The sequence below is a fragment of the Pleomorphomonas carboxyditropha genome (assembly GCF_002770725.1).
Taxonomy (GTDB): Bacteria; Pseudomonadota; Alphaproteobacteria; order Rhizobiales; family Pleomorphomonadaceae; genus Pleomorphomonas; species Pleomorphomonas carboxyditropha.
The window spans coordinates 1-192,889 of the sequence record NZ_NQVN01000008.1 but is presented as its reverse complement, the minus strand read 5'-3'; the positions used below and the strand labels follow the sequence as shown (position 1 = coordinate 192,889).

189 protein-coding genes, 4 tRNA genes, 3 pseudogenes and 1 riboswitch are annotated in these 192,889 nt (G+C 67.2%); of the genes and pseudogenes, 101 read left to right on the top strand and 95 right to left on the bottom strand.

Translation table 11 applies throughout. The features are described from left to right. Together CJ014_RS14110 and CJ014_RS14105 are read left to right on the top strand one after the other, a co-directional pair. On the top strand, positions 1 to 296 hold a 296-nt coding region (locus CJ014_RS14110), incomplete at its 5' end, for a PfkB family carbohydrate kinase (protein WP_245427340.1). A gap of 99 nt (positions 297 to 395) precedes the next feature. Next, entirely contained in the window at positions 396 to 704 is a 309-nt protein-coding gene (locus CJ014_RS14105) for a PilZ domain-containing protein (protein WP_100081113.1), read from the top strand. Between the two features lie 16 nt (positions 705 to 720). Here CJ014_RS14105 and CJ014_RS14100 read toward each other — a convergent pair whose 3' ends face one another. Further along, positions 721 to 1,110: a winged helix-turn-helix transcriptional regulator gene (locus tag CJ014_RS14100; RefSeq protein ID WP_100081112.1), complete on the bottom strand. Its 390-nt coding sequence runs from the start codon at positions 1,108 to 1,110 to the stop codon at positions 721 to 723. A gap of 119 nt (positions 1,111 to 1,229) precedes the next feature. Continuing rightward, positions 1,230 to 2,903, bottom strand: coding sequence for a formate--tetrahydrofolate ligase (locus CJ014_RS14095; protein ID WP_100081111.1), 1,674 nt, complete (start codon positions 2,901 to 2,903; stop codon positions 1,230 to 1,232). 145 nt (positions 2,904 to 3,048) lie between these two features. On the opposite strand from CJ014_RS14095, the gene guaD reads away from it, so the two are divergent. Both guaD and CJ014_RS14085 read left to right on the top strand, forming a co-directional pair. Beyond that, positions 3,049 to 4,389 carry a guanine deaminase gene (gene guaD, locus CJ014_RS14090; RefSeq protein ID WP_245427338.1) on the top strand — a complete coding sequence of 447 codons (1,341 nt, stop codon included), beginning with the start codon at positions 3,049 to 3,051 and terminating at the stop codon, positions 4,387 to 4,389. A 232-nt stretch (positions 4,390 to 4,621) separates the two neighbouring features. After that, positions 4,622 to 5,458 (top strand): sugar phosphate isomerase/epimerase family protein, encoded by an 837-nt coding sequence (locus CJ014_RS14085; protein ID WP_245427336.1) that lies wholly within the window; start codon positions 4,622 to 4,624, stop codon positions 5,456 to 5,458. An 81-nt stretch (positions 5,459 to 5,539) separates the two neighbouring features. Here CJ014_RS14085 and CJ014_RS14080 read toward each other — a convergent pair. Then, positions 5,540 to 5,616 (bottom strand) — tRNA-Pro (locus CJ014_RS14080). A 233-nt stretch (positions 5,617 to 5,849) separates the two neighbouring features. Here CJ014_RS14080 and CJ014_RS14075 point away from each other — a divergent pair. From CJ014_RS14075 to CJ014_RS14055, 5 genes and pseudogenes are all read left to right on the top strand, one after another. Next, positions 5,850 to 5,924, top strand: a tRNA-Gln gene (locus CJ014_RS14075). Positions 5,925 to 6,146: 222 nt separating this feature from the next. After that, positions 6,147 to 6,602 (top strand): hypothetical protein, encoded by a 456-nt coding sequence (locus CJ014_RS14070; protein WP_100081110.1) that lies wholly within the window; start codon positions 6,147 to 6,149, stop codon positions 6,600 to 6,602. A gap of 500 nt (positions 6,603 to 7,102) precedes the next feature. Further along, a pseudogene (locus CJ014_RS28390) lies at positions 7,103 to 7,234 on the top strand (BrnT family toxin); the annotation flags it as partial. Beyond that, complete coding sequence (locus CJ014_RS14060; RefSeq protein ID WP_245427334.1) at positions 7,227 to 7,670, top strand: BrnA antitoxin family protein; 444 nt, start codon at positions 7,227 to 7,229, stop codon at positions 7,668 to 7,670. The pseudogene CJ014_RS28390 and the gene CJ014_RS14060, both read left to right, overlap by 8 nt. A gap of 82 nt (positions 7,671 to 7,752) precedes the next feature. After that, the gene (locus CJ014_RS14055) at positions 7,753 to 8,349 is read left to right on the top strand and encodes a deaminase (RefSeq protein WP_100081108.1); all 597 of its coding nucleotides are present in this window, start codon (positions 7,753 to 7,755) and stop codon (positions 8,347 to 8,349) included. Between the two features lie 41 nt (positions 8,350 to 8,390). On the opposite strand, the gene CJ014_RS14050 is transcribed toward CJ014_RS14055, so the two are convergent. After that, the gene (locus CJ014_RS14050; protein WP_100081107.1) at positions 8,391 to 9,557 is read right to left on the bottom strand and encodes an AI-2E family transporter; all 1,167 of its coding nucleotides are present in this window, start codon (positions 9,555 to 9,557) and stop codon (positions 8,391 to 8,393) included. A gap of 98 nt (positions 9,558 to 9,655) precedes the next feature. Beyond that, positions 9,656 to 10,495, bottom strand: coding sequence for an aldo/keto reductase (locus tag CJ014_RS14045; protein WP_207765751.1), 840 nt, complete (start codon positions 10,493 to 10,495; stop codon positions 9,656 to 9,658). A 172-nt stretch (positions 10,496 to 10,667) separates the two neighbouring features. On the opposite strand from CJ014_RS14045, the gene panE reads away from it, so the two are divergent. The 4 genes from panE to CJ014_RS14025 all read left to right on the top strand — a co-directional run bounded on the left by panE (position 10,668) and on the right by CJ014_RS14025 (position 16,756). After that, the gene (gene panE / locus CJ014_RS14040) at positions 10,668 to 11,591 is read left to right on the top strand and encodes a 2-dehydropantoate 2-reductase (protein WP_100081105.1); all 924 of its coding nucleotides are present in this window, start codon (positions 10,668 to 10,670) and stop codon (positions 11,589 to 11,591) included. A 314-nt stretch (positions 11,592 to 11,905) separates the two neighbouring features. Next, positions 11,906 to 14,350 carry a glycoside hydrolase family 94 protein gene (locus CJ014_RS14035; protein WP_100081104.1) on the top strand — a complete coding sequence of 815 codons (2,445 nt, stop codon included), beginning with the start codon at positions 11,906 to 11,908 and terminating at the stop codon, positions 14,348 to 14,350. 287 nt (positions 14,351 to 14,637) lie between these two features. Next, entirely contained in the window at positions 14,638 to 15,162 is a 525-nt protein-coding gene (locus tag CJ014_RS14030; RefSeq protein ID WP_100081103.1) for a PAS domain-containing protein, read from the top strand. Further along, positions 15,137 to 16,756 carry a methyl-accepting chemotaxis protein gene (locus CJ014_RS14025; RefSeq protein ID WP_100081102.1) on the top strand — a complete coding sequence of 540 codons (1,620 nt, stop codon included), beginning with the start codon at positions 15,137 to 15,139 and terminating at the stop codon, positions 16,754 to 16,756. Before CJ014_RS14030 ends, CJ014_RS14025 begins: the two co-directional genes overlap by 26 nt. Positions 16,757 to 16,802: 46 nt before the next feature. Here the strand turns inward: CJ014_RS14025 and CJ014_RS14020 are convergent, their stop codons facing one another. The 5 genes from CJ014_RS14020 to CJ014_RS14000 form a co-directional block, all read right to left on the bottom strand. Beyond that, a complete protein-coding gene (locus CJ014_RS14020; RefSeq protein WP_100081101.1) occupies positions 16,803 to 17,315 on the bottom strand; it encodes a dihydrofolate reductase family protein in 513 nt (170 codons plus the stop codon). 73 nt (positions 17,316 to 17,388) lie between these two features. Then, entirely contained in the window at positions 17,389 to 18,213 is an 825-nt protein-coding gene (locus CJ014_RS14015) for an amino acid ABC transporter permease (RefSeq protein ID WP_100081100.1), read from the bottom strand. 7 nt (positions 18,214 to 18,220) lie between these two features. Next, positions 18,221 to 19,021: a transporter substrate-binding domain-containing protein gene (locus tag CJ014_RS14010; RefSeq protein ID WP_100081099.1), complete on the bottom strand. Its 801-nt coding sequence runs from the start codon at positions 19,019 to 19,021 to the stop codon at positions 18,221 to 18,223. 140 nt (positions 19,022 to 19,161) lie between these two features. Then, complete coding sequence (locus tag CJ014_RS14005; RefSeq protein ID WP_100081098.1) at positions 19,162 to 19,497, bottom strand: rhodanese-like domain-containing protein; 336 nt, start codon at positions 19,495 to 19,497, stop codon at positions 19,162 to 19,164. A gap of 75 nt (positions 19,498 to 19,572) precedes the next feature. Beyond that, positions 19,573 to 19,929: an ArsR/SmtB family transcription factor gene (locus CJ014_RS14000; RefSeq protein ID WP_207765750.1), complete on the bottom strand. Its 357-nt coding sequence runs from the start codon at positions 19,927 to 19,929 to the stop codon at positions 19,573 to 19,575. Positions 19,930 to 20,130: 201 nt separating this feature from the next. Here CJ014_RS14000 and CJ014_RS13995 point away from each other — a divergent pair, with 201 nt between their 5' ends. The 3 genes from CJ014_RS13995 to CJ014_RS13985 all read left to right on the top strand — a co-directional run bounded on the left by CJ014_RS13995 (position 20,131) and on the right by CJ014_RS13985 (position 23,824). Further along, positions 20,131 to 22,602, top strand: a complete 2,472-nt coding sequence (locus CJ014_RS13995) for an EAL domain-containing protein (RefSeq protein ID WP_100081097.1) — start codon at positions 20,131 to 20,133, stop codon at positions 22,600 to 22,602. 104 nt (positions 22,603 to 22,706) lie between these two features. Continuing rightward, complete coding sequence (locus CJ014_RS13990) at positions 22,707 to 23,093, top strand: CidA/LrgA family protein (protein ID WP_100081096.1); 387 nt, start codon at positions 22,707 to 22,709, stop codon at positions 23,091 to 23,093. After that, positions 23,090 to 23,824 (top strand): LrgB family protein, encoded by a 735-nt coding sequence (locus CJ014_RS13985; protein ID WP_245427332.1) that lies wholly within the window; start codon positions 23,090 to 23,092, stop codon positions 23,822 to 23,824. The genes CJ014_RS13990 and CJ014_RS13985 overlap by 4 nt, the downstream gene beginning before the upstream one ends. Before the next feature lie 110 nt (positions 23,825 to 23,934). On the opposite strand, the gene CJ014_RS13980 is transcribed toward CJ014_RS13985, so the two are convergent. The 7 genes from CJ014_RS13980 to CJ014_RS13950 form a co-directional block, all read right to left on the bottom strand. Beyond that, positions 23,935 to 24,339 carry a DUF2023 family protein gene (locus CJ014_RS13980; protein ID WP_100081095.1) on the bottom strand — a complete coding sequence of 135 codons (405 nt, stop codon included), beginning with the start codon at positions 24,337 to 24,339 and terminating at the stop codon, positions 23,935 to 23,937. Further along, complete coding sequence (fldA, locus tag CJ014_RS13975) at positions 24,318 to 24,800, bottom strand: flavodoxin FldA (protein WP_100081094.1); 483 nt, start codon at positions 24,798 to 24,800, stop codon at positions 24,318 to 24,320. The genes CJ014_RS13980 and fldA overlap by 22 nt, the downstream gene beginning before the upstream one ends. 138 nt (positions 24,801 to 24,938) lie before the next feature. Further along, positions 24,939 to 25,448: an HXXEE domain-containing protein gene (locus CJ014_RS13970; protein WP_100081093.1), complete on the bottom strand. Its 510-nt coding sequence runs from the start codon at positions 25,446 to 25,448 to the stop codon at positions 24,939 to 24,941. 138 nt (positions 25,449 to 25,586) lie between these two features. Continuing rightward, entirely contained in the window at positions 25,587 to 26,222 is a 636-nt protein-coding gene (locus CJ014_RS13965) for a LysE family translocator (RefSeq protein WP_100081092.1), read from the bottom strand. A gap of 66 nt (positions 26,223 to 26,288) precedes the next feature. After that, a complete protein-coding gene (locus CJ014_RS13960) occupies positions 26,289 to 29,645 on the bottom strand; it encodes an error-prone DNA polymerase (RefSeq protein ID WP_100081091.1) in 3,357 nt (1,118 codons plus the stop codon). 205 nt (positions 29,646 to 29,850) lie between these two features. Beyond that, positions 29,851 to 31,326, bottom strand: a complete 1,476-nt coding sequence (locus CJ014_RS13955) for a Y-family DNA polymerase (RefSeq protein ID WP_100081090.1) — start codon at positions 31,324 to 31,326, stop codon at positions 29,851 to 29,853. Positions 31,327 to 31,339: 13 nt separating this feature from the next. Then, positions 31,340 to 32,152, bottom strand: coding sequence for an ImuA family protein (locus CJ014_RS13950; protein WP_100081089.1), 813 nt, complete (start codon positions 32,150 to 32,152; stop codon positions 31,340 to 31,342). Positions 32,153 to 32,641: 489 nt separating this feature from the next. Between CJ014_RS13950 and CJ014_RS13945 the strand changes: the two genes are divergently transcribed. From CJ014_RS13945 to CJ014_RS13930, 4 genes are all read left to right on the top strand, one after another. After that, a complete protein-coding gene (locus tag CJ014_RS13945; protein WP_100081088.1) occupies positions 32,642 to 33,196 on the top strand; it encodes a GrpB family protein in 555 nt (184 codons plus the stop codon). Positions 33,197 to 33,348: 152 nt separating this feature from the next. Continuing rightward, on the top strand, positions 33,349 to 34,338 hold the full coding sequence (locus tag CJ014_RS13940; RefSeq protein WP_245427330.1) for an L-threonylcarbamoyladenylate synthase: 990 nt from the start codon (positions 33,349 to 33,351) through the stop codon (positions 34,336 to 34,338). 122 nt (positions 34,339 to 34,460) lie between these two features. Then, complete coding sequence (locus tag CJ014_RS13935) at positions 34,461 to 35,393, top strand: histone deacetylase family protein (protein WP_100081087.1); 933 nt, start codon at positions 34,461 to 34,463, stop codon at positions 35,391 to 35,393. A gap of 608 nt (positions 35,394 to 36,001) precedes the next feature. Beyond that, entirely contained in the window at positions 36,002 to 36,193 is a 192-nt protein-coding gene (locus tag CJ014_RS13930) for a hypothetical protein (protein WP_100081086.1), read from the top strand. 210 nt (positions 36,194 to 36,403) lie between these two features. Here the strand turns inward: CJ014_RS13930 and CJ014_RS13925 are convergent, their stop codons facing one another. Continuing rightward, on the bottom strand, positions 36,404 to 36,973 hold the full coding sequence (locus CJ014_RS13925; protein ID WP_245427328.1) for a copper chaperone PCu(A)C: 570 nt from the start codon (positions 36,971 to 36,973) through the stop codon (positions 36,404 to 36,406). A 117-nt stretch (positions 36,974 to 37,090) separates the two neighbouring features. Then, positions 37,091 to 37,480, bottom strand: coding sequence for a DUF2946 family protein (locus CJ014_RS13920; RefSeq protein ID WP_133121856.1), 390 nt, complete (start codon positions 37,478 to 37,480; stop codon positions 37,091 to 37,093). A 213-nt stretch (positions 37,481 to 37,693) separates the two neighbouring features. Between CJ014_RS13920 and CJ014_RS13915 the strand changes: the two genes are divergently transcribed. Further along, positions 37,694 to 38,671: a magnesium transporter CorA family protein gene (locus tag CJ014_RS13915; RefSeq protein ID WP_100081084.1), complete on the top strand. Its 978-nt coding sequence runs from the start codon at positions 37,694 to 37,696 to the stop codon at positions 38,669 to 38,671. Positions 38,672 to 38,789: 118 nt separating this feature from the next. Beyond that, positions 38,790 to 39,173, top strand: coding sequence for a hypothetical protein (locus CJ014_RS13910; protein ID WP_245427326.1), 384 nt, complete (start codon positions 38,790 to 38,792; stop codon positions 39,171 to 39,173). Between the two features lie 114 nt (positions 39,174 to 39,287). On the opposite strand, the gene CJ014_RS13905 is transcribed toward CJ014_RS13910, so the two are convergent. The 5 genes from CJ014_RS13905 to pdxH all read right to left on the bottom strand — a co-directional run bounded on the left by CJ014_RS13905 (position 39,288) and on the right by pdxH (position 45,108). After that, positions 39,288 to 41,240, bottom strand: a complete 1,953-nt coding sequence (locus CJ014_RS13905; RefSeq protein WP_100081083.1) for a bifunctional 2',3'-cyclic-nucleotide 2'-phosphodiesterase/3'-nucleotidase — start codon at positions 41,238 to 41,240, stop codon at positions 39,288 to 39,290. Between the two features lie 69 nt (positions 41,241 to 41,309). Continuing rightward, on the bottom strand, positions 41,310 to 42,014 hold the full coding sequence (locus CJ014_RS13900) for a GNAT family N-acetyltransferase (protein ID WP_100081082.1): 705 nt from the start codon (positions 42,012 to 42,014) through the stop codon (positions 41,310 to 41,312). A 128-nt stretch (positions 42,015 to 42,142) separates the two neighbouring features. Continuing rightward, positions 42,143 to 44,065, bottom strand: a complete 1,923-nt coding sequence (gene dxs, locus CJ014_RS13895) for a 1-deoxy-D-xylulose-5-phosphate synthase (RefSeq protein ID WP_100081081.1) — start codon at positions 44,063 to 44,065, stop codon at positions 42,143 to 42,145. Between the two features lie 168 nt (positions 44,066 to 44,233). Beyond that, positions 44,234 to 44,479 carry an exodeoxyribonuclease VII small subunit gene (locus tag CJ014_RS13890; RefSeq protein ID WP_100081080.1) on the bottom strand — a complete coding sequence of 82 codons (246 nt, stop codon included), beginning with the start codon at positions 44,477 to 44,479 and terminating at the stop codon, positions 44,234 to 44,236. Between the two features lie 20 nt (positions 44,480 to 44,499). Beyond that, on the bottom strand, positions 44,500 to 45,108 hold the full coding sequence (gene pdxH / locus CJ014_RS13885) for a pyridoxamine 5'-phosphate oxidase (protein ID WP_100081079.1): 609 nt from the start codon (positions 45,106 to 45,108) through the stop codon (positions 44,500 to 44,502). Between the two features lie 241 nt (positions 45,109 to 45,349). Here pdxH and CJ014_RS13880 point away from each other — a divergent pair, with 241 nt between their 5' ends. Both CJ014_RS13880 and CJ014_RS13875 read left to right on the top strand, forming a co-directional pair. Continuing rightward, positions 45,350 to 46,348, top strand: coding sequence for a DnaJ C-terminal domain-containing protein (locus CJ014_RS13880; RefSeq protein WP_100081078.1), 999 nt, complete (start codon positions 45,350 to 45,352; stop codon positions 46,346 to 46,348). Beyond that, positions 46,345 to 47,127, top strand: coding sequence for a DUF1499 domain-containing protein (locus CJ014_RS13875; RefSeq protein WP_100081077.1), 783 nt, complete (start codon positions 46,345 to 46,347; stop codon positions 47,125 to 47,127). Before CJ014_RS13880 ends, CJ014_RS13875 begins: the two co-directional genes overlap by 4 nt. 102 nt (positions 47,128 to 47,229) lie before the next feature. On the opposite strand, the gene CJ014_RS13870 is transcribed toward CJ014_RS13875, so the two are convergent. Together CJ014_RS13870 and CJ014_RS13865 are read right to left on the bottom strand one after the other, a co-directional pair. Beyond that, positions 47,230 to 48,066, bottom strand: a complete 837-nt coding sequence (locus CJ014_RS13870; protein ID WP_245427324.1) for an MBL fold metallo-hydrolase — start codon at positions 48,064 to 48,066, stop codon at positions 47,230 to 47,232. A gap of 88 nt (positions 48,067 to 48,154) precedes the next feature. Continuing rightward, positions 48,155 to 48,640, bottom strand: coding sequence for a hypothetical protein (locus tag CJ014_RS13865; RefSeq protein WP_133121855.1), 486 nt, complete (start codon positions 48,638 to 48,640; stop codon positions 48,155 to 48,157). Positions 48,641 to 48,789: 149 nt separating this feature from the next. Between CJ014_RS13865 and CJ014_RS13860 the strand changes: the two genes are divergently transcribed. From CJ014_RS13860 to CJ014_RS13840, 5 genes are all read left to right on the top strand, one after another. Continuing rightward, a complete protein-coding gene (locus CJ014_RS13860) occupies positions 48,790 to 50,085 on the top strand; it encodes an MFS transporter (RefSeq protein WP_100081074.1) in 1,296 nt (431 codons plus the stop codon). A 141-nt stretch (positions 50,086 to 50,226) separates the two neighbouring features. Beyond that, positions 50,227 to 50,961 (top strand): TlyA family RNA methyltransferase, encoded by a 735-nt coding sequence (locus CJ014_RS13855; protein ID WP_100081073.1) that lies wholly within the window; start codon positions 50,227 to 50,229, stop codon positions 50,959 to 50,961. Beyond that, a complete protein-coding gene (locus CJ014_RS13850) occupies positions 50,954 to 52,195 on the top strand; it encodes a class I SAM-dependent RNA methyltransferase (RefSeq protein ID WP_100081072.1) in 1,242 nt (413 codons plus the stop codon). The genes CJ014_RS13855 and CJ014_RS13850 overlap by 8 nt, the downstream gene beginning before the upstream one ends. Before the next feature lie 51 nt (positions 52,196 to 52,246). After that, on the top strand, positions 52,247 to 52,504 hold the full coding sequence (locus CJ014_RS13845; protein ID WP_100081071.1) for a type II toxin-antitoxin system Phd/YefM family antitoxin: 258 nt from the start codon (positions 52,247 to 52,249) through the stop codon (positions 52,502 to 52,504). A 3-nt stretch (positions 52,505 to 52,507) separates the two neighbouring features. Further along, positions 52,508 to 52,900: a type II toxin-antitoxin system VapC family toxin gene (locus CJ014_RS13840; protein ID WP_100081070.1), complete on the top strand. Its 393-nt coding sequence runs from the start codon at positions 52,508 to 52,510 to the stop codon at positions 52,898 to 52,900. A 64-nt stretch (positions 52,901 to 52,964) separates the two neighbouring features. On the opposite strand, the gene ald is transcribed toward CJ014_RS13840, so the two are convergent. Then, on the bottom strand, positions 52,965 to 54,080 hold the full coding sequence (gene ald, locus CJ014_RS13835) for an alanine dehydrogenase (protein WP_100081069.1): 1,116 nt from the start codon (positions 54,078 to 54,080) through the stop codon (positions 52,965 to 52,967). Between the two features lie 166 nt (positions 54,081 to 54,246). On the opposite strand from ald, the gene CJ014_RS13830 reads away from it, so the two are divergent. Beyond that, positions 54,247 to 54,705 (top strand): Lrp/AsnC family transcriptional regulator, encoded by a 459-nt coding sequence (locus CJ014_RS13830; RefSeq protein ID WP_100081068.1) that lies wholly within the window; start codon positions 54,247 to 54,249, stop codon positions 54,703 to 54,705. Between the two features lie 87 nt (positions 54,706 to 54,792). Here CJ014_RS13830 and CJ014_RS13825 read toward each other — a convergent pair whose 3' ends face one another. From CJ014_RS13825 to aroC, 3 genes are all read right to left on the bottom strand, one after another. Continuing rightward, complete coding sequence (locus tag CJ014_RS13825) at positions 54,793 to 56,922, bottom strand: methyl-accepting chemotaxis protein (RefSeq protein ID WP_133121854.1); 2,130 nt, start codon at positions 56,920 to 56,922, stop codon at positions 54,793 to 54,795. Positions 56,923 to 57,143: 221 nt separating this feature from the next. Next, the gene (locus CJ014_RS13820) at positions 57,144 to 57,671 is read right to left on the bottom strand and encodes a GNAT family N-acetyltransferase (RefSeq protein ID WP_100081066.1); all 528 of its coding nucleotides are present in this window, start codon (positions 57,669 to 57,671) and stop codon (positions 57,144 to 57,146) included. A 10-nt stretch (positions 57,672 to 57,681) separates the two neighbouring features. After that, a complete protein-coding gene (aroC, locus tag CJ014_RS13815; RefSeq protein ID WP_100081065.1) occupies positions 57,682 to 58,800 on the bottom strand; it encodes a chorismate synthase in 1,119 nt (372 codons plus the stop codon). Positions 58,801 to 58,948: 148 nt separating this feature from the next. On the opposite strand from aroC, the gene CJ014_RS13810 reads away from it, so the two are divergent. Beyond that, a complete protein-coding gene (locus CJ014_RS13810) occupies positions 58,949 to 59,644 on the top strand; it encodes a ribonuclease HII (RefSeq protein WP_100081064.1) in 696 nt (231 codons plus the stop codon). A gap of 50 nt (positions 59,645 to 59,694) precedes the next feature. On the opposite strand, the gene CJ014_RS13805 is transcribed toward CJ014_RS13810, so the two are convergent. The 8 genes from CJ014_RS13805 to CJ014_RS13770 all read right to left on the bottom strand — a co-directional run bounded on the left by CJ014_RS13805 (position 59,695) and on the right by CJ014_RS13770 (position 67,630). Continuing rightward, complete coding sequence (locus CJ014_RS13805) at positions 59,695 to 60,177, bottom strand: F0F1 ATP synthase subunit B family protein (RefSeq protein WP_100081063.1); 483 nt, start codon at positions 60,175 to 60,177, stop codon at positions 59,695 to 59,697. A gap of 10 nt (positions 60,178 to 60,187) precedes the next feature. Further along, on the bottom strand, positions 60,188 to 60,802 hold the full coding sequence (locus tag CJ014_RS13800) for a F0F1 ATP synthase subunit B family protein (RefSeq protein WP_100081124.1): 615 nt from the start codon (positions 60,800 to 60,802) through the stop codon (positions 60,188 to 60,190). Between the two features lie 147 nt (positions 60,803 to 60,949). Next, positions 60,950 to 61,177, bottom strand: a complete 228-nt coding sequence (locus tag CJ014_RS13795) for a F0F1 ATP synthase subunit C (RefSeq protein WP_100081062.1) — start codon at positions 61,175 to 61,177, stop codon at positions 60,950 to 60,952. A 64-nt stretch (positions 61,178 to 61,241) separates the two neighbouring features. Next, positions 61,242 to 62,000, bottom strand: a complete 759-nt coding sequence (locus CJ014_RS13790; protein ID WP_100081061.1) for a F0F1 ATP synthase subunit A — start codon at positions 61,998 to 62,000, stop codon at positions 61,242 to 61,244. Between the two features lie 69 nt (positions 62,001 to 62,069). Further along, positions 62,070 to 62,444, bottom strand: coding sequence for an AtpZ/AtpI family protein (locus CJ014_RS13785; protein ID WP_245427322.1), 375 nt, complete (start codon positions 62,442 to 62,444; stop codon positions 62,070 to 62,072). Positions 62,445 to 62,690: 246 nt separating this feature from the next. Next, positions 62,691 to 66,149, bottom strand: a complete 3,459-nt coding sequence (locus CJ014_RS13780) for a chromosome segregation SMC family protein (protein ID WP_100081059.1) — start codon at positions 66,147 to 66,149, stop codon at positions 62,691 to 62,693. 148 nt (positions 66,150 to 66,297) lie between these two features. Then, complete coding sequence (locus CJ014_RS13775) at positions 66,298 to 66,948, bottom strand: thioredoxin domain-containing protein (RefSeq protein ID WP_100081058.1); 651 nt, start codon at positions 66,946 to 66,948, stop codon at positions 66,298 to 66,300. A gap of 154 nt (positions 66,949 to 67,102) precedes the next feature. Then, the gene (locus CJ014_RS13770; protein WP_100081057.1) at positions 67,103 to 67,630 is read right to left on the bottom strand and encodes a DUF721 domain-containing protein; all 528 of its coding nucleotides are present in this window, start codon (positions 67,628 to 67,630) and stop codon (positions 67,103 to 67,105) included. Positions 67,631 to 67,678: 48 nt separating this feature from the next. On the opposite strand from CJ014_RS13770, the gene mutY reads away from it, so the two are divergent. Beyond that, positions 67,679 to 68,791, top strand: a complete 1,113-nt coding sequence (gene mutY, locus CJ014_RS13765; RefSeq protein ID WP_100081056.1) for an A/G-specific adenine glycosylase — start codon at positions 67,679 to 67,681, stop codon at positions 68,789 to 68,791. Between the two features lie 273 nt (positions 68,792 to 69,064). Here mutY and CJ014_RS13760 read toward each other — a convergent pair whose 3' ends face one another. The 3 genes from CJ014_RS13760 to CJ014_RS13750 all read right to left on the bottom strand — a co-directional run bounded on the left by CJ014_RS13760 (position 69,065) and on the right by CJ014_RS13750 (position 71,705). Further along, positions 69,065 to 70,225 (bottom strand): site-specific DNA-methyltransferase, encoded by a 1,161-nt coding sequence (locus CJ014_RS13760; protein ID WP_100081055.1) that lies wholly within the window; start codon positions 70,223 to 70,225, stop codon positions 69,065 to 69,067. Positions 70,226 to 70,401: 176 nt separating this feature from the next. Then, positions 70,402 to 70,908, bottom strand: coding sequence for a DUF1993 domain-containing protein (locus tag CJ014_RS13755; protein WP_100081054.1), 507 nt, complete (start codon positions 70,906 to 70,908; stop codon positions 70,402 to 70,404). 104 nt (positions 70,909 to 71,012) lie between these two features. Then, positions 71,013 to 71,705, bottom strand: coding sequence for a glycosyltransferase (locus CJ014_RS13750; RefSeq protein WP_100081053.1), 693 nt, complete (start codon positions 71,703 to 71,705; stop codon positions 71,013 to 71,015). A 216-nt stretch (positions 71,706 to 71,921) separates the two neighbouring features. Between CJ014_RS13750 and CJ014_RS13745 the strand changes: the two genes are divergently transcribed. The 4 genes from CJ014_RS13745 (at position 71,922) to CJ014_RS13730 (ending at position 75,887) form a co-directional block, all read left to right on the top strand. Next, positions 71,922 to 73,049, top strand: a complete 1,128-nt coding sequence (locus tag CJ014_RS13745; RefSeq protein ID WP_100081052.1) for a PA0069 family radical SAM protein — start codon at positions 71,922 to 71,924, stop codon at positions 73,047 to 73,049. A 371-nt stretch (positions 73,050 to 73,420) separates the two neighbouring features. Beyond that, positions 73,421 to 73,852 carry a metallopeptidase family protein gene (locus CJ014_RS13740; RefSeq protein WP_100081051.1) on the top strand — a complete coding sequence of 144 codons (432 nt, stop codon included), beginning with the start codon at positions 73,421 to 73,423 and terminating at the stop codon, positions 73,850 to 73,852. Continuing rightward, on the top strand, positions 73,849 to 74,721 hold the full coding sequence (locus CJ014_RS13735) for an MBL fold metallo-hydrolase (RefSeq protein ID WP_100081050.1): 873 nt from the start codon (positions 73,849 to 73,851) through the stop codon (positions 74,719 to 74,721). The genes CJ014_RS13740 and CJ014_RS13735 overlap by 4 nt, the downstream gene beginning before the upstream one ends. A gap of 122 nt (positions 74,722 to 74,843) precedes the next feature. Further along, positions 74,844 to 75,887, top strand: a complete 1,044-nt coding sequence (locus tag CJ014_RS13730; RefSeq protein ID WP_100081049.1) for a zinc-dependent alcohol dehydrogenase family protein — start codon at positions 74,844 to 74,846, stop codon at positions 75,885 to 75,887. A 451-nt stretch (positions 75,888 to 76,338) separates the two neighbouring features. Here the strand turns inward: CJ014_RS13730 and CJ014_RS13725 are convergent, their stop codons facing one another. Continuing rightward, positions 76,339 to 76,848 (bottom strand): GNAT family N-acetyltransferase, encoded by a 510-nt coding sequence (locus CJ014_RS13725; RefSeq protein WP_100081048.1) that lies wholly within the window; start codon positions 76,846 to 76,848, stop codon positions 76,339 to 76,341. A gap of 162 nt (positions 76,849 to 77,010) precedes the next feature. Further along, positions 77,011 to 77,532, bottom strand: a complete 522-nt coding sequence (locus tag CJ014_RS13720) for a single-stranded DNA-binding protein (RefSeq protein ID WP_100081047.1) — start codon at positions 77,530 to 77,532, stop codon at positions 77,011 to 77,013. Positions 77,533 to 77,962: 430 nt separating this feature from the next. Between CJ014_RS13720 and uvrA the strand changes: the two genes are divergently transcribed. From uvrA to CJ014_RS13695, 5 genes are all read left to right on the top strand, one after another. After that, positions 77,963 to 80,875 (top strand): excinuclease ABC subunit UvrA, encoded by a 2,913-nt coding sequence (gene uvrA / locus CJ014_RS13715; RefSeq protein WP_100081046.1) that lies wholly within the window; start codon positions 77,963 to 77,965, stop codon positions 80,873 to 80,875. Positions 80,876 to 81,188: 313 nt separating this feature from the next. After that, positions 81,189 to 82,007, top strand: coding sequence for a dihydropteroate synthase (folP, locus tag CJ014_RS13710; protein ID WP_245427320.1), 819 nt, complete (start codon positions 81,189 to 81,191; stop codon positions 82,005 to 82,007). Next, the gene (gene folB, locus CJ014_RS13705; RefSeq protein ID WP_100081044.1) at positions 82,004 to 82,375 is read left to right on the top strand and encodes a dihydroneopterin aldolase; all 372 of its coding nucleotides are present in this window, start codon (positions 82,004 to 82,006) and stop codon (positions 82,373 to 82,375) included. The genes folP and folB overlap by 4 nt, the downstream gene beginning before the upstream one ends. Further along, on the top strand, positions 82,368 to 82,838 hold the full coding sequence (folK, locus tag CJ014_RS13700) for a 2-amino-4-hydroxy-6-hydroxymethyldihydropteridine diphosphokinase (RefSeq protein ID WP_100081043.1): 471 nt from the start codon (positions 82,368 to 82,370) through the stop codon (positions 82,836 to 82,838). Before folB ends, folK begins: the two co-directional genes overlap by 8 nt. Positions 82,839 to 82,855: 17 nt before the next feature. Continuing rightward, positions 82,856 to 83,539: a (5-formylfuran-3-yl)methyl phosphate synthase gene (locus CJ014_RS13695; RefSeq protein ID WP_100081042.1), complete on the top strand. Its 684-nt coding sequence runs from the start codon at positions 82,856 to 82,858 to the stop codon at positions 83,537 to 83,539. A gap of 52 nt (positions 83,540 to 83,591) precedes the next feature. Here the strand turns inward: CJ014_RS13695 and CJ014_RS13690 are convergent, their stop codons facing one another. The 3 genes from CJ014_RS13690 to CJ014_RS13680 all read right to left on the bottom strand — a co-directional run bounded on the left by CJ014_RS13690 (position 83,592) and on the right by CJ014_RS13680 (position 87,687). Then, on the bottom strand, positions 83,592 to 84,338 hold the full coding sequence (locus tag CJ014_RS13690) for a metallophosphoesterase family protein (protein ID WP_100081041.1): 747 nt from the start codon (positions 84,336 to 84,338) through the stop codon (positions 83,592 to 83,594). A gap of 279 nt (positions 84,339 to 84,617) precedes the next feature. Beyond that, positions 84,618 to 87,389 (bottom strand): valine--tRNA ligase, encoded by a 2,772-nt coding sequence (locus tag CJ014_RS13685; RefSeq protein ID WP_100081040.1) that lies wholly within the window; start codon positions 87,387 to 87,389, stop codon positions 84,618 to 84,620. Between the two features lie 88 nt (positions 87,390 to 87,477). Further along, the gene (locus CJ014_RS13680; RefSeq protein ID WP_133121853.1) at positions 87,478 to 87,687 is read right to left on the bottom strand and encodes a hypothetical protein; all 210 of its coding nucleotides are present in this window, start codon (positions 87,685 to 87,687) and stop codon (positions 87,478 to 87,480) included. Positions 87,688 to 87,810: 123 nt separating this feature from the next. Here CJ014_RS13680 and CJ014_RS13675 point away from each other — a divergent pair, with 123 nt between their 5' ends. Then, positions 87,811 to 88,707: a LysR substrate-binding domain-containing protein gene (locus tag CJ014_RS13675; RefSeq protein WP_100081038.1), complete on the top strand. Its 897-nt coding sequence runs from the start codon at positions 87,811 to 87,813 to the stop codon at positions 88,705 to 88,707. A 121-nt stretch (positions 88,708 to 88,828) separates the two neighbouring features. Next, positions 88,829 to 89,500 carry a hypothetical protein gene (locus tag CJ014_RS13670; RefSeq protein ID WP_100081037.1) on the top strand — a complete coding sequence of 224 codons (672 nt, stop codon included), beginning with the start codon at positions 88,829 to 88,831 and terminating at the stop codon, positions 89,498 to 89,500. 105 nt (positions 89,501 to 89,605) lie between these two features. On the opposite strand, the gene CJ014_RS13665 is transcribed toward CJ014_RS13670, so the two are convergent. The 5 genes from CJ014_RS13665 to CJ014_RS13645 all read right to left on the bottom strand — a co-directional run bounded on the left by CJ014_RS13665 (position 89,606) and on the right by CJ014_RS13645 (position 93,628). Beyond that, complete coding sequence (locus tag CJ014_RS13665; protein ID WP_100081036.1) at positions 89,606 to 89,938, bottom strand: YnfA family protein; 333 nt, start codon at positions 89,936 to 89,938, stop codon at positions 89,606 to 89,608. A gap of 5 nt (positions 89,939 to 89,943) precedes the next feature. Beyond that, a complete protein-coding gene (locus CJ014_RS13660; RefSeq protein ID WP_100081035.1) occupies positions 89,944 to 90,621 on the bottom strand; it encodes a PopZ family protein in 678 nt (225 codons plus the stop codon). Positions 90,622 to 90,878: 257 nt separating this feature from the next. Next, the gene (locus CJ014_RS13655; RefSeq protein WP_207765749.1) at positions 90,879 to 92,291 is read right to left on the bottom strand and encodes a TolC family outer membrane protein; all 1,413 of its coding nucleotides are present in this window, start codon (positions 92,289 to 92,291) and stop codon (positions 90,879 to 90,881) included. Between the two features lie 393 nt (positions 92,292 to 92,684). Further along, a complete protein-coding gene (locus tag CJ014_RS13650) occupies positions 92,685 to 93,341 on the bottom strand; it encodes a protein-L-isoaspartate O-methyltransferase family protein (protein WP_100081034.1) in 657 nt (218 codons plus the stop codon). A gap of 213 nt (positions 93,342 to 93,554) precedes the next feature. Next, positions 93,555 to 93,628: transfer RNA gene (locus tag CJ014_RS13645), tRNA-Cys, on the bottom strand. A 224-nt stretch (positions 93,629 to 93,852) separates the two neighbouring features. On the opposite strand from CJ014_RS13645, the gene CJ014_RS13640 reads away from it, so the two are divergent. Continuing rightward, a complete protein-coding gene (locus CJ014_RS13640) occupies positions 93,853 to 95,343 on the top strand; it encodes a glycoside hydrolase family 1 protein (RefSeq protein WP_100081033.1) in 1,491 nt (496 codons plus the stop codon). Positions 95,344 to 95,386: 43 nt separating this feature from the next. On the opposite strand, the gene CJ014_RS13635 is transcribed toward CJ014_RS13640, so the two are convergent. Further along, positions 95,387 to 95,623 carry a hypothetical protein gene (locus CJ014_RS13635; RefSeq protein WP_118847923.1) on the bottom strand — a complete coding sequence of 79 codons (237 nt, stop codon included), beginning with the start codon at positions 95,621 to 95,623 and terminating at the stop codon, positions 95,387 to 95,389. Positions 95,624 to 96,068: 445 nt separating this feature from the next. Then, positions 96,069 to 96,323, bottom strand: a complete 255-nt coding sequence (locus CJ014_RS13630; protein WP_100081032.1) for a PGPGW domain-containing protein — start codon at positions 96,321 to 96,323, stop codon at positions 96,069 to 96,071. A 260-nt stretch (positions 96,324 to 96,583) separates the two neighbouring features. On the opposite strand from CJ014_RS13630, the gene CJ014_RS13625 reads away from it, so the two are divergent. Next, positions 96,584 to 96,659 (top strand) — tRNA-Asn (locus CJ014_RS13625). A gap of 104 nt (positions 96,660 to 96,763) precedes the next feature. Here CJ014_RS13625 and CJ014_RS13620 read toward each other — a convergent pair. The 3 genes from CJ014_RS13620 to CJ014_RS13610 all read right to left on the bottom strand — a co-directional run bounded on the left by CJ014_RS13620 (position 96,764) and on the right by CJ014_RS13610 (position 98,645). Further along, positions 96,764 to 97,147: a type II toxin-antitoxin system VapC family toxin gene (locus CJ014_RS13620; protein ID WP_100081031.1), complete on the bottom strand. Its 384-nt coding sequence runs from the start codon at positions 97,145 to 97,147 to the stop codon at positions 96,764 to 96,766. Beyond that, on the bottom strand, positions 97,134 to 97,400 hold the full coding sequence (locus CJ014_RS13615; protein WP_100081030.1) for a type II toxin-antitoxin system Phd/YefM family antitoxin: 267 nt from the start codon (positions 97,398 to 97,400) through the stop codon (positions 97,134 to 97,136). The genes CJ014_RS13620 and CJ014_RS13615 overlap by 14 nt, the downstream gene beginning before the upstream one ends. Positions 97,401 to 97,484: 84 nt before the next feature. Beyond that, positions 97,485 to 98,645 carry an ROK family protein gene (locus CJ014_RS13610; RefSeq protein ID WP_100081029.1) on the bottom strand — a complete coding sequence of 387 codons (1,161 nt, stop codon included), beginning with the start codon at positions 98,643 to 98,645 and terminating at the stop codon, positions 97,485 to 97,487. Between the two features lie 301 nt (positions 98,646 to 98,946). Here CJ014_RS13610 and CJ014_RS13605 point away from each other — a divergent pair, with 301 nt between their 5' ends. The 5 genes from CJ014_RS13605 (at position 98,947) to CJ014_RS13585 (ending at position 104,569) form a co-directional block, all read left to right on the top strand. Then, on the top strand, positions 98,947 to 100,284 hold the full coding sequence (locus tag CJ014_RS13605; protein ID WP_100081028.1) for a GH1 family beta-glucosidase: 1,338 nt from the start codon (positions 98,947 to 98,949) through the stop codon (positions 100,282 to 100,284). A gap of 96 nt (positions 100,285 to 100,380) precedes the next feature. Continuing rightward, positions 100,381 to 101,607, top strand: a complete 1,227-nt coding sequence (locus CJ014_RS13600) for an ABC transporter substrate-binding protein (protein WP_100081027.1) — start codon at positions 100,381 to 100,383, stop codon at positions 101,605 to 101,607. A gap of 75 nt (positions 101,608 to 101,682) precedes the next feature. After that, positions 101,683 to 102,555 (top strand): carbohydrate ABC transporter permease, encoded by an 873-nt coding sequence (locus tag CJ014_RS13595; protein WP_100081026.1) that lies wholly within the window; start codon positions 101,683 to 101,685, stop codon positions 102,553 to 102,555. A 71-nt stretch (positions 102,556 to 102,626) separates the two neighbouring features. Further along, positions 102,627 to 103,469, top strand: coding sequence for a carbohydrate ABC transporter permease (locus CJ014_RS13590; protein WP_207765748.1), 843 nt, complete (start codon positions 102,627 to 102,629; stop codon positions 103,467 to 103,469). A gap of 5 nt (positions 103,470 to 103,474) precedes the next feature. Continuing rightward, the gene (locus CJ014_RS13585; RefSeq protein ID WP_207765747.1) at positions 103,475 to 104,569 is read left to right on the top strand and encodes an ABC transporter ATP-binding protein; all 1,095 of its coding nucleotides are present in this window, start codon (positions 103,475 to 103,477) and stop codon (positions 104,567 to 104,569) included. 5 nt (positions 104,570 to 104,574) lie between these two features. Here CJ014_RS13585 and CJ014_RS13580 read toward each other — a convergent pair whose 3' ends face one another. Beyond that, a complete protein-coding gene (locus CJ014_RS13580; RefSeq protein ID WP_100081023.1) occupies positions 104,575 to 105,165 on the bottom strand; it encodes a TetR/AcrR family transcriptional regulator in 591 nt (196 codons plus the stop codon). Between the two features lie 136 nt (positions 105,166 to 105,301). On the opposite strand from CJ014_RS13580, the gene CJ014_RS13575 reads away from it, so the two are divergent. The 5 genes from CJ014_RS13575 (at position 105,302) to CJ014_RS13555 (ending at position 110,689) form a co-directional block, all read left to right on the top strand. After that, on the top strand, positions 105,302 to 106,273 hold the full coding sequence (locus CJ014_RS13575; RefSeq protein WP_100081022.1) for an SDR family NAD(P)-dependent oxidoreductase: 972 nt from the start codon (positions 105,302 to 105,304) through the stop codon (positions 106,271 to 106,273). 183 nt (positions 106,274 to 106,456) lie between these two features. Then, positions 106,457 to 108,202 (top strand): alkaline phosphatase, encoded by a 1,746-nt coding sequence (locus CJ014_RS13570; RefSeq protein ID WP_100081021.1) that lies wholly within the window; start codon positions 106,457 to 106,459, stop codon positions 108,200 to 108,202. An 80-nt stretch (positions 108,203 to 108,282) separates the two neighbouring features. Further along, positions 108,283 to 108,738: a hypothetical protein gene (locus CJ014_RS13565; protein ID WP_100081020.1), complete on the top strand. Its 456-nt coding sequence runs from the start codon at positions 108,283 to 108,285 to the stop codon at positions 108,736 to 108,738. A gap of 2 nt (positions 108,739 to 108,740) precedes the next feature. Then, positions 108,741 to 109,427, top strand: coding sequence for an ABC transporter ATP-binding protein (locus CJ014_RS13560; RefSeq protein ID WP_100081019.1), 687 nt, complete (start codon positions 108,741 to 108,743; stop codon positions 109,425 to 109,427). Next, positions 109,424 to 110,689, top strand: coding sequence for an ABC transporter permease (locus tag CJ014_RS13555; protein WP_100081018.1), 1,266 nt, complete (start codon positions 109,424 to 109,426; stop codon positions 110,687 to 110,689). The genes CJ014_RS13560 and CJ014_RS13555 overlap by 4 nt, the downstream gene beginning before the upstream one ends. Here the strand turns inward: CJ014_RS13555 and CJ014_RS13550 are convergent. Next, positions 110,679 to 111,623 carry a quinone oxidoreductase family protein gene (locus tag CJ014_RS13550; RefSeq protein WP_100081017.1) on the bottom strand — a complete coding sequence of 315 codons (945 nt, stop codon included), beginning with the start codon at positions 111,621 to 111,623 and terminating at the stop codon, positions 110,679 to 110,681. The two genes, CJ014_RS13555 and CJ014_RS13550, sit on opposite strands and share 11 nt — an antisense overlap. Before the next feature lie 25 nt (positions 111,624 to 111,648). Then, positions 111,649 to 112,152 carry a DUF4405 domain-containing protein gene (locus CJ014_RS13545; protein ID WP_100081016.1) on the bottom strand — a complete coding sequence of 168 codons (504 nt, stop codon included), beginning with the start codon at positions 112,150 to 112,152 and terminating at the stop codon, positions 111,649 to 111,651. 72 nt (positions 112,153 to 112,224) lie between these two features. Here CJ014_RS13545 and CJ014_RS13540 point away from each other — a divergent pair, with 72 nt between their 5' ends. After that, entirely contained in the window at positions 112,225 to 112,698 is a 474-nt protein-coding gene (locus CJ014_RS13540) for a MarR family winged helix-turn-helix transcriptional regulator (RefSeq protein WP_245427318.1), read from the top strand. A 107-nt stretch (positions 112,699 to 112,805) separates the two neighbouring features. Here the strand turns inward: CJ014_RS13540 and CJ014_RS13535 are convergent, their stop codons facing one another. Beyond that, a complete protein-coding gene (locus tag CJ014_RS13535; protein WP_245427350.1) occupies positions 112,806 to 114,191 on the bottom strand; it encodes an L-serine ammonia-lyase in 1,386 nt (461 codons plus the stop codon). 123 nt (positions 114,192 to 114,314) lie between these two features. On the opposite strand from CJ014_RS13535, the gene CJ014_RS13530 reads away from it, so the two are divergent. Both CJ014_RS13530 and rnd read left to right on the top strand, forming a co-directional pair. Further along, on the top strand, positions 114,315 to 115,754 hold the full coding sequence (locus tag CJ014_RS13530) for a cryptochrome/photolyase family protein (RefSeq protein ID WP_245427316.1): 1,440 nt from the start codon (positions 114,315 to 114,317) through the stop codon (positions 115,752 to 115,754). A 75-nt stretch (positions 115,755 to 115,829) separates the two neighbouring features. Beyond that, entirely contained in the window at positions 115,830 to 116,978 is a 1,149-nt protein-coding gene (gene rnd, locus CJ014_RS13525) for a ribonuclease D (protein WP_100081013.1), read from the top strand. Positions 116,979 to 117,064: 86 nt separating this feature from the next. Here the strand turns inward: rnd and CJ014_RS13520 are convergent, their stop codons facing one another. The 8 genes from CJ014_RS13520 to CJ014_RS27860 form a co-directional block, all read right to left on the bottom strand. Then, positions 117,065 to 117,358: a type II toxin-antitoxin system RelE/ParE family toxin gene (locus CJ014_RS13520; RefSeq protein ID WP_100081012.1), complete on the bottom strand. Its 294-nt coding sequence runs from the start codon at positions 117,356 to 117,358 to the stop codon at positions 117,065 to 117,067. Beyond that, on the bottom strand, positions 117,346 to 117,618 hold the full coding sequence (locus tag CJ014_RS13515) for a CopG family ribbon-helix-helix protein (RefSeq protein WP_100081011.1): 273 nt from the start codon (positions 117,616 to 117,618) through the stop codon (positions 117,346 to 117,348). The genes CJ014_RS13520 and CJ014_RS13515 overlap by 13 nt, the downstream gene beginning before the upstream one ends. A gap of 118 nt (positions 117,619 to 117,736) precedes the next feature. Further along, a complete protein-coding gene (locus CJ014_RS13510; protein ID WP_280952338.1) occupies positions 117,737 to 119,299 on the bottom strand; it encodes a Ppx/GppA family phosphatase in 1,563 nt (520 codons plus the stop codon). Continuing rightward, positions 119,241 to 121,448: an RNA degradosome polyphosphate kinase gene (locus tag CJ014_RS13505; protein WP_100081009.1), complete on the bottom strand. Its 2,208-nt coding sequence runs from the start codon at positions 121,446 to 121,448 to the stop codon at positions 119,241 to 119,243. The genes CJ014_RS13510 and CJ014_RS13505 overlap by 59 nt, the downstream gene beginning before the upstream one ends. Before the next feature lie 165 nt (positions 121,449 to 121,613). Further along, positions 121,614 to 122,297, bottom strand: a complete 684-nt coding sequence (locus CJ014_RS13500; RefSeq protein ID WP_100081008.1) for an HdaA/DnaA family protein — start codon at positions 122,295 to 122,297, stop codon at positions 121,614 to 121,616. After that, positions 122,294 to 123,415 carry an AI-2E family transporter gene (locus CJ014_RS13495; protein ID WP_245427313.1) on the bottom strand — a complete coding sequence of 374 codons (1,122 nt, stop codon included), beginning with the start codon at positions 123,413 to 123,415 and terminating at the stop codon, positions 122,294 to 122,296. The genes CJ014_RS13500 and CJ014_RS13495 overlap by 4 nt, the downstream gene beginning before the upstream one ends. A 9-nt stretch (positions 123,416 to 123,424) precedes the next feature. Further along, entirely contained in the window at positions 123,425 to 123,991 is a 567-nt protein-coding gene (locus CJ014_RS13490) for a CDP-alcohol phosphatidyltransferase family protein (RefSeq protein ID WP_342588545.1), read from the bottom strand. Next, entirely contained in the window at positions 123,988 to 124,155 is a 168-nt protein-coding gene (locus CJ014_RS27860; protein WP_165790840.1) for a hypothetical protein, read from the bottom strand. Before CJ014_RS27860 ends, CJ014_RS13490 begins: the two co-directional genes overlap by 4 nt. Here CJ014_RS27860 and purM point away from each other — a divergent pair. Beyond that, the gene (gene purM, locus CJ014_RS13485; protein ID WP_100081006.1) at positions 124,145 to 125,209 is read left to right on the top strand and encodes a phosphoribosylformylglycinamidine cyclo-ligase; all 1,065 of its coding nucleotides are present in this window, start codon (positions 124,145 to 124,147) and stop codon (positions 125,207 to 125,209) included. The genes CJ014_RS27860 and purM overlap by 11 nt on opposite strands. Positions 125,210 to 125,271: 62 nt before the next feature. After that, on the top strand, positions 125,272 to 125,922 hold the full coding sequence (purN, locus tag CJ014_RS13480; protein ID WP_100081005.1) for a phosphoribosylglycinamide formyltransferase: 651 nt from the start codon (positions 125,272 to 125,274) through the stop codon (positions 125,920 to 125,922). A 4-nt stretch (positions 125,923 to 125,926) separates the two neighbouring features. On the opposite strand, the gene mazF is transcribed toward purN, so the two are convergent. The 3 genes from mazF to CJ014_RS13465 form a co-directional block, all read right to left on the bottom strand. Next, positions 125,927 to 126,256, bottom strand: a complete 330-nt coding sequence (gene mazF / locus CJ014_RS13475) for an endoribonuclease MazF (protein ID WP_100081004.1) — start codon at positions 126,254 to 126,256, stop codon at positions 125,927 to 125,929. Next, positions 126,256 to 126,495 carry an AbrB/MazE/SpoVT family DNA-binding domain-containing protein gene (locus CJ014_RS13470; RefSeq protein WP_100081003.1) on the bottom strand — a complete coding sequence of 80 codons (240 nt, stop codon included), beginning with the start codon at positions 126,493 to 126,495 and terminating at the stop codon, positions 126,256 to 126,258. The genes mazF and CJ014_RS13470 overlap by 1 nt, the downstream gene beginning before the upstream one ends. Before the next feature lie 66 nt (positions 126,496 to 126,561). After that, positions 126,562 to 127,341 (bottom strand): SOS response-associated peptidase, encoded by a 780-nt coding sequence (locus tag CJ014_RS13465; protein ID WP_100081002.1) that lies wholly within the window; start codon positions 127,339 to 127,341, stop codon positions 126,562 to 126,564. Between the two features lie 169 nt (positions 127,342 to 127,510). On the opposite strand from CJ014_RS13465, the gene CJ014_RS13460 reads away from it, so the two are divergent. The 5 genes from CJ014_RS13460 to CJ014_RS13440 all read left to right on the top strand — a co-directional run bounded on the left by CJ014_RS13460 (position 127,511) and on the right by CJ014_RS13440 (position 130,077). Beyond that, positions 127,511 to 128,005, top strand: a complete 495-nt coding sequence (locus tag CJ014_RS13460; protein ID WP_100081001.1) for a hypothetical protein — start codon at positions 127,511 to 127,513, stop codon at positions 128,003 to 128,005. A gap of 4 nt (positions 128,006 to 128,009) precedes the next feature. Beyond that, positions 128,010 to 128,447 carry an NUDIX hydrolase gene (locus CJ014_RS13455; protein ID WP_100081000.1) on the top strand — a complete coding sequence of 146 codons (438 nt, stop codon included), beginning with the start codon at positions 128,010 to 128,012 and terminating at the stop codon, positions 128,445 to 128,447. 69 nt (positions 128,448 to 128,516) lie between these two features. Then, a complete protein-coding gene (locus tag CJ014_RS13450) occupies positions 128,517 to 128,921 on the top strand; it encodes a TIGR02301 family protein (RefSeq protein WP_100080999.1) in 405 nt (134 codons plus the stop codon). Between the two features lie 162 nt (positions 128,922 to 129,083). Further along, a complete protein-coding gene (locus tag CJ014_RS13445; RefSeq protein WP_245427309.1) occupies positions 129,084 to 129,353 on the top strand; it encodes a hypothetical protein in 270 nt (89 codons plus the stop codon). A 37-nt stretch (positions 129,354 to 129,390) separates the two neighbouring features. After that, positions 129,391 to 130,077, top strand: coding sequence for a hypothetical protein (locus CJ014_RS13440; RefSeq protein ID WP_100080998.1), 687 nt, complete (start codon positions 129,391 to 129,393; stop codon positions 130,075 to 130,077). On the opposite strand, the gene CJ014_RS13435 is transcribed toward CJ014_RS13440, so the two are convergent. After that, positions 130,061 to 131,488 (bottom strand): FAD-binding oxidoreductase, encoded by a 1,428-nt coding sequence (locus CJ014_RS13435; RefSeq protein WP_100080997.1) that lies wholly within the window; start codon positions 131,486 to 131,488, stop codon positions 130,061 to 130,063. The two genes, CJ014_RS13440 and CJ014_RS13435, sit on opposite strands and share 17 nt — an antisense overlap. 151 nt (positions 131,489 to 131,639) lie before the next feature. On the opposite strand from CJ014_RS13435, the gene fabI reads away from it, so the two are divergent. Further along, positions 131,640 to 132,458, top strand: a complete 819-nt coding sequence (gene fabI / locus CJ014_RS13430) for an enoyl-ACP reductase FabI (protein WP_100080996.1) — start codon at positions 131,640 to 131,642, stop codon at positions 132,456 to 132,458. 249 nt (positions 132,459 to 132,707) lie between these two features. Then, on the top strand, positions 132,708 to 133,145 hold the full coding sequence (locus CJ014_RS13425; RefSeq protein WP_100080995.1) for a glyoxalase superfamily protein: 438 nt from the start codon (positions 132,708 to 132,710) through the stop codon (positions 133,143 to 133,145). Positions 133,146 to 133,195: 50 nt separating this feature from the next. On the opposite strand, the gene trpC is transcribed toward CJ014_RS13425, so the two are convergent. The 4 genes from trpC to CJ014_RS13405 form a co-directional block, all read right to left on the bottom strand. Then, complete coding sequence (gene trpC / locus CJ014_RS13420; protein ID WP_100080994.1) at positions 133,196 to 133,984, bottom strand: indole-3-glycerol phosphate synthase TrpC; 789 nt, start codon at positions 133,982 to 133,984, stop codon at positions 133,196 to 133,198. Between the two features lie 9 nt (positions 133,985 to 133,993). Continuing rightward, entirely contained in the window at positions 133,994 to 135,007 is a 1,014-nt protein-coding gene (gene trpD, locus CJ014_RS13415; protein ID WP_100080993.1) for an anthranilate phosphoribosyltransferase, read from the bottom strand. Positions 135,008 to 135,146: 139 nt separating this feature from the next. Next, on the bottom strand, positions 135,147 to 137,030 hold the full coding sequence (locus CJ014_RS13410) for a peptidylprolyl isomerase (RefSeq protein ID WP_245427346.1): 1,884 nt from the start codon (positions 137,028 to 137,030) through the stop codon (positions 135,147 to 135,149). A 165-nt stretch (positions 137,031 to 137,195) separates the two neighbouring features. After that, on the bottom strand, positions 137,196 to 137,690 hold the full coding sequence (locus tag CJ014_RS13405; protein WP_100080991.1) for a TIGR00645 family protein: 495 nt from the start codon (positions 137,688 to 137,690) through the stop codon (positions 137,196 to 137,198). 158 nt (positions 137,691 to 137,848) lie between these two features. On the opposite strand from CJ014_RS13405, the gene tpiA reads away from it, so the two are divergent. The 5 genes from tpiA (at position 137,849) to thiM (ending at position 142,944) form a co-directional block, all read left to right on the top strand. Further along, positions 137,849 to 138,592 (top strand): triose-phosphate isomerase, encoded by a 744-nt coding sequence (gene tpiA, locus CJ014_RS13400; protein WP_100080990.1) that lies wholly within the window; start codon positions 137,849 to 137,851, stop codon positions 138,590 to 138,592. A gap of 256 nt (positions 138,593 to 138,848) precedes the next feature. Then, positions 138,849 to 140,210: a dihydroorotase gene (locus CJ014_RS13395; protein ID WP_280952339.1), complete on the top strand. Its 1,362-nt coding sequence runs from the start codon at positions 138,849 to 138,851 to the stop codon at positions 140,208 to 140,210. A gap of 1 nt (position 140,211) precedes the next feature. After that, positions 140,212 to 140,694 (top strand): cyclic pyranopterin monophosphate synthase MoaC, encoded by a 483-nt coding sequence (gene moaC / locus CJ014_RS13390; RefSeq protein ID WP_100080988.1) that lies wholly within the window; start codon positions 140,212 to 140,214, stop codon positions 140,692 to 140,694. A gap of 15 nt (positions 140,695 to 140,709) precedes the next feature. Continuing rightward, positions 140,710 to 141,906 (top strand): molybdopterin molybdotransferase MoeA, encoded by a 1,197-nt coding sequence (locus CJ014_RS13385; protein ID WP_100080987.1) that lies wholly within the window; start codon positions 140,710 to 140,712, stop codon positions 141,904 to 141,906. Between the two features lie 67 nt (positions 141,907 to 141,973). After that, positions 141,974 to 142,077: riboswitch (TPP riboswitch) on the top strand. A 60-nt stretch (positions 142,078 to 142,137) separates the two neighbouring features. Then, a complete protein-coding gene (thiM, locus tag CJ014_RS13380) occupies positions 142,138 to 142,944 on the top strand; it encodes a hydroxyethylthiazole kinase (RefSeq protein ID WP_100080986.1) in 807 nt (268 codons plus the stop codon). 9 nt (positions 142,945 to 142,953) lie between these two features. On the opposite strand, the gene CJ014_RS13375 is transcribed toward thiM, so the two are convergent. The 4 genes from CJ014_RS13375 to CJ014_RS13360 all read right to left on the bottom strand — a co-directional run bounded on the left by CJ014_RS13375 (position 142,954) and on the right by CJ014_RS13360 (position 148,118). Next, positions 142,954 to 144,744 (bottom strand): monovalent cation:proton antiporter-2 (CPA2) family protein, encoded by a 1,791-nt coding sequence (locus CJ014_RS13375; protein ID WP_100080985.1) that lies wholly within the window; start codon positions 144,742 to 144,744, stop codon positions 142,954 to 142,956. Between the two features lie 63 nt (positions 144,745 to 144,807). After that, positions 144,808 to 145,926, bottom strand: coding sequence for an ABC transporter permease (locus CJ014_RS13370; protein ID WP_100080984.1), 1,119 nt, complete (start codon positions 145,924 to 145,926; stop codon positions 144,808 to 144,810). Then, on the bottom strand, positions 145,923 to 147,122 hold the full coding sequence (locus CJ014_RS13365) for an ABC transporter permease (RefSeq protein ID WP_100080983.1): 1,200 nt from the start codon (positions 147,120 to 147,122) through the stop codon (positions 145,923 to 145,925). Before CJ014_RS13365 ends, CJ014_RS13370 begins: the two co-directional genes overlap by 4 nt. Before the next feature lie 3 nt (positions 147,123 to 147,125). Then, positions 147,126 to 148,118, bottom strand: a complete 993-nt coding sequence (locus CJ014_RS13360) for an HlyD family secretion protein (protein WP_245427307.1) — start codon at positions 148,116 to 148,118, stop codon at positions 147,126 to 147,128. A 118-nt stretch (positions 148,119 to 148,236) separates the two neighbouring features. Here CJ014_RS13360 and CJ014_RS13355 point away from each other — a divergent pair, with 118 nt between their 5' ends. After that, on the top strand, positions 148,237 to 148,881 hold the full coding sequence (locus CJ014_RS13355) for a TetR/AcrR family transcriptional regulator (RefSeq protein WP_100080981.1): 645 nt from the start codon (positions 148,237 to 148,239) through the stop codon (positions 148,879 to 148,881). Positions 148,882 to 148,890: 9 nt separating this feature from the next. On the opposite strand, the gene CJ014_RS13350 is transcribed toward CJ014_RS13355, so the two are convergent. Beyond that, complete coding sequence (locus CJ014_RS13350) at positions 148,891 to 149,970, bottom strand: ABC transporter ATP-binding protein (RefSeq protein WP_100080980.1); 1,080 nt, start codon at positions 149,968 to 149,970, stop codon at positions 148,891 to 148,893. Between the two features lie 358 nt (positions 149,971 to 150,328). Here CJ014_RS13350 and CJ014_RS13345 point away from each other — a divergent pair, with 358 nt between their 5' ends. From CJ014_RS13345 to CJ014_RS13325, 5 genes are all read left to right on the top strand, one after another. Next, positions 150,329 to 152,659 carry an alpha-L-rhamnosidase gene (locus tag CJ014_RS13345; RefSeq protein WP_100081119.1) on the top strand — a complete coding sequence of 777 codons (2,331 nt, stop codon included), beginning with the start codon at positions 150,329 to 150,331 and terminating at the stop codon, positions 152,657 to 152,659. A gap of 72 nt (positions 152,660 to 152,731) precedes the next feature. Then, entirely contained in the window at positions 152,732 to 154,030 is a 1,299-nt protein-coding gene (locus tag CJ014_RS13340; protein WP_100080979.1) for an ABC transporter substrate-binding protein, read from the top strand. A gap of 96 nt (positions 154,031 to 154,126) precedes the next feature. After that, a complete protein-coding gene (locus tag CJ014_RS13335; RefSeq protein WP_100080978.1) occupies positions 154,127 to 155,017 on the top strand; it encodes a carbohydrate ABC transporter permease in 891 nt (296 codons plus the stop codon). After that, positions 155,014 to 155,847, top strand: a complete 834-nt coding sequence (locus CJ014_RS13330; protein WP_100080977.1) for a carbohydrate ABC transporter permease — start codon at positions 155,014 to 155,016, stop codon at positions 155,845 to 155,847. Before CJ014_RS13335 ends, CJ014_RS13330 begins: the two co-directional genes overlap by 4 nt. A 73-nt stretch (positions 155,848 to 155,920) precedes the next feature. Continuing rightward, entirely contained in the window at positions 155,921 to 156,943 is a 1,023-nt protein-coding gene (locus CJ014_RS13325) for a LacI family DNA-binding transcriptional regulator (RefSeq protein WP_100080976.1), read from the top strand. Positions 156,944 to 156,946: 3 nt separating this feature from the next. Here the strand turns inward: CJ014_RS13325 and rhaM are convergent, their stop codons facing one another. Both rhaM and CJ014_RS27560 read right to left on the bottom strand, forming a co-directional pair. Then, positions 156,947 to 157,261 (bottom strand): L-rhamnose mutarotase, encoded by a 315-nt coding sequence (gene rhaM / locus CJ014_RS13320; RefSeq protein ID WP_100080975.1) that lies wholly within the window; start codon positions 157,259 to 157,261, stop codon positions 156,947 to 156,949. A 142-nt stretch (positions 157,262 to 157,403) separates the two neighbouring features. Next, positions 157,404 to 157,658, bottom strand: coding sequence for a hypothetical protein (locus tag CJ014_RS27560; protein ID WP_133121852.1), 255 nt, complete (start codon positions 157,656 to 157,658; stop codon positions 157,404 to 157,406). On the opposite strand from CJ014_RS27560, the gene CJ014_RS13315 reads away from it, so the two are divergent. The 8 genes from CJ014_RS13315 (at position 157,657) to CJ014_RS13280 (ending at position 167,153) form a co-directional block, all read left to right on the top strand. After that, entirely contained in the window at positions 157,657 to 158,925 is a 1,269-nt protein-coding gene (locus CJ014_RS13315; protein ID WP_100080974.1) for an L-rhamnose isomerase, read from the top strand. The two genes, CJ014_RS27560 and CJ014_RS13315, sit on opposite strands and share 2 nt — an antisense overlap. 6 nt (positions 158,926 to 158,931) lie before the next feature. Beyond that, on the top strand, positions 158,932 to 159,789 hold the full coding sequence (gene rhaD, locus CJ014_RS13310; protein ID WP_100080973.1) for a rhamnulose-1-phosphate aldolase: 858 nt from the start codon (positions 158,932 to 158,934) through the stop codon (positions 159,787 to 159,789). Between the two features lie 78 nt (positions 159,790 to 159,867). Continuing rightward, on the top strand, positions 159,868 to 160,680 hold the full coding sequence (locus CJ014_RS13305) for a DeoR/GlpR family DNA-binding transcription regulator (RefSeq protein ID WP_100080972.1): 813 nt from the start codon (positions 159,868 to 159,870) through the stop codon (positions 160,678 to 160,680). A gap of 52 nt (positions 160,681 to 160,732) precedes the next feature. Then, positions 160,733 to 161,728 carry a rhamnose ABC transporter substrate-binding protein gene (gene rhaS, locus CJ014_RS13300; RefSeq protein ID WP_100080971.1) on the top strand — a complete coding sequence of 332 codons (996 nt, stop codon included), beginning with the start codon at positions 160,733 to 160,735 and terminating at the stop codon, positions 161,726 to 161,728. A 454-nt stretch (positions 161,729 to 162,182) separates the two neighbouring features. Further along, positions 162,183 to 163,715 (top strand): sugar ABC transporter ATP-binding protein, encoded by a 1,533-nt coding sequence (locus CJ014_RS13295; protein ID WP_100080970.1) that lies wholly within the window; start codon positions 162,183 to 162,185, stop codon positions 163,713 to 163,715. A 55-nt stretch (positions 163,716 to 163,770) separates the two neighbouring features. After that, a complete protein-coding gene (locus CJ014_RS13290; RefSeq protein ID WP_100081118.1) occupies positions 163,771 to 164,751 on the top strand; it encodes an ABC transporter permease in 981 nt (326 codons plus the stop codon). After that, the gene (locus tag CJ014_RS13285; RefSeq protein WP_100080969.1) at positions 164,748 to 165,755 is read left to right on the top strand and encodes an ABC transporter permease; all 1,008 of its coding nucleotides are present in this window, start codon (positions 164,748 to 164,750) and stop codon (positions 165,753 to 165,755) included. The genes CJ014_RS13290 and CJ014_RS13285 overlap by 4 nt, the downstream gene beginning before the upstream one ends. 27 nt (positions 165,756 to 165,782) lie before the next feature. Then, positions 165,783 to 167,153, top strand: a complete 1,371-nt coding sequence (locus CJ014_RS13280) for an FGGY-family carbohydrate kinase (RefSeq protein ID WP_100080968.1) — start codon at positions 165,783 to 165,785, stop codon at positions 167,151 to 167,153. Here the strand turns inward: CJ014_RS13280 and CJ014_RS13275 are convergent. Both CJ014_RS13275 and CJ014_RS13270 read right to left on the bottom strand, forming a co-directional pair. Beyond that, positions 167,129 to 168,520, bottom strand: coding sequence for a sensor histidine kinase (locus tag CJ014_RS13275; protein WP_133121851.1), 1,392 nt, complete (start codon positions 168,518 to 168,520; stop codon positions 167,129 to 167,131). The genes CJ014_RS13280 and CJ014_RS13275 overlap by 25 nt on opposite strands. 57 nt (positions 168,521 to 168,577) lie before the next feature. Further along, positions 168,578 to 169,378 carry a response regulator gene (locus CJ014_RS13270; RefSeq protein WP_100080966.1) on the bottom strand — a complete coding sequence of 267 codons (801 nt, stop codon included), beginning with the start codon at positions 169,376 to 169,378 and terminating at the stop codon, positions 168,578 to 168,580. A gap of 225 nt (positions 169,379 to 169,603) precedes the next feature. Between CJ014_RS13270 and CJ014_RS13265 the strand changes: the two genes are divergently transcribed. Continuing rightward, a complete protein-coding gene (locus CJ014_RS13265; RefSeq protein ID WP_100080965.1) occupies positions 169,604 to 169,813 on the top strand; it encodes a NepR family anti-sigma factor in 210 nt (69 codons plus the stop codon). Beyond that, positions 169,810 to 170,313, top strand: coding sequence for a sigma-70 family RNA polymerase sigma factor (locus CJ014_RS13260; protein ID WP_100080964.1), 504 nt, complete (start codon positions 169,810 to 169,812; stop codon positions 170,311 to 170,313). Before CJ014_RS13265 ends, CJ014_RS13260 begins: the two co-directional genes overlap by 4 nt. 59 nt (positions 170,314 to 170,372) lie before the next feature. Here CJ014_RS13260 and CJ014_RS13255 read toward each other — a convergent pair whose 3' ends face one another. Next, positions 170,373 to 171,494 carry an AI-2E family transporter gene (locus CJ014_RS13255; protein ID WP_165790839.1) on the bottom strand — a complete coding sequence of 374 codons (1,122 nt, stop codon included), beginning with the start codon at positions 171,492 to 171,494 and terminating at the stop codon, positions 170,373 to 170,375. Positions 171,495 to 171,860: 366 nt separating this feature from the next. On the opposite strand from CJ014_RS13255, the gene CJ014_RS13250 reads away from it, so the two are divergent. Beyond that, positions 171,861 to 172,250, top strand: a complete 390-nt coding sequence (locus CJ014_RS13250; protein ID WP_133121850.1) for a hypothetical protein — start codon at positions 171,861 to 171,863, stop codon at positions 172,248 to 172,250. Continuing rightward, entirely contained in the window at positions 172,247 to 172,645 is a 399-nt protein-coding gene (locus CJ014_RS13245) for a phage holin family protein (protein ID WP_100080961.1), read from the top strand. Before CJ014_RS13250 ends, CJ014_RS13245 begins: the two co-directional genes overlap by 4 nt. A gap of 14 nt (positions 172,646 to 172,659) precedes the next feature. Here CJ014_RS13245 and CJ014_RS13240 read toward each other — a convergent pair whose 3' ends face one another. The 4 genes from CJ014_RS13240 to CJ014_RS13225 all read right to left on the bottom strand — a co-directional run bounded on the left by CJ014_RS13240 (position 172,660) and on the right by CJ014_RS13225 (position 175,948). Then, positions 172,660 to 173,715 (bottom strand): sensor histidine kinase, encoded by a 1,056-nt coding sequence (locus CJ014_RS13240; RefSeq protein ID WP_207765746.1) that lies wholly within the window; start codon positions 173,713 to 173,715, stop codon positions 172,660 to 172,662. Between the two features lies 1 nt (position 173,716). Continuing rightward, entirely contained in the window at positions 173,717 to 174,130 is a 414-nt protein-coding gene (locus tag CJ014_RS13235; RefSeq protein WP_100081116.1) for a response regulator, read from the bottom strand. Between the two features lie 29 nt (positions 174,131 to 174,159). After that, positions 174,160 to 175,668, bottom strand: a complete 1,509-nt coding sequence (locus tag CJ014_RS13230; RefSeq protein WP_100080960.1) for a sensor histidine kinase — start codon at positions 175,666 to 175,668, stop codon at positions 174,160 to 174,162. A gap of 118 nt (positions 175,669 to 175,786) precedes the next feature. Next, on the bottom strand, positions 175,787 to 175,948 hold the full coding sequence (locus tag CJ014_RS13225; protein WP_100081115.1) for a DUF1328 domain-containing protein: 162 nt from the start codon (positions 175,946 to 175,948) through the stop codon (positions 175,787 to 175,789). 429 nt (positions 175,949 to 176,377) lie between these two features. On the opposite strand from CJ014_RS13225, the gene CJ014_RS13220 reads away from it, so the two are divergent. Continuing rightward, entirely contained in the window at positions 176,378 to 177,454 is a 1,077-nt protein-coding gene (locus CJ014_RS13220) for a zinc-binding metallopeptidase family protein (RefSeq protein WP_100080959.1), read from the top strand. A 69-nt stretch (positions 177,455 to 177,523) separates the two neighbouring features. On the opposite strand, the gene CJ014_RS13215 is transcribed toward CJ014_RS13220, so the two are convergent. From CJ014_RS13215 to CJ014_RS13200, 5 genes are all read right to left on the bottom strand, one after another. Beyond that, positions 177,524 to 177,742: a hypothetical protein gene (locus tag CJ014_RS13215; RefSeq protein WP_100080958.1), complete on the bottom strand. Its 219-nt coding sequence runs from the start codon at positions 177,740 to 177,742 to the stop codon at positions 177,524 to 177,526. 94 nt (positions 177,743 to 177,836) lie between these two features. Further along, the gene (locus tag CJ014_RS27855) at positions 177,837 to 177,983 is read right to left on the bottom strand and encodes a hypothetical protein (protein WP_165790838.1); all 147 of its coding nucleotides are present in this window, start codon (positions 177,981 to 177,983) and stop codon (positions 177,837 to 177,839) included. A gap of 349 nt (positions 177,984 to 178,332) precedes the next feature. Next, the gene (locus CJ014_RS13210; RefSeq protein ID WP_100080957.1) at positions 178,333 to 179,169 is read right to left on the bottom strand and encodes an FTR1 family iron permease; all 837 of its coding nucleotides are present in this window, start codon (positions 179,167 to 179,169) and stop codon (positions 178,333 to 178,335) included. 38 nt (positions 179,170 to 179,207) lie between these two features. Further along, entirely contained in the window at positions 179,208 to 179,516 is a 309-nt protein-coding gene (locus CJ014_RS13205) for a cupredoxin domain-containing protein (RefSeq protein ID WP_245427342.1), read from the bottom strand. A 52-nt stretch (positions 179,517 to 179,568) separates the two neighbouring features. Next, the gene (locus CJ014_RS13200; RefSeq protein WP_100080955.1) at positions 179,569 to 180,108 is read right to left on the bottom strand and encodes an iron transporter; all 540 of its coding nucleotides are present in this window, start codon (positions 180,106 to 180,108) and stop codon (positions 179,569 to 179,571) included. Between the two features lie 269 nt (positions 180,109 to 180,377). On the opposite strand from CJ014_RS13200, the gene CJ014_RS13195 reads away from it, so the two are divergent. The 10 genes and pseudogenes from CJ014_RS13195 to CJ014_RS28190 all read left to right on the top strand — a co-directional run. Then, entirely contained in the window at positions 180,378 to 181,829 is a 1,452-nt protein-coding gene (locus CJ014_RS13195; protein ID WP_207765745.1) for a 4Fe-4S binding protein, read from the top strand. A gap of 271 nt (positions 181,830 to 182,100) precedes the next feature. Beyond that, the gene (locus tag CJ014_RS13190; RefSeq protein ID WP_100080954.1) at positions 182,101 to 183,282 is read left to right on the top strand and encodes an efflux RND transporter periplasmic adaptor subunit; all 1,182 of its coding nucleotides are present in this window, start codon (positions 182,101 to 182,103) and stop codon (positions 183,280 to 183,282) included. Then, positions 183,279 to 186,431 carry an efflux RND transporter permease subunit gene (locus CJ014_RS13185; RefSeq protein ID WP_100080953.1) on the top strand — a complete coding sequence of 1,051 codons (3,153 nt, stop codon included), beginning with the start codon at positions 183,279 to 183,281 and terminating at the stop codon, positions 186,429 to 186,431. Before CJ014_RS13190 ends, CJ014_RS13185 begins: the two co-directional genes overlap by 4 nt. 381 nt (positions 186,432 to 186,812) lie before the next feature. Then, positions 186,813 to 187,652 (top strand): MetQ/NlpA family ABC transporter substrate-binding protein, encoded by an 840-nt coding sequence (locus CJ014_RS13180; RefSeq protein WP_100080952.1) that lies wholly within the window; start codon positions 186,813 to 186,815, stop codon positions 187,650 to 187,652. A gap of 111 nt (positions 187,653 to 187,763) precedes the next feature. Continuing rightward, the gene (locus tag CJ014_RS13175; RefSeq protein ID WP_425351919.1) at positions 187,764 to 188,855 is read left to right on the top strand and encodes a methionine ABC transporter ATP-binding protein; all 1,092 of its coding nucleotides are present in this window, start codon (positions 187,764 to 187,766) and stop codon (positions 188,853 to 188,855) included. Continuing rightward, a complete protein-coding gene (locus tag CJ014_RS13170) occupies positions 188,836 to 189,492 on the top strand; it encodes a methionine ABC transporter permease (protein ID WP_100080950.1) in 657 nt (218 codons plus the stop codon). The genes CJ014_RS13175 and CJ014_RS13170 overlap by 20 nt, the downstream gene beginning before the upstream one ends. Positions 189,493 to 189,591: 99 nt before the next feature. Beyond that, positions 189,592 to 190,275, top strand: coding sequence for a hypothetical protein (locus CJ014_RS13165; RefSeq protein ID WP_100080949.1), 684 nt, complete (start codon positions 189,592 to 189,594; stop codon positions 190,273 to 190,275). A gap of 420 nt (positions 190,276 to 190,695) precedes the next feature. After that, positions 190,696 to 191,640: a sugar ABC transporter substrate-binding protein gene (locus tag CJ014_RS13160; RefSeq protein WP_100080948.1), complete on the top strand. Its 945-nt coding sequence runs from the start codon at positions 190,696 to 190,698 to the stop codon at positions 191,638 to 191,640. A 170-nt stretch (positions 191,641 to 191,810) separates the two neighbouring features. After that, positions 191,811 to 192,770, top strand: a pseudogene (gene iolG, locus CJ014_RS13155) (inositol 2-dehydrogenase); the annotation flags it as partial. Positions 192,771 to 192,799: 29 nt separating this feature from the next. Further along, a pseudogene (locus tag CJ014_RS28190) lies at positions 192,800 to 192,889 on the top strand (hydroxypyruvate isomerase); the annotation flags it as partial.

Here is a 192,889-nt window from a genome sequence, read left to right as displayed (position 1 = left end):
CGCTGGTGATCGTCACGCGCGGCGCCGACGGCGTCATCGCCTGGCACCGGACGGCCGGCCGGGTGGAGGTGGCCGCCCCGGCCGTCAAGGTGGTCGACACCATCGGCGCCGGCGACACCTTCCAGGGCTCGTTGCTGGTGGCGCTGAAGGACGCCGGCCGGATCGCCCGGCCGGCGCTGGAAGCGATCAGCCGCGACGAGCTGATCGCCGCCCTCGCCTTCGGCACCCGCTGCGCCGCCATCACCTGCTCGCGAGCCGGAGCCAATCCGCCCTGGCGGGCCGAACTTCAGGGATAGGCGGCCTCGGATGGCGGTCAGTTGCACGTCTGGGATACGGCTTCGGCAAATCTTAACCTGTAACTGTCAACATTCTCCCGACAGGCGGGACCATGTGCGATGTCGGTTGAGCAGAGAAGCGGAGTAAGGCGGCGGACGCTCAGGGCGGCCAAGATCGTCTATGGCGACTATCGCTATATCGTCGACTGCGTCGTGCGCGACACCAGTTCCGGCGGCATGCGCATCCGTTGCGACCATGCGCGCGAAATTCCGCAGGATTTCTTCGTCTTCGATCCGACGGAGCAGTCGTTGCGGCGGGCCGAGGTGATGTGGCGGCGCGAAAACGAGCTCGGCCTGCAATTCACCGCCGAGCCCATCTACATCCACGATAGCCACGATCCCAGGCACGCCCGCTTCCGCTTCATGTAGGCGCGCCGGCGTCCGGTCAGTGCCTGTCGATCTCCGAAGCCGGCGCGTAGGTCTTCGCCCAGTCGTGCAGCGCATCGCCGACCGTGCGCAGCGCCTTGCCGGCTTCCGACAGTTCGTATTCGACACGCGGCGGCGCCTGCTCGTAGTCGTGGCGGACGATCAGGCCGGATTTCTCGAGATCGCGCAACTGGGCGGCCAGCATGTGCTGGGTAACGCCCGGAATACCACGCCTCAACTCGTTGAAACGCTTGGGGCCTTCCGACAGGAGGCACAGGATCTCGCCTTTCCACTTGCCGGTAATGGCCTTGAGACCGCGCTGAACGACCGAAAGGTATTCCTGCAGCTCGACCGAACAGTTGAGCCGGCCCGATGCCGCAGCCGGCTCAGGCCCTAGGTCGAAAGACATCGCACTCTCCAAATTATGCCCAAAAAGCATACCGCTGTGTCCATGAGATAGGGGCATTGCCCGCGGTTCGAAAGCGCAAACCGCGGGTCCCGTCATCACAAGAGCGTGCTTGGGAGGGCTCAGCTCAGGCCGACGATCCGCCCTTCGGCGTCGAGGCCGATGCGATTGGCCGCCGGCACCCTCGGCAGGCCCGGCATGGTCATGATCGCCCCGCAGAGGACGACGACGAACTCGGCGCCGGCGGCGAGCCGAACGTCGCGCACCGGCAGGACGTGGCCCTTTGGCGCGCCTTTCAACTGCGGGTCGGCGCTGAAGGACGACTGCGTCTTGGCGACGCAGACCGGCAGGCCGCCGAAGCCGCGCTCCTCGTATTCGACGAGCTTGCGGGCGGCGCGCCCGTCGTATTCGACGGAAGCGGCGCCGTAGATTTCGCGGGCCACCGTGTCGATCTTGGCCGCCAGCGGCATGTCGTCGGGATAGAGAAGGCCGAACGGCCGGCGGCGCGGCGCATCGAGAACTTCGAGCACGGCCCGCGCCAGATCCTCGGCGCCCCGGCCGCCATCGGCGAAATGGGTGGCGACGGCCACCGGCGCCCCCGCTTCGGCACAGAGCGCGCCGAGACGGGTGGTCTCGGCATCGGTATCGCTGCCGAAGCGATTGATGGCGACGACCACGTCGAGGCCGAACTTGCGCAGATTTTCGAGATGGCGGGACAGATTGGCAAATCCCGCCTCCATCGCCGCGACGTTCTCGATGCCGAGATCCTCTTTTGCGACGCCGCCGTGCATCTTCAGGGCGCGGATGGTGGCGACCAGCACCACGGCGTCGGGCCGAAGGCCGGTCTTGCGGCACTTGATGTCGAGGAACTTCTCCGCGCCGAGGTCGGCGCCGAAGCCGGCCTCGGTCACCACCACGTCGGAGAGGCCGAGCGCCGTTTCGGTGGCGATCACCGAGTTGCAGCCGTGGGCGATGTTGGCGAAGGGGCCGCCATGGACGAAGGCCGGCGTGCCCTCCAGCGTCTGCACGAGGTTGGGCTGCAGCGCGTCCTTCAACAGCACCGCCATGGCGCCGGCGGCGCCGACCATGTCGGCCGTCGCGTAGGAACGGGCGTCCAGTTCGCCGATGACGATGCGCTGGAGGCGGCGCTCCAGGTCGGCGAGGCCGGTGGCCAAGCAGAAGATCGCCATCACCTCCGAGGCGACGGTGATGTCGAAGCCGTCCTCGCGCGGGAAACCGTTGGCGCTGCCGCCGAGACCGTTGACCTGGTGGCGCAGCATGCGGTCGTTCATGTCGAGGACGCGCCGCCAGCTCATGCGGCGGCCATCGAGCCGCGGCTCGTTGCCCCAGTAGATGTGGTTGTCGATCAGCGCCGACAGGAGATTGTGCGCCGAGGTGATGGCGTGAAAATCGCCGGTGAAATGCAGGTTGATCGCCTCCATCGGCACCACCTGCGAATGGCCGCCGCCGGCTGCTCCGCCCTTGACGCCGAAGCAGGGGCCGAGCGAAGGCTCGCGCAGGCAGATGCTCGCCCGGCGGCCGAGCCGGGAAAGCGCGTCGCCGAGGCCGACGGTGGTGGTCGTCTTGCCCTCGCCGGCCGCCGTCGGCGTGATGGCGGTGACCAGCACCAGCTTGCCGCGCCGCCGCCGGCGCGCCTCGGACACGAAGCCATGCTCGATCTTGGCGATGTGGCGGCCATAGGGGATGAGCGCGTCGCCCGGGATGCCCAGGCGATCCGCCACCTCCTCGATCGGCTCGAGGCGGGCGGCGCGGGCGATCTCGATGTCGTCAAACATGGGGTGCACTCATGGTTTCCAGCGGCCGGCGGTACGTGAAAAGATGTAGCCGGAGCGGACTTTTCTATTGTCTCGGCTGAACATCTCGTCTTTTCTGGGCGGCGAAACGGCCCCCTGGCCTTGCCCCTCCCTGACGGAGCCCCCGTTGACCTTTTCCGACCGACTTCCTTCCGATCGCATTCTGGTACGCGGTCGCGTGCTGAGCTTCAAGCGGCGCCCGCAGGGAGCCGGCGATGCGGCGGCCTACACCTATCTCGAGGATGGCGTCGTCGTCATCGACGCCGGCAGGGTGACCGAGGTGGTCGACGCCGGCGAGATCGGACGGGTGGGAGGCAAGGGCGTCGTTCTGCATGATTTTTCCGGCAAGCTGATCCTGCCGGGCTTCATCGACACCCATATCCATTTTCCCCAGACGCAGGTGATCGCCTCCTATGGCGAGCAACTGCTCGAATGGCTGACGAGGTACACCTTTCCCGCCGAGTCGCGCTACGGCGATCCGGCCTTCGCGGCGGCCCAGGCCCGCTTCTTCATCGACGAACTGCTCAGGAACGGCACCACGACGGCGGTTTGCTACGGTTCGGTCCACAAGGGCTCGGCCGAGGCCCTGCTCGCCGAGAGCGAGCGACGCGGCACCGCGATGTTCGTCGGCAAGACGGCGATGGACCGCAACGCGCCGCCGGAGGTGCTCGACAGCGCCCGCTCGGCCCATGACGACACGGCGGCGCTGATCGCCGCCTGGCACGGGCGCGGCCGCCAGAAGGTGGTGATCACCCCCCGGTTCGCCATCACCTCGACGCCGGAGCAACTGGAAGCGCTGGGCAGCCTCGCAGAGGCCCATCCGGACTGTCTCGTCCAGACGCATCTTTCGGAAAACCTCGAGGAGATCGCCACGGTGCGGCGCCTGTTCCCCGAACGCGCCGACTATCTCGACGTCTACGATCACTATGGCCTCGTCGGCCCCAACAGCCTGATGGGCCACGCGATCCACCTGACGCCGCGCGAGGTGCGGCGCATGTCGGAAAGCGGCGCCGTCGCCGTGTTCTGCCCGACCTCCAACCTGTTCATCGGCTCGGGCCTGTTCGACTACAAGGGCCTCGAAGGCGGTCCGCATCCCGTGCGCCTGGCGCTCGCCACCGACGTCGGCGGCGGCACCAGCTACTCGATGCTGGCGACGGCGGCCGAGGCCTACAAGGTGATGCAGCTTCGGGGGCAGAAGCTGTCGGCCATCGAGGCGTTCCACCTGATGACGCGCGGCAATGCCGAAGCGCTCGGCGAGCCGGATCTCGGGCGCATCGCGCCCGGCGCGCATGCCGATCTGGTGGTGCTGGACAGCACCGCCACGCCGGCCATGGCGCATCGCCTCGCGGCGGGCAACGGCGACATCGAGGAGGAACTGTTCGTCCTGATGACGCTCGGCAGCGAGCGGAACGTCTGCGAGGTGTTCATTGGCGGCCGGCCCCAGGGGCTGCAACAGACTGCCGGATAGCCGGCCGATTCGGGGATTTGCTACCTTCTAATAGCTATCGCCCTTTTTTCGACCCCTATAAAGAATAGCTTGCCACGACGGGACGACCCAAGCTAGCATCGATGAAATCGATTGCTGAAAAAGGGCCGAGACTTCGCGGAAGAGCCCGTATGCGGTTGTCTGTTGGCTTAGCTGGTTTTTCGCAACGTTTCGATTCTGGCGAGCATATGGAAGGGGAGGCTTCCGCTCCGCCGTGAACGGAGATACCGGCTATCCGCTCGAGGGCCGGTCCTGGGAGGACGATGTGGCGCGTGACCTGCCGTTTTCGATCCAGTTGCATTCGGCGCGGCTGTTTCCACCCGTGACGGACCATCTGCCGCGTCTCGCCGCGCTCGGCTACACCAATGTCGAGCCGACGGATAGTCTCTACGGCGATCCGGCGGCGCTGCGCGAGTCCCTCGACGAAAGCGACCTCACCGCCCTGAGCGGCCATTTTCCGCTGCACCTGCTCGAGGACGATCCGGACGCCGCCTGCCGCATCGCCGAGACGCTGGGCATGCGCCTCGTCGTCTGCCCCTTCGTGCCGGCCGAGGCGCGTCCTGCCGCCACCGACGACTGGCGGCGGTTCGGCGACCGCCTGGCGGCGATCGCCCACCTGCTGCGGTCGCGCGGTTTCGATTTCGCCTGGCATAACCACGACTACGAGTTCCGGCCGCTTCGCGACGGATCGATGCCGATCCAGCACATCGCCGCCGACCCGGCGGTGCATCTCGAAGTCGATATCGCCTGGATAGCGCTGGCCGGCATGGATCCCCAGCCGTGGCTGGAGGGCTACGCCGGCCGCATCGCCGCCGTCCACGTCAAGGACGTCGCGCCGCGCGGCAGCCGCGCCGACGAGGACGGCTGGGCGGATGTCGGAACGGGCATCGTGCCCTGGCCGAAGCTGTGGAAGGCGGCGATTGCCGCCGGTGCGTCGCTGCTCATCGCCGAGCACGACAATCCCTCGGACTTCGACCGCTTCGCCCGCCGCAGCATCGATGCGATGCGCGCCTTCGCCGCGATGACCAACGGCGAGCCGGCGGCAAGATAGCGCGATGCCGCCGCGACGGCGCGCAAACGCCGGCGCATATCCCATCGCATCATCGGCAGTTCATTGAATTTGCGGGAAGAATGGTCGGAGTGGCGTGATTTGAACACGCGACCCCCTGCTCCCGAAGCAGGTGCGCTACCAGGCTGCGCTACACTCCGTAACCGTCGGTGGGGCGGTGTATAGCGTCCCCTCCCCGCCTCTGCAAGCCCCAAATTCATACTTGTGAATCAGGGATTTTGCGCGCCCCGGACCGCAGTGCAAAACCGCCGCCGGCGAGGTCGACGGGACCGGGATGCGGCGGCCGTCATCGTCGTGGTTCGCCGTCACCGGCGTTGTTGCAGTCCGATCATGTTGCGGCTATATCGAGCGGACCGCGGCCGAGGCCGCCGGATGGGGTGTCGCCAAGTGGTAAGGCAGCGGATTTTGATTCCGCCATTCGTAGGTTCGAATCCTGCCACCCCAGCCATCGTCTTTTATATTATTTTTCAATGGCTTATAGAATATTAGAAAATGCTAAGTGTTACAGTTTTGTGGGTGCTACACCGGGGCTAGGGCCTGTGGATAATCGGACCTAAGGTTCGGAATCGCTTCTTCGTAGGCGTGTGGATTGCTGGTCCTTCTCCGCAATGGTGCGGTTTAAGCGAACGGTTGTTCGTGCCATGATTAAACAACCGACTCGGAGTCTGCTATGAGCCCCGAGGAATACCGTCTTAAGGCCGCGTGGAACCAAACGAGGATACCCATTGTCCTAAGGCGAGGGGGTAAAGGTGAGCGATTGCGTGTTCGCTTGCCATTTGCCGACGATAATTATCAATGGTTGCGCGATGCTCGTAGAATAAAGCCGGAGTGGATTGCATCCGAGAAGTATTGGGAGCTACCCAAGGCTTGGTTCAACGATTTTGTCGACAGGTCTTTGGAAAAATATGGCTGTGTTTATGTTGTTCAGCCGTTTCGAGAGCAAGAAATTTGTGCGCGCGCATGCATGGAGGCAGAGGGGCACGAATGTCAATGCTCCTGCATGGGGGTGAATCATGGGACTGGAGTTAGTGGAAGCTGGTTTGAGGTATCCGACTACTTTGCGATCCGCAGTCATAGCCCAAAATTAGCCTGTCGATTAATGGTAACTAAGAGCTATCCAAAATGAAACTAGATATAGACACAATCTCTGCAATGAAATCGGCTGGTATTAAGTTCGCTGTTAATATTATCGTCCCCGGTGGAGGGCATAATATTCTACTAGATGCGTCAGATGTTCCTTTCTTTATTCAGGATCGAGTCAGTTTCTCTGCAAAAACAGTAGGTGCTAGCCGGGAGCAGTATATTGCTTGGGTCGAATCAGACGGTGCTCCGAGATGCGGAGCGATCACGAAGAAAGGGACTCGTTGCCAGAACATCATAAAGGGTGGCATCCAGAGACCAATAGCTGAATGGATTGAGCTTGAAGGAAGCTATTGTTCTGTGCACGGCGGAGAGGGATAAGCCCGCCGAGGCTCCCCAGCGGGCTCTAGGTTCGTTCTCGATGCTTGGGGCGGCTATGCCTTCGGCAACTCGCTCGCCAACTGGCGGGCAATGTCCTCGATCTCCATGCCGCCAACCTGCGTCGTGCGCTGCTCACGTCGGCCGTTGACATCGCGATAGACGCTAATCGTCGCGATCGGAGAGTTTCGGGGTGAGACGATCATCGCCGTAGTCTTCCGGCCGCTGGGTTCCGAGGCCCTGTCCGTGATTTCAATGCGCCCGGCAAGCCGCAGGGAAAGGAGCATGGTCTATGGCTGAAATGCAGAAGAAATGGCCCAACTTCTCAACCCGGGACCTAGGCGACAGTCCGGAGGATGACGCGGAGATGCGGCGCCGGTGGGAAGCCTACGACCGCGAGATGAAAGCTCTTATCGCCACGGGTGGTGTCCATCAGGACGACGATGGTTGGTGGGTGGACAATGCGACCGGCGAGCTTATTGGGCCTGATCCGGAAATCGAACGTCCGCTGACCGATGCCGAACTGGCGAAGATGGTTCCCTTGTCGGAGGCTCTCCCCGAACTGGCGGCGAGCATCAAGCGGGCGCGGGGACGGCCAAAGGTCGCCAGTCCGAAAGAGGCGGTCACCCTTCGCCTGTCGCCGGAGACAATCGCCCGCTTCAAGGCACTCGGCGGGGCCGACTGGCGCGCTCGCATGAGCGAGACATTGGAGAAGGCGGGACAGCGGCGCCAATGACGGTTCGGCCGATGCCGCCTTGTGCCGGCTGGAGAGACCCGCGATGATGGCGTTGGAAAACATACCGGATGGGAACCGAGGCATGGCCGAGGGACGACAGGAACGGCTCGTCGACGCGCTGCTCATGGCGATCGAGCGGCACATATTGCCTTTGACGCGGGCCGGCGTCGCCGCCGGCAACAAGGTGTTCGGCGCCGCCCTCCTCGACAAGAGGGACTATTCGGTCGTGCTGGCCGGGACCAACAACGAGATTGAAAATCCGCTCTGGCACGGCGAAGTGCACACCATCAAGAAATTCTACGAGATCGGGGAACGGCCGAATACCGGCGATTTGCTCTTCCTGTCGACGCATGAGCCCTGCCCGATGTGCCTGTCGGCCATCACCTGGGCCGGCTTCGACAACTTCTTCTATTTCTTCAGCCACGAGGATTCGCGCGATGCCTTTTCCATCCCGCACGACCTGAAGATACTGAGGGAGGTTTTCACGCTGGAGCCCGGCGGCTACCGGCGCAGCAACGCCTTCTGGCGCAGCGAGCACATCGCCGACCTGATAGCCGCCTGCGACGACGCCGGCCGCGCGGCGTTTCGGGCGCGGGCCGACAGCATCCGGGCGGACTACGCGGAGCTGTCGGACGCCTACCAGCAGGGCAAGTTCCGGACGGCCATTCCCCTCAAGTAGAGTTGCCGAGCCAGCCGCCTGCCGGCAGGTTGGCCGCCCCCTCAGGTCTTGGGCGGCTCACGCAACGGCGGCGGCGCGACTGGCGTTTCCTCGCTCCGCAGCTCCATGAGCCATTCGCGCCAGATGGCGACGAGCAGCGCCATCAGCACCGGCCCGATGAACAGGCCGAGAAAGCCCATGGTCTTGACGCCGCCGATGAGGCCGAAGAAGGTCGGCAGGAAGGGCAATTTGATCGGCCCGCCGACGAGGCGCGGCCGCAAGGTCTTGTCGACGATGAACAGCTCGACCGTTCCCCAGGTGAACAGCGCGGCGCCTTCGACAATATGCCCGCTGGCGATGAGGTAGATCGAAATCAGCGTGAAGCTGAGCGGCGCGCCGCCCGGAATGAGCGCCATGATGCCGGTGATCACCCCGAAGATGGCCGGCGAAGGGACGCCGGCGATCCAGTAGGCGACGCCGAGCACGATGCCCTCGCCGATGGCGATCAGCGTCATGCCGGTGACGGTGGAGCTGATGGTGGCCGGCACGATGCGCGATATGCGGGCCCAGCGCGCCGGCAGGATGCGCTCGCCGACCAGATCGATCTGCGCCACCAGGGCGCTGCCGTCCTTGTAGACGAAGAACAGGGCGATCATCATGAACAGCAGCGTCAGCAAGAGCCGGAAGGCCTCGCCGCCGGCCGTCATGATGGCCCTGTAGATGTTGCCGATGTTGGCGCCGGAGGTCATCTGGATCAGTTCGCCGATGGCGCCCGGCGGGCCGACATGCAGGCTCCACTGCTCGGCCAGCCACTCCCCCACCATCGGCAGCGCGGCGATCCACGGCGGCACCGCCACGCCGCTGCGATTGGCCTCCAGCAGCCAGTTGAACCAGACCTTGAACTCGTCGAAGGCGAAGCTGGCGGCCACCAGCATCGGCACGATCAGGAACAGCAGGATGCAGACGAGCGCGATCGAGGCGCTGAGCTTGGTATTGCCGTCGCAGAGCCGCGTCAGGTCGCGGAACAGCGGCCAAGTGGCAAAGCCGATCACCAGCGCGGCCAGCACCGGGATGACGAAACCGCTGAAGAAATAGATGCCGGCGATGACGATCAGCAGCAGCAGCCACCGCGCGGCGGCGATCAGCGGCACGATCGGCACACGGCCGGAGGAAACGCTGCCAAGCCAGCGCGGCTGGTCTTTCGTCACGGGATTTCGCGGATCGGTCACGGGGCGGGCTTCTCGTCAGAACATCTCGGGGCAGCCGATTTATGGGCCATCGCCGGGAGGGCCGCAACAAGCGCTTTCCGCCGCCGTGACCGATCGCCTCAAATCATTTCGAGCGACGTCGCCCGCCGAGGCGGCGGAAACAGTGCGTCGAGCGCCGCACGCAACGCGTCGGTGACGACGACGTCGAGCGCGCCGGCGTTGTCCTCGACATGGGCGACCCGCCCGGCCTTGGGAATGGCGATGACGCCGTCATGGTCGAGCACGAAAGCCAGCGCCAGTTGCGCGACGCCGACGCCATGCTCGGCCGCCAGCGCAGCGAGGCGCTTGTCCTTCAGAAGCCTGGCCTGCTCCACCGGCGAATAGGCCATCACCGGCACGCCACGCGCCTGCATCGCGGGCAGCAGGTCCCATTCGATGCCGCGGCGCGAGAGATTGTAGAGCACCTGGTTGGCGGCGACGCCATTGCCGCCCGGCACGCCCGCCAGCTCGTTCATGTCGTCGGCGTCGAGGTTGGACACCCCCCAGTGGCGGATCTTGCCGGCCGCCTGTAGCGCCTCGAAAGCGGCGACCGTCTCGGCGAGCGGATACTGGCCGCGCCAATGCAGGAGATAGAGGTCGAGGCGGTCGGTGCCGAGACGCTGCAGCGAGCGCTCGCAGGCCGCCACCGTTCCCTGCCGCGATGCGTTGTGCGGATAGACCTTGGACACCAGGAACACCTCGTCGCGCCGGCCGGCGATCGCCTCGCCCACCAGCCGCTCGGACGCGCCCTCGCCATACATCTCGGCGGTGTCGATCAAGGTCATGCCGAGCTCCATGCCCCGGCGCAGCGCGGCGATCTCATCGGCGCGTGTCCGCGGATCGTCGCCGATCATCCAGGTGCCGAGGCCCAGCGCCGGCACGTCTTCGCCGGTTGGCAAACGAACGGTCTTCATCGGCATCTCCCTTGATTCAAGGTTCGAGTATAGCAGCCGATCCGCATCGGCGGGCGATTGCTGTTCGTTTCCGGGCCGGGCCGCGCCGAATGGATGACGAACGCGGCGGGAATCCTCTATCCTGCGGTGACTTCCGCGCCGTCCGGCGCTCGATGGATCATTCGGAAAGGACTTTCCCATGCGGCTTCTCGTCGTCGGCGCCGGTGCCACCGGCGGTTATTTCGGTGGGCGGCTGGCGGCCGCCGGGCGCGACGTCACCTTCCTCATCCGTCCCAAGCGGGCGGCGGAGATCGCCAGGAACGGCTTCGTCATCGTCGATCCGAAGGGCGAGACGCGGATCGAGCCGAAGATCGTCACCGCCGATGCGCTCAAGGGACCCTACGATCTGGTGCTGATCAGCGTGAAGGCCTATTCGCTGCCGGTGGCCATCGAGGACATCGCTCCGGCGATCGGTCCGAATACGCTGATCCTGCCGGTGCTGAACGGCCTCAAGCATTTCGACCTGCTGTCCCAGCGCTTCGGACCCGAGCGGGTGATCGGCAGCTTCTGCAAGATCAACGCCCGGCTCGACGATCACGGCCGCATCGTTCAGATGTCGCCGCTGCACGACGTGATCTACGGCGAATACGACGGCAGCCGCACGCCGCGCATGGAGGCGATCGACGCCTTCTTCAAGGGCGCCGGCTTCGATGCCCGGCTGTCGGACGACGTCGGCCGCGAGCTGTGGGAGAAATGGGTGCTGCTCGCCAGCCTCGGCGCGGCCAACTGCCTGATGCGCGGCACCATCGGCGACATCGTCGCCCGCCCCGGCGGCCGCGCTTTCATCGAGGCGCTGCTCGACGAGGTGACGGCGGTCGCCACCGCCCACGGCAAGGCGCCAGACCCCGCCTATCTCGACGCGACACGCAAGCTGCTCACCACGCCGGATTCGCCCATGACCGCGTCCATGTATCGCGACCTCACCAAGGGGCTGCCGGTGGAGAACGACGAGATCCTCGACGACCTGCTCGCCCGCGCCGCGGCGGTGGGCGTCAAGACGCCCTATCTGCATCTCGCGGCCATCAATCTCGGCATATACGCGGCGCGGCGTCTCGTCGAATGAACCCCATGAACAGGCAATCCTGAACGTTACCGCATCTTAGCTGAGGGGCTGAAAGGGGCGAGATTGGCGAAGGGGAAGATGGCCGGCATTTTCCGGCCTATTCCGCCAAAATCGCCCGATACGGCGGCCGAAGCAGGCCACGCATCACCGGGATAACCCTACCTTCTGCCAAATTCGAAACGTTACGCTTCTGCCCTTCGTGCAACTATGCTAAGAGGTGCCGAACGCCGGCCGGCCAGCCGGAGAGGACACGTTCGCCTCGCATTCTCCGCCCGTCCGGGCGGCAACATCGCATCGACAAGCAGGATGCCGCCATGAAGTATGGTTATTTCGACGACAAAGCCCGCGAGTATGTGATCACACGGCCGGACACGCCGCTGCCGTGGATCAACTACATCGGCTGCCAGGGCTATTTCGGCATCCTGTCGGCCACCGGCGGCGGCTACTCCTACTATCGCGACGCCCGCCTGCGCCGGCTGACGCGCGGCCGCTACAACAACGTGCCGGCCGATTTCGGCGGCCGCTACGTCTACGTCCGCGACAATGCGAGCGGCGACTACTGGTCGCCGTCTTGGATGCCGACCCAGTCGGAGCTCGAGGACTACAGTTGCCGGCACGGCATGGGCTATTCGGTCATCTCGGCCAAGCGCGGCGGCATCCGGGCCGCCACGCGCTACTTCGTGCCGCTCGACGAGACGCTGGAGATCTGGCAGACGACGATCACCAACGAGCGCCTGACGCCGGCCGACGTATCGATCTTCTCGTCGGTGGAATTCTGCCTGTGGGAAGCCAACGACGACGCCACCAACTACCAGCGCAACCTCTCCACCGGCCAGGTCGAGGTCGAGGACGAGGTGATCTACCACAAGACCGAGTACCGCGAGCGCCGCAACCACTTCGCCTGGTTCGCCTGCTCCGAACCGCTCGCCGGCTTCGACACCCAGCGCGAAAGCTTCCTCGGACCGTGGCGCGGCTGGAACAAGCCGGCCGCCGTCGAGGAAGGCAAGTCGCGCAATTCGATCGCCCATGGCTGGTCGCCGATGGGCTCGCATCACGTGAAGCTGACGCTCGCCCCGGGCGAGAGCCGGGAAATCGTCTATGTACTCGGCTATCACGAGAACCCCGACGAGCAGAAGTTCGACCCGCCGGGCTCGCAGACCATCGACAAGGCGACCGTCAAGCCGATCATCGCCAGGTATCGCGACGTCAGGAACGTCAAGGCGGCCTTCGCGGCGCTCGGCAAGCACTGGGACGAACTGCTCGGCGTCTATCAGGTTGCCTCGCCGGATGAGCATGCCGACCGCATGGTCAACATCTGGAACGCCTACCAGTGCATGGCCACCTTCAACATGTCGCGGTCGGCCTCGTCCTTCGAGACGGGCATCGGCCGCGGCCTCGGCTTCCGCGACTCCAACCAGGATCTCCTGGGCTTCGTGCACATGGTGCCGTCGCGGGCGCGCGAGCGCATTCTCGACCTCGCGGCGACGCAGTTGTCGAGCGGCGGCGCCTATCACCAGTTCCAGCCGCTGACCAAGAAGGGCAACAACGACATCGGCGGCGACTTCAACGACGATCCGCACTGGCTGATCATCGGCGTCGCCGCCTACCTCAAGGAGACCGGCGACTTCTCGATCCTCGACGAGCCCGTCGTGTTCGACAACCAGCCGGGCAGCGAGGCGCCGCTCTACGAGCATCTCCGCCGCTCGATCCAGTATGCGCTCGACCGGCTCGGCCCGCACGGCCTGCCGCTGATCGGCCGCGCCGACTGGAACGACTGCCTCAACCTCAACTGCTTCTCCGACACGCCCGGCCAGTCGTTCCAGACGACCACCAGCAAGGACGGCAAGGTGGCGGAGTCGGTGTTCATCGGCGCGCTGATGGTGCTGTCGGCCCGCGAGCTCTCCGCTCTGGCAAACGAGGTCGGCAAGGCCGACGATGCGGCCTTCTATACCGACGTCGCGAAGAAGATGGACGAGACCGTCCGCACCTCCGGCTGGGACGGCGAGTGGTTCGTCCGCGCCTACGACGACTTCGGCCGCAAGATCGGCTCCAGGGAGAACGAGGAAGGCAAGATCTTCATCGAGTCGCAGGGCTTCGCGGCGCTGGCCGGCATCGGCGTCGACGACGGCAAGGCGCGCTCGGCGCTCGACGCGGTCAGGAAGCATCTCGCCACGCCGCACGGCATCGTGCTGCAGCAGCCGGCCTACAGCCGCTACTATATCGAGTATGGCGAGATCTCGACCTATCCGCCCGGCTACAAGGAGAACGCCGGCATCTTCTGCCACAACAATCCCTGGGTGATCATCGGCGAGGTGGTGCTGGGCAACGGCGACGCCGCCTTCGACTATTACAGCCGCATCTGCCCGTCGGCGCGCGAGGGCATCTCCGACGTCCATCGCCTCGAGCCCTACGTCTACGCCCAGATGATCGCCGGCCGCGACGCGCCCACCCACGGCGAGGCGAAGAACTCCTGGCTGACCGGCACCGCCGCCTGGAACTACTACGCCATCACCCAATGGATCTTCGGCATCCGGCCCGAATACGCCGGCCTGCGCGTCGCGCCGGTGGTGCCCGAGCGCTGGACCGGCTTCACGGCGAGCCGCGTCTTCCGCGGCGTCACCTACGACATCTCGGTGAAGCGCAACGGCGCCGGCAACACGGTGTCGCTGGTCGTCGACGGCAAGCCGATCGACGGCGACATCGTGCCGCCGCCGGCCAAGGGGGTGAAAACCGTGAAGGTCGAGGCGGTGCTGGGCTGACGTCGGCGGCCATAGGATGAGTGGAACAAGGGCGTCCCGCGAGGCGCCCTTCTTCTTGTGTACCAGCGCAAGCCCTATGGTCTTTACTACGTCTTCTAGTTGTGGAAATCTTGTCGTTTCCGCCAATGGAACCCCGGGATCTCTCATCTGGAGAAATACATAAATCTCTATAAGTAAAAATACCGGCGCACCCTGGTTATCCGTCATATTTCAGAGGCGTTATTCTTTATTTACGACTGACGCGCCATGGTTGCGCCATTCTAGACCGGTGCATAGAGGTGCAGCTCATGAAGCCGCGCGTTCAGCCGACCTCCGAGGAAGTCACATTTCTCCCGGACGAAATCATTGTTTCCAAGACCGATCTCAAGGGACGAATTACCTACGCCAACGCTACGTTTTCGCGGATCTGCGGCTATAGCCGCGCCGAACTGATGAATGCGCCGCACTCGATCATTCGCCACCCCGACATGCCGCGCTGCGTCTTCAAGCTGCTGTGGGATCAGCTCGGCGAGGAACGCGAAATCTTCGCCTACGTGAAGAACATGGCGCGCAACGGCGCCTTCTACTGGGTGTTCGCCCATATCACGCCGTCATTCGACAACGACGGCAAGGTGACCGGCTATCATTCCAGCCGGCGCGTGCCGGACCGGCGCGTCGTCCGGGAGGTGATCGAGCCGCTCTACAAGGAATTGCTCCGGACCGAAGCCGCGCATGCCAGTTCCAAGGACGGGCTCGTCGCCTCCTTCGCCCAGCTCATGAATATCGTGAAATCGAAAGCCGCCAGCTATGACGAACTCATCTTCTCGCTTTGAAGCGTTCGCCCCCGGCGCGGCGGTCATCCTCCTGCTCGCCGGCGCGGCCGGCGCCGTGGCGGCCGGCATGCCGGTTGTCGCGCTCGCGCTGATCGCCGCCGCCGCCGTCGGCGCGGCGGTGGGGCTTGCCCTTGCCCTGCGCCTCTCCGCCGCCGTCGGGCGGGCGATCGAGGTGGCGCGGGCCCTCGGCAAAGGCGATTTCGAAGTCCGTGGCCTGGTGTTCGATCAGCGCGGCCGGGCCGGCGAGCTGGCCGAAGCCATCAACGACATGGCCGACCGCATCGACGCCTTCGTGCGCGAAGCCAGCGCCGCCATGGAGGCGGTTCGCCTGAACCGCTACTACCGCCGCATCCTGCCCAACGGCATGGAGGGCGCCCTGCTTCGCGCCTCGACCACCATCAATCAGGCCACCGACGTCATTCAGGGCCGCGTCGAGGCCTTCGAGGCGTCGACCGCCGAATTCGGCGCCACCATCAACTCCATCGTGGCGAGCCTCGTCGACGCTTCACGCGACATGGGAGACGCGGCGACGCGCCTCGGCCAGGGCGCCAGCTCCACCGACCAGCGCGCCAGCGACGCGGCCTCCAGCTCGAGCATGGCCTCCACCGACGTCCAGCGGGTCGCCCACGCGGCAACGCAGCTCACCGGCTCGGCCCGCGACGTCGGCCGGGAAATCGAACGTTCCGCGACCATCGCCAGGGACGCCGTCGCCCGCGCCGAGGAGACCAAGCGCATCGTCGCCGGCCTGTCGGAAGCCGCCGAGAAGATCGGCGCCGTCATCGGCCTGATCGAGCAGGTGGCCGGCCAGACCAACCTTCTGGCGCTGAACGCCACCATCGAGGCGGCACGGGCCGGCGAGGCGGGCCGGGGATTTGCCGTCGTCGCGCAGGAGGTGAAGGCACTCGCCTCGCAGACCGCGGCGGCCACCGGCGAGATCACCCAGCACATTTCGGAAGTGCAGACGGCGACGCGCGCGGCGGTCGGCAGCATTGTCGGCATCGGCGGCACCATCGCCGAGATCAATGCCATCACCGCCGACATGCGCGGCTCCATCGAGGCGCAGATCTCCGCCACGACGGAGATCGCCCAGGGCGTCAGCAACGCCTCCGAGGGGACCAGGCAGGTGTCCGACCGGATTTCCGGCATCACCGGCATCGCCCGCGAGACCTCGGCGCTGGCGCAGAGCCTGTTCTCCACCTCCGGCGCGCTGTCGACCGAGGGCGACCGGCTGTCGGTCACCGTCCAGGAATTCCTGGTCGGGCTGCGGCGCGGACCGCTCGACCGCCGCCAGTCGTCCGAGCGCGTGCCGGGCGGCCACGCCGTCGCCATCGCCTCGGCCAAGGGGTCGGCGAAGGCGACCTGCGTCGACATTTCGCTGACCGGCGGTCGGTTCGCCGGTCAGTTGCCGCCGCTGAAGATCGGCGACGACATACGCATCGCCGTCGAAAAGGGCGTCGACGTGCCGGCCACGGTGCGCTGGATTCGCGACGACAATGTCGGCGTCGAATTCAAGCTCGCCGAAATGACGTCGGCCGCGTCGGATCGCCTGCGCAAGCTGGTGAGCAAGGGCAAGGCGCTGGCGACCGCCGCCTGAGGCGGCAGCCTATGCGCTTCGGGTTTGCAGCGGGCGCCGTCTTCGTTCATGGCCGTTCGAGGCGGAGATGGGCGATTTGGCCGAAGCGTCCGACTTCGGCGAGCTTCAGCGTTCGCGGCCGCGCCACATCGGGATAGAGCGGGATGCCGCCGCCGAGCACCACCGGCACGATGAACTGATCGAGCCGGTCGAGGGCGTCGCGGTCGATGAAGGCCTGTTGCAGCCGGCCGCCGCCAACGATCCAGACGTCCTGCCTGGCATCGGCCCGCAGATGATCGATCAGGGCATCGATGCCGGCGCTCCAGATTTCGGCGTCGGCGGGCAGATCGGCTAGCGTTCCCGAGGTGACGACCAGCAGACGCTTGCCGGCATAGGGCCATGGCGACAGGGAGCGGCGACAGACCTCGTAGGTGATGCGGCCCATCACCAGCGTGCCGATGCCAGCGTAGAACGCCTCGTAGCCGGCCTCCTCCGCCGGATAGGGATCGAGGAAGGAAAAACTGTGGTCGGACGCGGCGATGTAGCCGTCGAGCGTCGAGGCGATATATCCGCAGATCATGGCGTGGTCTCCGGTTTCGGAAGCGGATGGTACCAGCGGCGGCGCTGGATCGCGTCAGCAGTCCCCTGCCCGGTTACCGCCGGTCGCCGATGAAATCGCGATGGCGTTGCAGACGGCGCTCCAGGCCGCGCACGGCGAGCGACAGCGACACGGTCATCAACAGATAGACGTAGGCGACGACGTTGTAGGTCTCGAAGAACAGGAAGGTGCCCGACGAATAGACCTTGCCGAGCTGCGTCACGTCCTGCACGCCGAGCACCGAGACCAGCGAGGAATCCTTGATCATCGCCACGAAGTCGTTTCCGAGCGGCGGCAGCACCGTGCGGAAGGCCTGCGGCAGGACGATCAGGCGAAACACCTTGAAGCGGCTGAGGCCGAGCGCCTTGGCCGCCTCGATCTGGCCGCGGTCGACCGATTGCAGGCCGGCGCGGAAGATTTCCGACAGGAACGCCGAATAGGAGATGACCAGCGCCACCACGGCCCGCCACAGGAGATCGAAGTCGCGGATGCTCGCCGGTTCGATGAGCCCCACCGCCTGCAGCGGCGCGGTGACGAGGTTCCAGGCGGCCACCATGACCGGCGCGGCGACGAAGGCCATGTAGAACAGCAGCACCAGCACCGGCACGCCGCGGATGATCTCGACGTAGAAGGTGGCAACTTCCCGCAGCAGGCGATGCCTCGACAGGCCGGCCGAGGCGATGCCGAGGCCGATCAGGCAGGCGAAGGCATAGGCGATCACCGTCACGAAGACGGTCACCCAGATGCCGCTCGCCACGGCGCGGAAGATGATGCGGTAGCTGGCGTCCGCGCCGATGACCAGACCGAAGGCGATCGCCAGGAGGATCGCCGCGATCAACCAGAACGGCAGCTCGCGGCGACGGGTCTCTGTCGGGGTCAAGGCCGGCTCAGTTCTGGCTCTTGTAGTCGTAGAGCCACTTCTTGTTGAGCGCGTCGATGGTGCCGTCGGCCTTCATGGAGGCGATGGCGGCGTTGATCGGGGCGGTGAGGTCGGAGCCCTTCTTCAGGATGAAGCCGAACTCCTCGCGGCCGAGCGGTCCGCCGACGATCTTGAAGGCGCCGGGCTGGGCGCCGATGTAGCCGTCGGCCGAGGTGCGGTCCATCAGCACCGTGTCGACGTCGCCGGCCTTGAGCGCCTGCACCGAGGCGCCGAAGGTGTCGAACAGCTTGACGCGCGGGTTCTTCTCGTCGCCGTCGAGCACGCTGTAGACGGCGACGTAGAAGTTGGTGGTGCCGGCCTGGGCGCCGACCAGACCGTCGTTGAAGGCGGCGAAGCTCGGACCGTCGGTGAAGCGGCTCTCGTCGGCGCGCACCAGCATGAACTGCTCGGAGACCATGTAGGGATCGGAGAAGTCGACCTGCTGCTTGCGCTCGTCGTTGATGGTGATGCCGTCCATGCCGACGTCGAACTGGCCGTCGCGCACCGCCTGGATCATGGCGTCCCAGGAGGTCAGCTTCCACTCGACCTTGGCGTTGAGGCGCTTGCCGATCTCGTTGAAGGCGTCGTACTCCCAGCCGATGCCTTCGCCGGTCTTCGGGTCGGCGAAGTTGAGCGGCACGTAGGCGTTCTCGGTGACCGCGATGATGGTGCGTCCCTTGAGGTCGGGAAGGTCGGCGGCGCCGGCCTGGGACGCGAAGGCGGACAACAGAATTGCGGCGGCGGCAGCCGCGTTCGCAAGAACCTGCATGAAAGGAATCCTCCGTCGCTGAGGTAGCCGGTACGGGATCCCTCCGCCGCCGGCGCGTGACGGCCACTATTGGCTGTTTCGCGCAAGGCTGGCAAGGGGTTACTTGCCTTCCGGCCGGCGGGAAAGCACCATCGGACCGGTCAGTCCCGCGTCACCGGCAGGCCCTGCATCCGCCAGGCGGAAATGCCGCCGCCCATGTGGCCCTCCACCGGATGTCCGGCCGACTTGCACCAGGAGAGCGCCTGCCCCGACCGACCACCGGACAGGCAATAGAAGATCACCGGCCTGTCGTCCGGAAGCTCGCCGGCCCAGGTCGCCAGCTCCGACAGCGGCCGGTGAAGGGCGCCGGGGACGTGCCCCTCGTTCCACTCGTGCGCCTCGCGCACGTCGACGAGATGAATGGCCTGGCGATCCAGGAGGTCCCCGACCTCCTGCGGCGTCAGCGTCCTGAGGGCATTGCGGGTGAAAAAGGACATGGGGGCGATCTCCGGCCAGACGTCCGATCGGTTATCAGGGTACGCTCCGCGGCCCGCGGATCGCTTCGTCGGCCCTCAGCCGGTCTTCGGCGCCGCGGGGGCACAGTAGAGCTCGTAAAGCAGGCCGATCAGCCGGCGCGCGTTGTCGGAGGCGAGGCGGTAATAGATGGTCTGCGCCTCCCGGCGGGTGGCGACGATGCCGAGGTCGCGCAGGCGCGCCAGGTGCTGCGACAGCGCCGACTGGCCGAGACCGACGGCTTCGGCAAGTGCGCCCACCGACATTTCGGTGTCGACCAGACGGCAGAGCACCATCAGCCGCTTGGTCTGGCCCAGGGCCGACAGCAGACGGGCCGCCTCCTCGGCGCGGGATTCCATGATGTCGACAGGATTGCCGAACGAGTCGCAAACAGTGGATTCGACCGACGCCGACATGATCCGAGCCCCTGGTACGTTATGAGACTCATAATATTCAAATATACGCAATCTGGCAATTCCGTCCCTGCCGGCGCCAGCCGCCGATGACCGGCCAAGGCCGTTCGAATCAAGCCGCAAGCCGAACTTAGCGAAATATTATCAAAGAGGGCGATACCCTCGGCGGCTGGTACGTCGGGTGAAGTGGCGAGCGCCGTTATCATGAAACGCCTGAAAACGTTCTCGAAAAAGCAGCCTCTCCCCGAAGAGCCGTCGTGGAAGCCGCGGGTCCTGTCGCTCCAGGCGATCGTGGTGGCCATCGTCGGCCTGATGCTCGCCGCCCTGCAGTTGGCCGTCGGCGTCACGGAAACGGTGCGACAGCTCGACGGCATCCGGTCGGAAGCCATCTACCGGGCGACGACCGGGCTCGATCTTCTCTCCGCCATTCCGGCCCGCAACGCGGTGAACGGCGGCGATAACGCCGACGCCAAGGCGGTGCTGGACTCCCTGCATTCCATCGCCGACATCTACACGCGCAACCATCCGGGCGAGACGATCCGCGTCGAAGTCGGCGACGGAGCCGCTGGTCAACCGGCCGCGACGGACGGCGACAGCGCGATTTGGGGCGACAGCGATCTCAGCGTTCGCCGCGCCTTCGTTCTCGACGACGGCGCGACGCCCGTCTCCGGCTATTTCTCAGCGCGCGTCGACCTCGGCGGCGACTACGCCGTCTGGCGCAAGACCATCCGCGACCGGGCCCAGCTCGCCGCCTTCATCGTGCTGTCGGTGTTGATGCTGGCCGTCATCCTGATGCGGGTGACCGTGGTCAGCCCGCTCGAACGGCTGAGCCGCCTCACCCGCCGCCTCGCCGCCGGCGAACTGGTCGAAGTTCCCGAGCCCGCCGACCGCGCCCGCGAAATCTGCGAGCTTTCCGAAGCGCTGGTGGTGTTCCGCAACAATCTCGCCCAGAAGAACGCCCTGGAAGCCGCCAATGTCGTCGCCCTGCGCAAGCTCGAATGGACGACCGGCAACCTCGACATGGCGCTGCGATCGATGACGCAGGGGCTCGCCCTTTTCGACGCGCAGCACCGCCTGCTGCTGGTCAACGAACGCTTCCTGGAGATTTTCGACCTTTCCGAACAGGCGTTCGGCGCCAAGCTGACGGCCCAGGACGTCGAGGACCTCATCGCCGGCCGGATCGCCGCGACGCACGACGCCACGGGCCATTCCGTCGGCGGAGAACTGTTCGGCCGCCATCTCAGCCGCCTGTTCACGCAGGCGGAACCGGTGTCCGGCGAGGAGACGTTCGGCGACTGGATCATCTCCTTCACCCACGTGGTGACCGGCGAAGGCGGCTGGGTCACCACCGTCGAGGACGTGACCGAACGGCGGGCGCAGGAGGCGCGTCTCGCCTATCTCTCGCGCTTCGACGCGCTGACCGGCCTGCCCAACCGCACCCAGTTCAACGACCGCCTCGCCCTCGATCTCGCCTGGGCCGCCGACAACGGCATCAAGCTGGCCGCCATCGGGCTCGACCTCAACAAGTTCAAGGAAATCAACGACCAGCGCGGCCACAGCGCCGGCGACGCCGTGCTGGTGGCGATCGGCAGGCGGCTCGACAGCGCGGCGCAGGACGGCGAGTTCGTCGGACGCATCGGCGGCGACGAATATTGCGCGCTCAAGAAGTTCCGCAGCCAGACGGAGGTCGCCGAATTCATCGGCCGCCTGGAACGCTGCTTCAACGATCCCATCCGCGTCGAGGAGAACGATATTTCCGTCGGCGTGTCGATCGGCGTCGCCATCTACCCGGACGACGCGGTCGATGCCGAGCAGCTCGTCAACAACGCCGATCTGGCGAAATATCGCGCCAAGCGGTCGGTGACGCAGAACGTCTGCTTCTACGAGGCGGAGATGGACGAGGCGTCGCGCGAGCGCCGGGCCATGGCGCGCGACCTGTGGGATGCGCTCGACCGGGACGAGTTCCACCTGACCTACCAGGTGCAGAAGAACATTCGCTCGCGCGAGACCATCGGCTACGAGGCCCTGATCCGCTGGACGCATCCGACCCGCGGCGCCGTGCCGCCGGATGCCTTCATCCCCATCGCCGAGGAATGCGGCGCCATCCTGCCGATCGGCCGCTGGGTGCTGAAGCGCGCCTGCGCCGACGCCGTCGCCTGGAGCGACGACCTGCGTGTCGCCGTCAACCTGTCGCCGGTGCAGATCGCCAACGACGACATCGTCAAGCTGGTCCACGAGACGCTGCTCGAAACCGGCCTGGCGCCGCAGCGGCTCGAACTCGAGATCACCGAATCCACCATCATCGGCGACAAGGCGCATGCCCTGCATGTGTTGCGGCAGTTGAAGGCGCTGGGCATCACCGTGGCGCTCGACGATTTCGGCACCGGCTATTCCTCGCTCGACACGCTGAACTCCTTCCCCTTCGACAAGATCAAGATCGACCGGTCCTTCCTGGCCGAAGCCGAGGTGAAGGACGACTCGCGGGCCATCGTCAAGGCGGTGGTGGCGCTCGGCCGCAGCCTCGACGTGCCGGTGCTTGCCGAGGGCGTGGAGACGGCCGGCCAGCTCAGCATCCTCGAGGAAGAAGGCTGCGAGGAGGCGCAGGGCTTCCTGTTCGGCCGCCCCGCCCGGCTGACCGGCGACGAAGTCTCGGCGACGGCCGAGCGCAGTGCCTGACCTGTGGTCCGAGGCGCGCGGCTGCGTCGCGCACTACGCATTGGACGAGACCGGCAAGGTCGACTATTCGGAAGCCACGTTCAAACCTGTCCTAAGGGTCTCCCATGATCGTCGGACTTGCGGTGGTGCTGCTCTGCCAGCTCATCGGTGAAATTTTCGCCTATCTGACGCATTTGCCGGTGCCGGCTCCCGTGGTGGGGCTGGTGCTGCTGTTCGGTTTCTTCCTGATGCGCGACCGCTGGCAATGGCTGCCCTTCTCGTTGCGCAGCGAGGAAATCGACAAGACCTGCGAGACGCTGGTGCAGCAGATGGCGCTGTTGTTCGTGCCGGCCGGCGTCGGCATCGTCCAGCGCCTCGGCATCCTCGAGGCCAACGTGCTCGGCGTTCTCACCATCATCCTGGTGACCACCGCCTTCTCGATCACCGTCACGGCCTTCACCTTCCGCTTCGTCTCGCGCTGGTTTCCGGCGCCCCCGGAGCATCAGGAATGACCGGCCCGGGCCTCAATGCGATGGATGGCCTGTGGGCGCATCTTTCCGGCGGCGCGCTGCTCTGGCTGACGCTGACCCTCGGCGTCTATGCGATCGCCGACCGGCTGTCCCTGCTGGTGCAGCGCAACCCGCTCGCCAATCCCGTGCTGCACTCGGTGTGGGTGATCGGCGTGATCCTGGTGGCCAGCGGCACGCCCTACCAGACCTATTTCGATGGCGCCTATTTCATCCATTTCCTGCTCGGACCATCCACGGTGGCCCTCGCCCTGCCCCTCTACGAGAACCGGCGGGTCGTCATGCGCTCGCTGGTGCCGATCGTCGCCGCCCTCCTCGTGGGGTCGATCGCCACCATCGGTTCGGTGATCGTCTGCGCCGCCGTCTTCGACCTGCCGGCGATGATCACCATCTCGTCCCTGCCGAAATCGGCCACCTCGGGCGTCGCCATGGGCATCTCACAGTCGGTGGGGGGCGATGCGTCGCTGACGGCGATCCTCGTCGTCGCCACCGGCATCGTCGGCGCGGTGATGGCGACGCCGCTCCTGAACCTCCTGCGCATCGAAGATCGCCGAGCGCGCGGCTTCGCGGTTGGTCTCGCCGCCCACGGCGTCGGCACCGCCCGCGCCTTTCAGGTGCATCCGCTCACCGGCACCTTCGCCGGCGTCGCCATGAGCCTCAACGGCCTGATGACGGCCGTGCTGGTGCCGCTGGCCGCGTCGTTCCTCGGCGGCTAAGTCATCGGACCGAAAAGTGGAATCCGGTTTTCGGAAGATCCGATGCGACAATAGGGAATGAGATCGTCATCTTGCGTCCGTCAGGACGCAGGACGATCTAAAATGTTATGTCAGCACAGGGAAACGGGGGAGGCCGCCGCTCCGGCGGCATGGTCCCGATGCTCGGCGGTCGCCGTGCGTTCGAGATAGCGCCGGCATTGCTGCTCGCGATCATAGCCGAGCAGAGCGCCGAGCATGAAATCCTCCTCCGCCGTCAGCTCGCAAAGCGGCTTGTCGACGAAGCGGCGGACCGTCTCCACCAGCGCCGGCCGTCCGAAGAACAGGTTGACGCGGCTGTCGTTGAGCCGGTGGACGTAATGGTCCACCCGCTCGGCACCCAGCCGGGCGACGACGCCCGGCAGGTCCGCCCAGGAGACGGTCAGCATGAACAGTTGCCGCACGCCCTTGTCCAACTCGTAGAGCGAGTGGTTGACGATGCGGCCGCTGACCGAGATCACAGGATCTGGCTGGTCCATGCCGCGATCCGCTTCTCGGATTTGCCCGCCTGGTTGTCCTGGTCGAGGACGAGGCCGACGAACTGGCCGTCGCGGGCCGCCGTCGAACTTTCGAACTCGTAGCCCTTGGTGTCGGTAAAGCCGACCACCTCGGCGCCCCGCTCCACCACCGCATCGTAAAGCGTGCCAAGGGCATCGACGAAGTTATCCGGGTAGGTGGCCTGATCGCCAAGGCCGAACAGGGCCACCTTCTTGCCGGTGAGATCGGCTTCGGCGAGCACATCGACGCCGTCCGCCCAATCAGCCTGCAAATTCCCCTCGTCATAGGTGGGCGAACCCAGGACCAGGAAATCGCAGCCTTCGAAGTCGGCCACCGTCGCGTCCTTAATGTTGATGACCTTGCCGTCAAGCTTGGCGGCGATCTTGCCGGCGGCCGCTTTGGTGCGGCCGGAGTCCGACCCATAGATCACGTGAACGGTCATTTCATTTTCCTCTCTGCTGCGGTGGAGCCGTCCGGCTTCGACCTTGGATGAAGCCTAAATGCGGTTGCAATGCATTCGCAATTAGGGCAATCCCGCAGGGCGGTTTGTCAAGCCTGCGGAAAGCAGTTAGGCGAAGAGCTAAGTTGCTCCATTGGCCGACAGCCAGGGCAACCGGCGTTCGGCGACATGCCCGGCCCAGAACAGCAGGGGAATGGCGACAAGCAGCGTCACGGCAACCGCTATCGCCGTGACAAGCAGGCTTCGTCCGGTGAGCACGCCGGCTGCCAAGCCATTGACGATGACCAGCAGAGACAGCGGCACCACGAGGCAAATCGCGGTGCCGGTGCCCGGCGCGTAGCGGCGGAAGGCCACGGTGAGCGTCAGGTGCGGAACCATCGCATTGACCACCATGACGGCGGCGAAACCGGCCAGAAGCTCGATGGCGTAATGGTTGCCCGCCGCCGCAAAGGCGGCAATGCCGCATAGGACGGCGGTCAGTATCACCAGGGTAAAGCGCAGAGCGAACGGCGTCACCCGACCGGCAAGACGCGATTCGTCGGCCGCATAGGCCGGCAGGAACAGACCTTCCTCGATATTGTGAACCGTGAAGGCGAGCGCGAACAACCAATAGAGCGCGGCAGGCGTCATGGCACACCCTCCTTGCCGAATCCCGCCGGCGGCTGGGAGAAGGCGCGGCGGTCTCTTCCGTGTCGTCCCATGATAGCATGCCCTGGGCGACGGCGCGAATGCACCGACCGAAGCGACGCGGGCGGCGAGCTGAACCTCTCAGCGCTGCAAGGCGGCGAGCTTTGCCGCGAGGCCGAGGAACAGCGCGCCCAGCGAGCGATCGAGCCACAGGGCCAGCCGGGCGCTGGAGCGCAGCCGCGCCGTCAGCCAGGCGCCGCCGAGCACCACCAGCGGTTCGACGATGGCGGCGACGGCAATGATCAGCACGCCGTGCAGCAGGAGCTGCCAAGGCAGCGGCCCGGCGCCGTCGACCACGAATTGCGGCAGGAAGGCGAGGAAGAAGATCGCCACCTTGGGATTCAGGATGTCGACCAGCATGCCTTGCAGGAAGACGGCCGGCAGGCGGCTTTCGTCCCGCGCCTTGCCAACGTCGAAAGCGCTCGCCTTCGACCGCAAGGCCTTGACGCCGAGGAAGGCGAGATAGGCGACGCCGGCCCATTTCACCGCCGCAAAGGCGGCGGCCGAGGTGGCGACGATGGCCGACAGGCCGATGGCGGCGAACAGCACATGGCAGAAGGCGCCGGCCCACAGGCCGAGCATGGCGGCCAGCCCCTGCCGGCGGCCGCCGCGCGCCGTGTGCCCGAGAATGAAGGCGATGTCCGGCCCCGGCGACACGTTCAGCAGGAAGGCCGCCGCGAAGAAGGTCGCCCAGTGCGCCAAGTCGTAGCCCAGCATGTCCGTCCTCACACCATGAGCTTCGCTTTACCCGTTCCGTTGCCAGGATGCATGCAGAAATCGTCGTCACGCTCGCCGCCGCGCCGGCACGTGCCGCGTCGCCCGGGCGGGAACGTCGAGGTCGGCGGCCACCTCCGGTTCAAGCGGCAGCGGCGCGTTGGCCGACAGCGGCGGCCGGCCGACGGGATCGGGCAGGTTGCCGCCCTTGTCGGTGGCGCGCACCGCCTCGCCGGGCGGCGTCAGCGCCGTCGCCACATCGTCGGCGGCGAGATGGCCGAGCAGATGCGTCAGGTTGACGATGCGGTCGGCGACCACGTGGATGACGCCGCTCTCCGCCTGCATGCGGCCGGTCACCGACACCATGCGCGAACCCAGCACGATGGCCCGATGCGCCTCGAACACCTTGGCCCAGACGACGATGTTGGCGATGCCGCTTTCGTCCTCGAGCGTCAGGAAAATGGTGCCCTTGGCGGTGCCCGGCCGCTGGCGCACCACGATGAGGCCGGCCACGGTGACGCGGCGGCCGTCGGCGGTGCGCGTCAGGTCGTCGCAAGGCATGGCCCGCAGGCGGTCGAGATGAGAGCGCAGGAAGCTCACCGGATGGTCGCGCAGCGACAGGCGAAGGTGACGATAGTCCATCACCACTTCCTCGCCGGGCGGCATCGGCGGCAGGTGCATGTCCGGCTCGATCTCACGCCCGGCCTCTCCGGCTGCCAGGAACAGCGGCAGGTCGTCCTTGTCGCCGGACCGGCCGAGGCCGCGCACCGCCCAGAGCGCGTCGCGGCGACTGAGCCCGAGCGAGGCGAAGGCATCGGCGTCGGCCAGCCGCTCCAGCGTCTGGCTCGGCAGGCCGGTGCGGAGCCAGACGTCGCGGATGGAATCATACCCCCTGCCCCGCCGTTCGGCGATCATCAGCCCATCCGCCTCCTTGAGGCCGTTCACCTCGCGGAAGCCGAGGCGGACGGCATGCGTCGTCTGGATCCACTTCGCCATCGACGCATGACGCGGGTGCGGCTTCACGTCCGGCGCACCGGGCTCCAGCGTCGCGTCCCACTGCGAAAGGTTGATATCCGGCGGCCGCACGGTGACGCCATGGTCGCGCGCATCGCGGACGATCTGCGCCGGGGCGTAGAAGCCGAGCGGCTGGGCATTGAGCAGAGAGGCGGCGAACACATCCGGGTAATAGCACTTGATGAAGGCCGAGGCGTAGACCAGCAGCGCGAAGCTCGCCGCATGGCTCTCGGGAAAGCCGTAGTCGCCGAAGCCCTCGATCTGCCGGAAGCAGTTCTCGGCGAAGGTGCGGTCGTAGCCGCGCCCGGCCATGCCCTCCACCATCTTGGCGCGGAAGTTGCCGATGGTGCCCATGCGGCGGAAGGTGGCCATGGCCCGCCGGAGCTGGTCGGCCTCGCCCGGCGTGAAGCCGGCGGCGACGATGGCGATGCGCATCGCCTGCTCCTGGAACAGCGGCACGCCCAAGGTCTTGCCCAGCACCTGTTCCAGTTCGTCCTTCCGGCCATGCAGCGGCGATGGCTCGGGATATTTCGGCTTTTCGAGGCCCTGCCGGCGCCTGAGATAGGGATGCACCATGTTGCCCTGGATGGGGCCGGGCCGGACGATCGCCACCTCGATGACGAGATCGTAGAAATTGGCCGGCCTGAGGCGCGGCAGCATGCTCATCTGCGCCCGGCTCTCGATCTGGAAGACGCCGAGCGTGTCGGCGCGCTGGATCATGGCGTAGACCGCCTTCCGCTCGGGCGGCAGGCTGGCGATCGTCCACTGCCGATCATAGTGCTGGTCGAGCAGCTTCAGCGCCTTGGCGAGCGCCGTCAGCATGCCCAGGGCGAGCACGTCGACCTTCAGCATGCCGAGCGCATCGAGATCGTCCTTGTCCCATTCGACGAAGGTGCGGTCCGCCATGGCGGCGTTGCCGATCGGCACGGCCTCGTCGAGCCGGCCCGCCGTCAGCACGAAGCCGCCGACGTGCTGGCTGAGATGGCGCGGAAAGCCGGAGAGTTCGCGGGCGTATTTCAGTACCATGGCGAGCCGCGTCTCGGTGGGGTCGAAGCCAGTGCGGATGGCATCGTCGTCCTTCAGCCCGCGGGGCGAGCCCCAGACCGAACCGGACAGCGCCGTCACCGCGTCGTCGGTGAGGCCGAACACCTTGCCCACCTCGCGCACGGCGCTGCGGCCGCGATAGGTGATCACGGTGGCGGCGATGCCGGCCCGCTCGCGGCCGTAGCGCTTATAGATATACTGCATCACCTCCTCGCGCCGGCCATGCTCGAAATCGACGTCGATGTCCGGCGGCTCGTCGCGCTCGGTCGAGATGAAGCGTTCGAACAGCAGGTCGCCGCGCACGGGATCGACCTCGGTAATCCCCAGGCAATAGCAGACGACGGAATTGGCGGCCGAGCCGCGCCCCTGGCAGAGAATGTCCTGCGACCGGGCGAAGCGGACGATGTCGTAGACGGTGAGGAAATAAGGCTCGTATTGCTTGCCGGCGATGATGGCGAGCTCGTGGGCGATGACCTCCCTGGTCTTCTCGTCGACGCCCTCCGGAAAGCGCCGTTTCACCCCCTCCTCGACCAGCGCCACCAGCGCTTCGGCCGCCGAGGCATAGTCCTCGAAAGCCTCGTGGGGATACTCGTACTTGAGTTCATCGAGCGAGAAATCGAGCCCGTCGAGAAAGCGCACCGTCTCGCTCACCGCCTGCGGCAGATCGGCGAACAGCCGCTCCATTTCCTCCGGCCGCTTGAGGTGGCGTTCGGCATTCTGCTCGAGGCGGAAGCCGGCGGTATCGATGGTGACGTGCTCGCGGATGCAGGTGACGATATCCTGCAGCGGCCGCCGGTCCGGAACGTGATAGAGCGGATCGCCGAGGGCGATCGGCTTGAGGCCGGCCGCCCTCGCCAGCGCCGCGAGGCCGGCCAGCCGCCGCCGGTCGTTGCCGAGCCGCGGCATGGTGATGCCGAGCCAGAGCCGGCCGGCCAGATCGGCGGCGAGCCGCTTCACCTGCTCGCCGAAGGCCGGCAGGAGGCGGCGCGGCGGCACGGCGATCAGCCGGAGGCCCTCCGAGAATTCCAGGAGATCGGCGATCGTCAGGATGCAATCGCCTTTCTTCGCCCGATGATTACCGGTGGTGAGCAGGCGGCAGAGCCGGCCATAGGCGGCGCGATCCTCGGGATAGGCGAGAAGGTCGGGCGTATCGTCGGTGAAGACGAGGCGGGTGCCGACGGCGAACCGCACGCCGTATTCCCTGGCCGCCACATGGGCGCGCACCACACCGGCCAGCGTGTTGCGGTCGGCGATGCCGATGCCGGCATATTTGAGGTGCCCCGCGGTTCCCACCATCTCCAGGGGATGGGAGGCGCCGCGCAGGAAGGAATAGTTGGTGGCGGCGGCAAGCTCGGCATAGGCGGTCATGATCGCCCCCGAAGGCTCTTATGGTGCCGATTTTCGCCCCCGCTACCCCTCTCCCTGGTCCCTCCCCCACAAGGGGGGAGGGGACGCAGCTTGGGTCTACCCACGACTGGAAGGCTCGACTTGCTCGGAAAATGGGTCGGCAACTCCCATCGTCCCCTCCCCCCTTGTGGGGGAGGGACCAGGGAGAGGGGTGAGCCGAGCTTCCTCATGCGAACAGCCCGTGCACGAACCAGCGGGGATGAAGGGTCTCGACCTCGAAGAGACCTTCGCGGAACATCCAGAAGCGCCGGCCCTCGGCGTCCTCGACGCGGAAATAGTCGCGCGTCGGCGCCTCCTGCCGCCACCATTCGCCGGCGATCCGCTCCGGCCCCTCGGCGCGCTTCACCTCGTGCGTGACGCGCCGCCAGCGGAAGCGGAGCGGCGGACCGTCCGGCACCGAGGCCAGCGCCTCCACCGGCTCCGGCCGGGCGAACAGGCGGATCGGCCGCTCCGGCGGATCGCCGGGCAGCGTCCCGGCCGCCGGGAAGGCGCCCTCCCCCGCCATATGGGCCGGCACGGCGCGGCTCGCCCGTTCGGGGATGTAGCTCTCGTGCGGCGCGAGGCGGCGCACCCGGCCGCGGCCGATGCGGGCGCCGACCCGGTCGACGAAGCGCGTCAGCTCCAGCGCCGCATCGGGACCGGCGAGCGACAGCGCCTCGGCGTCGCGGCGGCTCGCCTCGGTGACGGCGACGGTGATGCAGTCGAAGCCGTAGCCGGCGTCGAACTCCTCGGCGAGACCGTCGAGCCGGCGGCAGAGAATGTCCCCCATCACCGCCGCGTCGCGGCTCGGCCGGCTGAGGCCCGCCTCGATGTGGGTGAGAGCGCCGTCGACGCGCCACAGGCTGAGGCGGAGACGCAGCGCCCCCTCGCCCGCCGCCTCCAGCCGCCCGGCCAGCGCGCCGATCAGCGACAGGGCGACGGCGCGCACGTCCTCCTCGCGGACGATCGGCTCGAAGAAGCGCCGCTCGGCGCAATAGGGGGCGACCGGCAGCCGCGGCGAGAAAGCCTCCTCGGCGAACCCCAGCGCCCGGTCGAGCTGGACGAGCGGCGCGCGGCCGAAGCGGGCGGTGAGCGGCGCGCGCGGGCCGTCCACGAGGTCGCCGACGCGCTTCAGGCCGACGCGGGTGAGCCCGTCGACGGTGGCCGCGTCGAGCCGCAACGCCGCCACCGGCAGGTCGGCCAGCGCCCACCGCTCGTCGCCGATCCGAAGCAATCCGCCGCGTCCGAAGGCGGCCAGGGCATGGGCGGCGCCGATGGTCGAGGCGATGCCGATGGTGACCGTCAGGCCCTGCCGTTCGAGCCGCCGCGCCATGTCGGCGGCCAGCGCCTCCTCGCCGCCGAACAGATGGGCGCAGCCGGCGATGTCGAGCACCAGCGTGAAATCCTCGGGATAGGGAAACTCCGGGTCGATGGACGACGTGCCGACGCGGCGGCCGGCGAGCGGCGTATAGCGCTGCGCCCAGTCGCACAGCCGGTCGAGGCAGGCGGCATCGGCCTCGGGGTCGGCGGCGCGCACGTCGAGGCCAGGCACGCGGGCGCGCGCGTCGGCAAGACCGAGCCCCGGCTGCAGGCCGAGCCGCGCCGCCGGTGCGTCGACATGGGCAAGGCGCGCGGCACCGCGATGCTTCGCCGTCAGCACCATGGGCGGCCGTGCCTCAGCGGGCGCGGAAGGGGACGACCGCTGCCGGTCCAGCCGGACGAGACGATCGGTCGCCAGATGCGGCAGCCAGGCGACCAGATAGCGGGACCGCCAGGGAGCCGGATGCTTCGGCTCGATGCCGGAGGCGCGGGGCTCGGAAGGATTGCTCATCGATACGCCACTCCATCATCCACGCGCCGACCGGGCCGAGGCGATTGCGTGCGAGCTCGGCCGCGAACACCGGGTTGCCGGGGTGCGGACCGCCGCTGCTCGGCGCGGCCGCGACGCACCAGCGCGTGACGGCGCTGGTCGGCCCCGGAGCGCCGCCGGTCCTGAGCAGAATTCCGGTAGAGCGGCCGCCGTCGGCGATCAGCGACAGGCGGCGGCAGGCCGTCAGGTCGAGGTGGCGGTCGTCGCCGAACGGCTCGATCAGCACCGCCGCGAAGGCGCGGGCGGCCAGCCCCTCCTCGGCGGCGCGCAGCACGTCGGCAGTATTGGCGGCCGTCACCGCGACGAGGCGCGACGGGTCGAGGCCGAAGGCGGCAAGGCCGGGACCATAGGGCTCGCCCGCCTCGCGGCCGGCCATCTCGGCGCGCACCCAGAGCCAGAGGCTGCCCCGCCCGGCCGCCGACAGGAGCCGGCCGGCACATGCCAGCGCGAAACCGGTCGCCGCCGCCATATCCGGCGCGCCGGCCGGGCTGACGTCATGCAGCGCGCCGCGCCGGAGGCCGGCCGTCGCCGCGTCGACCTCCGGATGGCCGAAGGGGATCGCCGCCGTCTCGGCCCCCGCCCAGGCCTTTGCCGCCCGTCCGGCGCGAAAGGCGGACATCGGCGCGGCGCGGTTAGAGCGTTTCCGCGTTTCATGGAAACGCGGAAACGCTCTATCTTCTTGAATTGACGCATTTTCTTCACGCGAACCGGTGTCCACTTCGCTCGAAAATGCTCTAGCGGCGGACGCGATGTCGCGCACCGGCACGCCGGCCAATTCTTCCGCTGCCGCAGGATCGGCACGCCCCTCGCCCCGGCCGCGCGCCCGTTCCAGCCGGGCGATCTGCCGTCGAAGCATGGCAATCCTGTCCGTCGACTCGCTCGCGAGCACGGTCCAAACCCTCGTTTCCGTGGCCTTTGTTCTCTTTATGTTCCAGTATAGGAGAGGCGTTCGAAGAGTCAAGAACGGGCGTGCGGCGGGAATGGAGGGGGGAATACAGCCCGAATTGGGGGATAACGGACGACGATCGAACCTTCGGGCATCCGCCCGCATGACAGGGGCATACACTGCAGCCAGCGCGGAAATCATTGTGCGGGGGCTAAGTTTTCAATGGCTACGCTGGTGGAAATAGTGCCCTACGATCAGAATTGGCCCCGGCTTTTTTCGGCTGCCGAATCCAAACTGCGCCAGCTTTTGGGGAGCATGGCAGTCGGCATAGACCATATAGGAAGCACCTCCATACCCGCGATGCCGGCAAAACCCATTCTGGACATCGACATTACCTTGCGCGGCCTATCCGACGTTCCTATCGCGAGTGCAATATTGACTTCGGCAGGATATCAACCTCGCGGCAATCGTTACCATGACGATGTCTGGGCCTTTATGAAGCATGACAGCGTGCCCAAACAGCGCGTGTACCTTTGTCCTCCCGAGAATGAAACCCATATGCGCCGCGTCATTTTTCGCGACTACCTACGCGCCCATGCCGATATTGCCGAGGCCTATTCCTCATTAAAAATGCAGCTCGCCAGGCGGTTTCCATACGATGGGGATCGCTACACAGCCGAGAAGAGCGGTTTCATTACCGAAATCGTCAGGCTGGCTCAGCCCGCCGTCAGCGGCTCCGGGGCAGCCACATCCACCGGGTGGAGCACGAACAGCTAAGTTCGTTCCACGACCAGCGTCCCCGCCCGTTTGGCGTCCTCCTGCAACCCCGATGCGGATCGCGGCTATCCCTGCCTTGACGTCGCCACGGATTGGTCCCACACCAGCCCGGTCGGGCGAACCGCCAGGACAGGTCATCACCGGAATCCTCCGTGCCCCATCGCTCTTCAGAACTTGCCCGCATCGAAGCGGCGACCGATGAAGCCATCCGTCTCGCCGCCGACCATATCCGGCAGGGCGAGCTCGTCGCCTTTCCGACCGAGACCGTCTACGGCCTCGGCGCCGACGCGACGCGTGGCCAGGCCGTCGCCGCCATCTACGAGGCCAAGGGGCGCCCTTCCTTCAACCCGCTGATCGCCCATGTCGACAGCATCGCCATGGCCGAGAGGCTGGTGGTCTTCGACCCGCTGTCGCGACGGCTCGCCGAGACCTTCTGGCCCGGGCCGCTGACGCTGGTGCTGCCGGCGCGGCCGGATTGCCCGGTCTCCTCGCTGGCCACCGCCGGCCTCGACACGCTCGCCGTGCGCATGCCGTCGCACCGGGTGGCGCTCGATCTGATCCGCGCCGCCGGCGTGCCGATCGTCGCGCCCAGCGCCAATACTTCCGGCCACGTCAGCCCCACCTCCGCCGCTCACGTCTATGGCGATCTTTCCCGCCGCGTCCCGCTGATCCTCGACGGCGGTCGCACCGAGGTCGGCCTCGAATCGACCATCCTGCAGGTCCGCGACGGCACTCCCTATCTCCTGCGGCCGGGCGGCCTCGCCCGCGAGGAGATCGAAGCGGCGACCGGCATCGCCGTCGTCCGTTCCGAGGGCGACCCGTCCGCCGCGCCGGTGGCGCCGGGCATGCTCGCCTCCCACTACGCGCCGCGCGCCCGCGTCCGGCTCGACGCCCGCCGCGTCGAGCCCCGCGAGGCGCTGCTCGCCTTCGGCGGCGCGCCGATCCGCGGCATCGCGGAAGCCGCCCGCGTCTTCAACCTCAGCCCGTCGGGCAACCTGCGGGAAGCGGCGGCCAACCTGTTCGACATGCTGCGCCGGGCCGACGGCGACGACGTCGCCGGCATCGCCGTGGCGCCCATCCCAACCCATGGGCTCGGCGAGGCGATCCGCGACCGGCTGAGGCGGGCGGCGGCACCGCGTTAGGGCCACGCGCACGTTTCGCGCGATGCGCTAAGCCTTCCTGCCACTTGACGGCGCGGCCGTGGCGGCATCCTCTGTCTCAGGATTTTCACGGACGCCACACGGCGCCTTCCGGAGAGGCTCGCATGCGGACACTTTTCCTGAGCCACCCGCGCTATCGCGACCACCTCGCCCCGGAAAACCATCCCGAGCAGCCGGAGCGCATCGTCGCCATCGAGCGGCAACTCGAGGGCGAGGCGTTCCAGCACCTGATCCGCGACACGGCGCGGCCGGTCACCGACACGGAAATCCAGCGCATCCATCCCGCCGCCTATGTCGACCATATCCGCATCCAGGCGCCGCATGACGGGCTGATGATGTCGATCAGCAGCGATACCATCCTGTCGAACGGCACCTACGAAGCGGCGCGGCTCGCTTCCGGCGCCGCCTGCCTTGCCGTCGACGAGGTGATGACCGGCCTCGTCGACAACGCCTTTTCCGCCGCCCGTCCGCCCGGTCACCACGCCAGCGCGCGGCAGGCCATGGGTTTCTGCTTCTTCAACCACGCCGCCATCGCCGCCCGTCACGCCCAGGCGGCGCATGGAGCCGAACGCGTCGCCATCGTCGATTTCGACGTCCATCACGGCAACGGCACGCAGAACATCTTCTATTCCGACAGAACGGTGTTCTATGCCTCGATCCACCAAGCGCAACTGTTTCCCGGCACCGGAGAGACATCGGAGACCGGCATCGACGGCAACATTCTCAACCTGCCGCTCGGCGCCGGCGCCAATGGAGCGGCCGTGCTGGAGGCGATGACCGGCGCCGTCCTGCCGGCCGTCGAGGCCTTCCGGCCCGATCTCCTGGTGCTGTCGGCCGGCTTCGATGCCCACTTTCGCGACCCCCTGGGCGACCTCAACCTCGTCGAGGCCGATTACGGCACCCTGACCCGCGCCCTGATGGAGGTTGCCGATCGGGTTTGCGGCGGCCGTGTCGTCTCCCTGCTCGAAGGCGGCTACGACATCGACGCCCTCGGCCTGTCGGCCGCCGCCCATGTCTCGGCCCTGATGGGCCACTGAGAGACCGTTTTGAACTTCTACTCTGGCGGCCGTCTGACGCGACTTTCTGCGCTTCCGGTGCTCACGGACCATGTCTCGACCCTGATGGGCCATTGAGTCGCCCGAGCAATGCCGTTCGGGGCCGCGTAATCGGAAAGGCGTTTATTTCCAATCGCCGGCCCGGCATGGCCAGCCGCGAGTGTTCGGAGCCATGCGCCGCGACTCCATCCGGACTTGGCTGCCGTCAACTCTCGACATCCGCTCGATAAAGGCGCCGCCTCGTCGCGCGCTGCTATGCCATACGGCAGGCAATCCGAAGGTCGGAAGAACTTTTGCTTAAAGCCCGGTTAAGATTTTCTTGGCATGGTCATTTGTTTTGCAGCAAGCCAAATACTTGATCAGCTTTTGATCTCAGCTACCATGGAAGCAAATGTCGCATTTTGGTCACGCATCCAAAAATCTAATTCAGCCTAGGAAGAAATCCGAACCGCATGAATGCTGCGTGCCCTTGTTCGGCCGCATTCGCAGGCATAATATATGAACGTGGAAAGCGTGATTTAAACACGATATTCCCGAACGAATACATAAGACAAACCACGTACCCGGCGACGGGGTAGGACGGTACCCAGATGGTCAAGCAGGCTGACGCTGTGAACAAAGGTCAAATTCAGCAAGGCAGCGAGCTGGAACTCGATGCCCAGTATCATGAAATCGGCATTCCGGCGGTGAATGCCGCGGCGCGCGCGATGCGTCGTCAGGTACAGCAGAAGGACTACACGACGGTCCAGCAGACCGCTCCGATGTTCTCCTACGAGGACTGAGCGGGCGACTTTCCGAGGGCTGGCGCATGTTGCAGCCGGCCCGGCGGCGATCCCTTTTCAGAATTGCTTCAAAGGCTCGACGCGACGGTCCTTCGTGGCCTCGTGTGAGGTAGGGCTTGTGTCTCTGAAGTAACGGCTGAATTCGTCGAAGGCCGGAGCGTTCCGCTCCGGCCTTCGACGTTTGTAGCGAGGAATTTCGCCGCCGACACATCATCCCCCGTGCGCGTCGGGCATCTTGGCGCCGCCGTCCATCGGCATGGCGTCGTGGCCGCCGGCCTTGTGGTCCTGCGCCCTGGCGTCGATCGCCTCGACCGAGAACTCCACCGGCACCTCGCCGGCCTTCTCGAAGATCAGCGATCCTTTCACCTTGGTGCCGGCTTCGAGGGGCGCCGTCAGCTTCATGAACATCAGGTGGTAGGAGCCGGGCTTCAGCTCGACGGTGGCGCCAGCGGGAATGTCGAGACCGCCCTCGAGCTGCCGCATCTTCATGACGTCGCCTTCCATCTTCATCTCGTGCACTTCGGCGCGGCCGGCGGCGGCGAAGGTCGCCCCGGTCAGCCTGTCGGCATCGCTGCCGGCGTTGACGATGGTGACGAAGCCGCCGCCCATCTCGGCGCCCTTCGCCGTGGCGCGCGTCCAGGGATGCTTCAGGGTGAGCGCGCCGGCCTTGAATTCATGGGCGGCGGCCGGGTCGACGGTCAGTCCGGACGCGGCGGGCAAAGCCGCCAGCAAGCCGGCGACCAGCGCCGCGCGGAGAAAGATCGGGGAAATGTGCATCATGGGAACCTCGGGAACTGATTGATGGCCGGTCGCCGTGGCGCCGGCGGGCTCGTGTCGCGAGCCGATCCATTGCGTGAGAAAAAGGCCGCCGCTCTTCGGCGGGGGCCGGCAATCGGTTCAGGCGAAGCCGGGTGGCGCCCGTTGCGGCGGCGGACTGCCGGCCCGCGCCGGCAGGGCGGGAGCCTTCGACACGAAAGACGCGACCAGCAACGGGAAACGCGCCGGCTCCGGCAATTCGGCCGGCGCCGGCAACACACCGGCAACGCTTCCGAGGCAACAGGAGAGGCAGTCGTGGACGATCCGCGCCGGCGCTTTGGCCGGCTGTTGCGCGTCGGTTCCCGCCATCGCCGAACAGAGAACCGAGTGCCCCCCGAGGCCATCGCGAGCGTCCGCCTGCGCGACGGCGAGCGGCGCCAGCGTTTGCAGCACAAGCGCATAGGCGAAAAGGACGCGCACCACGTCGCGCGCCAGATCCCCCAGCCCCTGCCGCCGACCGGCGCCTGTCATGGCCTCCCCCAGGTCCACATCCGACGAAACACTTAGCAGATTGCCGTGGCGGTGCAATGCTCAACGAGAAAGACTCGACCGCCGCCGCGGCCGCGTATAGACAGACGGCGGACGGTGACGCCTCCTTCTTTCGGGGGGAGTCGCCGCATTCGGAGAATTCGCCCATCGCCAAGCGAACCGGCCTTGCGAAGGCCAGAGTTCTGGACGTCGCCCATGCTCAACGCGTTTCATCCCGTCGGCGACAAACTCGAATACGCCCCCAATTGCAGCACCCTCGTGCCGGACCAGCAGACGCTGTGGATCGACCTGATGACGCCGACGCGCGCCGAGGAGCTGGCGGTCGAGAAGTTCATCGGCGCCGAGCTGCCGACCCGCGCCGAGATGGAAGAGATCGAACCGTCGAGCCGGCTATCGGTCGCCAACGACGTCCTCTATCTGACCGCCGCCCTGCCCTGCCGGGCCGGCAGCAACGATCCGGGCATCACCGTCGTCACCTTCGTGCTCACCGACAAGCACCTCGTCACCGTCCGCTACGACGAGCCGGGCACCATTCCGCTCGCCATCAAGAACGTGACGACGGCGGGCGCCAACGTGACGACATCGCACGGCGCGCTCCTGACCATTCTGGAGGCGGCCATCGACCGGCTGGCCGACGTCATCGAACAGTCGGGCGCCCGCATCGAGACCATCGCCCGCCGCGTGTTCGAGGACGATTCGCGCGCCTCGCCGTCGGGCGACCGCTACAAGAGCTCGCTCCGGCGCATCGGCCGCGAGGGCCTGCGCCTCGGTCATTTCCAGGAGAGCCTGATCTCGCTCTCCCGCCTCCTCTTGTTCCTCACCGCCAAGATGGAAGGGCCGCGCTATTCCAAGGAGGATGTCGCCCGCCTGAAGCCGATGAAGAGCGACGTGACGGCGCTGGCCGACCACTGCCGCGGCCAGGAGGAGCGCATCACCTTCCTGCTCGACGCGACGCTGGGCCTGATCTCGATCCAGCAGAACGACACCATCAAGATCTTCTCGGTTCTGGCGGTGATCTTCATGCCGCCGACGCTGGTGGCCAGCTTCTACGGCATGAACTTCCGCTACATGCCCGAGCTCGACTGGTCCTTCGGCTATATCTGGGGCATCGCGGCGATGGTCCTGTCGGCGGCAGGCACTTATGGTCTCTTCCGCTGGAAGAGGTGGCTATAGGGCGGAAGCCTGCACAGCGCACAACATGCGGGACATGCGTTATCGGCGAACGCAGGCTTTGGTTGCATTTCCGATCGTGCTAGAAAGTACGAGGTCGACATCGACCTCGGGGGTAATTGTGTTTAATTCATTGAAGAAACTTGCCATCGGCGCCTTCGTCGCCGTGATCGCCACAACGGGCGTTGCGCAGGCCGAATCTTTCACCAAGCTGACGCAGCAGGGCTACAAGCTCGGCAAGCTCACCACGGGAAAATCGGGCCTGCCGGGCTGGATCGCCTCGAATGGCACCAAGCAGTATTTTTGCAAGATGTTGGCAAACAAGGCCTACGTCGGCAAGGATGGAATGGTGGGCTTCACTTCGAGTGGACGGCAGGTCGGGGTGGATCGCGCGACCTACGAGAGAATAATCGGCGGCTTCGACCCTTCTATCCCGCAACTGAGCGACCTGAAGGCTGGGCGCGCCAGGCCGGCCGACGTGGGTTATTGCCTGCCACTATCCTGACCGCCTCTCTGGCGTCGGCACTGCCAGCGTCGCCGATCCCGATGGACCGGCGGCGCAGACTACAAGCACTCTTATGCCGGCAATACCGGAAATGAACATCCCACCGTTGGACGCTCACGCCACCGTCAGGCGATATTTGGCAAAGCCGTCGCCGGCGTCGCCGACCTTCTCCACCTTGACGCCGGCCGGCACGGTATCCAGCGTGGCGTTGGGCGAGTTCGGGAAGGTCAGGTTGACGTTGTCGGGCAGCCTGGCGATCGACCAGTTGCCGTCGGCCGACGGGTTGATGGTCTTGGTCTCGACGATGTAGCGGACGATGACGTCGCGATTGCTGTCCGGCCCCTGGAACACCACCGTGCTGCCGTCGGCGCCCGGGAAGTGGCCGCCGCCGCCGGCGCGGTAGTTGTTGGTCACCACCAGGAATTCCTGGGTCGGCTCGACCGGCTTGCCCCGATAGGCAAGGTCGACGATGCGGTGCGCGTCCTCGGCGATCACCTTGCCGTCGTTGTCGTAGCGCTTGTCCTGCGTCACGTCGATGCGGTAGGTGACGCCGTCGACGACATCATAATTATACGAGGGGAAGGACGTGTCGATCAGCGGCTGCTCGTCGATCTTCGTCGGATCGATCCGGTTGAAGATGCCGGCCGAGCGTTCCAGCCACTCCCTCAACTGCTCGCCGGTGATCTTCACGATGCGAATGGTGTTCGGGTAGAGATAGATGTCGGCGACGTTCTTGATGGCGATCGGTCCCTTGGGAACGAAGGTGTAGTAGTCCGGGCCGGAGCGGCCGCCGCACTTGAAGGGCGCCGCCGCCGACAGGATCGGCAGGTCGGGCAGGCCGGCCGCCTTCGCCTGGGCGGCGCCGTACCAGAGCTGCGCCTGGCTGACGATCTGCACCGACGGATCGTCGGCCACCAGCGCCCAGTAGCTCGATATGGCGGCCGAGGTCTCGCCGACCGGCCGGCGGACGTAATCGAGCGTCGCCTCATGATCGGCCTTCACCGAGGCGAGCACGGCCGGCACCGCGTCCACCCGGGAGACGATCTTCTTGTCGGGCGTCCGCTCGTAGATCGGCCGCGCCTCGACCTTGAAGCCGCTCACCTTCCAGCCCTCGCCCTGCTTGACGAGATCGAGGTCGATGACGCCGAGATGGCTGCCCCAGAAGCCGGGCATCACGGTGGGAACGCCGTTGAGCGTGCCCTTGTCGATATCGGCGCCGTCGATGCCGGCGAAGTCCTTGCCGGGGAACACGAGGTGCTGGTGGCCGGTGAAGATGGCGTCGATGCCCGGCACCCTCGACAGGAACAGCGCCGCGTTCTCCTCGCCGCCCGCCCGCTCGCCGCCGGCGATGCCGGAATGGCAGAGGGCGACGACCACGTCCGACTGCTGGCGCAGCGCCGGCAGATACTTTCCGGCGGCATCGACGATGTCGATGGTGGTCGCCTTGCCTTCGAGATTGTCCTTGTCCCACTGGACGATCTGCGGCGGCACGAAGCCGATGACGCCGATGCGCAGCACGTGCTCGTTGCCGTCGGCGTCGATCACCTTGGCGTCGAAGACGCGGGTCGGCTCGATCAGCGGCGTGCCGTCCGGCTTCAGCACGTTGGCGCAAACGGCCGGGAATTCGGCGCCGGACAGCGCCTTGCCGAGGAAGTCGAGGCCGTAGTTGAACTCGTGGTTGCCGAGCGTGCCGCAGAGATAGCCGAGGCCGTTCATCGCCGCGACGATGGGATGCTTGTTGCCGCCGTCGAGGCCCTTCTCATAGGCGATGTAGTCGCCGAGCGGGCTGCCCTGGATGAGGTCGCCGTTGTCGAACAGGATGGCGTTGCGCGCCTCGTCGCGCGCGGCGGCGATCAGCGCGGCCGTCTTGGCGAGGCCGACCGTGTCGTCCGCCTTGTCGCGATAGTAGTCGTAGGGATAGACGTTGACGTGGAGATCGGTGGTCGCCATCAGGCGCAGGCGGACGGTCGGCTCGGCAGCCGCTGCGACGGCGGGAACGAAAGCGACGAGCGCGCCGGCAGCGGTGGCCAGCAGCAGCTCGCGACGGCTGAGACGGTGGATCGGCATGACGACTGGTCTCCTGAATGAATGTCCATCGCCGGGCGACAGGCGCCGACGGCGACGCTGCGGCAAACGCTATCTGAAATCCTCGAGCCGCCGTCTCTGCCGCCCGCCGGCATCGAAGTTGTCCGGCTTCAGCCAGGCCTCCAGGGACGCCTTCACCGCCGGCCATTCCCCGTCGATCACCGAGAACCAGGCGGTATCACGGTTGCGTCCCTTGACGATGACGGCCTGGCGGAAGGTGCCTTCGTAGGTGAACCCGAGCCGTTCGGCCGCCTTCATCGACGGCGCGTTGAGGGCGTTGCACTTCCATTCGTAGCGGCGATAGCCGAGGTCCTCGAAGGCGTGCTTCATCAGCAGGTATTGCGCTTCGGTGGAAATGGCCGACCGCTGCATCAGCGGCGACCAGGTCACCCAGCCGACCTCGATGGAGCCGTTGGCCGGATCGATGCGGAGATAGGAGACGATGCCGACCGCCCGGCCGCTCGCCTTGTCCAGCGCGGCGAAGAACAGCGGATCCTCCGACGCGACAATCGAGCCGATCCAGACGGCGAAATCGGTCTCGCTCGCGAAGGGACCGACGGACAGGTAGGTCCACATGCGGCCGCCGGCATCGGTGGAATAGGCGGCGAACAGGTCGGAAACGTGAGCGACCGACAGCGGCTCCAGCCGCACCGTCCGGCCTTCCAGCACGGTCCGCGACGGGCGCAGCCGCGGCGTCCAGCCCTCGACCACCGGCCCGACCGGATCCTTGTGGCCGTCCAATTCCCGAGCATTCATGCCCCGTCCCCCCGAGAGCCACGCGCGTTGCGGCGAACGCCAAGCGTCGCTCTACTTCCTTGTTGTCGCATCATTTTCGCGGAAAACCCAGTCGCGTTTTCCCGCGGAGTGCCCTCGCCGTCCCGGCCCTACTTGCCGACCACGCCGGCGAGCTCGATCCGGTTCCGCCCGAGCGCGGCGAGCGCCGCCTGGACGATGCCGTGCGCGTCGAGGCCGGCGGCGGCATACATGCGCTCCGGCTTGTCGTGATCGACGAAGGCGTCCGGCAGCGTCAGCGCCCGGAACCGGAAGCCACGGTCGAAACGGCCGTCGTCGATCAGCGCCTGGGCCACCTGGCTGCCGAAGCCGCCGGTCGAGCCTTCCTCGACGGCGATCAGCAGCTCGTGGTGGGCGGCGAGCTGGCGGATCAGGTCGCGGTCGAGCGGCTTGGCGAAGCGCGCATCGGCCACCGTGGCCGGCAGGCCGAAAGCGGCAAGCTCCTCGGCCGCCTTCAGCGCCTCGGCGAGACGGGTGCCGAAGGACAGGATCGCCACCTTGCCGCCCTCGGCGACGATGCGGCCGCGGCCGATCTCGAGCGGCTGGCCGCGGGCCGGCAGATCGACGCCGACGCCCTCGCCGCGTGGATAGCGGAAGGCAATGGGGCCGTCGTCGTAGGCGACCGCCGTCGCCACCATGTTTCTGAGCTCCGCCTCGTCGCCGGGCGCCATCACCACCATGTTGGGCAGGCAGGCGAGAAAGGCGGTATCGAAGGCGCCGGCATGCGTCGCACCGTCGGCGCCGACGAAGCCGGCCCGGTCGATCGGCAGGCGGACGGGAAGGTTCTGCAGGGCGACGTCGTGCACCACCTGGTCGTAGGCGCGCTGCAGGAAGGTGGAATAGATGGCGCAGAAGGGCTTCATGCCCTCGGTCGCCATGCCCGCCGCGAAGGTGACGGCATGCTGCTCGGCAATGCCGACATCGAACATGCGGTCGGGGAAGGCCTTCGCGAACAGGTCGAGCCCAGTGCCGGCCGGCATGGCGGCGGTGATGCCGACGATGCGATCGTCGCGCCGTCCCTCGTCGACCAGCGTCTCGCCGAACACCTGCGTGTAGGTCGGCGCATTGGCCTTGGGCTTCACCTGGGCGCCGGTCACCACGTCGAACCGGTTGACGCCGTGATACTTGTCGGCGGCCGCCTCGGCCGGCGGATAGCCCTTGCCCTTCTTGGTGACGACGTGCAGCAGCACCGGCCCGTCCTTGGCGTTGCGGACGTTGCGCAGCACCGGCAGGAGGTGGGCGAGATTGTGGCCGTCGATGGGGCCGACGTAGTAGAAGCCGAGCTCCTCGAACAGCGTGCCGCCGGTCAGGAAGCCGCGCGCATATTCCTCCGCCCGCTGCGCCTTCTGCCGGAGGCCGCGCGGCAGGTTGAAGGCGAGCTGCTTCATCGCCTCGCGCAGCGTCAGATAGGTCGGGCCGGAGACGAGGCGCGCCAGATAGGCGCTCATGGCGCCGGTCGGCGGGGCGATCGACATGTCGTTGTCGTTGAGGATGACGACCAGGCGGCTGTCCATGGCGCCGGCGTTGTTCATCGCCTCGTAGGCCATGCCGGCCGACATGGCGCCATCGCCGATGACGGCGATCACCTGGTTGTCGCCGCCCTTCAAGTCGCGCGCCACGGCCATGCCGAGACCGGCCGACACCGAGGTCGACGAATGTCCGGCGCCGAACGGATCGTAGGCGCTCTCGGCGCGGCGGGTAAAGCCGGAAAGGCCGCCGCCCTGGCGCAGCGTGCGGATATCGGCGCGCCGGCCGGTCAGGATCTTGTGCGGATAGGCCTGGTGGCCGACGTCCCAGATCAGGCGGTCGCGCGGGGTATCGAACACGGCGTGCAGCGCCACCGTCAGTTCGACGACGCCCAGTCCGGCCCCCAGATGGCCGCCGGTCGCCGACACCGCGTCGATCATCTCGGCACGCACCTCGGCGGCGAGCTGTTCGAGCTCGGCAACCGACAGCACCTTGAGGTCGTCAGGCGACGATACCTTGTCGAGGAGCGGAGTGGCGGGACGCGGCAATCCAAAAAATCCGTGAAACTACGAGGGAAAATCCCTCATACCCAGATACCAGTCAATCGCAGTCTCTTCAATTCGCAAGCCGCCCTTTATCGCCCCCAATTGAGGCAAATGCACGAAATGCATTTTGGAATCAGCCGTGGTTTCCAAACAGGCCGCAATCGGAGGTGGTCATTCGCGGTCGAGCGGCTCGACGCCGGCGGCCGAGCCGTCGCCGGCGACGCGGATCTTCTCCACCTTGGCCTCGGCCGCCTTCAGCAGGCCGTCGCAGTGCTTGCGCAGCGCGTCGCCGCGCTCGTAGATGGAGATGCTCTCCTCGAGGGGCACCGAGCCCTGCTCGAGCCGGGCAACGATGCCCTCGAGTTCTTTCAAGGCCTGCTCGAAGCTGAGGGCGCTGACGTCGGAAGCGTTGGTCATTGTCGGCAACCTTTTGTCGGTCAGGGGTAAAGGCGGGTGCGCGTCCAGCCGCCGTTGCCGTCGGGCAGGAAGCGGACGCGGTCGTGCAGGCGGAACAGTCCGTCGCGCCAGAATTCGATGGCCGTCGGCGACACGCGCAGGCCCGACCAGTAATCGGGCCGCGGCACCGCGCCGATGCCGAACTTGAGCCCCCATTCGGCCACCGCCTTCTCAAGCGCGAAGCGGCTTTCGAGCGGGCGCGACTGCTTGGAAGCCCAGGCGCCGATGCGGCTGCCGCGGTCGCGGCTCTGGAAATAGGCGTCCGCCTCCTCCTTCGCCACCTCGGAGACGGTGCCGCGCACCCGCACCTGCCGCTTGAGGCTCTTCCAGTGGAACAGCAGCGCCGCCTTGCCGCTCTTCAGGATCTGCTCGCCCTTGGCGGAGCCGAAGTTGGTGTAGAAGACGAAGCCGCGCTCGTCGAAGCCCTTCAGCAGCACCATGCGCGCGTCCGGCAGTCCGTCCTCGTCGACGGTGGCGACCGCCATGGCGTTGGGGTCGTTCGGCTCGCTCTTCTCGGCCTCCTTCATCCAGCTGACGAAAAGCTGGTAGGGCTCGGAGGCTTGGGTGAAATCGGGCTCGGAACTGGACATCTCTCGTCGGCGCCTCGTCATGCCGGTTGGCCATCGGCCAGATTCGGGCAAGTGTCAGCCCGGCATATAGCCACATGCCGGCCGGCGACAACCTCCTACGCGATCCCCTGAAAAGATTTTGTCAAAGCCGCCCGACCCGTATAATGGCACACTCTGGAACGGAACGTGATCGGGCATTACATGCTTGGCAGAACCTTGGCGCCACGGAGCGCCACCAGCCATTTGAAGAGGGCCAACCAGCATGCGTGATCCGTATGAGGTCCTGGGCGTGCCCAGGAGCGCGGACGAAACGACGATCAAGAAGGCGTACCGCAAGCTCGCCAAGCAGCATCACCCCGATGCCAACAAGAACGACCCGCGTTCCAAGGAACGCTTCGCCGAGGTCAATTCGGCCTACGAGATCGTCGGCGACAAGGATAAGCGCCGCCAGTTCGACGCCGGCGAGATCGACGCCGAAGGCAAGCAGCGCTTTACCGGTTTCGAGGGCTTCGGCGGCGCCGGCGGCATGAACGGCGGCGGCTTCCGCCAAGCCGGCGGCCGCGCCACCGACGATATCCTGCACGACATCTTCGGCGACGCCTTCGCCAACTTCGCCAGCGGCGCTGCCCGTGGCGGCGCGCGCGGCGGGCGGCGCGGCGGCGGCGGCGGCTTCTCCGGCTTCGAGGGATTTTCGGGCGCCGCCGGTCCCGGCGCGGCCGGCGCCGCGCCAAACAAGGGCGCCGACGTCATGGTGACGGCGCGCGTCCGCCTCGAGGACATCGTCGGCTCGGGCAAGGTGCGCATCACCCTGCCGAACGGCAAGTCGCTCGACGCGAAGATTCCCGCCGGCTTCGAGCCGGGCCAGCAGCTCCGCCTCAAGGGCCAGGGCGGCAACGGCACGCCGCCGGGCGACGCCATCGCCATTCTGGTCTACGAGCCGCACGCCCTGTTCCGCCCCGACGGCTACAATCTGCGCCTCGACCTGCCGGTCACGCTCGACGAGGCGGTGCTGGGCGGCAAGGTGCGGGTGCCGACGCTGGAGGGCGCCGTCGACATGACCATCCCGGCCGGCGTGACCGGCTCGAAGGCCTTCCGGCTGCGCGGCAAGGGGCTGCCCGACAAGAAGGGCGCCCGCGGCGACATCTTCGTCACCCCGCGCATCGTGCTGCCGGACGGCGCCGACGCCGGCCTCGAAAAGCTGATGGAGCGCTGGCGCGAGGTGCGTCCCTACGACGTGCGCGGACCGGAATTCTCTTCATGAGCCGCCTGCCGCCGCTGCCGCTGCCACCGGCCCGCGGCGCCCGTCCTGCCCGCTTTCTGGCCAGCCTCGCCTTCATGGTGATGGTGGTGGGGATCGCTTCCCGCCACCTCGACTTCATATCGAGCGCCACCATGTACACCGCCGTCGCGGCCAGCCTGCTGCTCGGCCTCGCCGCGCTGGCCGTGATTTCGGTGACGGTGCGCGACGTGTGGCGCGAGGGACGGCACGGGGCCAACAGCGCCTTTGGCACGCTGCTGCTGGTCATCGCCGCCTTCTCGCCGCTGATCGGCGCCGCCACCGCCTATATCGCCTACCCGGCGCTCGACAGCGTCTCGACCGATCCCGACGACCCGCCGGCCGCGCCAAGCGGCTTCACGCAGGTGGCGCTGCCGATCGACCTGCGCGCCGCGCCGGCCGAGGCGGCCGCCCTGCAGGAGGACGCCTATCCCGAACTGACGACGCAGGCGGCCGACCTTTCCACCGTCGAGGCCTATGCCCTCGCCCGCCAGACCGTCGACGACCTCGGCTGGGTGATCCGGCTGGCCGAAGAGCCGGACACCGAGGCGGCGAACGGCCGCATCGAGGCGGAGGCCCGCTCGCTGGTGCTCGGCACGCAGGAGGATGTCGTCGTGCGCATCCGTCCCGGCGACGGCGGCAGCCGCATCGACGTCCGCTCGCTGAGCCGGGTGGCCATGCCCGATCTCGGCGAAAACGCCCGCCATGTCGGCGACTTCATCGCCCGCTTCGCCGAGGTGTCGCGGCGGCAGGCGGCAAACTAGATCGTCGTGCGTCCTTACGGACGCAAGATGACGATCTAGTTATTTATTGTCGCATCGGATTTTCCGAAAACCGGATTCCACTTTTCGGTCCGATGCTTTAGCCTACCAACGACTTAACCGCTCACCGACCTTTCTCACGAGGCCCCGCTCTTCCAGCCAATCGGTATGCGCCGTGACCGACAGCGCCGCCGCGCCGGCCAGCGCCGGGTCGAGACCGATGTAAACCGCCGAGACGATCTCCCCGATGGTCCGCTCGCCATTGTCGAGCGCCCGCAGGATGGCCGCCTCGCGCGCCTGGCGATGCCGTTTCAGCTCGTCAATGCGGGCCAGGCCGTCGATCACCGGACCGCCGTGCCCCGGCAGATAGCTGCGGGCGCCGAGGACGGCGAGACGGTCGAGAGAGGCCATGTAGTCGGCCATGCGGCCATCGGGCGGCACCACGACGCTGGTCGACCAGGCCATGACGTGATCGCCCGAGAACAGCAGCCCCGAACCGGCAAGGTCGTAAGAGAGATGGCCGGCGGCGTGGCCGGGCGTGGCAACGGTCCGGAGGTCGCCGGCTTCGGTCGCCACCGTCTCACCATCGGCAAGCAGCCTGTCCGGCTGGTAAAGCGAGCGGGTGTTTGACGCCGAACCGACGATCTCGGCGCCGGTCATTTCCGACAGTCGCCGCGCGGCGCCGGCATGGTCGGCGTGATCGTGGGTGACGACGATCCGGCGGATCGGGGCGCCGGCCACCGCCACGAGGTCGGCCAGGTGGGCATCATCGTCGGGGCCGGGGTCGATCACGGTGATGTCGCGGTCGCCCAAAAGATAACAGTTGGTGCCGCGAAAGGTCAGCGGCCCGCCGTTACGGGCGGTGAGGCGGCGGATACCCGCGGCCAGCCGTTCGGCGACGCCATAGGCGGGCGTGAAATCACGGATCGGATCGACGTTCACGCCACCCTCCAAAGTCGCCATGGCATGTCCCGATCATCGGGACACCGCATGACTCGCCATGATTCCCCATGAGCCCGCATGGACTCGCTCACCCGGCCGTGCCCAGACCCGAGCCGGCCTCGAACAGCCATCCGATCAGCCAGAAGAATCCCCAGGCCAGAGCAAACAGCGCGGCGAGCGCCATCATAACGATCGTCACCATCGTTCCTGCCAGCGTGCGCGGCATCATCGGCGCGCCGGCGTCGGGAATGACGGCCAGCGCCCGGATCAGATCACCGCCGGTATCGGGATCGAAAACGAATATTCCGGCCTGCCGGCGGGCGCCGATGCGGAAGCCGTCCGGCCCCATCGTGCGTATGAGCTCGGCGGACTTCCATAGCGCGATCCGCTCGCCGTCGGCGGCAACGATGGCGAGCCCCTGACGGGACAATTCGGCCCTTGCCGGCCGGCCATGCCCGTCACCGTCGTCGAAGGTTCCGTCGGTCGTTGCCCATGCTGTCGTCGTCATGTCGCAGTCTCCCGACAACCCGCCGAATATGACCGAGCGGCGCTTGCATTTCCAGACGAACTGCATCAAACCGATTCAAAATACAAAGTTCATCGAAACGCCGCAGAGGTTCGCGACCTTCCGCATCGAGAGGCCGGGCGGACCGATATCTGTGCGGCTATTATGTCCGGTATCGACCGGCGCACTGTCTTTCCGCCTGCCCACGAGTTCATCCCTTGTCCAAGACTTTCGCTCCGCTCGTCTCGCTGCTGACCGGCATCGGTTTCCTTTTGTGCGGCAATGCCTTACTGGGCACGGTGATCCCGCTACGCGGCCTCCACGAGCACTTCACGCCGGTGATCATCGGCCTGATGGGCTCGTCCTACAATCTCGGCTTCGTGGTCGGCTGCCTCGCCTGCCCCTTCCTGATCCTGAGGGCCGGCCATATCCGCGCCTATTCGACGCTGGTGTCGCTGGCCGCCGCTACCACGCTCCTCCATCCGATGGTCGTCGATCCGCTGGTGTGGATCGGCGCGCGCTCCATCACCGGCTTCTGCCTCGCCGGCCTCTACCTGATCATCGAAAGCTGGCTCAACGACCGCGCCACCAACGACAACCGCGGCCTGATCATGAGCGTCTACATCGTCGTCAACTTCCTTACCACCACCGTCGGCCAGTTGATGGTGCTGCTGGCGCCCATCCAGCATTTCGAATTGTTCGCCACGGCCTCGCTGCTGGTGTCGCTCGCCGTGGTGCCGGTGGCGCTGACCACCTCGGCGCAGCCGGCGCCGATCGCCATCGTGCAGTTCCGGCCGTTGCGCCTCCTGAAGATGGCGCCGGTCGGCCTCACCGGCACCTTCATGATCGGCGTCGCCAACGGCGCCTTCTGGTCGCTGGTCACCGTCTTCGCCATCGGGCGCGGCCTGTCGACGAACGGCGCGGCCATCTTCCTGTCCATCGCCGTGGTCGGCGGCGCCCTGATGCAATGGCCGGTCGGCCGATTGTCCGACGCCCATGACCGCCGCCTGGTGCTGGCCGGCGTGATGGTGCTGTCGGCGCTCGCCAGCCTGCTCACCGTTCTGCTGCCGCTCGGCGGCAACGGCCTGTTCGTCATGGCCTTCGTGCTGGGAACCGTGGTGCTCACCAGCTATTCGGTGGCGGCCGCCCACGCCTACGACCGCGCCGAAAAATCCGCCTACGTCGAGATGGCGACCGGCGTGCTGCTCGCCAACGGCGTCGGCGCCGTGTTCGGGCCGCTGATCGCCTCCTTCGCCATGGAGAGCTGGGGCGACGGCTCGCTGTTCGTGGTCATGGCCATCGTCGAACTGCTGCTCGCCGCCTTCATCGCGCTGCGCTGGCGCATCCGTCCGTCGCGCCCGGATGACCCGAAGGAGGCCTACGAGATGTATGCCACCGCCCCGGTCGGCGGCGCCATTCCGCCGGAAGCCCCGTCGCCGGACGATCCCATCCTGCAGACGCCGGTGGTGCCGGCCCCCGAGCCCAAGGAACCGGCGGAAGCCGATTCTCCCTAGATCGCCGCGCGTCCCGGCGGACGCCGGGGGGCGATCTCTCTTTTGCAACCGCATCGGATTCTCCGAAAACCGGATTCCACTTTTCGGTCCGATGCTCTGACGGCTCTTGCCAAAGGCCGGCGCCTGCCGCAAAGCAACGCCATGGCAAGGATCCGTCTCGATCAGCTTCTCGTCGCCCGCGGCCTCGCGGACAGTCGCGCCCGCGCCCGCGACGCCATCCTGCGCGGCCACGTGACGGTGGCGGGACGGCCGGTCGACAAGCCCGGGCTTGCCGTCGACGAGGGCGCGGCGCTTTCGATCTCCGATCCGGCCGCCGCCTATGTTTCGCGAGCGGCGCTCAAGCTGATCGCCGGCCTCGACCATTTCGGCTTCGATGTCGGCAACCGGGACTGCCTCGATGTCGGTGCTTCCACCGGCGGCTTCACCGAGGTGCTGCTCCAGCGGGGAGCGGCCCGCGTCGTGGCGCTCGACGTCGGTCACGGACAGTTGCATCCGCGCATCGCGAGCGATGCGCGCGTCAGCAACATCGAGGGGCTGAACGCCCGCGACGTCACGTCGGCCGACCTGCCGTTTCGGCCGGAGGTGATCGTCTCCGACGTTTCCTTCATTTCGCTGACCCTGGCGCTGCCGCCGGTGCTGGCGCTGGCGCGCCGGCCGGCCGTCGGCGTCTTCCTGGTCAAGCCGCAGTTCGAGGCGGGCCGGCAGGCGATCGGCAAGGGCGGCCTCGTCGACGCGGCGGTCGGCCGGGCCGCCGCCGAACGCGTTGGCGGCTGGCTCGACGGCCGCGACGGCTGGCGCGTCCACGATCTCGTCCCCTCGCCCCTCCTCGGCGGCGACGGCAACCACGAATATCTTCTCGGAGCGAGCCTTGACTGAACTGGTAATCGACCGCCTCGGCCATCGCGGTGACGGCGTCGTCCTCCAACCGGACGGGCGGTCGTTGTTCGTGCCGTATACGCTGGCCGGCGAAACCGTCGATGTCGATCTCCAGGGCGGCGCGACGCGGCTCAACCGCATCCTCACGCCCTCCCCCGACCGCATCGAGCCGGCCTGCCGGCATTTCGGCGCCTGCGGCGGCTGTCTATTACAGCATGTGGCGCCGGCGCCCTATGCCGACTTCAAGCGGCGGCTCGTCGTCGACGCGCTGGCCGATCGCGGCCTGACGGCCGATATCGGCGAAACGCGCGTCGTGCCGCCGCACTCCCGCCGCCGCGCCACCTTCGCCGGCATCATGGCCGGCCGGCATCCGCTGGTCGGCTTCAACGAGCGGGCCAGCCACCGGCTCGTCGGCCTTGAGGAGTGTCCGGTCGTCAAGCCGCAGCTTCTCGCCGCGCTGCCGGCGCTGACCGCGCTGACCGGTCTGGTCGCACCCAGGAAAGGCGGGCTCGACCTCACGGTGACGCTGACCGCCGGCGGCCTCGACGTGTCGGTCGCCGGCATCGCGGCGCGCGACGTCGACCGCCTGCGCCTGCCGCTGATCGAACTTGCCGAACGCTTCGACCTTGCCCGCCTGTCGGCCGGCGGCGAGGCGATCGTCGAACGCCGCTCCGCCGCCATCGATATCGACGGCGTTGCCGTCACGTTGCCGCCCGGCGGCTTCCTGCAGGCCTCGGCGGAGGCCGAAGCGATCATGGGCGAATTGGTGACGGCCGCCATTCCCGCCAAGGCGAAGCGCGTCGCCGACCTTTTCTCGGGCATCGGCACCTTCGCGCTGCGCCTTGCCCGGCAGGCCGAGGTGCTGGCGATCGAGGGCGAGGCCGGCGCCGTGGCGGCGCTCGACCGGGCGGCGCGCGGCATGACGGGGCGCCACCGGATCACCGCCGAGAGGCGCGACCTGGCTCGCCGCCCGCTCATTGAAAAGGAACTCGAGAAGATCGACGCCGTGGTGTTCGATCCGCCGCGCGCCGGCGCCGCCGAACAGAGCCTGTGGCTCGCCCGCTCGAAGGTGCCGACCGTCGTCGCCGTCTCCTGCAATCCAGCCACGCTCTCCCGCGATCTCAGGACCTTGGTGGACGGCGGCTATCGCATCGAGACCGTCACGCCGGTCGACCAGTTCCTGTGGTCGAGCCACGTCGAGGTGGTGGCGGTGCTGAGACGCCGAGCGGATTGAAATCGGGCGGGGGCGGCGTTATCTTAGTCAGGTTAGCCAAGGTACCCTGCCATGAAGACCGTCAACATGCTCGACGCCAAGACGCACCTTTCCCGCCTCGTCAAGGAGGTGGAGGAAGGCGAGGTGCCGGAAGTGGCGATCGCCCGCAACGGCAAGGTGGTGGCCCGGCTGGTGCCGGCCGAGCCGAAGCCGACGGGCCGCCGACAGCTCGGGTTGCTGCGGGGAAAGGTCTATGTTCCGACGCTAGAGGAATTCAACGAGCACGACGCCGAAATCGCCGCTCTATTCCTCGGCCAGCCTCTTGAGTAAGCGATGCGTCTTTTGCTCGATACGCACGTAGTCATTTGGACACTCGCCGAACCCGAACTGATTCCGCCGGAAATTCTGGTCTCCATTTCCGACCCGCAGAATGATGTGTTCGTGTCGGTCGCCAGCGTCTGGGAAATTGCAATTAAGCAGAAACTGCCCAAAAGAGCAGGAGCGCCGCCGATCACATCGCAGCAGATTGTCGAATACCTGCAAAAGACCAGAATCCGGCTTCTGCCCATTACAGCTCAGCATGCCATTGCGGTGGCTGATCTCCCCTTACTGCATGCCGACCCCTTCGATCGCCTGCTCGTCGCCCAGGCTCTCACCGAACCGCTGCGCCTCGTCACGTACGACCGGCAGGTGGCCGCCTACAGCGACACTATCATTACCTGGTGACCGAATAAAAAGCCGGGACGGTTGTTCGCCCCGGCCAAGTTGCATTCAGGATAAGAAGGACGGATCAGGCGAGCGCCGCGGCCGGATCGAGGTAGGCGAGGCCGAGGGCGTCGCTCACCGCCTTGTAGGTGATCTTGCCGGCATGGACGTTGAGGCCATGGGCAAGGTGGATGTCGTCTTTGCAGGCCTGCTTCCAGCCCTTGTTGGCAAGCGCCAGCGCGAAGGGCAGCGTCGCGTTGTTGAGGGCGAAGGTCGAGGTACGGGCAACGCCGCCCGGCATGTTGGCGACGCAGTAGTGGACGACGCCGCTCTCGATATAGGTCGGATCGGAATGGGTGGTGGCGCGCGACGTTTCCGAGGCGCCGCCCTGATCGATGGCGACGTCGACGAAGGCCGAGCCCTTCTTCATGGCGGCGATCAGCTCGCGGCTGATCAGCTTGGGCGTGCCGGCGCCCGGCACCAGCACCGTCGAGATCACGAGGTCGGCGCCGGTGACGAGCTCGACCATCGTATCCTTGTTGGAATGGGCCGTCTTGATGCGCACGCCGAAGGTGGCGATGGCGCGGCGCAGGGCGTCGATCGAATTGTCGACCAGCGTCACGTCGGCGCCCATGCCGAGGGCGACGTGGGTGGCGTTGGTGCCGGCGACGCCGGCGCCGAGAATCACCACCTTGGCCGGCGCCACGCCGGCGACGCCGCCGAGCAGGATGCCCATGCCGCCGGCCGCGTTCTCCAGCGCGGCGGCGCCGACCTGCGGCGCCATGCGGCCGGCCACTTCCGACATCGGGGCGAGCAGCGGCAGCGAGCCGTTCGGCGCCGTCACCGTCTCATAGGCGACGCAGGTGGCGCCGGACTTCATGAGATCCACAGCCTGCTCCGGATCGGGGGCGAGGTGGAGATAGGTGAACAGCGTCTGCCCTTCGCGCAGCTTCTTGCGCTCGACGGCCAGCGGTTCCTTCACCTTGACGACCAGGTCGGCCGTGGCGAAGATTTCGTCGGGGCCGTCGACGATGGCGGCGCCCGCCCTGACGTAGGCGGCGTCGTCGATGCCGATGCCGGCACCGGCGTTCTTTTCGATGATGACCCTGTGTCCGGCGGCGACGAGTTCGCGCACCGACGAGGGAACGAGGCCGACGCGGTCCTCGTGGTCCTTGATTTCCTTCGGCGTACCGACAAGCATTTTGGTAGTCCCCTGCTGGTTCTGCCGCCGGGTTGCTCCCGGCTTGGCACGATGGCGCATATTTGGCCAATCTTGGCGCAATTTCTTGCACAGATTCAGCAGACTATAGTCGAAAATCGGCATAAAATTTCGACCCTTGCCCCTTGAAACGCAGGAAATTCAGCCTATGCGCCTCGACGTGACGGATCGTGCGATCCTGACCGCCTTGCAAGACAATGCCCGACCGACCAACGCCGAGCTCGCGGATCGGGTCCATCTCTCAGCCTCGGCCTGCCTGAGGCGCACGCGCCTTCTCGAGGAAAGCGGTCTCATCGCCCGCTTCGTCGCCATTCTCGACCCGCGAATAGCCGGCGTGCCCGGCACCGCCTATGTTTCCGTGACGCTCGACAGCCAGGGACGAACCGCGCTCGACAGGTTCGAGGCGGCGGTACGCGCCATTCCCGAAATCACCGAGTGCTATCTTCTGGCCGGCCAGCACGATTATCTGCTGCGCGTCGTCTATCGCGACGCCGCCGACCTCGAGCGCATCCACAGCGAGATCCTGACGCCCCTGCCCGGCGTGGTGCGCGTCCAGTCGCAACTGACGCTGCGCACGGTGAAGCGTTCCACCAAGCTGCCGATCTGAACGGCCAGCCTCAAAAAGAAGCCCGGAGCAGGAAGCCGATCAACCGGATCGACGTCCTGCTCCGGGCCTTGCCGACAAGGGAAAGCTTCAGGCCGCCGTGACCTTCTCCAGGAAGCCGGCCAGCAGCTCTTCCAGCGCCTTGGTCTCGCGCTCGACATCGGCGGCGCTGTCCTTGACCGACTGCGCCGAGCGGGTGGTGGCGTCGGCCGCGCTGGCCACGCGTTCGACGATGCCGAGCACCGAGCCGGTGGCCGCGGCGGCGGCGTGGACGTTGCCGCTGATCGAGGTGGTCGCCTCGCTCTGCTGACCCATGGCATCGGCCATGGCGACGGTGTAGCGGTTGACGGTCGCCATGGTGTCGGTGATCGCCTGAATGGCTCCGGCCGCCTCCTCGGAGGAGGTCTGGATGGCGGCGATCTGGTGGGAGATCTCCTCGGTGGCCTTGGCGGTCTGGCCGGCCAGGTTCTTCACCTCGGAGGCGACGACGGCGAAGCCCTTGCCGGCCTCGCCGGCGCGCGCCGCCTCGATGGTGGCGTTGAGCGCCAGAAGGTTGGTCTGACCGGCGATCGACTGGATCAGCGTGACGATCTTGCCGATCTCCTCGGAGGCGACGCGCAGGCCACCGACCTTGGCATTGGCGGCGTTGGCGCCCTGGGTGGCGCTCTCGACCACGTCGCGGGCGGCATTCACCTGGGTACCGAGATTGCGGATGGAAGCGTCCAGCTCCTCCGCGGCGGCGGCGACCGAGCCCACCGAGCCGGACGCCGTCGACGAGGCATGGGCGGCCTCGCCGGTGCGGCTGGTGGTCTCCTCGGCGACCTGCGTCAGGTCGGCGGCGGTGGCGGTCATGTCGGCCATGCGGCGGGCGACCGCCTCGATGGTGTTGTGCACCTCGGCGCGGAACTCGGCGACCAGACGATCGATCTCCTGCTGCCGGCTCTCGCGCCGACGCCCTTCCTGCATCTGCTGTTCCTCGAGCCGCAGCCGTTCGATGGCGGCGGCGCGGAACAGGTCGACGGCGCGGGCAAGATCGCCGATCTCGTCCTTGCGGTCGCGCCCCGACAGCTCGGTCTCGAGCTCGCCGGCACCGAGCCGGCGGACGTCGGCGGCGAGCGTCGCCAACGGCCGCGTCAGACGGCGGGTCAGTTGCACGGCGACGCCGCCGACCAACAGCAGCACCGCCGCGGCGACGGCGACGAGGATCAGCGTCAGCCGGTTGACCGGCGCCAGCGCCGCCTTGCGATCGTGCAGCGACAACACCTGCCAGCCGGGGCGCACCTGCGCCAGTGCGGCGAGTTCGACGACGCCGGGGGTCAGTTCCGCCTCGAAGGCGCTGCCGTCCGCCGCCTTGCGCAAGGGATTTGCCGAGAGGTCGACCAGCATGTCGCCGTTCGCCGTCTGGCCGAAGGCAAAGCCGGCGCCGGTCGCCGACGACAGCAGAACGGAGCGGCCGGTGGTGCCGAGGCCGGTCTTGTCGTTCAGGATCTTCGACGCCTGGGCCATGTTGACGCGCAGCGCCACCACGGCGACGAAGCGGCCATCCAGGATCACCGGCGCCACGAAATAGCCGCTGAGGCCGACGGCGGCGGACGGATTCGGCATGAAGCCGGTGAAGGCCGGCCGGAGGTTCGCCGGCTTGGCGCCCGGCGCCGGAATCATCGCCCTGACCACGTCGACCAGCGCCGGCTTGTCGGTGGCGTCGGTGATGCGGCGGCCGAACAGCTCGTCCTTGGCATAGGAATAGTAGGCCCGGCCGCCATCGTCGAACAGCACCAGGTCGTCGAAGCCGGTATCGCGCAGGGCGGTGGCCACCGCCTTGTGGCCTGTCGCGTGGTAGATGAAGTAGCGCTCCGACGTATCGTCGACGGCGGTCATCTGTTCGCGATGCTGCGGATTGGGGTTGCCGTCGACGAACACCTGGCGCAGGCGAGCCCCGGGATCGTCATCGAGAAGCTGGTTCCAGGTGCTGCTGAACTCGCGCGCCGAATCCTGGAGCGTCGAGGCCGAGGCGACGGCCGCCGCCTGGCTCGACAGGCTGTCGATCCAGGCTTGCAGCGCGGCGGCGCGGGCGCCGGCAGCCGTGACGATGGCCTCGTTCGAAAGGTCGGTCACCGTCTGCTCGGCCATCCGCTGCGTCGCGAAGGTCAGGGCGGCGGCCAGCGCCAGCGCGGACGCCAGCACGACGAAAACTATTCTCCCCGTGAACGACTTCAGCATGCGTGCCCCCGCTCAATTGGCGCGGGACCGCCCGTATTCGCGTGCCGAAACGACGCGGCGGCGCGATGCCCCCACCCGGATTCGACAGACCGGCCCGGCTTTCGCCGACGACTGGTCCCCGCCTTCGACTGATACTTTCGTAGGAGTTGTGCGTGGCTGCGCGTAAACAGGCGGTAAAGCCAATGTGAAGAATTCACGATAACCCAAAGATTGCCGGCGCCCTACGCACAAGTCCCGAGAGCACCGGCGAGCGACAGTTCCAGGCGATGAACGACATGCCGCCGGTGGCCGAAGTCATGCGGCCCGCTGGTCCGGGTCAGCCTGAAGCCCTGCCGTTCCCAGAAGATCCGCGCCCGTTGGTTGGCGTCGAGGACGCCGACCAGCAAGCGCGACGCACCGCGCGCGCCGGCGAGCTTCTGCACCTCGCCGACAATCGCCTGCCCCAGGCCCCTGCCGCGCGCCTCCGGGACCAGCAGCAGCAGGCCGAGATAGGCGTCGCCGGGCTCGGGATAACCGAACGCCAGATCGCCGATGGCGGCCAATGGGCCGGCCTCACCGCCGACGCCGAACTTCAGCGGTTCCCCGGCGCTCGCCGGTGGCCGGTCGTCGAAAAAGGCGCGAGCGGCCGCATCCGGCGTCAGGCCGCTCTCGAGGGCGAGGTAGTCGGCAGCGCGGCGATAGACGGCCATCACGGCATCGAGGTCGACGACCGGATGAAGCGGCGCAAGAACGACCGTCGTGTCGGCCATGGCGAGGCGCTTAGCGCAGCGGGAAGGCGACCGCGCCGTCGCGGCCGGTCTGGGCCCGGTGGCGCAGCTTGTGGTCGGCGAGCACCAGCGCCATCATCGCCTCGCCCACCGGCACGGCGCGGATGCCGACGCAAGGATCGTGGCGGCCGCGCGTCATGACGTCGACGTCCTCGCCGCCAGCCGACACCGAGCGGCGGTCGATGAGGATCGACGAGGTCGGCTTGACGGCGAAGCGCGCCACCACCGGCTGGCCGGTGGAAATGCCGCCGAGGACGCCGCCGGCGTGGTTCGACGCATGCAGGATGGCGCCGTCGTTGCCCATGCGCATCTCGTCGGCGTTGGCCTCGCCGGTGAGTTCGGCGGCGGCGAACCCCTCGCCGATCTCGACGCCCTTCACCGCGTTGATCGACATCAGCGCCGAAACGAGATCCTGGTCGAGCTTGCCGTAGATCGGCGCGCCCCAGCCGGCCGGCACGCCCTCGGCCACCAGTTCCACCACCGCGCCGACCGACGATCCGGCCTTGCGCACGCGGTCGAGATAGGCTTCGAAGCGCGGCACCGCCTGGCGGTCGGGGCAGAAGAACGGATTGTCGTCGACGGCGCTCCAGTCCCAGTTGGCGCGGTCGATCTTCTCCTTGCCGATCTGCACGAGGGCGCCGCGGATGGTGACGCCTTCGATCACCTTGCGGGCGACGGCACCGGCGGCGACGCGCGCCGCCGTCTCGCGGGCCGACGAGCGGCCGCCGCCACGATAATCGCGGACACCGTACTTGAGGTCATAGGCGACGTCGGCATGGCCGGGGCGGTATTTGTCGCGGATGTCGCCGTAGTCCCTGGAGCGCTGGTCGGTGTTGCGGATCAGGAGCGAGATCGGCGTTCCCGTGGTGACGGGACCGCCGGTGCGATCGTCCTCGAACACGCCGGAGAGGATCTCGACGAGGTCGTCCTCGCGCCGCTGCGTCACGAAGCGCGACTGGCCGGGCTTGCGCCGGTCGAGGAAGGCCTGGATGAACTCGGTCGTCAGGGGCAGCCCCGGCGGGCAGCCGTCGACGACGACGCCCAGCGCCGGGCCGTGGCTCTCGCCCCAGGTAGTGATGCGGAAGAGATGTCCGAAGCTGTTGTGTGACATCGGGTTGCCCAGGCATTGGTAAGCGGCGGCGCCGCGACGATCTGGGATTTCTCTTATGGGGCGCGGACGCGGACGTCAAATGGCCGACACTTCGCCAATTTGCCGTATCATGGTGGGAACACTGATTCGCCCAGACTGACTTTGCCTCATGTCCCGCCTCGCTCCCTCTTCCGCTCCCGATCTTCTGGCCGGCCTTGTCGACGAGGCCTGCGATCGCCGCATCGAGGAGGATTTCGCGCAGCGCTGGGGTGGCCCCGTCGCCGGCGTCGACGAGGTCGGGCGCGGTCCGCTGGCCGGTCCGGTGGTGACCGCGGCGGTCATTCTCACCGACGCGCCGCTGCCCGACGGGCTCACCGATTCCAAGCAGCTCCGGCCGAGCGCCCGCGTAGAGATGTTCGAAGCGATCTGCCGCGATCATATCGTCGCCGTCGCCTCGGCGTCGGCGGCGCGCATCGACGCCATGAACATTCTCGCCGCCAATCTCTGGGCGATGGGGCGGGCGGTGCGATCGTTGGCCGAGCAGCCGGTGGGCGTGCTGGTCGACGGGCGGGACGTGCCCGCCGGGCTGATGGCCGCCGGCTATCGGGGAATGGCCATCGTCAGGGGCGACGCGCGCGTCGCCGCCATTGCCGCCGCCTCGGTCGTCGCCAAGGTGATGCGCGACCGCATGATGGAACTCCACGCCGCCGAATTTCCCGGCTACGGCTTCGAGACCAATGTCGGCTACGGCTCGGCAAAGCACCTGAGGGCGCTGACCGAACTCGGGCCGACGCCGATCCACCGCCGCAGCTTCCGGCCGGTCCGGGACTGCATCGAGGCGCGGGCGGGTTGCAGGCAGCCATGAAAAAGGGGCCTTTAAGGCCCCTCGTTCCATATCGGTCCCGTAAAGGCAGCTTAGCTGAACCGCGCCTTCACCTCGTCGACGCCCTTGGAGATGAGCTCGGCGGCAACCTCGCCCTGAACCTTTTCGGCCAGCAGACGCTTCGAGGCGGCGATCGCCATGTCGATGGCGACGGCGCGCACTTCGGCGACGGCTCCCGCCTCGGCGTGGGCGATCTTGGCTTCGACGGTGCGGGTGCGGTGCTCGATCAGTTCCTTGAGCGCCACTTCAGCGTCGGCGGTCATGCGCTTGGCCTCGGCTTCGGCATGGGCGATGATCTCGGCGGCGTCCTGTTCGGCGGCGACGCGCTTCTGCTGGTATTCGGCCAGCAGCGCTTCCGCTTCCCGGCGCAGGCGCTGCGCCGCGTCGAGTTCGGCGGTGACCTCCTCGGCCCGCTTGTCGAGCATGCGGCCGACCATGCCGAACACCCCGTAGTAGGCCAGCACGGCAAAGAACAGGATGAGACCGACGAAGGCCCAGGTCGTGTTGTCGAGCATCGGGACCTCCTCAGTGCTTGCCGGCCGAAACGGCGGCGACGGCCGCGGCCGCTTCGTCGCGGCCGACCTTGCCGATCAGCGCCTCGACGACCGCCTCGGTCGTCTCGGTGGCGATGGTCGACACATGGTCGAGCGCGATCCGCTTGACGTCGGCGATATGCTTCTCGGTGTCGGCAAGCTTGCCGGCGAGCTGCGCCTCGGCGGCGTGGCGCCGGCCGTCGATCTCGCGGGCGACCCGGCTGCGCGTCTCGTGGGCGATGGCGTTGGCCTTGTTGCGGGCGGCGGCGAGCGACGCCTCGTAGGAGGCGATGGCGGCATCGGTCTCCGCCTTGGCCTTCTCGGCCTCGACGAGCTCGCCGGCGATCTTGGCGGCGCGCGCCTCGAGGATGCCGGCAATCTGCGGGATGACCTTCTTGGCCATCAGGACGTAGAGCGCGATGAAGACGATGGCCAGCCAGAACAGCTGCGAAGGAAAGGTGGAGGGATCGAACGGCGGGAAGGTGCCGCCGTGCTCGCCGCCCTCGTGCGCCACCGTCGTGCCGGTGGCCTCCGTCGGCGCGTGATCACCGTCCGCCGGAACGATGGCCGGCTCTTGTGCGTTGGCTTGGCTGATCAACCAGCTCATCGACGCTCGGGCTCCATGGATGATGACGACCAAGCGGCGCCTCGAGGCGAACATCACCTCGCGAGGCGCCGGCTCGTCACGGCCGGCCGGAAGCCGGCCGGCAACATGCAGCGAACCCTTCCGGGGCTCGCTTCGGCTGTCTCGCGATCAGACGGCGAACAGCAGCAGCAGGGCGATCAGCAGCGAGAAGATGCCCAGCGCCTCGGTGACGGCGAAGCCGAGGATGAGGCGGCCGAACTGGCCGTCGGCGGCCGAAGGATTGCGGACGGCACTCGACAGGTAATTGCCGAAGATGCTGCCGAGGCCGATGGCGGAACCGGCGATGCCGATGGTCGAAAGGCCAGCGCCGATGTACTTGGCGGCTTCAGCTTCCATTGTAACGCTCCTTGAGAAACAAAGACCTGGATGGTTTTGATGGGTGAGCTTCGTCGATCCGGCCTCAGTGCCCCGGATGCAGGGCGTCGTTGAGGTACATGCAGGTGAGGATCGTGAAGACGTAGGCCTGGAGGAAAGCCACCAGGAATTCGAGAGCGGTCAGCGCCACCACCATGATCAGCGGCAGCAGCGCGCCGAGGAAGCCGAAAGCGCCGAGGCCGGTCAGCGTCACCACGAAGCCGGCAAACACCTTGAGGGTGATGTGACCGGCCAGCATGTTGGCGAACAGACGAACGGCGAGGCTGAGCGGCCGCGACAGGAAGGAGATGATCTCGATGACGGTGACCAGCGGCACGATCGGCGCCGGCACGCCCGAGGGCACGAACAGCCTCAGGAAACGGGTGCCGTTCTTGTAGAAGCCGTAGATGGTCACCGTGAAGATGACGAGCAGCGCCAGCGCGGCGGTGACGATGATATGCGAGGTGACCGTGAAGAAATAGGGCACCATGCCGAAGATGTTGGCCGTCAGCACGAACATGAACAGCGAGAACACCAGCGGCATGAAGCGCATGCCGCCCTCGCCGGCCGAGGTCCTCAGCGTGTTGGCGACGAATTCGTAGGAAAGCTCCGCCACCGTCTGCGCCCGGCCCGGCACCACGGAACGCGACGAGGAGCCCCACAAGAGCACCAGCGCGATGACGACCAGCGTCAATATCATGAACAACGAGGAATTGGTGAAGGAGACGTCGTAGCCTTCGATGTTGATGTCCACCAGTTTCTGGATGCCGAACTGATGGATGGGGTCGGTTCTTACGTCAGCCACCTTGAGGAGCTCCCTCGCTCGGTCTCGCCCACACCACGGCCTCGGGCCAGCCCGCCCGGCCGTTCAAACTCAGTCTTCGCCGTCCCTCGTCCGCTCCGGCGCGCTACGCGGCCCGGCGGCGAACGGATCCTTCGCCACGCCGGCCGCGCGCATCACGTTCAGCGTGCCGGCAGCGAAGCCCAGCAACAGAAACACGATCATACCCCACGGGGTGGTCCCGAAAAGCCGATCGATCGTGTAGCCGATCACGAAGCCGACGATCACCCCGGCCACGAACTCCGACCCGACCTTCATCGCCTGGCCGAAACCCGACAGCCCCGACGATTGCGGCCCGCCGCCCTCCGGCTCGGACGGAGCGCGCCGCGCTTCGGCCAGCTTCTCCCCCAGCGCTTTGAGGCGGGGATCGCTTCCGGCGTCGTCCAGCCGTTCGTCGTCCTGAGCCATAGGCGGCATCCTCGAGAATGCAGTCACCAAGGCCCTGCAAGATCGGGGTAATCCCTGATTTGGCGGGCACCATAGTGTTCACACGGATGCCTGTCAAGATTGACGCGGGCCTCTACATTTCATTGATTTATATGCCATTTCCTACCCCGCAACCATAGCCCAATGTGGACTACGACCTTAGTCGAGGCGGGCATAATCGATTAAGCTGCGATCGGCTCGCAACATGCTCCCGGCAAAGGGCGCTCCTCAGCTCGCCTCCCGGAAGGATTCGGCGGTTTCGAGGTCGACCGACACCAGTTGCGACACGCCCCGTTCGGCCATGGTGACGCCGAACAGCCGGTTCATTCGCGCCATTGTGATCGGATTGTGCGTGATGACCACGAAGCGCGTCTCGGTGGACCGCGCCATCTCCTCCAGGAGGTCGCAGTAGCGCTCGACATTGGCGTCGTCGAGCGGCGCATCCACCTCGTCGAGCACGCAGATCGGCGCGGGATTGGTGAGGAACACGGCAAAGATCAGCGCCATGGCGGTCAGGGCCTGCTCGCCGCCGGACAGCAGCGTCATGGTCTGCGGCTTCTTGCCCGGCGGGCGGGCGAGGATCTCGAGGCCGGCCTCCAGCGGATCGTCGGCATCGACGAGCTGCAATTCCGCCGTGCCGCCGCCGAACAGGTGGACGAACAGCCGCTGGAAGTGGGCGTTGACGATGCCGAAGGCGTTGAGCAACCGCTCGCGCGCCTCGCGGTTCAGGTTCTGGATGCCCTGGCGCAGCCGGCGGATCGCCTCGATCAGGTCCTCGCGCTCGTTGACCAGCGTATCGAGCCGCTCCTCCAGCTCGGCCTGCTCGGTCTCGGCCTGCAGGTTGACGCCGCCGAGCTTGTCGCGCTCCACCTTCAGCCGTTCGAGCCGGGTCTCCACGCCGACGATGTCCGGCAACGGCGCATCCTCGTCGATTTCGGCGAGCTGGCGCAGGGCATAGAGCGGCGCGTCGAAGCGGTCGCGAATCTCGCCGGCATATTCCTCGAGCCGCTGCTTTACCGCGGCGAGCCGCTCCTCGGCGCGCACCCTGCCCTCGCGGATGGTGGAAAGCCGGGCCAGGGCGTCGGCGGCGGCGCGGTCGGCCTCGCCGGCCTGCAGCTCGCCGTCGCGCAGGCGATCGGCGGCCTCGGTGCCGGCCGCCTCGGCGTCGGCGATCGCCCGCATCAGGCCGCGGCGGGCCTCGACGATCTCATCCGGCCGGTCGATCAGCTCGGCCCGCTCGTCCTCCACCTGGGCGAGCCGGTCGTCCAGTTCGTCGAGATGGGCGGCGGCGTGGCGCACGCGGTCGCCCCAGCCGGCCCGCTCGCGCTCGATCGCCTCCACGCGGCGCTGGCGCAATTCGCCCTCGCGGCGGATCAGGTCGACGGCGGCGCGCGCCTCCGAGAAGCGGGCGCGCGTGTCGGCCGCCTCGCTCCGCAGATCCTGGACACGGGCCGAGAGGTACGAAGCGTCGGTCAGCTCGGCATGCCGCTCCTCGGCCTCGGCCTTGCGGGCGGCGAGCTCCTCGGCATCGACGGCAAGGCGCTCGCGCTGGCCGGCGGCGGCGGCGCGGCGGGCGACGGTTTCGGCCAGCGCCCGCTCGGCCAGCAGCAGGCGGTCGCGGGCGGCGGACGCGGCGCGCTCGGCCGCCTTGACCGCTTCGCGGGCGGCGCGCTCCTCGGCCTCGGCCTCGCGCAGGCGCGCCTCGGCGCCGTCGAGCACCTGGCGCCGGGCGGCACACAGCTCGCCCGCCGCCTGGCGCAGGGCATCGATCTCGGCGAGGCGGTTGCGGGCGGCCAGCCGGCGGGCGGCGACGGTCGGCGCATCGGCGGCCGCGGCGTAGCCGTCCCAGCGCCAGAGCGCGCCGTCGAGCGTCACCAGCATCTGGCCGGCGGCGAGCAGCGGCTGTAACCGCGCGGCATCCTCGGCCTTGACGACGCCGATCTGGCGCAGGCGGCGGCCGATGAGATCGGGGCCATCGACGAACTTGGCGAGCGGCGGCACGCCGTCCGGCAGCGGCGGATCGGCGGCACCGTCGCCCGGCATGGTCCAGTAGGCCGGGGCGCGATCGTCCATCGGCGCCTCGATGTCCTCGCCGAGGGCGGCGGCCAGCGCCGTCTCGAAGCCCTTCTGCGGCGTCAGGCGGTCGACCAGCGGCGGGAACAACTGGCCGTGCTCGATATCCAGCATCTTGGCCAGGGTGCGCGCCTCGGTGTCGAGCTTCTGGAGCTCGCGCTCGGCCTCGGCGAGCGGCCCCGTGGCGGCGAGACGCTCTTCCTCGGCGGCGCGGCGGCCGGCCTCGGCGTCGTCGGCGGCGGTCTCGGCCTCGAACACCATGGCGGCGGCCAGCTCGATCTCCTCGCGGGCGGCGGCGATGGCGTCGTCGGCATCGAGCCGTTCGTCGAGCTCGGCCAGCTCGGCGTCGAGACCCTGGAGATCGCGGAGAAGACGATCGAGGCGAAGGCCGGCCTCGCGGATCTCGCGTTCGAGCGCCCCCTTCAGCGCGGCCGCCTCGGCCTCGGCGGCGGTGGCGGCGGCGAGCTCGGCGTCGATGTCGGCGAGACGGGCGGCGATGTCGGAGGCAAGCGCCTCCGCCTCCGCCTGCCGCTCCTCCTCGCCGAGCTCCTCGGCGGCCAGCGCCTCCGCCTCGTCGGAAAGGGCGGCGAGACGCTCGTCGTTCTCGGCCACCAGCGCCGCCTCGCGGGCGCGATCGCGGGCGATCTCCTCGGCGCGGCGGGAGAGCTCGGCCAGCCGCTCGCGGGCACGCCGCTCCTCGGCCTCGGATTCGGCGAGCGCGATGCGAAGCCGCTGCAGCGCCGCCGCCGTCTCCACCGCCCGGTCGCGCAGGCCCGGCAACTCGTGGGCAATGATCGCCTGGCGGCGGACGGCCTCGGTCTGGGCGGCCTGGGCGTCGGCGACGGCGCCGAAGCTGTCGGTCATCTGCGCTTCGGCTTCCTCGACCTGGGTCATCAGGTCGCCGACCCGCAGGAAGGCGACGATGGCCTCGGCCTTGCGGATGTCGGCGGAAAGATTGCGATAGCGGGCCGCCTGCCGCGCCTGCCTGCGCAGGCCTTCGAGGCGCGTCTCGATCTCGCGCAGCACGTCTTCCATGCGCGTGAGGTTGGTCTCGGCGCCCTTAAGCCGCAGTTCGGCGTCGTGGCGGCGGGAATGCAGGCCGGAGATGCCGGCCGCTTCCTCCAGGATGGTGCGGCGCTGCGTCGGCTTGGCGGCGATCAGCTCGCCGATCTGACCCTGCCGCACCATGGCCGGCGAGCGGGCGCCGGTGGAGGCGTCGGCGAACAGGAGTTGCACGTCGCGGGCGCGCACGTCCTTGCCGTTGATGCGGTAGGAGGAACCGGCCTGCCGCTCGATGCGGCGGGTCACCTCCAGGAGATCGGCTTCATTGAAGGCGGGCGGCGCGGTGCGCAGGTCGTTTCTCAGCACCAGCGTCACTTCGGCGGCATTGCGGGCCGGCCGCTTGCCGGAGCCGGAGAAGATGACGTCGTCCATGCCGGAGGCGCGCATCGCCTTGTAGGAGCTTTCGCCCATCACCCAGCGCATGGCCTCGACGAGGTTCGACTTGCCGCAGCCGTTGGGCCCGACCACGCCGGTCAGGCCGGGTTCGATGACGAACTCGGAGAAATCCACGAAGGACTTGAAGCCCTGTATCTTCAGCCGCTCGAACTGCATTGGCGATCCGCTTCGGCGCGCACCCTATTCATAGAGTGTGACCGGACAATGGACCACCATATCATGAAGGCCGCGACGCCGCCCCGGCAAGAGGCGGGCGTCGCGGCCCTGTTGATATCCGGCGGTTATCACCAGTTGAGAAAGAGCCTCAGAGCAGCGGATCGATCTGGGCCGACATTTCATCGACCGACATGAAGCCGACTTCCCGCTTGCCGTTGATGAAGAAGGTCGGCGTTCCGGTGATGCCGAACGCGTCGGCGCCGTGCTGCCGCGTCGCGTTGATGTCGTCGAGCAGCTTCTGGTCGGTCAGCGTCGCCTCGAAGGTCGACGGCGAGTAGCCGAACTGCTTGGAAACGTTGCGCAGGCCGGAGAGCGGGTCGTCGACGAAGGCCCACTGGCTCTGCGTCTTGAAGAGGTAGGACACCACATCGAAATACTTGTCGCCCGGCGCGTTGCGCGCCAGCATGAAGCCGGCGGCGGCCAGCGGGTCCAGCGGGAATTCGCGGACGATGAAGTAGATCTTGCCGGTGTCGATATACTTGGCCTTGATCTCGTCGAAGGTCTTGTTGTGGAAGTCGGCGCAGTGGCTGCAGGTCATCGACATATATTCGACGATCTTCACCTTGGCGTCGGGATTGCCGAGCGCCATGTCGGGCAGCACGCCCGGCTTCAACAGCTCGGCCTCGTCGACGGTGGCCGCCGGCTCCTGGGCGAAAGCCAGTCCGGGGAAGGACGCCAGGACGGCGAACCCGGCCGCGGCAATTGCAGTGGTCACGAGAAAGCGGCGGCGAGTCAACATGTCGTTCCCTTTCGGATAACCGGCCCTACCGGGCAAGTCATTGACGGCAAATTATGGCAAGCCCACGTCATTGGGAAGAGGATGCGTTTGCCAATCCGCGGCAGGATACTTCGGCTCCCGGAAGCATCGCACTGAAGACCGATCGCCCGCAGCTTCAACGCCGGCCGCGACTGTCGCCGCCGACCGCCCGCCCCAGCCGCTCCACCGCCGCCTTGAGGCCGTCGTCGTCGATGCCGGCGGCCAGCGCCCGCACCCTGGCCTCCGCCTCCGGCGAAAGCTGCACCGGCCGAGGGCGCGGCCGCGGGCCGATCCTGACCGGCGGCAGTTGCAGCGGCCTCAGGCGGCCGACGACCCGATAGCCGAAAAAGGTGTTGATGCGCTCGATCACCTGCGGTGCCTCGAGCGTCAGGCGCATGGCCGCCGCGCCCGAGCAGCGCACGGTGAGCACCGCCGGCTCGTGCTCCTCCTCGGCGATCAGCCCCTTCGGCCGGCGCGGCCAGGACAACTGGTCGGGCGCCGTCGTCTCGGCATAGGCGGGACCGACGATGTCCGGCCAGTGGGCGACGAGGTCGAGCGTGGCGAAGCCGCGCTTGCGGCAGGCGGCACTGAGCGGCGCGGCGATGATGTCGGCGAGCGGCCGCACCCCCTTGTAGACGAAAGCCGGTTTTCTCAGACGCGCCATCTGCTATGGAACCTCCAGCGTTCCGTTCTCCAGCCGAGGTTATCCCACATGCCGGCGCCGTCCGCCACCGCCCTTCTCGACTGGTACGACGTCCATGCCCGCCGCCTGCCCTGGCGGGTGCCGCCGGAGGATCGGGCGCTGGGCGTGCTGCCCGATCCCTACCGCGTCTGGCTTTCCGAGGTGATGCTGCAACAGACGACGGTGGCGGCCGTCAAAAGCTATTTCCTCGATTTCCTCGCCCGCTGGCCGACATTGCCGGCGCTCGCCGCCGCGCCGCGCGACGACGTGATGGCCGCCTGGGCCGGCCTCGGCTACTATTCGCGCGCCCGCAACCTCAAGGCCTGCGCCGAAGCCGTGGCGCGCGACCACGGCGGCCGCTTTCCCGACACGGTCGAGGGCCTTGCCGCCCTGCCCGGCATCGGCCCCTACACGGCGGCGGCCATTGCCGCCATCGCCTTCGACGTGCCGGCCGCCGTCGTCGACGGCAACGTCGAGCGGGTGGTGGCCCGGCTGTTCGCGCTGGAAACGCCGCTGCCCGACGTCAAGCCGGAGATCCGCCGCCTGACCGCGACGCTGACGCCGCAACAGCGCCCCGGCGATTTCGCCCAGGCGATGATGGACCTCGGCGCCACCATCTGCACGCCGAAGCGGCCGGCCTGCGCCCTCTGCCCGTGGTCGGCACCCTGCCTCGCCCGCCGCCGCGGCGACGCCGAGACCTTACCGCGCCGGCGGGCCAAGGCGGAGCGGCCGACGCGCTACGGCGTCGCCTTCGTCGCCCGCCGGCACGACGATGCGCTGCTGGTGCGCCGTCGCCCCGACAAGGGGCTGCTCGGCGGCATGCTGGAGGTGCCCGGCGGCGACTGGCGGGAAGGCGCACCGCCCGAAGCCGCCCCGCCATTCCCCGCCGACTGGAAGACCGCCGGCGAGGTCGAGCACACCTTCACGCATTTTCATCTCGTGCTGTCGGTCAAGATGGCCGAGGTCGGCGACCGGCCGCCACCTGCCGGCTGTTTCTGGCTCGACGCCGCCGCCGTCGCCGGCGAGGCGCTGCCCTCCGTCATGCGCAAGGTGGTGGAGGCGGCGACTGACCGGCCGGCGCGACGGCAAAGCCGGCACGCCCGGAACGTGCTCGCGCCGAAAAGGACAATCTTTGATCGGTAAGACCCCGTCGTTTTGCGACCATGGTCGCATCGGGGGTTACTTGGTGATGAACGGCGCGGGTGCGATAATGGTTGCCATTGGGGCATGGCCCGATAGTCATTTGATCGACCAGCGCCGGGTTGGGCTAATCTGGCGCGATACGGTTGGGCGACATAGATTTTGAGGGCAGGCCAGCCCGCATGCCGAACGGCACGGGTTTGAAAACTGAGCGCCGATAAAGAAATGGCTCTCCGATCGTTCGGAGAGCCTTCTTTTGTATGGAACAGGGCTCGTTCAGGCGCCGGCGGCGGCGAGTTCGCTGCGGATGCGGCCGCGCAGTTCGTCGATCAGCACGAGCGCGCCCTGTTTTTCGACATGCCAGTAGGCCCAGCCGTTGCAGGCCTCGAGGCCCTGCACCGAGGCGCCGACCTTGTGGATCGATCCGGCAACGGCGCCGGCGGCGATCGAGCCATCGGCCCGGACGGTCGCGACGTGGCGGCGGCGGGCGTCGCACAGCCGATCGCCCGGCTGGATCAGGCCGGCCTCGATCAGCGAACCGAAGGGAACGCGGGGCTCGGCCCGCCTCGGCGTCACCACCGCGAGACCATCATCGGGCGCGCGCTCGACCGAGGCGATCCGCTCCCTGGCGAAATCGGCGTAGGTGCCGTCCCGCTCGACGCCGACGTAATGCCGGCCGAGCCGCTTGGCGACGGCGGCCGAGGTGCCGGTGCCGAGGAAGGGATCGAGGACGACGTCGCCGGGCTTGGACGACGACATCAGCACGCGCCACAGCAGCGCTTCCGGCTTCTGCGTCGGATGCACCTTGTCGCCGCCGGCGGTCTTCAGCCGCTCGCCGCCGGTGCAGATCGGCAGCAGCCAGTCGGACCGCATCTGGAGATCGTCGTTGAAGGCCTTCATGGCCTCGTAATTGAAGGTGATGCCCTTGGCCTCCCGGTCGCGCGACGCCCAGATCAGCGTCTCGTGCGCGTTGGTGAAGCGCTTGCCCTTGAAGTTGGGCATCGGGTTGGCCTTGCGCCAGATGATGTCGTTGAGCACCCAGAACCCAAGGTCCTGCATGATCGAGCCGACGCGGAAGATGTTGTGGTAGGAGCCGATCACCCAGATGGTGCCGGTCGGCTTCAGCACCCGCCGGCAGGCGAGCAGCCAGGCGCGCGTGAAGGCATCGTAAGCCTCGAAGCTGTCGAAACGGTCCCAGTCGTCGTTGACGGCGTCGACCTTCGACTGGTCGGGACGGGTGAGATCGCCGCCGAGCTGCAGGTTGTAGGGAGGATCGGCAAAAATCAGGTCGACCGAGGCCTTGGGCAGGCGTTCCAGCGCGGCGACACAATCGCCGACGATGACGCTGTCGAGCCAGTCAGGCGCGGAGAAAGCGGCAGGGGAGTGGAAAGAAACCTCGGACGACGACACGGCCGCCCGCTGACGCAGTACACTCATGGCTCTCCCACTCCGACGCAAAACAAACAGGAGGGGGTCTTCACGCCCCTGCCGGAAACCAATCTCCTCCGGCAGGGTAAATTCGAGGTTAAGCGATGGGAGTCGCCATTGATTAATTATTTCAATGGTTTGTTAACCATGCAAGCGATCGGGGCGAAAACCCTGCCGCCCTGCCCTCACTGCCGCCACAGGAAATCGCGCTTGCCCAAGGGCATGCCGAGATGGCGCAGGATGTCGTAGGCGGTGGTCAGGTGGAAATAGAAATTGGGGATGGCGAAGCCCTGAAGATAGTCGATTGCCGTGAGCTCCATGGTTTCCTGGCGGAGCTTCAGCGTGACGATCGTCTCCTCGCGGCCATTGACCGCAGCGGCCGGCACCGATGCAACGAAGGCGAGCGTCCTGTCGATGCGGGCGTAGAGCTCGGCGAAGGTCTGCTCGTTGTCGGGGAAGGAGGGCGCCTCGAGGCCGGCGAGGCGCGCCATCGCCCCCTTGACGTGATCGGTGGCGATCTGGACCTGGCGCTTCAGCTCGAACATGTCCGGGGCGAGTCGGGCGCCGAGCACCGCTTCCTCGGAAAGGCCGCGCGCCCGGCCTTCGCTCTCGCCGATCTTCAGGAGATGGACGAGGGCTTTGAGACGGGCCGTGAAGACCGGCGCCGCGATGGCATGAAGCTCGATGGTCATGGGATTCCTTCCGGCTGGCGGGGCGCTTCCAATGGCGTCCCTGCTCTGCCGCGCCTCTTTAGCCGCAGGCTGCCGACCGGACCAGTCAACTCTCGGAGAGTTTGTCAGGCTCTGCGGCCGGTAAGCCCGGCGACGATGCCGACGGGCAGACGGAAGACGAGCAACAGGGCGGCCAGCGCGCCGCCGCCGGCCACGGCATCGTCTTGGCCGTCGGCGATCACCCGCACCGCCGGAGACCTCAGGCGGACGAGACGACGATGGCCGACGCGGCGGACGAGATCGACGCCGGCCAAGCCGTCGCGCCGGCTGAAACCGCCGAGTTCACGGAAATAGCCGCGGGAGATGATCAGCCCCTGGTCGGGGTGCGTCACGCCGGCGCAACGGCCGAACAGGCGCTGCAGATAATGCCTGAGGCTGCCGGCCAGCGTGTCGTCGTCGGAGGCGAGGCGGAAGACGGCGGCGAAACGGCTGTCGCCCTGCCGGAGACGCCGCTCGGCCGCTGCCTGAAAATCGCTCTCCCAGCCGGGATCGAGCAGCACGCCGGGGCGTAGGAACATCAGGAACTCGCCGCGCTGGGCCGCCGCCGCCCCGATGGCGCAGCGCGCCCAGGCGCCGCCGGCGCCGGAAACGAGATCGCAGCCCGTCCCCTCGGCGACGAGGCGCGTCTGGTCCTCCGAGCCGCCGTCGACCACCAACACTTCGCGCACCGTGCCGTCGGCGGCGCCGGTGACCAGCGTCGAAAGCGTGCGGACGAGGGCTTCCTCGCTGTTCTTGGTAGGTATGACGACCGAGATCATACTTTCGTTCTAGCGGGTTTTCCGGGCAAGCGCGAGCCCGTCCGAACGCGGACTTCCGATCGCTTCCAGTTTCCTCCCCCGAGGCACCGGCGGGCCTCCGCACCCGGCTTTCCCGCGCGTGGCGCGGTCGGCGCTCGACGCTCCGAACTCGGGCCCGGCGGTGGATGACCCGAAGAATGTTCTTGACCTGTTCCCGTTCCCGCATAAGATCAAATCATGAACATCGCCTGTCATCCTCTCATCGAGCCCACCCCGGCGCCGGAGATCGCCGACACGGCGGTCACCGCCGGGCGTCGGCGCGGCCGAGGCGCCGGCATCAATCCCTCGGGCCGGTTCGAGGCCTATGGCCGTACCGTCTTCGACGACGGCTGGAGCGACGGCGACGAACTGCCGCCGTTCAAGACGACGGTGCAGGTCGAGCCGGCGCGTTCGGTCATCACCCGCAACGACAGCCCGGACATCGCCTTCGACCGTTCGCTCAACCCCTACCGTGGTTGCGAGCATGGCTGCGTCTACTGCTACGCCCGGCCGAACCACGCCTACCTCGGCCTGTCGCCGGGGCTCGACTTCGAGACCCAGCTCTACGCCAAGACCAACGCCGCCGAGGTGCTGGAGCGCCAGCTCGGCGCGCCGTCCTACCAGCCGAAGGTGATCGCCATCGGCACGGCGACCGACGCCTACCAGCCGATCGAGAAGGAGCAGAAGATCACCCGGCGGGTGCTGGAGGTGCTGGCCAAGACCCGGCATCCGGCGCTGATCATCACCAAGTCGGCGCTGGTGCTGCGCGATATCGACATTCTCCAGCCGATGGCCGCCGAGGGCCTCGTCAAGGTGGCGGTTTCCATCACCACGCTCGACCGGCGTCTCGCCCGTGCCATGGAGCCGCGCGCCTCCAGCCCGCAGCGGCGCCTCGAGACCGTCCAGAAGCTGACGGCGGCCGGCATCCCGGTTGGCGTCATGCTGGCGCCGATCATTCCGGCGGTCACCGACAGCGAGATCGAGCGCATCCTCGAGGCGGCCCATACCTTCGGCGCCCGCGAGGCCGGCTACGTGCTGTTGCGCCTGCCGCTGGAAGTATCGGAAATCTTCCGCGAATTCCTGCTGCGCGAGCTGCCCGACCGCTACCGGCACGTCATGAACGTTTTGAAGTCGATGCGCGGCGGCAAGGATTACGACGCCGAGTGGGGCAAGCGCATGCGCGGCACCGGTCCCTACGCCTGGCAGATCGGCCGGAGATTCGAGCTGACCGCCAAGCGCCTCGGCCTCAACAAGCACCGGGTGAAGCTCGACACGGAGAAATTCCTGAAGCCGGGCAACGGCGGCGTCCAGCTCAGTTTGTTCTGACGGGAGAAGAATGGCGGGGCGATCTCATGAGGCCATCCCCGGCAGGGGAGTCCCATATTCGCCTTCGCGCCTCTTTCGGCCCGAGGTCCTACGCCTTCGCGCAGGATGACAGAATTATATATAAGAAACATATACATAGATTGTCTTCCTGCGCGAAGGCGTAGGACCTCGGGCAGGAAAAAGCGGGCGGCGGATATAGGGCTTTCACCGCTATCCCTGCCCCCTTGTATAGACCGGAGACCTAGTGAACACCTGTTCGGGGACATGCTGAACACTACTGGCATGGGGCGGCGGAAGGCCCATGCCCCTTGACGCCCTCCCCCGTCGCCGACACTTCTGAAGCTTGATGGAAGGATCGGCGGGAGACGAGGATGAAACTCTTCGGCGGTGGCGCGAAATTCGACTGGAAGGGCCTGAAGGCGCCGGAGCTCGACGACTTCGAGGCGATGGCCGCCGAAGCCTATGCCGCCCTGCCGGCCGATTTCCGGGCGATGACCGGCGAGATCGAGATCCGCGTTTCCGATTTTCCCGACGAGGACGTCGTCAAGGAGATGGAACTCGAAAGCGATTTCGACATCCTCGGCCTGTTCTCCGGCGTCGGCGTCGCCCACGATGCCGCCGTGCCGGAGACCGGCCGGCTGCCCAACCGCGTCTGGCTCTATCGCCGTCCCATCCTCGACTATTGGGCCGAGCATGACGAGACGCTGGGCGACATCGTCAGCCATGTGCTCGTCCACGAGATCGGCCACCATTTCGGCCTGAGCGACGACGACATGTACGGCATCGAGGACAATACGCCGTGACCGACACGCGCACCCTGCGCATTCTGGAGCCGGCGCCGGGCGTGTTCGCCTATTACGACGGACGCGTCCCCGGCGTGCGGCTGCATTCGCCGGCCGCGAACTGGCTCGACGACGGCGCCTACCGCCTCGGCATCGCCTCCTACGCCATCGTCGGCGATGACGAGGCGATCGTCTTCGACAGCCACATCTCGCTCGACCACGCCCGTGCCGTTCGTCGCCATCTCGAAGGGCTCGGCGTCAGCCGCTTCACGCTGGTGCTCAGCCACTGGCACGACGACCACGTCGCCGGCAACGCCATCTTTGCCGACGGGCCGATCGTCGCCCAGCGCCTGACGCGTGAAGCGCTCGTCGCCAATCGCGACAGGCTGGAGAACGGCGATCCGCCGATCCGGCCGCTGGTGCTGCCGACGGAGACCTTCGACGACAAACTGGCGCTCACCGTCGGCGGCCGCAGCGTCGAGGCCATGCATTTCGCCATCCACAGCGCCGACGGCGTCGTGCTGCGATTGCCCGACGCCGGGCTTCTGCTCGCCGGTGACGTGGTCGAGGATACCGTCACCTATATCTCCGAGGCCGAGCATACGGCGGTGCACATCGCCGAACTCGACCGGCTCGCCGGACTGGTCTTCCACCGCATCCTGCCGGCCCATGGCGCGCCCGACCGGATCGCCGCCGGCGGCTATGATGCGGGCCTCGTTGGCGCCAATCGCGATTACCTGATGCGGCTTCTCGCCGGCGAGGGGCGTGACGGCACGCCGCTTTCCGCCTTCGTCGCCGACGACGTGGCGGCCGGCCGGATCGGCTATTTCGAGCCCTACGAGGCGGTGCACCGCGCCAACGTCGCAGCGCTCGCGGCGGCCGGGCTCTGAGGCCACGCTCGGATGCCCCTCGTGCTTAAAGGTCTTGCATCGGCAATCTCATGCTTTTTCGCTCGCAACGTCCGTGCTATCGCCGGGCGGACCAGCGGGTCGCCGTTCCGGGGGATTGAAGCATGCGCGCCATTTTCTACGAGCTGTTCGGCCAGCGGCCGGAGATTCGCACCCTGGCCGATCCGACGCCCGAGCCGCACGGCCTGGTGCTGAAGGTCGAGGCGTCCGGCATCTGCCGCTCGGATTGGCACGGCTGGATGGGCCACGATCCGGACATCGCCCTGCCGCACGTGCCCGGACACGAGTTCGCCGGCCGCGTCGTCGCCGTCGGCCGCGACGTCCGCCGCTTCCGGATAGGCGATCGCGTCACCATGCCCTTCGTCGCCGGTTGCGGCCGCTGCCCGGAATGCGGCTCGGGCAACCAGCAGGTCTGCCGCAACCAGACGCAGCCCGGCTTCACCCACTGGGGCTCGTTCGCCGAATATGTCGGCGTGCACAACGCCGACGACAACGTGGTGGCACTGCCCGACGACATCGATTTCGCGACGGCCGCCAGCCTCGGCTGCCGGTTCGCCACCTCCTTCCGCGCCGTGGTCGACCAGGGCCGGGTGCGCGGCGGCGAATGGGTGGCGGTGCACGGTTGCGGCGGCGTCGGCCTGTCGGCCATCATGATCGCCGCGGCGATGGGCGCCAACGTGATTGCCGTCGACATCGCCGACGACAAGCTGGCGTTCGCCAGAACCATCGGCGCCACGGCGGTGGTCAACGGCCGGACCACGCCGGACGTCGCCGGCGCCATCCGCGACCTGACGGGCGGCGGCGCCCATCTCTCCATCGACGCGCTCGGCCACCGCGTGACGGCGCGCAACTCCATCCTCGGCCTCAAGCGGCGCGGCCGCCACGTGCAGGTCGGCCTGATGCTCGGCGACGACGCCGAGGCGCCGATCCCCATGGCGCGCGTCATCGGCTGGGAGCTGGAGGTCTACGGCAGCCACGGCATGCAGGCCTGGCGCTACGACGACATGCTCTCGATGATCGCCGCCGGCAAGCTGGCGCCGCAGAAGCTGATCAACCGCCACGTCGGCCTCGACGAGGCGATCGACCTGCTCATCGGCATGGACCGGTCGCAGGAGACCGGCATCAACGTCATCACCCGTTTCGGCTAGAGCGGCGGACACCCGAACATATCCGGGCCGCCGCACCTGGGGACAAATTCCCGGGCACGCTGGCGCAATATTTCTGGTCTCGCATATGCGAGATTAAGCCAGAGTTTCTCGGCTTGGCCCGGAAATCTGCCCGGATACGCGAACGTTCCCATCACGCCGTCGTCGCCGAGCGCATCGCCTCCCATGGATTGTCATCCTCGCGAAGGCGAGGACCTCGGGACGAAAAGGTGACGAGGGGCATATCAGGCGCCTTGCGTTGCTGGAGCGCTATATCTGCGTTGAGCTTTGTTCTGCCTGAGGTCCTCGCCTGCGCGAGGATGACAGAATTATATATATGGGGAACACAGGGATAGGTCGGCAAACTGGTATCCGGGCCGCCACTCTCGGTCTTTGTGGGCATACCGGATTTTCCGAAAACCGGATTCCACTTTTCGGTCCGACGCTCTGGTGGCTATTTCGCCGTGAAGAAAGCCGGATGGAAGGCAATGGGTCGCCAAGCCGGCGGCGGTGCTCCCAAGGCGAGCGCCTGCACGTAACGGTCCGGTACGCCTTCGCAGGCAAGGCCCGGCCGGGCGGCGAAGCCGAAGCGGCCGTAATAGGCCGGCTCGCCGACCAATACGACGCCGGCCGCTCCCATCTCCGCGAGTTGCGCAAGGCCGGCCCGGACCAGCGCCGAGCCGACACCGGCGCGCTGTCGCTCCGGCTTCACCGACAGCGGCCCCAGGCCGAACCAGCGGCCGGGCATGTCCGTCTCGACGGGCGAGAAACCGGCGTGACCGATGACCTCCCCGGCGGCATCGACGGCGACCAGCGACAGGACCAGCGCACCGGCGGCCCTGAGGTCGCGGACGATCGCCGCCTCGCGGCCGCTGGCGTGGGCGGCCGTCAGGAAGGCGGCCGTGGTCAGCTCGCCGATGGCGGCGTGATCGGCCGCCGCTTCAGTGCGGATGACAAAGCTCATCTTCTTCTTTTCCGATTGCAGGACACCACCGCACGACCGCCGTCACGGCAGCCATGCGCCGACGATATGCCGGAACGAGCCAAACCCGGAACCAACGGCCCGGACGCGGCTCAACCCGCAGTGTCAAATCGGAAAAGGGAAACGAGCTTCATCCGTCAATGCTCAGAACGGGATGTCGTCGTCGAGATCCGACGAGAAGTTGGAGGCCGGGGCGCCGCCCTGGGCGCGGCCGCCACCCGAGCGGGCGGGAGCGCGCTCCATCGGACCGGACGAGCCGTAGTCCGAACCGCCCTCGCCGCCGAAGTCGCCCTCGCCGCGGCCGCCGCCCTCGCCACGGCTGTCGAGAAGGGTCAGCTCGCCACGGAAGCGCTGCAGCACCACTTCCGTGGTATAGCGCTCCTGGCCGGACTGGTCGGTCCACTTGCGGGTCTGCAACTGGCCCTCGATGTAGACCTTGGAGCCCTTCTTCAGATACTGCTCGGCGACCTTGGCCAGGTTTTCGTTGAAGATCACCACCGAATGCCATTCGGTGCGTTCCTTGCGCTCGCCGCTCTGGCGATCGCGCCAGTTTTCGGAGGTGGCGATACGCAGGTTGACCACGGCATCGCCCGACCCCATCCGTCTCACCTCGGGATCACGACCGAGATTGCCGATCAGGATGACCTTGTTGACGCTGCCTGCCATGGCTTTCTTCCCTCAAACTCGCTACCTTCGGCCGCGCACCGGCGCGTTCGGCCGGCCGGGGCTTGCGCCCGGCAACACGGTGACACGTTAACGCCGACGCCGACCCCGGGATACCCCGCCCCGATCGCCCTTGCTCCTTTTCCACAGTGAGAAAAGGGCTGGCGCCGGGATTGTGTTCCTGATACGTTCTAGACGTTTCATGAGGATGTCGCAACCGAATTCCGAGATTTTCCGCGCTTTCTTCTCCAGGATCGCCGACATGGCAGATGCGCATGCCGGCGCCTTGCAGGTCGCCGGCCGATCCTGACAGGATGCGTCAGCAGGCCCGGACTAGCGTGGCGCGCCCGATGACCACCGGCTCACGCCTCCTGGGCAACATATTTTCCGCCTCCCGCCCTCCCCGGGAGATGCGACAAGGACGACGACAGACATGCCGAACAAGCCGACCAGCATTTTCGATCAGGCCCGGCGCTCCCTCTCGGTGCGCGGCGCGCGCGAGCACAATCTCAAGAACATCGACGTCGACCTGCCGCGCGACAGCCTGATCGTCATGACCGGCCTTTCCGGCTCGGGCAAGTCGTCGCTCGCCTTCGACACCATCTATGCCGAGGGCCAGCGCCGCTACGTCGAGAGCCTGTCGGCCTACGCCCGCCAGTTCCTCGACATGATGCAGAAGCCGGACGTCGACCAGATCGACGGCCTGTCGCCGGCCATCTCCATCGAGCAGAAAACCACCTCGCGCAACCCGCGCTCGACGGTCGGCACCGTCACCGAAATCTACGACTACATGCGCCTGCTGTTCGCGCGCGTCGGCGTTCCCTATTCGCCGGCCACCGGCCTGCCGATCGAGAGCCAGACCATCAGCCAGATGGTCGACCGCACCCTGGAACTGCCCGAGGGCACCCGCCTCTACCTGCTGGCGCCGATGATCCGCGGCCGCAAGGGCGAGTACCGCAAGGAATTCGCCGACCTGCAGAAGAAGGGCTTCCAGCGCGTCAAGGTCGACGGCAGCTTCTATCCGATCGAGGAAGTGCCGGCCCTCGACAAGAAGATTAAGCACGACATCGACATCGTCGTCGACCGTATCGTCGTCAAGCCGGACCTCGCCGCCCGCCTCGCCGACAGCTTCCAGACGGCGCTGGCGCTCGCCGACGGCATCGCCGTGCTGGAGCTGGCCAGCGTCGCCGAGGGCGAGAGCGAGCCGCGCCGCATCACCTTCTCGGAAAAGTTCGCCTGTCCGGTCAGCGGCTTCACCATTCCGGAGATCGAGCCGCGCCTGTTCTCGTTCAACAACCCGTTCGGCGCCTGTCCCAAGTGCGACGGCCTCGGCACCGAACTGAAGTTCGAGGCGGAACTGGTGGTGCCCGACGACAGCCTGTCCCTGCGCGGCGGCTGCATCCTGCCTTGGGCGAAGACCGGCGCCTCCTCGCCCTATTATGCGCAGACGCTCGAGGCGATCTGCCGTCATTTCAAGGCGTCAATGACGACGCCGTGGAAGGACCTGCCGCAGAAGGTGCGCGACGTCATCCTCACCGGCTCGGGCGGCGAGGAGATCGCCTTCACCTATGACGACGGCCTCAGGACCTACACCACCAGGAAGCCGTTCGAGGGCGTGGTCGGCAACATCGAGCGGCGCTGGAAGGAAACCGATTCCGAGATGGTGCGCGAGGAGTTGGGCCGCTTCCAGTCGGACCACCCTTGCGAGGCCTGCAACGGCTACCGCCTGAAGCCGGAGGCGCTCGCCGTCAAGATCGCCGGCCTGCACATCGGCCAGGTGACCGAAATGTCGATCCGCGAGGCGGCGGTCTGGTTCTCGGCGCTGCCGGACAAGCTCACCGCCAAGCAGAACGAGATCGCCGTCCGCATCCTGAAGGAGATCCGCGAGCGCCTGCGCTTCCTCAACAACGTCGGCCTCGAATACCTGACGCTGTCGCGCGCCTCGGGCACGCTGTCGGGCGGCGAGAGCCAGCGCATCCGCCTGGCCAGCCAGATCGGCTCCGGTCTCACCGGCGTGCTCTACGTGCTGGACGAGCCGTCCATCGGCCTGCACCAGCGCGACAACGACAAGCTGATCGAGACGCTGAAGCACCTGCGCGACCTCGGCAACACGGTGATCGTCGTCGAGCACGACGAGGACGCCATCCTCGCCGCCGACTACGTGCTCGACATCGGGCCGGGTGCCGGCGTCCACGGCGGCAAGATCGTCTCGGAAGGCACGCCGGCCGAGATCATGGCCGATCCGGCCAGCCTCACCGGCCAGTATCTTTCCGGCGCGCTGGCCATCCCGCTGCCCGACAGGCGCCGCAAGCCGCAGAAGAACAAATACATCCGCGTCGTCGGCGCGCGGGCCAACAACCTCAAGAACGTCACCGCCGACATCCCGATCGGCCTGTTCACCTGCGTCACCGGCGTGTCGGGCGGCGGCAAGTCGACGCTTCTGATCGACACGCTGTTCAAGGCGGCGGCGCGGCGCCTCAACGGCGCCCGCGAGCAGGCGGCACCGCACGACCGCATCGAGGGGCTGGAGATGCTCGACAAGGTGATCGACATCGACCAGTCGCCGATCGGCCGCACGCCGCGCTCCAATCCGGCCACCTACACCGGCGCCTTCACGCCGATCCGCGACTGGTTCGCCGGCCTGCCGGAAGCCAAGGCGCGCGGCTACGGGCCGGGCCGCTTCTCGTTCAACGTCAAGGGCGGCCGCTGCGAGGCCTGCCAGGGCGATGGCGTCCTGAAGATCGAGATGCACTTCCTGCCGGATGTCTACGTCACGTGCGACGTCTGCAAGGGCCATCGCTACAATCGCGAGACGCTGGAGGTGCATTTCAAGGGCAAGTCGATCGCCGACGTGCTGGACATGACGGTCGAGGAGGCCTGCGACTTCTTCCAGGCGGTGCCGGCCATCCGCGACAAGATGACGGCGCTGCGCGACGTCGGCCTCGGCTACGTCAAGGTCGGCCAGCAGGCGACGACGCTTTCCGGCGGCGAGGCGCAGCGCGTCAAGCTCGCCAAGGAGCTGTCGCGCCGGGCGACCGGCCGCACGCTCTACATTCTCGACGAGCCGACGACCGGCCTCCACTTCCACGACGTCGCCAAGCTTCTCGAAATGCTGCACGAGCTGGTCGAGCAGGGCAACACGGTGGTGATCATCGAGCACAATCTCGAGGTCATCAAAACCGCCGACTGGCTGGTCGACCTCGGTCCCGAGGGCGGCGACGGCGGCGGCCGCATCGTCGCCGCCGGCACGCCGGAAGAGGTGATGAAGGTGGATGCGAGCTACACCGGACGCTATCTCCGGGAGCTGCTCGACCGCCGTCCGCAACGGCGCAACGCGGCGGAGTGACCACCCCGGACGAATCCTTCCCGCCGGCCGGCCATCGCTTGCCGGCGGGATCGAAGGGGTTGACGTTCGCCGCCGCGGAGCCGGCGAGGTTCTGCAAGAGAGTCCGGAAAATCCGATAACTCATTGATTTTATATCATTTTTAAGACCTTCATGTATTGATTCAAGCGAGCCTGTCTTCACAAATTGAATCAGGTCGATCCTCATAATCTGAATCAGGATGAAGTCCTTCGGACACCGTGGTCGAACGGCCGCTTGCCAGCGACCGGCGCGCGGTCTACCTCAGAAGCCCGGCCCCCAGACGCGAGCATGCCCATGGTCCTTTCCCTCCTGCCCGACCTCGGCAAGCGCACGCTGGTGATGGGCATCCTCAACGTCACGCCCGACAGCTTTTCCGACGGCGGCCGCTTCGCGACGGTCGATACGGCGCTGGCCCATGCCCGCCGCATGACCGACGATGGCGCCGACATTCTCGACATCGGCGGCGAGTCGACGCGGCCGGGCGCCAGCGAGGTGTCGGCCGAGGAGGAGATCGGCCGCGTGGTGCCGGTGATCGAGCGCCTCGCCGCGGGCACATTTCCACCGCTGTCGATCGACACCTACAAGGCGGCGACGGCGGAGGCGGCCCTCGAGGCCGGCGCGGCCATCGTCAACGACGTCTGGGGCCTGCAGCGCGAGCCGGACATCGCGCTTGCCGCCGCCGCCCACGGCGCGCCGGTGATCGTCATGCACAACCGAGCCGACATCGACCCGGCGATCGACATCATCGAGGACATGAAGGCCTTCTTCGGGCGCTCGCTGGACATCGCCGGCAAGGCCGGCATTGCCGACGACCATGTCATCCTCGATCCCGGCGTCGGCTTCGGCAAGACGTTCGAGCAGAACCTCCAGGCGGTGGCGCGCGTCGGCGAGCTCAAGGCGCTCGGCTATCCCGTGCTGATGGGCACGTCGCGCAAGCGGATGATCGGCGCGCTGATCGGCCCCGACCGGCCGGTCGCCGAGCGGCTCCACGGCACCGTCGCCTCCAACGTCGCCGCCATCCTGGCCGGTGCCGACATCGTCCGCGTCCACGACGTCGCCGCCCACCGCGATGCCGCCGCCGTTGCCGACGCCATCAGGAAGGAGATGCGATGAGCGACCATATCCGCGTCCACCGGCTCGCCGTCTTCGCCCGCCACGGCGTGCTGCCGGAAGAGGCGGCGATCGGCCAGCGCTTCTTCATCTCGCTCGACGCGGCCGTCGATACCCGCGCCGCCGGCGCCAGCGACGACCTGACGAAGTCGGTATCCTACGCCGACATGGCCGACGTCGCCGTCGGCATCGCCACGGCGCGCCGCTTCAACCTCCTGGAAGCGCTGGCCGAGGCGATCGCCACCGACATTCTCGCCGGCTTTCCGCTGGTCGAGGCGATCACCGTCCGTATCGACAAGCCGTCGGCGCCGGTGCCGCACGTGCTCGACAGCGTGTCGGTGGAGATCACCCGGAGCCGCGCCGATGGCTAGGGCGGCGCTCAGCCTCGGCGGCAACATCGGCGACGTGCGCGCCACCATTGCCGGCGCGCTGCACCTGCTGGAGGCGGCCGGCGTGCATGTGGTCGCCCGCTCGTCGGACTATCGCACCCGCCCCTGGGGCAAGACCGACCAGCCGGATTTCACCAACGTCTCGGCCGTCGTGGAGACCGCCCTTTCCCCGACCGAGCTGCTCGCCACCTGCCTCGAGGTGGAGCGCCGGCTCGGCCGCGTCCGCCACGAGCGCTGGGGGCCGCGCGTCATCGACATCGACCTCATCACCTATGACGGCGTGCGCATGGACACGCCCGAGCTGACGCTGCCGCATCGCCACGCCCATGAGCGCGGCTTCGTCCTAATACCGCTTGCCGAGATCGCGCCGGACCTCTTGATTGGCGACAGGACCGTCGCCGAACTGGCGGCCCGATTCGCCAACGATCCGATCGAAAAGCTCTGACACGCCGGAGACCCGCCATGACCGCTCTTCAGGTGACCGTCGCCACGGCCGACGAGGCGCGGGCCGCCCTTGCCGCCGGCGTGACGGCGCTGTTCGCCGCCGGCCGTGCCGACGGACTGCCGTCCCCCCTGTCGGCCGATGCGTTGCGCGCCATCCTGGCGGTGGCCGGCGAGCGGGCGGAGGTGGCGGCCGCCGCCGGCGGTCTCACGCCCGACGGCCTCGCCGACCTGGCGGCGACCGGTGTCGCGGCGCTGGTGCTGCCGGTGCCGGAGGGGGACGCCGGCGCGGCGCTGCTGTCGCGGATCGGCCGATCGCTGGCAACCAGCGTCAGGCTGATCGCCGCCTTTCCGCCCGAGGCGGGGCCGGACTTCGATCTCATGCCGGTGGCGGCCATTGCCGGCTTTTCCGGCGTCTGGCTCGTGGCCCCCGAGGCGTCCGATGGCCTGACCAAGGCGGTCAAGATCGCCGACATCGCCCGCTTCATCGCCGCCGCCCGCCGATCGAAACTGACCGTGTCCCTCTCCGGCGGTCTGCGTGTCGTCGATGTCGGCACGCTGCTGCCGCTCCGGCCCGACCATCTCGGCTTCCGCGCCGCCGTATCGGAGAACGAAAATCCGGCGAAGCCGATCGATCCGGCGCGCATCCGCGCCGTCGCCGCCGCCTTCGCCATCCACGCCGCCCACACAGCGCCCGAGGCCTGAGACGTGCGGAGCCTTGCCCGAAACTCGCTGAGACGAGCGAGATGGCCGGGGCTCAGGCGATCCAGCCGCTTTCGAGAGCCGACGCCCACTCCGGCCGGCCGGCCTCGCGGGCGAGGCGAATGACATTGGCGGTGTCGTAGGGCACGGTGTGGTGCACCACGGCCCAGCCGGCGCATCGTTTCTCGGCGACGGCATAGCGGGCTTCCGGCGCGCCGACCTGCATGATGTGCACCGGCGCGTCGTCGGTGTAGCCTTGCAGGCCGACGCTGCCGGGGTTGACCACTATGGCGCCGGATTTCAGGCGGACGACGCGCGGCATATGGGTGTGGCCGCAGAGCAGCAGGTTCGATGGGCCGATGGCTGCGGCCGGCGTGCAGGCCCGCGCCTCGACAAGATCGCGATCGGCGAGCCGCATGCGGCCGCCCTCCACCGTCTCCAGCCAGTATTCGACGTCGGATGCCGGCGTGCCGTGCCAGGCGATCACCGGCCCGACCGACAGCGAGGCCGGCAGTCCCTTCAGCCAGGCGACATGCGCGCCGGAGAGCTGGTCGTAGGCGTGGCCGTCCGACGGCCCCATCTCGGAGCGCGGCGTGGTGACCAGCGCCCGGTCGTGATTGCCGGCGATGCAGGCGATCGGCGAGGCCATCAGCATGTCGGCGGTTCGCCGCGCCTCCAGCGGTCCCGAAAGATGGTCGCCGAGGCAGATGGTGGCGTCCACCGAACGGCCCGCGAGATCGTCGAGCACGGCGGCCAGCGCGTCGGCGTTGCCGTGGATGTCGGAGAGGATGGCGATGCGCATGAAAGCGTCCTGAGAATTGTTCGCAATCCTTAGCGGATTCGACCCCTCTCTCCAACTCTCCCCCTTGTGGGGGAGAGGGTTCGTCGAGCCGAATGACGTGAACTTTCAAACTGATAAGCTCTGAACGGAACCACACCGCGCCCTCTCCTCCTTGTGGGGAGAGAGTTGGAGAGAGGGGTAACCCAACAAAAACAAAGCCTTGTGGTCGGTCCAGAAACCGAAATGGGCCCCACGCATCGCGATGGGGCCCACAATCGATCGTCTCATACGCGCTAATGCTCAGGCGAGCCGCGCCAATGCCTCGCGTACCTTGGCGAGCCGCTCGGCATAGCCTTCGCGCTTGGCCTTCTCTTCCTCGACCACCTCTTCCGGCGCCTTGGCGACGAAGGCGGCGTTGCCGAGCTTCTTGTCGATGCGCTCGATCTCGCCCACCAGCTTGCCCTCCTCCTTGCCGAGGCGGGCGCGCTCGCCGTCGAGGTCGACCACGCCGGAGAGCGGCAGGGCGATGACGCCGTCGGCGGTAACGATCTGGGCCGACTGGCCGGGCGCCACGTCGGCGGTGGAGGCCTCCGACACACGGGCGAGGCGCAGGATGGCCGGCGTGTGGGTGGCGAGCCAGCTCTTCACCTTTTCGGACGCGCCGACCAGCACCAGCGGCAAGAGCGTTGCCGGTGCGACGTTCATCTCGGCGCGCACCGAGCGGATCTCGGTGATGACGCCGATCAGCCAGTTGATCTCGTCGGCGGCATCGGTCGTCTCGCGGCTGCCCTCAGGCCAGGCGGTCAGCACCAGCAGGTTGTCGCGGGCCGGGCCGGTCTCGCCGGTCTGCGCCCACAGCTCCTCGGTGATGAACGGCATGAAGGGATGCAGCACCTTCAGGATCTCGTCCATCACCCAGGCGCAGGCGGCGCGCGTCTCGTCCTTGGCCGGGCCGTCGTCGCCGGTCAGCACCGGCTTGGTGAACTCGAGATACCAGTCGCAGAACGAGTTCCAGACGAAGCGGTAGATGGCGCCGGCCGCGTCGTTGAAGCGGTAGGCGTCGAGCGCTTCCGACACCTCTGCTTGCGTTTTGCGCACCTCGGTGACGATCCAGCGGTTGAGCGTCTCGATCGCCTTGTCGGGATCGAAGCCGGCGACGCGGACGCAGCCGTTCATCTCGGCGAAGCGGACGGCGTTCCACAGCTTGGTGGCGAAGTTGCGATAGCCGCCGACGCGGCTGGTGGCGAGCTTGATGTCGCGCCCCTGGGCGGCCATGGCGGCCAGCGTGAAGCGCAGGGCGTCGGCGCCGAATTCGTCGATCAGGTTGAGCGGATCGATGACGTTGCCCTTGGACTTCGACATCTTGGCGCCCTTCTCGTCGCGGACGAGAGCGTGGATGTAGACGTCCCTGAAGGGCTCGGTGCCCATGAAGTGCTTGCCCATCATCATCATCCGGGCGACCCAGAAGAAGATGATGTCGAAGCCGGTGATCAGCACGTTGGTCGGATAGTAGCGCTTCAGTTCCGGCGTCTCGTCCGGCCAGCCGAGCGTCGAGAACGGCCACAGCGCCGACGAGAACCAGGTGTCGAGCACATCCTCGTCGCGCTTCAGGTCAACCGCCTCGCCGTAATGGGCCCTGGCCTCCTCGGCGGCGGCGGCCTCGCTCTCGGCGACGAACACCTTGCCGTCCGGTCCGTACCAGGCCGGGATCTGGTGACCCCACCAGAGTTGGCGCGAGATGCACCAGGGCTGGATGTTCTCCATCCAATCGTAATAGGTCTTTTCCCAGTTCTTCGGCACAAAGGTGGTGCGGCCTTCCTTGACGGAAGCCAGCGCCGGCTCGGCCAGCACCTTGGCGTTGACGTACCACTGGTCGGTCAGGAAGGGTTCGATGGGCACGCCGCCCCGGTCGCCGTGCGGCACTTGATGGACGTGCGGCTCGATCCTGTCGAGAAGTCCAGCCATCTCGAAGGCTTCGACAATCTTTTTCCGAGCGTCGAAACGGTCCAGCCCATGATAAAGAATCATGGCCGACGCGGCTTCAGCGCGAGCCTCTGGATCATCGGGAACACCAATCAAGAAATCGGCGTTGCCCTTCAGCGTCACGGACGCTTCGACATCCAGAATGCTGATCGGCTTCAGGCCATGCCGCCTGCCCACCTCGAAGTCGTTGAAGTCGTGCGCCGGGGTGATCTTCACCGCGCCGGTGCCCTTGGTCGGGTCCGAATACTCGTCGGCGACGATCGGGATCAGGCGGCCGACCAGCGGCAGCTTCACCGACTTGCCGACGATCGCCCTGTAGCGCTCGTCGGTCGGATGCACGGCAACGGCCGTATCGCCCAGCATGGTCTCGGGCCGGGTGGTGGCGACGACGATATAGTCGCGCGTCTCGAACTCGGTCGGCTTGCCGGCTTCGTCGAAGGCGATCGGGTGCTGATAGGTGACGCCATCCGCCAGCGGATAGCGGAAGTGCCAGAGATTGCCCTTCAGCTCGGTCTGCACGACCTCGAGGTCGGAGATGGCGGTGAGCAGCTTGGGGTCCCAGTTGACGAGACGCTTGTCCTTGTAGATCAGCCCTTCGCGATAGAGCTGGACGAACACCTTCAACACGGCCTTGGAAAGCCCGGCGTCCATGGTGAAGCGCTCGCGCGACCAGTCGCAGGAGGCGCCGAGGCGCTTCAACTGGCCGACGATGGTGCCGCCCGACTCGGCCTTCCACTCCCAGACCCGCTTGACGAATTCCTCCCGGCCGATCTGCCGGCGATGGATCTGCCTTTCGGCCAGCTGCCGCTCCACCACCATCTGCGTGGCGATGCCGGCGTGGTCGAGGCCGGGCTGCCAGAGCACGTCGAGGCCGCGCATGCGCTGCAGGCGCACGAGGATATCCTGCAGCGTGTTGTTGAGCGCGTGGCCCATGTGCAGCGAGCCGGTGACGTTCGGCGGCGGAATGACGATGGTGAAGGTGTCCTTGCCCGGCTTTTTGCCGGCGCCGGCGGCGAACGCCTTCGCATCTTCCCAGGCCTTGGCGATGCGCGGCTCGACGTCCGCCGCTTCGAATGTCTTTTCCAGCATGATCCGACGTCTTTTTCCTGTCGTCTTGGGGTGAGCGACGGTTAGCCGCTGCGCCCCCGAAAATCAACAAGAAGCGCCCTTTCCGCCGTCAAAACCGGTCCATTCCACCCCGATGCCCGGCCGCCCGCCGCATCGCCGCCTCGGTCGCCCGGCCATCGGCAAGCCCGATGTCCCGCAGCATGTGGTCGTTGAGGTCCTCGACCTTTCCGTTTCGCCACCGCTGGAAAGAGCCGAAGCTGTCGGCCAGCGCCGCCAAAAGCGGAAGAAAGATGGCGCGCCCGCGGTGGCGCCGGACCATGGGCTGATCCACGCAAGTCATTGTCATATCCCTTGATCCGTTGATGCGGTGGGAGCAATCTCTGCCGGAAAGCCGAATGTTTCCAATCGAACCTTCGTCTCTACCCATAAAGAGAGCTTATCCATGAAGCAGGGCCGACAGATGCCGCTCAACGCGCTCCGGGTGTTCGAGGCGGTATCGCGCCTGATGAGCTTCACCCGCGCCGGCGAGGAGCTCGGCATGACGCAGACGGCGGTGAGCTATCAGGTGAAGCAACTGGAGGGCCTGCTGGGCGAGTTGCTGTTCCGCCGGCGGCCGCGGCGCATCGAGCTGACCGAAGCCGGCGAACGCCTGATGCCGAAGGTCGGCGAGGCCTTCGCGCTGCTCGAGGAAGCCATGGCGGCGGCCCGGACGGCGGTCGACGAGCAACTGGTCATCAGCACCACGCCGACCTTTGCCGCCCACTGGCTGGCCCGCCGCATCGGCAACTTCCAGCTCGGGGCGCCGCATATCGCCGTGCGGCTGATCACCGACAACGCCCCGATGGATTTCAGCCGCGACCCCGGCGACGTCGCCATCCGCTTCGGCAAGGGCGACTGGCCGGGCCTCGTCGCGCACCACCTGATGGAGGTCGAATGCGCGCCGATGCTCAGCCCGACGCTGCTCGACTGGGTGAAGCCGCTCGACAGCCCGCGCGACCTCCTCAAATGCAAGATCATCGACCCCGGCGACCCCTGGTGGCGGCTCTGGTTCGACGCCGCCGGCGTGCCCGACGCCGATCTCGAGGGACGACAGCGCAACCTGTTCGGCTCGCAGACGCTGGAGGCAAGCTCGGCGATCGCCGGCCACGGCGTCGCCATCCTGACGCCGGCCTTCTACCGCGAGGAGCTGGCGAGCGGCCGGCTGGTCATGCCGTTCGACCTCGTGTGCAGCGACCAATCCGCCTATTGGCTGGTTTATCCGGAGAGCCGCCGCAGCCAGCCGAAGATCCGCGCCTTCCGCGACTGGCTATTGCAGGACATCGAAAGGCACCCGCTGTAACGGATCGCTTCGTTAACAAAACGCCCCGGCTCGTTAACCTCATTTTCCTGAGATTTCCGCGCCTGGTTTTGCAAAATGCCACGTCTAAAGCTGCAGAGGGAGTTTTTCCCGGAGGCAGCAGATGTCGTCCCTTTCGGCCCTGACCAGCAATACCAGCAGCCTTGCCGCCCTTTTCGGGTCGTCGAGCAGCAAGGGAACATCGGCCGCCACCGCCTTTGCGTCCCAACCTTCCGACCAGCAGGATGGCGGGTCGACATCCGGCACGCTGTCGTCCGGCAGCGCCTTCTCGTCGCTCGGCGGCGACATGCAGTCGGCCCTTCTGTCGTTGCAGGAGGACATGGGCGGCACCGACGGCGCCATGCCGCCGCCACCGCCTCCCCCGCCGGAAACGGCGGCGGATTCGGACAGCACCGACACCGCCTCCGGCACGACATCGACCACCGATTCGACCGCGTCGACCGCCGACGGCTCCTCGTCCGCGAGCGGCGGCGCGTCCGGCGCCTCCGGCACCGGCGAGAGCAAGGAGGTGGTCAGCACCACCTACCTCGACAATCCCGACGGCAGCACGACCATCACCGTCAGCTATTCCGACGGCTCGACCAGCGTGACGACCACCGGCGGCCAGGGCCAGTCGGCCTCCGGTTCCGACTCGTCGAAGACAAGCCTGCCCTACAGCCTGGGCGCCGGAAACGGCGCGGCGAGCAGCGCCAGCCTGTCGCAGACGGTGAGCAATCTCTATGCGAGCGTCGCCAACGGCGCCGCCGTCATGAACTCGGCCGGCGTCGCCGCCTGACAGCAACTTAGATCGCTCTGCGTCCGTCAGGACGCAGAGCGATCTCGTCTTTTGTTATCGCATCGGATGTTCCGAAAACCGGATTCCACTTTTCGGTCCGATGCTCTAGCCGGCTGTCGCCCGCGGCCCGAGGAGAATGATCGCCGCGCCGACAAGGCAGATCGCCGCGCCCGTGAGATCCCAGCGATCCGGCACCTGCCGCTCCACCGCCCACAGCCAGACCAGCGAGGCGGCGATGTAGACGCCGCCATAAGCGGCGAAGACGCGGCCGGCGGCGGCGCTGTCGATGCGCGTCAGCACCAGCGCGAACAGGACGAGCGACAGCAGGCCCGGCAATGTCCACAACATGGACTTACCAAGGCGCAGCCAGGCCCAGAAAGCGAAGCAGCCGGCGATTTCGAAAAAAGCCGCCAATAGCTGAAGAAGGAGGGACTTCACGGCGCTCAGCGCCCGCGCGACACGCGCTCGATCTCGGCGCGCACCAGCCGTTCGACGATCACCGGCAGGTTCTCGTCGAGCCAGGCGCGCAGCATCGGCCGCAGCATCTCCTTGACGAGATCGTCGAGCGTCCGCGCGTTGGCGGCGAGCACGGTATGGCTCAACTGGCCGAAGGCGGACTGGACGGTGGCGCTGGCCGCGGCGGAGACCAACGGCTCCTCGACTTCGGGCTCGGGAGCCGGACGGGCGCGCGGCGCTGCCGCCTTCGGCGGCTCGGACGGGAGCGGCTCCGAATCCGGCTCGGCAAAGGCAACCTCGGCCTCGTCGTCCTTCAATCCTTCCACCAACTCGAGCGCCGCGGCTTCGTCGACCGTGGCGACATCCGCGAGGTCGAGCACTTCCGGCTCGTCGCCGTCGTCGGCGTCGTCGACGTCCATCTCCGGCTCGTCCTCGTCGTCGCCGGACTGGGCGAACAGCTTGTCGAGATCTTCCTCGGAAATATGCTCGTCCTCGAGCGCCGGCTTGGCCATGGTCTCGACCTCCCGCTTGGGAGCAGCCGCCTTGGCCGGCGCGGGCTTGGGCGCCGCCGCCTCCTTGCCCTCGGGTTCGTCGGCAATGATCCGCCGGATGGAAGCCAGGATCTCTTCCATTGAAGGTTCGGCGGACGCAGCTGCCTTGGCCATGGGTCTCTACTCCGAGTGGGTCGCCCCACCACCTGCTACACCGTCGGTCACAGCCTGCTCCGGCGCGATGCCCGGGTGGATCGGCTCCCGACCGCCCTTTTGCGGCGACACCCGAACGCCGGCAAACGTGCCGGTCAGCCGGCCGGGTGCCGGCAACAGCCTGATTCGACCCCTGAAGTATAGATTAGTTAACGCCGCTGAAAACGGTTTGCGCCGGAAATGCGGCGGTTATCCCCGATGCCCCCGCCTTTGGAAGATCAGCGGCCATCCGGCGTGCGCAGCCCGATCCACTTGTCGCGGACCTGCTCGTAATGATGCTCGGGGCGGTAGGCGGCTATCTTGAGGCCGAGCCGTTCGCGATCGAGGCGCCCCATGGCGGCGACGACGCTGTAGCTCGCCACGACAAGCTGCGCCCTGGCACTGACCTCCGACAACCGCGCATCGATCAGCGTGCTCTGGGCATTGAGGACGTCGAGCGTCGTGCGTTGACCGACCTTCTGCTCCTCGACGACCCCTTCCAGCGCCAATCGGCTTGCCTCGACCGATGCCTGGGCCGCCACGATCTGGGCCTTGGCCGATTCGAGCGTGCTCCAGGCCTGGGTGAGCGCCGCGTCGACCGACATGCGGGCCACGTCGACCTGCAATTTGGCCTGACCGAGCTCTTCCTTGGCCTGGCGGACGGAGGAATATTCGCCGCCGCCCTGGTAGATCGGAATGGACAGCACGGCGCCGATCGACGCATCGAGCGTACGCGACTTGTCCGGGGTATCGGAGGAATTGGTCGAACTCGAAGTCAGCGTATGGCCGAGCGATCCCTGCAGGGACAGCGTGGGCAGCAGCGCGCCTTCCTCGATCTCGACATTGTAGGCGGCGGTATCGGCGTTGTGGATCGCCGCCCGGATGGCCGGATGCTCCCTACGCGAGGCATCGACAGCCGCCGACAGCTTGGCCGGCATCAGCTTGGTGACGGGGCCGGGATCGCGAAGGCTCTTCGGCGCGTGGCCGACGACCTTGACGTAATTGGCCTGGGCGGTGAGCAGGTCGGCCTGCGCCACGCTGACGGCCGACGTCGCGGCGGCCATCGCCGCCTCCGCCTGCGACACGTCGGTGCGCGTACCCTCGCCCACCGAGAAGCGGTCGTTGGCGGCGCGCACCTGTTCCTTGAGGAAGGCGACGTTGGACTTGCGAAGCTCCAGCACCTGTCCGTACATGATGACCTGCATGTAGGCCGACGCGGTGTCGAGCAGCGTCGACTGCTCCTTGGAGCGAAGCTGCTCGCGCGACGCCTTTACCGCCGCTTCCGCCCGGTTGACGCCGTTCTCGATGCGACCACCGGCGTAAAGCGGCTGGATGATGGTGATCTGGCTCTGGACGGCGCCGGTATCGGTATAGGTGCTCGCCCAGTCGGTATAAGGGCGAAACCGGTAGCGGGTATCGCTGGCATTGTACGAGGCGGATATCTGGCCGGTGATGGTCGGCCGCCCCTGGGCGAGCGCCTGGGGCACGTATTCGTCGGCGGCGCGCGTTCCGGCCCGCTGGGCGTTGAGATCGGGGTTGTTGGCGTAGGCGGCCGACATCGCCTCCTGCAACGATTCCGCCGAGGCGACGCCGGACATGGCGACAAGGAGGCCAAAGGCGGCCGACAGATACAGGGAGGGACGGAACGCCACGACACACCTCATTTTCATCGCCGACCCTTGCGATATAGCCGGCCATCGAAGCCTGGTCTTCTCACGCCTGCGCGAGGACGCCGGCCGATCGCCACATTCGCTAACAAAAAGTTAACCGCTGGCGACGGACTATAGCCGATGAGCGGACGAACGGAAGCGCGGCCGGCGGCGCGGCGGCGAATTCAGTCAAATCGATGCACAGAAATCACAGCCGCCAGCCAAGACCAACCGCGCGGCTTTACGCTGGCGGAGGAAGGCTACGGTCGTATGAATCGTACCGTTACAGCGCGGACTAGACCGTCGTGCGTCCTAACGGACGCAAAGTGACGATCTAGTTTCTTGTTGTCGCATCGGATTTTCCGAAAACCGGAGTCCACTTTTCGATCCGATGCTCTAGAAAGCAAAAGTCTCGGCCGCCTGAAATCCCGGCAGCACGGGAACCGATGCATTGAACAGCGCGCGGCCGGAAACGCCGGCGTCGCCACGCGTATAGAGCTTGGCCTTGGGAGCGCTGCCGCCTTCCTCGACGAAAAGCAGCCGGCCGCCCTTGGCGAGCTGGCCGGCGACGGTTTCCGGGAACGTGGCAACGGCACCGTTGAACAGGATGACATCGAACGGCGCGGCGTCCGCCACGCCCTTGACGAGCGGCGCCTCGACGACCGCGACGTTGGCGAGGCCGGCCAGCCGGCGACGGGCGATGGCCGCCAGATCCGGATCCTGCTCCAGCGCCACCACCGATCCGGCAAGGCGGGCCAGCACGGCGGCGCCATAGCCGGAGGCGCTGCCGACTTCCAGCACCTTGTCGGTCGGCTTGATGCCCGCATATTGCAGCAGGCGAGCCAGCACCATCGGCTGGATCAGGACGCGCGCCGCGCGGCCTTCGCCGAGCGGCAGGTCGCGATCGAGATAGGCAAGCGGCTTCTGATCCTCCGGCGCGAAGTCCTCGCGCGCCACCTCGCCCATCGCGTCGATGATGCGGAGATCGGTGACGTCGTTCGGCCTCACCTGGCCATCGACCATCTTGGTGCGCAACGCCGGAAAATCGATCATGGATCGCAAGTCCCCTGCCGGAATTCTCTGCCGGTTCCTCCAATAGCCGCCCCCCTCATCCGAAACAAGGGCTTCTACGCAGCTTTGCGGAGTGACCGGACAGGGATCGCCCGCGAAAAGGCGGAGCGGCTCGCCCATACAGCCGGCCGGCGCGACGCTCAAGGCAAGACCGCATCCCGCGAAGGCGGGAAATCCAATGTATTTTCCGGAAACTGGAGGCCACGGAGGGAATCGAACCCCCGTACACGGATTTGCAATCCGCTGCGTAACCACTCCGCCACGTGGCCCCATGGGGAAGGCTTCATAAGCGAGCGCGGCGGCGTAGACAAGGGGCAACGGGCGAAAATCACCAGGCCGGAGAGCTTTGCCATCTCCCGTCCGTCTTGCCCTCGACCGGCGCCGGCCGGCGGCCGTCGTCTGCCCGCCGACAGGTGACAAGCCGGCGCAACCGGGGATAAGTTCTGTTCCCGACCGCCGGGCCAGTCGCTCGCCCCGGCAGATTGGGTGGACCATGGACCATCACGCCTCCCGGACGCTTTCGACCGCAACGACAGCCAGCGTCCCCGGCGCCGTGCCGGACGCCGATATTCGCAAGGCACGCTTTCCCGACGGCTTCCTCTGGGGCGCGGCGACCGCCGCCTATCAGGTGGAAGGCGCCTGGAACGAGGACGGCAAGGGCGAATCCATCTGGGACAGGTTCACCCACACGCCCGGCAAGGTGCGCGGCGGGACAAACGGCGACGTGGCCTGCGACCAGTATCATCGCTACGAGGAAGACGTGGCGCTGATGAGCAAGCTCAACCTCAGGAGCTATCGCTTTTCCATCTCCTGGCCCCGCATCCAGCCCACCGGCACCGGCGCCCCCAACATGAAGGGGCTCGACTATTACAGCCGGCTGGTCGACGCCCTGCTCGCCGCCGGCATCCGTCCCTGGTGCACGATGTATCATTGGGATCTGCCGCAGGCGCTCGAGGATCGCGGCGGCTGGCCCAACCGCGATCTCGCCGGCTACTTCGCCGATTACGCCGGCATCCTGGCAAAGCACCTCGGCGACCGCATCACCACGTGGGCGCCGTTCAACATGCCCTGGGCCATCGCCTACATGGGCTATGCGGCCGGCGCCTTTCCGCCCTGCCGCACCAGCCTCGTCGATTTCCTCAAGGCGGCGCATACGCTGGGTCTGGCGCAGGGACAAGCGCATCGCGCCGTCAAGGCGGCCTCCGCCAGGGCGAGTTTCGGCAGCGCCTACGAGATGGCGCCCGCCTATCCGAAAACCGCCGGCGAGGCGGACCGGGCCGCGGCGGAGCGCTATCACGCCATGAACAACGTGTTCTTTCTGGAAGCGGCGATGACGGGGCGCTACCCGAACGCCTTCGTCGGCGAAGCACCGCTGGACCTGATGGGCTTCCGGCCCGGCGACGAGACCATCCTCAAGGCGCCGCTCGACTGGATCGGCCTTCACTACTACACGCGCCGCGTCGTTTCGGACGCCAGCGACCAGCAGCATTTCGGCGGCGGCAGCTTCAGCGGCACGGAAATCGAATCCGGCGGGCCGGGCGGGCGCGATCCCTATACCCGGTTCAACGCCGAAATGCCCAGGGAAGGGCCGCTCACCGAAGCCGGGCTGGAGCTATGGCCGCGCGGCATCTACGATCTGGTGACCCGGATTTCGCGGGAATACGCGGGGCTGCCCATCGAGATCACCGAGAGCGGATGCAGCTATCTCGATGCGCCCTACGAGGAAGAAAACAGCCGGGTGCCGGATGTCAGGCGGATCGAATGGTATCGGCAGGTGCTCGCCGAACTCGCCCGGGCAATCGCCGACGGCGCCAAGGTTCGGGCGTTCCATGCCTGGACGCTGCTGGACAATTTCCAGTGGGCCGAGGGCCACACCGAGCGCTACGGCCTGATCCATACCGATTTCCGGAACCAGAAGCGCACGATCAAGGATTCGGGGCTGTGGTTCAGCCGCGTGGCCGCCACCAATCGGCTCGACTGGTAGCGGCCGTTTTGTGCGAGGGTTTCATGCGAGCGGCGACCATCATTCAGATGGCGACCGCCAGTTCGGCGGGGAAGGCGACCCGGCCAAACGGCTGATCCACCGTGCTGCGGCTGGCGAGATGACGCTCGGCCGCCCGCTCGGCCTCGGCAACCGAGCCGTAGAGCTCGCCGTCGAGATCCCAGACGTCATACTTGACGGCAACGAAACGCACCTGATCCCCGGCGGGGGCGGCAACGGCGACGGCCTTTCCGGCCGCTTCGATGACAATTGGCTTGGACATAATATTGCTCTCCTGGTCTTGCGCCGGTGGCGAGACCATCATCCTGTCGATTACGTTTTTCGTGAAAAGTGTCAGATGCTTAGCAAAGACACATTCGCCATTGGCGTTTCGAGCCAAGATGATTGGGGCGGATCGTCGAACGGCATACATTCGTGCGCGCGATCCGCGTGAGCGAAATATTTGTCATTCTGACCTCCTTTCCCAAGAACGAGAGAGCATTTCTCTCTGGGACAAACCGATACTGATCAACAACGACCGAAATGTGACATCGTCCGATTTGACTGATTGTCGCGTCCTGACGACATCGCGGTGCCATCGCGCCTGTCCTGTATTCAACCTGCCACAAGTGGAGACGGCACTCCAGAAACGAAATATCAAAGTCGGGCACAATCGCGTGAAGTGATTCCCGAGAAACGCTCAACCGGCGTGAAGCTCGGTCGTTAGCCTAGGCGGAACCAACGCCGCGCCCTTTCCAGCGATTGTAGCGGCGGAGCACCCAGACCTCGGCCCGCCGCCGGAACCGGCGAGCCAGAGGCGAATCCACCGAGAGAATGGCGAGGCCGACCGGAATCATCCAGAAGCCGACGACGGGCAGGAAGCCGACCAGCCCCATGCCGACGAAGGCGAAGCCCATGACGACGCGGAGAAGCCGGCTCCTTGGCAATCGCACCGTCCGTCCCCAGAGCTTCATCTTCGACATGGATCGCCTTTCATCGCCGTCGGCTTTCCGGCAAAAACCGGTCCCGGACAGATAGGAAAGCGCTTGTCCCTTTTCAAAGGCCGCCGCCCGGACGTGCGGGAAAACACTGGCGCGGCGAACGGAAAAGCCTTGCCGGCTCATACCGTTAGCCGCCGGATATCCACCCTCTCCGGCCTTTTCGCACCGCGCTCGCATTTTCCTTGCCGAGGGGGCTTTGCAAACCGGAACAGCTTTGTTATACGCACCGCCACCGAAGCTGTTCCGCGATAGCTCAGTTGGTAGAGCAGGTGACTGTTAATCACCGGGTCGTAGGTTCGAGTCCTACTCGCGGAGCCATCGGTTTCCCAATGAAATCAGTATGATAGATCTATTTGCGCCGTGCCGCGAGGCTGTCGCATATGCGTCGTTCGGCGCCTCGTGAAGAGCCTTGCGGCGCGGCGCTACAGGACAGGCTTTATATCGGTCCGCGCGAAATCATCGCCGACATAAAGCAGCGGACATCCGTATTCGTTCGCCACCTCGTAGGAGAAGCAATCGCCGAAATTCAGGGCGGCCGGGTGAACGCCCTTGCCCCATTTCCGGTAGAATTCGGCAATGCGGCGGGCCGAAGCCGGCGTCACGCTGACGATCTCGAAGCCGAGCCCATCGATCAGCCGCTCCATTTCCTCGCCGGTATTGCGCCGCTCGCCGACGATCAGCGCTTCGGCCACCGTACCGGCGGAAATCAGCAGACGATCCTCCACTTCGAGCGCCGCGGCGCATGCATCGGCCTCCGGCTCGCCCAAAAGGATTGCCATCAGCGCCGACGTATCAACGGCGATCATCGGGAAGGCCATTCTCGTCGTAGAGAAAATCCTGGCTGCGCGCGGCGCTCGGGCCGCCCGCCACCTTTTCGGCGGCGGAAGCCCGAACCGCATCGAGCAGCAGCTTGCGGGATTTCGCGTCGGCCACCGGTTTGACCGGAACGAGCCGTACGGCAGCATGGCCATGGCGGGTCAGGATGATTTCATCTCCCCGTTCCGCACGCCGCATCAACTCGGTCAGCTGACCTTTGGCTTCCGTGACCGATATTTGCATGACCACGCTCCTGCCGAGCCCATTCGAAGCCTCCGAAATTTAGACCATCATCTAGTCCATTTCAATCCGGCCCGCCGGATCCGCTCACGACGGCAGCGAAAAGAAGCTGTCGATGGCGAGCGCCGCCGCGCCGCGCGCCCAGGCGTCGTCGTTCCAGAACTCGACGAACACCTCGGTGTTGCGCTGGAAGTTCTTTTCCTTGAGCGTCGCCACCAGCGGATCGAGCAGCGCCGGGCCGAACAGCACGCCCTCGCCGCCGATCACCATGGTCTCCGGATCGAACAGGCTGGCGAAGGTCGCCGCCGCCGCGCCGAGCCGGCGGCCGGCGGTATCGAGGATCTCGCGCGCCACCGGGTCGCCCTCCCCCGCCAGCGTCGCCAGGGCGGCGGGATCGATGCTACGATCGGATGGCCGGACGATGCCGTAGGCGTTGAGGATGGCCGGCAGCGAGGTGACCGCCTCGAGGCAGCCGAGCCGGCCGCATTCACAGCGCGGGCCATCCTCCACCACGGTGAGATGACCGATCTCGCCCGCCCCGCCGTAGCGGCCGCGCAGAAGCTGGCCGTCGACGATCATCGCCGCGCCGATGCCGCGGCCGAAGGAGAATACCGCCAGCGACGACGCCTGCCGGCCGGCGCCGAACAGGTGTTCGGCAAGCGCGAAGGCGTTGACGTCGTTGTCGACCCAGACGGGAACGCCGGCCAGGTCGGCGATCAGCGCGGCGATCGGCACGTCCTTCCAGCCGAACCGGTCGCAGCGCAAGCAGACGCCGCGCTCGGCGTCGTGCTGGCCGGGCATGGCAAGGCCGATGCCGATCAGCCGCTGTCTGTGTTCTCCGGACCGTTCGAGAAGGTCGGCGAGCGCATCGGCGGTCGCCCGCGCCACCGCTGCCGGCGAACGTGCGTCGACGTCGGCCGTCAGGGTGTCGATGACGTTGGTGCCGAGATCGACGAGCGTCGCCCGGAGGCTGCGCTCCATCAGCTTGACGCCCAGCGCCACGTGACCGGCGTAATTGAGATCGAGTCGCGTCATCCGGCGCCGGCCGCCATCAGCCACGGCGTCGAGCTCGGCGATCACCTGCTGCTCCAGGAGCTCGGACGACACGTAGGAAATCGCCGCCGGGCTGAGCCCGGTGGCCGCGGCGATGTCCGAGCGCGCCGTCGGGCCGTGGCGGCGCAAATGATTGAGCAGCAGCAACCGATTGAGAGTGCGCGAAGTGCTCTGGTTTCCCTTCAGCGAGGGCATGAAGACGCTTCCGTTACATGGAGCATTGGAACTCCGCTCGTTTCACTTATAGAAATGAAAGACGGCTGATTTCAACAGCCCGGTTGTTTCCTTGCGGCATCCACCTCGCCTTTTGGTGCCTTGCTCGGCAAGACAGCTACCAACAAAAATTAGGGGAATCGCGCCGTTTCCCGATGATCTTTTCCGTATAGGATCCCGATTGTCCAATAAATTTCGGAAGCCGAAATTATGTCACTTGACTCGCCTTATGTTTCATTTAATTAATTGAAGCAACATCCGGTCAGCAACGGCGGTCATCGGCATGCCTCGTTCCACGCGCGCCCAGTTTCCCGAGGATTTCCGGTGGGGCGTCTCCACCTCCGCTCTGCAGATCGAAGGTGGAACGGATGCCGATGGCCGTCGTCCATCGGTGTGGGACACGTTTGCCACCGAACCCGGCCATATCCGCAATGGCGATACGCCTGCCGTGGCTTGTGATCACTATCATCACTGGGAAGAAGACCTTGATCTCGTAAAGGCGCTCGGCGTCGGCGCCTACCGCTTTTCCGTGTCCTGGCCGCGCATCCTGCCGACGGGGACCGGCGCGGTGAACAAGGCCGGCCTCGCCTTCTACGATCGCCTGGTCGACGGGCTGCTGGAGCGCGGCATCGAGCCCTGGCTGACGCTCTATCACTGGGACCTGCCGCAACCGCTCGAGGATGCCGGCGGCTGGCCGCGCCGGGACACCGCCCTCGCCTTCGCCGGTTTCGCCGACGTGGTGTCCCGCCGGCTCGGCGATCGCGTCAAGCGCTGGATCACCCACAACGAACCGTGGTGCAGCACCGTCAAGGGCTATTATGAGGGCGAGTTCGCGCCCGGCAAGCGCGACCTCGCGGCGGCGATGCAGGCCACCCACCACGTTCTGCTGTCGCATGGGCTGGCCTTGCCGGTGCTCAGGGCCAATGTCGCCGACGCCCGCTGCGGCATCGCGCTCAGCCTGCATCCGATCCACACGGCGTCCGGCTCCGAGGCCGACCGGCTCGCCGCCATCCGCCACGACGGCCTGAGGAACCGCTGGTTCCTCGATCCGCTGCACGGCCGCGGCTATCCGGAGGATGTCCTACGCGCGCTCGGCGCCGCCGCGCCGACGGTCAGCGACGGCGACCTCGCGACCATCGCCGGCCGGACAGACTTCCTCGGCATCAACTATTATTTCCGCGAGATCGTCGCCGACGATCCCGAGGGCGGGCCGATGCGGTCGCGCGTCGTCGAGGCCGAGACCTCCGACGTCACCGGCTTCGGCTGGGAGGTCTATCCCGAAGGCCTGACCGAGCTGCTTTTGCGCGTCCAGCGCGACTACCGGCCGGGACCGATCGCCATCACCGAGAACGGCGCCACCTACCCCGACGAGATCGGCGCGGATGGCGCCATTCACGACGGGCGGCGCGCCGTCTACATCCACCGCCATATCGACGCGCTGCGCGTGGCGATGGACGGCGGCGTCGATCTCGCCGGCTATTTCGTCTGGAGCCTGCTCGACAACTTCGAATGGGCCGAAGGCTATTCCAAGCGGTTCGGCCTGGTTCACGTCGATTTCGCAACGCAGAAGCGGACCCTGAAGCAGAGCGGCCGCTGGTTCGCCGACTTTTTGAAGGGATGACCGGAAACGGAGGCGTTTCCCATCCCCGACGGATGGGCTGATGATATTGGAGGGACCCGAAGGGAGAGCATCGGGTCGGCATGAAGGAGGAGAGACATGTTCACGAAGCTTGGAGTGCTGGGCTCGGCGATGGCCCTTGCCCTGACGACGACCACGCCGGTGTTCGCCGGCACCGCCGAGGTCATTCACTGGTGGACCACCGGCGGCGAGGCGGCAGCGCTGAAGATCCTCGTCGACGCCTATGAGAAGACCGGCAACACTTGGAAGGACAATCCGGTGGCCGGCGGCGAGTCGGCGCGCATGGTGGCGCGCACGCGCATCCTCGGCGGCGACCCGCCGACCTCCATGCAGTGGCAGGTCGGCGCGCCGCTGATGGCGCTGGCCGAGGAAGGCCAGCTCAACGACATCGACGCGGTGGCCCAGGACTGGGACAAGCTGTTGCCCAAGGTGATCGCCGACAATGCCAAGTTCCAGGGCAAGTACGTCACCGCGCCGATCGACATTCACGGCCACAACTGGTTGTGGGGCAACCAGGCGGTGCTCGACGACGTCGGCATTGCCATGCCGAAGACCTGGGAAGAGCTGATCGCCTCCGCCGACAAGATCCGCGCCAAGGGCTATATCCCGCTGGCCCTCGGCGGCCAGTCCTGGCAGGAAATCTTCGTGTTCGAAAGCATCCTGATCGACGTCGGCGGCCGCGATTTCCTGACCAAGGTCACCTATGACCTCGACGACGCCGCGCTGCGCAGCCCGGAGATGCTGAAGGCCTTCGAGATCTTCGCCAAGGTGCGCGACCTCGTCGACCCCGGCAGCCCGAGCCGCGACTGGAACATCACCGGCGGCCTGTTGATCAACGGCAAGGCGGCCTACATGATCATGGGCGACTGGCTGAAGGGCGAGTTCGTGGCCGCCAACAAGGTGCCGGGCAAGGACATCGCCTGCGAGGTGTTCCCGGCCGGCGGCAAGACGCTGGTGTTCGGCACCGACGCCTTCGCCATGACCGCCGTCAAGGACGAGGCGACCCGCGACGCCCAGCTCGCCCTGGCCAAGACCATCATGGACCCGGTGGTGCAGAAGGAATTCAGCCTGCGCAAGGGCTCGATCCCGCCACGCCTCGACGTCGACAAGACCGGCTTCGACGCCTGCGCCCAGATCGCCATGGGCGAAGCGGCCGAGGGTCACCTGTTCCTCGTTCCGGACAACGTCGCCGACGCCACCGGCATCGGCGCCCTGGTCGACCAGATGACCACCTTCCTGCACAGCAAGATGACGCCGCAGGAAGGCGTGACGGCGATGGCCGACGCCGTGGCGGCGACCCGCTGACGGGATATCGACAAGATGCGCCGGCGGTTCCCCGCCGCCGGCGCACCTCCGATCCGTGAAGCGAAGGCTCCGAACATGCGCAGATTCCTCCAGCGGCACGTGTCGCAGGTCGCCCTATCGCCGTCGCTGGCGCTGATCGCGATCTTCCTCTACGGCTTCATCGCCTACACGGCGGCCGTCTCCACCACCAACAGCAAGGCCTTCCCCCGCTTCGACAATTTCGTCGGCCTCGAGCAATACTGGCGACTGTTCCATACCCCGCGCTGGCACGTCGCCTTCACCAACATGTTCCTGTTCGGCGGGCTGTTCCTGCTGATCACCATCTTGCTCGGGCTTTTGATCGCCATCCTGATCGACCAGCGCATCCGCGCCGAGAGCTTCTTCCGGTCGATCGTCATGTATCCGATGGCCATGTCCTTCGTGGTGACCGGCATCATCTGGCAGTGGCTGCTCAATCCCACCCTCGGTATCGAGGTGATGGTGCATCAGCTCGGTTTCACGAGCTTCCGCCTCGACTGGCTGACCAACCCGGATACCGTCATCTGGGCGCTGGTGGTCGCCGCCTTCTGGCAGGGCTGCGGCCTCGTCATGGCGCTGTTCCTCGCCGGCCTGCGCGGCATCGACGAGGACATCTGGAAGGCGGCGGCGGTCGACGGCATTCCCGCCTGGCGGGTCTACGTGTTCATCGTCATCCCGATGCTGGCGCCGGTGTTCCTCACCGTCGTGGTGCTCTTGTCGCTGTCGATCGTCCGCGCCTTCGACCTGGTGGTGGCGCTGACCAACGGCGGCCCCGGCGTATCGTCCGACCTGCCCTCGGTATTCATGTTCGACATGGCCTTCCGCCGCACCAACCTCGGCCTGTCGGCCGCCTCGGCGGTGGTGATGCTCGGCACCGTGCTGGCGATCCTGATCCCCTATCTCTACGTCGAAACGAGGGAGCGCGCCTGATGCCGGCCCCGACAGACGCAACGCCCCGGCCCGCGCGGTCCGGCTGGCTGACGCCCCGGCGGAGCAAGGCCATGCTGAAGCGGGCCGTGCTCTACCTGCTGCTCGCCGTGGTCGCCTTTTTCTTCGCCGGCCCGCTCTACATCCTGCTCAGCACGTCGTTCAAGACGATGCCGGAGATACAGGCGGGCGGGCTGATGGCGCTGCCGCACGAGCCGACGGTCCAGCCGTGGGTCACCGCCTGGGGCGAAGCCTGCATCGGCATCACCTGCGGCGGCCTCAAGGGCTATTTCGGCAACTCGATGGTGATGGCCATCCCCGCCGTGCTGATCTCGGTGATGATCGGCGCCATCAACGGCTATGCGCTGGCCAAATGGCCGTTCCCCGGCGCCCGCTTCGTGTTCGCCGCGCTGGTTGCCGGCAACTTCGTGCCGTTCCAGGTGGTGCTGGCGCCGGTGTCGGTGACGCTGCGCACGCTCGGCCTGTTCGGCTCGGTGGAAGGGCTGATCCTGATCCACGTGATCTACGGCATACCCATCACCACCATGCTGTTCCGCAATTTCTTCCTGTCGGTGCCCAACGACCTGATCAAGGCGGCGCGCATCGACGGCGCCGGCTTCTTCTGGATCTTCTTCCGCATCGTGCTGCCGCTGTCGCCGTCGGTGATCGTGGTGGCGCTGATCCTGCAGTTCACCGGCATCTGGAACGACTTCCTGTTCGCCGTTTCCTTCTCCAATCCGTCGAGCGCGCCGATGACCGTCGCCCTCAACAACCTGGTCAACTCCAACTTCGGGGTGAAGGAATACAACGTCCACATGGCGGCGACGGTGATCGCCGCCGCCCCCACCCTCATCCTCTACATCCTGCTGGGCCGCTACTTCCTGCGCGGCATGACCGCCGGGGCCGTCAAGGGTTGACCGTCATGATCGACATCCGGATTTCCAACTGCAACAAGAACTACGGCTCGCTGCGGGTGCTGAAGGACATCAACCTCGAGATCGAGCGCGGCGAGTTCATCGTGCTGTTGGGGCCGTCGGGCTGCGGCAAGTCGACGCTGTTGCATATCGTCGCCGGCCTCGACCGGCTGACCTCGGGAGCGATCGAGATCGGCGGCCGCGACGTCACCGACGTCGAGCCCAAGGACCGCGACATCGCCATGGTGTTCCAGTCCTACGCGCTCTATCCGACCATGAGCGTGCGCAGTAACATGGAGTTCGGCCTCCGGATGCGCGGCAAGCCGATGGCGGAGATCCGGCCCTTGGTCGAGGAAAAGGCGCGCATGCTGCACATCGACCACCTGCTCGACCGGCGGCCGTCGCAACTGTCCGGCGGCCAGCGGCAGCGCGTCGCCATCGGCCGGGCGCTGGTGCGCGATCCACGCGTGTTCCTGTTCGACGAGCCGCTTTCCAACCTTGACGCCAAGCTGCGCGCCAGCATGCGCACCGAGATCAAGAAGCTGCACCAGTCGCTGGGTACGACGGCGATCTACGTCACCCACGACCAATTAGAGGCGATGACGCTCGCCAGCCGCATGGTGGTGATGAAGGCCGGCGAGATCCAGCAGGTCGGCAAGCCGGAGGAGGTCTACCACCGGCCGGTCAACCTGTTCGTCGCCGACTTCCTCGGCAACCCCGGCATGAACTTCATGCGCGGGCATATCCGCCTCGATGGCGGCCACATCTCGGCCGACATCGGCGCCGCGATCCTGCCGCTCGACGGCTACGCCTTCGAGGCGGCGCCGGCCGACGGACAGGCCGTGGTGGTCGGTCTGCGCCCCGAATCCATCCAGCCGATCTCCGGCCTGACGTCGGGCGGCGGCGCCTTTACGCTGACGCTCAGGCCGACGCTGATCGAGCACACCGGCTCGGACAATCTCGTGGTGCTGGCCATGGGCGATGAGGAGATCGTCGGCAAGTTTCCCACCGACATGCTGCCGAAGCTCGGGGAGCCGGTCACGGTCGGCTTCGATCTCGGCCGCCTGTCGCTGTTCGATGCCGAAAGCGAGCGGCGAATTTAGCTCGATCAGCGCGGCCGCTTCGCCTGCAACCCGGCAATCATAATGTCGATGAGGGCGTGGGCGGCGGCTTCCTCGTCGTCGCGGCCGCCGCCGTACTGGACCATGCCGCCCAGGGCCCGCAGCAAATCGAGCGGTTCGATATCGACGGCGATTTCGCCTGCCGAGACGGCATTCTTCACCAGGAAGTCGATCGTCCGCTTGGTCTCGGCGCCGGACGCGGCGTAGAGCGACGACTTGCCGTCGGCGAGCGAATCCAAAAGCTCCATCATGCCGTGCTTGACGGACATGTAATTGAAGAACAGGCGCATCCATTCCCTGAGCGCCTCGACCGGCGGCCGGCTGGCGGCAAGCTCGGAAGCGGCCCGCACCAACTGGTCGCTCTCGTTGCGATAGACCGCCTCGATCAGCGCGTCGCGCGTCGGAAAATGGCGGTAGAGCGTGCCGATGCCGACTCCCGCCGTCCGCGCGACTTCCTCGAGGCTGGCGGCGCCTCCCCTCTCCGCGAAGACCGCCTTGGCGGCGTCGAGCAGCCGGGCGCGATTGCGCGCGGCATCGGCGCGCGGCTTGCGGGTCGGCTTTCCGGCATTGTCGATCACGTCCGCGTGAACCTCTTGATAAACGGAGGGCACCTCCGTATTTCAAAGCGGAGACATCCTCCTTTTATTCCGAAACCGGCCGGCCGGCAATGGCTCGCCCGGCGCGGCGGGATGATCTCGGCACAGGGAGACAGACATGACCACATCCTTCGGCGCGACCTCGACCACCGACGACGTGCTCGCCGGCATCGATCTTTCCGGCAAGCGCATCCTCGTCACCGGCGTATCGGCCGGCCTCGGCGTGGAGACGGCGCGGGCCCTCGTGGCCCATGGCGCCTCGGTCGTCGGCGCGGCGCGCGATCTCGGGAAGGCCGAGGCGGCGACGGCGCCGGTGCGCGCCGCCGCGGCCGGCGGCAACGGCGCCTTCGATCTCATCGAGCTCGACCTCGCCTCGTTCGCCAGCATTCGCGCGGCCGCCGACCGGCTCGTCGCCGATAACAGGCCGTTCGACGTCGTCATCGCCAACGCCGGCGTCATGGCGGCGCCGTTCGGTCGCACGGCCGACGGCTTCGAGACGCAGTTCGGCACCAACCACCTCGGCCATTTCCTGTTCGTCAACCGGATCGCCGGGCTGATCGCGCCGGGCGGTCGCCTCGTCGTCCTCTCCTCGTCCGGTCATCGCTTCGCCGATGTCGATCTCGACGATCCGAACTTCGAGCGCACGCCCTACGATCCCTGGATCGCCTATGGCCATTCGAAGACCGCCAACGCCCTGTTCGCCGTGGAGTTCGACCGCCGGCACCGGGCGCGCGGCATCCGGGCGGCCGCGGTGCATCCGGGCGGCATCAATACCGAACTCGGCCGGCATGTCGGCGCCGACGCGCTCAAGGCGATGATCGAACGCATCAACGCCGAACTCGCCGCCGCCGGCAAGCCGCCCTATAGCTGGAAGACTGTTCCGCAGGGCGCGGCGACGTCGGTCTGGGCCGGCGTGGTCGCCGACGCCGACGAGGTGGGCGGCCGCTATTGCGAGAACTGCCATGTTTCGGAGGTCACCGACGGGGTGATCAACCCGGTCGCCGAAGGCGTTCGCTCCTACGCGCTCGATCCCGATCGCGCCCGGGCGCTGTGGGCGAAAAGCGAGGAACTGGTCGGCGAGCAGTTCTGACCAAGGCGCCGCCGGTCGGACGGATCTTCGATCGGCGGCTAACCTTCTCGATGAATTACAAATATTTTCAGCCGCTTACATGTCACATGGCCTTCATGCGACTGTCACGCCCGCGTCATACCCCCTGCCTACCAAGGAACGCGCGCTCTTTTCGACGCGATCCATTCTTCAAGGGGCAGGATTATGCGCACTCTTCTTCTGGCACTCGCCGCCAGCACAGCCTTGATCGGCACGGCCGGCGCCGCCACCGTCTATCCGCTCGACCGGGCGACCATCCTCGCCGGCTCTCCCTTCGACTTCAAGGTGGAGTTCGACGGCCAGGTAAAGGCCGAGGACGTCAAGATCGTCGTCAACGGCGGCGACTACAAGGCCGCGCTCGGCAGCGAAGTGGAGTTCGTCGCTTCCGAAAAAGGCAAGGACGACGCGGCCCTCGGCTCGGCCGTGCTGCTGCGCGGCGTCAAGATCGACAAGGCCGGCGCCTACACGGTGGAAGTTTCGGCCGGCGACGAGAAGAAGTCGGTCACCTGGGACGTCTATGCCACCGGCGAGGCTCCCAAGGCCAAGAACATCATCTTCCTGCTCGGCGACGGCCTCTCCGTCTCCCACCGCACGGCCGCCCGGCTGATGTCCAAGGGCATGACCGAAGGCAAGGCCAACGGCCGTCTCGCCATGGACGACCTTGACCACATGGCCTTCATCGGCACCTCGTCGACCGGCTCCATCGCCACCGACAGCGCCAACACCATGTCGGCCTACATGACCGGCCACAAGTCGGCCGTGAACGCCCTCGGCGTCTATGCCGACCGCACGCCGGATTCCTTCGACGACCCGAAGGTCGAGACCTTCGCCGAGGCGCTGCGCCGCACCACCAAGAAGTCGGTCGGCGTCATCTCCACCGCCGAGCTCGAGGACGCCACGCCGGCCGCCGTCGTCTCCCATACCCGCAAGCGCGCCGACAAGCCCGAGATCGTCGACATGTTCTGGAACGTCAAGCCGGAAGTCGTACTCGGCGGCGGCTCGGCCTATTTCCTGTCGAAGGACGTGCCCGGCTCCAAGCGCAAGGACGACAAGGACTACATCAAGCTGTTCCAGGAGGCCGGCTACAAGCTGGCCACCGACAAGACCGAGCTCGAAGCCGCCGCCAGCGCCGACAAGATCCTCGGCCTGTTCCACACCGGCAACATGGATTATGCGCTCGATCGCCTGCAGCTCAAGAAGGGCACCGTCGACAAGTTCCCGAACCAGCCGGGCCTCGTCGAAATGACCAAGGTCGCCCTCGACAGCTTGTCGAAGAACCCCGAGGGCTTCTTCCTGATGGTCGAAGGCGCCTCGATCGACAAGGCCAGCCATCCGCTCGACTGGGATCGCGCCGTGTACGACACCATCGAGTTCGACCAGGCGATCGCCGTTGCCCGCGAGTTCCAGGCCAACAATCCCGACACGCTGGTCGTCGTCACCGGCGACCACACCCATGGCGTCTCCATCATCGGCACCATCGATGACGACAAGCCGGGCACCGACATGCGCGAGAAGGTCGGCACCTACGATGCGGCCGGCTTCCCGAACTACCAGGATGCCGACGGCGACGGCTATCCGGACCGGGTGGACGTTTCCCGCCGCCTCGCCATCTTCGCCAACAACGGTCCCGACCACTACGAGACCTTCCGGCCGAAGCTGGACGGCCCGTTCGAGCCGGCCGTCAAGACCCAGGACGGCATCTACGTCGCCAACGAGGCCTACAAGGACGTGCCGGGCGCCGTCTTCGTCGAAGGCAACATCCCCCGCGACGGCGATACCGGCGTGCACGCCGTCGATGACGTGGTGCTGCAGGCCGCCGGCCCCGGCGCCGAGGAGTTCAAGGGCTACATGGAGCAGAGCGACGTCTACCGCGTGCTCGCCGACACCTTCGCCATCGGCGTGAAGCAGTAAGCATCCCGCGACGACCATCGCGGGCCGGACGGTCGACGGCCGTCCGGCCCGCACCCCTTTTCCCGCATGCGGAGACTTCCATGGCTCGGACGACAGCCCTTGCGGTCAGCCGCCGGACGTTTCTCGCCGGGCTCGCCGCCCTCTCCTGCACCGGCGTCGTGCGGGCCGGCGATACCCTGACCTTCGACGAGCTCTACGGCAAGGTATCCGTCCTCGGCCTCGCCTTCTCCGACAAGGTGAAGGCGCTCGACGGCAAGACGGTGTCGATGCGCGGCTTCATGGCGCCGCCGCTCAAGGCGGAGGCGAAGTTCTTCGTGCTCACCGAGATCCCGATGGCGCTCTGCCCGTTCTGCTCGTCGGACGCCGACTGGCCCAGCAACATCGTCGTCGTCTACATCGACGAGAAAACCACCTTCGTGCCGCCGTCGAAGCTGATCGAGGTGACCGGCACGCTGGAGGTCGGCTCCTGGACCGATCCGGAAACCGGATTCGTCAGCCTGCTGCGCCTCGTCCATTCCTCCTTCGAGACGGTGTGACCATGCTGCCGCTTGCCCTTTCCGGCCTCGCCATTTCCTTTGCCGGCCTTGCCGAACCGGTGCTCACCATCGATCGCCTGACGCTGCCGGCCGGCGGCCGGCTCGCCGTCACCGGCGCTTCCGGCTCGGGCAAGAGCACCTTCGTCAACCTCGTCTCCGGCCTCGAACGGCCCGACAGCGGCGTCATCCGCTGGCAGGACACCGACATCACGACGCTGTCGGAAAGCCGCCGCGACCGCTGGCGGGCGGCGAACGTCGGCCTGGTCATGCAGGATTTTCACCTGTTCGCCGGCCTTGCCGCCGTCGACAACGTGCTGCTGCCGGCCCGCCTCGCCCACGCCGCCACCGCCGAGGTGAAGGCGCGCGCCCTCGCGCTTCTGTCCCGCGTCGGTCTCCCGCGGCCGGGCCAGTCGGTCGAGACCATGTCGCGCGGCGAGATGCAGCGCGTCGCCGTGGCGCGCGCCCTGCTGCGCCGCCCCGGCGTCATCATCGCCGACGAGCCGACCGCCAGCCTCGACGCCGAGGCCGGCGCCGAGGTCGGCCGGCTGCTCATCGAGCTCGCCGAGCAGGAGGGCGCCACGCTGATCGTCATCAGCCATGACGAGCGGCTGACCGAACGGCTCGACCGGCGCATCCGGCTCGCCGCCGGCCGCATCGTCGCCGACACCGCCCCGGAGGCCTCGTCATGATCCGCTTCGTTCTCGCCGACCTCCGCCGCCTGTGGGCCGTCTCGCTGGTCATCGTGCTGCTGGTGGCGCTCGCCACCGCCCTCGGCGTGGCCGTCACGCTGCAGGAACGGGCGTTGCGCCTCGGCTCGGCGCGGGCCGCCGACAAGTTCGACCTGATCGTCGGCGCGCCGGGCTCGGAAACGCAGCTCGTGCTGTCCTCGGTGTTCCTGCAGCCGGCGGCCCTGCCGCTGATGCCCGGCGAGGTGCTGACCAAGCTCGCCGCCGACCCGCGCGTCGCCTGGGCGGCGCCGATCGGCTTCGGCGACAATTTCCAGGGATTTCCCATTGTCGGCACCACCACGGCGCTGGTGTCGGGCACCACCGCCGGCTTCACGGAAGGCCGCATGTTCGCCCTCGAGGGCGAGGCGGTGGTCGGCTCCGGCGTCGACCTGCCGCTCGGCGCCGAGGTGAAGCCGATGCACGGCGCCGCCGGCGAAGGCGGCGAGACGCACGCCGACAGCACCTACACCGTGGTCGGCAAGGTCCAGCCGACCGGCACCGCCTGGGACCGGGCGATCCTCGTTCCGATCCAGGCGGTCTGGCACATCCACGGCCTCGGCGAGGAGCACGAAGACGAGGCGCATGAGGCCGAGGAGCATCACGACGAAGCCGGCGAGGAGGAGCATCACCACCACGGCCGCATCGACGCCGACGCGCCGCTCGTCGAGGACTTCGACCATGACGTGCCGGGCCTGCCGGCCGTGCTGGTCAAGCCGAAGACCATCGCCGACGCCTACAAGCTCAGGCAGGAATATCGCGCCGACGGCGCGACGCGCGCCATCTTCCCAGCCGAGGTGCTGACCTCGCTTTACGCGACGCTCGGCGACGCCCGCACCGTGCTGATGTATGTCGCCTATGGCGCGCAGGCGCTGGTGGCGGCGGCGCTGATGCTGATCGCCGTCATCCACGTCGCCCAGCGGCGCAGGCAGATCGGCGCCCTCAGGGCCTTCGGCGCGCCGCGCCTTGCGGTGTTCGGCATCGTCTGGCTGGAATTGCTGCTGCTGGTGGCGATCGGCGTCGGCGCCGGCTTCGGCGTCGGCTACGGCGCTGCCGAGTTCATGGCCGGCCTGTTCACCGCGCAAAGCGGCGTCCGCCTGCCGGTGGAATTCACGGCCGCCGACGGCGTGCTGGCCGTCACCTTCCTGATCGTCGCGGCGCTGATGGCGGCGCTGCCGGCCGCTCTCGCCTACCGCCAGTCGCCGGTCGAGGCACTCAGGGGGTGAATACGACGCGACGGCCGTCGTCGGGCGTCTCCCACGTCCGCTCGACGGCCGACAGCGGCACCGGCCGCACGGCAACGGTCAAGCCGACCGGCACGGCCGTGCGCAGCAAGGTGCCGGCCGCCGCTATCAACCGGTCGAAGGGCACCGAACCGACGCCGCTTCCCATCAGCTCGATCGCCGAGGCGCGCAGCACGGCGCTCGGCAGGGCGATCGTCTCCCCGCTCACCGAACCGACCTCGACGAAGCGGAGCGGCACGGCGTCGCGGCCGGCCTTGGCGGCGGCGATCAGCAGCCGCTCGGCGCTGATGCCCCAGAGATAGTCGATCACCACGTCGACGCCCTCGGCAAACACCTGCATGAACCGCCGTTCCAGCGCGTCGGCGTCGCTGCCGATAACGATGGCATCGTCAGCGCCGACCTCGGCCAAGGTGGCGGCGTTGCGGCCGGTGGCGATCACCCGGCCGGCGCCGAGATGCCTTGCGATCTTCGCCGCCAGACGGCCGGCGGCGCCGGTGGCGCCGTTGACCAGCACCGTCTCGCCCGGCTTCAGCCCGGCCCGTTCGGTCAGCGCGACCCAGGACGACATGCCGGGATTGGCGATCGCCGCGGCCACGACGCCGTCAAGGCCGTCCGGCAGGTCGATGCAGTGGTCCGCCCGCACCAGCGTCTGCTCGGCCAACGCGCCGTGCGGCGCCTCCGGCAGGACAAAGTAGACGCGCCGGCCGTCGTCGGTAAGGCCGACGCCGTCAATGCCGGGCACCAGGGGAAAGGCACCCGACGAGCTGTAGTGGCGGCCGGCGGCGCGGGCGCGAGTGACCGGACTGAGCGCGGCGGCGATAACGGTGACGCGGATCAGCCTGTCGGCCGGCTGCGGCTCGGCGAAATCGCCGTAGACGGGCGTCGCTCCGGGGGCGCGGACGATGGCGGCTTTCATGGCGGCTTCTCCTGCCGGTCGGGATTCAGTCGAGAAAGAAGACGGTCGCCAGCAAGCGGTTCTCGTCGACGCCGCTTCTGAGAGCGATATCGCGGATGCTGTCGCCGCCATCGGCGGCGATGCCCTGGCCGGCGAGGCGATCGATCAGCGTGTCCGGCGCGTTGCGCGTCACCGCCGCCAACGCGGCGATCGGGGCCTCCACCAGCGCCGCCTCGATCGGCCGCTTGATCTGCGGGCCGGTGATTTGCCCCCAGGAAAACAGCGCGGCGATCGTCAGCGCCGCGCCGGCGGCGATGCCCATCCGGCCCCAGAGGGATTTGAGGTGGTTGCGAAACGATCGAACGTTCAGGACGACGTGGCCGCCGGCGCCGATCAGAAAGATCCAGGAGAACCATTGATGGGCCACGGCGACGAGGCCGACGTCGATCTCGAAGAACATCAGGATGCCGGTCACCGCCATCAGCAGGAAGGCGCCGATGACGAGCGGCGTCGCCCAGCGGCGCAGGGGAAAGGCAGCGGCGCCGATCATGGCATTCCTTTCGTCGCCAGTTATGTGTATAATGCGCATATATCCGGCTTCGGAGAGGCAGTCAAGAAAAGAGTGCAAAATACACCCAATTCCGAGCAGCTACGGCGGCTGCATGTCGCCCTGCTCGACATCATCAGCACCATGAACCGGCCGCAGCGCGACGAGGCGCTGATCCGCGAAGCGGCCATTCCGCTCGACCGAGCGCTGTTCCCGCTTCTGGTCGGCATCGAGCGCTTCGGGCCGATCGGCGTCGTCGATCTCGCCGACCGGGCCGGCCGCGACTACACCACCGTCAGCCGGCAGGTGGCCAAGCTCGAAAGCCTCGGGCTGGTGACGCGCCGCGCCAGCGCCGCCGACCGGCGGGTCCGCGAGGCGGTGGTGACGGAAAAAGGCAAGGCGACCACCGATCTCCTCGACGCGGCGCGCGAGCGCATCGGCAGGACGATCTTCGAGAGCTGGGAGGCGGAGGAATTCGACGAGCTTGTACGGCTGATGCGCAAGTTCGCTGACACCATTGCCGGTGGACCATCCATCGCCGAGTCTTGACCGCCCCGACGTCGCGCCCGCCGTCTTTCGCGTTCCCGGAGCGCGACACCGCGCGCGGCGTTGCCGCCCTCCTTCGGCGAGGCGGCCGGTCAAAGTCCCCGGCAGGATCAGCAGGCCGTGACGTTGACGGCGAGGCCGCCGAGCGAGGTTTCCTTGTATTTCGACTGCATGTCGAGGCCGGTCTGGCGCATGGTCTCGAGCGCCGCGTCGAGGCTGACGACGTGGCGACCGTCGCCGTTGAGCGCCAGCGAAGCGGCATTGATCGCCTTGATGGCGCCGAAGGCGTTGCGCTCGATGCAGGGGATCTGCACGAGGCCGCCGACCGGATCGCAGGTCATGCCGAGGTGATGCTCGATGGCGATCTCGGCGGCGTTCTCCACCTGGGCCGGGCTGCCGCCGAGGGCGGCGCACAGGCCGGCCGCCGCCATGGCCGCCGCCGATCCCACCTCGCCCTGGCAGCCGACCTCGGCGCCGGAGATCGACGCGTTGCGCTTGATGAGGCCGCCGATCGCCGCCGCCGTCAGCAGGAAGCAGCGGATGCCGTCGCGCTCGCCGCCACAGAAATCGCGATAATAGCGCAGAACGGCCGGCACCACGCCGGCGGCGCCATTGGTCGGCGCGGTGACGATGCGGCCGCCGGCGGCGTTCTCCTCGTTGACGGCGATGGCAAAGCAGGAGACGTAGTCCATCACCACCATCGGCGAGCGGTCGTTGCCGGCCTCGCGGGCCCGGATACGCTCATGAAGCTGGCGCGCCCGCCGGCGCACGCCGAGACCGCCGGCAAGCTCGCCGTCGCGTTCGAGGCCCCGGTCGATGCAGGCGAACATGGCCTCGGCGATATGGTCGACGGCGGCAAGGCAGTCCTCGCCCGGCTTGCGGGCCCGCTCGTTGCCGAGGGCGATGTCGGCGAACGAGCAGCCGGTGGCGGCCGAAAGAGCCAGCAATTCGGCGGCGGTGCCATAGCGCCAGGGCAACACGGCCTTTCCCGCATCTGTCTCCATCTCGCCCTCGCGCAGCACGAAGCCGCCGCCGATCGAGTACCAGACTTCGGCGTGAAGCTCCGCGCCGGTCGCGTCGTGGGCGGCAAACCGCATGGCGTTGGGATGGCGCTCGAAGCTGGCGACGCAATCGAAGACGATGTCGCGGTCGGGATCGAAGGCGATGGATCGGCCGCCCGGAAGCGGCAGGCATCGCGCCGCGACGATGCCGGCCAGCCGGTCGTCGGCGAGATCGGGGTCGATGTCGTCGGGACGGCAGCCGGCGAGGCCGAGGATCAGCGCCTTGTCGGTGGCGTGCCCCTTGCCCGTCCAGGCGAGCGAGCCGAAGGCGGTCGCCGTCAGGCGGGCGACCTCGGAAAGCCTCGGCTGCAGATGCTGCCGAAAAGCGAAGGCGGCGCGCATCGGCCCGACGGTGTGCGAGGACGACGGACCTATGCCGATCTTGAACAGCTCGCCGAAGGCGGCCGGCTGACGATCGTCGGCGGCAGCCGGCAGGATGTCGGATGGCGAGAGCAAGGCCGGCGGTCTCCTCCGTTCAGCACCTTGCGGTGCCCGGAAATTCCACGCCATATGGAATGGTTTGCCGCCGGCTGGCAAGAGCGACCAAAAGGAAGCGACGTGAGGCAGGACGAAACCACCGCCGGCCCGGCAATCGTCTGGTTCCGCGACGATTTGCGATTGGCCGACCATCCGGCGCTCGAGGCGGCCAACGCGTCGGGCCGGCCGGTGCTCTGCCTGTTCGTGCTGGAACAAGGCACCGAGCGGCGGCCGTCCGGCGCCGCCGCCCGCTGGTGGCTCGACAAGAGCTTGGCCGCCCTCGATGGCAATCTGCGGCAATTGGGCGGCCGGTTGACAGTCAGGCGGGGCGACCCTCGCCATATCCTGCCGGAGCTTGCGGCGAGCACCCGTGCCGCCGAACTGCATTTCAACCGCCGTTACGATCGCGACGGCCGGGAGATCGACGAAACGGTCGCGGCCGAGCTGCGCCGGCTTGGAACGACAGTCGCCGATCATCCCGGCTGGCTGCTGTTCGAGCCGGGCACGCTCCGGACGAAGACCGGCACGCCGTTCCGCGTCTTCACACCATTCTGGAAGGCCCACCGGCCGCATCTCGCCCCGCGAGCCCGGCTTTATCGCCGGCCCGAGGCCATGTCCTTCTTCGGGGACAGGATCGCTTCCGAACCGCTCGCTTCCTTGGGCCTGCACCCGACGCATCCCGATTGGTCGGGCGGCCTCGCGGAAAGCTGGGCGCCGGGCGAAGCCGGCGCCAAGGCGCGGCTCCTCGCCTTCCTCGACACCGGTCTGCCTCGTTATGCCGGCGAGCGCGACTTTCCCGCCGCCGACGCCTCGTCCTCGCTGTCGCCGCATCTGCGGTTCGGCGAGATCGCCGTGGCGCGCGTCGTCCACGAGGTGATGAAGGCGGAAGCCGCCGGCTCGGTGCCGGTCGAGGCGGCGGAAAAGTTCCTCGCCGAAATCGGCTGGCGGGAATTCGCCTGGCATCTGCTGTCGAGCTTTCCCGACCTTGCGACGCGCAACTTTCAAACTGGCTTCGAGCATTTTGCCTGGCGGACGGACGCCACGGACTTCCGGGCCTGGTCGACCGGCCGCACCGGCTACCCGATCGTCGATGCCGGCATGCGCCAACTCTGGCAAACCGGCTTCATGCACAACCGCCTGCGGATGATCGCCGCTTCCTTCCTCGTCAAGCATCTCTTGATCGACTGGCGGCAGGGCGAGCAATGGTTCTGGGACACGCTGGTCGACGCCGATGCCGCCTCCAACCCGTTCGGCTGGCAGTGGGTGGCGGGAACCGGCGCCGATGCCGCGCCATATTTCCGGGTTTTCAATCCCGTGGCGCAGGGCGAAAAATTCGATCCCGATGGCGCCTACGTCCGCCGCTTCGTACCGGAGGTCGCCGGCCTGCCCAACCGCTTCCTTCATCGGCCGTGGGAGGCGCCGCCGCTGCTGCGTCCGCCGTCCGCCATCTACCCGTCGCCGATCGTCGATCATGAAGAGGGACGAAAGCGCGCCCTCGCCGCCTTTGCGGAGCGTCGATAAACCGTCGTGGATCGGTTGCATTTCGTAAGGCGGGGCGGGCGACAAAGCGTTTTGCCTGCGCTATAGACGGTGCTCATGTCGATGATCACCACCACTTCCGCGCTGGCCGACGCCTGCGCTCACCTCGCCCGTTTCGACTTCGTCACCGTCGATACCGAATTTCTCCGGGAAAGCACGTTCTGGCCGAAGCTGTGCGTCGTGCAGCTCGCCAGTCCCGACGAGGTGTTCGTGGTCGACGCGCTGGCGCCCGGCCTCGACCTTGCGCCCTTCTTCGAGCTGATGGGCAATCCGGCGGTGCTGAAGGTGTTCCACGCCGCCCGACAGGACATCGAGATCGTCTGGCATCTCGGCGGCTTCGTGCCGGCGCCGTTGTTCGACACCCAGGTGGCGGCGATGGTCTGCGGCTTCGGCGATTCCATCTCCTACGACCAGTTGGTGGCGCGGGTGACCGGCGTCGTGCTCGACAAGTCGAACCGCTTCACCGACTGGTCGCGCCGGCCGCTCAGCCAGAGCCAGGTCGACTACGCCGAGGCCGACGTCACCCATCTCCGCGACGTCTATCGCCATCTCAGGGACAGCCTCGCCAAGGCCGGCCGCGCCGACTGGGTGGCCGAGGAAATGCGCGTGCTGACCTCCGAGGATACCTATCGCACCGATCCCGACGAGGCGTGGCAGCGGCTCAAGATGCGCGTCAAGAAGCCGCGCGAGCTGATCATCCTGAAGGAAGTCGCCGCCTGGCGCGAGCGCGAGGCGCAGGGCCGCGACGTGCCGCGTTCGCGCGTCATCAAGGACGACTGCATCTACGAGGTCGCCACGCAGGCGCCGACGACGCCCGAGGCGCTCGGCCAGCTCCGCACCATTCCGAAGGGCTGGGAACGCTCCCGCTCCGGCGAGGAAATCCTCGCCGCCGTGCGCCGCGCCCTCGAAACGCCCAAGGAGGATTGGCCGAAGCTGCCGCGCCATCGCCAGCTTCCCGAGGGGACGGGTGCCGCCGTCGACCTGATGAAGGTGCTGCTCAAGCTGGTGTCCGAGGCCGAGGGCGTCGCCGCCAAGGTGATCGCCACCACCGACGACCTCGAGGATATCGCCGTCTCCGACGAGGCCGACGTTCCGGCGATGCGCGGCTGGCGGCGGGAGATGTTCGGCGAGCAGGCGCTCAAGCTGAAGCGCGGCCGGCTGGCCATCACCTTCGACGGCAAGAAGATCATCGCCATCGAGCGGTGAAGAAATACAAGGCTTCAAACGGCCCGGCGGAGCTTCAACTCAACAAGATAGGGATATTTCCGTGTTTCCATGAAACGCGGAAATATCTAGTAGCCAGCTTCTCTTTGATGGCGGAAGGCCAGGATATACACCGCGTCGTCGGCCGGTTCATGGCGATAGAGCGCGACGTAGCCGGACTCTCCAAACGCGATCACCAGTTCGCGCAGATCCGGCAGATCGGGAAGCGGCCGGCCCATGTCCGGCATCCGTTCCAGGAGCAGGAATTGCCGCTCGATGGCCTGTCCTGCCCGCCTGGCCACTTCAGGCGCTTTGGCAGCCAACAACCGGCGGCAGCGCTCCAAACCCGCGGCCCCGCCTTCCGTGACGATTACCCGTGGCATTCCGGCACCGTCTTCTCGTCATCGGTGCCCCAAGTGTTCAGCCAAGCGCGGACTTCCTCGCCGGTCAGATGCCGGCCCGTCTCCCGATAAGCCTCCCAGGACGCCAAGGCTTCCTGCCTGAAGCTTTCACGGGCCTCCTCGCGCTGCACATACTGCTCGATCGCTTCGAGCATGATCCAGTGCGCGGAGCGCCGACGCCGGTCGGCAAGCTGCTGGACGCGGCTTTTCAGACCGTCGCCGATCTTGAGGGATGTTGCCATGGCGCGCCTCTTATCACCGGGTAATACCTGGTGATAGTGTAGCCCGTCCCGGCCGTTCCGTCCATTGCCGCCGCGCTTTGGCAGAACCGGCCCGGTGTGCCGCGGAAATCGCCTCCCCCTACCCCGCGACGCGGATCACGCCGTCCTTGAGGCCGCCGACCTTGGCGAGCTGAACGAGACGCTTCAGGAGACGGTCGCCGGCGAGATCGCCGAGATCGCCCGGAAGGTTGAGGACCAGCCGGTCGCCGTCGATCGACAGTCCGGTGCGCGGCAGTACGTCCGGCATGGACGCCGTGACGAGATAGGCGACGCGCAGCACGGCGCCCAATGTCCGGGCGCGTTCCTTGAGGCGGGTCGAGGCCAGCTCGCGGATGCGCGGGGATACCGCGTCGTCGACAAGGCCGACGTGCCGGTAGAAGACGGCGAGCGCCAGGTAGGCGCGTCCCGGATGATCGATGCCGACGAAGGAGGCGTTGGAGAGGATGCCGAGGCTCTGCTCGCCGCGATAGTCGGGATGGGCGCGCCAGCCGATGTCGGAGACGAGGCAGGCCGCCGCGCGCAGGCGCTTCTCGTCCTCGGTCTCCTCGATGCCGAGCAGCGAGAAGGCCGCTTCCGACCAGGCGACCAGTTCCTTGGCATGGCGCGGCGAGCGCGAGCGCACCCAGTTGAGTTCCGACGCCGCCTCGAGCAGCGGGTCCTTGGTGCGCTCGTCGCCGGAGAGGCGCTCGTAGAGATAGCCCTCGCGGACACCCAGGGCGGAAATCACCACATGCGACGGGCGGATCGCCCGGATCACCTGCTCCAGCACCAGGGCGCCGTAAGGAAGCAAACCGCGGCGGGAGCGCGAGACCACCTCGATCTGGTCGATGCTGTCGGGATCGCGGCGGGCGACGACCCGGGCGAATTCCAGCGCCTCCTCGGCCCGGATCGAGTAGTTGTGCATCACGTGCAGCGGGTAGCCGGTCTCGTACATGTGGAGAAGGGCCAGCGAGCGCCAGGTGCCGCCCACCGCGAAGAACGGCAGTCCGGCGCAAGGCATCTGCACGATGGCCGGTTCCAGCGCGTCGGCCACGATCTTCTCGGCCTTGCGGATGGAGCCCTCCGAGGCTTCCAGCAGGCGGATGCCGCCGAGCGGATAGGTGCGGCCGGTGCCGACCATGTCGTTCTCGATGCGGATGAGCTCCAGGCTGCCGCCGCCGAGATCGCCGACGATGCCCGCCGGCCTGTTCATGCCGGACATGACGCCGAGCGCCGAAAGCCGCGCTTCGTCGGTACCCGACAGGAGATTGACCTCGACGCCGCAGATCTCCTTGACGGCCGCCAGGAATTCCGGGCCGTTGGCCGCGTCGCGGGCGGCGGCGGTGGCCAGGATGTAGAGCTCCACCGAGCCGCTCTGCTCGGCCAGGAGCTTGAAGCGGCGGATGGCGCCGAGCGCCTGGTTCACCGAGTCCCGGTTCATCCGGCCGGTTGCGGCCAGTCCCTTGCCGAGGCCGGCGAGCATCTTTTCGTTGAACAGCATGGTCGGCGCCCGCGACAGGCGCTCGTAGACGACGAGGCGGACGGAGTTGGAGCCGATGTCGATGACCGATACCGGGCCGTAGCCCGGCAGCCGGCCGGGGGCTTCACACCGGCAGGTGCTTTTCGTGCCGTCCGGCAATAGACTTGGGTGCGTCTTTTTCAAGCGAGTGTCCACGTCCCGATAGAGATGGATGGGTCATGAAGTAGCGGTGCGCGTTGAAAGGCTCCTCGCCCGGCTCCGGCACGATGCGTTCGTGGCCTCCGTCGGGCAGCAGGCGCCAGCTCTGCTGGTTGTCGCGGAGGTTAGCCACCATGATCTGGTCGACGGTCTGGGCGTGCACGGTCTCCGTGGTCAGGGGCACCAGCACCTCGACGCGGCGGTCGAGGTTGCGCGGCATCATGTCGGCGGAGCCGATGTAGACCGTGGCGCGCGGGTTGGGCAACGACTGGCCGTTGCCGAAACAGAAGATGCGGCTGTGCTCGAGGAAGCGGCCGACGATCGACTTCACCCGGATGTTGTCGGAGAAGCCGGGGATCTGCGGCCGCAGGCAGCAGATGCCGCGCACCACCAGATCGATCGACACGCCCGCCTGGCTCGCCTCGTAGAGCGCGTCGATGATGTCGGCATCGACCAGCGAATTCATCTTCATCCAGATCTGGCCGGGGCGGCCGGCCCTGACGTGCTCGATCTCCCGGCCGATGCAGTCGATGATGGTCTTCCTCAGCGTCAGCGGGCTCATGGCCAGCGCATTGAGCGACTGCGGCTCGGCATAGCCGGTGATGAAGTTGAAGATGCGCGCCACGTCCTGGGCGATGGTCTTGTTGGCCGTGAAATAGCTGAGGTCGGTGTAGATCCGGGCGGTGATCGGGTGATAGTTGCCGGTGCCGAGATGGCAGTAGGAGGTAAGCTGCTGCCCCTCGCGGCGCACCACCAGCGACATCTTGGCGTGGGTCTTCAGCTCGAAGAAGCCGAACACCACCTGCACGCCGGCCCGCTCGAGGTCGCGCGCCCAGCGGATGTTGGCTTCTTCGTCGAAGCGGGCCTTGAGCTCGACCAGCGCCGTCACCGACTTGCCGGCGTCGGCCGCCTCGATCAGCGCGCGGACGATCGGGCTGTCGTTGGACGTGCGGTAGAGCGTCTGCTTGATGGCGACCACCTCCGGGTCGGCCGCCGCCTGCCGCAGGAACTGCACCACCACGTCGAACGACTCGTAGGGATGGTGAACGATCAGGTCCTTCTGGCGAATGGCCGCGAAGGCGTCGCCGGCATGCTCGCGGATGCGCTCGGGGTAGCGCGGTGCGTAAGGCTCGAACTTCAGATCGGGCCGGTCGAGGCCGACGAGCTGGCCGAGGTCGTTGAGGGCGAGCAGTTCGTCGAGAAGCTGCACCTCGTCGGGCATGCAGCCGACCGACTCGGTGACCAGTTGACGCAGCGCCACCGGCGTCGAGCGCTCGAACTCGGCGCGGATGACCAGGCCCTTGCGGCGACGCTTCAGCGCGCTTTCGAACAGGCGAACCAGATCCTCGGCTTCTTCCTCCACTTCGAGATCACTGTCGCGCAGGATGCGGAAGCTGCCCTGGCCGCGCACCGTGTAGCCGGGGAACAGGCGGCCGATGAACATGGTCACCACCTGCTCCAGCAGGATGAAGCGCGTCGTCCCGGAATGGGCGCCGTCGTCGGGCAGGCGGACGAAACGATCGATCTTGGCGGCCATGCGGATGAGCGCCACCATGCTCTCGTTGCCGCGCACCCTGACGAGGTCGAGGACGATCGAGAAGCCGAGATTGGGAATGAAGGGGAACGGATGGGCCGGATCGACGGCCAGCGGCGTCAGCACCGGGAAGATCGACGACAGGAAATAATCCTCGAGCCAGACCTCGTCGCCCGCCTTGAGCTTGCCCGGCTCGACGAGAATGATGCCGGCCTTCTCGATCTCGGTGCGCAGGTTGCGCCAGCGCGCCTGCTGGGAATCGGCCAGCCGGGCGGCGGCTTCGGAGATCACCGCCATCTGTTCGGCGGGCGTCAGGCCGTCGTCGGAGCGGGTGGTCACGCGCTCGCGCACCTGCCCCTTGATGCCGGCGAAGCGCACCATGAAGAATTCGTCGAGATTGCTCGCCGAGATCGACAGGAAGCGCAGCCGCTCCAGCAGGGGATGGTTGGCGTTCTCCGATTCCTCGAGGACGCGGCGATTGAAGCCCAGCCAGGAGATCTCGCGATTCACGAACCGTTCGGGCGATTCCATGGTCATCGCCGGCGCGGGCCCGGTCTCTGCCTCCATCGTCTCGCTCACGGCTGCATCCGTCTCGCTCATCTCCACGACCTCGGGTTCGCGGGGCTGGTGGGCCCAGGCTCCAGGCAGGACCGGCCGCTTGCGGTCAGTCTAGCTTACGGACCAAATCCATGCACCAGCTATGTGACAGTTTGTCTACGGCTTCGGGATGAGGCCACAATCTCTTCGTCGGCTTGGTACCCGGGCTCAGCTTTCGCTGCCGGGCGACAGCACGTCGGCGGCGATCGCCCTGGTGATGCGGCGGCCGCGGGCCAGCGATTCGCGATCGAGCGCCTCGACCAGCGCGCAGGCGGCCGCGCACGACCGCTCCATGCGGAGCAGGATATAGTCGAGCACGCCGGCGTCGATGGCGAGCTGGCGGTCGGCGAGCAGCTTTATCATGACCTTTTCGAGCAGCGCGTCGTCGGGCGGGCCGAGGAAGGCCGGCTGGGCGGCGCGAAGGCGCGACAGGAGGTCGGGAAGCGTCACTCCCCAGACCGACGGCACGGAATGGGCGGTGATCAGCACCGAGGCGCCGCGCCCGCGCGCCGCGTTGAGCAAGTGGAACAACGCGTTCTCGTCGAGGGCGGGATCGTCGGCGTCCTCGACGGCGACGGCGCCGGTGCCGATCAGCGCCGTGGGGTCGGCGGACGACAGGTCGGCCGCGGCGACGACGGCGGCCCGGCTCTTGGCCGCCCAGATGTTGACGAGGTGCGTCTTGCCCGAGCCGTTGGGGCCGATCAGCAGCACCACCGACGCCGGCCAGTCGGGCCAGGCGTCGATGAAGGCCGCCGCCTCGCGGTTGCCCTCGCCGACCAGGAAATCCTCGCGGCTCATCGCAGCCTGATGCGGCATGGCGAGCGGCAACTGGCGCGGTTTCATGCGGCTCATGGGGCAGCGTCCTCGGGTGGAACAACAATTTCGTCTGTGGCCGGATCGGCGGCCTCGCCTTGGTCGAGACTATAGAACGGACTCTCCCGATACTTGGCGAAGGCGAAGCGGACCAGCACGGCCACCGACGCGGCGGCCGGCACGGCGACCAGAAGGCCGACGAAGCCGAACAGCGTGCCGAAGGCGAACAGGGCGAACATCAGCCAGACCGGATGCAGGCCGATCGACGAGCCGATCAGCTTGGGCTGCAGGATGTTGCCCTCGATGAACTGGCCGATGACGAAGATGCCGACGATGACGGCTATCCACGTCCAGTCCGGCCAGAACTGGTACAGCGCCACGCCGATGGCAAGGCCGCCGCCGACGATCGACCCGAGATAGGGAATGAAGCTGATCAGGCCGGCGACGAGGCCGATCAGCAGGCCGAAGGACAGGCCGGCGAGCGACAACGACACGGCGTAGAACAGGCCGAGCAGCGCCGATACCGACACCTGCCCGCGCACGAAGTTGGCAACGCCGACGTTCATCTCCCGCGCCAGCGCCCGGATGGTCTCGCGATGATGACGCGGCAGGTTGTCGTCGATGGTCGCGACCATGCGGTCCCAGTCGAGCAGCATGTAGAAGGCGACCACCGGCGTCACCACCAGCAGCGAAATGACCGAGATCAGCGTCTGGCCGCCGTTCCACACCGACGAGAGCAGCGCCGCCATGATGGAGGAGCCGTTGCTGAACAGCGCGCCGAGCGATCCGCGGATATCGGTCGCCGAGATGCGCAACGCCCGGAACAGGCGCGAGCCCGCCTCCTGGCTCAGCCAGCGCTGGGCGGCGTCGAGATAGGCCGGCATGTTGGCGATCAGGCCCTGGAGCTGGCTGCCCAGCACCGGCACGATGATCATCACCGCCAGGAGAGCCAGCAGAACGAACAGGACCAGGATCAGCGCGGTGGCGAGCGCCCGCGACAGGCCGAGCCGCTCGAGGCGGTCGGCCACCGGATCGAGCAGATAGGCGAGCGCCATTCCGGCGACGAAGGGCAGCAGGATCGAGGAAAAGACGTAAAGCAGCAGGCCGAAAGCCAGCGCCGCGCCAGTCCAGAAGAGAACCGTATTCCTGAGCTTCACGCGCAGTCCTCACCCTTGCATGAACGCAAGCCAGCCCCTGACGTAGGCGGCGGCGGAGACCAGGGTCAAGGCCGCCACGACCCAGCCCATGATATCCACAAGCGGCTCCAACCGCCATGCCAGGCCGAGATCGGCGAGCAACAGGGCGGCATAAAGAATCTGCGCCGCCGTGTTGGCCTTGGAAATCATCAGCGGCACGATCGGCACCGGCTTCGACGCCAGCCAGGAAACGATGACGCCACCGACGATCAGCACGTCGCGGCTGACCACCAGCACGGTGAGCCACATCGGCGCGTGCCCGGTGGCCGCTAGCACCACGAAGATCGAGACCAGCAGCGCCTTGTCGGCCACCGGATCGAGCAGGCGGCCGAGTTCGCTCGCCTGCCCCGGCACGTGGCGGGCGATGGCGCCATCGACGCCGTCGGAAATGCCGGCGATCACGAACACGGCGAAGGCCCAGCCGAAATCACCGTCGAGCAGCAGCAGGATGACCGCGGGAACGGCGATCAGGCGGGCCAGCGTGATGAGGTTGGGTATGGTCAAAAGGCGTCCCCGAGGGAAGGTCGTGTCGGTCATTTGAGCATCGCCGCCGCGCTTTCCAAGACCGACCTGTGGCCATGCATGCCGTTTTCCCGCCAAGGGAAGCGGGAAAGGCGCAGTTTTGACTTGTCATTTTCCGCGGTTTCGGCTTCTTGCCGGATATCCATTGCAGGGAAGGCGCGAGGCTCCATGAACGGCAAGAACGGGCTCACCTATCGCGACGCCGGCGTCGACATCGACGCCGGAAACGCCCTCGTCGATCGCATCAAACCCCTGGTCAAGGCAACGCGCCGGATCGGCGCCGACGCCGACATCGGCGGCTTCGGCGGCCTGTTCGACCTCGCCGCCTGCAAGTTCCGCGACCCGGTGCTGGTAGCGGCCAACGACGGCGTCGGCACCAAGCTCGCCGTGGCCATCGAGGCGGGCATCCACGGCTTCGTCGGCATCGACCTCGTAGCGATGAGCGTCAACGACCTGGTGGTCCAGGGCGCCGAGCCGCTGTTCTTCCTCGACTATTTCGCAACCGGGCGCCTCTCCGTCGATACCGCCGCCGAGGTGGTGGCCGGCATCGCCGAAGGCTGCAAGATGGCCGGCTGCGCCCTGATCGGCGGCGAAACGGCCGAGATGCCCGGCATGTACAAGGATGGCGACTACGATCTCGCCGGCTTTGCCGTCGGCGCTGTCGAGCGCGACGGCATATTGCCGCGCGACAGCGTGCGGGACGGCGACGTCATCCTCGGCATCGCCTCGTCGGGCGTGCACTCCAACGGCTTCTCGCTGGTCAGGAAGATCGTCGAGCACTCGGGGCTTTCCTATGCCGCCCCCTCGCCCTTCTCGGACGGCGAGACGCTGGGCGCGGCCTTGACGGTGCCGACCCGCATCTACGTGAAGCCGGTGCTCGTCGCCCAGAAGGAGACCGGCGCCATCAAGGCGCTCGCCCACATCACCGGCGGCGGCTTCGTCGACAACATTCCGCGCGTGCTGCCGGCCGGCCTGTCGGCGCGCGTCGACCTTTCGGCCGTCAAGGTGCCGAAGGTGTTCGGCTGGCTGGCCAAGGTCGGCGGGCTCGATCAGGCGGAACTGGTGCGGACGTTCAATTGCGGCATCGGCATGATCGCCGTGGTGGCGCCCGAGGATACCGACCGGGTTGCCGCCGCGCTCGTGGCGGCCGGCGAGAACGTCGTCCGCTTCGGCGAAATGATCGCCGACCCCGAGGGGCCGCGCACGCTGTTCGACGGGGAACTGACGCTGTGAAAATCGGCCGAATTCCTGGAGAGAGGGGTGAGGCCGAAGGCCTTCATGCGGGACAGGGGAAGATGGGCAAGCTCAAGGTCGGCATTCTGATTTCCGGGCGCGGATCCAACATGGCGGCGCTGGTCGAGGCGGCGCAGGATCCGGCCTTTCCGGCCGAAATATGCTGCGTCCTCTCCAACCGCCCCGATGCCAAGGGGCTCGACTTCGCCCGCGCGCGCGGCATTCCGGCCGTTGTCGTCGACCACAAGGCCCACGCCTCCAAGGCCGAGTTCGAAGCGGCGGTGATCGACGCGCTTGTCGCCCACGGCGTCGACTTCGTCTGCCTTGCCGGCTTCATGCGCATCGTCTCCCCCGCCTTCATCGAGCGCTGGCACAACCGGCTGATCAACATTCACCCGTCGCTGCTGCCGTCCTACAAGGGGCTTCATACCCACGAGCGGGCGATCGCCGACGGCGTCAAGCTCGCCGGCTGCACGGTGCATTTCGTGCGGGCCGAGATGGACGCCGGACCGATCGTCGCCCAGGCAGCCGTGCCGGTGGTGGCCGGCGACACGCCGGACAGCCTCGCCGCCCGCATACTGACGGCCGAGCATCGCCTTTATCCCCTCGCCGTCCGCCTGATCGCCGAAGGCAAGGCGAAGATCACGGGCGAGAGGGTGGAAATCGCGCCCGGCGCCGTCGACGAAACGGCACGGCTGTTCTCGGCGGCGTGAGGGATCATCCTCGGATCAGCGCCGTCGCCTTTCCCCTGATCTCGACGAGTTCCGCCCCCGACACCCTGCCCTTGCGCTCGGCATTGCGCGCCTGCCAGTCGAGGCTCTTCACCTGGTCGGCAAGGGCGACGCTGCCGCGCGTGTCGGCGATCGGCACCTCGAAGGGGTAGCCCTTTACCCGCGTCGTCAGCGGACAGCACAGCATCAGCCCGGTGAGACGATTATAGGCGGATGGGCTGAGCACCACGGCGGGCCGGCGGCCGGCCTGCTCATGTCCGGCCTGCGGCGAGAATTCCAGCCAGACCACGTCGCCGGCCTCGGGCGCCCAGGCCATCAGAGACGTTCCTTACCGGTCGGCTCACCGCTATCCACTTCCGCATGGACGTTGTCGGGCGTGATGGCGGAGAGCAGCGTGCCGAGATCGAAAGCCGCGCGGACCGGCTCGATGACGATGCGACCGTTCTCCTCCGTGATGTCGACCTCGACATCAAGCGACAGGTTCGCCGCTTCGAGCAACGGCGAAGGAATGCGGATGGCGGCGCTGTTGCCCCATTTGCGGACGGTGGCGCGCATGGCTTCCCCCTGTATCTATAATGTAGATACATGATAGCAGACCGCCGCCACAGCCTCAACAGCCCTTCAGAACAGGCTGCCTTGCGCCGGCGGCTCGTCGTCGGGCGTCGGGTCGGCCGGCTTCTCCGCCTCCGGCTCGGCGTCGACGGTGAGCGGTTCGGCGAGCGGGGCGATCAGCGCCTCGTCGTCGTTGGCCACGCTGTTCGCCCGCTCGCTGACCGGGATGGCTTCGAGCAGATCGTCGGCGGCCGGCCGCAGCAGGCGGGCGACGTCGCGCGGCCGGCGGTTGCCGCAGTCGAGCCACTCGTCCCAATCCCCGGGATCCAGGATGACCGGCATCCGGTCGTGCAGCATCGCCATCAGCCTGTTGGCCGACGTGGTGAGGATGGCGCCGGTGTCGATCTCGCTGCCATCCGGTCCGAGCCAGGTCTCGGTAAGACCGGCGAAGGCCATGGTCGAGCCGTCGCGCGGGCGGATATAATAGGGCATCTTGGCCGTCCCCATGCGCCGCCATTCATAGAAGCCGGAGGCGGGAACGAGGCAGCGGCGGTGGCGCATGGCCGTCCGGAACGACGGCTTGTCGGCCGCCGTTTCGGAGCGGGCGTTGAAGAGAAGCGATTGGGTCCTGGCATCCTTCGTCCAGGCGGGGATGAGGCCCCACCGCACGAGGCGGACATGCCGGACGCCGTCGAGGCCGGCATCGACGGCCACGATCGGTTGGGTCGGCGCGATGTTGTAGCGACGGCCGGCATCGAGGAGCCGCTCGGGAAAGCGCTCGTCGATGCGATAGCCGAACAGGTTCTGCATTGCCCTTAGCGACTCGATGAGCACAAATCGACCGCACATGCACCGACCCCGATAACCGACTGCCTGACGAAGACGATGATATCCGCTTCGCCCGTCGCCAAACAAATGCCGGCGTAAGGTATTTGGCAACCTTGACCACGGTATGTTTCCGAAAGTGAATTTTTCGGCGGGGGATGAATTGGCGGGCACGGCAGGCACGGAAGAGCTCGTGAGGCCGGAGACCGTTTTCTCTCCGGACCGTCTTGCCGCCGCCAACATCCACCCCGACACCTGGCTCGCCACCGACTACCTCAACCATTTCAATGAAGTGGTGATGCTGATCGACATGCTGCCGATGATGCCGGACTGCGCGCCGGACGTCGTCGCCTGGCAGCCCTGCTCCTATGTCGAGCATTTCCGCCAGTCGCATTTCAAGGAGCGCGACCTCGCCATTGCCGCCTACGAGGCTTGCGATCCGGAGCGCCGGCGGGCGTTCGACGATACCGTCGCCCGGATCGACGCCGCCATGGCCGGCCTGCAGCGCATGATCATCGACGCCCCGATGGACGCGCTGCCGATCGAGGCGCTGACCGACCTGTCGGAAATGCGCATCAAGCCGCTGCTGGCTCACGCCATGGGCCTGATCAACGGCGCGCCGGTGGCCGCCATGGTCACCGAGGACACCGGCGACGCCCAGTCGGCCGTCGACGCGCTGTTCGGCTGAGACCATGCCCTCCCCCGCCTCCCTCCGCCAGCCTCGTGTCGGTGTCAGCGTCGGCGTCTGGCGCGGCGGCGAGGTGCTGTTGGTGGAGCGCTCCGGCGACCCGTCGGGCGGCCTCTGGAGCTTTCCCGGCGGCCATCTCGAATGGGGCGAAACCCTCGAGGACGCCGCCCGCCGCGAGGTGTTCGAGGAGACCGGGCTGCGGATCACGCTCGCCGGGGTTCCGCTCGTCCACGAAGTGATTCTGTCGGGCGGCGACGGCAGCACCTTCCGCCATTACGTGCTGATCGTCTTTGCGGCGAAAGCCGCCGCCAACGCCGAGCCGGTGGCCGCCTCGGACGCGCTGGCCGCCCGTTTTGTTCCGCCCGAACAACTTGCCGAATTCAGCTTGACGCCGAAGCTTGCCGAATTCATCGACCGCACGAGGGCGCTCGTCGAAGGCTGACGCCATCCTTGCCCCGTCTCGGCGGACGGTCCAGAATGGCCGAAGGTTCGGCGCGACAGGGGGCGTCTCTTGCTGAAGGTTCTGGCCGTGTTCGTGACGCTTGCCTCGGCGACGCCGCTCCTGGCCGCCGACGCCACGCCGCCTCCCCCCTATCAGGCTGACATCCTGCGCCTGTCCGAAGTGCTCGGCGCGGCGGCCTATCTCGATGGCCTCTGTGGCGGGCCATCGGCGGCCGACTGGCGCGCCAAGATGGTGGCGCTCCTCGATGCGCAGGGCCTCGACGGGCCGGCGCGCCGCCCCTATGTCGAGGCCTTCAACCGCGGCCAGCGCACCTTCGCGGTGGCCCACCGGACCTGCACGGCGTCGACGCGCGGCGTACTCCAGCGCTATTTCGCGGAGGGGGCGCAGCTCTCCGAACGCCTCGACCAGCGCTTCGGCCGCACCGGCGATTCGCCCGTCGCGCCCGCCCGCTGATGGTTACCGGTTCGTTAACCGCATTTCTTCAAACTCGTTAACGCTCTTTAACGGTTGGCGTTGCGTCTTGGCGGAACGATGATAGTGTGGCGCCCGTCGATGATGCGGATCGGCGGCGGCCTTGGTGCTGCGAACCGATTCCAGAAGGTGCGGATGGGGCCGATGTCGGATATGCGGGACGAACTGCTTGAGCCGGTCGAGGCCACGGTGGGCGATAATTTCAAGCATCGGGCCATGACGCACATGGAGCGCGCCTTCGACGATGCCGACGACGACGGCATTCCCGTCGACGCGGTTGCCCACGCGGCCCTGTTCGCCGCCCTGACGACGCTTGTCGAGTGCTTCGGCGAGGAAAGCGTGGCCCGGCTGGTTGCCGAGCTGCCGGAGAAGATCTCCTCGGGCGGATACACGCTGCTGCGCACCCTGCAGTAAGGCGCGGCAGGCCGCCGCGCGAGGCCCGGGGGACGACATGCGGATTTCCATCGGAGCGCCCTTGTTCGCCGCGGCGATCGCGGTGAGCCTGTCGCTATGCGCCGCGTCGACAGCCCTCGCCTTCGGCCTCCAGTCGTCGCCGGAAACCGGCCGCTCGCCGGGCAGCGGCTATGGCTTCAGCGTTCCCGGGGACGACGGATCCGGCGTCGGGACCGGTACGGGCCTGGCGACCCCTCCAGACGAGGCGGCGTCCGCTTCCCTCCCCGAGGTGCGCTACGATCTCTCGACGCTGCCGCCGGCCGTCGCGGCCATGCGCGAGAAGATCGTCGCCGCCGCCCGATCCGGCGACGAGACGCAGATGCGGGCGGTGATCGGCCTGTCCAGCCCGCCGCCGCTGTTCTCCTCGACCGGCGAGGGCGATCCGATCGACATCCTGAAGGCGGCCTCCGGCGATACCGCCGGCCTCGAGGTGCTGGCCATCCTGCTCGACGTGCTCGATGCCGGCTGGGTGGTGAAGGGCGACGGCACGCCACAGGCCCGCTATGTCTGGCCCTATTTCGCCGAGCTGCCGCCGGACACCCTCGATCGCCGCCAGCTCGTCGAGGTCTATCGCGTGCTGACGGCCGGCGATTTCGAGGAAATGCGCGCGGTCGGCTCCTACGAGTTCTACCGCCTGGAGATCGCCGCCGACGGCCGCTGGCTGCTGTTCATGACCGGCGAATGACCCGGCCGGGATTGAGGATGCCCTCGGGATCGAGCGCATCCTTGAGGCGGCCCATCAGCTCCAGATCAAGCGACGGCTTCACTTCGGCCAGCAGGTCGACCTTGAGCCGGCCGACGCCATGCTCGGCCGCCACCGAGCCATCGTATTTTCGCACCACATCGTGCACGACGGCGTTCATCTCGTCCCAGCGGGAGAGGAACGCCTGGCGGTCGCCGCCCTCGGGCTGGCTGACGTTGAAATGGATGTTGCCGTCGCCCATGTGGCCGAACGGCACCGGCCGGCAGCCGGGAAAGGCCGCCGTCACCGCGGCCATCGCCTCGTCGAGGAAGGCCGGCAGGTCGCCGATCGGCACGGAAACGTCGTGCTTGATGGAGCCGCCCTCGTGCTTCTGCACCTCGCTCATGCCGTGGCGAAGCCGCCAGAAATCGTCGACCTGGGAAAGCGACTGCGCCACCGCCGCGTCGAGCGCCTCGCCCGCCGCCATGGCGCTTTCGAGAATGTCGAGAATGACCGCGCCGGCCTCGGCATCGGAACGGCCGGAACCGACCTCGACCAGCACGTACCAGGGCGCGGCGGCGGCCGGCAGGCGGGCGCCCGGAAGATGGCGCAGGGCGAATTCCATGGCGAGGCCGGACATCAATTCGAAGCCGGTGAGGCCGAAGCTCGCCGCGGCCTGGGCGCGTGCGAACAGGTCGAGCGCCGCCGCCGGCGAGGCGACCGAGACGAAGGCCGCCGCCAGCCCGCGCGGGCGGTGACGAAGCTTCAACGCCGCTGCCGTGACGATGCCCAGAGTGCCCTCCGAACCGATAAACAATTGTTTCAGATCATAACCGGCATTGTCCTTACCGAGCCGCCGGAGGCCGTTCCAGACGCGCCCGTCGGCCAGCACCACCTCGAGGCCGAGCACCAGGTTGCGGGCGTTGCCGTAGGCGAGCACGGCGGTGCCGCCGGCGTTGGTGGCGATGTTGCCGCCGATCTGGCACGAGCCGAGCGAGGCGAGCGTCAGCGGAAACACCCGATCCGCCGCCTCGGCCGCCGCATGGACGGCGGCGAGCGGCATGCCGGCCTCGACGACCATGCTGTTGCCGAGCGGATCGATCGACCGGACCCTGTCAAGCCGTTCCAGGGAAACGACGATTTCCTGCCGCCCCGGCACGGGGATCTGGCCGCCGACGAGGCCGGTATTGCCGCCCTGCGGCACGATCGCCGTCTTCGTCTCGTGGGCAAGACGCAGGATGGCGGCCACTTCCGCCGTGCTGGCCGGCCTCAGGACGAGCGGCGTTTCACCCCGGTAGAGGTCGCGCCATTCCATGAGATAGCGGGCCTTGTCCGCCGCTTCCGTGAGGGCGTGGCCGGGTCCGACGAGGGCGGCGAAGCGGGAGAGGAGATCGGGCGTCGACGGGGCTTTCATGCGGCGGAACCTACAGCCGCGAACCGCCGCCGTCGAGGGTCGGCGGCGGTCACGACAGGCGTCCCGGCGAGGCCGCTCCGCGACTTGCTATTGTCATAATCCTTGTGTCATACGAGCACGACATCCGGATTTGATTAGGCGGGGTTACAAAATGGCAGGTGCTGTGGGTCTGATGGCGGGCAAGCGTGGCCTGATCATGGGATTGGCCAACAACCGTTCCATGGCCTGGGGAATTGCCAAGTCGCTTCACGCCGCCGGCGCCGAGATCGCGCTGACCTATCAGGGCGACGCGCTGAGGAAGCGCGTCGAGCCGCTGGCCGCCGAGATCGGCGCGCTGGTGGTGGGCCACTGCGACGTGGCCGAGGCCGACACCATCGACGCGGTCTTCGCGACGCTCGCCGAAAAATGGGGCAAGATCGACTTCCTGGTGCACGCCATCGGCTTTTCCGACAAGGACGAACTGACCGGCCGCTACGTCGACACCAGCGAGGCCAATTTCCAGAAGACCATGCTGATCTCGGTCTACTCCTTCACGGCGGTCGCCCGGCGCGCCGAGAAGCTGATGACCGAAGGCGGCTCGATGCTGACGCTGACCTATTACGGCGCCGAGAAGGTGATGCCCAACTACAACGTGATGGGCGTGGCCAAGGCGGCGCTGGAAGCCTCGGTCAAGTATCTCGCCGTCGACCTCGGCCCGCAGAACATCCGCGTCAACGCCGTCTCGGCCGGCCCGGTCAAGACGCTGGCCGCCTCCGGCATCGGCGACTTCCGCTATATCCTCAAGTGGAACGAATATAACGCGCCGCTGCGCCGCACCGTCACCATCGAGGAAGTGGGCGACAGCTCGCTTTACCTCCTGTCCGATCTCGGCCGCGCCGTCACCGGCGAGGTGCTGCACGTCGACAGCGGCTATCATACCGTCGGCATGAAGGCCGTGGATGCGCCGGACATTTCGGTCATCAAGGACTGAACGACACAGATTTCCGGATCGGGAAGAGGCCGGGCCGAAAGCCCGGCTTTTTTTGCCTCCGATCCCCTCGCCTTGACAATCCGGCCCGCCCCTCCTAGATGACCGGCCATGGGTGAGGGACCCCAGCCGCCCGCCGGCGCAAGCCATGGTGAAGCTCCCGTCGATCGCTGCGTTTTCCAGGCATCGAGACCTCTCGGCAATGCGGGCACCCTGCTTACGGTCATGTCCGATGCCATTTGGAGAACGGTCATGTCGTCCCGACTGCCAACGCTCGACGAGCTGAAAGCCCAGGCCCGTCGTCTCAGAAGCTCGCTCGCCGAAGCCGGCAGCGATATCAGCCATTCGAAATCGCTGGAGCTGATGGCCCGGCAATACGGTTTTGCCGACTGGAACACGCTCTACGCCAAGGTCGGCAACGAGCCGCCCCGGCGCGCCTGGAACCCCGGCGACCGGGTGAAAGGCACCTATCTCGGCAAGGCCTTCGAAGGCACCGTGCGGGCGCTGCAAGCGGTCACCTCGGTACCCGGCTACTACACCATCACCGTCGATTTCGACGAGCCGGTGGACGTGGTGGAGTTCGAGAGCTTCTCGGCCTTCCGCAAGCGCGTCACCGCCACCATCGACGAAGAGGGCGTCAGCCCGTCGAAAACGTCGAACGGCCGGCCGCACATGGTGCTGACGGCCTGACGGTACCCAGTTTCCAGCGCCCGTTCGACAAGATCGAACGGGCGCTGGATTCAGGCGAGCAGTGCCTTGGTCGCCGCGGCGACGTCGGTCTGCCGCATCAGGCTTTCGCCGATCAGGAAAGTCCGGGCACCGACGCGCGCCAGGCGCGCCAGGTCGGCCGGCGTGAACAGGCCGGACTCGGCGACGAGGATACGGTCGCCCGGCACGCTTTCCGACAGCTCCTCCGTGGTTTCGAGCCGCGTCTCGAAGGTGCGGAGGTTGCGGTTGTTGATGCCGAGAAGCGGCGACCGCAGCTTCAGCGCCCGCTCGAGCTCGGCGGCGTCGTGCACTTCGAGGAGCACGTCCATGCCGAGGTCGAGGGCGGTGTCCTCGAGGCGCCTCGCGGTATCGTCGTCGACGGCGGCGAGGATGATCAGGATGCAGTCGGCGCCCCACGCCCGCGCCTCGTAGACCTGATAGGGCGAAAACAGGAAATCCTTGCGGAGCGCCGGCAGCGCCGTCGCCGCCCGGGCAGCCTTCAGATAGTCGGGATGCCCCTGGAACGACGGCGCGTCGGTCAGCACCGAAAGGCAGGCCGCCCCGCCCGCCTCGTAGGCGCGGGCCAGCGCCGGCGGATCGAAGTCCGGCCGGATCAGCCCCTTCGACGGGCTGGCCTTCTTGACCTCGGCGATCAGCGCGTAGCGGCCCTCGGCGTGCTTTTTCTCGATGGCGGCGCGGAAGCCGCGCGGCGGCGGCTGGTCGGCGGCCAGCGCCTTGATTTCGGCAAGCGGGATCGCGGCCTCGGCGGCGGCGATCTCCTGCCGCTTGTAGGCCTCGATACGGGCGAGGATATCGGCCACGGCGTTTCCTCAGGCGTTGGAGCGGGCGACCAGCCGGTCGAGGGCGGCAAGGGCGCGGCCGCTGTCGATGGCATCGGCGGCAAGCGTCACGCCGTCCTTTAGCGTCGGCACCCGGTCGGCGATGACCAGCGCGGCGGCGACATTGAGCAGCACCGTGTCGCGATAGGCGCCGCCGGCGCCGTTGAGCAGCGCCCTCAGCGCCTGGGCATTGTCCTCGGCCGAGCCGCCCCGCACCGCTTCGGGAGAATGATGCGGCAGGCCGGCGTCGTCCGGCATCACCTCGAAGGCGCGAACGGCGCCGTTTTTCAGTTCCGCGACATAGGTGGGGCCGGACAGCGTCATCTCGTCGAGACCGTCGGAGCCGTGCACCACCCAGACCGCTTCGGAGCCGAGGGCGGCCAGCGTCTCGGCCACCGGCAGCAGCCATTCGCGCGCGAAGACGCCGACCAGTTGGCGCCGCACGCCGGCCGGGTTGGAGAGCGGCCCGAGGATGTTGAAGACGGTGCGGGTGCCGAGCTCGACGCGGCTCGGACCGACGTGCTTCATCGCCGAATGGTGCACCGGCGCGAACATGAAGCCGACGCCCGCCTCGCGGATGCAGGCCGAGATGGTGTCCGGCCCGATGTCGATCTTTACGCCGAGCGCCATCAGCACGTCGGCGGCGCCGGATTTCGACGACAGCGCCCTGTTGCCGTGCTTGGCGATGGGCAGGCCGGCGCCGGCGGCAACGAGGGCCGAGGCGGTGGAGATATTGAGGCTGCCGGAGGCGTCGCCGCCGGTGCCGACGATATCGACCGCATCCGCCGGCGCCTCCACCGTCAGCATGCGCGAGCGCATGGACGACACGGCGCCGGCGATCTCCTCGACGGTTTCGCCGCGCACCCTCAGCGCCATCAGGAAGCCACCGATCTGCGACGGCGTCGCCTCGCCGGTCATCATGATGTCGAAGGCCGACGTCGCCTCCTCCCGGCTCAGGCTGGCCCCGGAAGCCACCTTGGCGATCAGGGTCTTGAAATCGGCCATCGCTCGTTCCCACCCGTCATGCAGTCTCCGGCAAATTGCTCTCGCAATGCCGGAGAGGGTTTCGCAAAATCCCTGCCCACGCCGGATTTCCGGACCGCGGAACGCAGAGGAACTCCGGCCCTTAGGACCGGTGTCCGCATCAGTTGCTGGCGTTGCCGGCGCCGATCGCCGCGTTGAGCAGCGACTGGTTGACGGTGGTGCCGAACTCTTCCTGCGCCGCCGCCAGATACTGCCCGTAGAGGCCCTGCCCCACCGCCGTGGCAATCCTGTCGGCAATGTCGACCGCCTCGCCGGCTCCTTCCGGCATCGTCGGATTGACCACCTCGGCGACCTCGAGCACGATGCGCGTGCCGTCCGGGCCGGCGACGGCGGCGACATGCCCCTTCGGACCGCCGAAGGCGGCGTTGACGCCGTCGGCTCCGAGGCCGGCATCGCCCGCCTGGCGCGTCACGCCCGACGCGGTCTCGACTTCCACCGAAGCCGTTCCGGCAAGGGCATCGATCGGCGTACCGGCCTTCAGATCCTTCACCATCTCGTCGGCCTTGGCCGTCAGGCGGACCTGCGCCTCGGCATCGGTCCATGCGACGATCGCCTTGTCCTTCACCTCGTCGAGCGCGCGTTCGCGGCCCGGCGTCACCTTGGCGACGTTGTACCAGATGAAGCTGTGATTGATGGACAGCGGCTCGTTCTCGCCGCCCTCGTCGGCGGCGAAGGCCGCCTTCAGAAGCTCGGCCTGATCGGGCAGGCCGGCAACCGGCTGATCGTCGGTGCCGTTGCCCTCGGGATCCACTTCGGCGGTGACGAGCTTCAGCTTGAAGCGGCTCGCCACTTCCTGCAGCGTCGCGCCACCGGCCAGCGCATCCTCCACTTCGTCGTGCACTTCGAGCACGGAGCGCTCGGCCGCCTTAGCGGCGATCGCCTTGCGGATGTCGGGCGCCACCTCGGAGAGCGTCTTGGTATGGGCCGGCTGAATCTCGGTGACGCGCAGCAGCACCGTGCCGAAGGACGACTTTACCGGTTCGCTCGGCGTATCGAGCGCCAGGCCGAAAGCCGCCTCGGCCACCGCCGGATCAAGCACCTTGTCGCGGGCGAGGAGGCCGAGATCGACATCCTCGGGCTTGGAGCCGGCGTCGGCGATGAGCTGGTCGAAGCTCGCGCCCGCCTTGAGCTTTGCCGCCGCGGCGGCCGCCTCTTCCGGCGTCGCATAGAACAATTGCTGGATGCGGCGCTGCTCGGGCGCCCCATACTGGTCCTTGGTGCGCTCGTATTCGCGCGACACCTCCTCGTCGGTCACCGCCGAGGGATCGGCAACGGCGTCCGGCGTCAGGGCCAATACCTCAATGGCGCGAAATTCCGGCGCCCGGAACTCGCCCTTGTGCTCCTCGTACCACTTGGCCAGCACGTCGTCGGCCGGCTTGCCGATCGGCTCCACTTGGGCGCGGGCCAGCGTCAGATAGCGGATGTCGCGGGCTTCGTTCTGATAGCGGTAGATGGCGCCGACCATGGTCTTCGGCACGGTCAGGCCGCCGACGAGGCCGAAGGCCAACTGCTGGCTCAGCTCCTCCTTGCGCCGCTCGGCGATGAACATCGCCTCGTTCATGCCGTTCTGGTTGAGAAGCTGGGCGAAATAGTCGCGGTTGAAGCTCTGGGCGCCCGGCGCCCTCAACTGCGGGTCGTCGGCGATCCCCTGCGCGAGACGCTCGTCGGAGACGCCGAGCCCGGTGGCGGCGGCCATGTTGGCCACGGTGGCGTCGGCCATCAGCGCGCCGAGCGTCTGTTGCGGCAGGCCGATGGAGCGGGCCATGTCGGGCGTCAGCGCCTGGCCGATCTGGCGCGACAGCGCCTGCGACTGCCGCTGATAGGCGCGCTGGAATTCGCCGAGCGTAATCTTGGTGTCACCCACGGTCGCCAGCGTATCGGAATGCGAGGCTCCGAGGCGGGACCCTACCCCCCAGCCGATGAAGGATAGCGTCAGCAGGCCCAGAAAGATTTTCGCAGGAAGCGTGTTCGCCCCGCGGCGCATTGAATCAAGCATTGTGTCGTCCGTCTCGGGGGCGCGACGCGCCCGTCCATCCCAGTCACGCCACCGGTCTCGCAGGGACCGCTTCGGCGCGCGGGATCATAGGGGCGGCGGCCTCATGCCGCAAGCGCCGGTTTTGCCCGATAAAGCGCCGAAATCCGGCGTCGATCAATGCCTGGCCATGATCTTGTCGAGCACGCCCAGCATCAGCGCCGATACCACGAAGGTGATGTGCATGATCACCTGCCACATGATCTGGGTTTCGGTGTACTGGCTGGCGTTCAGGAAGACCTGCAGCAGATGGATCGAGGAGATGGCGACGATCGACGAGGCGACCTTGATCTTCAGGCTGCCGCTGTCGAGCTTGCCGAGCCAGTGAATCTCGGCGTCGTGATCGTCGAAGCGGCCGACGAAATTCTCGTAGGAGGCGATCATCACCATCACCAGCAGGCTGGCGACCAGCGCCGCGTCGATCAAACCGAGCATGGCGAGAATCATCTCCGCCTCGTCATAGACGAAGACGCTACCGATGACCTTCCAGAGCTTGACGCCGAAGGAAAGACCGTAGACGGCGAGCGCAACCGCAAGACCGAGGAGGAAGACGACGAGAATCCAGCGGCTTCCCAGAATGATACGCTCAACGACCGTCTCGAGTGCCTTCATAGTCAATAGCCCTTGCTAGCGTTTTGCATCTGCCGGATATAAATGCGCTTGCGGGTTTTCGCCTACAAGATCATCTTCCAGGCCGCTTTCGAGGATTCACGCCGGGCCTGGTTCGGGATGGTCCACGCCCACGCAACGCATATCGAAGGAACGAGAGCATGTCGGTCAAGCCGCTGGTTGCCGGAAACTGGAAAATGAACGGCCTCAAGGCCTCCGTCGCCGAATTCGAGGCCATCGCCGCCGGCTATGACGCCGCCCTCAAGGCCAAGGCCGAGCTGGCCATCTGCCCCCCCTTCACCCTCGTCGCCGCCTTCGCCCAGAAGGGTCTGCTGCCGGTCGGCGGCCAGGACTGCCACGCCAAGGTGTCGGGCGCCCATACGGGCGACACCTCGGCCGAGATGCTGAAGGACGCCGGCGCCACCTACGTCATCGTCGGCCACTCCGAGCGCCGCACCGACCACGCCGAGACCGACGCCATCGTCAAGGCCAAGACCGAAGCCGCCTGGCGCGCCGGCCTCATCGCCATCGTCTGCGTCGGCGAGACGCATGCCGAGCGCACCGGCGGCAAGACGCTCGACGTCGTCGGCACCCAGGTGGCCGGCTCGCTGCCCGACGGCACGACGGCCGCCAACACCGTCATCGCCTACGAGCCGGTGTGGGCGATCGGCACCGGCCTGACGCCGACCGCCGCCGACGTCAAGGAAGTGCACAACTTCATCCGCAAGGAACTGGTCAAGCGCTTCGGCGCCGACGCCAACGGCATCCGCATCCTCTACGGCGGTTCGGTGAAGCCTTCGAACGCCGCCGAGCTGATGGCCGTCGAGGACGTCAACGGCGCGCTGGTCGGCGGCGCCTCGCTGAAGGCTGCCGATTTCCTCGGCATCGCCGCCGCCTACAAGTGACAAGATCGGCTTCGGCGCTTCTCCCGCGCCGGAGCCGCCTCTTCCCGGACACCGCCAGGAGGGCGGGTCATTGCCCCCTCTCTCCAACTCTCCCCCGCAAGGGAGAGGGCTCGTCGGGCCAAACGGCGACGGCCTTCCGGCAAAACAGGTTCTAGCGTGAACCAATTCGTGCCCTCTTCCCCTTAACGGGGGAGAGTTGGAGAGAGGGGTAACCTAGCGGATACGTGGAAAGGCGGATAAGACGTTCCTGCCGACCATCCGCCGCACCCCGGAGCACGAACGCGCCATGACCTTCGACACCGTCCTCAGAAACGGCACCGTCGTCAACCACGACGGCATTGGCGAGCGCGACATCGGCCTTCGCGACGGCCGGATCGCCGAGATCGGCGACCTCTCCCGCGCGTCGGCCGGCGAGACGATCGACTGCGCCGGCCTGACCATATTGCCCGGCGTCATCGACAGCCAGGTGCACTTCCGCGAACCCGGCGCCACCCATAAGGAAGACCTCGAAACGGGCTCCCGCGCCGCCGTCATGGGCGGGGTGACGGCCGTCTTCGAGATGCCCAACACCAATCCGCTGACCACCACGGCCGAGCGCCTCGCCGACAAGGTGGCGGCCGGCACCCATCGCATGCACTGCGACTTCGCCTTCTGGGTCGGTGGCACGCACGGCAACGTGCGCGACATCCCCGAGCTGGAGCGGCTGCCCGGCGCCGCCGGCATCAAGGTGTTCATGGGCTCGTCGACCGGCGACCTGCTGGTGGCCGACGACGACGGCGTCGCCGCCATCCTCGGTGCCACGCGCCGCCGCGCCGCCTTCCATTCCGAGGACGAGGCGCGCCTCGTCGAGCGCAAGCCGCTGCGCGTCGTCGGCGATCCGTCGAGCCATCCGGTCTGGCGCGACGTGGAGGCGGCGCTCCGGTCGACCGAACGGCTGGTCCGCATCGCCCGCGACAAGGGCGCCCGCATCCACGTCCTGCACATCTCCACCGGCGAGGAGATGGACTTTCTGAAAGATCACAAGGACGTCGCCACGGTCGAGGTGACGCCGCATCACCTGACGCTCACCGAGACCGACCATCAGCGGCTCGGCACGCTCGTGCAGATGAACCCGCCCGTCCGCTCGGCCGCCCATCGCGACCGCATCTGGCGGGGCGTGACGCAGGGCATCGCCGACGTGCTCGGCTCCGATCACGCGCCGCACACCCTTGAGGAAAAGGCGAAGCCCTACCCCGACAGCCCCTCCGGCATGACCGGCGTCCAGACGCTGGTGCCGATCATGCTCGACCACGTCAACGCCGGCCGGCTGACGCTGCAGCGCTTCGTGGACCTCAGCTCGGCCGGTCCGGCACGCATCTTCGGCATGGCGCGCAAGGGCCGCATCGCCGTCGGCTACGACGCCGACCTCACCGTCGTCGACCTGAAGCGCCGCGAGACCATCCGCAACGGCTGGATCGCTTCGCGTTGCGGCTGGACGCCCTACGACGGCGTCGAGGTCACCGGCTGGCCGGTCGGCACCGTCGTGCGCGGACGCCGCGTCATGTGGGAGGGCGATGTCGTGACGCCGTCCATCGGCGAGCCGGTCCGCTTCGTCGAAGCCCTGCCGCGAGGAGCCTGACATGACGTCTCCTCTCAGCCACCTCGACGAGAAGGGCGCCGCCCACATGGTCGACGTCAGCGACAAGGCGACCACCGCCCGCACGGCCATCGCCGCCGGCAAGGTGGTGATGAAGGCCGAAACGCTGGCGCTCATCATCGACGGCCGGGTGCCGAAGGGCGACGTCATCGCCACCGCCCGCCTCGCCGGCATCATGGCCGCCAAGAAAACGTCCGACCTGATCCCGCTCTGCCATCCGCTGCCGATCAGCAAGGCGGCGATCGACATTTCGCCCGACCCGACGTTGCCCGGCCTCGAAATCACCGCCATCGTCCGCTGCACCGGCAACACCGGCGTCGAGATGGAGGCGCTGACCGCCGTCTCCGTCGCCTGCCTCACCGTCTACGACATGGTGAAGGCGGCCGAGAAGGACGTGCGCATCGAGGCCATCCGCCTTCTCGAAAAGGATGGCGGCAAATCGGGCCGCTGGCTCGCCGACAAATAAGGCCAGGAGAGCCAAATGGCGCTGATGTCCGTCGATGACGCCCAGGCCGCGCTGCTTGCCGGCGTCGCGCCGACCGAAACCGAATGGCTGGATCTCGCCGCCGCCGGTGGCCGGACGCTGGCCGCCGATATCGTCGCGTTGCGCACCCAGCCGCCGGCAGACCTATCGGCCATGGACGGCTACGCGCTCGGCGCGCCCGTTGCGTCGGACGTCTGGTATGCCGTCGTCGGCGAGTCCGCCGCCGGCCACGGTTTCGGCCGGCCGCTCGGCCCCGGCGAGGCGGCGCGCATCTTCACCGGCGCCCCGGTGCCGGACGGCGCCGACCGGGTGGCCATCCAGGAGGATGCCGAGCGGCAGGGCGATCGCGTCCGCTTCGCAGACCCGCCGCCGGCCGGCAGCAACATACGCCGGCGCGGTATCGACTTCACCGAGGGCAAGACGGGGCTTGCCGCCGGAACGAGGCTCGGCTTCGGTGCGCTTGGGCTGGCCGCCGCCATGAACCACGCTCGCCTGCCGGTGCGGCGGCGGCCGCGCGTGGCGCTGATTGCCTCGGGCGACGAACTGGTGGCGCCGGGAGCGGCCAGCCTGCCGCATCAGATCGTCGCCTCATCGACGGTGGCGCTCGCCCAATTGATCCACGACGCCGGCGGCGAGGCGGTCGACCTGGGCATCGCCCCCGACGATCTTTCCGCGCTCAGGAGCCATATCCGCGGGGCGGTGACCGGCGGCGCCGACATCGTCGTGGTGATCGGCGGCGTGTCGGTGGGCGATCATGACCACACCCGTCCGGCCTTCGCGGCGGAGGGGATGGAGCCCGGCTTCTGGAAGATCGCCATGCGCCCGGGCAAGCCGCTGATGCACGGCCGCCTCGGCCGCGTCCATGCCCTCGGCCTGCCCGGCAATCCGGTGTCGACGCTGATCACCGGCCTCTTGTTTCTGGCGCCGCTCGTCAGGGCCATGCTCGGCCGGGCCGACGTGCTGCCCGATCACGAGACCGCCGTGCTCACGGCGCCGCTTCGCGCCAACGACATGCGCCGCGACTTCCTGCGCGCCCGTCTCGCCGTCGAGGCCGGCCGCCTGACCGTCACGCCGGTCGCCAGACAGGATTCCTCGCTGCTTTCCATGCTGGCGCAGGCGAACGCGCTGATCGTACGGCGCGAATTCGCGCCAGCGGCGGATGCAGGGGAAGAGGTGGCGGTGGTGCGGGTGTAGAAAAACCATCTACCCCCTCGGCCATCTCCCCTCCCTTGCGCTTCCCCCCTCTCCCGCCTATTCTCCATGCGTCTCAAGGGGGTGTCCGGCTTGACCGGACTGAGAGGAGCGATCCAACCCCACGAACCTGATCCGGATCATGCCGGCGGAGGGATTGAGGCGGGCGGCCCGGCCTGTCCGGCAGCCACACGTCTTCTTGTCCGCGGGCGATCTTCGCCGAAGGAGCCCGCGATGACCACCCTGACGCTTGCCGACGTTCACGCCCTTCACGAGAAGGTGCGCACCGAACGGCCGCTGGTGCACAACATCACCAATTTCGTGGCGATGACCATCGCCGCCAACGTGCTGCTCGCCGCCGGCGCTTCGCCGGCCATGGTGCATTCAGTGGACGAGGTCGAGGACTTCGGCCGCATCGCCCGCGCGCTGACGCTCAACATCGGCACGCTGTCGTCCGACTGGATCGCCGGCATGAAGCTGGCGGCCAGCGTCTACAAGGCAGCCGGCAAACCGGTCGTGTTCGACCCGGTCGCCGTCGGCGCGACGCGCCTCCGCAACACGGCCGCCGCCGACCTCGTCGCCCTCGGGCCGACGGTGATCCGCGGCAATGCCTCCGAGATCATGGCGCTGTCCGGCGTCGCCGGTCTCGCCTCGAAGGGTGTCGACAGCTCGGCGAGCTCCAATGCCGCTCTCGACAGCGCCCTCGCCCTCGCCCGCTCGAGCGGCGCGGTGGTCGCCGTCACCGGCGAGATCGACTACGTCACCGATGGCAGCCGCACCGTCGCTGTGGAGGGCGGCCACGAACTGATGCCGCTGTCGACGGCGCTCGGCTGCGCGCTGACCGGCCTTGTCGGCGCCTTCGTCGCCGTCGCGCCGGCCTTCGAAGGCACGGTGGCGGCGCTCGCCACCTACGCGGCGGCCGGCGCCATCGCCGGCAAGCGGGTCAAGGGGCCGGGCTTCCTGCCGCAGGAGCTCTGCGACGCGCTCCATGCCCTCGACCTCGCGGGTCTCCAGGCCAACGCGGCGATCCGGGACGTCTGACGCCGGCTGTCAGCCTTCCTCGACAGCCGCCCGCGGCGGCGGCGCAAGGGGTGGCGTCAACGGCTCGGGCACCGGCCGCGTCGGCATTTGCTCGCGGCCGGCCATGACGTCGCCCTGCACCTGCGCCGTCAGCCGCTCGGCATCGAGCCGGCGGATGGTGGCGAGCGCCTCCGCCGTCCGCTCCTCGCTGCAGCCGAGCGCCCTCAGTCCCTCGGCGCCGAGGCGCAGCGCCGCATCGAAGGTCTCGCGCACCTCGATATCGACGCCGGCCCGGATCAGCTCGATCGAATGGATGCGGTCGTAGGAGCGGACCAGCAGCCGCGCCAGCGGGAAATGGGCCTTGACGAGCTCGACGATGCGGTTCGCCGCCTTGCGGTCGTCGACGCAAACCATGATCACCTCCGCCTCGGCGGCGCCGGAATGGTGGAGCGTGTCGAGCCGGGTGCCGTCGCCGTAGAAGATGCGGAAGCCGAAGCGGCCGGCCTCGCGGATGCGGTCGGGATCGTTCTCGATCATCGAGACGTCGACGCCGCGCGTGAGCAGCAGTTGCGCGGCGATCTGGCCGAAGCGGCCGAAGCCGATCAAAAGCACCCGCCCCCTGAGGTCGCGCGCCTCCTCGATGCCGTCGAGCGATTTCTTTTCCTCGCGGCGGAAACGGCCGGCGATCGCCAGCACCAGCGGCGTCAGCGCCATGGAGAGGATGATCACCGTCGAGAACAGAGCGGCGTCGCCGGGCGGGATGACGCCGCCGCCGGCCGCCGCCGTGTAGAGCACGAAGGCGAACTCGCCGCCCTGGGCGAACATCAGGGCGCGGCGGAACGCCGGCCCGTGGGGAGAGCCGAACAGGCGCGCCACCGCGTAGATGCCGAGCGCCTTCACCACGGCGAAGGCGAGCAGCAGGCCGATCAGCAGCGGCCAGCGCGCCACGACGACGCCCACGTCGAGCGACATGCCGACGGCGAGGAAGAACAGGCCCATCAACAGGCCCTTGAACGGCTCGACGTCCGCCTCGACCTGATGCCGATAGCTCGACCCGGACAGCATGACGCCGGCAAGGAAGGTGCCCATGGCCATGGACAGGCCGGCCGCCTCCATCAGCAGCGCCGCGCCGAGCACCACCAGCAGCGCGCCGGCGGTCAGCACTTCGCGGGCGCGCGCCCGGGCGAGCAGGCCGAAGAAGGGATCGATGAGGTACCGGCCGGCGATCAGCAGCGCCGCCACGGCCGCCGCGCCGAGCCCAACGCTGGTCCAGCTGGCGCCGCCATGGTCGTCCGGCGCCAGCCACGCCACGAGAGCCAGGAGCGGCACGATGGAGAGATCCTCGAACAGCAGGATCGACACCGCCTTCTGCCCGCCGGGACCGGCCAGTTCGCCGCGCTCCTGAAGCATCGACATGATGACCGCCGTCGACGACAGGACGAATCCGGCGCCGGCAATGAAGGCGGGGATCGGCTTAAGGCCGAACATCAGGATGCCGACGGCGGTCAGCAGACCGATGCAGGCAACCACCTGGGCAAGGCCGAGGCCGAAGATCTGGCCGCGCATCGCCCAAAGCTTCTGCGGCCTCAGCTCCAGTCCGATCAGGAACAGGAACATCACCACGCCGAGTTCCGAGACGTGCAGAATGGCCGCCGGGTCCGGAAACAGGCCGAAGGCCGACGGGCCGACCAGAGCGCCGGCCGCGAAATAGCCCAGCACCGAGCCGAGACCGAGCCGGCGGAACAGCGGCACCGCCAGCACGCCCGCCGAGAGAAGCACCACCACCGGACCGATCGTCGACCCGAGCCCCGCCGCTGCCATACCGAACCCCGCCTGCGTGTTTTGCCGAATGTGGGCCCAAACCACCCGCACGCGCAAGCGGCATCAGGCGGCCGGCCTCCCCTTCGCCCGTTCCACGAGCACGGCGAGCAGAGAATAGGCCAGGCAAAGTCCGAGTTGCACGAAGATCGTCGTCTCGACACTGCGTATGTCGGCGCCCATCTGGTTGACGCGCACCAACGCCGGCACCGCCGTCGTCGAGGGAATGACGAAGGCGATGGCGTGCAGAAGGCCCGGCATCGCCTCGGCCGGCCAGGAGACGCCGGACAGGAAGAACAGCGGCATGCCGAGCACCACCAGGAAGAAGATGACGCCTTCCTTCGTCGGGATCAGCCGGGCAACGGCGATACCCATCGCCGTGACGGCGGCAAGAAACGGCACCACCACCGCGTACATGACGGCGACATCGCCGATGCGGGGCAGCCGGTAGACCCACGGCAGCCACACCAGCACGACGCCGGCCCACAGGCTGTAGAGGCCGACATAGACGATGGCGTCGGCCAGGGTGGAAAGGGCTGCGCCGGGACGGCGGCCGGCCTTGAGGTTGCCGATGCCCATCAGCAGGGTCTGTTGCAGGATCAGCACGAAAACGGCCGGCAGCACGAAGCTGGCATAGCCGCCGGCCGGGTTGAACAGCGGTATGGTGGTGACGCGCAGCGGCTCGACGATGGCCATGGCCTCGGCCATGTCGACGCCGGAAGCGGCGAGCCTGCCAATCTGCACTTCGGCGCCGAGGCTGCGCGCGGCGTTGGAAAGCGCCGACGACATCGACGAATTCAGCAGGAAATAGCCGCCATCGGAGAAGGAGGCGATCGGCGCGGCACGGCCGGCCAGGAGATCGCGCTCGAACCTCGGCGGTATGACGACGATGCCGTGGACCTCGCGCTTCAGGAAGAGGGAACGGGCCGAGGGCATGTCGGGCGCATAGCGGGCGACGGCCACCGCGTCGGCGGCATCGATGCGGCGGACCAGTTCGCGGCTCAGCGTCGAGCCGTCCTGGTCGATCACCGCCACCGGCAGGTCGCGCACCACCTCGTTGAGGTAGGGCTGCGGGAAGAAGGCCGAGAAGAACAGCGTCGCGCCCAGCATGGTCGAGCGGGCGCCCTTATCGGTCCAGATGGCGCCGAGCGCCGCGACGATCTCGCGGCAGAAAGCGGCGATCATCGGCCGGCCTCCACGGCGCTGACCGGCCGCGGGCGGCCATGGCGCCAGAGGAGAAGCAGCGCCACGCCGCCGTAGATCAGCGCCAGCCCCAGGAGACAGCCGAAGGCCGGCAGGGACGTTTCGAGCGGCGCGCCGCGCAGGATGTTGTCGGTGCGGAGTTCGAGATAGTGGGTCACCGGCAGGAGGTCGGCCCAGAAGCGCGAGAAACCGTTCATGGAAAGGCGCGGAAAGGTTATGCCGGTAAACCCGAAGGCCGGGCTGGCGATGACGCCGACGGCGGCGAGCGCCGACACCGTGTCGCGGGCGACAAGCGCCGCCGCCGCGCCGAGCATCTGCGAGGCGAGCACGAAGACGAGGCCGTAGGCGGCGTGAAAGGCGAGGCTGCCGCCAAACCGCGCGCCCATCGGGCCGAACAGCAGCGCATCGGCTCCCCACAGCACGAGAAGATAGGCGAGCGTGTAGGGCGCGAGCTTGCCGGCCGTCGTCCTGAAGAGTGTGCCGCCGAGCCGCAGCGACCGGCCGAGACCGGCCACGCCCTGCCGGTCGCGGGCAAAGGACAGCGCGGCGCTGGCGCCGATGAAGATCTGCAACACCGTCGGCATCACCGCCGCCAGCAGGAACTGGACGTATTCGAGGCTGGGATTGAACAGCGCGCTCTGCCGCACCGGTACGGGCGTTACCGCCTGGGTGGCGCTTTCGACATCGGCGCCGCGGGCGACGCGCGCCTCGACCGAGATACCGGCCGCCACCGTGCCGAGAACGCCGCCGACGGACCGGGCGACGAGGCTGCCCGGCGTCATGTACTGGTTGTTGTAGAACAGCACAACTTCCGGCCGGCGGCCGGCCAGCACGTCGCGCTCGGTGCGAACCGGAATCAGCACCACCGCATAGGCTTTGCCCGACAGAAGCAGTTGCCGGCCTTCGGCCAGCGTGCCGGCCTCACGGGCGACCGCCACGTCCGGCGCGGCGTCCACCATGCGCACCATCTGGCGCGACAGGGTCGAGCGGTCCAGGTCGACGACGGCGATCGGCAGGTCGCGCGGCAGGCCGAGATGGAACACCACGGCGAGCAGCGCGAACAGCAGCAGCGGAAACGGCGCCAGCATGAACATCAGCCCCGGCCGCGCGCCGATCTGCCGCAACTCGGCGAGAAGAACCCGCCGGAAGCCGGCCGCGAGATGGGCTCGCCGCGCCATGGTTCAGCGATCCACGAACCGAGGTCCGGACCAGTCGATCAGCCCGCTCATGCCGGGGCGCAGGCCCTCGACCGGGCCGTCGGGCCGTGCCCGCACCTCGAAGGTCCGCAGATCGAAATCGCCGGTCGCCTTGGTGGCGCGCCAGTTGGCGTAAGAGCCCTGCGCGTTGATGACGGTGACGCGCGCGTCGATCTCGCGGCCGCCCAGCGCCGGCACGCGCACCTTCAGCCGATCGCCGACGGCGAGGCCGTTCAGCAGGTCCTCCCGAACGTTGAAGGTGAACCAGGCATTGTCGACGTCGACGATCGAGACGAGCGGCGTACCGGCGCCGAACAGCTCGCCAATTTCGGCGGTGCGGGCCGTCACCTCGCCGGCCATCGGCGCCTTGACCGTGAGTTCGGCAAGATCGGTCTCGATCTGGGCGACGGCGGCCGCCGCCTGCTCGACCTGGGCCACCGCCACCGCCTTCTGCTCGGCGCTGTTGCCCTTGACGGCGAGCTGCAGGTTGGCCTCGGCGGCGGCGCGGGCCTTCAGGGCGGCGTCGAGCTTGTTGGACGCCTCGTCGAGCACCTGCTCGGAGGCGAAGGAACGCTCCTGCAACCGGCTGACGCGATCGTAGGTCTTCCGCGCCAAGAGCACGTCGGCCTCGGCTTTCTCCCGCTCGGCCCGGCGGGCATCGATCATCTCCTGCCGCGTCGAGAAGGCGAGATCGCGGTTGGAGCGGGCGACGGCGAGCGCCGCCTTCGAGGTCTCGAGCCCGGCCCGGAGCGCGGGGCTGTCGAGTTCGACCACCACGCCGTCGGCGGCGACCCGGTCGCCGACGTCGACCGGCGTCCGGACGACACGGCCGGCGACGCGGGCCGCGAGATCGACGCGCGTCGCCTCCACCTCGCCCTGCAACAGCAGCGGCTCGGGGTGATCGACCGCCCAGACGACGGCAAGCCCGAGGCCGGCGGCGGCCAGTCCGGCGATAACGAGGGGACGCCAAGCGGACACGGATCTCATCCTTGCGCATCGCAGCCGGCTCGAAATCCGATTCGGCTTGCGATAATTTGGAAAATCATTGTTTTCTTTATTTCCGGCAGCCACCTTGTGTCAAGGAAGAGGAAAGCAGATGGTCGACAGCAATCAGATCCCACCGCGCGGCCCCGGGCGGCCGCCCATCAGAAGCGAGGACGAGACGCGCGCCCTGATCATCGCGGCGGCGGCGCGGGCCTTTCTGGAAACGGGATATGTCCGCACCGGGATCGACACCATCGCCCGCGATGCCGGCGTGTCGACGCGGACGCTCTATCGGCTGTTCTCCGCCAAGGAAGACCTGTTGAAGGAAGCCATGGAGGCGCGGATCGGCGCAGCCTTCGGCAGCCTCGACGCGGCGCGGGCCGCCGAAGCCGATCCCCGCGCAAGTCTCGAAGCGCTGCTTTCGAGCTATGCCGGCCTTGCCCTATCCGACGAGGCCGTGCGGCTCACGCGCCTCATCGCCGCCGAGCGCCAGGAGGTGCCGGCGCTCGCCGACAGCTATCGGCAGGCGACGGCTCGCATAACCGGCGCCTTCGAGGCCTGGGTTCGGGAACACCAGCAAAGCGGCTTCCTCCGCGCCGGCAATGTCGAAACGACGGCGCATCTGCTGCGCGGCACGATCAACGAGGCGCAACGCCAGATTCTGCTCGGCCTGCGGGGGCCGCTCACCGAGGCCGAACAGCGCGACTGGGTGAAGGCGTCCGCCGACATGATCCTAAACGGCCTTGCCGCAGGCTAACTGCGGGGCTCAGCGGATGCGCAGGCCGCTTGCCGGATCGAACAGAAGCACGCTGTCGGCATCGAAGCCGATATCCAGCGTCGCGCCACGCCAGCCGGGCGGCAGGAAACGCGCCTCGGCAATCACCTGATCGCCATCCGGCGTCCGGCCATAGGCATAGGTCTGGCCCCCGAGGTTCTCCAGCACCTCGATGGGCAGGGCAATCATGTGGTTCGCCACCTCGCGGAAATGCTCGGGCCTCGCGCCGGCCAGCACGGCCATGCCCGGCGCGAGGCCGGCGGCGACCGGCAGGGTCAGCGACAGGTCGAAGGCGGGAATGCGAACCCCGGTGCCGGCATCGGTCCGGTCGCCCGCGATGCCCTTCAGGAAGTTCATCTTCGGCGAGCCGATGAAGCCGGCGACGAACAGGTTGTCGGGATCGGCGTAGAGATCGATCGGCCGGCCGACCTGCTCGACGCGGCCCGACCTCAGCACGACGATCTTGTCGGCCAGCGTCATCGCCTCCACCTGGTCGTGCGTCACGTAGATCATCGTCGCCTTCACCTCCCGGTGCAGGCGGGCGATCTCGAGGCGCATCTGGACGCGCAGCTCGGCGTCGAGGTTGGAGAGCGGCTCGTCGAACAGGAACACCTTGGGGTTGCGGACGATGGCCCGGCCGATGGCGACGCGCTGCCGCTGACCGCCGGAAAGCTGCTTCGGCTTGCGGCCGAGCAGTTCCTCGAGATGCAGCACGCGGGCCGCCTCCCCCACCTTGCGGACGATCTCGTCCTTCGGCACGCGATTGATCTTCAGGCCGAATCCCATGTTCTCGGCCACCGTCATGTGCGGGTAGAGCGCATAGGACTGGAACACCATGGCGACGCCGCGCTCCGAGGGCGGCGTCTCGGTGACGTCGGCGCCGTCGATGGCGATGCGGCCGGAGGTGGTGTCCTCCAGGCCGGCGATCAGCCGCAGCAAGGTCGACTTGCCGCAGCCGGACGGGCCGACGAAGACGACGAACTCGCCGCTGTCGACCTCGAGGTCGACCGAGTGGATGACCGCGAGCTCGCCGAAGCTCTTGCCCACGCTGTCAAGTTTCAGTCCCGCCACGCTGTCCTCCCGCCGGCCGATTTACGTCACCGGGCGCGCGGAGAGCGGCCGGAAACCTGGATGTTCGGTCGGGCCTCCGGTGCGGCGGCTCCCATCCGCCCACCCCCCGACTTTGGTACCGGCGCTTTCCGTCGCCGTCCCTCTTTACAATTTTGTAAACTGGTCTACACTTTTTTGCAAGTCAGGTCGGCAAGGTCGGGCGGGTTCGATTGCCCTTGATGTAAACCGGTCTCCACAACGACCGAAAGCCCGCTGGAGGACAGCGCGGACCAACAAGCGGGGACGCACCGACTGCGTAACGGCAGGCTCGCCCCTCGGGAGGACAGGACAGATGAATATGATGGGATCGGGCTCCCGGATGACCGCCGGGACGTCGCGCGCCGCCGAACGGCACGTCTGGACGGCGCGGATGATCCGTCCGCTTGCCGACGCCGGCGTCGGGACGCGGCAACCGTTCCTGCGCAAGACCTTCCGGGCGAAGGGCGGCGGTCGCGCGATCCTGCGCATCAGCGCGCTCGGCCTCTACCGCGCCTTCATCAACGGCCGGCGGGTCGGCGACGACCTGCTCACGCCCGGCTGGACCTCCTACAACGATCGTCTCAGCTACCAGACCTACGAGGTCGGCGGCCTGCTCGCCGACGGCGACAACGTCATCGACATCTGGCTGGGCGACGGCTGGTACCGCTCGCAGATGATGTGGGCGCACCAGCACGCCCTCTTCAACACCTGGGGCGACCGCATCGCGGCCATCGCCGAGATCGAGGCGGACGGCCAGACGATCCTCGCCTCCGACGTCGATTGGTCGAGCGGCCTCACCCCGATCCTGAAATCCGGCATCTACTTCGGCGAGACCTATGACGCGCGGCTGGAGAACGCCCCGGCCGACCAGGGCGCCGCGCTCCATGAGGATTTCGACCCTTCCGTGCTGGTTGCCCATGAGGTGAACGGCGTCAAGGAACTCGCCGCGCTGCCGCCCGTCTCGTCCTTCACCGACGCCGAGGGCCGCACCATCTACGATTTCGGCCAGAACGCCGCCGCCTATGTCGCCTTCACCGTGACCGGCGAGGCCGGCGCGACGGTGACGGTCGAGCATTCGGAAATCCTCGACAAGGGCGCGTTCTGCAACAGCAACCTGCGCTCGGCGCCCTGCCGCATCACCTATGTGCTGAAGGGTGAAGGCCGCGAGAGCTACCGGCCGGCCTTCACCTTCCAGGGCTTCCGCTTCGCCCGCGTCACGCTGACCGGCAAGGTGGAGATCGCCGACATCGCCTCGATGCCGATCTCCTCGGCGGTGACGCGCACCGGCTGGCTCACCACCGGCCATCCGCTGGTCAACCGCCTCGTCGAGAATGCGCTCTGGTCGCAGCGCTCCAACTTCGTCGACGTGCCGACCGACTGCCCGCAGCGCGACGAGCGTCTCGGCTGGACCGGCGACGCCCAGGTGTTCGCGGCGACGGCCTGCTATCTACACGACAGCCACGACTTCTTCGTCAAATGGCTGCGCGACGTGATGGCCGACCAGCGGCAGGCCGGCGAGATCGCCCATGTGGTGCCCGACCCGACGCGCGGCCACGAGGATGTCTATCCCCGCTTCTACGGCTCGACCGGCTGGGGCGACGCCATCGCCATCGTGCCCCATACGCTCTACCGCCACTACGGCGATCTCGACATCCTCAGGGAAACGCTGCCGGCCATGGTCCGCTGGAACGACTTCGTGTGGTCGATCAGCGATGGCCCGATCGTCCGACCGCCGCGCCCCTGGGCAGCGCGCGGCTTCTCGTTCGGCGACTGGCTGCAACCGAAGGGACCGAGCGAGAAGCCGCTGCCGACCATCGGCGACGACGCGGCGGCGACCATCTATCTCTACATCGCCGCCAAGCTGACGGCGAAGATCGCCGGGCTGGTCGGCGACAAGGCGACGGAAAAGCGACTATCGGACCGGGCGGCGGCGGTGAAGGCGGCCTTCGCGCACGAGTTCGTCACGCCGTCGGGCCGCCTCGCCTACGACGACCAGACCTCCTATGCCCTCGCCTTCCTGCACGACCTCGTTCCCGAGGACAAGCGCGCGGCGGCCGGGGACTATTTCAAGGCGACCATCGCCCGGGCCGGCGGCCGCATCGGCACCGGCTTCATCGGCACCCCCGCCCTGCTGCCGGCGCTTCTCAGGATCGGCGAGCCGGAGCTTGCCGGCGCCGTCTTCCTGCAGGAGGAGGTGCCGGGCTGGCTCTATCAGGTGAAGAACGGCGCCACCACCATCTGGGAGCGCTGGGACGCCATCCAGGCCGACGGATCGGTGTTCGATCCGGCGATGAACTCCTACAACCACTATGCCTACGGCGCGGTCTGCCAGTGGCTGTTCGAGGAGGTGGCCGGCCTCAGGCCCGACGAGGACGAGCCGGGCTTCCGGCATGTCCTGTTCGAGCCGGCGATCATTCCGGCGCTGTCGCCGGTCGCCGCCGCCCATGACTCGGCCGCCGGCCGTATCGAGGCGGGCTGGCGCATCGAGAACGACACCGTCACGTGGGAAACCGTCGTCCCCGAGGGCGCGCACGGCACGCTGATCGTGCCGGCCGGCGCCCGGAACGTCATCCTCGACGGCCGGCCGGTCCCGCCGGCCGCCGGAGAGGGCAAGCAGCGTCTCGCTGTCGAAAGCGGGCGCCACGTCGTCACTTTCGCCGTCGCCCGCTGAGGAGGGCCGGCGAACCTATCTTCCGCCTCGGCCGGGAGGACGGCCGGGCGGATGGCAACTGGGAGGAAAACCATGGCTTACACGATCTCACGCCATTATCTGGCGGCCGCGGCCGCCGGCTGCGCTCTGGCGCTGTCCTTTGCCGCTTCGGCCCAGGCCGAGGTGAAGCTCGCCTTCCTCGTCGACAACGCGCCGGCGACCGTCAAGGCCGCGGAAGCGCTGGCCGCCGCCTTCCACGCCAGGAATCCCGACATCACCATCGAGGTCGAGGCGCGCGCCGCCGGCGGCGAGGGCGACAACATCGTCAAGACCCGGCTCGCCACCGGCGAGATGACCGACGTCTTCATGTACAACGCCGGCTCGCTGTTCCATGCGCTCAACCCGCAGCAGAACATGCTCGACCTCACCGACGAGCCCTATCAGTCCGACATCATGGACACCTTCAAGGCGGTGGTGAGCGAGAACGACCGCATCTACGGCGCTCCCTTCCAGACGGCGATGGGCGGCGGCGTGCTCTACAACAGGAAGATCTATGCCGAGTTGGGCCTCGAGGTTCCGAAGACCTGGGCCGAGTTCATGAAGAACAACGAGGCGATCAAGGCCAAGGGCGGCGTGGCGCCGGTCATCCAGACCTTCCGGGACACCTGGACGTCGCAGTTGTTCGTGCTCGGCGACTTCTACAACGTACTGCAGGCGGTGCCCGACTTTCCCGAGAAATACACCGCCAACCAGATCAAATACGCGACGACGCCCGCCGCCCTCCGGGGTTTCGAGCATCAGGCGGAGGTGTTCAACGCCGGCTACCTCAACGAGGACTTCGGGTCGGCCAGCTATGACGACGGCCTGCGCATGGTGTCGAAGGGTGAAGGCGCCCACTATCCGATGCTGACGTTCGCCATCGGCAATCTCTTCGAGAACTACAGGGACGACATCGACAATGTCGGCTTCTTCGCCCTGCCGGGCGACGACGCCGCCACCAACGGCCTTACCGCCTGGATGGCCAACGGCATCTACGGCTACGCCCAGACCGAATATCCGGACGAGGTGAAGAAGTTCATCGCCTTCGTCGCCGGCAAGGAGGGCTGCGATACCCAGACCGAGGCGGTCGGCGCCATCGGCCCCTACATGACCAAGTCCTGCACGCTGCCCGACGACGTGCCGCCGGCCACCAAGGATCTGGTCGCCTACTTCGCCGAAGGCGGCAGGAACGCGCCGGCCCTGGAATTCCTGTCGCCGGTCAAGGGACCGGCCCTCGAGCAGATCACCGTCGAGATCGGCTCGGGCATCCGCTCGCCGCTCGACGGCGCCAAGCTCTACGACGAGGACGTGCGCAAGCAGGCGCTGCAGCTCGGCCTGCCCGGCTGGGAATGAGCCGTCCCGACCGGCCAGATCTATTCCTCCCCGAAGAAGCGGCCCCGCGTTGACGCGAGGCCGCGCCCGAGCGGACGATGGTGCTGGAGTGCCCTCATGACGACCCATGGAAAGAAAGGCCTCCGCCGCAGGTTCGCGGCGGCCTATCCGAGCTGGTTCTACCTGCCGGCCGCCGTCATCTTCGGCGTGCTGTTTCTGTTCCCCACCTTCGCCTCGCTGTTCTTCAGCCTGACCCGCTGGACGCTGTTCCAGTATTCGTTCATCGGGCTCGCCAATTTCCGGCAATTCTTCAGCGAGCCGTTCCTGGTCTGGGGCCTCGTCAACACGCTGATCTACGCCGTCGTCACGTCGGGCTCGAAGGTGGTGCTCGGCATGCTCCTGGGCATCCTGCTCACCTCCAACGTCATGGCGCGCGGCCTGCTGCGCGCCGTCGTGTTCTTCCCGGTGCTGGTGTCGACGATCGGCGTCGGCATCACCTTCACCATGCTGATGCACCCGACCAACGGCCTGATCAACGACGTCATCGCCGCCTTCGGCCTGAAGGGGCCGGCCTGGCTGACCGATCCGCGCTTCGCCCTGCTGTCGGTCGCCTTCGTCGACGTCTGGAAAGGCGTCGGCCTTGCCACCGTCATCTATATCGCCGGCATCGTCTCCATTCCGGCCGAATATTACGAGGCGGCCAAGATGGACGGCGCCAACGCGCTGCAACGCTTCTGGAACGTCACGCTGCCGCTCGCCCGGCCGGCCACCGTCACGGTGATCATCTTGAGCCTGATCGGCGGCCTCCGGTCCTTCGACCTGATCTGGGCGATGACCAAGGGCGGACCGGGGTTCACCACCGACGTCGTGGCCTCGGTGATCTACAAGCAGTACCAGGCCGGCTTCTACGGCCTGTCCACCACCGGCAACGTCGTGCTGTTCGTGCTGGTGGCGGCGATCGTCGTGCCGCTGTCCTTCGTGCTCAACCGCAAGGAGGTCGAGGCATGACCGCCAGAAAGCTCAGGTATTACGCGACGGGCATCCTGTCGCTCGCCATCGCCTTCGTCGTCTTCGTGGTGCCCTTCCTGTTCATCGTCGTCAACGCGCTGAAGGACAAGCCGGAGGCGTCGCGGCTGCATTTCACCTGGCCGACCGAGACCCACTTCTGGGACAACCTCGCCGCCGTGGTTCAGGCGCGCGACTACATGCTGATCACCGCCTTCGTCAATTCGATCGTCCTGACGGTGGTGGCGGTGGCCGGCCTCGTGGTGTTCGGCGCCATGGTCGGCTTCGTGCTGCAGCGGCGGCCGTCGCGCTGGAACGGCCTCATCAACTTCATGGTTCTGGCCGGCCTGATCATGCCGCCGGCCGTGGTGCCGACCATCTGGCTGCTCCAGTGGCTCGGCCTGTTCAAGACGCTCTCCGGGCTGATCCTGATCGAGATCGCCTACAGCCTGTCCTTCTCGGTGCTGTTGTTCCGCGCCTTCATCGCCACCATTCCCCGCGAGCTCGACGAGGCGGCGATCCTGGAAGGCGCCGGGCCGTTCACGCTGTTCTTCCGCATCGTGCTGCCGCTCCTGAAGCCGGTGGCGGTGACGGTGATCGTCGTGCAGTCGGTGGCGATCTTCAACGACTTCACCAACCCGCTCTACTATCTGCCGGGGGCCAAGAACGCCACGGTGCAACTGACGCTGTTCAACTTCCAGAGCATGTTCAACACCTCCTACAATCTCCTTTTCATGAACATCCTGATCATCACCATCCCGCCGCTGATCATGTTCCTGTTCTTCAACCGGCAGATCGTCGAGGGCATGACGGCCGGCGCCGTGAAAGGCTGAGTTGGACGTTGCCGGCAAACCGCCGAGTGTATAGAGGAAACCTTGGAAACGGGCGGGAAACGGGCGAGGCATCATGAAGCGCGCGACGATCAAGGACGTGGCGGAAGCGGCCGGCGTGTCGCGCGCCGCCGTCTCCAAGGTGCTGCGCAACGCCTATGGCCTGTCCGACGACATGCGCGCCCGCGTCGAGGCGGCGATGACCGCCCTCAACTACCGGCCGCAGACGGCGGCGCGCGGGCTCAGGGGACGGACCTATACGCTCGGCGTCGTGCTGCCGGACATGCGCAATCCCTTCTTCCCCGACATCATCGACGGCGTCATCTCGACGCTCCGGAGCAGCAGCTACGAGCCGCTGATCGGCTTCCGCCCGACGGCCGAAGCCACCGAGAAGCACGCCATCGACACCATGCTCGATCACAAGATCGACGGCTTCCTGATGGTCGCGCCGCGTCTCGAGGAATCCTACCTCACCACCGTCGCCACGTCGGTGCCGACGGTGATGATCGGCCGTCACGATCGCGACTGCGGCTATGACACCGTCAACAACGACGATCGGGCCGGCGCGCGCCTCGCCGTCGAGCACCTGATATCGCTCGGTCATCGCGACATCGCCTATTTCGGCCTCGAACCGGGATCCGCCGCGCCGAACAATTCCACCACCCTGCGCCTGGTGGGCTATCGGGAGGCCATGACGGCCCATGGCCTCGCCGACTGCATTTCGGTTTTCGAGGGCACCCATTTCCGCGGCGAGCACTACGACGAGGAGGTGGCCCGGCGTATCCTGGCGCGCGAGCGGCGCCCGACGGCCGTATTCTGCTGGACCGACCTGGTGGCGTTCACCCTGATGGCCGAGGCGCTAAGGCTCGGCCTCCGGATACCGGAAGACCTGTCGGTGATCGGTTACGACAATAGCCGTCTCGCCGCGCTGCCCCAGTTGTCCCTCACCTCGGTCGACCAGTCCGGCCATCGGCTCGGAAGCGAGGCCATGAAACTCTTGATCGAGCGCATCGAGGGACGGAGAGAGGAACGGCATTTCGTCCTGCCGCCGCGCCTCGACGTGAAGGGGTCGACCGGTCCCGTTCCAACGCCGGGCTGACGGTCAGGCGAGGAAGAACACCTCGCGGAGATCCGCCGACTTCGGGCTGTTGTCCGGGTTCGACGGCATGACGTCGGCCATGTATTTCCACCATTTCTGGCAGACGTCGGTCGAGGCCACCGCATCCCAGCGCTCTTCCGACTCGATCTCGACGGTGGCGAACAGCGTCGACGTGCTCGGCTCGAGATAGATGGCGTAGTTGTGGGCGCCGTGCGCCTTGAGAACGGCCGACAGCTCCGGCCAGATCTCGTCGTGGCGGCGCTTGTATTCCGCGTGGGCGTCCGGATTGACCCACATGACGAAGGCTTTCCTGATCATGCTGCTTCCTCCCCTGCCGGCCCGATGCCGCGGCCGGCGCCGTTGCGGCAAATCATATTCGGTCCCGTCCGATCACGCCCAGTGGGATGATTACGCAAACCCAATCATTTTCAATCGCACCTCGAACGTTTGATCGCTTGTGCTAATTTCCCCAGGGCCGAATAGAACTTTTGGCGATAAGCATTTTTACGCCGATCCGTAAAGAAAAATCAATTTCTTCCAGCCTTTTCAAGCATAAGACCGTCTTTCCAATGACAGACAGGATAGGCCGATCGGAGGTGTGGCGCAGGCTACGGATATGATCGTACTTGATCGTTAGTGATGGAATATGATTGATAGTGGCAGCGCCATAAAGCGGCGCTGGCAGCGGAGCCAATGGGAGGAAACCGCCGGTCATGTCCGAACAATCGCAGATCACCAAAGCCTACGAACTTGCCCGCGAGCATTTCTCCCGCGACGGCATCGACACCGAGGCCGTCCTCGGCAAGCTCGACACCATTCCCGTATCCATGCACTGCTGGCAGGGCGACGACGTCAAGGGGTTCGAGAATCCCGATGGCGAGCTCACCGGCGGCATCCAGGTCTCCGGCAACTATCCCGGCCGGGCCCGCACCCCCGACCAGTTGCGCGCCGACCTCGACAAGGCGATGTCGCTGATCCCCGGCGCCAAGCGGCTCAACCTGCACGCCCTCTACCTCGAGGCCGACCGCAAGGTGGAGCGCGACGCCATCGAGCCGAAGCATTTCCAGCGCTGGGTGGACTGGGCGAAGGAGCGCGGCCTCGGCCTCGACTTCAATCCGTCCTGCTTCTCGCACCCGAAGAGCGCCGACAACCGCACGCTCAGCCATCCCGACGCCGGCATCCGCCAGTTCTGGATCGACCACTGCAAGGCCAGCCGCAAGGTGTCCGAGCATTTCGGCCGCTCGCTCGGCACCGCCTCGGTGATGAACATCTGGATCCCCGACGGCTCCAAGGACTATCCCTTCGACCGCTACGGGCCGCGCGAGATCCTGAAGGCCGCCCTCGACGAGGTGATCGCCGAGAAGATCTCCAAGGAGTTCCACTACGACGCCGTCGAGAGCAAGCTGTTCGGCATCGGCGCCGAGGCCTACACCGTCGGCTCCAACGAGTTCTACCTCGGCTACGCGGCGACGCGCGGCACCATGCTCTGCCTCGACGCCGGCCACTTCCACCCGACCGAGGTGGTGTCCGACAAGCTCTCGGCCGTCTTCCAGTATGTCGACCGCGTGCTGCTGCACGTGTCGCGGCCGATGCGCTGGGACAGCGACCACGTCGTGCTGTTCGACGACGAGTTGCAGGCGATCGCCAACGAGCTGGTGCGCGGCGGCACGCTCGACCGTACCGCCATCGGCCTCGACTATTTCGATGCCTCGATCAACCGCATCGCCGCCTGGGTGATTGGCATGCGCAACATGCGCAAGGCGCTGTTGAAAGCCATGCTGGAGCCGGCGGCCAAGCTCAAGGCGGCCGAGACGTCCGGCGACTACGCGCTGCGGATGGCGCTGTTCGAGGAACACAAGACGAGCCCCTGGGCGGCCGTCTGGGATCACTATTGCCAAAGCCGGAACGTGCCGGTCGGCGCCGCCTGGTTCGACGTCGTCAAGGCCTATGAACGCGACGTGCTCGCCAAGCGGGAGTCCTGAGCCACTATGACTGCGAATATGATCGATGCCTGGTTCGTCAAGGCGATGGTGAAGGCCACGACGGACTGCTGGGACAAGGGCTGGGACGAGCGCAACGGCGGCAACATCAGCCTGCGTCTCACCGACGACGACATCGCGCCCTATCTTGCGGGCATCCGCGAGCCGCGCCGCGTGCCGATGACCGAGCCGCTGCCGGCCATCGCCGGCCAGAGCTATATCGTCACCGGTACCGGCAAGTTCTTCCGCAACGTCCAGCTGGACCCCGAGAACAATCTCGGCGTCGTGCGGGTCGGCGCCGACGGCAGCTTCATCGAAGTGCTGTGGGGCTATCGTGACGGCGGTGGCCCGACCTCGGAATTCTCCAGCCACTTCAAGGGCCACATCGCCCGGCAGACCGCCACCAACGGCGCCGACCGCGTCGTGCTGCACTGCCACGCCACCAACCTGATCGCGCTCACCTACGTGCTCGACTGGAGCGACGCCAACGTGACGCGCGCCCTCTGGGAAGGCTCCACCGAATGCCTGGTGGTGTTCCCCGACGGCGTCGGCACCATGCCCTGGCTGGTGCCGGGCACCGACCAGATGGGCGACGCCACCGCCAGGCTGCTGGCGAAAAGGCCGCTGGTGCTGTGGCCGTTCCACGGCGTGTTCGGCGTCGGCCCGACGCTCGACGACGCCTTCGGCCTGATCGACACCGCCGAGAAGGCGGCCGAGATCCTGGTGAAGGTGCTGTCGATGGGCGGCCCGCGCCAGACCATGACGACGCAGGACCTGATCGACCTCGCCGCCCGCTTCAAGGTGGTGCCGCAGCCCGAGGCCGTCGCGCTCGACGGCTGGAAGCTGGCCGGCCCCAAGACCGTCTGATTTCCCGCGCCGGCGCTTGCCCCCGCGGCGCCGGCGCGCCATCGTCCCTGCCCCACATCCCGGAGCCGAGACCGAGCCATGCACGAACGCGAACGCCACCGCATCATCCTGTCCGCCGTCCAGGAGCGTCCGATCCTGACGGTGCAGGACATCGTCGAGCTGACCGACGCCTCCGAGGCGACGATCCGCCGCGACATCAGCGCGCTGGCGCTCCAGAACCGGCTGAAGAAGGTGCGCGGCGGCGCCGAGGCCTTGCATCCGCCGCAGATCGGCGTGCTGGCCGCCCGGTCGTTCCGCGCCGACGAGACGGTCAACTCAGCGCAGAAGCGCGCCATCGCCCGCGAGGCGGTGAAGCTCTGCCACGACGGCGAAGCCATCACCATCAACGGCGGCACCACCACCTTTCCGATGGTGCATTACCTCGCGCAGATGCGCCTGCAGGTGATGACCAACTCGTTTCCGATCGCCGAGCACCTGATCAAGCATTCGAAATGCACGGTGATGCTGCCGGCCGGCGCCGTCTATCGCGAGCAGAACATCATCCTGTCGCCCTTCGACAGCGACGGCACCGGCCATTTCTATGCCCGCCGCTTCTTCATGGGCGCCCGCGGCGTGTCGCCGCTCGGCATCATGGAATCGGACTCGCTGATCATCCAGTCCGAGCAGCGGCTGATGCGCCAGGCCGACGAACTCGTCGTCCTGGTCGACAGCTCCAAATTCAAGACACGGTCCAGCCTGATCCTCTGCCCGCTCGAACGGGTGAGCACGATCATCACGGACGACGGCATCGACGAGCGCGACCGCCGGATGGTGGAAGCCTCCGGCATCGAGCTGATCGTCGCGTCCACGGACCGGCAAGAGGACATCCAGCAATCCCCGACCGTCGCCTAGAAGAGGAATGAGGCGGAGGTCGACGGAAGGTCGCAACGGGAGGAGACCCCAAATGACCCTGTTCAAGAAACTGATCGTTACCACGGCCGCCGCCATCGCCCTGATGGCCGGCCCGGCCAGCGCCGACAACCTCAAGATCGCCATCGTGGCCAAGACGCTCGGCAACGGCTTCTTCGACGCCGCCCACAAGGGCGCCCAGGAAGCGGCCAAGGAGCTCGGCGACGTCGACATCATCTACACCGGCCCGACCACCTCGACCGCCGAGGCGCAGATCGACGTCGTCAACTCGCTGATCGCCCAGAAGGTCGACGCCATCGCCATCTCCGCCAACGACAAGGACGCCCTGGTGCCGGCCCTCAAGAAGGCCATGCAGCGCGGCATCACCGTCATCTCCTGGGATTCGGGCGTGGCGCCGGAAGGCCGCCAGGTGCACCTCAACCCGTCGTCCAACCCGCTGATCGGCAACATGTGCGTCAAGCTGGCCTCCGACGGCCTCGGCTCGGAGAAGGGCGACGTCGCCATCCTCTCGGCCGCCTCGACGGCGACCAACCAGAACATCTGGATCGAGGAGATGAAGAAGGTCCTGCCCGACTATCCGAACGTCAACCTCGTCGACACGGTCTACGGCGACGACCTCGCCGACAAGTCCTATCGCGAGACGCAGGGCCTGATCGCCAAGTATCCCAACCTCAAGGCGATCATCGCACCGACGTCGGTCGGCATCGTCGCCGCCGCCCAGGCCGTGGAAGACGCCGGCAAGGTCGGCCAGATCAACGTCACCGGCCTCGGCCTGCCGTCGGAGATGGCCGGCCACGTCAAGGCCGGCTCGACCAAGTCCTTCGCCATCTGGAATCCGATCGACCTCGGCTATTCGGCGACCTACATCGCCTACGAGCTGAAGACCGGCAAGGCCGAAGCCAAGCCGGACGCCGAGATTTCCATCGGCCGCATGGGCAAGATCAAGCTCGACGCCAACAACGAGGCGGCGATGGCCGACCCGTTCGTCTACGACGCCGGCAACGTCGAGGAATTCGCCAAGATCTTCTGATCCGGCGTGAAATCTCCGGGCCCGGCTCCGGCCGGGTCCGGCACTCGACGAGAGCATCGTGCGGAAAAGCGGGAACCGGTTTTCCGCCAAAACGGTGCGACGACAAGGAACTGGAGCGGAAGCTCGCGTTCGCCAGATCGCATGCCGCTCCAGCTCGAGACCAGGCCCCTTCTCCCTGTCCCTCCCCCAGCAAGGGCGAGGGGACGCGGTTGCCACCGACCGGAGCTCCCTCCTCCCGGCTTCCGACGTCCAGTCCGACGCGCACCCTCCAGCGCGCTTTCAGGATCATGGCAGGGTTCCCTCCCCTGTTGTCGGGAGGGACAGGGAGAGGGGGTCGTTCCGCCGATCCGATCCAAGCCGGCCATCGTTCCGGCGAGATCGCCGCCGCGACGGCAACCATCCGATCGCCGCCCCGACCCTTCGGGCCACAAGCCTCCAGCAGCGAAAAGCGCCGATGAACGTCATGCTTGCAACGGACACACCCACGACAGAGCCCATCCTGAAGATGACGGGCATCTCCAAGACCTTCCCCGGCGTCAAGGCGCTGTCCGACGTGGCGCTCGAGCTCCGCCCCGGCCACGTCACCGCGCTGATCGGCGAGAACGGCGCCGGCAAGTCGACGCTGGTCAAGATCCTCACCGGCATCTACCAGCCGGACGGCGGCTCCATCCTGATCGACGGCAAGGAGGTCACCCTTCCGACCGCCGACGCGGCGCAGGAACTCGGCATCACCGCCATCCACCAGGAGACGGTGCTGTTCGACGAACTGACGGTGGCCGAGAACATCTACATCGGCCATCAGCCGCGCAACCGCTACGGCCTGATCGACTGGACGGCCATGCATGCGCGCGCCGCCGCCATCCTGCACGGCATCGACGCGCCGATTTCGACGCGCACCCGCCTCAAGGATCTTTCCATCGCCCAGCGGCATCTGGTGGCGATCGCCCGCGCGCTGTCCATCGACGCCCGCATCGTCATCATGGACGAGCCGACCGCCGCCCTCTCCTACAAGGAGGTGGAGGAGCTGTTCGCCATCATCGACCGGCTGAAGAAGGCCGGCAAGGCGATCCTGTTCATCAGCCACAAGTTCGAGGAAGTTTGGCAGATCTGCGAGTATTTCGCCGTGTTCCGCGACGGCCGCCAGGTCGGCGCCGGCCGGCTCGACGAGGTGTCGCACAACGACCTCGTCAAGCTGATGGTCGGCCGCGACGTGACGCAGGCCTTCCCCAAGCTCAAGGCCGACATCGGCGAGGTGGTGCTGAAGGTCGACGGCTACTGCCATCCCACCGAGTTCGACCAGGTGTCGCTGGAGCTCAGGCGCGGCGAGATCCTCGGCCTCTACGGCCTGGTCGGCGCCGGCCGCTCGGAATTCTGCCAGGCGCTGTTCGGCGTCACCCGGCCGTCGGCCGGCACGGTGACGCTGTCCGGCAAGCCGCTGGCCGTGCGCTCGCCGTCCGACGCCATCGACGCCGGCATCGTCTACGTGCCGGAGGAGCGCGGCCGCCACGGCGCCATCACCGCCATGTCGATCGTCTCCAACATCTCGCTGCCGTCGCTGAAGGTGACCAGCCGCAAGAACTTCCTGCGCATGGCCGAGGAATTCGATCTCGCCCGCAAATACGCCGAACGCCTCGACCTCCGCGCCGCCTCGCTCAGCCAGCCGGTCGGCACGCTGTCGGGCGGCAACCAGCAGAAGGTGGTGATCGGCAAGTGGCTGGCGACCCTGCCCAAGGTGATCATCCTCGACGAGCCGACCAAGGGCATCGACATCGGCTCCAAGGCCGCCGTGCACGCCTTCATGAGCCAGCTCGCCGTCGAGGGCCTCGCAGTGATTATGGTGTCGAGCGAGATCCCGGAGATCCTCGGCATGAGCGACCGCGTCATCGTCATGCGCGAAGGCCGGATGGCCGGCACCTTCGAGCGCGAGGGTCTGACGCCGGAAGCGCTGGTGCGCGCCGCAACCGGCAACAAGGAGGCCGCCGCGTGACCTGCCGCCCCGTCCGCCCCGCAATCCCCGCCCCGGAGCTTTTCCGATGAATACCATCCGCAGCCTTCTCGCGCGGCGCGAAGCGCTCCTGGTGCTGGCCTGCCTCCTGCTGCTCGTCGCCATCACCGCCCGCTTCCCCGCCTTCTCGACGCCGCGCAATCTCGCCGGCGTCTTCAACGACACCTCGATCCTGATCATGATGGCGCTCGGCCAGTCGGCGGTGATCCTGACCAAGTCGATCGACCTCTCCGTCGCCGCCAACGTGGCGCTGACCGGCATGACGGTGGCCATGCTGAACCACCTCGTGCCCGGCCTGCCGCTCGTCGTGCTGATCCTGATCGCCTTGGGCATGGGCATGCTGCTCGGCGCCATCAACGGCTTCCTGGTCTGGTGGCTCGACATTCCGGCGATCGTGGTGACGCTCGGCACCATGACCATCTTCCGCGGCCTCGCCTTCGTCGAATCCGGCGGCGCCTGGGTCAACGCCCACGAGATGTCGCCGGCCTTCCTGGAACTGCCGCGCACGCTGATCCTCGGCCTGCCCGTGCTCTCTTGGGTCGGCATCCTTGCCATCGTGCTCGCCGTGCTGCTGTTCACCCGCACCGGCGTCGGCCGCGCCTTCTACGCCACCGGCGGCAACGCCGTCGCCGCCGTCTACACCGGCATCGACGTCGGCAAGACGCGCTTCCTCGCCTTCGTGCTGTCGGGCACCATCTCGGGTCTCTGCGGCTATCTCTGGGTGTCGCGCTACGCCGTCGCCTATGTCGACGTCGCCTCGGGCTTCGAACTCGACACCATCGCCGCCTGCGTCATCGGCGGCGTCTCGACCATCGGCGGCGTCGGCACGGTCGGCGGCGTCGTGCTGGGGGCGCTGTTCCTCGGCATCATCAAGAACGCGCTGCCGGTGATCGGCATCTCGCCCTTCTGGCAGATGGCCATTTCGGGCGCCATCATCATCGCCGCCGTCGTCATCAATGCCCGCGGCGAACGCGTCAAGGGCCGGATCATCCTCCGCCGCAAGGAACTTCCGCTATGAGCGATCAATCCGCCATCCTTTCGCCGCGCCACATTCCCGACCGCCTCGACGGACCGTTCAAGCGGGCGCTGAAGAGCTGGGAGACGCTGCTGCTCGCCGTGGCGATCGCCATCGCCATCGCCAACTCGCTGGCCTCGCCCTATTTCCTCGATCCCTGGAACCTGTCGGACGCCACGTTCAACTTCACGGAAAAGGCCATCATCGCGCTGGCCATGACCTTCGTGATCGTCACCGGCGAGATCGACCTCTCGGTGGCCTCGATCATCGCGCTGGCCTCGACGGCGATGGGCGCCGCCGCCGAAGCGGGAGCCGGCACGCCGCTGCTGCTGCTGATCGGCCTCGGCACCGGCCTTTGCTGCGGCCTGTTCAACGGCTTCCTGGTGGCAAGGCTCGGCCTGCCGGCCATCGTCGCCACCATCGGCACCATGAGCCTTTACCGCGGCATCGCCTACGTCGTGCTCGGCGACCAGGTCTACAAGAACTATCCGGCCGACTTCGCCGTGTTCGGCCAGGGCTACGCCTTCTGGATCTTCTCGATCGAGTTCGTCACCTTCCTCGTTCTGGCGCTGATCGCCGGCGTGGTGCTGCACAAGACGATCTTCGGCCGGCAGGTCTACGCCGTCGGCAACAACGCGCTGGCCGCCAGCTTCTCCGGCGTCAAGGTGCGGCGCATCAAGTTCATCGTCTTCCTGATGACCGGCGTCGCCGCCGGCCTCGCCTCGGTGATGCTGACCTCGCGCCTCGGCTCGACCCGGCCGTCGATCGCCGTCGGCTGGGAGCTCGACGCGGTGACCATGGCGGTGCTCGGCGGCGTCGGCATCAACGGCGGCACCGGTAACATCCTCGGCGTCGTCATCGCCGCCTTCGTGATGGGCCTCGTCACCTTCGGCCTCGGCCTGCTGAACGTGCCCGGCATCGTCATGAGCATCTTCATGGGCCTGATGCTGATCCTGGTGATCGCCCTGCCGCTCGTCGTGCAGCGGATCAACAACCGCCGCCGCTGAGCCACTTCGAGGATAAGGGAAAAGGCAATGTCGACGACGCCGAGGTTCATCGCGGTTCTCGATGTGGGCAAGACCAACGTCAAGCTGGTGGTCCACGACCTCGAGACCGGCGGCGACGTGTTCGTCCGCACGCGGCCCAACGCCGTCGTCGACGCGCCGCCCTACCCCCACTACGACGTCGAGGGCATGTGGGCGTTCTTTCTCGACACGCTGAAGGAGGCGGCGGCGGTCCAGCGGATCGATGCCCTCTCCTTCACCACCCATGGCGCCACCTTCGTCCTGCTGGCCGGCGACCGACTGGCGTTGCCGATCCTCGACTACGAGTTCCTCGGTCCCGACGCCCTCGACGACGCCTACGCCGTCGCGCGGCCGCCGTTCGCCGAGAGCTTCACGCCGCGCCTGCCCGGTGGCCTCAACGCCGGCGCCCAGCTTTACTGGCAGGCCCGCGCCTTCCCGGACGCCTTCGCCAGGGCGACGGCCATCGTCCCCTACCCGCAATACTGGGCCTTCCGCTTCACCGGCGTGCTGGCGAGCGAGCCGACGTCTCTCGGCGTGCACACCGATCTCTGGGCACCGGAAAGGCGCGCCTTCTCGTCCTTCGCCAACGCCGAGGGCTGGAACCGGCTGTTCGCGCCGCTCAGGTCGGCCTTCGACCGGCTCGGCACGGTGACGGCCGACATCGCCGCCCGCACCGGCCTGTCCCCCGACACGCCTGTCTATTGCGGCATCCACGATTCCAACGCCTCGCTGCTGCCGCATCTTCTCAGCAGGAAGCCGCCGTTCACGGTGCTTTCCACCGGCACATGGGTGATTATTTTCGCCGTCGGCGGCAGCGCCTCGGCGCTCGATGCCGGCCGCGACGGGCTCTGCAACGTCGATGCCTTCGGCAACCCGGTGCCGTCGTCGCGCTTCATGGGCGGCCGGGAATTCGACCTGTTGACGGAAGGCCACGCCCAAAAGCCGACCGCCGCGGACGTCCGCGCCGTCGTCGACGGCGGCGTCATGCTGCGGCCGACCTTCGTGCCCGGCTGCGGCCCGTTCCCGGACGAAACGGGAAGCTGGAGCGTCGAGCCGGCCTCGCTTCCCGCCGGCGTGCGCACCGCCGCCGTCAGTCTCTACCTGGCGCTGGTGGCGCGCGCCGCCATGGCGGTGGCCGGCACCGCCGGACCGATCGTCGTCGAAGGGCCATTCGGCCGCGACACGCTGTTCGCCGAAGCGCTGCAGCGCCTGACGGGCCGGCCGGTGCTGATCGCCGCGGGGACCACCGGCACGTCGACCGGCGCCGCCATGCTGGCGCTCGGTCCCGAGGGGCGTCCCAATCTTCCGCCCGACCGACCGGTCGGCGGCGCCTACGACCTCTCCGGCCTCGAAGACTACGCGGGCCGCTGGATGAGATGAAGCTGCGGGCCGATCCGCCCCCTTACCCCGTAGGCAAAGCCGGCATCCGAGATGCCGAGCGTCGTCACCTCGCCGCCGAGGACGACGGGCAAGACGGTGCGCAGAAGACGCTGGCCGAAGCCGCTGACCTTGATCGAAGACGTCCCGAACATTCGCCAATCGAGGCGAAAGCCGCCATCCGGCAGCAAGGCCCAGGACACCAGCACCCGTTCGGGCGGCTGTTCGGCGGCGGCGGCCGCGGCGACCAGTTCGTGGGCACCGAGCATCACGTTCTGCGCCACGTCGGGGCCGAGCAGGACGCGCGGCCCGTCGATTTCCACCCGGATCGCCATGGTGCCCTCGACATCGGCCCAGGCACGCGTCACCACCTCGTCCAGCGGGATGCCGCGCCATCCGTTCTGCACCAACAACTCGTGGGCGGCCGACAATGCCAGCAGGCGGCTGCCGAACGGCGCCAGGAAGGCGGCGGCCTCCGGGCTGCCCTCGACGCTCTGGCGGGCGATGCCCTGCACCACGGCCAGAAGGTTCTTGGACCGGTGCGTGAGCTCGCGCAGGATGTCGCGCATCTCGCGCTCGTGCTCCTTGTAGCGCGAAATGTCGATGGCCGCCGCCAGGATGCCGCCAACCGAGCCGTCCGTCCTCAGCGGCTCGATGAAGCCCTCGAACCAGCGCTGGCGGCCGCCGAGCGTCAGCGAAATCTCGAAGCGCTCCGCCTTGCTGCCGGCGAGCACGCGCCGGCCGATATTCATGAACTCGGCGGCCTCGGCGGGCAGCAGCAGCTCTGCCGGCTGACGGCCCAGGATATCGTCCTCGGTGAGCGGCTCGGGCGGATTGTGCACCCAGGTGAAGACGAGGTCGGCATCGAGTTCCAGGACGGAGATGTCGGAGCCCTCCAGCGCCACCTCGAACCGGTGCCGCACCGTTTCCAATTCGGCGGTTCGCCAGGCGACCCGGCTTTCGAGGTCGCGGTTGAGATCGCTGAGTTGAGCGATCAGCTTCCTGTTCGCCTCCTGCCCCTCCATAAGCAACGCATTGGCCTCGTTGGCCTCCTGACGCGTCGGCTGGCCGATCAGCCGCGGAATCATCGGCCAGACGGCGATGCCGACGACGAAGGCGATGACCGCCGTCACCATTTCGACCAGGATGAAGATTCCTCCGCCGGTCGACTCGGACAGCATCTGGCCGATGGTGCCGATCGCCAGCGCCAGCACGAAGACGCAGAGCAGCGCCGAGGTGCCCACAAGCCCGCCGTTGCGGTGACGCATGCGAACAAGATACGTCACGAGGCCGGCCGACACCGAGGCGCAGGCAGCCACGGTTATGACTCTCGCCAGCGTCTCAACGGTCTCAAGGTCATCGGGCTGCACCTTGCCCTCCGCGTCAGCCGGACGACGTTCGGGACGTTCGTCTGGATCGTCCAGCCGTCAAACGTTGTCCTTCAGTCGCAGCGACGCGACCTTGTCGAAGAACAGCGCCTGAGAGATCACCGCCTTCACCATCTCCTCGCGGAACGGCTTGGCGATCAGGAACGTCGGCTCGGGTCGCTCGCCCGTCAGCAGCGATTCAGGGTAAGCCGTGATGAAGATGACCGGTACCTCGAAACTGGTCAGGATGTCGTTGACGGCGTCGAGCCCCGAGGAACCGTCGGCGAGACGGATGTCCGCGAGGATGAGGCCGGGGCGCTCGCTGTTGGCCATGGCGACCGCTTCGTCGCGGGTGCGCGCATTGCCGACCACTGTGTGGCCTAGGCCCTCGACCAGCCCTTCGAGATCCATGGCGATCAGCGGCTCGTCCTCGATGATGAGGACGCGCGAGGCGACCTGTTCGCCGATCTGGCGCGCCGCCTCCGACAACAGGGCCGAGAAGGCTTCCGGCCCGACGTCGAGGATGCGCGACGCATCGAAGGGAGAGAAGCCTTCCATGGCCGTCAGCAGGAAGGCTTGCCGCGGCAGCGGCGTGATGGCGTCGAGGCGGCGATCGGCAGCCGGGCGATCGTCCTCTTCCATCCGCATGTAGTTCATCGGGTTGGCGTTCCACACCGAAGAGAACAATTTGTAGACGCCAAGACGTGGATCGAGCGACCTGTCGAAGCCATCGGGATCGGCCACCAGATGCTCCAACATGGCCACGACATGGCTGTCACCACTCGCCTGGCTGCCACTCAGGGCTCGCGCATAGCGGCGAAGAAGGGGAAGCTGCGGCGCGATCAGGGACGTGAGAGACATGAGAAGCCTTTCCAACGCTTAAACGAGCAATAAACTACAGAGTGCTATCCTGCGTGAAAACGCCGGAAAAGATGGCCGGTTCCCTTTCTATCCGATTCTTTTTAAGAAGCGATCGGAACCGGAATTCACGACCGGCGTTCACGCAACAAGATGTTATCTGCCGCCCCTGCCCGCGAGATCGTCGATAGAACGGTCGTCTTGTAGTCTCGTCCTGAAAGAGCCGCCATGTCAGATAAAAAAGAAACGTCAGAGCATCCCGCCCTGGAGCCACCGATCCAGGCCCATCTCGGCGATCAGTTGAAGAAACTCTACGGCTCCATCTTGTCCGAGCCCATTCCCGAGAAGCTTACCATGCTGCTCGACCAACTCGAAAAGGCCGAACGAAAGGAGCGGGAAGGCCTGTCGGGGACCGTCGATGGGAGTGGCGATCGATGACAGCCGTTGCGGCCTTCAAATCCGCCCTTCTGGCAGAGCTTCCGTCGTTGCGCGCTTTCGCCATCTCTCTGTCCGGCAGCCATGACCACGCCGACGATCTCGTGCAGGAAACGGTGATGAAGGCTTGGGGCGCCCACGCCAGTTTCATCCCGGGGACAAGCCTCAGGGCCTGGCTGTTCACCATCATGCGCAACACCTATTTCAGCCAGTACCGCAAGGCCCGCCGCGAAGTTCAGGACAGCGACGGCGAAGCGGCGGCCCGCCTGGTCTCGGCGCCGGCCCAGGATGGCCATCTCGACCTGGCCGATTTCCGCACGGCGCTTGACAAGCTGCCGGACGACCAGCGCGAAGCGCTCATTCTGGTGGGAGCGTCCGGCTTTTCCTGCGAAGAGGCCGCCGAGATCTGCGGCTGCGCCGTCGGCACCATCAAGAGCCGCGTCAACCGGGCGCGCCAGAAGCTGCTGCAACTGATGGCGATCCAGAGCGCCGCCGATCTCTGATCCTCCCTTTTCCGTAGGCATCCGGCCGGCGCGCGACTGCGCCGGCCTTTTTATGCGACTTACGATGGCAGCGACGCCCGGTTCTCGACCTTGAATTCGCTGCGGATGGTGCGGGCGATCAACAGCATGGGCACCGCCAGAACGGCGCCGATAGCGCCCCACATCCACGTCCAGAAAATGATCGACACGAAGACGAGGAAGGGGTTGATCTCGAAGCGGCGCCCCAGGACCGCGGGAACGACCGCATTCTCGCAGATGAGATGCACCGTCATGAAGGCGCCGACCGGCCACAGAACGGCCAGCATGCCGTAATCGAGCAGCAGACCGCCCGAGGCGATGGCCAGCGACACGACGGCCGGCCCGAGGAACGGCACGAAGCTCATAGCAAAGGCGAACAGACCCCAAAGCACCGGCGCCGGCAGACCGGCCGCCATGGCGATCAGGCCGGTGGCGAGGCCGACGCCGGCATAGATGACCGACGTCGTTCCGAAATAATGGGTCAGCGAGGCTTCCGTCGCGTTGAAGATGCGGATGGCGGCCAGCCGTTCCTCGCGACCGACAAAGGCGAGAATCGACTGCCGCCTGAGCTGCGCCCGGCCGGCGACGTAAAACACCAGGGTGGCGAGAAAGATCAGGAACTCGCCGAAGGCCGGCGTCAGCCCGCCGAGAAAGCTGGCCACCACGCCGAGGTCCAGCGATCCCAGCATCTTCTCCAGGCTGGCAACGCCGCCGTCGGGCAGCGAGTTGCCGCCGGTCAGGCGCGCCTGCAGCGTGGTGAAGGGCGCCAGCAGGTCGCCGAAGGCCGCGGCGAGACGCGGCAACACCTGCGGCAACCGCTCGACCAGCGCCGAGATCGGCTCGGCGATCGCCTCGATCAGCAGGAACATGCCGACGCCCAGCACGGCGGTCAGCGCCAGGCCGGCCACCATCGGCGGGATGCCGATGCGTTGGCCGCGGTCGCCCGCGTGAGCGACGACGCTGCCGACGATGATCGCCGCCACCATGGGCACCACCATGGAGGCGGCGGCATGCAGGGCCACAAGCAGCGCCAGCACGAACAACCCGATGGTCGACAGCTCGGTGAGCGTTCGGCGGGTCTCGGACCACCTGTTGCCCTCCTGCACGGCCCGCTCCTCCGGTAGCTGCCGGTCGAAGGGCGTCCGACGAACGATGTATCTCAAGGAAGCCCCTCCGTCGCATGAGTGCCGCATCGTGAGGAACGCGGCGAAATACTTCCCCCACCAATGCGCCAGCGGCGCTCCGGTTCCTTGCAACCGTTCCGAATGCGGCGGAACCCGACGCGAAGTCGGACGTTGTTGAAGCAGACGCCCGTCGGGAATGGACGGGCTTTCGTCAATGCCCCGGCCCGCCCGGATTCCGGACGCATGCGAGAAGAAAGGACGAAGCCGATGCCGCCTCTCGAGCCCCCCGCCAGCAAGATTGGTTCCGATACTTCCGAAAAGATCAGGAAAGACACGGCTTCCGCAGCTTCCGCCGCCAAGGCGGCCATCGCCGATACGGCGGATACGATCGAAAAGGACCTCGGTATGTCTGAAACGTCAGGCGCTCGCACCGTTGCCGACAACGCGGCCAAGATAAAGAAGGATCTCGGCGCTGCCGGCAGCGACCTCGCCGGCAAGGCCGGCGACGTGGCCGTGGCCGCCCAGGAAGCGCTGGGCGAGATGCGGCGGATCATCGATCAATTCGCCGCCAAGACCGGCGTCACGGCGTCCGAGGCGCTCGACACGGTCAAGGCGACCGGCGCCGAGACGGCCGATCATCTCGGCGCGGCGCTGAGCGGCGCCAGCACCCTTGGCAAGGAAGGCCTCGACGGCGTGGCCGAGGCGGTCGCCAAGCGGCCGATGACGGCGCTGGGCATTGCCCTCGGCGTCGGTCTCCTGGTCGGCCTCGCCTCGCGCAGCGGGCCGCGCGCATGAACGTCGCGCGGCTTTTCGGCGTCGATGTACCTCATCTCAAGCGGCGCGGCGGCCTTGCGGCCGTCGCCGCGGCGATCGCCATCGTCACGGCGGTACTGGCTGTGGGCTTCGCCGCTTTTGCCGGCCATATCGCGCTTTCCCGCCGCTTCGACCCGGAGATCGCAGCGCTGATCGTGGCAGGATCGCTGCTGCTGATCGCGCTGATCGCCCTGGTGATCGCCCGGCTGGTGCTGAACAAGGCGCAACGCGAGATGAAGGCGGCCATATCGTCGAGCGCCGCCGTGGCCTTCGCGCCGACCGCGCTGTCGCTGGCGTCCCGCCATACCCGCCTCGCGGCTGTGGTTGCCGCCGTCGGCGTCGGGTTCTGGCTGGCCCGCAACGCCACCCGACGCTGAGGCCGGCCAGGGAATCAGCCGGCCGGAAACTCGATGCAGACGAAGGTGCCGGGATTGAGCTGGGAATAGGAAATCTCGGCGTCGAGATTGCGCGCCATCGCCCGCAATACCTTCGAGCCGATGCCGGTTCCCTGGGCCGGGCCGGTTCCGTCCCAGCCTATGCCGTCGTCCTCGACGCAGATTTGCAGCCGCCCGTTGTCCAGCCTGCTGGAACGGACGCGGATCTCGCCGCTGGTATCCTCGGGGTAGGCGTATTTGAACGCGTTGGTCACCAGTTCGCCGACCATGACGCCAAGCGTGACCGCCTTGTCGGTCGGCAGCGATATCGGGATGAGTTCGGTCTTGACCATGCGCAGGGCACCGTTGCCGGCCAGGGAGGCCGCCAGCTCGCCGACGAGATGGTTGAGATAGGCGCCGATATCCACCTCGCCGATGTTGTCGGAGGTGTAGAGGTGGCGGTGCACGCCGGCAACCGCCGAAATTCGGCTCTGGGTCTCCTCGAGAGCATGGCGGGCATGCGGATCGCTGACCGCGGCGGCCTGCATGCGGACCATGGCGGCGACGAGGCCCAGCGAATTGGCGACGCGATGATTGACTTCCTTCAGCAGCATCTCGGCGCGGTCCCGCGCCTCCCGGATCAACTGCTGGTCGCGCACCCGCGCGCTCTTGAGCCGCCAGCGCTCGAAGGCCTGCTCGAGGGCGGCGACCAGAAGGTCGAAGAATTCCTCCGACGTATCCTTGATCACATAATCGTCGGCCCCCTGCTTGAGGGCCTCTATGGCCAGCCGGGCATCCATCGAGCCGGTGACATAGACGACCGGCGGGCGGGCGCCGCGCGGCCCCATGCGGGCGAGGATGTCGAGCCCGGTCTCGGCGGCCAGCGTGTGGTCGAGGGCGACGATGTCGACGCCGCCCTCGGCGATGAGCTTCAGCGCCTCGTCGCCGGTCGTGACGTGCACCGTCTCGTGGCCACGCCGGGCCAGAGCCTTGCGGACCAACACGGCAAGGGCGACATCGTCCTCGACGTGCAGAACCTTGATGGACTCCTTGAGATCGGTTCCATATGGCAATTCAATCTAGCTCCGGAATCTGCATCACGGACAGGAACAGGCCGAGCTGACGGATGGCGTTGGCAAAACTCTCGTAATTCAGAGGCTTGGTGATGTAAACATTGGCGCCGAGATCGTAGCAGCGCTGGATCTCGCGCACGTCGTCGGTGGTAGTGAGGACGATCACCGGCGTGCGCCGCGTATGCTCGTTGGCCTTGAGGCGGGCGAGGATGTCGATGCCGGTCATGTCGGGCAGGTTGAGGTCGAGCAGAACCAGCGAGGGCCGGCCGACGGCGGCCTGTCCCGAGCCGTCGGCTCCCAACAGATAGGTGATGGCGCTGGTGCCGTTGCGGAACGAGATGATTTCGTTGGTGACGCCGGCGCGGCGGATGTTCTTCTCGATGAGCCGGGCGTGACCTTCGTCATCCTCGATCATGATGATGGCTACGGGCTTGGGTTCTTTGCTCACGTTTCGTTTCTCCCCATACGCAGTACTAGGTCACGGGCGATTGTCACGATGAAGGTCGTCCCTGTCTCGCCGTCGCTTCTCACGCTCACGTCGCCGCCGAGACGGCGGGAGAGCATGCGCGTGTGGGCAAGGCCGATGCCTTCTCCCGGCTTGTCCTGGATGCCCGCACGGCGAAACAACTCGAAGATGCGCTCGAAATCCGCTTCGGCGATGCCACGGCCATTGTCCTCGACCTCGAATACCGCCGATCCGCGCTCGAGCCGGCCACGAACGGCGATCTGCCCCGGCCGCCCATCCTTGAGATATTTGGTGGCATTGTCGAGCAGGTTGGTGAAGATTTGCTGCAAGGCGGACCTGTCGGAAACGACATCCGGCAGGCGCCCCTCGATCCGCACCTCCGCCCCCGCCTCATCGAAACGCTGGCGAATCGAGTCGATGCACTCCGAGACCAAGCCTTGCATGTCCAGGGGCACCGGTTCAAGCACCCGGCGGCCGGCGCGAGACAGCTTCAGGATTTCGTTGATGAGGCCGTCCATGCGCTTCATCGACGAATGGATGAACCCGAGCGCCTCGGGAATATCCTCGTCGACGGCCAGCAGGGCGTCGGCCCGGTCCGGATTCTCGTCGTCGCCGTCGACCTTCCGCACATAGGTGGTGAGCCGCTCGGTCGCCGACTCGAGCTCCGACGTGAAGCCCATGATGTTGACGAGCGGCGCCCTGAGATCGTGGCTGACGATATAGGCGTAGCGTTGCAACTCGTCGTTGGTGCGCATCACCGCCTCGGTGCGCTCGCGGACCCGCGACTCCAGCTCCTGGTTATTCTCGATGAGTTCCTGCCGCGCCTCGTCGATCTGCTTGATATGGCGGATCATCACCATGGTGGCGCCAGCCGTCAGCACGACGATCATGGCGACGCCGAGGGTGATCATGGTGGTGAGCATGAAGGCGGCGTCGCGCATGGCGGCGGCGCGGGCAACGCGCACCGAGGCGGCGATATCGCGGATGACCGCCCCCTTCTGGCGGATCTGGTCCATCAGCACGCGGCCCTGGTCGGAGGCGAGGACGAGCCGCAGCTGGTCGAGATGTCCCGCCCGGAATTCGGCAAGGTTGCGTCCGACGAGGTCCATCTTGGTCTGACCGAGCTTGATCAGCTCTTCCACCGGTTCGGGCGCGATGGCCCTGCCCTCGTCGACTTCCGCGGCGCGCAGACGAAGATCGGCCGAATCCTCGGTGAATTGACCGAGCGCCTTCTCATACGGTTCGAGGTAGGTCGGGTTGCTGGTGATGATGTAGCCGCGTTGGGCGGTTTCGGCGTCGACCAGGTCGGAGATGAACTCCAGCACCAGCCGGTCGACCCGGGCCGCCCGCAAGGCTTCGGTGGCGTGCACCTGGGAACGGGAAGAAAAAATGAAGGCGGCCGAGACGATCATCAACAGGACGACCGCCCCGCCCGCCAGGAGCAGGAGATTATAGCCGACGAACCGGCCGCCACCCAATCTCAGCATCTCCCGGTTTCCCCCCGCTCGCCCTGACACACCCTACGCATTCTGCCTGCGAACCGGGAAACTGCAAGTTTCATCCTGTCAAACGCTCCTTCATGGGGCGAGAGCCCGGCGGGTGTCATCAGGCGTGGAGCAGCTGGAAGACAAAGCTCACCACGAACAGGATGAGGAACAGGCCGAACAGGACCCGCGCAATACCCGCCGAAGCCGCGGCAATACCGGAAAAGCCGAAGACGGCGGCGATCAGGGCGACGACAAGAAAGACGAGAGACCAGTAAAGCATGACAAAAAACTCCATTTAATGCGTTTCGGATTGGACAACGCCGGATCACCGGGACGGTTCCCCCCGGAGCCGGCTTGCCTCCGAAATTGTCACAAGAAAACAGTCGTCCGGCGACTTCGGAACCGACGAGACGATGGAGCGTTGTAATCGTCGAAAGCCCACGGACGAGGGACCGGTCCCGGACGGGCCTTCGTTCTCATCAGCAATGGAGCAGGCACCATGCGAAGCATCCTTCTCTGGTTTCTCGGCGTTCCGATTCCCATCATCATCCTGATCGCCCTTCTCTACCGCTGACGTCGGCATTCGGACCGGACGGCGCGCCGCTCCCCGACGACAGACATCTTCGCTGCCGGTCCTGCCCTCAGGACCGGCGGCTTTTTGCCGACAGGCCCCTGCCAGCCCCTGGCGAAATCCCGAGGGAGAAAATCGATGCGGCTTTTTTCCTGCGACAATTGCGGCAACACCGTCCATTTCGACAATGGCGCCTGCGTGTCCTGCAGCAGACGGCTCGGCTATCTTCCGGCCAGCGCGAGCATGACGTCCCTCGAGCCCTCGGGAGACGGCTGGACCTCGCCGGCGCTCGGACAGGCCTTTGCCTTTTGCCTCAATGCCGAGGTGGGCGCCTGCAACTGGCTGCTGCCGGCCGAGCGGGCGGGCGAGCTCTGTCCGGCCTGCCGGCACAATCGCACCATTCCCGCGCTCAGCGACGACAAGGCGATCGACGCCTTCCGGCGCGTGGTGTCGGCCGAGCGGCACCTGTTCTATTCGCTTCTCGCCTGGCGCCTGCCGATACCCGACAAGACTGAGGACGCCGAGGCCGGCCTGGCCTTCGATTTTCTCGCCGACGAAATCGGGCCGGACGGCGCCGTCGTGCCGGTGATGACCGGGCATGCCGACGGCGTCATCACCCTGTCGATCGCCGAGGCCGACGACGCGGCGCGCGAGAAGCGCCGGGTCGGCCTCGGAGAGCCCTACCGGACGCTTCTCGGCCATTTCCGGCACGAGATCGGCCACTATTACTGGGACCGGCTGGTGCGCGACGGCGGCCGCCTCGACGCCTTCCGGGAGCTGTTCGGCGACGAGCGGCAGGACTATACCGAGGCGCTGGAGCGAAACTATCGCGACGGGCCGCCGGCCGACTGGCAGAACCGGTTCGTCAGTTCCTATGCGGCCTGCCACCCCTGGGAGGATTTCGCGGAAACCTTCGCCCACTACGTCCACATGGTCGATGCGCTCGAAACGGCCCATGCCCTCGGCCTGGCGATTTCGCCGCGGGTGGCAGCGCCCGAACAACTCGATCTCGAGGTCGATTTCGCGCCTTATCGCCAGAAGGACTTCTCGGCGCTGGCCAACGCCTGGCCGCCGCTCACCGTGGCCATCAACGAGATCAATCGATCGCTCGGCCAGCGGGACTTCTATCCCTTCGTCCTCTCGGCGGAAATTCTGTCCAAGCTGGAATTCGTGCACGCGCTCGTCGGGCTGGGCGATCATCGCCAGACGAGCTGACGCCATGCATGAAAAAGCCCGGCTTCTTTCAAAGCCGGGCTTATAACCGAAGGCTGCAGGACACTTGGACTATCTCCCGATTTTCCGTTCGCGCGTCGACCGGCGGGGGACAATCTCGGCCGCCGGAACCCGGCGTCCGCCGGCAGCCAGGGCCGCCACCAGCAGGATCACCGCCGCGATAAGCGGCGCCAGCGCCAGAAACTGGGCGGCCAGCGCCGTCACTTCGGGACCGGTCACTACCGGCAGACTGGAAAGGGCGGACTGCTCAACGAGGGCAAGGGTGGACATTGGCTTGATCCTCTCTTTCGCTCCGACCGGGCCGCGAGGCGGACGGGCGGTGCCGATTGCAGGCAGGGACCGTCGGGACCGGCGTTACCGCCGGCTATTTCCCTTCGACTGACACGCCGTTTTCGCCGATCGAAATCTCGACACCGTCCGGCTGTTTCTTCTCTTCGTAGAGCTGATAGCCGAGCACGCCGACGCCGGCGGCGAGCAGAACAATGACGGCAACAAGAATCTGACGGTTCATGACGTCTCCCCAAGCTGATGCCGGATCGAATACACCGGCGTGACAGGCGAAGTTCGGTGAACATCCGATCTTCGCTAGGGAAACACGTCCAACGACCTGTTGGTTCCCTTCGGCAGCAAATATTCGCCAGCTTTCGTAGCGAAGCGCGCTGGAACCGGGCTGGAGCGGCCGTCCGCCGGGCTCGTCGCCGAAGACGCATTAAGGTGGAAGCGGCGGAACGAAGGCACCGTCAGGCGGGCGTTTTCCGCCTTTCACGGACCCTGAAAATGCCGGCCATAAATGAAAACGGCCATCCCGGCGCTCCGAAAAGGGAACGCCGGGATGGCCGAGATCGCAGGGCCGTGCGCCGTCAGGCGGCGACCGGCGTCGTCCGCCGCTTCGGACGGTAGATCAGGAACAGCACCAAGACCCAGTAGCCGACGAAGACGATGAGCTCCATCAGGTTGGGCGTCGCCCGATAGCCGGTCAGCGCCGAGATGAAACCGCCCGTCGCATCGCCGTCGGAGAGCAGCCAGCCGCTATCCCACAGGCGGCGGGACAGGCGCGGCAGGATCTCCAGATCGATCAGGCCGTCGACGCCGGTCATCAGCAGAGCGCAGGCGAGGAACAGCAGCATGATTTCGGTAATGCGGAAGAACAGGCGCCAGGAAAGCACGCGGCTGCCGGCCTGCAGCAGGCCGTAGCTGAGCAGCGCCAGGGCAAAACCGAACAGGCCGGCGCCGATGCCGGACATGAGACCGCCGGCGGCGCCCGACGACAGGATGCCGTAAAGGAAGATCACCGTCTCGCTGCCCTCGCGGGCGACGGCCACCAGCGCCAATATGAAGACGCCCCACCAGGATTGGCGGTCGACAGCCGTGGAGAGCTGCGTCTCGAGGTCGCGCTTCATGGAGCGGCCGTGCTTGCGCATCCAGAACACCATCTGGAGGATCAGCGCGGCGGCGATCAGCACCACGGTCGTCGTGTAGGTGAGCTGCGCCTCCTCGGAAATGGCGTCGCCGAGCCCGACCAACAGGGCAGCCAGGACGCCGGCAAAGGCCAGGCCGGCGACGACGCCGCCCCACAGGAACATGCGGGCGCGGCCGGTGTCGCGCGTCTCGGCGCGCAGCCAGGCATCGAGAATGCCGATGACCAGCAGCGCCTCGACGCTTTCGCGCCAGACCACGAAGGCTATGGAGCCGAACATTGAATCAGACCTCGTCTTGGCCCGTCACGCCCGTCCGCTCACTTGGCGATCAGCACGGCGGGCGGCGCTTCCGGATGGAAGTCGTCGAAGAAGGAATATTCGCCCGGATCGAGATACTTGATCACCATGGAGGTGGTCACCCCCGGGCCGATCACCTTCTCCTTGCGGAGCGGCACGCTTTCGAATTCGGCCGGCGTCTTGCCGAGATTGACGAGCTGCAATTCGAAGCGGGTGTCGGCCGGCACTTCGATGCGGCTCGGCGTCATGGTGCCGTCGTTGAACTCGATGCGGAACACCGGATCGTCCTCGGCGGCGGCCGGTGCGGCCGCCGCGAGAACCACGAGCAGGCAGCCGGCGGCCTGGCAGAGCCGCCGCCGGTGCGTCGTGCTGGGGATTGGCTCAGTAGCCACCCTTCTTCCCCGTGCCGGCGAAGGTGAACTCGTAGTTCGTCTCGAAGGGCTCGAACCACGGGGCGACGCCGGTCTCCTCGTCGACGTGGCGGCCGAAGGCCATGTGGCCGGTGCCCGACGGCGGCGCGATGCGGAAGGTGAGCGTGTAGTTGCCCGGGCCGTCGAGCTTGATGTTGTCGCCGTAGTGCGGACCGTCGGAGGCGACCATGGACATGGCCGGGCCTTCGGCGACAGTCTTGCCTTCCTTGACCAGCTTGTAGGTGACTTCGAGGTTGGGCACCCAGTCGCCGTTGGCGAAGCCGTTGACGTTATCCTTGGTGGCGTGGATATCGGCCTCGAGGTGGATGTCGGCCTTCTCGGCGGCCAGCATCATGCCGGCCGGCTCCATCTCGATCGGCTGCAGGTAGACGGCCGCCACTTCCATGCCGCCGCCGAACTGCGGCTCGCCGATCGGATATTCGAGCGCGTAGGCGCTCGTCGCGAAGCCGAAGGCGGCCGAAGCCATGACCAATCCGCTCAGGATACGCATTTTAGTTGCCCCATTTTGCTAATGATTGTCAGGAGTATTTTCGATCGTGCGGACACGTCAACCGTGGGGAAACTCCTGATGGCCGAAGGTGGACCCGATTAACGCACTGATCTCGAACAGCTTTCCTATAGTTATGCACATTTCCGGCAAAAGATGAGGGAAACCACCAGCTTGATCACATGGTGCGAGTGCGAGCAGTTAGCATTTTGGTGTCCTTCGCGGACGGGTGAAGCGGCGCCGCTTTGAATTCGGTGTCGGAGGGACACATCATGAACAGGCTTGTCCGTGGCGACGCCTTCGTCGGCCCGGCCGTGAGATCCATGACCGAAGTCGGAGGCATCGACTCCCGCAGTTCCTTCACCCGCAACGTCGAGACGCTGTTCGTCCGCTGGAGGCGGCACTTCGGCTGGGTCCAGGTGGCGATGTTCGGCGTCTTTCTGGTGGTGATCGGCCTGCCGATACTGTTGCCCGATCCGCCGGCCGAAAGCGGCATCCTCTCCAATCCGACGCACTTCCTGAGCTATCTGCTGTGGGGCATCTGGTTCCCCCTGGTGTTCCTGTCGGTGATCGTGCTCGGCCGCCTGTGGTGCGGCACGCTCTGCCCGATGGGCGCCGCTTCGGAGCTCGCCAACAAATACGGCCTGCAGCGGGCCATTCCCGGCTGGATCAAGTGGGAAGGCACGCCGGCGCTCAGCTTCATCATCATGACGCTCTACGGCCAGACGCTCGGCGTGCGCGACCATCCCGAGGCAGCGGCCGGCCTGTTCGGCGGCACCATGCTGCTGGCCATCGCCATCGGCGGCCTCTACGGCCGCAACAAGCGCGTCTGGTGCCGCCATCTCTGCCCGATCGGCCGCGTGCTCGGCCTGTATTCCCGGCTCGGCGCCGTGCAGTTCACGCCGAAGGCCCGGCTCAGCGGCGGCGACGCCTATACCGAGCGCGGCGCCTGCCCGACCATGATCGACCTGCCGCGCAAGTGCGAGAGCCGCCACTGCATCGAATGCTTCCGCTGCGTCAATCCGAAGGCGGCCGGCAGCATACGCCTCGAGATGCGCCGGCCGGGCGCCGAGGTGGAGGAGATCCGCGACCACCGGGCCAATCCGGCCGAAGCCTGGTTCCTGTTCCTCGACACCGGCGTGGCGCTCGGCGGCTTCCTGTGGCTGGTGCTGCCGCAGTACCAGGCGATGCGCCAGGGCCTCGGCGTCTGGGCGATCCAGAACCACGTCGACTGGATCACCCGCATCGGTCCGTCCTGGCTGATGAGCGTGCATCCGGCGCGCGCCGAGACCTTCCTGTGGCTCGACTTCATCATGATCGTCGGCTTCATGCTCGGCACCATGGCGGTGCTCACCGCCGTGCTCGCCTGTCTCACCGCCGTCGGCACGATGATCGCCCGCCGGCTCGGCGCCGACGGCAGCTTCGGCCAGGTCTTCACCGAACTCGGCTACCAGTATGCGCCGGTCGCCTTGATGAGCCTGATCATCGGCCTCGGCGCCGAGCTGCTGATGCCGCTCCGCTACACCTTCGTCGGCATGGAGGGCGTGCACGTCATCCGCGGCGGCCTGTTCCTGATCGGCGTCGTCTGGAGCATCTGGCTCGGCGACCGCATCCTGCGGCGGCAGGGACTGGCGCCTTCAAGGCGCTGGCTGCCGCTGGTCCCGGGCATCGCCGGCAGCCTGTTCGTCGGCTTCGGCTGGTGGCCGGCCATCTTCGGGCTGTGATCCTGCCGGACAGCAAACCCTCCTGATAATCATCAATGACGCGGGCGATCGGAAACGATCGTCCGCGAAATGCTGTCCATGGCCCTTTTGCCTATTTGATTGGTTTCTTTTCCGACTTGCGACAATTGTATATCCGGTTACCATTACTATCCGGCACTGCATTGACTTATCGAAGCACGGGAAATTATTGATCCCCCTCCGGACTGTCGTTCGATGACTTGGTTCCGCGGGCCTTTGACCGCGGTATTCACGGCTGGAGCAGCGAAGAAACATGCGCAACATCGGAAGAAGCGGCGGTGTGCTGCTCATGCTGGCTTTCATTGCCGCCTGTCAGCCAAGCAGCCAGTCCGGACCGGCGCCGGCCGGCAAGATCCAGGTCGGCTATGTGACGCTGCAGCCGACTTCGGTGCCACGCACCATCGAGCTGCCCGGCCGCATCGTGGCGCTGGCGACGGCGGAAATCCGGCCGCAGGTCGACGGCATCGTCCGCAAGGTCGCTTTCAAGGAAGGCGGCACGGTGAAGGCCGGCGACGTGCTCTACGAGCTCGACGACGCCAAGTTCAAGGCGGCCTATGCGGCGGCGGCGGCCGCGGTGAAGAAGGCGGAAGCGGCGACAGCCGGCGACCGGACGACCTTCGAGCGCAACCAGAAGCTCTCCGAGAGCAATGCCGTCTCCACCCAGACGGTGGAAGAATCCCGCTCGACGCTGCTGCAGGCCGAGGCCGACGAGGAAGCGGCGCGGGCCGACCTCGAAACGGCGCGCATCAATCTTGAGAACGCCACCATCCGGGCGCCGATCGGCGGCATCATCGGCGTATCGTCGGTCAGCGTCGGCGCGCTGGTCACCGAGAACCAGACCGACGCGCTGGCCACCATCCGCCAGATCGACCCGATCAACGTCGACCTCGTCGATTCCAGCGCCAACCTCCTGCGCATCCGCGACGAGGTGGACAGCGGCCGGCTGGGCCGCGAGAACGGCAAGCGGCCGGCGGTGACGCTGACGCTCGAGAACGGCAAGCCCTACGACAAAGCCGGCACCATCTCGCTGACCGAGATCGCGGTGAGCGAGAGCACCGGCACCTTCACGCTCCGGGCCACCTTCCCCAACAGCCCGCCGGTGCTGCTGCCGGGCATGTTCGTCACGGCCAAGGTGGACCTCGGCACGCTTTCCGGCGCCTTCCTGGTGCCGCAGCGGGCGGTGACGCGCGGCGACGACGGCGTCGCCACGCTCTACGTCGTGTCGTCCGACGGCAAGGCCGAGCTGAAGCGGCTCACCACCCTCGGCACCTCCGGCAACGCCTGGATCGTCACCGACGGCGTCGCCGCCGGCGATCGGCTGATCGTCGACGGCTTCCAGAAATTCTCCAACGGCAGCGAGGTGGAGCCGGTCGAGGCGACCATCGACGACGACGGCGTGGTCCATCTGAAGGCGGCGGCGGAGGGCGGCAAATGACCCTCGCTTCGCCGCGCAACGCGCTCGCCAGCTTCTTCATCGCCCGGCCGGTGTTCGCCATCGTGCTGGCCATCGCCACGCTGCTCGCCGGCGCCATGGGCATCTATTCGCTGTCGATCTCGCAATATCCCGACATCGCGCCGGTGACGGTGCGCATCAGCGCCACCTATACCGGCGCCACCGCCGAGGCGGTGGAGAATTCGGTGACCAAGAAGATCGAGAGCGCCATGACCGGCTTCGACGGCCTCCTCTACATGGAGTCGTCGTCGACCACCGGTTCCGCCTCGATCGAGCTGACGTTCACCAGCGGCACCGATCCCGAGTTCGCCCAGGTCGAGGTGCAGAACAAGCTGTCGCGCGTCGAATCGCAGCTCCCCGACGCAGTGCAGGACGCCGGCGTGCGGGTCAGCCGGTCGCCGTCGGGCATCCTGATGATCGGCAACATCATCTCGCGCGACGGCCGCTACACCTCCGACGAGCTGTCCGACATCATGTCGAGCCGCATCGAGGACCGCATCGAACGGCTCGACGGCGTCGGCAGCATCCAGTCCTTCGGCTCCGGCTACGCCATGCGCATCTGGCTCGACCCGGCGGCCATGTTGAAATACCAGCTCCAGCCAAGCGACGTGACGTCGGCCATCGAGGCGCAGAACGCCCAGGTGGCGGCCGGCTCGATCGGCGCCGTGCCGGTCGTCAAGGGCCAGCAGATCAAGGCCAGCATCGTCGCCCAGTCGCAGATGACCTCGGTCGACGAATTCAACCGCATCAGCCTGAAGACCGCCTCGGACGGCTCGGTGGTGCGCCTTGCCGACGTGGCGCGCGTCGAGATCGGCCTCGAGAGCTACGGCCAGAGCTCGAGCTTCAACGGCATGCCGGCCGCCGGCTTCGGCGTGCAGCTCGCCTCGGGCGCCAACGCCATCTCCACCGCCAATCTCGTCCATGCCGAACTGGACAGCCTCAAGGATTCGCTGCCGGAAGGCGTTGAGATCGCCTATTCCTACGAGACGACGCCCTTCGTGGAGCTGTCCATCGAGAAGGTGGTGGAGACGCTGATCGAGGCGGTGGTGCTGGTGTTCCTGGTGCTGCTGTTGTTCCTGCAGAACATCCGCGCCACGCTGATCCCGATGATCGCCGTGCCGGTGGTGCTGCTCGGCACCTTCGGCGTCCTCGCCGCCCTCGACTACTCGATCAACATGCTGACCATGTTCGCCATGGTGCTGGCCATCGGCCTTCTGGTCGACGACGCCATCGTCGTCGTCGAGAACGTCGAGCGCATCATGCGCGAGGAGCATCTCCCGCCGCGCGAGGCGACGGAAAAGTCGATGGGCGAGATCACCGGCGCGCTGATCGGCATCGCGATGGTGCTGACCGCCGTGTTCATCCCCATGGCCTTCTTCTCGGGCTCGGTCGGCGTCATCTACCGCCAGTTCTCGGTGACGATCGCCAGCGCCATGCTGCTCTCCGTGCTGGTCGCCGTCATCCTGACGCCGGCGCTCTGCGCGCTGCTGCTCAAGCCCAGCCATCACGGCCCGATCGCCCGCTGGCTCGGCTGGTTCGACCGCGGCTTCGCGCGGCTGACCGGCGGCTACGCCCGCTCGGTCGGCGGCCTGGTGCTGAGGCCCGTCCGGATGTTCGCCGTGTTCCTGGCGCTGATCGCCGGCGCCTACGGCCTCTACAAGGCCCTGCCGACCTCCTTCCTGCCGGAGGAAGACCAGGGCGTCCTGATGACCATGATCACCCTGCCGGCCGGCGCCAACGCCGCCCGCACCCAGGCGGTGATCGACACGGTGCAGGACTATTACCTCAACGAGGAGAAGGACGCCGTCCAGAGCGTGTTCATGACGCTGGGCTTCGGCCTTTCCGGCAGCGGCGAGAACACGGCCATGGGTTTCGTCCGCCTGAAGGACTTCGACGATCGCACCGACAGCCGCCTGTCGGCGAGCGCCGTCGCCGCCCGCGCCTCGGCGCGCTTCGGCCAGATCCGCGACGCCGAGGTCTACGTGATGGCGCCGCCGGCCATCCAGGGCCTCGGCCAGACCAGCGGCTTCTCGATGTATCTGCAGGACAGCGGCAACCAGGGCCGCGACGCGCTCAACGCCGCCGCCAACACGCTGGCCGACAAGGCGGCGACCGATGCGTCGATCGCCTACGTCAGGGGCAACACGCGCACCCTGGAATCGCAGCTCAGGATCAACGTCGACCGGCAGAAGGCCGGCGCGCTCGGCGTCGAGCTCTCGGACATCAACAGCCTGATCACCACCGTCTTCTCCGGCACCGACGTCAACGACTTCGTCTACCGCGGCGAGATCAAGCCGGTCTACGTGCAGGGCGACGCGCCCTTCCGCATGCAGCCGGACGACATCGACCATTGGTACGTCCGCAACGACAGCAGCGAGATGGTGCCGCTGTCGGCGCTGGCCAGCACCGGCTGGGCCAAGGGCTCGCCGTCGCTCGCCCGCTTCAACGGCACGGCGGCCGTGGCCATCGACGGCACCGCGGCGAGCGGCGTCAGCTCGGGCGATGCCATGACGGCGGCGGAAACGCTGGTGGCCGACCTCGACGGCGGCTATTCGACGGCCTGGTCGGGCCTCTCCTACCAGGAACGCCTCGCCGGCTCGCAGGAGATGCTGCTCTACGGCGTGTCGCTGGTCGTTGTCTTCCTGTGCCTCGCCGCGCTCTACGAGAGCTGGTCGATCCCGTTCTCGGTGCTGCTCGCCGTGCCGGTCGGCGTGTTCGGCGCCCTCGCCTTCGCCAAGCTGTTCGGCCAGTCGAACGACGTCTACTTCAAGGTGGGCCTACTCACCACCATCGGTCTCACCGCCAAGAACGCCATCCTGATCGTCGAGTTCGCCAAGGACCTGATGGAACGCGGACGCGGCCCGGTCGAGGCGGTCGTCGAGGCGGCGCGGCTGCGTTTGAGGCCGATCGTCATGACCTCGCTCGCCTTCGTGCTGGGCGTGACGCCGCTGGCCCGCGCCACCGGCGCCGGCTCGGCGGCGCAGAACGCCATCGGCATCGGCGTGATGGGCGGCATGATCTCGGCCACGCTGCTCGGCGTGTTCTTCGTGCCGCTGCTGTTCGTCACCATCCAGCGGATCACCGGCGGACTGAAGCCGGCGGCGAACGCCGGCAAGGCCGAACGGGCGTAAGCCCGGCGGCTCGGCCCCCGGCGCATGCGGCAGCACGGCCGATCGGCCGTTGGTGGTGTCGCTTTCCGAAAGCAGTCCGACGGCGACCATGATGTCCTCGCCTGCGGCCGGGATACGCCTCGCGCGTACCGGCATCTCTCCGATTTTCGGGCAACATAGGCGGGTGAAGGAGCGGGGTTGTGACTATGAGCACCGTTGAGCGCGGGCTCGTAGAAAATTCATCCGCATGCACCGGGAATGTTGGGAGAACTTTTCGTGGGCACAATGCACAAGAGCTATGCACTTCGTCGCCCGGATAATCGGCATCTGCCATAGTCTCAAGCGAAGACGACGCCGTCGTTCTGAAGTCCGGCTGCCGGATATCGCACAGGAATTTTCGAGATGACCAACACCCTGCTCGCTGCCTCCCTCACCCGCCGGGCCGGCCTCGCCGCCCTTTTCGGCGCCGCCGCGCTGGCCTCGGTCGCCGCCTTCGGCACGACGGCGGCGCTCGCCGCCGACAAGACCTCGCTGAAGGTCGGCATCATGTCGGGCGAGGACGAGGACGTCTGGCGGGCGGCGGCGGCCGAGGCCGAGAAGGCCGGCCTCAAGCTCGAGCTGATCACCTTCAACGACTACACCCAGCCCAACGAGGCGCTGGAGCGCGGCGAGATCGACGCCAACGCCTTCCAGCACAAGCCCTATCTCGACAACCAGATCCAGCAGAACGGCTATCACATCGTGGTCGCCGGCTACACGGGCCTGTGGCCGATCGGCCTCTATTCGAAGACCCACGCCAAGGTCTCCGACCTCAAGGACGGCGCCAGCATCGGCGTGCCGAACGATCCGTCCAACGAGGGCCGCGCCCTCAAGGTGCTGGAGCAGCAGGGCCTGATCAAGCTGAAGGACGGCACCGGCATTCTCGCCACCGTCGCCGACATTTCCGAGAATCCGAAGAACCTCGAGATCAAGGAGCTCGACGCCGGCGTGGTCGGCCGGGCCATCGACGATCTCGATGGCGCCGTGGTCAATACCGACTGGGCGCTGAAGGCCGGCCTGACGCCGGAGAACCGCATCGCCCAGGAGGCGATCGCCGACAATCCCTACCGCAACTTCATCGCCGTGCGCGAGGCCGACGCCAAGGAACCCTGGGTGACCAAGCTGGTCGCCGCCTACCAGAATCCGACGGTCAAGGCCGTCTTCGACCAGGTTTACAAGGGTACCGGCGTCGCCGCCTATTGACCGGCGGGGCAGAAAGCCGTTGAAGAAGCGGTCCGGCGGCTTCCGCCGGACCGTGTTCATCGGGGGTACCCGATCGCGGTGCTCGCCGGACGAGACATGACTGGAAGAAACGTGAACTCGCAGCCGTCCGCCACAGCCTTCGCGGCCGTGGATTCTACAACCGGCGCCCCGGAAGCGCCGGTCGTTGCGCTTTCCGGCGTCAGCCGCAGCTTCGGCCCGACGCGCGCGCTCGACGATCTGTCGCTCACCGTGCGGCGCGGCGAGATCCTCGGCATCATCGGCCGCTCCGGCGCCGGCAAGTCGACGCTGATCCGCTGCCTCAACGGCCTCGAGCGCCCCGACAGCGGCCGCATCGAGATCGAGGGACGCAACATCGTCGGCCTCACCGAAGGCGAGCTGCAGCCGATCCGCCGCAAGATCGGCATGATCTTCCAGCACTTCAACCTGATGTCCGCCAAGACGGTGCTGGACAACGTCGCCCTGCCGCTGAAGATCGCCGGCTGGGCCAAGGCCGAGCGGCGGGCGCGGGCGTTGGAGCTCCTCGACCTCGTCGGCCTGTCCGACAAGGCCGGCTCCTACCCGGCGGCGCTGTCGGGCGGCCAGAAGCAGCGCGTCGGCATCGCCCGCGCGCTGTCGGCCCGGCCGGCGCTGCTGCTGTCCGACGAAGCGACATCGGCCCTCGATCCCGAGACCACCCGCTCGATCCTCACCCTCCTGAAAGACATCAACCGCAAGCTCGGCGTCACCGTCGTGCTGATCACCCACGAGATGGAAGTGGTGCGGACGATCGGCGACCGCGTGGCGGTGATCGAGGAGGGCCGCATCGTCGAGGAAGGCGAGGTCTGGCACGTCTTCTCCGATCCGAAGACGGAGCTGACGCAGAGCCTGCTCTCCGGCGTGCGGCCGCAGTTGCCGGCGCATATCGCCGCGCGGCTCGCCGCCGACGGCGACGAGACGGTGCTCGGCGTCGACCTCACCGACCCCGCCCTAGGCAATGGCCTGTTCGCCGAAATCCTGGCGCAGTTGCCGTCGTCGGCCCACCTCCTGCACGGCGGCATCGACCACATTCACGACCAGCCGGTCGCCCGCTTCTTCCTGACCGTGCCGCGCGAGCCGGCCGTCCTCGCCGACGAGGCCGCCCGCTATCTCCGGTCCATCAACGCCCGCGTCGAGGTGCTCGGCCATGTCTCCCGTCCTGTTTAACCTGCTGCTCCAGTCGATCTGGGAGACGGTGATCATGACGCTGGCCGCCGGCGTCATCTCCTTCGTCGCCGGCCTGCCGCTGGCGCTGGTGCTGATCGCCACCGATCGCGGCGGCATCGCCGAGAACCTCGTCGTCAACCGGGCGTTCGGCTGGGTGATCAACGGCTTCCGCTCGGTGCCCTTCATCATCCTCTTGGTGGCGCTGATCCCGCTGACCCGGCTGATCGTCGGCACCTCGCTCGGCACGGCGGCGGCCATCGTGCCGCTGGCCATCGCCGCGGCGCCCTACTATGCCCGCGTCGCCGAGGTGTCGCTGCGCGAGGTCGATCCCGGCCTGATCGAGGCGGCGCGCGCCATGGGCGGCAACCGCTGGACCATCGTGCGCGAGGTGCTGGTGCCGGAGGCGCTGCCGGGCATCGTCGCCGGCTTCACGGTGACGTTGGTCACCCTGGTCGGCGCCTCGGCCATGGCCGGGGCGATCGGCGCCGGCGGCCTCGGCGACCTTGCCATCCGCTACGGCTACCAGCGCTTCGAGACCGGCGTGATGATCGCCGTCGTCGCGGTGCTGATCGTGCTGGTGTCGGGCATCCAGTGGCTGGGCGACCGGCTGGTCGCCCGCCTCGATCACCGCGGCTGATTTCGGCCCCCGCGAATCCGAATATCATGGTGGAGTGCGTCGTCTGTCCTTCATCCGACGGACAGGCTAGCTGCGGCACGAGAGGCAGCGAGGGCCCCGATGCGTTCTTTCGATTTCAGCTCATGGCAGGGAATTCTCACCACCATCCTGGGACTGGCGATCTTCACCCTGATCGGCGTCGGCATCCGGGTGGTGATGATGCTGACCGTCCAGCAGCGCCAGCAGCGGATGAACCGCCAGATCAACGAGCGCCTGCGGACGCTGATCGCCGCCTACAAGACGCTCGGCGGCTCCTTCACCGGCGAGCTGAGCGTGGATCCGACCCATCTGCGCGATCTGCGGCTGCGCGCCCGCGATGAGGAGAGCGAGGCAGGCGGCATGTCGCCGTCCGGCTCCGAGCGCACCCGGCGCATCCGGGACACGGTGGAGGCCGCGCTGTCGGACATCATCCTTCTGGGAACCGAGGAACACGTCCGCCTGGCGGCCCGGGCGGCCAGGGACATGGCGGCGGGCCAGGCCGTGCGCACGGACGAACTGGTCGTCTCGCTGCGCGACTACATCCGCAAGGCGCTCGATCTGGGACCGGTGCCGGCCGACGTGGCCATCCCGCTGCAAGGGCCGACCCGCCAGCAGGGCAATGCCGGCAAGGGCGGCAAGGGCGGCGGCGAAGGGTCCGGCGGCGGTGGAGGTGGCGGCGGCGGCGGCATGGGCGCCATGGGCGGCGGCGGAATGGGCATGGGCATGGGCCTCGGATTGGGCCATCGCTCCTCCGACAGCGACTGACCGGGCCAGCCCGCGGGAACGAAGACCGCCATTCGCAGGCTCCACGGCTACCCCTACCGGAGCCTGCCGCCCAATCGACAAAGCGGTTGACGGCGGACTGATATCGGCGTAGTAAAATCTCGTTTGCACCCGGTTGCAATCCGTTTTGCACCCGGGTGCAAACAAGTATCTCACCCCCAAACGAGGTCGCCGGCCCGATCGATAGACCTTCTTCAAAAGGAAACCATGATCGGACCGGCGATTTCTATTGGCATGCCAAGTCCATGATCGATAGGCGGCAGCTTATCGAATGATCTTTGATGCCATAACACTGGGAAGAGCTTATCGAGCCGCCCGCCTGACCGCGTTTTTCCCATCGACCCGCTGGAGGAGCGGACCGACGGGTGGGTCGGGTTGCGGCGCAATCCAAGTGGAGGAACCATGACCAAGAAAATGCTTGCGGCTCTCGCCGCCGTTCTCCTGTCATTCACCGTGTCGGCACCGGGAGCGTCCGCCGCCGACGTCAAGATAGCGGCCGTGCTGAAGACGCTGAGCACGCCCTATTGGCAGATCCTCGGCAAGGCCATCAAGGATGCCAGCGCCAAGAGCAATGTCGACCTCGTCCTGCTCGGGCCGCCGACGGAGGATGCCGTCGAGCAGCAGATCAACATGGTGCAGGACGCCATTTCACAGCAGCCCGACGCCCTGATCTTCGCGCCATCGCAGCCGGCCGCCGCCGTCAACGTGCTGCTCAAGGCCAAGGAGGCCGGAATTCCGGTCATCTTGGTCGACACCGGCATGCCGGACGGGTTCGAGGATTACGTCACCTATATCGGCACCGACAACTTCGCCGCCGGAAAGATGGGCGGCGAGGCGCTCGCCGCGCTGCTGAAGAAAGGCGACAAGGCGCTTCTGCTTGACGGAACGCCCGGCAATCCCTCGATGAACCGCCGCATCGACGGCGCCGCCGAGGTGCTGGAGGCCGCCGGCATGGTCGTTGCCGCCCGGCTGCCCGCCTTCAGCGATCGCGAGAAGGCCTACTCGGCCACCCAGGCGGCCCTGCAGTCCAATCCCGACCTCGCCGGCGTGTTCTCCGGCAGCGACGAACAGGCCCTCGGCTCGATGCGCGCCCTGAAGCAGAGCGGCAAGACCGTGCCGGTGATCGCCGTCGACGGCGACAACGACGCCGTCAAGGCCATCCTGGCCGGCGACATGTACGGCACCATCGCGCAGGGCAACTACAAGATGGGCCAGCTCGCCGTCGAGAAGGCGCTCGACACCATCGCCGGCAAGCCGGTGGAAAAGCGCATCGACAGCGGCACCACGCTGATCACCAAGGACAACGCCCAGGAGTTCCTCGACTTCAAGGCGAGCCTCCTGCAGTAGCGCCAACGCACAACGGCGGCCGCCCGGCGAGGACGCGGGACGGCCGCCACGCCCTTTCGCAAGGATTCCATTCGGCCGGCCCTCCGTGATCCTTCGGCTCCCTGTTCTGCGGGAGCGCTTCGGCGGCCAGCACGCCCGGACGGCCATCCAGATCCCAACAGGAGAATTCGATGCCTGCCCCCATTACAGTCGGCGTTGTCGGCGCCGGACGCATCGGCAAGATGCACGCCGAGAACATCAAGAACTTCTTCCCTAGCGTCCGCGTCAAGACGGTGGTGGAAGCCAACCTGACGCCGGAGATTTCCGCCTGGGGCGCCGGGCTCGGCTTTGCAACCGTCACCGGCGATCCGGCCGTGCTGTTCGGCGATCCCGAGATCGACGCGGTGCTGATCTGCTCGTCCACCGACACCCACGCCGACCTGGTGATCGACGCCGCCAGGGCCGGCAAGCATATCTTCTGCGAGAAGCCCGTCGACCTGACGCTCGACAAGGTCGTCGCGGCGCTGGCGGCCGTGCGCAAGGCCGGCGTCAAGCTGCAAGTCGGCTTCAACCGCCGCTTCGACCACAACTTCGCCCGCGCCCGCCAGCATGTGGCGGCCGGCGCCATCGGCACGCCTCATCTCGTCAAGATCGCCTCCCGCGACCCGGCTCCCCCACCGGTTTCCTACATCGCCGTCTCCGGCGGCATCTTCCTCGACATGATGATCCATGATTTCGACATGGCCCGGTTCCAGGCGGGCAGCGAAGTGGTCGAGGTCTACGCCTCCGGCGCCGTGCTGGTCGACGAGGCGATCGGCAAGGCGGGAGACGTCGACACCGCCGTGGTGACGCTGCGCTTCGCCAACGGGGCGATCGGCGTCATCGATAATTCCCGCAAGGCGGTCTACGGCTACGACCAGCGCCTCGAGGTGTTCGGCTCCAAGGGCTCGGTCGTCGCCGAAAACGACCTGCCGAACACGGTCAAGGTGCTGACCGAGACGGAGGTCACCACCGACAAGCCGCTGTATTTCTTCCTCGAACGCTACCGCGACAGCTATCTCAACGAGCTTGGCGCCTTCTTCTCCGCCGTTGCCGGCGAGGCGGAAGTGCCGGTCACCGGCGAGGACGGCCTGCGGGACCTGGTGGCCGCCATACAGACAAGACAAAAAGAGAGATCGATATGTCCCAGCCCTTCACGCTCGCCGTCTGCGCGGAAATGGTCTTCAAGGCGCTTCCCGTCGCCGAACGGCTGAAACGCATCACCGCCCTC

What these genes read in the sequence shown, in the direction of transcription:
- CJ014_RS13235 (WP_100081116.1), bottom strand. Translation starts at nt 174,130, where the DNA reads ATGATCGAGGATGACGAAGGTCACGCCCGGCTCATCGAGAAGAACATC.
- CJ014_RS13865 (WP_133121855.1), bottom strand. Translation starts at nt 48,640, where the DNA reads ATGCAGTTCGTCTGGAAATGCAAGCGCCGCTCGGTCATATTCGGCGGG.
- CJ014_RS13900 (WP_100081082.1), bottom strand. Translation starts at nt 42,014, where the DNA reads ATGAATGCTCGGGAATTGGACGGCCACAAGGATCCGGTCGGGCCGGTG.
- CJ014_RS13830 (WP_100081068.1), top strand. Translation starts at nt 54,247, where the DNA reads ATGCGCCTCGACGTGACGGATCGTGCGATCCTGACCGCCTTGCAAGAC.
- rnd (WP_100081013.1), top strand. Translation starts at nt 115,830, where the DNA reads ATGTCGATGATCACCACCACTTCCGCGCTGGCCGACGCCTGCGCTCAC.
- thiM (WP_100080986.1), top strand. Translation starts at nt 142,138, where the DNA reads ATGACCACCCTGACGCTTGCCGACGTTCACGCCCTTCACGAGAAGGTG.
- CJ014_RS14005 (WP_100081098.1), bottom strand. Translation starts at nt 19,497, where the DNA reads ATGTCCTTTTTCACCCGCAATGCCCTCAGGACGCTGACGCCGCAGGAG.
- CJ014_RS13545 (WP_100081016.1), bottom strand. Translation starts at nt 112,152, where the DNA reads ATGATCGGCGCCGCTGCCTTTCCCCTGCGCCGCTGGGCGACGCCGCTC.
- CJ014_RS13490 (WP_342588545.1), bottom strand. Translation starts at nt 123,991, where the DNA reads ATGACCGACACGACCTTCCCTCGGGGACGCCTTTTGACCATACCCAAC.
- CJ014_RS14060 (WP_245427334.1), top strand. Translation starts at nt 7,227, where the DNA reads ATGGCTGAAATGCAGAAGAAATGGCCCAACTTCTCAACCCGGGACCTA.
- CJ014_RS13170 (WP_100080950.1), top strand. Translation starts at nt 188,836, where the DNA reads ATGTCTCCCGTCCTGTTTAACCTGCTGCTCCAGTCGATCTGGGAGACG.
- CJ014_RS13680 (WP_133121853.1), bottom strand. Translation starts at nt 87,687, where the DNA reads ATGGTCCGGCGCCACCGCGGGCGCGCCATCTTTCTTCCGCTTTTGGCG.
- CJ014_RS13370 (WP_100080984.1), bottom strand. Translation starts at nt 145,926, where the DNA reads ATGATCGCCGCTTTCTGCCGCGAGATCGTCGCGGCGCTCGGCGCCATC.
- CJ014_RS13915 (WP_100081084.1), top strand. Translation starts at nt 37,694, where the DNA reads ATGCTCAACGCGTTTCATCCCGTCGGCGACAAACTCGAATACGCCCCC.
- CJ014_RS13800 (WP_100081124.1), bottom strand. Translation starts at nt 60,802, where the DNA reads ATGAGCTGGTTGATCAGCCAAGCCAACGCACAAGAGCCGGCCATCGTT.
- CJ014_RS13935 (WP_100081087.1), top strand. Translation starts at nt 34,461, where the DNA reads ATGCGGACACTTTTCCTGAGCCACCCGCGCTATCGCGACCACCTCGCC.
- CJ014_RS13620 (WP_100081031.1), bottom strand. Translation starts at nt 97,147, where the DNA reads ATGATCGCCGTTGATACGTCGGCGCTGATGGCAATCCTTTTGGGCGAG.
- purN (WP_100081005.1), top strand. Translation starts at nt 125,272, where the DNA reads ATGGGCAAGCTCAAGGTCGGCATTCTGATTTCCGGGCGCGGATCCAAC.
- CJ014_RS13410 (WP_245427346.1), bottom strand. Translation starts at nt 137,030, where the DNA reads ATGCGCCGCGGGGCGAACACGCTTCCTGCGAAAATCTTTCTGGGCCTG.
- CJ014_RS13880 (WP_100081078.1), top strand. Translation starts at nt 45,350, where the DNA reads ATGCGTGATCCGTATGAGGTCCTGGGCGTGCCCAGGAGCGCGGACGAA.
- CJ014_RS13960 (WP_100081091.1), bottom strand. Translation starts at nt 29,645, where the DNA reads ATGACCGCCTATGCCGAGCTTGCCGCCGCCACCAACTATTCCTTCCTG.
- CJ014_RS14100 (WP_100081112.1), bottom strand. Translation starts at nt 1,110, where the DNA reads ATGTCTTTCGACCTAGGGCCTGAGCCGGCTGCGGCATCGGGCCGGCTC.
- CJ014_RS13575 (WP_100081022.1), top strand. Translation starts at nt 105,302, where the DNA reads ATGACCACATCCTTCGGCGCGACCTCGACCACCGACGACGTGCTCGCC.
- CJ014_RS13305 (WP_100080972.1), top strand. Translation starts at nt 159,868, where the DNA reads ATGCACGAACGCGAACGCCACCGCATCATCCTGTCCGCCGTCCAGGAG.
- CJ014_RS13435 (WP_100080997.1), bottom strand. Translation starts at nt 131,488, where the DNA reads ATGAAAGCCCCGTCGACGCCCGATCTCCTCTCCCGCTTCGCCGCCCTC.
- CJ014_RS13725 (WP_100081048.1), bottom strand. Translation starts at nt 76,848, where the DNA reads ATGAGCTTTGTCATCCGCACTGAAGCGGCGGCCGATCACGCCGCCATC.
- CJ014_RS13165 (WP_100080949.1), top strand. Translation starts at nt 189,592, where the DNA reads ATGCGTTCTTTCGATTTCAGCTCATGGCAGGGAATTCTCACCACCATC.
- CJ014_RS27560 (WP_133121852.1), bottom strand. Translation starts at nt 157,658, where the DNA reads ATGACCGGCGGTTTCCTCCCATTGGCTCCGCTGCCAGCGCCGCTTTAT.
- CJ014_RS13585 (WP_207765747.1), top strand. Translation starts at nt 103,475, where the DNA reads ATGATCGACATCCGGATTTCCAACTGCAACAAGAACTACGGCTCGCTG.
- CJ014_RS13440 (WP_100080998.1), top strand. Translation starts at nt 129,391, where the DNA reads ATGCGGATTTCCATCGGAGCGCCCTTGTTCGCCGCGGCGATCGCGGTG.
- CJ014_RS13675 (WP_100081038.1), top strand. Translation starts at nt 87,811, where the DNA reads ATGAAGCAGGGCCGACAGATGCCGCTCAACGCGCTCCGGGTGTTCGAG.
- CJ014_RS13340 (WP_100080979.1), top strand. Translation starts at nt 152,732, where the DNA reads ATGGCTTACACGATCTCACGCCATTATCTGGCGGCCGCGGCCGCCGGC.
- fabI (WP_100080996.1), top strand. Translation starts at nt 131,640, where the DNA reads ATGGCAGGTGCTGTGGGTCTGATGGCGGGCAAGCGTGGCCTGATCATG.
- CJ014_RS13640 (WP_100081033.1), top strand. Translation starts at nt 93,853, where the DNA reads ATGGACCATCACGCCTCCCGGACGCTTTCGACCGCAACGACAGCCAGC.
- CJ014_RS27855 (WP_165790838.1), bottom strand. Translation starts at nt 177,983, where the DNA reads ATGAACCGTCAGATTCTTGTTGCCGTCATTGTTCTGCTCGCCGCCGGC.
- CJ014_RS13250 (WP_133121850.1), top strand. Translation starts at nt 171,861, where the DNA reads ATGTCTGAAACGTCAGGCGCTCGCACCGTTGCCGACAACGCGGCCAAG.
- CJ014_RS13500 (WP_100081008.1), bottom strand. Translation starts at nt 122,297, where the DNA reads ATGAGCCGCATGAAACCGCGCCAGTTGCCGCTCGCCATGCCGCATCAG.
- CJ014_RS13210 (WP_100080957.1), bottom strand. Translation starts at nt 179,169, where the DNA reads ATGTTCGGCTCCATAGCCTTCGTGGTCTGGCGCGAAAGCGTCGAGGCG.
- CJ014_RS13845 (WP_100081071.1), top strand. Translation starts at nt 52,247, where the DNA reads ATGAAGACCGTCAACATGCTCGACGCCAAGACGCACCTTTCCCGCCTC.
- CJ014_RS13925 (WP_245427328.1), bottom strand. Translation starts at nt 36,973, where the DNA reads ATGATGCACATTTCCCCGATCTTTCTCCGCGCGGCGCTGGTCGCCGGC.
- CJ014_RS13280 (WP_100080968.1), top strand. Translation starts at nt 165,783, where the DNA reads ATGTCGACGACGCCGAGGTTCATCGCGGTTCTCGATGTGGGCAAGACC.
- moaC (WP_100080988.1), top strand. Translation starts at nt 140,212, where the DNA reads ATGACGTCTCCTCTCAGCCACCTCGACGAGAAGGGCGCCGCCCACATG.
- CJ014_RS13615 (WP_100081030.1), bottom strand. Translation starts at nt 97,400, where the DNA reads ATGCAAATATCGGTCACGGAAGCCAAAGGTCAGCTGACCGAGTTGATG.
- CJ014_RS13635 (WP_118847923.1), bottom strand. Translation starts at nt 95,623, where the DNA reads ATGTCCAAGCCAATTGTCATCGAAGCGGCCGGAAAGGCCGTCGCCGTT.
- CJ014_RS13335 (WP_100080978.1), top strand. Translation starts at nt 154,127, where the DNA reads ATGACGACCCATGGAAAGAAAGGCCTCCGCCGCAGGTTCGCGGCGGCC.
- folB (WP_100081044.1), top strand. Translation starts at nt 82,004, where the DNA reads ATGAGCGACCATATCCGCGTCCACCGGCTCGCCGTCTTCGCCCGCCAC.
- CJ014_RS13425 (WP_100080995.1), top strand. Translation starts at nt 132,708, where the DNA reads ATGTCGTCCCGACTGCCAACGCTCGACGAGCTGAAAGCCCAGGCCCGT.
- CJ014_RS13995 (WP_100081097.1), top strand. Translation starts at nt 20,131, where the DNA reads ATGAAACGCCTGAAAACGTTCTCGAAAAAGCAGCCTCTCCCCGAAGAG.
- CJ014_RS13560 (WP_100081019.1), top strand. Translation starts at nt 108,741, where the DNA reads ATGCTGCCGCTTGCCCTTTCCGGCCTCGCCATTTCCTTTGCCGGCCTT.
- CJ014_RS13775 (WP_100081058.1), bottom strand. Translation starts at nt 66,948, where the DNA reads ATGTTGACTCGCCGCCGCTTTCTCGTGACCACTGCAATTGCCGCGGCC.
- CJ014_RS13445 (WP_245427309.1), top strand. Translation starts at nt 129,084, where the DNA reads ATGTCGGATATGCGGGACGAACTGCTTGAGCCGGTCGAGGCCACGGTG.
- mutY (WP_100081056.1), top strand. Translation starts at nt 67,679, where the DNA reads ATGCCGGCGCCGTCCGCCACCGCCCTTCTCGACTGGTACGACGTCCAT.
- rhaM (WP_100080975.1), bottom strand. Translation starts at nt 157,261, where the DNA reads ATGATCAGGAAAGCCTTCGTCATGTGGGTCAATCCGGACGCCCACGCG.
- pdxH (WP_100081079.1), bottom strand. Translation starts at nt 45,108, where the DNA reads ATGTCCAGTTCCGAGCCCGATTTCACCCAAGCCTCCGAGCCCTACCAG.
- CJ014_RS13195 (WP_207765745.1), top strand. Translation starts at nt 180,378, where the DNA reads ATGAACAGGCTTGTCCGTGGCGACGCCTTCGTCGGCCCGGCCGTGAGA.
- CJ014_RS13745 (WP_100081052.1), top strand. Translation starts at nt 71,922, where the DNA reads ATGAACATCGCCTGTCATCCTCTCATCGAGCCCACCCCGGCGCCGGAG.
- fldA (WP_100081094.1), bottom strand. Translation starts at nt 24,800, where the DNA reads ATGACCGTTCACGTGATCTATGGGTCGGACTCCGGCCGCACCAAAGCG.
- CJ014_RS13695 (WP_100081042.1), top strand. Translation starts at nt 82,856, where the DNA reads ATGACCGCTCTTCAGGTGACCGTCGCCACGGCCGACGAGGCGCGGGCC.
- CJ014_RS13220 (WP_100080959.1), top strand. Translation starts at nt 176,378, where the DNA reads ATGCGGCTTTTTTCCTGCGACAATTGCGGCAACACCGTCCATTTCGAC.
- CJ014_RS13315 (WP_100080974.1), top strand. Translation starts at nt 157,657, where the DNA reads ATGTCCGAACAATCGCAGATCACCAAAGCCTACGAACTTGCCCGCGAG.
- CJ014_RS14020 (WP_100081101.1), bottom strand. Translation starts at nt 17,315, where the DNA reads ATGATCTGCGGATATATCGCCTCGACGCTCGACGGCTACATCGCCGCG.
- CJ014_RS13550 (WP_100081017.1), bottom strand. Translation starts at nt 111,623, where the DNA reads ATGAAAGCCGCCATCGTCCGCGCCCCCGGAGCGACGCCCGTCTACGGC.
- uvrA (WP_100081046.1), top strand. Translation starts at nt 77,963, where the DNA reads ATGCCGAACAAGCCGACCAGCATTTTCGATCAGGCCCGGCGCTCCCTC.
- CJ014_RS13805 (WP_100081063.1), bottom strand. Translation starts at nt 60,177, where the DNA reads ATGCTCGACAACACGACCTGGGCCTTCGTCGGTCTCATCCTGTTCTTT.
- rhaS (WP_100080971.1), top strand. Translation starts at nt 160,733, where the DNA reads ATGACCCTGTTCAAGAAACTGATCGTTACCACGGCCGCCGCCATCGCC.
- CJ014_RS13385 (WP_100080987.1), top strand. Translation starts at nt 140,710, where the DNA reads ATGGCGCTGATGTCCGTCGATGACGCCCAGGCCGCGCTGCTTGCCGGC.
- mazF (WP_100081004.1), bottom strand. Translation starts at nt 126,256, where the DNA reads ATGGCCTGGGCGCCCGAGGCCGGCGACGTGGTCTGGCTGGAATTCTCG.
- CJ014_RS13950 (WP_100081089.1), bottom strand. Translation starts at nt 32,152, where the DNA reads ATGTCCGCCTTTCGCGCCGGACGGGCGGCAAAGGCCTGGGCGGGGGCC.
- CJ014_RS14035 (WP_100081104.1), top strand. Translation starts at nt 11,906, where the DNA reads ATGAAGTATGGTTATTTCGACGACAAAGCCCGCGAGTATGTGATCACA.
- CJ014_RS13970 (WP_100081093.1), bottom strand. Translation starts at nt 25,448, where the DNA reads ATGACGCCTGCCGCGCTCTATTGGTTGTTCGCGCTCGCCTTCACGGTT.
- CJ014_RS13470 (WP_100081003.1), bottom strand. Translation starts at nt 126,495, where the DNA reads ATGCGCGCCACCGTCCGCAAATGGGGCAACAGCGCCGCCATCCGCATT.
- CJ014_RS13610 (WP_100081029.1), bottom strand. Translation starts at nt 98,645, where the DNA reads ATGCCCTCGCTGAAGGGAAACCAGAGCACTTCGCGCACTCTCAATCGG.
- CJ014_RS13985 (WP_245427332.1), top strand. Translation starts at nt 23,090, where the DNA reads ATGACCGGCCCGGGCCTCAATGCGATGGATGGCCTGTGGGCGCATCTT.
- CJ014_RS13230 (WP_100080960.1), bottom strand. Translation starts at nt 175,668, where the DNA reads ATGCTGAGATTGGGTGGCGGCCGGTTCGTCGGCTATAATCTCCTGCTC.
- CJ014_RS13455 (WP_100081000.1), top strand. Translation starts at nt 128,010, where the DNA reads ATGCCCTCCCCCGCCTCCCTCCGCCAGCCTCGTGTCGGTGTCAGCGTC.
- CJ014_RS13590 (WP_207765748.1), top strand. Translation starts at nt 102,627, where the DNA reads ATGCTGAAGCGGGCCGTGCTCTACCTGCTGCTCGCCGTGGTCGCCTTT.
- CJ014_RS13330 (WP_100080977.1), top strand. Translation starts at nt 155,014, where the DNA reads ATGACCGCCAGAAAGCTCAGGTATTACGCGACGGGCATCCTGTCGCTC.
- CJ014_RS13215 (WP_100080958.1), bottom strand. Translation starts at nt 177,742, where the DNA reads ATGTCCACCCTTGCCCTCGTTGAGCAGTCCGCCCTTTCCAGTCTGCCG.
- CJ014_RS13570 (WP_100081021.1), top strand. Translation starts at nt 106,457, where the DNA reads ATGCGCACTCTTCTTCTGGCACTCGCCGCCAGCACAGCCTTGATCGGC.
- CJ014_RS14105 (WP_100081113.1), top strand. Translation starts at nt 396, where the DNA reads ATGTCGGTTGAGCAGAGAAGCGGAGTAAGGCGGCGGACGCTCAGGGCG.
- CJ014_RS13605 (WP_100081028.1), top strand. Translation starts at nt 98,947, where the DNA reads ATGCCTCGTTCCACGCGCGCCCAGTTTCCCGAGGATTTCCGGTGGGGC.
- folK (WP_100081043.1), top strand. Translation starts at nt 82,368, where the DNA reads ATGGCTAGGGCGGCGCTCAGCCTCGGCGGCAACATCGGCGACGTGCGC.
- CJ014_RS13405 (WP_100080991.1), bottom strand. Translation starts at nt 137,690, where the DNA reads ATGAAGGCACTCGAGACGGTCGTTGAGCGTATCATTCTGGGAAGCCGC.
- CJ014_RS14025 (WP_100081102.1), top strand. Translation starts at nt 15,137, where the DNA reads ATGACGAACTCATCTTCTCGCTTTGAAGCGTTCGCCCCCGGCGCGGCG.
- CJ014_RS13810 (WP_100081064.1), top strand. Translation starts at nt 58,949, where the DNA reads ATGTCCCGCCTCGCTCCCTCTTCCGCTCCCGATCTTCTGGCCGGCCTT.
- CJ014_RS13630 (WP_100081032.1), bottom strand. Translation starts at nt 96,323, where the DNA reads ATGTCGAAGATGAAGCTCTGGGGACGGACGGTGCGATTGCCAAGGAGC.
- CJ014_RS14055 (WP_100081108.1), top strand. Translation starts at nt 7,753, where the DNA reads ATGGCCGAGGGACGACAGGAACGGCTCGTCGACGCGCTGCTCATGGCG.
- CJ014_RS13465 (WP_100081002.1), bottom strand. Translation starts at nt 127,341, where the DNA reads ATGTGCGGTCGATTTGTGCTCATCGAGTCGCTAAGGGCAATGCAGAAC.
- CJ014_RS13795 (WP_100081062.1), bottom strand. Translation starts at nt 61,177, where the DNA reads ATGGAAGCTGAAGCCGCCAAGTACATCGGCGCTGGCCTTTCGACCATC.
- CJ014_RS13825 (WP_133121854.1), bottom strand. Translation starts at nt 56,922, where the DNA reads ATGCTGAAGTCGTTCACGGGGAGAATAGTTTTCGTCGTGCTGGCGTCC.
- CJ014_RS14070 (WP_100081110.1), top strand. Translation starts at nt 6,147, where the DNA reads ATGAGCCCCGAGGAATACCGTCTTAAGGCCGCGTGGAACCAAACGAGG.
- CJ014_RS14045 (WP_207765751.1), bottom strand. Translation starts at nt 10,495, where the DNA reads ATGCCGATGAAGACCGTTCGTTTGCCAACCGGCGAAGACGTGCCGGCG.
- CJ014_RS13890 (WP_100081080.1), bottom strand. Translation starts at nt 44,479, where the DNA reads ATGACCAACGCTTCCGACGTCAGCGCCCTCAGCTTCGAGCAGGCCTTG.
- CJ014_RS13875 (WP_100081077.1), top strand. Translation starts at nt 46,345, where the DNA reads ATGAGCCGCCTGCCGCCGCTGCCGCTGCCACCGGCCCGCGGCGCCCGT.
- CJ014_RS13270 (WP_100080966.1), bottom strand. Translation starts at nt 169,378, where the DNA reads ATGTCTCTCACGTCCCTGATCGCGCCGCAGCTTCCCCTTCTTCGCCGC.
- folP (WP_245427320.1), top strand. Translation starts at nt 81,189, where the DNA reads ATGGTCCTTTCCCTCCTGCCCGACCTCGGCAAGCGCACGCTGGTGATG.
- CJ014_RS13690 (WP_100081041.1), bottom strand. Translation starts at nt 84,338, where the DNA reads ATGCGCATCGCCATCCTCTCCGACATCCACGGCAACGCCGACGCGCTG.
- CJ014_RS13265 (WP_100080965.1), top strand. Translation starts at nt 169,604, where the DNA reads ATGTCAGATAAAAAAGAAACGTCAGAGCATCCCGCCCTGGAGCCACCG.
- CJ014_RS13650 (WP_100081034.1), bottom strand. Translation starts at nt 93,341, where the DNA reads ATGATCGATTTTCCGGCGTTGCGCACCAAGATGGTCGATGGCCAGGTG.
- CJ014_RS13345 (WP_100081119.1), top strand. Translation starts at nt 150,329, where the DNA reads ATGACCGCCGGGACGTCGCGCGCCGCCGAACGGCACGTCTGGACGGCG.
- CJ014_RS13355 (WP_100080981.1), top strand. Translation starts at nt 148,237, where the DNA reads ATGGTCGACAGCAATCAGATCCCACCGCGCGGCCCCGGGCGGCCGCCC.
- CJ014_RS13760 (WP_100081055.1), bottom strand. Translation starts at nt 70,225, where the DNA reads ATGAGTGTACTGCGTCAGCGGGCGGCCGTGTCGTCGTCCGAGGTTTCT.
- CJ014_RS13755 (WP_100081054.1), bottom strand. Translation starts at nt 70,908, where the DNA reads ATGACCATCGAGCTTCATGCCATCGCGGCGCCGGTCTTCACGGCCCGT.
- CJ014_RS13720 (WP_100081047.1), bottom strand. Translation starts at nt 77,532, where the DNA reads ATGGCAGGCAGCGTCAACAAGGTCATCCTGATCGGCAATCTCGGTCGT.
- CJ014_RS13855 (WP_100081073.1), top strand. Translation starts at nt 50,227, where the DNA reads ATGGCAAGGATCCGTCTCGATCAGCTTCTCGTCGCCCGCGGCCTCGCG.
- CJ014_RS13750 (WP_100081053.1), bottom strand. Translation starts at nt 71,705, where the DNA reads ATGATCTCGGTCGTCATACCTACCAAGAACAGCGAGGAAGCCCTCGTC.
- CJ014_RS13595 (WP_100081026.1), top strand. Translation starts at nt 101,683, where the DNA reads ATGCGCAGATTCCTCCAGCGGCACGTGTCGCAGGTCGCCCTATCGCCG.
- CJ014_RS13180 (WP_100080952.1), top strand. Translation starts at nt 186,813, where the DNA reads ATGACCAACACCCTGCTCGCTGCCTCCCTCACCCGCCGGGCCGGCCTC.
- CJ014_RS13905 (WP_100081083.1), bottom strand. Translation starts at nt 41,240, where the DNA reads ATGCCGATCCACCGTCTCAGCCGTCGCGAGCTGCTGCTGGCCACCGCT.
- purM (WP_100081006.1), top strand. Translation starts at nt 124,145, where the DNA reads ATGAACGGCAAGAACGGGCTCACCTATCGCGACGCCGGCGTCGACATC.
- ald (WP_100081069.1), bottom strand. Translation starts at nt 54,080, where the DNA reads ATGCTTGTCGGTACGCCGAAGGAAATCAAGGACCACGAGGACCGCGTC.
- CJ014_RS13295 (WP_100080970.1), top strand. Translation starts at nt 162,183, where the DNA reads ATGAACGTCATGCTTGCAACGGACACACCCACGACAGAGCCCATCCTG.
- CJ014_RS13840 (WP_100081070.1), top strand. Translation starts at nt 52,508, where the DNA reads ATGCGTCTTTTGCTCGATACGCACGTAGTCATTTGGACACTCGCCGAA.
- CJ014_RS13375 (WP_100080985.1), bottom strand. Translation starts at nt 144,744, where the DNA reads ATGGCAGCGGCGGGGCTCGGGTCGACGATCGGTCCGGTGGTGGTGCTT.
- CJ014_RS13980 (WP_100081095.1), bottom strand. Translation starts at nt 24,339, where the DNA reads ATGGACCAGCCAGATCCTGTGATCTCGGTCAGCGGCCGCATCGTCAAC.
- CJ014_RS13325 (WP_100080976.1), top strand. Translation starts at nt 155,921, where the DNA reads ATGAAGCGCGCGACGATCAAGGACGTGGCGGAAGCGGCCGGCGTGTCG.
- CJ014_RS13245 (WP_100080961.1), top strand. Translation starts at nt 172,247, where the DNA reads ATGAACGTCGCGCGGCTTTTCGGCGTCGATGTACCTCATCTCAAGCGG.
- CJ014_RS13740 (WP_100081051.1), top strand. Translation starts at nt 73,421, where the DNA reads ATGAAACTCTTCGGCGGTGGCGCGAAATTCGACTGGAAGGGCCTGAAG.
- CJ014_RS13945 (WP_100081088.1), top strand. Translation starts at nt 32,642, where the DNA reads ATGGCTACGCTGGTGGAAATAGTGCCCTACGATCAGAATTGGCCCCGG.
- CJ014_RS13365 (WP_100080983.1), bottom strand. Translation starts at nt 147,122, where the DNA reads ATGGCGCGGCGAGCCCATCTCGCGGCCGGCTTCCGGCGGGTTCTTCTC.
- CJ014_RS13780 (WP_100081059.1), bottom strand. Translation starts at nt 66,149, where the DNA reads ATGCAGTTCGAGCGGCTGAAGATACAGGGCTTCAAGTCCTTCGTGGAT.
- CJ014_RS13670 (WP_100081037.1), top strand. Translation starts at nt 88,829, where the DNA reads ATGTCGTCCCTTTCGGCCCTGACCAGCAATACCAGCAGCCTTGCCGCC.
- rhaD (WP_100080973.1), top strand. Translation starts at nt 158,932, where the DNA reads ATGACTGCGAATATGATCGATGCCTGGTTCGTCAAGGCGATGGTGAAG.
- CJ014_RS13730 (WP_100081049.1), top strand. Translation starts at nt 74,844, where the DNA reads ATGCGCGCCATTTTCTACGAGCTGTTCGGCCAGCGGCCGGAGATTCGC.
- CJ014_RS13785 (WP_245427322.1), bottom strand. Translation starts at nt 62,444, where the DNA reads ATGGCTCAGGACGACGAACGGCTGGACGACGCCGGAAGCGATCCCCGC.
- CJ014_RS13965 (WP_100081092.1), bottom strand. Translation starts at nt 26,222, where the DNA reads ATGCTGGGCTACGACTTGGCGCACTGGGCGACCTTCTTCGCGGCGGCC.
- CJ014_RS13770 (WP_100081057.1), bottom strand. Translation starts at nt 67,630, where the DNA reads ATGGCGCGTCTGAGAAAACCGGCTTTCGTCTACAAGGGGGTGCGGCCG.
- CJ014_RS13185 (WP_100080953.1), top strand. Translation starts at nt 183,279, where the DNA reads ATGACCCTCGCTTCGCCGCGCAACGCGCTCGCCAGCTTCTTCATCGCC.
- CJ014_RS13160 (WP_100080948.1), top strand. Translation starts at nt 190,696, where the DNA reads ATGACCAAGAAAATGCTTGCGGCTCTCGCCGCCGTTCTCCTGTCATTC.
- CJ014_RS13285 (WP_100080969.1), top strand. Translation starts at nt 164,748, where the DNA reads ATGAGCGATCAATCCGCCATCCTTTCGCCGCGCCACATTCCCGACCGC.
- CJ014_RS14030 (WP_100081103.1), top strand. Translation starts at nt 14,638, where the DNA reads ATGAAGCCGCGCGTTCAGCCGACCTCCGAGGAAGTCACATTTCTCCCG.
- CJ014_RS13685 (WP_100081040.1), bottom strand. Translation starts at nt 87,389, where the DNA reads ATGCTGGAAAAGACATTCGAAGCGGCGGACGTCGAGCCGCGCATCGCC.
- CJ014_RS13930 (WP_100081086.1), top strand. Translation starts at nt 36,002, where the DNA reads ATGGTCAAGCAGGCTGACGCTGTGAACAAAGGTCAAATTCAGCAAGGC.
- CJ014_RS13520 (WP_100081012.1), bottom strand. Translation starts at nt 117,358, where the DNA reads ATGCCACGGGTAATCGTCACGGAAGGCGGGGCCGCGGGTTTGGAGCGC.
- CJ014_RS13515 (WP_100081011.1), bottom strand. Translation starts at nt 117,618, where the DNA reads ATGGCAACATCCCTCAAGATCGGCGACGGTCTGAAAAGCCGCGTCCAG.
- CJ014_RS13920 (WP_133121856.1), bottom strand. Translation starts at nt 37,480, where the DNA reads ATGACAGGCGCCGGTCGGCGGCAGGGGCTGGGGGATCTGGCGCGCGAC.
- CJ014_RS13955 (WP_100081090.1), bottom strand. Translation starts at nt 31,326, where the DNA reads ATGGTGCTGACGGCGAAGCATCGCGGTGCCGCGCGCCTTGCCCATGTC.
- CJ014_RS13820 (WP_100081066.1), bottom strand. Translation starts at nt 57,671, where the DNA reads ATGGCCGACACGACGGTCGTTCTTGCGCCGCTTCATCCGGTCGTCGAC.
- CJ014_RS13555 (WP_100081018.1), top strand. Translation starts at nt 109,424, where the DNA reads ATGATCCGCTTCGTTCTCGCCGACCTCCGCCGCCTGTGGGCCGTCTCG.
- aroC (WP_100081065.1), bottom strand. Translation starts at nt 58,800, where the DNA reads ATGTCACACAACAGCTTCGGACATCTCTTCCGCATCACTACCTGGGGC.
- CJ014_RS13600 (WP_100081027.1), top strand. Translation starts at nt 100,381, where the DNA reads ATGTTCACGAAGCTTGGAGTGCTGGGCTCGGCGATGGCCCTTGCCCTG.
- CJ014_RS13260 (WP_100080964.1), top strand. Translation starts at nt 169,810, where the DNA reads ATGACAGCCGTTGCGGCCTTCAAATCCGCCCTTCTGGCAGAGCTTCCG.
- CJ014_RS14010 (WP_100081099.1), bottom strand. Translation starts at nt 19,021, where the DNA reads ATGCAGGTTCTTGCGAACGCGGCTGCCGCCGCCGCAATTCTGTTGTCC.
- CJ014_RS14000 (WP_207765750.1), bottom strand. Translation starts at nt 19,929, where the DNA reads ATGTCGGCGTCGGTCGAATCCACTGTTTGCGACTCGTTCGGCAATCCT.
- CJ014_RS13200 (WP_100080955.1), bottom strand. Translation starts at nt 180,108, where the DNA reads ATGCGTATCCTGAGCGGATTGGTCATGGCTTCGGCCGCCTTCGGCTTC.
- CJ014_RS14095 (WP_100081111.1), bottom strand. Translation starts at nt 2,903, where the DNA reads ATGTTTGACGACATCGAGATCGCCCGCGCCGCCCGCCTCGAGCCGATC.
- CJ014_RS13565 (WP_100081020.1), top strand. Translation starts at nt 108,283, where the DNA reads ATGGCTCGGACGACAGCCCTTGCGGTCAGCCGCCGGACGTTTCTCGCC.
- CJ014_RS13505 (WP_100081009.1), bottom strand. Translation starts at nt 121,448, where the DNA reads ATGAGCGAGACGGATGCAGCCGTGAGCGAGACGATGGAGGCAGAGACC.
- CJ014_RS13225 (WP_100081115.1), bottom strand. Translation starts at nt 175,948, where the DNA reads ATGCTTTACTGGTCTCTCGTCTTTCTTGTCGTCGCCCTGATCGCCGCC.
- tpiA (WP_100080990.1), top strand. Translation starts at nt 137,849, where the DNA reads ATGTCGGTCAAGCCGCTGGTTGCCGGAAACTGGAAAATGAACGGCCTC.
- CJ014_RS13990 (WP_100081096.1), top strand. Translation starts at nt 22,707, where the DNA reads ATGATCGTCGGACTTGCGGTGGTGCTGCTCTGCCAGCTCATCGGTGAA.
- panE (WP_100081105.1), top strand. Translation starts at nt 10,668, where the DNA reads ATGCGGCTTCTCGTCGTCGGCGCCGGTGCCACCGGCGGTTATTTCGGT.
- CJ014_RS13190 (WP_100080954.1), top strand. Translation starts at nt 182,101, where the DNA reads ATGCGCAACATCGGAAGAAGCGGCGGTGTGCTGCTCATGCTGGCTTTC.
- CJ014_RS13660 (WP_100081035.1), bottom strand. Translation starts at nt 90,621, where the DNA reads ATGGCCAAGGCAGCTGCGTCCGCCGAACCTTCAATGGAAGAGATCCTG.
- trpD (WP_100080993.1), bottom strand. Translation starts at nt 135,007, where the DNA reads ATGGCCGATTTCAAGACCCTGATCGCCAAGGTGGCTTCCGGGGCCAGC.